This is a genomic window from Actinosynnema sp. ALI-1.44 (genome assembly GCF_001984155.1).
Lineage (GTDB): Bacteria > Actinomycetota > Actinomycetes > Mycobacteriales > Pseudonocardiaceae > Kibdelosporangium.
In genome coordinates, this window is sequence record NZ_MTQO01000039.1 from 1 (window position 1) to 230686 (window position 230686).

General features: G+C 67.6%; 216 protein-coding genes, 1 tRNA gene and 6 pseudogenes (1 of these 223 cut by a window edge). 109 read left to right on the plus strand and 114 right to left on the minus strand.

Going from position 1 to position 230686, the window contains the following annotated elements; genetic code table 11:
- Positions 1-659 precede the first annotated feature (659 nt).
- Positions 660-977 (minus strand): hypothetical protein, encoded by a 318-nt coding sequence (locus ALI144C_RS12880; protein WP_076987513.1) that lies wholly within the window; start codon positions 975-977, stop codon positions 660-662.
- Positions 978-1199: 222 nt separating this feature from the next.
- On the opposite strand from ALI144C_RS12880, the gene ALI144C_RS12885 reads away from it, so the two are divergent.
- Both ALI144C_RS12885 and ALI144C_RS12890 read left to right on the plus strand, forming a co-directional pair.
- On the plus strand, positions 1200-2153 hold the full coding sequence (locus tag ALI144C_RS12885; protein ID WP_076987331.1) for a quinone oxidoreductase family protein: 954 nt from the start codon (positions 1200-1202) through the stop codon (positions 2151-2153).
- Positions 2154-2209: 56 nt separating this feature from the next.
- The gene (locus tag ALI144C_RS12890; protein ID WP_076987332.1) at positions 2210-2674 is read left to right on the plus strand and encodes a winged helix-turn-helix domain-containing protein; all 465 of its coding nucleotides are present in this window, start codon (positions 2210-2212) and stop codon (positions 2672-2674) included.
- Here ALI144C_RS12890 and mnmA read toward each other — a convergent pair.
- The 8 genes from mnmA to ALI144C_RS12930 form a co-directional block, all read right to left on the minus strand.
- On the minus strand, positions 2658-3734 hold the full coding sequence (gene mnmA / locus ALI144C_RS12895) for a tRNA 2-thiouridine(34) synthase MnmA (RefSeq protein ID WP_076987333.1): 1077 nt from the start codon (positions 3732-3734) through the stop codon (positions 2658-2660). The genes ALI144C_RS12890 and mnmA overlap by 17 nt on opposite strands.
- A 2-nt stretch (positions 3735-3736) precedes the next feature.
- Positions 3737-4909, minus strand: coding sequence for a cysteine desulfurase family protein (locus ALI144C_RS12900; protein WP_076987334.1), 1173 nt, complete (start codon positions 4907-4909; stop codon positions 3737-3739).
- A gap of 66 nt (positions 4910-4975) precedes the next feature.
- Entirely contained in the window at positions 4976-5701 is a 726-nt protein-coding gene (locus tag ALI144C_RS12905) for a hypothetical protein (RefSeq protein ID WP_237774117.1), read from the minus strand.
- A 134-nt stretch (positions 5702-5835) separates the two neighbouring features.
- Complete coding sequence (locus ALI144C_RS12910) at positions 5836-7209, minus strand: MFS transporter (protein ID WP_076987335.1); 1374 nt, start codon at positions 7207-7209, stop codon at positions 5836-5838.
- 116 nt (positions 7210-7325) lie between these two features.
- Positions 7326-8192, minus strand: a complete 867-nt coding sequence (locus ALI144C_RS12915; protein ID WP_083752986.1) for a lysophospholipid acyltransferase family protein — start codon at positions 8190-8192, stop codon at positions 7326-7328.
- Entirely contained in the window at positions 8189-8971 is a 783-nt protein-coding gene (locus tag ALI144C_RS12920) for a GNAT family N-acetyltransferase (protein WP_076987337.1), read from the minus strand. Before ALI144C_RS12920 ends, ALI144C_RS12915 begins: the two co-directional genes overlap by 4 nt.
- A gap of 196 nt (positions 8972-9167) precedes the next feature.
- Positions 9168-10127, minus strand: coding sequence for an electron transfer flavoprotein subunit alpha/FixB family protein (locus ALI144C_RS12925; protein ID WP_076987338.1), 960 nt, complete (start codon positions 10125-10127; stop codon positions 9168-9170).
- Between the two features lie 29 nt (positions 10128-10156).
- The gene (locus ALI144C_RS12930) at positions 10157-10942 is read right to left on the minus strand and encodes an electron transfer flavoprotein subunit beta/FixA family protein (protein WP_076987339.1); all 786 of its coding nucleotides are present in this window, start codon (positions 10940-10942) and stop codon (positions 10157-10159) included.
- Positions 10943-11212: 270 nt separating this feature from the next.
- Between ALI144C_RS12930 and ALI144C_RS12935 the strand changes: the two genes are divergently transcribed.
- The 5 genes from ALI144C_RS12935 to ALI144C_RS12955 all read left to right on the plus strand — a co-directional run bounded on the left by ALI144C_RS12935 (position 11213) and on the right by ALI144C_RS12955 (position 18212).
- On the plus strand, positions 11213-12055 hold the full coding sequence (locus ALI144C_RS12935; RefSeq protein WP_076987340.1) for a DegV family protein: 843 nt from the start codon (positions 11213-11215) through the stop codon (positions 12053-12055).
- A 328-nt stretch (positions 12056-12383) separates the two neighbouring features.
- Positions 12384-14558 carry a putative bifunctional diguanylate cyclase/phosphodiesterase gene (locus ALI144C_RS12940; RefSeq protein ID WP_083752987.1) on the plus strand — a complete coding sequence of 725 codons (2175 nt, stop codon included), beginning with the start codon at positions 12384-12386 and terminating at the stop codon, positions 14556-14558.
- Positions 14559-14621: 63 nt separating this feature from the next.
- Entirely contained in the window at positions 14622-15410 is a 789-nt protein-coding gene (locus ALI144C_RS12945) for a class I SAM-dependent methyltransferase (protein ID WP_441297555.1), read from the plus strand.
- The gene (locus ALI144C_RS12950) at positions 15407-16924 is read left to right on the plus strand and encodes a 1,4-alpha-glucan branching protein domain-containing protein (RefSeq protein ID WP_076987341.1); all 1518 of its coding nucleotides are present in this window, start codon (positions 15407-15409) and stop codon (positions 16922-16924) included. Before ALI144C_RS12945 ends, ALI144C_RS12950 begins: the two co-directional genes overlap by 4 nt.
- A gap of 37 nt (positions 16925-16961) precedes the next feature.
- A complete protein-coding gene (locus tag ALI144C_RS12955) occupies positions 16962-18212 on the plus strand; it encodes a glycosyltransferase family 4 protein (RefSeq protein ID WP_076987342.1) in 1251 nt (416 codons plus the stop codon).
- Positions 18213-18291: 79 nt separating this feature from the next.
- Here the strand turns inward: ALI144C_RS12955 and ALI144C_RS12960 are convergent, their stop codons facing one another.
- From ALI144C_RS12960 to ALI144C_RS12970, 3 genes are all read right to left on the minus strand, one after another.
- Positions 18292-19047: an acyltransferase gene (locus tag ALI144C_RS12960; RefSeq protein ID WP_076987343.1), complete on the minus strand. Its 756-nt coding sequence runs from the start codon at positions 19045-19047 to the stop codon at positions 18292-18294.
- A 61-nt stretch (positions 19048-19108) separates the two neighbouring features.
- Positions 19109-21565, minus strand: coding sequence for an FxSxx-COOH system tetratricopeptide repeat protein (fxsT, locus tag ALI144C_RS12965; RefSeq protein WP_076987344.1), 2457 nt, complete (start codon positions 21563-21565; stop codon positions 19109-19111).
- Positions 21566-21611: 46 nt separating this feature from the next.
- The gene (locus tag ALI144C_RS12970) at positions 21612-22583 is read right to left on the minus strand and encodes an effector-associated domain 2-containing protein (protein ID WP_076987345.1); all 972 of its coding nucleotides are present in this window, start codon (positions 22581-22583) and stop codon (positions 21612-21614) included.
- Between the two features lie 110 nt (positions 22584-22693).
- Between ALI144C_RS12970 and ALI144C_RS12975 the strand changes: the two genes are divergently transcribed.
- Entirely contained in the window at positions 22694-23362 is a 669-nt protein-coding gene (locus ALI144C_RS12975; RefSeq protein ID WP_168211235.1) for a Crp/Fnr family transcriptional regulator, read from the plus strand.
- A 79-nt stretch (positions 23363-23441) separates the two neighbouring features.
- Positions 23442-23699 (plus strand): hypothetical protein, encoded by a 258-nt coding sequence (locus tag ALI144C_RS12980; RefSeq protein WP_076987346.1) that lies wholly within the window; start codon positions 23442-23444, stop codon positions 23697-23699.
- A 256-nt stretch (positions 23700-23955) separates the two neighbouring features.
- Here the strand turns inward: ALI144C_RS12980 and ALI144C_RS12985 are convergent, their stop codons facing one another.
- Genes ALI144C_RS12985 through ALI144C_RS13000 form a run of 4 tightly spaced genes read right to left on the minus strand, consistent with a single transcriptional unit; the run spans position 23956 to position 27683 of the window.
- Complete coding sequence (locus tag ALI144C_RS12985) at positions 23956-25116, minus strand: THUMP-like domain-containing protein (RefSeq protein ID WP_076987347.1); 1161 nt, start codon at positions 25114-25116, stop codon at positions 23956-23958.
- A gap of 3 nt (positions 25117-25119) precedes the next feature.
- Positions 25120-26073 carry a class I SAM-dependent methyltransferase gene (locus ALI144C_RS12990; protein WP_076987348.1) on the minus strand — a complete coding sequence of 318 codons (954 nt, stop codon included), beginning with the start codon at positions 26071-26073 and terminating at the stop codon, positions 25120-25122.
- Positions 26063-26842 carry an enoyl-CoA hydratase/isomerase family protein gene (locus tag ALI144C_RS12995; RefSeq protein WP_076987349.1) on the minus strand — a complete coding sequence of 260 codons (780 nt, stop codon included), beginning with the start codon at positions 26840-26842 and terminating at the stop codon, positions 26063-26065. The genes ALI144C_RS12990 and ALI144C_RS12995 overlap by 11 nt, the downstream gene beginning before the upstream one ends.
- A 28-nt stretch (positions 26843-26870) precedes the next feature.
- Positions 26871-27683, minus strand: coding sequence for an ABC transporter ATP-binding protein (locus tag ALI144C_RS13000; RefSeq protein ID WP_076987350.1), 813 nt, complete (start codon positions 27681-27683; stop codon positions 26871-26873).
- A 246-nt stretch (positions 27684-27929) separates the two neighbouring features.
- Here ALI144C_RS13000 and glgX point away from each other — a divergent pair, with 246 nt between their 5' ends.
- The 5 genes from glgX to ALI144C_RS13025 all read left to right on the plus strand — a co-directional run bounded on the left by glgX (position 27930) and on the right by ALI144C_RS13025 (position 32020).
- Positions 27930-30050 (plus strand): glycogen debranching protein GlgX, encoded by a 2121-nt coding sequence (glgX, locus tag ALI144C_RS13005; RefSeq protein ID WP_076987351.1) that lies wholly within the window; start codon positions 27930-27932, stop codon positions 30048-30050.
- 221 nt (positions 30051-30271) lie between these two features.
- Complete coding sequence (locus tag ALI144C_RS13010) at positions 30272-30841, plus strand: cysteine dioxygenase (protein ID WP_076987352.1); 570 nt, start codon at positions 30272-30274, stop codon at positions 30839-30841.
- Positions 30838-31230, plus strand: a complete 393-nt coding sequence (locus ALI144C_RS13015; protein ID WP_076987353.1) for a rhodanese-like domain-containing protein — start codon at positions 30838-30840, stop codon at positions 31228-31230. The genes ALI144C_RS13010 and ALI144C_RS13015 overlap by 4 nt, the downstream gene beginning before the upstream one ends.
- Before the next feature lie 44 nt (positions 31231-31274).
- A complete protein-coding gene (locus ALI144C_RS13020; RefSeq protein WP_193441184.1) occupies positions 31275-31604 on the plus strand; it encodes a hypothetical protein in 330 nt (109 codons plus the stop codon).
- Positions 31586-32020, plus strand: coding sequence for a type II toxin-antitoxin system VapC family toxin (locus tag ALI144C_RS13025; protein ID WP_076987354.1), 435 nt, complete (start codon positions 31586-31588; stop codon positions 32018-32020). The genes ALI144C_RS13020 and ALI144C_RS13025 overlap by 19 nt, the downstream gene beginning before the upstream one ends.
- A gap of 2 nt (positions 32021-32022) precedes the next feature.
- Here ALI144C_RS13025 and ALI144C_RS13030 read toward each other — a convergent pair whose 3' ends face one another.
- Positions 32023-32238 carry a hypothetical protein gene (locus ALI144C_RS13030; RefSeq protein WP_143230616.1) on the minus strand — a complete coding sequence of 72 codons (216 nt, stop codon included), beginning with the start codon at positions 32236-32238 and terminating at the stop codon, positions 32023-32025.
- Positions 32239-32362: 124 nt separating this feature from the next.
- Here ALI144C_RS13030 and ALI144C_RS13035 point away from each other — a divergent pair, with 124 nt between their 5' ends.
- Positions 32363-33358, plus strand: coding sequence for a tetratricopeptide repeat protein (locus tag ALI144C_RS13035; RefSeq protein ID WP_076987356.1), 996 nt, complete (start codon positions 32363-32365; stop codon positions 33356-33358).
- A 3-nt stretch (positions 33359-33361) separates the two neighbouring features.
- Here the strand turns inward: ALI144C_RS13035 and glgP are convergent, their stop codons facing one another.
- Both glgP and ALI144C_RS13045 read right to left on the minus strand, forming a co-directional pair.
- Positions 33362-35935: an alpha-glucan family phosphorylase gene (gene glgP, locus ALI144C_RS13040; protein WP_076987519.1), complete on the minus strand. Its 2574-nt coding sequence runs from the start codon at positions 35933-35935 to the stop codon at positions 33362-33364.
- Positions 35936-35993: 58 nt separating this feature from the next.
- On the minus strand, positions 35994-36941 hold the full coding sequence (locus ALI144C_RS13045; protein WP_076987357.1) for an NAD(P)-dependent alcohol dehydrogenase: 948 nt from the start codon (positions 36939-36941) through the stop codon (positions 35994-35996).
- Positions 36942-36999: 58 nt separating this feature from the next.
- Between ALI144C_RS13045 and ALI144C_RS13050 the strand changes: the two genes are divergently transcribed.
- The 9 genes from ALI144C_RS13050 (at position 37000) to ALI144C_RS13090 (ending at position 51356) form a co-directional block, all read left to right on the plus strand.
- Positions 37000-37629, plus strand: a complete 630-nt coding sequence (locus tag ALI144C_RS13050) for a TetR/AcrR family transcriptional regulator (protein WP_237774119.1) — start codon at positions 37000-37002, stop codon at positions 37627-37629.
- Positions 37630-37677: 48 nt separating this feature from the next.
- Complete coding sequence (locus ALI144C_RS13055; protein ID WP_076987359.1) at positions 37678-38292, plus strand: DNA polymerase beta superfamily protein; 615 nt, start codon at positions 37678-37680, stop codon at positions 38290-38292.
- A gap of 53 nt (positions 38293-38345) precedes the next feature.
- Positions 38346-40313, plus strand: a complete 1968-nt coding sequence (locus ALI144C_RS13060; RefSeq protein WP_076987360.1) for an alpha-1,4-glucan--maltose-1-phosphate maltosyltransferase — start codon at positions 38346-38348, stop codon at positions 40311-40313.
- Between the two features lie 1180 nt (positions 40314-41493).
- Positions 41494-43275: a maltose alpha-D-glucosyltransferase gene (treS, locus tag ALI144C_RS13065; RefSeq protein ID WP_076987520.1), complete on the plus strand. Its 1782-nt coding sequence runs from the start codon at positions 41494-41496 to the stop codon at positions 43273-43275.
- Positions 43272-44630, plus strand: coding sequence for a maltokinase N-terminal cap-like domain-containing protein (locus ALI144C_RS13070; RefSeq protein WP_076987361.1), 1359 nt, complete (start codon positions 43272-43274; stop codon positions 44628-44630). The genes treS and ALI144C_RS13070 overlap by 4 nt, the downstream gene beginning before the upstream one ends.
- 82 nt (positions 44631-44712) lie before the next feature.
- The gene (gene glgB / locus ALI144C_RS13075; RefSeq protein WP_083752993.1) at positions 44713-46884 is read left to right on the plus strand and encodes a 1,4-alpha-glucan branching protein GlgB; all 2172 of its coding nucleotides are present in this window, start codon (positions 44713-44715) and stop codon (positions 46882-46884) included.
- A gap of 76 nt (positions 46885-46960) precedes the next feature.
- A complete protein-coding gene (gene sthA, locus ALI144C_RS13080; protein WP_076987363.1) occupies positions 46961-48364 on the plus strand; it encodes a Si-specific NAD(P)(+) transhydrogenase in 1404 nt (467 codons plus the stop codon).
- A gap of 79 nt (positions 48365-48443) precedes the next feature.
- Positions 48444-49841 (plus strand): neutral zinc metallopeptidase, encoded by a 1398-nt coding sequence (locus tag ALI144C_RS13085; protein ID WP_076987364.1) that lies wholly within the window; start codon positions 48444-48446, stop codon positions 49839-49841.
- A 66-nt stretch (positions 49842-49907) separates the two neighbouring features.
- On the plus strand, positions 49908-51356 hold the full coding sequence (locus ALI144C_RS13090; protein ID WP_076987365.1) for a neutral zinc metallopeptidase: 1449 nt from the start codon (positions 49908-49910) through the stop codon (positions 51354-51356).
- 55 nt (positions 51357-51411) lie between these two features.
- Here the strand turns inward: ALI144C_RS13090 and ALI144C_RS13095 are convergent, their stop codons facing one another.
- Together ALI144C_RS13095 and ALI144C_RS13100 are read right to left on the minus strand one after the other, a co-directional pair.
- Entirely contained in the window at positions 51412-51930 is a 519-nt protein-coding gene (locus ALI144C_RS13095; protein ID WP_076987366.1) for a DinB family protein, read from the minus strand.
- Positions 51931-51947: 17 nt separating this feature from the next.
- Positions 51948-52451: a MarR family winged helix-turn-helix transcriptional regulator gene (locus tag ALI144C_RS13100; RefSeq protein ID WP_076987367.1), complete on the minus strand. Its 504-nt coding sequence runs from the start codon at positions 52449-52451 to the stop codon at positions 51948-51950.
- A gap of 58 nt (positions 52452-52509) precedes the next feature.
- Between ALI144C_RS13100 and ALI144C_RS13105 the strand changes: the two genes are divergently transcribed.
- The 3 genes from ALI144C_RS13105 to ALI144C_RS13115 all read left to right on the plus strand — a co-directional run bounded on the left by ALI144C_RS13105 (position 52510) and on the right by ALI144C_RS13115 (position 54756).
- Positions 52510-52806, plus strand: a complete 297-nt coding sequence (locus ALI144C_RS13105; protein ID WP_076987368.1) for an MTH1187 family thiamine-binding protein — start codon at positions 52510-52512, stop codon at positions 52804-52806.
- Complete coding sequence (locus ALI144C_RS13110) at positions 52796-53659, plus strand: SCO6745 family protein (protein WP_237774120.1); 864 nt, start codon at positions 52796-52798, stop codon at positions 53657-53659. The genes ALI144C_RS13105 and ALI144C_RS13110 overlap by 11 nt, the downstream gene beginning before the upstream one ends.
- A gap of 143 nt (positions 53660-53802) precedes the next feature.
- The gene (locus tag ALI144C_RS13115; protein ID WP_143230617.1) at positions 53803-54756 is read left to right on the plus strand and encodes a tetratricopeptide repeat protein; all 954 of its coding nucleotides are present in this window, start codon (positions 53803-53805) and stop codon (positions 54754-54756) included.
- A gap of 55 nt (positions 54757-54811) precedes the next feature.
- On the opposite strand, the gene ALI144C_RS13120 is transcribed toward ALI144C_RS13115, so the two are convergent.
- The gene (locus tag ALI144C_RS13120; RefSeq protein ID WP_143230618.1) at positions 54812-55510 is read right to left on the minus strand and encodes a sensor histidine kinase; all 699 of its coding nucleotides are present in this window, start codon (positions 55508-55510) and stop codon (positions 54812-54814) included.
- A 180-nt stretch (positions 55511-55690) separates the two neighbouring features.
- Here ALI144C_RS13120 and ALI144C_RS13125 point away from each other — a divergent pair, with 180 nt between their 5' ends.
- Complete coding sequence (locus tag ALI144C_RS13125) at positions 55691-56077, plus strand: phage holin family protein (RefSeq protein ID WP_076987372.1); 387 nt, start codon at positions 55691-55693, stop codon at positions 56075-56077.
- Positions 56078-56179: 102 nt separating this feature from the next.
- Here the strand turns inward: ALI144C_RS13125 and ALI144C_RS13130 are convergent, their stop codons facing one another.
- From ALI144C_RS13130 to ALI144C_RS13140, 3 genes are all read right to left on the minus strand, one after another.
- Positions 56180-57226 carry an ABC transporter permease gene (locus tag ALI144C_RS13130; protein WP_076987373.1) on the minus strand — a complete coding sequence of 349 codons (1047 nt, stop codon included), beginning with the start codon at positions 57224-57226 and terminating at the stop codon, positions 56180-56182.
- Complete coding sequence (locus ALI144C_RS13135) at positions 57223-58137, minus strand: ABC transporter ATP-binding protein (RefSeq protein WP_076987374.1); 915 nt, start codon at positions 58135-58137, stop codon at positions 57223-57225. Before ALI144C_RS13135 ends, ALI144C_RS13130 begins: the two co-directional genes overlap by 4 nt.
- Positions 58138-58225: 88 nt before the next feature.
- The gene (locus tag ALI144C_RS13140) at positions 58226-61465 is read right to left on the minus strand and encodes a GH92 family glycosyl hydrolase (RefSeq protein WP_076987521.1); all 3240 of its coding nucleotides are present in this window, start codon (positions 61463-61465) and stop codon (positions 58226-58228) included.
- A gap of 232 nt (positions 61466-61697) precedes the next feature.
- On the opposite strand from ALI144C_RS13140, the gene ALI144C_RS13145 reads away from it, so the two are divergent.
- The 7 genes from ALI144C_RS13145 to ALI144C_RS13175 all read left to right on the plus strand — a co-directional run bounded on the left by ALI144C_RS13145 (position 61698) and on the right by ALI144C_RS13175 (position 67303).
- Positions 61698-62681 carry a LacI family DNA-binding transcriptional regulator gene (locus tag ALI144C_RS13145; RefSeq protein WP_076987522.1) on the plus strand — a complete coding sequence of 328 codons (984 nt, stop codon included), beginning with the start codon at positions 61698-61700 and terminating at the stop codon, positions 62679-62681.
- Positions 62678-63724 carry a class I mannose-6-phosphate isomerase gene (locus ALI144C_RS13150; protein ID WP_076987375.1) on the plus strand — a complete coding sequence of 349 codons (1047 nt, stop codon included), beginning with the start codon at positions 62678-62680 and terminating at the stop codon, positions 63722-63724. The genes ALI144C_RS13145 and ALI144C_RS13150 overlap by 4 nt, the downstream gene beginning before the upstream one ends.
- Positions 63721-64482: an ATP-binding cassette domain-containing protein gene (locus ALI144C_RS13155; protein WP_076987376.1), complete on the plus strand. Its 762-nt coding sequence runs from the start codon at positions 63721-63723 to the stop codon at positions 64480-64482. The genes ALI144C_RS13150 and ALI144C_RS13155 overlap by 4 nt, the downstream gene beginning before the upstream one ends.
- Positions 64479-65501, plus strand: coding sequence for an ABC transporter permease (locus ALI144C_RS13160; protein ID WP_076987377.1), 1023 nt, complete (start codon positions 64479-64481; stop codon positions 65499-65501). The genes ALI144C_RS13155 and ALI144C_RS13160 overlap by 4 nt, the downstream gene beginning before the upstream one ends.
- A 9-nt stretch (positions 65502-65510) precedes the next feature.
- Entirely contained in the window at positions 65511-66506 is a 996-nt protein-coding gene (locus tag ALI144C_RS13165; protein ID WP_076987378.1) for an ABC transporter substrate-binding protein, read from the plus strand.
- A gap of 69 nt (positions 66507-66575) precedes the next feature.
- A complete protein-coding gene (locus ALI144C_RS13170) occupies positions 66576-67130 on the plus strand; it encodes a DUF5753 domain-containing protein (RefSeq protein WP_269086676.1) in 555 nt (184 codons plus the stop codon).
- Entirely contained in the window at positions 67127-67303 is a 177-nt protein-coding gene (locus ALI144C_RS13175) for a DUF397 domain-containing protein (protein ID WP_076987380.1), read from the plus strand. Before ALI144C_RS13170 ends, ALI144C_RS13175 begins: the two co-directional genes overlap by 4 nt.
- A gap of 32 nt (positions 67304-67335) precedes the next feature.
- Here the strand turns inward: ALI144C_RS13175 and ALI144C_RS13180 are convergent, their stop codons facing one another.
- Entirely contained in the window at positions 67336-67995 is a 660-nt protein-coding gene (locus ALI144C_RS13180; protein ID WP_143230621.1) for a hypothetical protein, read from the minus strand.
- Between the two features lie 300 nt (positions 67996-68295).
- Between ALI144C_RS13180 and ALI144C_RS13185 the strand changes: the two genes are divergently transcribed.
- The 4 genes from ALI144C_RS13185 to ALI144C_RS13200 all read left to right on the plus strand — a co-directional run bounded on the left by ALI144C_RS13185 (position 68296) and on the right by ALI144C_RS13200 (position 75304).
- On the plus strand, positions 68296-71343 hold the full coding sequence (locus ALI144C_RS13185; RefSeq protein ID WP_083752995.1) for an AfsR/SARP family transcriptional regulator: 3048 nt from the start codon (positions 68296-68298) through the stop codon (positions 71341-71343).
- A gap of 132 nt (positions 71344-71475) precedes the next feature.
- Positions 71476-71922, plus strand: a complete 447-nt coding sequence (locus ALI144C_RS13190) for a hypothetical protein (RefSeq protein WP_076987383.1) — start codon at positions 71476-71478, stop codon at positions 71920-71922.
- Positions 71923-71948: 26 nt separating this feature from the next.
- Complete coding sequence (locus ALI144C_RS13195) at positions 71949-73571, plus strand: hypothetical protein (protein WP_076987384.1); 1623 nt, start codon at positions 71949-71951, stop codon at positions 73569-73571.
- Positions 73572-73684: 113 nt separating this feature from the next.
- A complete protein-coding gene (locus ALI144C_RS13200; protein WP_076987385.1) occupies positions 73685-75304 on the plus strand; it encodes a WD40 repeat domain-containing protein in 1620 nt (539 codons plus the stop codon).
- A gap of 126 nt (positions 75305-75430) precedes the next feature.
- Here the strand turns inward: ALI144C_RS13200 and ALI144C_RS13205 are convergent, their stop codons facing one another.
- From ALI144C_RS13205 to ALI144C_RS13225, 5 genes are all read right to left on the minus strand, one after another.
- A complete protein-coding gene (locus tag ALI144C_RS13205; protein WP_076987386.1) occupies positions 75431-76078 on the minus strand; it encodes a response regulator in 648 nt (215 codons plus the stop codon).
- A complete protein-coding gene (locus tag ALI144C_RS13210; RefSeq protein ID WP_076987387.1) occupies positions 76066-77280 on the minus strand; it encodes a sensor histidine kinase in 1215 nt (404 codons plus the stop codon). The genes ALI144C_RS13205 and ALI144C_RS13210 overlap by 13 nt, the downstream gene beginning before the upstream one ends.
- 55 nt (positions 77281-77335) lie before the next feature.
- Positions 77336-78094 (minus strand): ABC transporter ATP-binding protein, encoded by a 759-nt coding sequence (locus tag ALI144C_RS13215; protein WP_441297556.1) that lies wholly within the window; start codon positions 78092-78094, stop codon positions 77336-77338.
- A gap of 71 nt (positions 78095-78165) precedes the next feature.
- Positions 78166-79125, minus strand: coding sequence for a methylmalonyl Co-A mutase-associated GTPase MeaB (gene meaB, locus ALI144C_RS13220; protein ID WP_076987388.1), 960 nt, complete (start codon positions 79123-79125; stop codon positions 78166-78168).
- The gene (locus tag ALI144C_RS13225; RefSeq protein ID WP_076987524.1) at positions 79109-80296 is read right to left on the minus strand and encodes an acetyl-CoA C-acetyltransferase; all 1188 of its coding nucleotides are present in this window, start codon (positions 80294-80296) and stop codon (positions 79109-79111) included. The genes meaB and ALI144C_RS13225 overlap by 17 nt, the downstream gene beginning before the upstream one ends.
- A gap of 147 nt (positions 80297-80443) precedes the next feature.
- Between ALI144C_RS13225 and mce the strand changes: the two genes are divergently transcribed.
- Positions 80444-80899, plus strand: coding sequence for a methylmalonyl-CoA epimerase (mce, locus tag ALI144C_RS13230; RefSeq protein ID WP_076987389.1), 456 nt, complete (start codon positions 80444-80446; stop codon positions 80897-80899).
- 90 nt (positions 80900-80989) lie between these two features.
- Positions 80990-82321: a crotonyl-CoA carboxylase/reductase gene (gene ccrA, locus ALI144C_RS13235; RefSeq protein WP_083752996.1), complete on the plus strand. Its 1332-nt coding sequence runs from the start codon at positions 80990-80992 to the stop codon at positions 82319-82321.
- Positions 82322-82695: 374 nt separating this feature from the next.
- On the opposite strand, the gene ALI144C_RS13240 is transcribed toward ccrA, so the two are convergent.
- Positions 82696-83781: a hypothetical protein gene (locus ALI144C_RS13240; RefSeq protein ID WP_076987390.1), complete on the minus strand. Its 1086-nt coding sequence runs from the start codon at positions 83779-83781 to the stop codon at positions 82696-82698.
- Between the two features lie 67 nt (positions 83782-83848).
- On the opposite strand from ALI144C_RS13240, the gene ALI144C_RS13245 reads away from it, so the two are divergent.
- Positions 83849-84292, plus strand: coding sequence for a MarR family winged helix-turn-helix transcriptional regulator (locus ALI144C_RS13245; protein WP_076987391.1), 444 nt, complete (start codon positions 83849-83851; stop codon positions 84290-84292).
- A 4-nt stretch (positions 84293-84296) separates the two neighbouring features.
- Here ALI144C_RS13245 and ALI144C_RS13250 read toward each other — a convergent pair whose 3' ends face one another.
- Together ALI144C_RS13250 and ALI144C_RS13255 are read right to left on the minus strand one after the other, a co-directional pair.
- Positions 84297-84911, minus strand: coding sequence for a TetR/AcrR family transcriptional regulator (locus ALI144C_RS13250; RefSeq protein ID WP_076987392.1), 615 nt, complete (start codon positions 84909-84911; stop codon positions 84297-84299).
- Between the two features lie 54 nt (positions 84912-84965).
- Complete coding sequence (locus ALI144C_RS13255) at positions 84966-85343, minus strand: SPW repeat protein (protein WP_076987526.1); 378 nt, start codon at positions 85341-85343, stop codon at positions 84966-84968.
- Positions 85344-85471: 128 nt separating this feature from the next.
- Here ALI144C_RS13255 and ALI144C_RS13260 point away from each other — a divergent pair, with 128 nt between their 5' ends.
- Positions 85472-86584, plus strand: a complete 1113-nt coding sequence (locus tag ALI144C_RS13260; protein WP_237774121.1) for a chromosome segregation protein — start codon at positions 85472-85474, stop codon at positions 86582-86584.
- A gap of 183 nt (positions 86585-86767) precedes the next feature.
- Here ALI144C_RS13260 and ALI144C_RS13265 read toward each other — a convergent pair whose 3' ends face one another.
- Entirely contained in the window at positions 86768-86974 is a 207-nt protein-coding gene (locus ALI144C_RS13265) for an FmdB family zinc ribbon protein (protein ID WP_076987393.1), read from the minus strand.
- Positions 86975-86997: 23 nt separating this feature from the next.
- Between ALI144C_RS13265 and ALI144C_RS13270 the strand changes: the two genes are divergently transcribed.
- Complete coding sequence (locus ALI144C_RS13270; RefSeq protein WP_076987394.1) at positions 86998-87285, plus strand: hypothetical protein; 288 nt, start codon at positions 86998-87000, stop codon at positions 87283-87285.
- Here the strand turns inward: ALI144C_RS13270 and ALI144C_RS13275 are convergent.
- Together ALI144C_RS13275 and ALI144C_RS13280 are read right to left on the minus strand one after the other, a co-directional pair.
- Positions 87272-88234 carry an adenylate/guanylate cyclase domain-containing protein gene (locus ALI144C_RS13275; RefSeq protein WP_076987395.1) on the minus strand — a complete coding sequence of 321 codons (963 nt, stop codon included), beginning with the start codon at positions 88232-88234 and terminating at the stop codon, positions 87272-87274. The genes ALI144C_RS13270 and ALI144C_RS13275 overlap by 14 nt on opposite strands.
- A complete protein-coding gene (locus ALI144C_RS13280; RefSeq protein WP_076987396.1) occupies positions 88231-88683 on the minus strand; it encodes a universal stress protein in 453 nt (150 codons plus the stop codon). The genes ALI144C_RS13275 and ALI144C_RS13280 overlap by 4 nt, the downstream gene beginning before the upstream one ends.
- A gap of 219 nt (positions 88684-88902) precedes the next feature.
- On the opposite strand from ALI144C_RS13280, the gene ALI144C_RS13285 reads away from it, so the two are divergent.
- Positions 88903-90684, plus strand: a complete 1782-nt coding sequence (locus tag ALI144C_RS13285) for a 3-hydroxyacyl-CoA dehydrogenase family protein (RefSeq protein ID WP_076987397.1) — start codon at positions 88903-88905, stop codon at positions 90682-90684.
- Positions 90685-90739: 55 nt separating this feature from the next.
- On the opposite strand, the gene ALI144C_RS13290 is transcribed toward ALI144C_RS13285, so the two are convergent.
- Entirely contained in the window at positions 90740-91903 is a 1164-nt protein-coding gene (locus ALI144C_RS13290) for a cytochrome P450 (protein WP_076987398.1), read from the minus strand.
- Positions 91904-92031: 128 nt separating this feature from the next.
- Here ALI144C_RS13290 and ALI144C_RS13295 point away from each other — a divergent pair, with 128 nt between their 5' ends.
- The 8 genes from ALI144C_RS13295 (at position 92032) to ALI144C_RS13330 (ending at position 99030) form a co-directional block, all read left to right on the plus strand.
- Positions 92032-92724: a MarR family transcriptional regulator gene (locus ALI144C_RS13295; protein WP_076987399.1), complete on the plus strand. Its 693-nt coding sequence runs from the start codon at positions 92032-92034 to the stop codon at positions 92722-92724.
- Between the two features lie 65 nt (positions 92725-92789).
- Positions 92790-94490: a sodium:solute symporter family protein gene (locus ALI144C_RS13300; protein ID WP_076987400.1), complete on the plus strand. Its 1701-nt coding sequence runs from the start codon at positions 92790-92792 to the stop codon at positions 94488-94490.
- Between the two features lie 10 nt (positions 94491-94500).
- Positions 94501-94734, plus strand: a complete 234-nt coding sequence (locus ALI144C_RS13305; RefSeq protein WP_076987401.1) for a hypothetical protein — start codon at positions 94501-94503, stop codon at positions 94732-94734.
- A 45-nt stretch (positions 94735-94779) separates the two neighbouring features.
- Positions 94780-95712 carry a hypothetical protein gene (locus tag ALI144C_RS13310; RefSeq protein WP_143230623.1) on the plus strand — a complete coding sequence of 311 codons (933 nt, stop codon included), beginning with the start codon at positions 94780-94782 and terminating at the stop codon, positions 95710-95712.
- A gap of 71 nt (positions 95713-95783) precedes the next feature.
- Complete coding sequence (dhaK, locus tag ALI144C_RS13315; RefSeq protein WP_076987403.1) at positions 95784-96785, plus strand: dihydroxyacetone kinase subunit DhaK; 1002 nt, start codon at positions 95784-95786, stop codon at positions 96783-96785.
- Positions 96785-97414, plus strand: coding sequence for a dihydroxyacetone kinase subunit DhaL (gene dhaL, locus ALI144C_RS13320; protein WP_076987527.1), 630 nt, complete (start codon positions 96785-96787; stop codon positions 97412-97414). Before dhaK ends, dhaL begins: the two co-directional genes overlap by 1 nt.
- The gene (gene dhaM / locus ALI144C_RS13325; protein WP_076987404.1) at positions 97411-98076 is read left to right on the plus strand and encodes a dihydroxyacetone kinase phosphoryl donor subunit DhaM; all 666 of its coding nucleotides are present in this window, start codon (positions 97411-97413) and stop codon (positions 98074-98076) included. The genes dhaL and dhaM overlap by 4 nt, the downstream gene beginning before the upstream one ends.
- Positions 98077-98091: 15 nt before the next feature.
- A complete protein-coding gene (locus tag ALI144C_RS13330; protein ID WP_143230624.1) occupies positions 98092-99030 on the plus strand; it encodes a DUF3558 domain-containing protein in 939 nt (312 codons plus the stop codon).
- Positions 99031-99118: 88 nt separating this feature from the next.
- Here ALI144C_RS13330 and ALI144C_RS13335 read toward each other — a convergent pair whose 3' ends face one another.
- Together ALI144C_RS13335 and nucS are read right to left on the minus strand one after the other, a co-directional pair.
- The gene (locus ALI144C_RS13335) at positions 99119-100033 is read right to left on the minus strand and encodes a glycoside hydrolase family 25 protein (protein WP_076987406.1); all 915 of its coding nucleotides are present in this window, start codon (positions 100031-100033) and stop codon (positions 99119-99121) included.
- Between the two features lie 115 nt (positions 100034-100148).
- Positions 100149-100808 carry an endonuclease NucS gene (nucS, locus tag ALI144C_RS13340; RefSeq protein ID WP_076987407.1) on the minus strand — a complete coding sequence of 220 codons (660 nt, stop codon included), beginning with the start codon at positions 100806-100808 and terminating at the stop codon, positions 100149-100151.
- Positions 100809-100891: 83 nt separating this feature from the next.
- Between nucS and ALI144C_RS13345 the strand changes: the two genes are divergently transcribed.
- Together ALI144C_RS13345 and ALI144C_RS13350 are read left to right on the plus strand one after the other, a co-directional pair.
- Positions 100892-101416 (plus strand): hypothetical protein, encoded by a 525-nt coding sequence (locus ALI144C_RS13345; protein ID WP_076987408.1) that lies wholly within the window; start codon positions 100892-100894, stop codon positions 101414-101416.
- 12 nt (positions 101417-101428) lie between these two features.
- Positions 101429-101965 carry an NUDIX domain-containing protein gene (locus ALI144C_RS13350; protein WP_076987409.1) on the plus strand — a complete coding sequence of 179 codons (537 nt, stop codon included), beginning with the start codon at positions 101429-101431 and terminating at the stop codon, positions 101963-101965.
- 42 nt (positions 101966-102007) lie between these two features.
- Here the strand turns inward: ALI144C_RS13350 and ALI144C_RS13355 are convergent, their stop codons facing one another.
- The 9 genes from ALI144C_RS13355 to ALI144C_RS13395 form a co-directional block, all read right to left on the minus strand.
- The gene (locus ALI144C_RS13355) at positions 102008-102781 is read right to left on the minus strand and encodes an enoyl-CoA hydratase-related protein (RefSeq protein ID WP_076987410.1); all 774 of its coding nucleotides are present in this window, start codon (positions 102779-102781) and stop codon (positions 102008-102010) included.
- 148 nt (positions 102782-102929) lie between these two features.
- Positions 102930-103796: an isopenicillin N synthase family oxygenase gene (locus tag ALI144C_RS13360; RefSeq protein WP_143230625.1), complete on the minus strand. Its 867-nt coding sequence runs from the start codon at positions 103794-103796 to the stop codon at positions 102930-102932.
- Between the two features lie 60 nt (positions 103797-103856).
- Entirely contained in the window at positions 103857-104627 is a 771-nt protein-coding gene (gene ehuA / locus ALI144C_RS13365) for an ectoine/hydroxyectoine ABC transporter ATP-binding protein EhuA (protein WP_076987412.1), read from the minus strand.
- The gene (gene ehuD, locus ALI144C_RS13370) at positions 104624-105286 is read right to left on the minus strand and encodes an ectoine/hydroxyectoine ABC transporter permease subunit EhuD (RefSeq protein WP_083752997.1); all 663 of its coding nucleotides are present in this window, start codon (positions 105284-105286) and stop codon (positions 104624-104626) included. Before ehuD ends, ehuA begins: the two co-directional genes overlap by 4 nt.
- Positions 105283-105918 (minus strand): ectoine/hydroxyectoine ABC transporter permease subunit EhuC, encoded by a 636-nt coding sequence (ehuC, locus tag ALI144C_RS13375; protein WP_076987414.1) that lies wholly within the window; start codon positions 105916-105918, stop codon positions 105283-105285. The genes ehuD and ehuC overlap by 4 nt, the downstream gene beginning before the upstream one ends.
- Positions 105918-106805 carry an ectoine/hydroxyectoine ABC transporter substrate-binding protein EhuB gene (gene ehuB, locus ALI144C_RS13380; protein ID WP_076987415.1) on the minus strand — a complete coding sequence of 296 codons (888 nt, stop codon included), beginning with the start codon at positions 106803-106805 and terminating at the stop codon, positions 105918-105920. The genes ehuC and ehuB overlap by 1 nt, the downstream gene beginning before the upstream one ends.
- A gap of 62 nt (positions 106806-106867) precedes the next feature.
- Complete coding sequence (locus ALI144C_RS13385) at positions 106868-108862, minus strand: methylmalonyl-CoA mutase family protein (RefSeq protein WP_076987416.1); 1995 nt, start codon at positions 108860-108862, stop codon at positions 106868-106870.
- A gap of 643 nt (positions 108863-109505) precedes the next feature.
- Positions 109506-110777, minus strand: a complete 1272-nt coding sequence (gene murA, locus ALI144C_RS13390) for a UDP-N-acetylglucosamine 1-carboxyvinyltransferase (protein WP_076987417.1) — start codon at positions 110775-110777, stop codon at positions 109506-109508.
- Between the two features lie 58 nt (positions 110778-110835).
- Positions 110836-111624 (minus strand): FadR/GntR family transcriptional regulator, encoded by a 789-nt coding sequence (locus ALI144C_RS13395; protein ID WP_168211236.1) that lies wholly within the window; start codon positions 111622-111624, stop codon positions 110836-110838.
- Positions 111625-111804: 180 nt separating this feature from the next.
- On the opposite strand from ALI144C_RS13395, the gene ALI144C_RS13400 reads away from it, so the two are divergent.
- The 6 genes from ALI144C_RS13400 (at position 111805) to ALI144C_RS13425 (ending at position 115894) form a co-directional block, all read left to right on the plus strand.
- Entirely contained in the window at positions 111805-112377 is a 573-nt protein-coding gene (locus tag ALI144C_RS13400; RefSeq protein ID WP_076987419.1) for a cob(I)yrinic acid a,c-diamide adenosyltransferase, read from the plus strand.
- A gap of 82 nt (positions 112378-112459) precedes the next feature.
- The gene (locus tag ALI144C_RS13405; protein ID WP_076987528.1) at positions 112460-113326 is read left to right on the plus strand and encodes a helix-turn-helix domain-containing protein; all 867 of its coding nucleotides are present in this window, start codon (positions 112460-112462) and stop codon (positions 113324-113326) included.
- Between the two features lie 434 nt (positions 113327-113760).
- Complete coding sequence (locus ALI144C_RS13410; protein WP_076987420.1) at positions 113761-113997, plus strand: DUF397 domain-containing protein; 237 nt, start codon at positions 113761-113763, stop codon at positions 113995-113997.
- 13 nt (positions 113998-114010) lie between these two features.
- Entirely contained in the window at positions 114011-114367 is a 357-nt protein-coding gene (locus ALI144C_RS13415; RefSeq protein WP_076987421.1) for a hypothetical protein, read from the plus strand.
- Positions 114368-114566: 199 nt separating this feature from the next.
- Entirely contained in the window at positions 114567-115157 is a 591-nt protein-coding gene (gene sigK / locus ALI144C_RS13420; protein WP_076987529.1) for an ECF RNA polymerase sigma factor SigK, read from the plus strand.
- Positions 115154-115894 (plus strand): anti-sigma factor, encoded by a 741-nt coding sequence (locus tag ALI144C_RS13425; protein ID WP_076987422.1) that lies wholly within the window; start codon positions 115154-115156, stop codon positions 115892-115894. The genes sigK and ALI144C_RS13425 overlap by 4 nt, the downstream gene beginning before the upstream one ends.
- On the opposite strand, the gene ALI144C_RS13430 is transcribed toward ALI144C_RS13425, so the two are convergent.
- The 3 genes from ALI144C_RS13430 to ALI144C_RS13440 all read right to left on the minus strand — a co-directional run bounded on the left by ALI144C_RS13430 (position 115891) and on the right by ALI144C_RS13440 (position 118047).
- A complete protein-coding gene (locus tag ALI144C_RS13430; protein WP_076987423.1) occupies positions 115891-116358 on the minus strand; it encodes a DUF2550 domain-containing protein in 468 nt (155 codons plus the stop codon). The genes ALI144C_RS13425 and ALI144C_RS13430 overlap by 4 nt on opposite strands.
- 25 nt (positions 116359-116383) lie before the next feature.
- Complete coding sequence (locus ALI144C_RS13435) at positions 116384-116752, minus strand: F0F1 ATP synthase subunit epsilon (protein ID WP_076987424.1); 369 nt, start codon at positions 116750-116752, stop codon at positions 116384-116386.
- A 305-nt stretch (positions 116753-117057) separates the two neighbouring features.
- Positions 117058-118047, minus strand: coding sequence for a PQQ-dependent sugar dehydrogenase (locus tag ALI144C_RS13440; protein WP_076987425.1), 990 nt, complete (start codon positions 118045-118047; stop codon positions 117058-117060).
- A gap of 307 nt (positions 118048-118354) precedes the next feature.
- On the opposite strand from ALI144C_RS13440, the gene pqqA reads away from it, so the two are divergent.
- The 5 genes from pqqA (at position 118355) to pqqB (ending at position 121485) form a co-directional block, all read left to right on the plus strand.
- On the plus strand, positions 118355-118453 hold the full coding sequence (pqqA, locus tag ALI144C_RS13445; RefSeq protein WP_042195101.1) for a pyrroloquinoline quinone precursor peptide PqqA: 99 nt from the start codon (positions 118355-118357) through the stop codon (positions 118451-118453).
- 113 nt (positions 118454-118566) lie between these two features.
- The gene (pqqC, locus tag ALI144C_RS13450; protein ID WP_237774131.1) at positions 118567-119247 is read left to right on the plus strand and encodes a pyrroloquinoline-quinone synthase PqqC; all 681 of its coding nucleotides are present in this window, start codon (positions 118567-118569) and stop codon (positions 119245-119247) included.
- 5 nt (positions 119248-119252) lie between these two features.
- Complete coding sequence (pqqD, locus tag ALI144C_RS13455) at positions 119253-119525, plus strand: pyrroloquinoline quinone biosynthesis peptide chaperone PqqD (RefSeq protein WP_076987427.1); 273 nt, start codon at positions 119253-119255, stop codon at positions 119523-119525.
- A complete protein-coding gene (gene pqqE / locus ALI144C_RS13460; RefSeq protein WP_076987428.1) occupies positions 119516-120610 on the plus strand; it encodes a pyrroloquinoline quinone biosynthesis protein PqqE in 1095 nt (364 codons plus the stop codon). Before pqqD ends, pqqE begins: the two co-directional genes overlap by 10 nt.
- Positions 120610-121485 (plus strand): pyrroloquinoline quinone biosynthesis protein PqqB, encoded by an 876-nt coding sequence (gene pqqB / locus ALI144C_RS13465; RefSeq protein WP_076987429.1) that lies wholly within the window; start codon positions 120610-120612, stop codon positions 121483-121485. The genes pqqE and pqqB overlap by 1 nt, the downstream gene beginning before the upstream one ends.
- Positions 121486-121497: 12 nt before the next feature.
- Here pqqB and ALI144C_RS13470 read toward each other — a convergent pair whose 3' ends face one another.
- Positions 121498-121722, minus strand: a complete 225-nt coding sequence (locus ALI144C_RS13470) for a hypothetical protein (protein WP_076987430.1) — start codon at positions 121720-121722, stop codon at positions 121498-121500.
- A 32-nt stretch (positions 121723-121754) separates the two neighbouring features.
- Complete coding sequence (locus tag ALI144C_RS13475) at positions 121755-124715, minus strand: BTAD domain-containing putative transcriptional regulator (protein ID WP_076987431.1); 2961 nt, start codon at positions 124713-124715, stop codon at positions 121755-121757.
- A 63-nt stretch (positions 124716-124778) separates the two neighbouring features.
- On the opposite strand from ALI144C_RS13475, the gene ALI144C_RS13480 reads away from it, so the two are divergent.
- The gene (locus ALI144C_RS13480; protein WP_076987432.1) at positions 124779-125618 is read left to right on the plus strand and encodes an alpha/beta fold hydrolase; all 840 of its coding nucleotides are present in this window, start codon (positions 124779-124781) and stop codon (positions 125616-125618) included.
- A gap of 834 nt (positions 125619-126452) precedes the next feature.
- Here ALI144C_RS13480 and ALI144C_RS13485 read toward each other — a convergent pair.
- From ALI144C_RS13485 to ALI144C_RS13555, 15 genes are all read right to left on the minus strand, one after another.
- A complete protein-coding gene (locus tag ALI144C_RS13485; RefSeq protein WP_202818936.1) occupies positions 126453-129962 on the minus strand; it encodes a M12 family metallo-peptidase in 3510 nt (1169 codons plus the stop codon).
- 75 nt (positions 129963-130037) lie between these two features.
- Complete coding sequence (locus ALI144C_RS13490) at positions 130038-133532, minus strand: M12 family metallo-peptidase (protein ID WP_083753000.1); 3495 nt, start codon at positions 133530-133532, stop codon at positions 130038-130040.
- A gap of 232 nt (positions 133533-133764) precedes the next feature.
- Positions 133765-135192, minus strand: coding sequence for a F0F1 ATP synthase subunit beta (gene atpD, locus ALI144C_RS13495; protein WP_076987433.1), 1428 nt, complete (start codon positions 135190-135192; stop codon positions 133765-133767).
- 3 nt (positions 135193-135195) lie between these two features.
- Complete coding sequence (locus tag ALI144C_RS13500; protein WP_076987434.1) at positions 135196-136134, minus strand: F0F1 ATP synthase subunit gamma; 939 nt, start codon at positions 136132-136134, stop codon at positions 135196-135198.
- Positions 136135-136146: 12 nt separating this feature from the next.
- Positions 136147-137787: a F0F1 ATP synthase subunit alpha gene (gene atpA, locus ALI144C_RS13505; protein WP_076987435.1), complete on the minus strand. Its 1641-nt coding sequence runs from the start codon at positions 137785-137787 to the stop codon at positions 136147-136149.
- Positions 137788-137828: 41 nt separating this feature from the next.
- Positions 137829-138638 carry a F0F1 ATP synthase subunit delta gene (locus ALI144C_RS13510; RefSeq protein WP_076987436.1) on the minus strand — a complete coding sequence of 270 codons (810 nt, stop codon included), beginning with the start codon at positions 138636-138638 and terminating at the stop codon, positions 137829-137831.
- 12 nt (positions 138639-138650) lie between these two features.
- Positions 138651-139199, minus strand: a complete 549-nt coding sequence (locus ALI144C_RS13515) for a F0F1 ATP synthase subunit B (protein ID WP_237774122.1) — start codon at positions 139197-139199, stop codon at positions 138651-138653.
- 32 nt (positions 139200-139231) lie between these two features.
- Positions 139232-139426 carry an ATP F0F1 synthase subunit C gene (locus ALI144C_RS13520; protein ID WP_076987533.1) on the minus strand — a complete coding sequence of 65 codons (195 nt, stop codon included), beginning with the start codon at positions 139424-139426 and terminating at the stop codon, positions 139232-139234.
- Positions 139427-139562: 136 nt separating this feature from the next.
- Complete coding sequence (gene atpB, locus ALI144C_RS13525) at positions 139563-140345, minus strand: F0F1 ATP synthase subunit A (RefSeq protein ID WP_076987437.1); 783 nt, start codon at positions 140343-140345, stop codon at positions 139563-139565.
- Between the two features lie 191 nt (positions 140346-140536).
- Entirely contained in the window at positions 140537-141025 is a 489-nt protein-coding gene (locus ALI144C_RS13530; RefSeq protein WP_076987438.1) for a hypothetical protein, read from the minus strand.
- Entirely contained in the window at positions 141022-142173 is a 1152-nt protein-coding gene (locus ALI144C_RS13535; protein WP_076987439.1) for a glycosyltransferase family 4 protein, read from the minus strand. The genes ALI144C_RS13530 and ALI144C_RS13535 overlap by 4 nt, the downstream gene beginning before the upstream one ends.
- 2 nt (positions 142174-142175) lie before the next feature.
- The gene (gene glyA, locus ALI144C_RS13540; RefSeq protein ID WP_076987440.1) at positions 142176-143432 is read right to left on the minus strand and encodes a serine hydroxymethyltransferase; all 1257 of its coding nucleotides are present in this window, start codon (positions 143430-143432) and stop codon (positions 142176-142178) included.
- 14 nt (positions 143433-143446) lie between these two features.
- On the minus strand, positions 143447-144097 hold the full coding sequence (locus ALI144C_RS13545) for an L-threonylcarbamoyladenylate synthase (RefSeq protein ID WP_076987441.1): 651 nt from the start codon (positions 144095-144097) through the stop codon (positions 143447-143449).
- Positions 144098-144134: 37 nt separating this feature from the next.
- Positions 144135-144374, minus strand: a complete 240-nt coding sequence (locus ALI144C_RS13550) for a hypothetical protein (RefSeq protein ID WP_076987442.1) — start codon at positions 144372-144374, stop codon at positions 144135-144137.
- 456 nt (positions 144375-144830) lie between these two features.
- Positions 144831-146129, minus strand: a complete 1299-nt coding sequence (locus ALI144C_RS13555) for an FAD-binding protein (RefSeq protein ID WP_076987443.1) — start codon at positions 146127-146129, stop codon at positions 144831-144833.
- Between the two features lie 169 nt (positions 146130-146298).
- Between ALI144C_RS13555 and ALI144C_RS13560 the strand changes: the two genes are divergently transcribed.
- From ALI144C_RS13560 to ALI144C_RS13575, 4 genes are read left to right on the plus strand one after another with little or no spacing between them, the layout of a single operon-like run.
- Positions 146299-147315, plus strand: a complete 1017-nt coding sequence (locus tag ALI144C_RS13560; protein WP_168211237.1) for a BMP family ABC transporter substrate-binding protein — start codon at positions 146299-146301, stop codon at positions 147313-147315.
- Positions 147312-148787 (plus strand): ABC transporter ATP-binding protein, encoded by a 1476-nt coding sequence (locus ALI144C_RS13565; protein ID WP_076987445.1) that lies wholly within the window; start codon positions 147312-147314, stop codon positions 148785-148787. The genes ALI144C_RS13560 and ALI144C_RS13565 overlap by 4 nt, the downstream gene beginning before the upstream one ends.
- Positions 148784-149833, plus strand: a complete 1050-nt coding sequence (locus ALI144C_RS13570) for an ABC transporter permease (RefSeq protein ID WP_083753002.1) — start codon at positions 148784-148786, stop codon at positions 149831-149833. The genes ALI144C_RS13565 and ALI144C_RS13570 overlap by 4 nt, the downstream gene beginning before the upstream one ends.
- On the plus strand, positions 149820-150728 hold the full coding sequence (locus ALI144C_RS13575) for an ABC transporter permease (RefSeq protein WP_083753003.1): 909 nt from the start codon (positions 149820-149822) through the stop codon (positions 150726-150728). Before ALI144C_RS13570 ends, ALI144C_RS13575 begins: the two co-directional genes overlap by 14 nt.
- Before the next feature lie 26 nt (positions 150729-150754).
- Here ALI144C_RS13575 and prmC read toward each other — a convergent pair whose 3' ends face one another.
- From prmC to rpmE, 3 genes are all read right to left on the minus strand, one after another.
- Positions 150755-151615 (minus strand): peptide chain release factor N(5)-glutamine methyltransferase, encoded by an 861-nt coding sequence (gene prmC / locus ALI144C_RS13580; RefSeq protein WP_076987447.1) that lies wholly within the window; start codon positions 151613-151615, stop codon positions 150755-150757.
- A 15-nt stretch (positions 151616-151630) separates the two neighbouring features.
- Complete coding sequence (gene prfA, locus ALI144C_RS13585; protein ID WP_076987448.1) at positions 151631-152686, minus strand: peptide chain release factor 1; 1056 nt, start codon at positions 152684-152686, stop codon at positions 151631-151633.
- An 81-nt stretch (positions 152687-152767) separates the two neighbouring features.
- Positions 152768-152980: a 50S ribosomal protein L31 gene (gene rpmE / locus ALI144C_RS13590; RefSeq protein WP_054295215.1), complete on the minus strand. Its 213-nt coding sequence runs from the start codon at positions 152978-152980 to the stop codon at positions 152768-152770.
- A 235-nt stretch (positions 152981-153215) separates the two neighbouring features.
- Here rpmE and ALI144C_RS13595 point away from each other — a divergent pair, with 235 nt between their 5' ends.
- A complete protein-coding gene (locus ALI144C_RS13595) occupies positions 153216-153590 on the plus strand; it encodes a hypothetical protein (RefSeq protein ID WP_076987449.1) in 375 nt (124 codons plus the stop codon).
- Between the two features lie 30 nt (positions 153591-153620).
- Here ALI144C_RS13595 and rho read toward each other — a convergent pair whose 3' ends face one another.
- The 6 genes from rho to ALI144C_RS13625 all read right to left on the minus strand — a co-directional run bounded on the left by rho (position 153621) and on the right by ALI144C_RS13625 (position 161393).
- Positions 153621-155606 carry a transcription termination factor Rho gene (rho, locus tag ALI144C_RS13600; protein WP_076987450.1) on the minus strand — a complete coding sequence of 662 codons (1986 nt, stop codon included), beginning with the start codon at positions 155604-155606 and terminating at the stop codon, positions 153621-153623.
- A gap of 357 nt (positions 155607-155963) precedes the next feature.
- Positions 155964-156836 (minus strand): homoserine kinase, encoded by an 873-nt coding sequence (thrB, locus tag ALI144C_RS13605; protein WP_076987451.1) that lies wholly within the window; start codon positions 156834-156836, stop codon positions 155964-155966.
- Positions 156833-157906, minus strand: a complete 1074-nt coding sequence (gene thrC, locus ALI144C_RS13610) for a threonine synthase (protein WP_076987452.1) — start codon at positions 157904-157906, stop codon at positions 156833-156835. Before thrC ends, thrB begins: the two co-directional genes overlap by 4 nt.
- A complete protein-coding gene (locus ALI144C_RS13615; RefSeq protein WP_076987453.1) occupies positions 157903-159180 on the minus strand; it encodes a homoserine dehydrogenase in 1278 nt (425 codons plus the stop codon). Before ALI144C_RS13615 ends, thrC begins: the two co-directional genes overlap by 4 nt.
- Positions 159177-160616 (minus strand): diaminopimelate decarboxylase, encoded by a 1440-nt coding sequence (lysA, locus tag ALI144C_RS13620; protein ID WP_076987454.1) that lies wholly within the window; start codon positions 160614-160616, stop codon positions 159177-159179. Before lysA ends, ALI144C_RS13615 begins: the two co-directional genes overlap by 4 nt.
- A 3-nt stretch (positions 160617-160619) precedes the next feature.
- A complete protein-coding gene (locus tag ALI144C_RS13625) occupies positions 160620-161393 on the minus strand; it encodes a DALR anticodon-binding domain-containing protein (RefSeq protein ID WP_076987455.1) in 774 nt (257 codons plus the stop codon).
- A gap of 79 nt (positions 161394-161472) precedes the next feature.
- Here ALI144C_RS13625 and ALI144C_RS13630 point away from each other — a divergent pair, with 79 nt between their 5' ends.
- The 3 genes from ALI144C_RS13630 (at position 161473) to ALI144C_RS13640 (ending at position 163886) form a co-directional block, all read left to right on the plus strand.
- On the plus strand, positions 161473-162186 hold the full coding sequence (locus ALI144C_RS13630; RefSeq protein WP_237774123.1) for a DUF3105 domain-containing protein: 714 nt from the start codon (positions 161473-161475) through the stop codon (positions 162184-162186).
- A gap of 72 nt (positions 162187-162258) precedes the next feature.
- Positions 162259-163152, plus strand: a complete 894-nt coding sequence (locus tag ALI144C_RS13635) for a DUF3105 domain-containing protein (protein WP_076987457.1) — start codon at positions 162259-162261, stop codon at positions 163150-163152.
- Complete coding sequence (locus ALI144C_RS13640) at positions 163149-163886, plus strand: DUF305 domain-containing protein (RefSeq protein WP_076987458.1); 738 nt, start codon at positions 163149-163151, stop codon at positions 163884-163886. Before ALI144C_RS13635 ends, ALI144C_RS13640 begins: the two co-directional genes overlap by 4 nt.
- On the opposite strand, the gene ALI144C_RS13645 is transcribed toward ALI144C_RS13640, so the two are convergent.
- Both ALI144C_RS13645 and ALI144C_RS13650 read right to left on the minus strand, forming a co-directional pair.
- Positions 163883-165028, minus strand: a complete 1146-nt coding sequence (locus tag ALI144C_RS13645) for an ROK family transcriptional regulator (RefSeq protein ID WP_076987535.1) — start codon at positions 165026-165028, stop codon at positions 163883-163885. The two genes, ALI144C_RS13640 and ALI144C_RS13645, sit on opposite strands and share 4 nt — an antisense overlap.
- A gap of 96 nt (positions 165029-165124) precedes the next feature.
- Positions 165125-166042 carry a cation diffusion facilitator family transporter gene (locus ALI144C_RS13650; protein WP_076987459.1) on the minus strand — a complete coding sequence of 306 codons (918 nt, stop codon included), beginning with the start codon at positions 166040-166042 and terminating at the stop codon, positions 165125-165127.
- 116 nt (positions 166043-166158) lie between these two features.
- Here ALI144C_RS13650 and ALI144C_RS13655 point away from each other — a divergent pair.
- The 3 genes from ALI144C_RS13655 to ALI144C_RS13665 all read left to right on the plus strand — a co-directional run bounded on the left by ALI144C_RS13655 (position 166159) and on the right by ALI144C_RS13665 (position 168529).
- A tRNA-Arg gene (locus ALI144C_RS13655) sits at positions 166159-166230 on the plus strand.
- A 704-nt stretch (positions 166231-166934) separates the two neighbouring features.
- A complete protein-coding gene (locus tag ALI144C_RS56265; RefSeq protein ID WP_076987460.1) occupies positions 166935-167126 on the plus strand; it encodes a hypothetical protein in 192 nt (63 codons plus the stop codon).
- A gap of 233 nt (positions 167127-167359) precedes the next feature.
- Positions 167360-168529 (plus strand): tyrosine-type recombinase/integrase, encoded by a 1170-nt coding sequence (locus ALI144C_RS13665; protein ID WP_076987461.1) that lies wholly within the window; start codon positions 167360-167362, stop codon positions 168527-168529.
- 188 nt (positions 168530-168717) lie between these two features.
- On the opposite strand, the gene ALI144C_RS57385 is transcribed toward ALI144C_RS13665, so the two are convergent.
- The 4 genes from ALI144C_RS57385 to ALI144C_RS13685 all read right to left on the minus strand — a co-directional run bounded on the left by ALI144C_RS57385 (position 168718) and on the right by ALI144C_RS13685 (position 171458).
- Positions 168718-169527 (minus strand): NUDIX domain-containing protein, encoded by an 810-nt coding sequence (locus ALI144C_RS57385; protein WP_237774124.1) that lies wholly within the window; start codon positions 169525-169527, stop codon positions 168718-168720.
- 61 nt (positions 169528-169588) lie between these two features.
- The gene (locus ALI144C_RS57390) at positions 169589-170026 is read right to left on the minus strand and encodes a hypothetical protein (RefSeq protein ID WP_237774125.1); all 438 of its coding nucleotides are present in this window, start codon (positions 170024-170026) and stop codon (positions 169589-169591) included.
- Positions 170027-170122: 96 nt separating this feature from the next.
- A complete protein-coding gene (locus ALI144C_RS13680) occupies positions 170123-170419 on the minus strand; it encodes a hypothetical protein (protein ID WP_193441186.1) in 297 nt (98 codons plus the stop codon).
- 247 nt (positions 170420-170666) lie between these two features.
- Positions 170667-171458 carry an aldo/keto reductase gene (locus tag ALI144C_RS13685; protein WP_076987463.1) on the minus strand — a complete coding sequence of 264 codons (792 nt, stop codon included), beginning with the start codon at positions 171456-171458 and terminating at the stop codon, positions 170667-170669.
- Between the two features lie 101 nt (positions 171459-171559).
- Between ALI144C_RS13685 and ALI144C_RS13690 the strand changes: the two genes are divergently transcribed.
- Complete coding sequence (locus tag ALI144C_RS13690) at positions 171560-172453, plus strand: LysR family transcriptional regulator (protein WP_076987464.1); 894 nt, start codon at positions 171560-171562, stop codon at positions 172451-172453.
- Positions 172454-172706: 253 nt separating this feature from the next.
- On the opposite strand, the gene ALI144C_RS59000 is transcribed toward ALI144C_RS13690, so the two are convergent.
- The 3 genes from ALI144C_RS59000 to ALI144C_RS13705 form a co-directional block, all read right to left on the minus strand.
- On the minus strand, positions 172707-173003 hold the full coding sequence (locus ALI144C_RS59000) for a transposase (protein WP_143230627.1): 297 nt from the start codon (positions 173001-173003) through the stop codon (positions 172707-172709).
- Positions 173004-173172: 169 nt separating this feature from the next.
- Positions 173173-173550 (minus strand): antibiotic biosynthesis monooxygenase family protein, encoded by a 378-nt coding sequence (locus tag ALI144C_RS13700; protein WP_076987466.1) that lies wholly within the window; start codon positions 173548-173550, stop codon positions 173173-173175.
- Positions 173551-173565: 15 nt separating this feature from the next.
- On the minus strand, positions 173566-174345 hold the full coding sequence (locus ALI144C_RS13705) for an SDR family NAD(P)-dependent oxidoreductase (protein WP_202818937.1): 780 nt from the start codon (positions 174343-174345) through the stop codon (positions 173566-173568).
- Positions 174346-174416: 71 nt separating this feature from the next.
- Between ALI144C_RS13705 and ALI144C_RS13710 the strand changes: the two genes are divergently transcribed.
- Together ALI144C_RS13710 and ALI144C_RS54280 are read left to right on the plus strand one after the other, a co-directional pair.
- Positions 174417-174881, plus strand: a complete 465-nt coding sequence (locus tag ALI144C_RS13710) for a MarR family winged helix-turn-helix transcriptional regulator (protein WP_076987468.1) — start codon at positions 174417-174419, stop codon at positions 174879-174881.
- A gap of 35 nt (positions 174882-174916) precedes the next feature.
- On the plus strand, positions 174917-175099 hold the full coding sequence (locus tag ALI144C_RS54280) for a hypothetical protein (RefSeq protein ID WP_143230629.1): 183 nt from the start codon (positions 174917-174919) through the stop codon (positions 175097-175099).
- A gap of 810 nt (positions 175100-175909) precedes the next feature.
- Here the strand turns inward: ALI144C_RS54280 and ALI144C_RS57400 are convergent.
- The 3 genes and pseudogenes from ALI144C_RS57400 to ALI144C_RS58660 form a co-directional block, all read right to left on the minus strand.
- Positions 175910-176458: an HNH endonuclease gene (locus tag ALI144C_RS57400; protein WP_168211239.1), complete on the minus strand. Its 549-nt coding sequence runs from the start codon at positions 176456-176458 to the stop codon at positions 175910-175912.
- A 535-nt stretch (positions 176459-176993) separates the two neighbouring features.
- Positions 176994-177331: pseudogene (locus ALI144C_RS13730) on the minus strand (transposase); the annotation flags it as partial.
- A gap of 17 nt (positions 177332-177348) precedes the next feature.
- Positions 177349-177522 (minus strand): annotated as a pseudogene (locus ALI144C_RS58660) (GAF domain-containing protein); the annotation flags it as partial.
- A 113-nt stretch (positions 177523-177635) separates the two neighbouring features.
- Here ALI144C_RS58660 and ALI144C_RS13740 point away from each other — a divergent pair.
- The 3 genes from ALI144C_RS13740 (at position 177636) to ALI144C_RS57405 (ending at position 179243) form a co-directional block, all read left to right on the plus strand.
- Positions 177636-177941 carry an ArsR/SmtB family transcription factor gene (locus ALI144C_RS13740; protein ID WP_076987469.1) on the plus strand — a complete coding sequence of 102 codons (306 nt, stop codon included), beginning with the start codon at positions 177636-177638 and terminating at the stop codon, positions 177939-177941.
- Positions 177938-178435: an SRPBCC family protein gene (locus ALI144C_RS13745; RefSeq protein WP_076987470.1), complete on the plus strand. Its 498-nt coding sequence runs from the start codon at positions 177938-177940 to the stop codon at positions 178433-178435. Before ALI144C_RS13740 ends, ALI144C_RS13745 begins: the two co-directional genes overlap by 4 nt.
- A 226-nt stretch (positions 178436-178661) precedes the next feature.
- Positions 178662-179243 (plus strand): hypothetical protein, encoded by a 582-nt coding sequence (locus ALI144C_RS57405; protein ID WP_076987471.1) that lies wholly within the window; start codon positions 178662-178664, stop codon positions 179241-179243.
- Positions 179244-179442: 199 nt separating this feature from the next.
- Here the strand turns inward: ALI144C_RS57405 and ALI144C_RS13755 are convergent, their stop codons facing one another.
- The 3 genes from ALI144C_RS13755 to ALI144C_RS13765 all read right to left on the minus strand — a co-directional run bounded on the left by ALI144C_RS13755 (position 179443) and on the right by ALI144C_RS13765 (position 182706).
- Positions 179443-179883 (minus strand): hypothetical protein, encoded by a 441-nt coding sequence (locus ALI144C_RS13755; RefSeq protein ID WP_076987472.1) that lies wholly within the window; start codon positions 179881-179883, stop codon positions 179443-179445.
- Positions 179884-180485: 602 nt separating this feature from the next.
- Positions 180486-181559, minus strand: coding sequence for an aldo/keto reductase (locus ALI144C_RS13760; protein ID WP_076987473.1), 1074 nt, complete (start codon positions 181557-181559; stop codon positions 180486-180488).
- Complete coding sequence (locus ALI144C_RS13765) at positions 181477-182706, minus strand: MFS transporter (protein WP_168211240.1); 1230 nt, start codon at positions 182704-182706, stop codon at positions 181477-181479. The genes ALI144C_RS13760 and ALI144C_RS13765 overlap by 83 nt, the downstream gene beginning before the upstream one ends.
- An 82-nt stretch (positions 182707-182788) precedes the next feature.
- On the opposite strand from ALI144C_RS13765, the gene ALI144C_RS13770 reads away from it, so the two are divergent.
- On the plus strand, positions 182789-183877 hold the full coding sequence (locus ALI144C_RS13770; RefSeq protein ID WP_076987475.1) for an ArsR/SmtB family transcription factor: 1089 nt from the start codon (positions 182789-182791) through the stop codon (positions 183875-183877).
- A 67-nt stretch (positions 183878-183944) separates the two neighbouring features.
- On the plus strand, positions 183945-184235 hold the full coding sequence (locus ALI144C_RS59005) for a hypothetical protein (RefSeq protein ID WP_441297557.1): 291 nt from the start codon (positions 183945-183947) through the stop codon (positions 184233-184235).
- Here the strand turns inward: ALI144C_RS59005 and ALI144C_RS13780 are convergent.
- Positions 184183-187425 (minus strand): annotated as a pseudogene (locus tag ALI144C_RS13780) (right-handed parallel beta-helix repeat-containing protein); the annotation flags it as partial. The gene ALI144C_RS59005 and the pseudogene ALI144C_RS13780 sit on opposite strands and share 53 nt — an antisense overlap.
- A 104-nt stretch (positions 187426-187529) precedes the next feature.
- On the opposite strand from ALI144C_RS13780, the gene ALI144C_RS13785 reads away from it, so the two are divergent.
- Together ALI144C_RS13785 and ALI144C_RS56655 are read left to right on the plus strand one after the other, a co-directional pair.
- Positions 187530-187856: a helix-turn-helix domain-containing protein gene (locus tag ALI144C_RS13785; protein WP_237774126.1), complete on the plus strand. Its 327-nt coding sequence runs from the start codon at positions 187530-187532 to the stop codon at positions 187854-187856.
- A 444-nt stretch (positions 187857-188300) separates the two neighbouring features.
- Complete coding sequence (locus ALI144C_RS56655; RefSeq protein ID WP_202818938.1) at positions 188301-188528, plus strand: hypothetical protein; 228 nt, start codon at positions 188301-188303, stop codon at positions 188526-188528.
- 565 nt (positions 188529-189093) lie between these two features.
- Here the strand turns inward: ALI144C_RS56655 and ALI144C_RS57410 are convergent.
- Positions 189094-189925, minus strand: a pseudogene (locus ALI144C_RS57410) (IS256 family transposase); the annotation flags it as partial.
- On the opposite strand from ALI144C_RS57410, the gene ALI144C_RS55410 reads away from it, so the two are divergent.
- From ALI144C_RS55410 to ALI144C_RS13815, 5 genes are all read left to right on the plus strand, one after another.
- A complete protein-coding gene (locus ALI144C_RS55410) occupies positions 189909-190046 on the plus strand; it encodes a hypothetical protein (RefSeq protein ID WP_168211241.1) in 138 nt (45 codons plus the stop codon). The pseudogene ALI144C_RS57410 and the gene ALI144C_RS55410 overlap by 17 nt on opposite strands.
- Positions 190047-190177: 131 nt before the next feature.
- A complete protein-coding gene (locus ALI144C_RS13800) occupies positions 190178-190822 on the plus strand; it encodes a TetR family transcriptional regulator (RefSeq protein ID WP_083753004.1) in 645 nt (214 codons plus the stop codon).
- 392 nt (positions 190823-191214) lie between these two features.
- On the plus strand, positions 191215-192024 hold the full coding sequence (locus ALI144C_RS13805; RefSeq protein ID WP_076987478.1) for an alpha/beta fold hydrolase: 810 nt from the start codon (positions 191215-191217) through the stop codon (positions 192022-192024).
- A 311-nt stretch (positions 192025-192335) separates the two neighbouring features.
- Positions 192336-193205, plus strand: coding sequence for an SAM-dependent methyltransferase (locus ALI144C_RS13810; RefSeq protein ID WP_076987536.1), 870 nt, complete (start codon positions 192336-192338; stop codon positions 193203-193205).
- A gap of 117 nt (positions 193206-193322) precedes the next feature.
- Positions 193323-193586 carry a hypothetical protein gene (locus tag ALI144C_RS13815; RefSeq protein ID WP_076987479.1) on the plus strand — a complete coding sequence of 88 codons (264 nt, stop codon included), beginning with the start codon at positions 193323-193325 and terminating at the stop codon, positions 193584-193586.
- A gap of 246 nt (positions 193587-193832) precedes the next feature.
- Here the strand turns inward: ALI144C_RS13815 and ALI144C_RS13825 are convergent, their stop codons facing one another.
- On the minus strand, positions 193833-194225 hold the full coding sequence (locus tag ALI144C_RS13825; RefSeq protein WP_330359585.1) for a potassium channel family protein: 393 nt from the start codon (positions 194223-194225) through the stop codon (positions 193833-193835).
- Between the two features lie 666 nt (positions 194226-194891).
- Here ALI144C_RS13825 and ALI144C_RS13835 point away from each other — a divergent pair.
- Genes ALI144C_RS13835 through ALI144C_RS13845 form a run of 3 tightly spaced genes read left to right on the plus strand, consistent with a single transcriptional unit; the run spans position 194892 to position 197961 of the window.
- Positions 194892-196184, plus strand: coding sequence for a cation:proton antiporter (locus tag ALI144C_RS13835; protein ID WP_237774127.1), 1293 nt, complete (start codon positions 194892-194894; stop codon positions 196182-196184).
- Between the two features lie 27 nt (positions 196185-196211).
- Entirely contained in the window at positions 196212-196658 is a 447-nt protein-coding gene (locus ALI144C_RS13840; protein ID WP_076987481.1) for a CBS domain-containing protein, read from the plus strand.
- A 13-nt stretch (positions 196659-196671) separates the two neighbouring features.
- Positions 196672-197961 carry an ArsB/NhaD family transporter gene (locus ALI144C_RS13845; RefSeq protein ID WP_076987482.1) on the plus strand — a complete coding sequence of 430 codons (1290 nt, stop codon included), beginning with the start codon at positions 196672-196674 and terminating at the stop codon, positions 197959-197961.
- Positions 197962-198583: 622 nt separating this feature from the next.
- On the opposite strand, the gene ALI144C_RS13850 is transcribed toward ALI144C_RS13845, so the two are convergent.
- Together ALI144C_RS13850 and ALI144C_RS13855 are read right to left on the minus strand one after the other, a co-directional pair.
- A complete protein-coding gene (locus tag ALI144C_RS13850; protein WP_076987483.1) occupies positions 198584-199651 on the minus strand; it encodes a flavin-containing monooxygenase in 1068 nt (355 codons plus the stop codon).
- Positions 199648-200094 carry a MarR family winged helix-turn-helix transcriptional regulator gene (locus tag ALI144C_RS13855; RefSeq protein WP_168211242.1) on the minus strand — a complete coding sequence of 149 codons (447 nt, stop codon included), beginning with the start codon at positions 200092-200094 and terminating at the stop codon, positions 199648-199650. The genes ALI144C_RS13850 and ALI144C_RS13855 overlap by 4 nt, the downstream gene beginning before the upstream one ends.
- A gap of 1081 nt (positions 200095-201175) precedes the next feature.
- On the opposite strand from ALI144C_RS13855, the pseudogene ALI144C_RS59010 reads away from it, so the two are divergent.
- A pseudogene (locus ALI144C_RS59010) lies at positions 201176-201442 on the plus strand (hypothetical protein); the annotation flags it as partial.
- Between the two features lie 25 nt (positions 201443-201467).
- Positions 201468-201842, plus strand: coding sequence for a hypothetical protein (locus ALI144C_RS13860; RefSeq protein ID WP_076987485.1), 375 nt, complete (start codon positions 201468-201470; stop codon positions 201840-201842).
- Positions 201843-201883: 41 nt separating this feature from the next.
- On the opposite strand, the gene ALI144C_RS13865 is transcribed toward ALI144C_RS13860, so the two are convergent.
- Both ALI144C_RS13865 and ALI144C_RS13870 read right to left on the minus strand, forming a co-directional pair.
- Complete coding sequence (locus tag ALI144C_RS13865) at positions 201884-203356, minus strand: SulP family inorganic anion transporter (RefSeq protein ID WP_076987538.1); 1473 nt, start codon at positions 203354-203356, stop codon at positions 201884-201886.
- Positions 203357-203549: 193 nt separating this feature from the next.
- On the minus strand, positions 203550-204704 hold the full coding sequence (locus tag ALI144C_RS13870; protein ID WP_237774128.1) for a PucR family transcriptional regulator: 1155 nt from the start codon (positions 204702-204704) through the stop codon (positions 203550-203552).
- Between the two features lie 107 nt (positions 204705-204811).
- Between ALI144C_RS13870 and ALI144C_RS13875 the strand changes: the two genes are divergently transcribed.
- The 5 genes from ALI144C_RS13875 (at position 204812) to ALI144C_RS13895 (ending at position 210836) form a co-directional block, all read left to right on the plus strand.
- Entirely contained in the window at positions 204812-206218 is a 1407-nt protein-coding gene (locus ALI144C_RS13875) for a hypothetical protein (protein ID WP_076987486.1), read from the plus strand.
- 110 nt (positions 206219-206328) lie between these two features.
- Positions 206329-206757, plus strand: coding sequence for an NfeD family protein (locus tag ALI144C_RS13880; protein ID WP_076987487.1), 429 nt, complete (start codon positions 206329-206331; stop codon positions 206755-206757).
- 3 nt (positions 206758-206760) lie between these two features.
- Positions 206761-207822, plus strand: a complete 1062-nt coding sequence (locus ALI144C_RS13885) for an SPFH domain-containing protein (protein WP_076987488.1) — start codon at positions 206761-206763, stop codon at positions 207820-207822.
- 533 nt (positions 207823-208355) lie between these two features.
- A complete protein-coding gene (locus tag ALI144C_RS13890; RefSeq protein WP_143230630.1) occupies positions 208356-208613 on the plus strand; it encodes a DUF3040 domain-containing protein in 258 nt (85 codons plus the stop codon).
- Positions 208614-208748: 135 nt separating this feature from the next.
- Complete coding sequence (locus ALI144C_RS13895; protein WP_083753006.1) at positions 208749-210836, plus strand: acyltransferase family protein; 2088 nt, start codon at positions 208749-208751, stop codon at positions 210834-210836.
- A gap of 365 nt (positions 210837-211201) precedes the next feature.
- On the opposite strand, the gene ALI144C_RS13905 is transcribed toward ALI144C_RS13895, so the two are convergent.
- A complete protein-coding gene (locus ALI144C_RS13905; protein WP_076987491.1) occupies positions 211202-211843 on the minus strand; it encodes a carbonic anhydrase in 642 nt (213 codons plus the stop codon).
- A 282-nt stretch (positions 211844-212125) separates the two neighbouring features.
- Positions 212126-212497, minus strand: a complete 372-nt coding sequence (locus tag ALI144C_RS13910; RefSeq protein WP_076987492.1) for a recombinase family protein — start codon at positions 212495-212497, stop codon at positions 212126-212128.
- Between the two features lie 520 nt (positions 212498-213017).
- On the opposite strand from ALI144C_RS13910, the gene ALI144C_RS13920 reads away from it, so the two are divergent.
- Positions 213018-213287, plus strand: a complete 270-nt coding sequence (locus ALI144C_RS13920; RefSeq protein WP_076987494.1) for a hypothetical protein — start codon at positions 213018-213020, stop codon at positions 213285-213287.
- Between the two features lie 780 nt (positions 213288-214067).
- Positions 214068-214409, plus strand: a complete 342-nt coding sequence (locus tag ALI144C_RS13925; RefSeq protein ID WP_076987495.1) for a hypothetical protein — start codon at positions 214068-214070, stop codon at positions 214407-214409.
- 2 nt (positions 214410-214411) lie between these two features.
- On the opposite strand, the gene ALI144C_RS13930 is transcribed toward ALI144C_RS13925, so the two are convergent.
- The 10 genes and pseudogenes from ALI144C_RS13930 to ALI144C_RS13975 form a co-directional block, all read right to left on the minus strand.
- Complete coding sequence (locus ALI144C_RS13930) at positions 214412-215200, minus strand: hypothetical protein (protein ID WP_143230632.1); 789 nt, start codon at positions 215198-215200, stop codon at positions 214412-214414.
- Positions 215201-215271: 71 nt separating this feature from the next.
- The gene (locus ALI144C_RS13935) at positions 215272-216807 is read right to left on the minus strand and encodes an alpha/beta hydrolase (protein WP_330359586.1); all 1536 of its coding nucleotides are present in this window, start codon (positions 216805-216807) and stop codon (positions 215272-215274) included.
- Positions 216786-218522 carry an ABC transporter ATP-binding protein gene (locus ALI144C_RS13940; RefSeq protein WP_168211244.1) on the minus strand — a complete coding sequence of 579 codons (1737 nt, stop codon included), beginning with the start codon at positions 218520-218522 and terminating at the stop codon, positions 216786-216788. Before ALI144C_RS13940 ends, ALI144C_RS13935 begins: the two co-directional genes overlap by 22 nt.
- A 137-nt stretch (positions 218523-218659) precedes the next feature.
- Positions 218660-219775: a methyltransferase gene (locus ALI144C_RS13945; RefSeq protein WP_076987498.1), complete on the minus strand. Its 1116-nt coding sequence runs from the start codon at positions 219773-219775 to the stop codon at positions 218660-218662.
- On the minus strand, positions 219772-220911 hold the full coding sequence (locus tag ALI144C_RS13950) for a radical SAM protein (RefSeq protein WP_076987499.1): 1140 nt from the start codon (positions 220909-220911) through the stop codon (positions 219772-219774). Before ALI144C_RS13950 ends, ALI144C_RS13945 begins: the two co-directional genes overlap by 4 nt.
- 3 nt (positions 220912-220914) lie before the next feature.
- A complete protein-coding gene (locus ALI144C_RS13955) occupies positions 220915-222810 on the minus strand; it encodes a RiPP maturation radical SAM C-methyltransferase (protein ID WP_076987500.1) in 1896 nt (631 codons plus the stop codon).
- A complete protein-coding gene (locus ALI144C_RS13960) occupies positions 222810-223520 on the minus strand; it encodes a DUF5969 family protein (protein ID WP_076987501.1) in 711 nt (236 codons plus the stop codon). The genes ALI144C_RS13955 and ALI144C_RS13960 overlap by 1 nt, the downstream gene beginning before the upstream one ends.
- Positions 223521-224696: 1176 nt before the next feature.
- A complete protein-coding gene (locus ALI144C_RS55415; protein ID WP_168211246.1) occupies positions 224697-225125 on the minus strand; it encodes a hypothetical protein in 429 nt (142 codons plus the stop codon).
- 207 nt (positions 225126-225332) lie between these two features.
- Positions 225333-225431: pseudogene (locus ALI144C_RS57420) on the minus strand (IS5/IS1182 family transposase); the annotation flags it as partial.
- 256 nt (positions 225432-225687) lie between these two features.
- Complete coding sequence (locus ALI144C_RS13975) at positions 225688-226149, minus strand: GbsR/MarR family transcriptional regulator (protein ID WP_076987542.1); 462 nt, start codon at positions 226147-226149, stop codon at positions 225688-225690.
- A 74-nt stretch (positions 226150-226223) separates the two neighbouring features.
- Here ALI144C_RS13975 and ALI144C_RS13980 point away from each other — a divergent pair, with 74 nt between their 5' ends.
- The 4 genes from ALI144C_RS13980 (at position 226224) to ALI144C_RS54305 (ending at position 229120) form a co-directional block, all read left to right on the plus strand.
- Positions 226224-226940: an ABC transporter ATP-binding protein gene (locus ALI144C_RS13980; RefSeq protein ID WP_083753011.1), complete on the plus strand. Its 717-nt coding sequence runs from the start codon at positions 226224-226226 to the stop codon at positions 226938-226940.
- Between the two features lie 20 nt (positions 226941-226960).
- On the plus strand, positions 226961-227206 hold the full coding sequence (locus ALI144C_RS57425; RefSeq protein ID WP_237774129.1) for a hypothetical protein: 246 nt from the start codon (positions 226961-226963) through the stop codon (positions 227204-227206).
- Positions 227200-228795 carry a hypothetical protein gene (locus ALI144C_RS54300; protein WP_143230633.1) on the plus strand — a complete coding sequence of 532 codons (1596 nt, stop codon included), beginning with the start codon at positions 227200-227202 and terminating at the stop codon, positions 228793-228795. The genes ALI144C_RS57425 and ALI144C_RS54300 overlap by 7 nt, the downstream gene beginning before the upstream one ends.
- A 130-nt stretch (positions 228796-228925) precedes the next feature.
- Positions 228926-229120, plus strand: a complete 195-nt coding sequence (locus ALI144C_RS54305) for a hypothetical protein (RefSeq protein WP_143230634.1) — start codon at positions 228926-228928, stop codon at positions 229118-229120.
- Between the two features lie 47 nt (positions 229121-229167).
- Here ALI144C_RS54305 and ALI144C_RS13990 read toward each other — a convergent pair whose 3' ends face one another.
- Positions 229168-229566 (minus strand): hypothetical protein, encoded by a 399-nt coding sequence (locus ALI144C_RS13990; RefSeq protein WP_143230635.1) that lies wholly within the window; start codon positions 229564-229566, stop codon positions 229168-229170.
- Between the two features lie 38 nt (positions 229567-229604).
- On the minus strand, positions 229605-230686 hold the 3' end of the coding sequence (locus ALI144C_RS13995; RefSeq protein ID WP_076987504.1) for a PA14 domain-containing protein. 4963 nt of this gene lie beyond the right edge of the window; the window shows 1082 of its 6045 coding nt (coding positions 4964-6045); its start codon lies beyond the right edge, outside the window; its stop codon occupies positions 229605-229607.

Here is a 230686-nt window from a genome sequence, read left to right on the forward strand (position 1 = left end):
AGAACACGGCGCGAAGACCTCCTGCTCAGAGGTCTGCTCCCGGCGAGGGACCCCGTCTTTGTCTTTCCGTCTTTTCAGACCCGGGATCTCCATTGCGGGTCTGGTGACCACGCCTTACTCCTGGTCAAGGCTCGGGATCCTGTGGGGAAAGATAGCCCCTCGCCGGGTGGCAGACCTCAAAGCAGGAGGTTCTTCGCGTCCTGTTTCTCCCGGCGCATACCTTCATGACCCGGGGTTGTGAGGCGCGGGCGCCTCCTGCCCGTCGACCTGCCCCAGGGAACCACGGACTATCAAGAGGATCGGTATGGCTGTCGCTGGGGCTCTTTGGGCAGGCCGACCTCTTGACAGCCCGTGGTTGGCTTCGCCCAGGCCGACGGGCAGGAGACACCCCCGAAGCCCACCCCTGCGCTAGCGCGCGGCCGCAAACCCCCGCGCTTGCGCGCACGCGAGCCGCCTGCCCTGCCCTGCGTGCACGCCGCCTGCCCTGCGCACGCGCGCAAGCCGCAAACCCCCTGCGCTTGCGCGCGAGCCGCCTGCCCTGCGCTGCGCGTTCGCCTGCGCGCCGACCTGGGCCGGGCTGCGGTTGCGGCCGCATTGACCGAGTCAGGTTGCAGTCTCGTGCGTGCTGTCCTGGGTTGGTCTGCGTGTATGCCGGTTGGTCAGATGACCCTGGCCTGCATTGTGGTGTAGTCGAAGTAGCTTACGACGTATTCGTCGCCGAGTTCGGTGGCCAGGCGTTTGGCCAGCTCTTCTCCCATTTCGGCGAATCGGCGGCCTGCTTCTAGTGTGGGGAAGCCTGAGCGGGTGGGGTCTTCGTGGTCGCGGGTGTCCTCGAAGTTGTCCGACCACTCCCAGAGGTCGGCCGCGAGGGGTTCGGAGATGGGCAGCTCGTAGAACGAGAGGTTGCCTTCGCCCGCTGTTCCCGTCAGCCACAGTGGACTGCGTTCGTACCCGGCCATCAGCTTGATCGACTTCATTTCGCCACCACCAGGTATCGCCTCGTCGCCGTCCACTGTCTGTCATGGTCTACTCGACGATCCACTCGATGGGAAGCCAATAGCCCCTGGACAGTGGATGAACAGCACCATCGGGTGATCACGGGCACAATACCCGTCGAGGCGGAACAAAGCAGCGGGCGTTATCGTCGCCCTGTTGAGACAAACTTTCATTCTGTCTCACGACGCGAGGAGGCGTTCGATATGCGGGCCGTACAGATCACCGAGTTCGGTGGCCCCGAGGTACTCACCGTCACCGAGGTTCCTGACCCCGTCCCCGGTGAGAACGAGCTGCTCATCACGGTCGACCGGGCCGGGGTGAACTACGCGGACACCCACCAGGTCGAGGACTCCTATCTCGCGTCACCCACTCTTCCGATGATCCCCGGCGGCGAGGTGGTCGGGACCACCGCCGACGGCAGGCGGGTCGCCGCCATCATCGGCGGCGGTGGGTATGCCGAGAAGGCAGTGATCAACAAGCACATGGCGTTCGACGTTCCCGACGGCGTCGACGACGTCTCCGCTGTCGCCCTGCTCATCCAGGGGATGACCGCGTGGTACCTGCTCAAGCGGACCACGCACTTCCAGCCCGGCGAGTCCATTGTGGTGCACGCCGCCGCCGGTGGTGTCGGGTCGCTGTCCGTCCAACTCGCCAAGTCCATGGGCGCCGGGCGGATCATCGCCACGGCCAGCACCCAGGACAAGCGCGACCTGGCCGTCAGCCTCGGCGCGGACGTCGCCATCGACCCCGCCACCCCCGACCTGGACAAGGCCATCATCGAGGCCAACGGCGGCAAGCGCGTCGACGTCGTACTGGAGATGACCGGCGGCCGTGTCACGGACGAGAGCCTGAAAGCACTGGCCCCGTTCGGCAGGCTCGCGTTCTACGGCATGGCCAGCCGCGAGGAGCCGAAGCCGGTCGCGCCCGCCGCCCTGATGTCGTACTCGACGACCATCAGCGGATTCTGGCTGGCCCACGCGTTCCGCAATCCCCCTGTGCTGCACCAGGCTTTCGCCGAGCTGGCCGCGGAAGTCAAGGCGGGCAAGCTGAAGGTGATCAGCGGCGGCGAGTACGCCCTCTCCGACGTCCGCACGGCGCACGAGGACCTCCGCGCCCGTCGCACCAGCGGGAAGCTCGTCGTCAACCCCGGCAAGTAGGTATCAGCACGTGGGAAACGTTGACACCCCTGCAGCCGTGCCGGTCCCATGAAGGCATGGCACAGCTGACAGTGATCGTCCAGCTCACCGTCGACACCGAGCAGGCGCCCACGGTGGCCGCGCGGCTGGTCAACTCGCTGCGCAGCGCCGTCGACCTGCCCATCGACCGGATGGTCGTCGACGGTGGGCACGTCCCGCGCCAGCGTGCCCTGCCGCAGGCGAAACTGCGGATCGAGCCCGCCGCGCGACGCGTCATCGTGCGGGACACCCCGATCGACCTGACCCGGCTGGAGTTCGACCTGCTGCTGTTCCTGTGCCTGCACCCCGGCCGGGTCCACCAGCGTTCGACGCTGCTCGCCCAGGTCTGGGGCGTCGCCGACCACCTCGGCACCCGCACGGTCGACGTGCACATCCGCAGGCTCCGCAGCAAGATCGGCCCCGGGTTCGACCCGATCACCACTGTCCGCGGCGTCGGCTACCTCGTCGACCGCAACGCCGGGTTCGTCATCGAGTCCGTGTGATGGTCGCGCTGCCCAGCACCAAGTCGCCCTGGTACATCACGGCAGCCTGACCGGGCGCGACACCCCGCAGCGGCTCAGCGAGCCGGATCACCAGCTCACCGTCGGTCATCTCGGCGACCGCAGCGGCCGTGCCACCGTGCGCACGGACCTGCACCACGCACTCGGTCGGGCCGTCGAGTGCTTCGCCAGAAGGCCACACAGGGCGCCCACCAGCGATTTCACTCACTTCGAGGCGCTCAGCGGTGCCGACGCGGACGTTTCCGGACACCGGCTCCAACGACAGCACATAGCGCGGGCGACCGTCCGCCGCGGGCGCGTCGATGCCCAATCCCTTGCGCTGCCCGACCGTGAAACCGTGCACACCGGTGTGCATGCCCAGCACGGCACCGGTCGCGTCGTCGACGAGCATGCCGGGGCGCTCGCCCAGCTTGTTCGTCAGGAACTTCTGGGTGTCGCCGTCCGGGATGAAGCAGATGTCGTGGCTGTCCGGCTTCTCGGCCACCGACAGCCCGCGCTCCGCCGCCTCCGCGCGGACCTGTGGCTTGGTCGAGTCGCCGAGCGGGAACATCGCGTGCCGCAACTGCTCCGTGGTCAGCGAGGCGAGCACATAGGACTGGTCCTTCTCGGAGTCCGCGCTGCGCCGCAGCTCCGGCTTCCCGTCCACTGTGGTCAGCCGGGCGTAGTGGCCCGTGCAGACCGCGTCGAAGCCCAGCGCCATCGCCTTGTCGAGCAACGCCTCGAACTTGATCCGCTCGTTGCAGCGCAGGCACGGGTTCGGTGTGCGGCCCGCCGCGTACTCCTCGACGAAGTCCTCGATCACGTCCTCGGTGAACCGCTCGGCGAAGTCCCAGATGTAGAACGGGATGCCGAGCACGTCGGCGGCGCGCCGCGCGTCGTGCGAGTCCTCGATCGTGCAGCAGCCACGCGCGCCGGTGCGCAGCGTGCCGGGTTTCGCCGACAGGGCGAGGTGCACCCCGACGACGTCGTGCCCGGCGGCCACCGCTCGCGCCGCGGCCACAGCTGAATCGACACCACCACTCATTGCGGCGAGCACGCGCATGCTCACGCCTCCTTCGTCGCGGATCGGCGCATACCGGACAGGCCCGCGTTGCGGGCCCGTTCCACGGCCGGTCCGATCGCCTGTGCCAGGGCCTGGACGTCCGCCTTCGACGACGTGTGCCCCAGTGAGAACCTGAGCGAGCCGCGGGCCGCCGCCGGATCCATGCCCATCGCGAGCAGGACATGACTCGGCTGCGCCACCCCCGCCGTGCAGGCCGAGCCGGTCGAGCACTCGATTCCCTTGGCGTCCAACAACATCAGCAAGCTGTCCCCGGCGCAGCCGGGGAACGTGAAGTGTGCGTGGGTCGGCAGGCCCGGTTCGCCGTTGAGGATCGCGTCGGGAACGGCGGCACGGACGGCGCCGACCAGCTCGTCCCTGAGCGCGGCGAGCTTCCCGGCCTGCTCGTCGCGGCGCGCCGCCACCTCGCGCATCGCCACAGCCAACGCGTGGATCGCCGGTACGTCAACGGTTCCCGAGCGCACGTCCCGCTCCTGGCCGCCGCCGTGCAGCAACGGCGCGCACGCCACGTCCCGCCCCAGCAGCAACGCACCGATACCGATCGGGCCGCCGAGCTTGTGCCCGCTCATGGTCAACGCGCTGGCCTTCGACTCGGCGAAATCGACCGGCAGCGTGCCGACGGCCTGGACGGCGTCGGTGTGGAACGGGATGCCACGCTCCGCGCACGCCTCGGCCAGCTCACGGACCGGGTTGACCGTGCCGACCTCGTTGTTCGCCCACATGGCCGTGACCAGCGCCACATCGTCGCCGAGTGCGGCCTTGAACGCGTCCACGTCCACCCGCCCGGTGCGGTCCACCGGCAGCCACGTCAGCTCGGCACCGTCGCGGCTCTCCAGCCACTCGGCCGCGTCGAGGACGGCGTGGTGCTCGACCGCGGACACCAACACGCGACGGCGGCCTTCCCGGCGCCTGGCCCAGTAGATGCCCTTGACCGCGAGGTTGTCACTCTCCGTGCCACCCGCGGTGAAGACGACCTCGGACGGTCGCGCGCCGAGCGTCTCCGCGATCGACTCGCGGGCCTCCTCGGCGATCCGCCTCGCCCGGCGGCCGGAGGTGTGCAGCGACGAAGCGTTGCCCCGGATGGACAATGCCTCTGTCAACGCCGCCGCTGCCTCGGGCAGCATGGGCGTGGTCGCCGCGTGGTCTAGATAGGTCATCACCGAAGAGTGTATTCGGCGACGAGCGTCACGCCCCAGGCGACGGCCACGGCGACCACGGACGGCTCAGGTGCACTTGGCCGAACTGATGATCGACACCGCGCCGACCTTGTTGTCCGGCGTGGCCGTGAACTCAAAGCGCCAGCCCGCCTTGTCGGCGATCTCCACCTGGTAGCGACCGGTGTGCTCGCTGAGCTTGAGGCCACGCGACTCGTAGGCCTTCTTCAGCTCCTCGACCGTCGAGCCCGCCCCGATGCCCTCCGCGGTCTTCGCCTCAGCCGGGGCGCCGAGCTCACGCAGGCCGTCCTTGCCGAACGACGCCCCGCCTGCCGCGGCGAACGCCTTGTCCCTGGCCTCGCGCTTCTCGGCAAGCGTCGCACTGGCTCCGGCGGCGTCGGCGTACACCTGGGCGGCGTCGGCGTGCTCCTGGGCGGACTTGCGCCTGGTGGTGTCCTTGTCCAGTTCGTCGGCCTTGGCGTTGAGCTCGCGGGCCTTGCGCTGCGCGTCGTCCTCCGCCGCCATCCTGGCCGCGTCGGGCGCCGGGCCGCCGACGTAGCTGAAGTCGGCGCAGCCGTCCAAATTGGAGGTCGGCGCGGTCGCCAGCTTGCCGGTCGCCAACGCCGCGTCCTTGCTCATGCCCGGCGTGAGGCCGCGGTAGCCCGCCACGCCGAACACCTCCGGCTTCGCGGGCGCCGCGCCACCCCCGCCCCCGCCCGCGGCGCCGTTCTCCGCTGTGCACGCCGCCGTGAACCCGACGAGGAGAACGGCAGCACAAAGGACAGTCTTGTTCATGTTCGTGAACCCCCTGTTGGTGACGGTGCGGAGATTAGCGAACGAGCACGTTGTCCTCCCAACCGATTACAGCTGGGTCACCCCGCACGGGCCGCTTGTCGGAGCGGAGACGTGCCCGCACGGGGTGAGTCCGTTCAGGCGGCCGGACCCCCAGGACTGGCCGCCCGGCCCGGTCGGACGAGCACGGCGCCGATGATGGCGACCGCGGCCATCGCGATGTCCAGGACGGCCATCGCCGGTGTCGGGCGTTGCGGGGATGCCAGCAGTGCCAGCAGGACGCCGCCGAAGCCGACGAGGACCGCACTGAACACCCGCTCGGACACCTGCAGCGCTGCCGCGTTGGCGCCTTGTTCGTGCAGCGGCGAGTAGCGCATCGTCAGGACGCTCAGACTCGAGTAACCCAGGCCCATTCCCGCGCTGGCGACGATCCACGCGATGAACGCCACCCAGCCCCAGCCCCATGTCGGTGTTACGAGGAGCATGCCGAGTGCGCCGACGGCCAGGAAGCCGAATCCCCATCGGACGAACACGAGCCGGTCGACATCGGGGTTGCGCGCCGGGAGCAGCGCCGCCGCCGACCACGCCAATGCGCCCACAGTCAAGGGAAGTCCGGCCATCAGCGGCGAATAGCCGTGCACCGACGTCAGCGTCAGCGTCACGTACACCTCCATCGCGGTGTACGCACCCGCCAGCAGACCGCGTGCCAGCACAGTCACCGGCAGGCCGCGTTTGGCCACCAGCGTTCCCTTGGGCAGCAACCGGAACAGCGCCGGCAGCAGAATCGCCGCACCCAGGACGCCGAGCAGCAACGTCGTGAGCGACGGGTGTTCCGCCGCCCACGTCAACGCGGCGATGCCCAGTGCCGAGGCGATCGCCGCCAGGACCAGACCACGGCGCACTGCCCCGTTGTTCTCCACCTGCGTGGGCAGTTTGCGCACTGCGGGCAGCAGCAGGAGAGCGCCGATGAAGGCCAGCGGGACGAGCCCGAGGAAGACCCAGCGCCAACTCGCGTGTTCGGTGAGCAGCCCCGCTGCCGCGGGTCCCACGAGGGAGGGCAGCACCCACGCGGCGCTGAGCAGGCCGAAGGCGGCCGGTTGGGAGCGTTCCGGGAAGACGTACGCGATCATCACGTAGATCGCGACCGAGATCGTCCCCCCGCCGAAGCCCTGCAGCGCCCGGCCGAGCAGCAGTAGCCACATCGAGTTCGCGAGCCCCGCCACCAGCAGGCCGACCGCGAACAGGACCACGCCGGTGTAGACGCCGAACGCCGGTCCACGCCGATCACACAGCCTGCCTGCCAGCACGTTCGCGATCAGGCTGGCCACGAGGAAAACCGTGAAGGGCCACGAGTACAGCGCGCCGCCGTCCAGGTCCGCCACCATCCGCGGCATCGCCGTGTTCACGCCGAGGTTCTCGAACGCCACGAGCGTCACCAGCAGCGTCATGCCTATCGAGACAGCGCGGTACTCGCCCGTCCACAGTGATGTCCTGGCCGGTGCCTCGGTCATGGTCACGCAATCGAGTCTGCAACTTCAAGCGCACTGGAAGTCAAGCCAACCTGCTTGGCAACCAATGTGGCCTTCGTTGCGCAAAACGCAACGAAGGCCACATTGGTTGCAAAAACTTAGGCGACTGCGAGTTTGGGGTGTTCGAACTCGGGCAGGGTCTGCGTGCGGTTGAGGGTGTCGCGGACCGCCGCCTGAGTCATCTCGGCGAGTTCCTTGCGGTTGGCGGCCTTGCTCGGCTCGATCGGGTCGAGCACGTGCACCTCCATCACCAGGCCTTTGGTCCTGGCCGTGCGGCGCAGGGACGTGATCAGTGTCTCGTCACCGATGAACGCCGGTGCCGTGGTGTCGTGGCCGTTGGTCAGCCGGTAGCGCAGCACGAACGGGATCACCGGCACGTCCGCGTCGATCGCGGCCTGGAACATCGCGGGCCGGAACCGGCCGCTGGCCAGACCGCACCACGTCGTGCCCTCCGGGGAGACGTTCACCAGCGAGCCGCCGCGCATGGCCTTCATCAACTCGTCCACCGCGCTCGGCAGCGAACGCAGGTTCTCCCTGTCCAGGTAGACCGTCCGGGCCGCACCGGCGAGCTTGCCGATGATCGGCCAGGTCGCCACCTCTTTCTTGGCCTGCGCCCGCATCGGCTGCACCGCGTTGACCGCCACGATGTCCAGCCACGAGATGTGGTTGGACGCGACCAGCGCGCCGCGCTCGGCGTCCGCGTACTCCTGCAGCACCTTCGCGCCGTGCACCTCGATCCGCACGCCGAACGCCCGCGCGATCCGGCGGAACCACCAGCGCACCGCGCCTTCCCTGCGCCGCTTGGCCAACAGCGGCATCATCAGTGCGACGAACGGGCCGGTCAGCAGGATCACGACCGCGGTGGCCAGTCGCCACACCCGGCGTGACCTGCTGACGGTCGGTGTCTTGCCGGCCATGCAGCTGGAGCCGCACGGCGACTCCGGCTGCCAGAGGTGTCCCCTCATCCTTGCTCCCCCAGGAAGAACTTGACGTACCGCGGGTCGACCTTGGCGATGTCCAGCAGTACGAACAGGTCGGCGACGTTGAAGTCGCTGTCGTGCGCGGGTGGTCCGCACACCCACGCGCCGAGCCGCAGATAACCCTTGAGCAGCGGCGGAACCAGGGTGCGCGCCGCCGGGCGGACACCGTCCGGCTGCCACGGGTGCAGCGGGCGGACGCGGTACTCAGGCGGTGACATGTGGTTGTCGCGGACCATGTTCCACACCGCGGCGGCGAGGTTCCCGCCGTCGGCGAGCGGCACGGAAGCGCAGCCCGCGAGCATGGTGCGGCCCGTGAGCAGCATGTATCTGGCGATGCCCGCCCACATCAGGCTGACGACGGAGCCCGACCGGTGATCCGGGTGCACACAGGACCGCCCGGTCTCCACGACGCCCGGCAGCAGCTCCCGGACCCCGCCGAGGTCGAACTCGGTCTCCGAGTACAGCCTGCCCGCCGCGGCCACCCGGTCCGGCGGCAGGAAGCGGTAGGTGCTGACGATCTCGCCCGTTCGGTCCTCACGCACCACGAGGTGGTCGCAGTGCTCGTCGAACTCGTCGATGTCGAGCCCGGTGTCCGCGGACTTGAGGTTCGCGCCCATCTCCTCGGCGAACACCTGGTAGCGAAGCCGCTGAGCTGCGACGACCTCTTCGGAGTCGCGGGCGAGCAGCAGTGAGTAACGAGGTGCGTCCTCCGGCAGGTCGGATCCGGACTGTGCGGTACTGACGAGCACCTGCGCCTGAGTCATGGAATCGTTCTACTCGCGATAGATGACCTTCGACAAGCTGACTTTCTGACTCGTCAGTGGAAAATAGGTGAATACCCTGAGATGGGGTCACTCCATAGGACGACACCGTCAGGAAGATCACTTACGGCGAGGTCGGGGAATAGAACAGCCCCGGCGTGACAGTGTCACACCGGGGCCTGAGCTGGGGTGATCTTGATCAGCCCTTGCGCTTGCCGACCTCTTCGGTCAACTGGGGCGCGACCTGGAAAAGGTCGCCGACGACGCCGAAGTCGGCGATTTCGAAGATCGGCGCCTCACCGTCCTTGTTGACCGCGATGATCGTCTTCGATGTCTGCATTCCGGCGCGGTGCTGGATCGCGCCGGAGATTCCGAGCGCGATGTACAGCTGCGGCGAAACGGTCTTGCCGGTCTGCCCGACCTGGAACTGGTGCGGGTAGTAGCCGGAGTCGACCGCGGCACGAGAGGCGCCCACAGCGCCGCCCAAGGCGTCCGCGAGGGCTTCCACGACGGAGAAGTTCTCCGCACTGGCCACACCGCGGCCACCGGACACGACGACGGACGCCTCGGTGAGCTCCGGGCGGTCACCGCCGACGACCGGCTCGGTGCCGGTGATCCTGGTGACCTTGGCCGCGTCCACCGCGGGCACGTCGACAGCCGACTCGGCTGCCGCACCGTCGGCCTGCTCCGGCTCCACGCTGCCCGCACGCACCGAGATGACCGGGACACCCTTGGCGGCCTTGGCCTTCGCGGTGTACGCGCCACCGAAGACCGAGTGCGTGGTGGTGCCGTCGGCGTCCACGTCGACCGCGTCGTAGAGCAGACCGGAGCCGATCCGGATCGCCAGGCGACCCGACACCTCCTTGCCCTCGGCGGTCGCCGGTACCAGCACCGCCGCCGGGGACGCCTGCTCCACAAGGGAAGCGAGCACGTCGACCTTGGGCGTCACCAGGTAGCCGGCGGCGTCGTCGGACTCCGCCACGTAGACCTTGGCCGCGCCGTACGAGGCGAGCGCGTCCTTGACCTTGCCCGCGCTGCCGGGCGCGCCGACCACGACGGCCGACGGCTCGCCGAGCCTGCGCGCCAGCGTGAGCAGCTCGTATGTGACCTTCTTGACCTCGCCGTCGAGTTCGTCGACGAGGACCAGAACCTCTGCCATGACTGGTTTCCTCCTCGTTTCAGGCGCTGTCAGATGAGCTTCTGCGAGACGAGGTACTCGGCGATCTTGCTGCCGCCGTCGCCCTCGTCGGTGATCTGCTGACCGGCCGCGCGCGGCGGCTTCGGCGACGACTCGAGCACGGTCGTGGCCGCGTTGGCCAGGCCGACCTCGCCCGCGTCGATGCCGAGGTCGGCGATCGTCAGCGTGGTGACCGGCTTCTTCTTGGCGGCCATGATGCCCTTGAAGGACGGGTAGCGCGGGTCGTTGATCTTCTCACCGACGCTGATCACCGCGGGCAGGCTCGCTTCGAGGAAGGTCCGGCCGGTGTCGGTCTCCCGCTCCACCTTCACGCTGCCGCCGTCGATCTCGACCTTGCGGGCGTGGGTCAACTGGGGAAGGCCGAGCAGTTCGGCGAGCATCGCGGGGATCGCGCCGCCGACACCGTCGGTCGACTCGTTGCCCGCGATGACCAGGTCGTATCCCTCGACCGTGCCGATCGCCTTGGCGAGCACCTTCGCGGTCTGGATGATGTCGGCACCGTGCAGCGACTCGTCGCTGACGTGCACGGCCTTGTCGGCGCCCATCGAGAGGGCCTTGCGGATCGCGTCGGTGGCCCGCTCGGGCCCGACGGTCAGCACCGTCACCTCGCCGCCCTGCGCCTCTTTGATCTGCAGGGCCTCTTCCACGGCGCGCTCGTTGATCTCGTCGAGCACGGCGTCCGCCGACGCACGGTCCAAAGTGTGGTCAGCGCTCGCGAGCTTGCGCTCCGAGTAGGTGTCGGGCACCTGCTTGACCAGGACAACGATGTTTGGCATGGGTCTTCTTCGACCTCCCGGCTACTACACGTCTGCTGTTTTCTCGAGGCCTTGCTTCTCGTGTGGGTAGACGATCCCACGCCGACCCCGGACGGGCGCGGTGGCCTGCACCACGTCGGCTATGTTACCGGCCGGTAGCATCTTGGCCCGGTATGTCCGGCGTGACGGTACTCACGCGGGTGCCTGACGTGCACTTCATTCAGTTGGCCAGGCCAAATGGATCAACGTCGTTTGCGTCCATCCGGGTGATAACGATTAATCTGCCTTCCTATGCACGGCCGCGTAGCTGTAGTCACCGACTCCACCGCCTGCCTTCCGGCGGATCTCGCCAGGCAGTGGGGCGTGTCCGTCGCACAGATCCAGATCAGGATCGGCGAGCAGGTCGCCGATGAGCACCACGTGCCCACCGACCACCTGATCTCCGCCATGCGCAACCGGACGCCGGTGACCACAGCACCGCCGGACCCGGGCACGTTCTACCGGCTCTACCAGCAGGTGGCGCAGAACGCGGACGCGATCGTGTCCGTGCACGTGTCGTCCAGACTCTCCGAGACCTGCAAGGCGGCCAGCCGGGCCGCCGGTCAGATGAGAATCCCCGTCCACATCGTGGACTCCGCCACGTGTGGCATGAGCCTCGGCTACGCGGTGCTCGCCGCGGCACGGGTCGCGGGCGCGGGCGGCAACCCCCGCCGGGTCATCGACGCCGCGGTCAAGCGCTGCCGCGCCAGCTCCGAGCTGATCTACGTGGACACCCTCGACTACCTGCGCCGGGGCGGCAAGATCGGCGCGGCCGCCGCGCTGGTCGGCAACGCGTTGTCGCTCAAGCCCGTGCTCACCGTCCAGGAGGGCCAGATCGCGCCGCAGGACAAGGGCTTCGGCTCGGACCGGGCGCTGCGCAAGATGGTCGAGACGGCCGTGGCCCGCGCGGGCGAGGGCATGGTCGACATCGCCGTCGAGCACTTCGGCAACATGGGCCGCGCGAGCACGATCCTCGAGGAGCTCAAGCCACGGCTCAACCACGTGCGCGACGCCGTCATCACCGAGGTGTCGTCGTCGATCGGCGTCCACGTGGGGCCGGGCGCTGTCGGCATCACGGTGTCGCGAGCTGAATAGCCCGTCAGCGGTTTTTCAGATGACGCGCAGTGACGACCGGGCAGGGCCGCGTTGGCCCGTGCGGCCCAGGTCCGGCGGGCCGACCGCCCGATGGCGTCATCTCGTGGTTCCTACCCAACAGAAGGATCTCGCCTGCTCGGCGCCGTGATCAGCCCCGACGCCGGGACACCCGGACGGCGTGAATCCGGATTCCTGTTCACCCGATCGAGCGAAGCCGATTGGCACGTGGCCGATCAAGCGCAACAGTCGGTACGCTCTCGCCACGGACTTGCTCCGCATTCCTGGAATCCCGGCAGACAGAATCCCGGCTACCCACTGGGCAGAGGAAATGACCTCACCGCTCCACGACAGCTCGCGCACGCCCATCGGCCACGCCCGCACGCAGGCCGACCACGCCAGGGCGCGCGTCAAGGTGGCGCGCAAGTGGGCGTACCTGCTCAGCTCGAGCACGTATCTGCCGTATTCCCAACAGGAAGTCGACCAGGCGATGCACGAGCTCGTCGACATCGTGTTCGACGCGGCGACCGGCGAGCCGTTCAACGCCGACCACGTGGCCGGCGTGGGGACCCGGTTGGTCGACATGCGCTGCACCGGTCCGACCAGCTTGCGTAGAACCATTGACGTGCTCGGCAAAGCCCTGCTGACCGAGCCCGAGCTGTACCGGATCGACGACAAGCGCGCGGAGCGCGCGGTCGCGCTGCTCGGCGTGATCTCGTCGGACTACCTCGAAGCGGCCCGCCAGTTCATCTTCGGCCAGCAGGAGGACATCAAGGAGGCGCTGGTCCGCGCCGGGGCGGACGCGCAGCGCAGGATGCGCGCGACCGAGGCCCGGTTCGACGCCGTCTTCACGGCCTCGCCGAGCGGCATCGTGCTCACCGACCTCGACGGCCGGATCCTGCGCGTCAACCAGTCGCTGCAGACCATGCTCGACCGCGCGGACTTCACCGACGAGACGCTGTTCGACCTGGTCGACGCGGACGAGGCGCCGTTCCTGAAGGCCGCGTGCCGCGATCTGGCCGACGGCTGGGCCGAGCGGCTGCACCAGCAGCGCAAGCTGCTCCGCCCGGACGGCGAGGCGGTGCGCGCGGGCATGTCGATCTCGGTGCTGCGCGACGGCGGCACCGACCCGACCCACCTGCTGGTCACGGTGGACGACCACACGGAGATGTCGCTGCTGCAGGGCCAGCTCAGCCACCAGTCGCTGCACGACGTGCTGACCGGGCTGCCGAACCGGCAGTACTTCTCCACCAGGCTGGAAAGCGTGCTGCGGCAAGCGGATCCGAAGTTCGGCGCGACCCTGTACCACATCGACCTCGACGCGTTCTCGTTGATCACCGACGGGCTCGGCCGCGCGGTCGGCGACCGGGTGCTGATGAACGTCGCCCAGCGGCTGAAGGCCGTGGTGGCGGGCGAGAACGCGATGGTGGCCCGGTTCGACGGCGACGAGTTCGCGATCATCGTGCAGAACACCGACACGACGCCGGACGTGATCAGCACGATCGCGTCCATCAACGAGGAGCTGGCCGAGCCGATCTACTTCGACGGCCTCGGTGTCGCCGCGTCGGCGAGCATCGGCGTCGTGCACAAGCCGAACGCGGACGCGGACGTGACCGAGCTGCTGCGGACCGCGGACATGACGCTGCGCCGCGCGAAGGCCAACGGCAGGCGCCAGTGGGGCCTGTTCGACCCGGACGAGGACACCAGGGACCGCTCGTGGTTCAGCCTCGCCGCGCAGATGCCCGGCGCGCTGGAGATGGGCGACATCAAGGTCGTCTGCCGCCCGCTCGTCCAACTGCTGGGCAACCGGACCGTCGGGTTCGAGGCGCGACTGCGCTGGGACCACGAGAACGCCGACCACGAACCCGAGACCATCTCGCACTCGCTGTGCCTCGAACTGGCCGAGCAGACCGGCCTGGTCGTGCCGCTGCGCGACGACATGCTCGAGGACGCGAGCAAACAGGTGCACTGGTGGAACGGCGAGTACGGCACCACGCTGCCGCTGGCGGTGTCGCTGACAGCCAACCAGGCCTGTGACCCCGACCTGGTCGGCGCGGTGCTGATGCGCCTGTCCCGCGCCGGGCTGGACCCGTCGCTGCTGCGGGTCGGCATGCCGGTGGCGGTGCTGATCGCCGACCGCGGCGAGGCGGTGGACAACTTCCGCATGTTGGCCGCGAACGGCATCGCGACCGAGATCCACGAGTTCGGCAGCGCGGCGGGCGACATCGGCTGCCTCGAGGACCTGCCGGCGACGTCCGTCCGGATCGCGTCCCGGCTCGTGCGCAGGCGGCGTGCCGGCACGTCCGCCCTGGTCGGCCGGACGCTGACGGACCTGATCGACGTCGTCAAGCTGGCCGGGGCGACCGTGGTCGTCGACGACATCGAGACCGCGGACGAGGCCGAGTGGTGGCGCTCGGCTGGCGTCGACCTCGGCCTTGGCCGGTACTTCGAGCCCGGCCCGGTCGACCTGCACGACTTCGACCGCGACGCCCCGCGGCCGGCGTAGCGCCGATGTCATGCGTCACACTCCTGCGCGGCCTGACTGCTTACTGACCGGTAGCCTGCCGGGGTGACGGCTGATCCTGCTGCCCCTGATTTCTCCGGCCCCGACCTGTCCGGCTCTGCCGGGCTGCCGCTGACCGGGGAGCGGACCGTGCCCGGCATCCCGGAGGAAAATTACTGGTTCCGGCGTCACGAGGCGGCGTACCTCATGCTGGCGCCGTACTGCCGGGACGCGGTCGTTCTCGAGGCCGGGTGTGGCGAAGGTTACGGCGCGGATCTGCTCGCCCGGGACGCTCGTGCGGTGATCGGGCTCGACTACGACGTGCTGACCACGCTGCACGTGGCCCGCAAGTACCCGCAGGTGCGCATGCTGCGTGGCAACCTCGTGATGCTGCCGTTCGCCGACGCGTCCATCGACGTGGTGGCGAACCTCCAGGTCATCGAGCACCTGTGGGAGCAGGAGCGGTTCCTGGCCGAATGCCTGCGGGTGCTCAGGCCCGGTGGCAGGCTGCTGGTCACGACGCCCAACCGGATCACGTTCTCCCCTGGCCGGGACACACCGCTCAACCCGTTCCACACTCGTGAACTCAGCGGCGCCGAGTTGACCGAACTGCTGGTCGGCGCCGGTTTCCGGGTCGAGGTCATGGCCGGGCTGCGGCACGGTCCCGCGTTGCTCGACGCCGACGCCCGGTTCGGGTCGATCATCCAGGCGCAGATGGACGTCGCCGTGTCCGGCGGGCCGTGGCCCGCGGATCTGCTGGCGAGCGTCGAAGCGGTCACCAGCGCGGACTTCGAGATCGTCGAGTCCGATGTGGACGCCAGCCTCGATCTGGTCGGGGTGGCGATCAAGCCTTGAGTGAGCCGATCGGAACGTTCTGCCTCGTCCTGCACAGCCACCTGCCGTGGCTGGCCAACCACGGTTCATGGCCGGTCGGCGAGGAATGGCTCTACCAGGCGTGGGCGCACTCTTACATGCCCGTTTTCGAGTTGCTGCAACGGTTCGCCGACAAGGGCGAAGAGGACGTGCTCACGCTCGGTGTGACGCCGGTGCTCGCTGCCCAACTCGATGACCCGTACTGCCTGCGTGGTTTCCATGACTGGCTGGGCAACTGGCAGTTGCGGGCGCGGTACGCCGCTGTCCGCTGGCGCCAGGACGACCCGCTGCTCAAGGACCTGGCCGCGAGCGAGCACCGCGCGTCGGAACAGGCGCTGACCGCGTTCGAAACCCAATGGCGGCACGGCTTTTCGCCGGTGCTGCGGCGGTTCGTCGACGCTGGCACGATCGAACTGCTCGGCGGCCCGGCCACGCATCCGTTCCAGCCCCTGCTCGACCCGAGGATCCGGGACTACGCCCTGCGGCTCGGCCTGACCGACACGCGGATCAGGACCGGGCGGCAGCCGGAAGGCATCTGGGCGCCCGAATGCGGTTACGCACCAGGCATGGAGTCGACCTACGCCGCCGCGGGCGTCCAGCGGTTCCTGGTCGACGGCCCGTCCCTGCGCGGTGACACCGCGGCGGCGCGCACGGTCGGCGACTCCGACGTCGTCTGCTTCGGACGCGATCTCGAAGTCACGTACCGGGTCTGGTCGCCGAAAGCCGGGTATCCCGGCCACGCGGACTACCGCGACTTCCACACGTACGACCACCCGTCCGGGCTCAAACCGTCACGGGTGACGGGAAAGCACATCGAGCCGTGGGACAAGGCCCCTTACGACCCGCGGCGCGCGGCTGTGGCCGTTGAAAAGCATGCGGACGACTTCGTGGACACAGTGGTCCGGCGGTTGCGCGGACTGCCGGAGCGTTCCCTTGTCGTCGCCGCGTACGACACCGAGCTTTTCGGACACTGGTGGCACGAGGGCCCGGCGTGGCTGGAGGCGGTCCTGCGCAAGCTGCCCGAGGCCGGTGTCCGGGTGACGACGTTGAAGGGCGCGTTGGACGCCGGTCACCTCGGCCCGCGGGTGGACCTGCCCGCGTCGTCGTGGGGATCCGGCAAGGACTGGCGGGTCTGGGACGGCGAGCAGGTCGCCGACCTGGTGTCGGCGGGTGCGGACCTGCAGCGCGACTTGCTGTCCGTGATGGACACCTTCACCACGACGGCACGGGACCTCGCGGCCGACCAGCTGGTCAGGGAGGCCTTGCTGGCGTTGTCGAGCGACTGGGCGTTCATGGTGACCAAGGACTCCGCGGCGGACTACGCCCGGCGCCGTGCCAAGGTGCACACCGAACGGTTCGGTGAGCTGGCGGAACTGCTCCGGTTGGGACACGCGGACCGCGCGCTTGCCCGAGCGGGCGAGCTCGCGGCTGAGGATTTCCTGTTCGGCCATCTGGATGCCCGTAAACTACCAAGCGGATGTTTGGCATACCCGTAGTCGGCTCCACCGCAGGAGATGCGAGGATCAAGCCCTTATGCGCGTGTTGATGTTGTCTTGGGAGTACCCGCCGGTGGTGGTCGGCGGACTGGGCAGACACGTGTACGCGCTGGCCAAGCACATGTCCGACGCGGGACACGACGTCGTCGTGCTGTGCCGCGAACAGGCGGGCACCGACGTGACCACGCACCCGACGTCCGACGAGGTGGTCGAGGGTGTTCGGGTGATCCGGGTCGCCGAGGACCCGCCGCACCTGGTGTTCGAGCGCGACCTGGTGGCGTGGACGCTCGCGATGGGGCACGCCATGGTCCGTGCGGGCCTCGCCCTGCTCAAGGACTGGCGACCGGACGTCATCCACGCGCACGACTGGCTGGTGACGCACCCGGCCGTGGCGCTGGCCGAGGAAACCGGCAAGCCACTGGTGGCCACGATCCACGCCACCGAGGCCGGGCGGCACAGCGGCTGGCTGTCCCAACCCCTGAACCAGCAGGTCCATTCGGTGGAATGGTGGCTGGCCAACCGGGCCGACGCGCTGGTGACGTGTTCCGCGGCGATGCGCGCCGAGGTGGCGCACCTGTTCGAGGTCGACCCGGCGGACATCACCGTGATCCACAACGGGATCGAGCCACGGCCGTGGCGCGTGCCCACGGCGACCGTGCGCGCCACGCACGAGCAGTACAGCCCCGGCGGCGGCCCGATGCTGCTGTTCTTCGGGCGTCTGGAGTGGGAGAAGGGCGTCCAGGACCTGGTCGCCGCGTTGCCCCGGATCCGTCGTTCACACCCCGGCACACGACTCGTCGTCGCCGGGAAGGGCCGTCACGCGGCTGAGCTCGTGAAGGACGCGCGCAAGGCGCGTGTGCTGCGCTCTGTCGATTTCGTTGGACACCTGTCGGACCGTCAGCTCGCCGCCGCCCTTGCCGCCGCTGACGTGGTTGTCCTGCCCAGCCGCTACGAGCCGTTCGGGATCGTCGCCCTGGAAGCGGCGGCTGCCGGTGCGCCTCTCGTCGCCTCCACAGCGGGTGGACTGGGCGAGGTCGTGGTGCACGGCGAAACCGGGCTGTCGTTCGCCCCCGGCGACGTGGAGGGCATCACGGCGTCGGTGCGGGCCGTGCTGGACGACCCGGCAGCCGCCAAACGCCGGACTCGTGCGGCCAAGGCACGGCTCACGAGCGACTTCGACTGGGCCACGATCGCGGCCGCCACCATCGACGTCTACCGCCGCGCGCGGGTGGCGAACCACGAGCCCCTCGGCCGCCCGAAGATCGCCACCGGCAACGCGTTCATCTGACGCTCGTCTTGGCAACCAATGTGGCCTTCGTAGCGTTCTTCGCAACGAAGGCCACATTGGTTGCCAAAAAACTGGGGGGTTAGGCGTCGTCGAGGATTTTCTGGACGGCTTCGCGGGCCTTGCGGTCCATGTCCGCGATCGCCGCGCGGCGCTCGGCCTTGGCCTCGTAGTCCGCGAGCCGGTCGCGCACGACCTTCGCCGGGGTGCCCACCGCGATCGCGTAGTCCGGGATCTGGCCGCGGACCACCGAATGCGCGCCCAGCACGCAGCCACGGCCGATCCTGGTGCCCTTCAGCACGGACACCTTCGTACCGATCCACGTGTCCGGGCCGATCCGGACCGGGGACTTCACGATCCCCTGGTCCTTGATGGGCATGTGGATGTCGTCGACGACGTGGTCGAAGTCGCAGATGTACACCCAGTCGGCGACCAGCGACGCGTCACCGAACTCGATGTCGAGGTAGCAGTTGACCACGTTGGCGCGGCCGAACACGGCCTTGTCGCCGATCCGCAGGGAGCCCTCGTGGCAGCGGATGGCGTTGCCGTCGCCGATGTGCACCCAGCGGCCGATCTCCATCCGGCCGTAGCCCGGGCGGCAGTGGATCTCCACGTTCTTGCCGAGGAACACCATGCCGCGCAGGATGATGTGCGGGTTGAGCAGCCGGAACTTCAGCAGCCGGTAGTAGCGGACCAGGTACCAGGGCGTGTAGGCCCGGTTGCGCACCACCCAGCGCAGCGAGTCCACGGTGAGGAATCTGGCCTGCTGCGGGTCGCGTCGCACGCGCCACCAGCCGCGTGCCCGCGCGGCCAACGGCGAACCCCACATCGAAGTCATGCCTGACAACGTAGATGACCATACCGGCGCTCACCGCACAGCCCTGTCGCCGAAGTCACTCTCAGATGACATCCACTGTGCAGAAGATCCGGAGGTTCTCGGCCGCGGCCTTCGTCGCCGGGTGGGCCGCGCCCAGGCTCCTGCGCAGGCTCGTCACGCTGCTGCGCTGCAACTCGGCGGACTCGTCCAACTGGCCGAGGCCACGCAGGTGCAGCGCGAGGTTCGTGGCGACGGCGTCGATGTGCGGGTGGTCGTCAGGCAGGACGCGCTGCGACCGTTCCAGGGTGTCCCGGCCGAGGTCGCGGGCCGCCGCGTATTGCCCCGCCCTGGCCAGGTCGTTGGCCAGGTTGGCCGCGCACACCAGGCTGAACGGGTGGTCGTCGCCGAGTGCCGCGCGCATCCGGTTCATCGCCTTCTCGTTCAGGCCGCGCGCGGTGGACAACTCGCCGAGGACGTGCAGCGTCACGGCCAGGTTCGTCGCCGCGGCGAGTGTGAACGGGTGGTACTGGCCCCACGTCCGCTGTCCCAACTGGTGGGCGTGCAGGCCCAGCCTGCGGGCTTCCTCGAGGCGGCCGAGCGCGCGCAGGGTCACCGCGACGTTCATGGCCGCGGCGATGGCCTCCGGACCGTCCTCGCCGTAGCGTCCGGTCAGTCCGTCCAACGCGACCTGGCCGAGCGGCAGCGCGTTCGCGGCGTCACCGGCCAGCCGCCGCGCGCTGGCGAGGGTCTTGGTGGCGTGCAACGTCATCGGGTGCCGGACGCCGCCGTGTTCCCGCGAGCGCAGGACCACGTCCTCCTGGACCTGGCAGGCCTCGAGCCAGCCGCCGCACGCGATCAGGTCGAGCGCGAGACTGTTCAAAGAGCACAGTGTGGCGCCGTGGTTCTCGCCCAGGACAACGACTTTACGGCGAGCTGTCCGCTCGTCGAGCTCACGCGCCGCTTCGAGACAACCGGACAGGCGCAGCGCAGCGGTGTACGTTCCCGCCGCGTCGAGGGTATCCGGGTCGTCCTCGCCGAACTTGCCGCGTGTGCGTTGGTAGGCGTCCTTCGCCCACGCCAACGCGGCCTCGAACTGCCCTGCGGCACAAAGGTCTTCGGCCAGTGACCGGATCGACAGGATCGTGTCCTCGTCGTCGGCGCCGAGGTGCTCACGGGCACGCACCACGGTGAACTCGCCGATCCTCGCGGCTTCTTCCGGCTGACCGGCCAGACGCGTCGTCCTCGCCAGCCACCGCGACGCGACCAACGCGTCCCTCGTGGTTTCCCGCCAACGCTCCACCAGGCCGGCCGCGAGCGCCCGCGCGTCCGCGGGATCGCCCCAGGTGGCCAGGAACGCGACGGTGTTGATCGCGAGACGCCGGATCCTCGGGTCCGCGGAGGCGATCGCGTCGCTGGCGAGCACGTGCGGCAGCAGATCCGCGTACCTGGACCAGTTGCCGGCTTCGCACGGGTTGCCGGGGTCCGCGCTCGCCAGCACCAGCTGGGCGTCCAGGCGCAGCTCTTCGGCGGGTTCCGGGCGGTACGTCAACCGGAAGGTGTCGGTGCGGTGGTCGACTTCGGCCAGTCCGGTCGAGGTGAGCTGGCGGATCGCCCGGCCGAGCAGCACCGGGTCGCGCAACACCGTCGCCGCGAAGCCCGGCAGGGACGGCAGGTCCGGCGCACCCGCGAACACGCCGCGCGAGATGGGCCCGTCGGCGAAGAAGGCACAGATCCTGACCAGGTCCGTGATCTGTTCGGGGTCCGGTTGTCTTCGTGGCCACGGCACGTCGACGGCGTCACGCGCCGGAGTTCGCGCGGTGACGAGGACCTGCCCCGGCCCGGCAGGCAGGAACGGCCGGACGTCGTCCACCCGGCAGGCGTTGTCGAAGATCAACAGGCTGCCCCGCACGCGCAGCGCGTCGAGGACTGCGGGAACAGCCGCCCGCGCGCTGGGACCGACCGGCAGTTTCAGCCGGACCGCCAGTTTGACCAGCGCGATCCGGATCAGCGCCGGGTGCGCCGACGGGATCCACCACACCACCTCGTGCTCGGCGGCCCGCCGGTGGGCGTACTCCGCGGCCAGCTCGGACCGGCCCGCACCCGTCAGCACGGCAAGCGGATGATCCTCCACCGCCGCCAGCAGGTGCCCTGGCGCGGTGAACCCGGCGGCTCGCGGCGGCACGTCACCCCACACCACCGGCTGCTCGGTCCGCACGGCACCGCGCTGGCGCGGCACGTCACCACTGAGCATCTGCCGCGCCCACGAGACCGCCCGTGATCTCGGTTCCAGCTCGCTCAGAACGCGCAGGAACGTCGACAACGCGCCCGGGTGCTGGTCGCATGCGAGCAGGATGCTGTAGATGTGCTGGCGGGTCGATGGGAAATGCCTGACCTGCAAGGGCAGGCCGAGGTACTGCCCGACCAGGTCGAGGCACAGGCCCCGGCCGACCGGGTCGCGCAGGATCTGCACCTGTTCGAGGGTTTCCACCACCGAGTGCCAGACATCACGCCGCCGTCCCAAACCAGCCAACGGCCACACGGTCTCACCTCCGTGTCCTGTCCAGCACGCCCGAATTGGGAATAGCTCAGTCGACCGAATCCGACAACAGCAGCCGCTCGATACCCTCCAATCGGCGTACTCCCCCGGAGTCGCCGTCCAGTTGGCGCACTGCCTCGATCAAGTCGAACAATCCCTGCTCGTACAGCAGGCAGGTCCGCACGAGCGCGAAGACGTGCAGCCTGGTGGCCGCGTGGTACGGCACGGCGTTGGCGATGTGCCGCGGCAGCATGTCGATCAACATCGTCCGCCCGGCGGCGTCGCGGACGAAGGGCAGTTCCAGCAAGGCGTCCACGATCTCCGACAGCGGCATCACCCGTGCGCGCGGCTGTTCGTGCCCCGCCATCGATGCCCGGGACATCGACGCCCGGGCCACCGGCACCTGGGCCACCGGGGCGTGGGCCATCGACGCCTGGGACGCGGGCGAGTGGGCGACGTCCGGCAACCGCAGCCACGCCACCGTGTGCGTCTGCTTCACCGACACGGCGATCCGCTGGTAGGAAGCCGGATCCGCGGCGGGATCCTGTTCGATCACGTCGCGGTAGAACTCGTCCGACGCGATCAGCGCGAGCAGCCCGCCGCTGTCGGCGAGCGCCGACTTGGCCTGACCGGCGTCCAGCAGCCGGAACGTCAGGTTCACCGCGTGGCTGACGACTCCCTCGGAGTCCGCGTAGACCTCGCCGTGGTGTAACGCGACCCGCAACTGCACGCGGGCTTCGGCCGCGTGCACCGAATTGTACCGGCGCAGCGCCGACAGCAGCCTGGTGTGCCACTGGTCGACCAGCCAGACCTTGGGGAAGTCTGCGGGGATGAGGATCATCGCGCCGTCGCCGCGGTCCTCGTGGTAGAGCGCCTTCCACAGGATCCCGGCCTCGTCGAAGGCCGCTCTGAGCATGTCGTACAGGCCCTCGTGCACCGCCCGCAGGTGGATCATGGTGCGCATCGGGTCGGTGAAGGACGCGACGTCGACAGCGACGATCGCCCGGTGTTGTGTGGTCACGACGGATCACTCCCCATAATCGCCGTCCCAAGCCGGTGGTGGGTCAACCATAGCTGGCAACCAGGTGAGAATTGTTGTGTTCCGCCTCGTCGGCTTGGCAACCTGAACTGGTGGACCCAAGCCCGGACAGCTTCTGGGGGAGCCTGGCGATCGCGGAACGCCACGCGCTCGAGCAGATCTCCGCTCGGCGCCAGTACGCTCCCGGTGAGTACCTGTGCCACGAGGGCGACCAGTCCAAGCACGCGTTCATCCTGATCTCCGGGCACGTCCAGGTGATCTACTACACCGAGGACGGCCGTGAGCTGGTGGTCGCGCTGCGCACCGCCGGCGACATCCTCGGCGAGGTGGCGGCGTTGCACGGACTGCCACGCACGGCCACCCTGCGCGCGCTCGACAAGGTCGAAGCGATCACCGTGCCCAGCAACAGGTTCACCCATCTGTGTCAAACACGGGCGAAACTGACGTGGACCCTGCTCGGCGTGCAGTACGCGCGATTCGGCGGGACGACCGGTCGCCACGCCGAATACGGCGGCGGCAGCGCGAGCCAGCGCGTGTACACCCAACTCGCCCAGATGGCGGTGGAACACGACAAGGGCGACGGCAATCCGATCGAAATCAAAGCTGGGATGACCCAACAGCAACTCGCGGACAGCGCGGCCACATCACGCGAGTCGTACGCCAGGGCGCTGCGCGTCCTGCGTGACAAGGGCATCATCAGCACCGGGCGCAGCTGGATCCGCGTGCACAAGCTGGCGGAACTGCGCAGAATGGCCCGTTGAGCCCCTCTGTGTCAGCTGACACAGAGAATCCGCGCCATTCCGGGTTTCATTTCACTACGAGACCCGAGGAGGGGGCGCAATGGACCCGTTTCTTCCAGCTCCGGACCCAGGCCGGTGGCGCCGCGGATTCTTCGCCGCGTGCATCGCGATCCCGTTCACGGCCATGCAGATCTGGGCGATCACGGTGGTGCTGAGCACCGCGACCATCGAAGGCGCCGCCGGGCTCGCTTTCCTGTTGGCGGTCGGCGGATCGGCGGTGGCCGTGGTCGACGGTTGGCGGTGGGCGTGGCGGCTCGGCCGCAACTCGGCCGAAGGAGTACCCGAACCAGCGCGGTGACGCGCCCGTGGTGAAGAGCAGGACCGTCGACCCGAGGGGGGCCGACGGTCCCGCTACCCCCGGTCATCAGTGAGCGAGCAGGCAAGGTAGCGGTGGGCTCACCGGCAGTTCTACCGCCATTCAGGTCACTCGCGTCGGGGGCGAGTGACCATCTGCGTCTCGTCGGCGGGGCGCGGGGCTGACACCGCCCCGCCGACGAGGCAGACCACCGGTTCCCGGCGCGATATCGCTGGACGCGCGATCGCGGACGTGACCACTAGGTGCGCTCCGCCTGGCACAGCAAAGCTGTCGGGGTGGTCCCGATTCTGGTCAGCACCACCGTCGCCTCCTGGTTTCCCTTGAGTTTCAGGCGGGGGCGCAGGGTGTTCGGGTCGACGTCCACGCCCCGCACCAGGATTTCCAGTCGGCCGACGCCTCGGTCCGCCAGCAGCCCGCGGAGCGATTTCTCGTTGTAGCGGCCGTGTTCCAGCACCCTGAACGCGCGGATCCCGGGCGGCGGGGTGTCCCCCGTCAGGTAGGCGATCCGGGGGTCCAGTTGGGCCAGACCGTGCCGTGCCGCGTAGTGCTGGACGAGGCCCGCGCGGACCACCGCGCCGTCCGGGTCGACGATCCACTCCGCCGGCGCCGTCACCGGGCAGTCCGCCGGTTCCGCGTCCGTGACCGTCCACGACTCCATAGTGGACTTGATGACCGTCGCGCGGCGGGTCACGCCTTGCGTGGCAAGGGATCCGGTCCACAGACAGGCTTCCTTCACCTGCCCGTCCAACGACACCAGCTCGATCTCCCCCGCCCACGGGACGTCCTGCGGGTCGATCCCCGGCGCGCACTTCACCGCCATGTCCCGCGTCCGGTAGACCTCGGCCAGTTCGTTCAGCGGTGGGGTGAAATCCGCTGGACGCCAACGCCTTCTGCCCGACGAGTCCCGCCTGGCCGGGTCGGCGAGGATGACCGCGTCCCGGGTGACCGGGCGCAGGGCGTCCGCTTGGACGACGTGCGCACCGGTGTTGTGCCGTGCCATCGCCAGCCTGACGAGGTCCAGGTCTGATCCGACCGCCACGTCCGCGACCGGCGTGAGGTGTTCCAGTTCCGTGCCGATGGAACACGTGACGTCGTGCACCGCACGCCCTTCGAAGCGGTGCGCCCTGTGCCTGGCCACCTGCCATGGCGTTGCCTGTTGCAGCGCGTCGTCGGTGAACAGCCAGTCCACCGGATCTTCTACTTTGGACTGGGCTTTTCGGCGCAGCAGCACGGTTTCCACCAGCATGGCGGCCTTCTCGCCTGCCGTTCGGCGTGCCGCGGCGACGTCGGCGAGGTGGCTCGCCGACGTCAACGCCAGGGTGTCGATCTCCGCCAGCGCCGCGACACCCGCGTCCGACCGCAGGTAGGCGACGTCATCGACGGTGAAGCCGTATCCCACGGGTCACGGCTTGGTGCCGGTGATCATCACGTTGTAGAACAGCTCGCGCGGCGCGATCCCGCGCAGGATGTTCTCGTCGACCCAGGACAGGCGCTGCCAGGCCCGGTAGGCGAACATCCGCCAGCCGAAGGTCAGCTTCTCCTGCGGCACAGCGGCCTCGAAGGTCCGCACCGGCCAGCCGAACAGGGCCGCGGCCAGCTCCTCGGTCTTCGCCTTGACGTTCGCGCCGCCCGCGTCCCGCACCAGCTGCTCCAACTCGGTCGGGTCGAAGGTGTGCAGGTCCACGACCGCTTCCAGCGCCGCGGCCCGGGAGGACTCGTCCAGTTCCTCCTGCGGCCTGCGCCACGAGTTCAGCGCGGGCAGCTTCGTGACGTTCGTGGTCAGCCACCAGGTGAGCTGGCCGAGTTTGCGGGCGTAGGTGTTGCCGATCTTCGTCGGCTCACCGGCGAACACGAACCGGCCGCCCGGCTTGAGCACGCGCAGCACCTCGCGGAACGCCGTCGGCAGGTCCGGGATGTGGTGCAGTACCGCGTGCCCGACGACCAGGTCGAAGCTGTCGTCGTCGTACGGGATCCGCTCCGCGTCGGCGACACGGCCGTCCACGTCCAGGCCGAGGTTCCTGGCGTTGTTCAGCGCCACCTGCACCATTCCCGGCGACAGGTCGGTGACCGAGCCCTTCTTGATCACGCCGCCCTGCATCAGGTTGAGCAGGAAGAAACCCGTGCCGCACCCCAGTTCCAGCGCTGTCTCGTACGGCCAGCCGTCCTTGCCCGCCACGGACTCGAACCGGCCCGTCGCGTACTCGATGCAGCGTTCGTCGTACGAGATCGACCACTTCTCGTCGTACGTGCCCGCTTCCCAGTCGTGGTAGAGCACGTTCGCGAGCTTCGGGTCCTGCCAGGCCGCCTCGACCTCTTCGGCCGTCGCGTGCGGGTTGGGCGCTGGGTCACTTGCCACTGAACGTCGCCTTTCCTGGGCCGTTGGCGATGAAGGACTCCATCCCGGCAGTCCGGTCCTCGGTGGAGAACAGTCCCGTGAACAACGCCGTCTCCAGGCGAAGACCCGCGGTCAGGTCGCCGTCGAGGCCGCCGTCGATCGCGGCCTTCGCCGCGGCGAGCGCGCGGCTCGCGGCGCCGGTGAACTGGCCTGCCCACTTCACGGCGGCGGTGTAGACGTCGTCCGGCGCGACGACCTCGTCGACCATGCCGATCCGGAGCGCTTCCTCGGCCTCGACGAACCGGCCGGTGTACACCAGGTCCTTGGTCCGGCTCGGACCGATCAGCCGCGCGAGCCGCTGCGTGCCGCCCGCGCCGGGGATGATGCCGAGCAGGATCTCCGGCTGGCCGACTTTGACGTTGTCGCCCGCGATCCGCCGGTCGCAGCACAGCGCGAGCTCGTAGCCGCCGCCCAGCGCGTACCCGGTGATCGCCGCGACGGTCGGCTTCGGCAGCTCCGCGACGATGGTCAGCGTCCTGGACAGCTCCGGGGCGTAGTCGGCGATGTCCGTATGCCCCATCTTGGCGAACTCCTTGACGTCCGCGCCCGCCGCGAACACCTTCGGACCGCCGTAGACGATCACGGAGCTGACGTCCGGCCGTTCACCTGCCTCGATCGCCACCTCCCGCAACTCGGCCTGGAGCTGCCGGTTCAACGCGTTCATCGGCGGCCGGTCCAGCCGGATGGTGCCGATCCCGTCCGCTACCTCGAGCTTGACGAACTCACCCATGCTCGGAGGTTACCTCCCAGTAGGCCCATCAGGCGCGCCGGGCGAAGAAGCGGCCGCCCGAGCGCTGGAGCTTCAACCGCTGGCCGAAGGTGGCCGACAGGTTCGCACTGGTCAGCACGTCGTCGATCAGTCCCTGTGCGACGACGTCGCCCGCCGAGAGCAGCATCAGGTGCGTGAAGCCCGGCGGGATCTCCTCGACGTGGTGGGTGACCAGGACGGTCGCGGGCGCGTCCGCGTCGAGCGCCAGCTCGGTGAGCCGGGCGACCAGGTCCTCCCGGCCGCCGAGGTCCAGCCCGGCCGCGGGCTCGTCCAGCAATAACAACTCGGGGTCGGTCATCAGGGCGCGGGCGATGATCGTGCGCTTCCGCTCGCCCTCCGACAATGTGCCGAACACGCGGTCGGCGAACCGGCCGATGCCGAGGCCGTCGAGCAGCTGCTGCGCGCGGCCGATGTCGAGCGACTCGTACTCCTCGCGCCACCGCCCCATGACGGCGTACCCCGCGCTGACGACGACGTCGATGACCTTCTCGTCCGGGGGGATCCGGTTCGCCGTCGCGGCGGAGCAGAACCCGATCCGCGGCCGCAGCTCGAACATGTCGACCCTGCCGAGCTGCTCGCCGAGCACGTGGACCGTGCCGCTGGACGGGTGTGTCTCGGCGGCGGCCATCCGCAGCAGGGTCGTCTTGCCCGCGCCGTTGCCACCGAGGATCACCCAGCGTTCGTCGAGCTCCACGCTCCAGTTGATCCCGGTGAGCAGCTTGCTGCCGCCCCGGCGCACGCCGACATCGGCCATGTGCACCACAAGGTCGTCGATGTTCTCCGGAACGCTCTGCTCGCTCACACGTTCATTCTGTCGTCAACCCCTTGACCGGCACCCAACCGGGGGTGGTCGATCACGGCAGGGGATCGCGCACATTCACCGTGAGCGGCACGGGTGTGGTGACCGACAGCACAGTGCGGCCGTTTTCGGCGACCTGCGGTTATGCCCCTACGTCGACCGTTACGCGCCCTTGACTTGATGCTCCGAACGGCTGGCGTGGGTGATCGACCGGGTATCCCTGTCGGTGATCCTTGCGAAGATGGGTACGTGCCGACTTCGCCACGTGAGTTCCCGAGCCTGCTCGCCGGACGACCGTTCCCGCTGGGGGCGCACCCGGAGTCCGGCGGTGTGCGCTTCGCCGTGGCGTCGTCGGTCGCCGAGGCGGTCGAGGTCTGCCTGATCAGCGAGGACGGCACCGAACGCCGGGTCGAACTGGCCGAGCACACGTTCGGGATCTGGCACGGCATCGTGCCCGCTGTCATGCACGGCCAGCGGTACGGCTACCGCGTGCACGGGCCGTACGACCCGGGCCGCGGGATCCGGTGCAATCCGGCGAAGCTGCTGGTGGACCCGTACGCCCGGCGGATCACCGGTGACGTGACGCGGATTTCCGACACGCTGGACTACGTCGGCGAGCTCATGGACGGCGTCCCGTCACGGGTCGATTCACTCGGCGCTGTGCCGTTGTCCGTGGTGACCTCCCTCGGCGGCGCCGACACCGGCCGCAAGCCCGAGGTGCCGTTCGAGGAGACGATCGCCTACGAACTGCACGTACGCGGTTTCACCAAGCAGAATCCCGAGGTCCCGGAGAAGCAGCGCGGCACCTATCTCGGGTTGGCGCATCCCGCTGTCGTCGAGTACCTCGTACGGCTGGGCGTGACCGCTGTCGAACTGCTGCCGGTCCACGCCATCAGCTCGGAACCCGGCCTGCGGGACACCGGCCGCAGCAACTACTGGGGCTATTCGACGCTCGGTTTCTTCGCACCGCACAGCGGTTACGCGAGCGAACCCGGCCGGGAGATCGAGGAGTTCCGCACCATGGTCGCCGCGCTGCACGCGGCGGGCATCGAGGTCATCCTCGACGTCGTCTACAACCACACCTGCGAGGGCGGGGCGGGCGGGCCGTCGCTGTCGTTCCGCGGCCTGGACGCCCCGGCTTACTACGTGCTCGGCCCGGACGGCTACGACCGGGACATCACAGGCTGCGGCAACACGCTCAACGGCGGTTCGCCGACCGTGGTGCGGATGGTCACGGACTCCCTGCGGTACTTCGCGGGTGAACTCGGTGTCGACGGCTTCCGGTTCGACCTGACCAGCGCGCTGGGACGGCCGAACGGCGGCGCGTTCGACCCGAACTCGCCGCTGCTGACCGCGATCGCGGCGGATCCGTTGCTGTCGCGGTGCAAGCTGATCGCCGAACCGTGGGACGCGACCGGCGAGGGGTACCGCGTCGGCGGATTTGGTCCACAGTGGACGGAGTGGAACGGCCGGTACCGCGACACCGTCAGGGACTTCTGGCGCGGCGCCGTCGGCGTGCGCGACCTGGCGTACCGGTTGTCGGGCTCGTCGGACCTGTACGCGCTCAACCGCAGGCGACCGTGGGCGTCGATCAACTTCATCACGGCGCACGACGGCTTCACGTTGCGCGATCTGGTGTCGTACAACGACAAGCACAACGAAGCCAACGGCGAGGACGGCCGGGACGGCACGGACGACAACCGTTCGTGGAACTGCGGTGTCGAAGGCGAGACCGACGACAAGGAGATCCGCGCGTTGCGTGCCCGCCAGGCCCGCAACCTCGTCGCGACGCTGCTGCTGTCCACCGGGACGCCGATGCTGGTCGCGGGCGACGAACGCTGGCGCACCCAGGGCGGCAACAACAACGCGTACTGCCTGGACAACGAGACCTCCTGGGTCAGTTGGGAACGCGGCGACGACGAACTGGACATGACCGCCTTCGTCCGGCACGCGATCAGCCTGCGTGTCAACGCGCCCGCGCTGCGCCAGCCGCACTTCTTCGACGGCAGGCCGACCCGTTCCGGCGAGCCGGACCTGGTCTGGTTCCGGCCGGACGGACACCCGATGTCGGACGAGAACTGGTTCGACGACGGCGCCCGCTCGTTGGGCATGTGGATCGACGGCTCGGAGTCGCTGTCCCGCACCCGGGACGGTGAACTGGTGTCGGACGACTCGTGGCTGCTGATCCTGCACGCGGGCGGCGACGCGATGGACTTCACGCTGCCGTCCGGGAGTTACGGCGACGACTTCGAACCGGTGCTGGACACCGGCTCGCCGGACGGCAAACCGGTGGAGCCGCAGCCCCTGGAGCCCGGCGCGACGATCACCGTCCCGGCGCGCTCACTACTACTGCTGCGCGCTCGGCGCTGAGTCCGTCCAGCAGGTGAGAGCACTTTTCCGTCGACGTCGACGCATGGCAACATGCGCTTATGGCCCGGTCGTTGCTCACATGGCGCGACCGCACAGTTGACCTCCAGAAGCTCAACTTGTGCGGGTGTACCGCCGCGCGGTACGGGTCGCTCTGACGTTTTCTCTCCGTGCCGCGTGTCGCTTCCCCCACACACCCGACACTCGTTGCCTGGAGAATCGCCATGACCGCGTCTGTCACCGACGTCGAGCTGCATGGACAGATCACCGACCCGCTGCTGCCGGACCTGCTGCACCCGGAGCGGACTTTGTGGACGCCCCGCGAGCTGTGCGACCTGACCTCGACGGTGGCGTCCGAGCTGACGACGTCACTGCTCGGCATCCTGGAGTACGCGCCGGAGCAGCGCTGGTGGGCCCGGCTGGCGTTGACCGAGGGCGTCGAACTGTGGTTGCTGTCGTGGCTGCCCGGCCAGCAGACTGAACCCCATGACCACGGTGGCGCGGCGGGATCGTTCACAGTGCTGACCGGTGAACTGGCCGAGTTCTACCGGTACCCGGGCGGGCCGATCCGCAGCCAGTCGCACGACGTCGGCTCGGCGATCGGGTTCGGCGCCGGACGAGCACACCAGGTGCTGAACCTGTCCAAGGGGCCCGCGGCGAGCGTGCACGCGTACTCGCCGCCGCTCGTGCCCACCCGGGAGTACGCCAGCCTCGCCGACATCCCCGCGGAGATCCCGCCGCTGCCCGCCCACCGGTCACTGGCCGACCTGCGAAAGGAACCAGTCGAACCGTGAGCACGATCGACGACATCCTCGCCGGAGCACGCGCGGGCCTCCAGCGCGTCGACCCGTCCCCAGCCCTGCTGGACGACCCGGAAACCCTGATCGTGGACATCCGCCCGGCGCACAACCGCGCCGCCGAGGGAGAGATCCCCGGCTCGGTGGTGATCGAGCGGATCGTGCTGGAATGGCGGCTCGACCCGACCGGTGACCACCGCATCGACGGCTTCGACGCCGACACGCGTGCCGTTGTCGTGTGCAACGAGGGGTACTCCTCCAGCCTCGCCGCCCGCGACCTGCAGGCCGTGGGCCTGGCTCGGGCCACGGACCTCGTCGGCGGGTTCCGCGGCTGGAAGGCGGCCGGACTGCCCACCCGACAAGGCGGGACGCCGCCGATCACCTGATCGTGCAGGTCAGAGGGGTTACCACCGGTGGTAGCATTTGCCGTGTGACTGCTCTTTCGTGGGATGCCGGGGCGTCTGAGAACGCCCCCGCCGTGACCCGCGCCGAGTACTTGAGGCTGCTGAGTGAGGAGGACAAGCTCTCTTCGCTGGGCAAAGCGCGCAAGGTCAGCGTCTCACTGCCGGAAGGGCTCACCGCAGCCATCCAGCAACGAGTCGGCAAGGGCGAGTTCAGCCACTACATCGCGGTGGCAGTCGCGCTGCAACTGGAGCAGGACCTTCTCCACGAACTCGCTGCCGAACTGCGTGTGGAACACGGCCCGGTGGACGAAGAGCATCTGGCCGAGGCGAGGGCAGCATGGCCGGACGCGGAGTAGCAGCGGGCGGCACCCTCGTTCTCGACGGCGAGGGTTTGTCGAAACTCGCCCAAGGTGACTCACGGGTGCGAGCCTTTCTTGACGTGGCACGCGAACGCCGAGCGCATGTGGTCGTCAGCGCGATAACGTTGACGGAAGTGCTTCGCGGTAAACCCCGGGACGCAGCGGTACACCGGGCGCTGTCACGGGTTCGCACCCTGCCGGTCAGCCCGGAACTTGGCCGCGCGGCCGGGGAACTTCTCGGCGCCACCGGGCTTTCGGGCCACCGCTGTGCGATCGACTCCGTGGTCGCCGCGACCGCGTTGAGCTCGGCGCGTCCGGTCGTCGTGCTCACCAGCGACCCCGACGACATGAGTCGGCTTTTGGACGAACCGGACACGCCCAAGAGTCAACGGGTTGCGGTCGTCCACGTGTGACTTCAGGACTTGCCGGTGCGGTTCTTGACCGGCCACCGGCGGCCCCACCTGCGGCCCCACCGGTTGCGCATCCGGACGACTCGTTGCCGCTCGCGTCGAGCGCTCTGCCGCTCGCGGGGCTGCTTGGGCTGGTGCCCGGCGGCGCAGCCGCTGGTGGCCGTGAACATCCCGGCGACCAACCCGGCGGCCGTCACGAGCACTGCTCTCCTCGATGTCATGCTCCCTAGGACGCCGGAAGGGCGGTCGGAGTTGATCGGGATCGGGAATCGCCGGGAGCGGCTGCCCTGATGGACACCCCAGTGGACATGGGGAACGGGCCGATGGGTGCGTAACGTCCGTCGAGTGCGGGTTGTTCGCTTCGGAACGTATCCGGCGATCTTGGTGGCTGTCGCCGCCATCGAGCAGTCGATCGCCGGAGTGCTGTTTGCCCTGGTCGGGATGGTCGTGACCGCAGCGGTCGGCCAACTCGGCCTGCTCGTCGGCACGCGGGCGCACAGCGTGGTCGCCGGTGTCGGGCCGCGGCTGGCGGAGTGGCGGTCGGCCAGGCGCACGGTGGTCCTGCGGGCGTTCCCATTGCCGATCTCGGTCGAGGTCGGGACCCGCAAGAAGCGGGCGGTGATGGTGTCCGTCGGCGCCGTGGCGGTGACTGTCGCGCTGTTCGCGCTGCTCACCGACTATGTGTTCGCGCTCGGCGGGCTCGCCGCGTTGGTCAGCGCGGCGTTGGTCGAGCGGCGAGAAGTTGACACCCCCTGCGTGTCGCAGGTGGTCGAGTTGGTTCAAGCCGGTGAGCTGGACGCGGCCGAGCGGCTCGTCAGCCAGTTGACCGTGGCGAACCCGACAGCGAGGACCATCCGGGCATCCCGGGTCCTCGTGTTGGAGGCACGCGGGCGCTACGGCGAGGCGCTGGCGCTCGCGATCGGGATGTCCGAGGCCGAGGGGCAGGACGCGGCCGCCGCCATGGCGGCGGTCGCGGGGCTCACCGGCGCGGCGATCGAAGCGGGCCAGCTGGATGCCCATCAGGGCCTCCCGGTCGCGGCCCGTGCCCTCAACGAGGCCGTCGAGCTGGGCAAACCGAGCTACATGCTGGACGGCGTCCGCGCGTTGATCGCGCTGCTCGCCGGGGACCCGCAGCTGGCCGTGCGGCTCGCGCGGACGGCGTGCAGGAACAACGACGGCTCACTGGGCCGCGCCGACGACCTCGCCACGCTCGCGCGTGCGTACATGGCGGCCGGTGACAACTCGAAAGCCCGCGCGACGCTGGCGAAGGCCGAGCGGCTGGTGCCGTGGTGGCCGCGGGTCGCGTTGACCCGCAGCCGCCTCGACCTCGCCCAAGCCTGACGCCTAGTTGGCCAGGATCACCCGGCCGAGTTCCGCCGCGGACGACAGCAGTTCGTGCTTGGGCAGCACCCGCACGGTGTAGCCCAGCGCTCCCGCGTGGGGCAACGGCAACTCCGCGACGTACGTGCCGTCGCTGTCCGGCTTCATCGGCACCGTGACCACGTCGACCAGGTCATCCGTGTCGCCGACGCGGCCGACGACCGCCTGGACCTCCACGTCCGCCGACTGCAGGCCGGCCAGTTCGACCGACGACCGCACCTGGACCCGCTCGCCGATCACCGGGGCCTTGCCGTCCGGCAGCGTCAGCTCGCTGTCGGTCACGCGGACGTGGTGCCACGCCGCGTCGATCCGGCTCCGGTAGGCCGCCAGGTCCTTGGCCTGCCGGAAGCCGTCGCCCGCCGCCTGCGCCGCGGACGTCGCCGCCGGTGCGTAGAACGACTCGACGTACTCCCGGACCATCCGCGTCGCCTGGACCTTCGGCCCCAGCGACGCCAGCGTGTGCCGCACCAGCTCCATCCACTTGGCCGGCACGCCGTCCCCGCCGCGGTCGTAGTACGTCGGCACGACCTGCGAGCCGAGCAGGTCGTACAGCGCCGACGCCTCGAGGTCGTCACGGCGGACCGGGTCGGTGACGCCGTCGGCGGTCGGGATCGCCCAGCCGTTGCGGCCGTCGTACAGCTCGTCCCACCAGCCGTCCCGGATGGACAGGTTGAGGCCGCCGTTGAGCGCCGCCTTCATGCCGGACGTCCCGCAGGCCTCCAGCGGGCGCATCGGGTTGTTCAGCCAGACGTCACAGCCCCAGTACAGGTACCGGGCCATCGACATGTCGTAGTCCGGCAGGAACACGATCCGGTGCCGCACGTCCGGGTCGTCGGCGAACCGGACGATCTGCTGGATCAGCGCCTTGCCGCCGTCGTCGGCCGGGTGCGACTTGCCCGCGACCACCAGCTGCACCGGCCGGTCGGAGTCGAGCAGCAGCGCCTTCAACCGCGCGGGGTCCCGCAGCATCAGGGTGAGCCGCTTGTACGTGGGCACGCGCCGGGCGAACCCGACGGTCAGCACGTCCGGGTCGAACACCGACTCGGTCCACGACAGCTCCAACGCGGACGCGCCGCGCTGCAGCCACGCCTCCCGCACCCGCCGCCGGACCTCGCGGACGAGGCGTTCCCGCAGCCCGCAGCGCAGTTCCCAGAGCAGCGCGTCGGTGACCGGCTGGAACCCGGTCAGCCCGACCTCGCTGTCCACTTCGGACTCGCCGAGCAGCTTGGAGATCTCGCGGGCGGCCCACGTCGGGCCGTGCACACCGTTGGTCACCGACTTGATCGGCACCTCGTGCGTGTCGAAACCCGGCCACAGCCCGCCGAACATCGACCGGCTGACCTCGCCGTGCAGTTTGGAGACACCGTTGGCGCGCTGGGCGAGCCGCAGGCCCATGTGCGCCATGTTGAACATGCCGACGTTCTCCTCGGCGCCCAGCGCGAGGACGCGTTGCACGTCCAGCCCTGGCAACAAGTTGCCACCGCCGAAGTAGTGCCGGACGAGGTCGACGGGGAACCGGTCGATCCCGGCGGGCACCGGCGTGTGCGTGGTGAACACGGTGCCCGCTCGGACCGCCGACAGCGCCTGGTCGAAGTCGAGCCCCTCGGCCGCCATCAGCTCGCGGACGCGCTCAAGGCCGAGGAATCCCGCGTGTCCCTCGTTGGTGTGAAAAACCTCGGGCTGGGGGTGCCCGGTCAGTTCGCAGTACGTCCGGACCGCGCGCACGCCGCCGATCCCGGCGAGGATCTCCTGGCGGATGCGGTGGTCCTGGTCGCCGCCGTACAGCCGGTCGGTGACGCCACGCAGGTCGGCGTCGTTCTCGTCGACGTCCGAGTCGAGCAGCAGCAACGGCACGCGTCCGACGTTGGCCTTCCAGATCCGCGCACGCAGCACGCGTCCACCGGGCATGGAGACGTGCACGAGCAGCGGCACGCCGGACGGCTCGGTCAGCGGCTCCAGCGGCAGGCCGCGCGGGTCGACCACCGGGTAGTGCTCGACCTGCCAGCCCTCGGCCGACAGCGACTGGCGGAAGTAGCCGGAGCGGTAGAGCAGGCCGACGCCGATCAGCGGCACGCCCATGTCGGACGCGGCTTTCATGTGGTCCCCGGCGAGGATGCCGAGGCCGCCGGAGTAGTTCGGCAGTGCCTCGGTGACGCCGAACTCCATCGAGAAGTACGCGATCGACCTGGGCAGCCGGGTGGCCGACGGGTCACCGCCCGCGCGGTGGGTGAGCTCCTCCTGCCTGCGCTGGTACCAGCGGTCGCTGGTCATGTACCGCCGCAGGTCGTCGGAGATGGCGCGGACGCGCATCATGAACTCGTCGTCCGCGGCGAGCTGCCGCAGCCGCTCCGCAGGCGTCTGCTCGAGCATCCGCAACGGGTCGCCACCCAGCTCCTCCCACGCTTTCGGGTCGACCGCTGCGAAGAGGTCCTGGGTGGGCGGATGCCAGGTCCAGCGCAGGTTGTTGGCCAGGATGCCCAGGTCGGCCAGTGATTCCGGCAGACCGGCACGAACGGCGAATCGACGCACAGCTTTCACCCCGAGCACCATACTTACCGCCGGGCGCGATCTTGAAGACCGTTCCGCTGTGGACCCGTCAGGACAGGTCGACCACGACCTTGCCCCGGACACCGCCCTGTTCGAGCGCGCGGTGCGCGGCGGCGATGTCCGACAACGGGAACACACGATCGACGTACGGGCGGATCGCCCCGGCCGTGACCCAGCGGCCGAGTTCGGCCAGCAGTGCCGCGGTCGGGTCGCCGCTGAAGGCGTGGATCCGGCGGTGGCGGCGAATCGACTGCGCCGCGATGTAGCCGACCGAGCGGGCGGGGTGGTCGACGTCGAACGCGATCGCGACCATCCGTCCGCGCCGGGCGAGCAACCGGTGGACGGCGGGCAGCCCGGTGCCGACCGTGTCGAGGATGACGTCGAAGGGACCGAGGTCGCCGGGTGCGCGGTAGTCGACGAGCTCGTCGGCGCCGAGTTCCTTCAGCATGTCCAGGTTGGCCGCGCTCGCCAGCCCGGTCACGTGCGCGCCCATCGCCTTCCCGAGTTGCACGGCGACGTAGCCGACGCCGCCGGTCGCGCCCCGCACGAGAAGGCGCTCGCCGGGCTCGAGCGCGGCCTTGTCGCGAAACGCGGTGATCGCCGTGGTCCCGGCCAGCAGGGCGGCAGCCCGCAGCTCGTCGATCCCGGCGGGGATGTGGTCGATCCGTTCGGGTGGGACGACGACGTACTCGGCGGCCGAGCCCAGCCGCCGGCCGACGGAGCCCCAGACGAGGTCGCCCGCGGCGAACCTGCTCGTCCCCGGCTCGACGACCTCGCCTGCCAGGTCGACCCCCATCCGCTGGGGGAACTTGTTGCCCGTGACCAGGCGCACCTTCCCGGCGCGCGCGGTGAGTTCGCCACCGTTGACCGACACGGCGCGCACCCGCACCAGGACCTCGCCGGGTCCTGGCCGTGGCACGGGTCCGGTGGTCACCGACAACACCTCGGGCGGCCCGTAACGGTCGAACGTCGCGTAACGCATTGAAGTGGAAGACATGCTCCAGTTCTACCCAGGAAACCGGAAAGGGTCTTCCACTTCCCCTAAAGTGAGAGACGTGCCGACGACATTGCCTCCCTTGCGCACGGACGCGGCCGCCAACCGCGTCAAGATCCTCGACACGGCGCGAGCGGTCTTCGCCACCGAAGGGCTCGACGTCCCGATGAGCGAGATCGCCCGCCGCGCGGGCCTCGGCGTCGCGACGCTGTACCGCCGGTTCCCCACCAAGGAGGACCTGGTCGCGGCGGCCTTCGCCGAACAGATGATCAAATGCGGCGGCATGCTCGATGCCGCACTGGCCGACCCTGACCCGTGGCGCGCGTTCTGCCAGGTGGTCGAGGAGGTCTGTGCGATGCAGGCACGGGACCGGGGCTTCGCGAAGGCGTTCGTCACGGCGTTCCCGCACGCGAAGGAGTTCCAGGCGCAGCGCGAACAGGCCGAACGGGGACTGGCCGAACTGGTGGCCCGTGCCCAGGCGGCCGGGGTGCTCCGCCGCGACTTCCACATGGGCGACGTGGCACTCGTCCTCCAGGCCAACGGCGGCATCCAGGCCGGGTCGCCCGAGGCGACGGCGGCCGCGTCGCGGCGGCTGGTGGCATACCTGCTCCAGTCGTTCCGCGCGGACAACGCAGGCAACACCGCACCGCTGCCCCGGCCCGTCGCGATCCCGTTCGAGGCCGCCCTGTAGCGAAAACCAGTACGCGTCCGCCCTGGTAAGACGGTACAAATCCGGGTCATGAAGCACTCGTCTCCCCAGTTCGCCGCGATCGCCGAGCGGAGCACGATCCTGCGCGTACAGGTGGGCTCCGGGGTGCACGGCACAGCCATCCAGGGCCAGGACGACCGGGACGAAATGGGCATCTGCGTCGAACCGCCCGAGTACGTCGTCGGCCTGGAACGCTTCGACGACCTCGGCCGGGAACTGCGCGCGAAGCCGGAGATCGTGCTGTCGCGGCAGGCGGGCATGCGCTTCATCGGCTACCTGCGCTCGCAGCGGGCGGGCATGCTCGGGCACCGCAAGCACACGAACCGGCCGGAGCTGATCGAGAAGTACGGCTTCGACGCCAAGTACGCGATGCACATGGTCCGGCTCGGCGTGCAGGGGGTCGAACTGCTGGAGACCGGCCGGATCACCCTGCCGATCCCCGAGCCGTGGCTGGCGTGGCTGCGGGATCTGCGGCAGGGCAAGCACACCAAGGACGAGGCGCTGGCCGCGGCCGACGAGCTGGAAGCCGAGCTGGAGAAGCTGATCACGACGTCACCCCTGCCGGAACGCCCCGACCGCGATCTTGCGAACGCCTGGTTACGACAGGCTTACCAACGCGTTTGGAGCAGCCCCATTACACGCTGAGGGCGCTGACACGGCAGACTAGAGGCAGAACCCCACACCTGAGGAGCGCCTCTGTGAGCGGTCGTCTCGGCATCGACAATGTCTCCCCGTCTGTCGACTGTGGCCGATACCCGGTCAAAGCCGTTGTCGGAGAACATGTTCCGATCCAGGCGACGGTGTGGCGGGAAGGCCACGACGCGGTCGCCGCGACCGTCGCCTGGCGCGGACCGACCGACACCGCCGCCCGGCAGACCCGGATGGCGCCGCACCCGACCGAGCCGGACGAGTTCGTCGCCGTCATCGTCCCGGACACCGAGGGGCTGTGGACGTACCGCGTCGACGCGTGGAGTGACCCGTGGTCGACGTGGAAGCACGCGGTCGAGGTGAAGGTCGGCGCCGCGCAGACGCCCGAGGAGCTGTGGAACGACCTGGAGAGCGGGGCCCGCTTGCTCGAGCGGGTTTCCCGCCGCCCCAACCGCAACGGCGAGAAGCGGTTGCTGACGTCCGCCGCGCAGGCCCTGCGTGACACCGAGCGGCCGTTGCCCGCCCGGATCGCCGAGGCGCTGTCCGAGCCGGTGCACAAGATCATGACCAGCCACCCGGTCAGGGAGCTGGTCACCCGGGGCAAGACGATCCGCGTGTGGGTCGACCGGAAACGCGCCCTGTTCGGCTCGTGGTACGAGTTCTTCCCGCGCTCCACCGGCGGCGTCGACGAGTCGGGCAAGGCGGTGCACGGTACGTTCGCCACGGCCGCGAACGAGCTCGAACGGGTCGCGTCGATGGGCTTCGACGTGGTCTACCTGCCGCCGATCCACCCGATCGGCAAGGTCAACCGCAAGGGTCCGAACAACAGCGTCATCTCCGTGCCCGAGGACGTCGGCTCGGTCTGGGCGATCGGCTCGGACGAGGGCGGCCACGACGCGGTCCACCCGCAGCTCGGCACGCTCGCGGACTTCAAGGACTTCGTGGCCCGCACCCACGAGCTGGGCATGGAGGTCGCGCTCGACCTGGCGTTGCAGTGCGCGCCGGACCACCCGTGGGTCAAGGCGCACCCGGAGTGGTTCACCACACGCCCGGACGGCACGATCGCGTACGCCGAGAACCCGCCGAAGAAGTACCAGGACATCTACCCGCTGAACTTCGACAACGACCCCCGCGGGCTGTACTCGGAGGTCCTGCGGGTGGTGACGCACTGGGTGGAGAGCGGGGTGCGGATCTTCAGGGTCGACAACCCGCACACCAAGCCACCGGACTTCTGGCACTGGCTGATCAGCCAGGTCAAGTCCACCCACCCGGACGTGCTGTTCCTGTCCGAGGCGTTCACCCGCCCGGCCCGCCTCTACGGCCTCGCCCGGCTCGGCTTCACCCAGTCCTACACGTACTTCACCTGGCGGACGGGCAAGCACGAGCTGATCGAGTTCGGCCAGGAGCTGGTCAAGCACGCCGACGAGGCCAGGCCGAACCTGTTCGTCAACACGCCGGACATCCTGCACGCGTCGCTGCAGGAAGGCGGGCCCGGCATGTTCGCGTTGCGTGCCGCGCTGGCCGCGACCTTCGCGCCGACCTGGGGCGTGTACTCCGGCTACGAGCTGTTCGAGTACGAACCGGTCAGGCAGGGCAGCGAGGAGTACCTGGACTCGGAGAAGTACCAGTTGCGGCCGCGTGACTGGGAGCAGGCGTTGGCCGACGGCCGTTCGCTGGAGCCGTGGATCCGGCGGCTGAACGCGATCCGCCGTGCCCACCCGGCGCTCCAGCAGCTGCGCACCCTGCGTTTCCACAACGTCGACAACGACGCCGTGCTCGCATACTCCAAAGTGGACCCGGCGACCGGCGACACGGTCGTCGTCGTGCTCAGCCTCGACCCGTTCAACACCACCGAGGCCATGGTCTGGCTGGACATGCCGGAGCTCGGCATGCGCTGGCACGACCGGTTCACCGCGTTCGACGAGGTGACCGGGCAGACGTGGGACTGGGGCCAGTCGAACTACGTCCGGCTGGAACCGTGGAACGCCGTGGCGCACATCATCTCGGTCCAGCGCTGAAGTCCTTGCCGTTGACGACGGCCACCCGCAGACCCGGGTGGCCTTCGACGGGCGCGGGCTCTGCACCGCGGCGTAGTTGCCCGCCGCGTCCTTGTAGTAGCCGACGATCTTCAGACCCCGGCCGTCCGGCGGGTTCGCCCCCGTCGCTGCCCTTGCGCGTCGCCGCACTTGACCCTGACCGGGCCGCCGTTCACCTCGGTGGTGCGCTAGCCTTCCGGGTTCACCCAGGTCGTCGTGGACTCCGTGCGTTCGGAGACGGCTTCGACCCGCTTGCCAGAGGACCCGTGAGCGAGCCCCCGACAGGCCACGCTCACACCGATGCCTGACTCGGCAATTCCGCGATTGGGATCAAAACAGAAATCGGCCATTCAGGTGAGACTCCGGCCACCCAGTCCACTGTGCGTAGTCCGGACCATCCCTCCAAAGTAGACACGCCGAGCGACGGCGGGAACACCGAAAGTCGCCACCCGGCATTCGGCGCGGCGCGGGCAATTCCGCGCCCGGAACCGAATCGGCCGGAATCGGAGCGAAACACCAACAGGACCGAAAGCGCCGCTCTTAGAAGCGGCACAGTGGACATGTTCCGCACTGCCGGAACGCCGTATCCCGACGTACGCCCGGCGCGTGGTGGCACCAGTGCCTTGCACGGGCAACGTCTGGGACCGCTGCACCGAGAACGGCTTCCAGCGGGAGTTCACGCGCACGAGGTGCTACAACGGATTCCAGTCGCCGTTCGAACAGATCGTCGCGGCACGGGGCCGAGGCATTCCGCGCGTGACCGGTGAATGGTTCGGCGGCAAAGTGCAGACGTTCTCTCCGGGGTCGAGGATTTCCACAACTACAGTTGGTCCGGCGAGGGCAGCGCGACGAAGGACCGACCAGTGCTTGGAATGTTCACCCCTCGTTTCCGAAGAAATCGCGCGGGCCCAGGCCGCCATCGGAGGCAAGCCTCCCGTCACCAGGCTGACCCACCTCCCTGGACATCACGTCCGGACACCCGACACACCCGGCGACACGACCGGGGACCGGAAAGCACCAAAGGGGACCGTAGTTCGCCCACGCGGCGGTTGACCGCTAGAGTCCGCTCACCGCCAGAGCATTCGCTGTTCAAGCAGCCGCGCTTTGGGGTACCACCAAAGTGATGGGTCTCGAGCGAACGAGTGGTGCGAAAGTGGCGACTGTGTCCGAGGAATCACGTCCAGACTCCGCGTTGGGGCTGGAAGGGGTCCCGCATACGGGTGAAGCCGTGCTGGCCGACGGGCATCTGGTCGAACCGCAGGCCGAGGACTTCCGCTCGGCCCGCCCGGCGGCGCGCGAGCCGGACTGGTACAAGACAGCGGTCTTCTACGAGGTGCTGGTCCGCGCCTTCACCGACTCCGACGGCGACGGCACCGGCGACCTGCGCGGCCTGGCGTCCAAGATGGACTACCTGGCCTGGCTGGGCGTCGACTGCCTCTGGCTGCCGCCGTTCTACGCGTCGCCGCTGCGCGACGGCGGCTACGACATCAGCGACTTCCGTGCCGTGCTGGCCGAGTTCGGCACCGTCGACGACTTCGTCTACCTGCTCAACGAGGCCCACCGGCGCGGCATCCGGGTGATCACCGACCTGGTGCTCAACCACACCTCCGACGCCCACCCCTGGTTCCAGGCGTCCCGCACCGACCCCCAAGGCCCGTACGGCGACTACTACGTGTGGTCGGACTCCAACGAGGGCTATCCGGACGCCCGGATCATCTTCGTCGACACCGAGTCGTCGAACTGGACGTACGACCCGGTCCGCGGTCAGTTCTACTGGCACCGCTTCTTCTCCCACCAGCCGGATCTCAACTACGAGAACGCCGAGGTGCAGGAGGCGATGCTGGAGGTGCTGCGGTTCTGGCTGGACATCGGCATCGACGGCTTCCGGCTGGACGCCGTGCCCTACCTGTTCGAGGAGGAGGGCACCAACTGCGAGAACCTGCCGCGCACCCACGAGTTCCTGCGCCGGTGCCGCAAAGTCGTCGACGACGAGTACCCGGGGCGGGTGCTGCTGGCCGAGGCCAACCAGTGGCCGTCGGACGTGGTCGAGTACTTCGGCGACTCGGCGGTCGGCGGCGACGAGTGCCACATGGCGTTCCACTTCCCCTTGATGCCGCGCATCTTCATGGCGGTGCGGCGGGAATCGCGGTTCCCGATCTCGGAGATCCTCGCCCAGACCCCGCAGATCCCGTCGGGCTGCCAGTGGGGCATCTTCCTGCGCAACCACGACGAGCTGACCCTCGAGATGGTCACCGACGACGAGCGCGACTACATGTACACCGAGTACGCCAAGGACCCGCGGATGAAAGCCAACATCGGCATCCGCCGACGGCTGGCACCGCTGCTCGACAACGACCGCAACCAGCTCGAACTGTTCACCGCGATGCTGCTCTCGCTGCCCGGTTCGCCGGTGCTGTACTACGGCGACGAGATCGGCATGGGTGACAACATCTGGCTCGGTGACCGGGACGCGGTCCGCACGCCGATGCAGTGGACACCCGACCGCAACGGCGGCTTCTCCCAGTGCGACCCCGGCCGGATCTACCTGCCGGTGATCGCGGACCCCGTGTACGGGTACCAGGCGATCAACGTGGAGTCGCAGCTGAACAACTCGTCGTCGCTGCTGCACTGGACCCGCCGGATGATCGAGGTCCGCAAGCAACACAGCGCGTTCGGTCTCGGGGACTTCCAGGAGCTCGGTTCGTCCAACCCGAGCGTGCTGGCGTACCTGCGGCGACACGGTGAGGACACGGTGCTCTGCGTGAACAACCTCTCCCGGTTCCCGCAGCCGGTCGAGCTCGACCTCTCGGAGTACGAGGGGCGTCAGCCGGTCGAGCTGACCGGCGGGGTGCGGTTCCCGCTGATCGGTGAGCTGTCCTACTTGCTCACACTACCCGGGCACGGCTTCTACTGGTTCGAGATCATGGCGGTGGACGAGGGATGACGGAGCCGGTGCTGCGGATGCTGGCCGAACAACTGCCGACGTGGCTGCCCACCCAGCGGTGGTTCGGCGGCAAGGATCGACCGGTGACCGAGGCCCGGCCGGTCCGCGTGATCGCGTTGTCGGACAAGGACCCCAGACTGGTGCACGCCCTGGTCGAGGTCATGCAGGACGACCGCAAGGCGGTCTACCAGCTGCTGCTCGGCAGCCGCGAGCAGCCACCGGAGCACCTGGCCGGCGTCTGGGTCGACAGCGACGGCACCCACTGGTACGAGGCGACCGCGGACCCGGAGCTGATGACGTTCCTGCTCGACGCGATGGCCGAGCAGGGCTCCACCGGCCCGATTTCCTTCCACCGGGAGGACGACGTCGACCTCGACGAGGGGCTGCGTGGCCGGGCGGTCACCTCCGAGCAGAGCAACACGTCGCTGATCTACGGCCAGCAGTACATCCTGAAGCTGTTCCGCAAGCTGTCCGCGGGCCCGAACCCGGATCTGCGGATCCACCGCGCGCTGCACTCGGTCGGCTGCGAGCACATCGCGCAGCCGCTCGGCTGGATCTCCGACGAGGACGGCGACCGGCCGACTTTGGGGATGCTGCAGCAGTTCCTCGCCGACGCGGCGGACGGCTGGGCGATGGCGACCACGAGCGTGCGCGACCTGATGGCCGAAGGCGACCTGCACGCCGACGAGGTCGGCGGCGACTTCGCCGGTGAGGCGCGCCGCCTCGGCGCGGCCGTGGCGGCGGTGCACGCGGACCTGGCTCGTGCGCTGGACTCCCGCCCGATCGAGCCGGGCGAGCTCGACGCGGCCGTCGACGCGATGCACCGCAGGCTGGACAGCGTCATGGCGGCGGTGCCGGACCTGGCGGATCTGGCGGACGCCATCCGCCAGGTGTTCGACCAGGCGCGGGGCGCGGCGGACAGCGGCGTCCCGATCCAGCACGTGCACGGCGACCTGCACCTGGGCCAGGTGCTGCGCACGGTCAACGGCTGGGTGCTGATCGACTTCGAAGGCGAACCGGCGGCGCCGGTGAGCGAACGCCTCGCGCCTCGGTCGCCACTGCGCGACGTGGCCGGGATGCTCAGGTCGTTCGACTACGCGGCACACCAACTGCTTGTCGGACAGCAGGAAGACCACCAGCTCGCGGTGCGCGCCCAGGAGTGGACCAGCCGCAACCGCGGCGCGTTCTGCGACGGCTACGCGGAGATCTCCCCCAACGGGGACCCCCGCGACCACGAGGTCCTGTTGCGCGCGCTCGAGTTGGACAAGGCCATCTACGAGGTGGCGTACGAACAGGCAAACCGCCCGGACTGGCTGCAGATCCCCCTGACCTCCATAGCCAGGATCGCCTCGTGAGTGTTCACCGGGGTTCTGACCCGCTTGAACACTCACGAGGTGTGACCTGCGACCAAGCCCTCCGACCACTAGGATCACCCAAGTGAAAGCACTCGATCCGGCCCCGCCGGCCGAGGACGTCGACCGCCTGCTCGCCGGCGCACACCACGATCCGCACTCCGTGCTCGGCATACACCCGCACCCCGCAGGCGCGGTGGTGCGCGCGCTGCGGCCCGGCGCGAGCTCCGTGACCGTCCTCGCCGGGGATCTCAAGCAGGAGCTGGACGAAGTGGCGCCCGGCCTGTTCGCCGCGGTCCTGAAGCAGACACCGACCGAGTACTTGTTCGAGGTCACGTACGGCGACAAGGCCGAACTGGTCGACGACCCGTACCGCTGGCTGCCCACGCTGGGCGAACTGGACCTGCACCTGCTCGCCGAAGGGCGGCATGAGCGGCTGTGGACCGTCATGGGCGCGCATGTGCGCTCCTACGACACCCCTGTCGGGCCCGTGGTGGGCACGTCGTTCGCCGTGTGGGCGCCGAATGCCCGTGGTGTCAGGGTTTGCGGCGACTTCGACGGCTGGGACGGCCGGGCCAACCCGATGCGTTCACTGGGCTCGTCGGGGGTCTGGGAGCTGTTCGTGCCCGGCCTGCCGCAGGGCAGCCGCTACAAGTTCCGGATGCTCGGCAAGGACAACCACTGGCACGAGAAGGCCGACCCGTTGGCCTTCAGCGCCGAGCCGCCACCCGCGACGGCGTCCATCGTGTCTACTTCGGACTACGAGTGGACCGACGGCGAGTGGGTCGCCGAGCGCGAGCGCACGGACTGGTGGCGCCGCCCGGTCAGCAAGTACGAGGTGCACCTCGGTTCGTGGCGGCCCGGCCTCGGCTACCGCGAGCTGGCCGAACAGCTGGCCGACTACGTCACCGAACTCGGGTTCACGCACGTCGAACTGATGCCGGTGGCCCAGCACCCGTTCAGCGGGTCATGGGGCTACCAGGTCACGTCCTACTACGCGCCGATGTCCCGTTTCGGCGGCCCGGACGACTTCCGGTTCTTCGTCGACCACCTGCACTCCCGCGGCATCGGCGTAATCATGGACTGGGTGCCCGCGCACTTCCCGAAGGACTCGTGGGCGCTGGCCCGGTTCGACGGCCAGCCGCTGTACGAGCACGCGGACCCGCGCCGCGGCGAGCACCCGGACTGGGGCACGCTCGTCTTCGACTTCGGCCGCAACGAGGTCCGCAACTTCCTGGTGGCGAACGCGCTGTACTGGCTGGAGGAGTTCCACATCGACGGCCTGCGCGTCGACGCGGTCGCCTCGATGCTCTACCTGGACTACTCGCGCCAGGAAGGCCAGTGGCTGCCCAACGAGCACGGCGGCAGGGAGAACCTGGACGCGGTGCGGTTCCTCCAGGAGCTGAACGCGACTGTCTACAGGCGACACCCCGGCGCGATGATGGTCGCCGAGGAGTCGACGGCGTGGCCCGGCGTGACCCGTCCGACGCACCTCGGCGGACTGGGTTTCGGCTTCAAGTGGAACATGGGCTGGATGCACGACACCCTCAACTACCTGCACCATGACCCGGTGCACCGCTCCTTCCACCACAACGAGATCACGTTCTCGCTGGTGTACGCGTGGAGCGAGAACTACGTCCTGCCGTTGTCGCACGACGAGGTCGTGCACGGCAAAGGCTCGCTGTGGACTCGCATGCCCGGCGACGACTGGAACAAGGCCGCGGGTGTCCGCGCGCTGCTGGCCTTCATGTGGGCGCACCCCGGCAAGCAGATGTTGTTCATGGGTGGCGAGTTCGGCCAGGTCGACGAGTGGTCGGAGTCCCGTTCGCTGGACTGGCACCTGCTGGACGATCCGCTGCACGCGGGGATCCGCAAGCTGGTCGGCGACCTCAACACGGTCTACCGGGACAACTCGGCGATGTTCGCGGCCGACACGGCACCGGAGGGCTTCTCGTGGATCGACGCGAACGACGCCGCCGGGAACGTGCTGTCCTTCGTCCGGATCGACCCGGCCGACGACAGCACGGTCGTGTGCATCGCGAACTTCGCGGGCATGCCGCACAACGACTACCGCGTCGGCCTGCCCAAGACGGGCCACTGGCGTGAAGTCCTGAACACGGACGCGCAGACGTACGGCGGGTCGGGCGTGGGCAACTACGGCGACGTCGAAGCCACCGGCAGGCCCTGGCACGGCCGACCGGCGTCCGCCGTGCTGCAACTCCCGCCGCAGGGCGTCATCTGGCTGGTACCCGCGTAACCCACTCGTGAGTGTTTAGGCCGGTTCTAACCCGCTTGAACACTCGCGATGGCCCGGGAGATGGCAGGCTGTAGGCGTGACTGCGCACGACTATGACTTGATCGTCATCGGATCCGGGCCCGGCGGGCAGAAGGCCGCGATCGCCGCCGCCAAACTCGGCAAACGAGTCGCCATCGTGGACAAGCACGACATGATCGGCGGCGTCTGCGTCAACACGGGCACCATCCCGTCGAAGACGTTGCGCGAGGCGGTGTTGTACCTGACCGGAATGGCGCAGCGGGAGCTGTACGGCGCGAGCTACCGGGTCAAACAGGACATCACGATCGCCGACCTGCTGTCCCGCACGCAGCACGTGATCGGCCGGGAGGTCGAGGTCGTGCGCGCGCAGTTGCTGCGCAACCACGTCGACATCATCGACGGGCTCGCGAAGTTCGTCGACCCGCACACCGTCGCGGTCGAGGGGCGTGCGCGCACGGCGATCAGCGGCGACAAGATCGTGATCGCCACCGGGACGCGTCCGGCCAGACCGAACGCCGTCGACTTCGACGAGGCGAGGGTGCTCGACTCCGACGAGATCCTGCAGATGGAGACCATTCCCGCGTCCATGGTCGTGGTCGGCGCCGGTGTGATCGGCATCGAGTACGCGTCGATGTTCGCCGCGCTCGGCTGCCGGGTGACCGTGGTCGAACAGCGGGAACGGATGCTGGAGTTCTGCGACCCGGAGATCGTCGAGTCGCTCAAGTTCCACCTGCGCGACCTGGCGGTGACGTTCCGCTTCGGCGAGAAGGTCGTCGACGTCGCCGTGAACGAGCACGCCACGGTGACCACGCTGGCCAGCGGCAAGCGGATCCCGGCGGAAGCGGTGATGTACTCGGCGGGCCGTCAGGGCGTGACCGACGAACTCGCGCTGGACAAGGCCGGTCTCGAAGCGGACAAGCGCGGCAGGCTGGAGGTCGGCCCGCACTTCCAGACGCCGGTCGGCCACATCTACGCGGTCGGTGACGTGATCGGCTTTCCCGCGCTGGCCGCCACCTCGATGGACCAGGGCAGGCTCGCGGCGTACCACGCGTTCGACGAACCGGCCAACGAACTGGCGGCACTGCAACCCATCGGCATCTACACGATTCCGGAGATCTCGTACGTCGGCGCGACCGAGGCGGAACTGACCACGTCATCGGTGCCGTACGAGACTGGTACGGCAAGGTACCGCGAGCTCGCCAGGGGCCAGATCGCCGGTGACTCGTACGGGATGCTGAAACTGCTCGTGTCCACAACAGACCGCAAGCTCCTCGGCGTGCACGTGTTCGGCACGGGTGCGACGGATCTGGTGCACATCGGGCAGGCCGTGATGGGCTGCGGCGGCACCGTCGACTACCTCGTCGACGCGATCTTCAACTACCCGACGCTGTCGGAGGCCTACAAGGTCGCCGCGCTCGACGCGACGAACAAGATCAGGGCACTCGCCCGCTTCCAGACCTGATCCGCACTTCGGGGCGCCGATATCGGTTCGGCACATGATCGGTCCCCCTCAAGGGCACGAGAACAGGCACACTTGAGGGGTGATCCGGTCGTTCGGCGTAGTCAGTGCGGTGCTCGTCAGTGCTGTCGTGTTGTCCGCGTGCACGGTCTCGGTGCAGGGCACGCCCTTGGGCGCCGGCCGCGTGCTCAACCCCGACAACCAGGAGGACATCGACACGTCCTTCATCAACAACACCGACGGCGGCGAGATCGACAAGCTCGCCGGCACGGTGGTCAAGGACGTGGAGAAGTTCTGGGAGGACGGTTATCCCGCCACGTTCGACGGCAAGCGGTGGGAGCCGTTGCGCGGCGGGTACTACTCGGTGGACACGAGTGACAAGGCCGCCCCGCCGCCACCGTGCACCGACCAGGCCTCGGACGTGGAGGGCAACGCCTTCTACTGCCCGTCGGCCGACGTCATCGCGTGGGACCGCGCGTCGCTGCTGCCCGTGCTGAAGGAGAAGTTCGGCGAGGCTGCGGTGATGCTGGTGCTGGCGCACGAAATGGGCCACGCGGTGCAGCGTCGGGCGGGCATCACGCAGCAGAAACAACGCAGCGACCCCCAGCGTTACCCGACGATCCTGCTCGAATCGCAGGCCGACTGCTACGCGGGCTCATTCGTCCGCTGGGTGTCCGACGGCAAGGCCGCGAACCTGCGACTGGACCGGGAGTCGCTCGACCCGGCGCTCGAGGCGATGGTCCTGTTCAAGGACCCGGTCGGCACCGAGCAGACCGCCGAGGGCGCGCACGGTGACGCCTTCGACCGCGTCTCGGCGTTCCAGGACGGGTTCGAGAAGGGCGCGAAGCTCTGCTCGGAGATCACGGTCGACAACCGGGTGTTCACCCAGCGCGGGTTCATCAGCAGGCAGGACGAGGCCACCGGCGGCAACCTGCCGTTCGACCAGGCCGTCCAGCAGCTCGAACCGGACCTGAACGCGTTCATGAAGAGCGCCGCGGACAAGCTCGGCAAGCAGTGGCCCACGCCGAAGCTGGACAAGGTGACCAGCGCGCCGCGGTGCAGCAAGGGCGACCAGGGCCCGGTGGCGTACTGCCCGGACGACAAGACCATCGACATGCAGACCAAGGGCAAGCTGACCGACCTGCACACCAAGATCGGCGACTGGGCCACCGGGACGATCGTGAGCAGCCGGTACGCCGTCGGCCTGCTCGCCGTGCTGGACAAGCCGCTGACCGGCGCCGAAGCGCAGCGGACAGTGCTGTGCGTCTCCGGCGCGTACAGCAAGTTCCTACTCACGAGGGAAGGCAACGGCGTGTTCACGCTGTCGCCGGGTGACCTGGACGAAGCGGTCCAGGTGCTGCTGGGTTACGACTACCCCGCGCGGGATGTCGACGGCAAGGCACCGGCGACCGGATTCGAACGCGTAGCAGCGTTCCGGACAGGCGCGGTGGACGGACTCAACGCCTGCGACCTGCGCTGACGTAACTGTTGCCACCTTTGTCCCGATTGCCGCGTGCCATGTCGTGGTGACCGCTAGGGTGCCCCCGTGCGGTCATATCTCCCGTTGGCGCTCGCAGGCGCCGTACTTGTGCTGGTCAGCTGCGCGTCACCGGTGCCTGGCAACCCCAAAGCCGAGGGTGATGTCGACCCGGGCTCGGTCGCCGGCCTGCCCGTGACGAACGACGACCAAGTACGCAGTGGACCCCGTGACGGCGCCCCCAAGGTGGACCTGACAGCTGAGAACGCCGACAACGGCGACATGGATCAGCTCGCGTTGGGTGCGCTCGCCGATCTGTACGAGTACTGGGGCGAACGGATGCCCGCGGACTTCGAGGGCCAGAAGTTCGAGCCGCTGGCGCGGCTGGTGTCGTACGACTCGAAGGGCAAGGCGCTGCGGATCTGCCAGACGTCGACGGCCGGGCTGGTCAACGCCTTCTACTGCAGCCTCGACGACAGCATCGCGTGGGACCGCGGTGTGCTGTTGCCGGACCTGGACAAGCAGTTCGGAAAGATGTCCGCGGTGACGGTGCTCGCCCACGAGGTCGGGCACGCCGTCCAGTTCAAACTCGGGCCCAAGAGCGGCATCACGCAGGCCACGAAGACGATCGTGAAGGAACAGCAGGCCGACTGCTACGCGGGCGGCTTCTTCCGGTGGATCGCCGACGGCAAGTCCAAGCGGTTCCAGATCTCCACCGGTGAGGGCCTCAACAAGATCCTCGCCACCATGTTCTTCATCCGCGACCCCGCGGGCACCGACGCGAACAAGCAGGGCGCGCACGGTCTGGCGTGGGACCGGGTGTACGCGTTCCAGGCCGGGTTCAGCAACGGCCCGAAGACGTGCGCGAAGATGGACCAGAAAGAGGTCGACGCCCGGATCAGCGAGGAGAAGTTCGCCGAACGGGACAAGAACCAGGGCAACGTGAAGGTCGACGCGGACAAGATCCGCAAGATCAAGATCAGCCTGGACGAGGCGTTCAAGGCCAGCGGCGCCAAGCTGCCCGAGCTCAAGGACAACGGCTCGCGCTGCCAGGACGGCAAGTCCACCGAACCGGTCGCGTACTGCCCGTCGGACAACACTGTGGTGCTGGACGGCAAGAAACTCGCGGCGCTCGGCACACCGCCGAAACGCGGCCAGGAGATCGGTGAGGACGGCGTGGGCATCGGCGACTTCGCGGCGTTCGCGGAAATCGCGTCCCGCTACACGATGGCCATCCAGAAGAACAGCAACCTCCCGCTCGACAACGAGAAAGCCGCGCTGCGCACAGCGTGTCTGACGGGCGCGTGGGCGAAGGTCGCGGAGCGGCCCGCGTCCGGCGAGAACGTGCTGCGGATGTCCCCGGGTGACCTCGACGAGGCCGTCGCGGAGATGCTGATGGGCAAGAGCCTGATCGCCGCCGACATCAACGGCGACCCGGTGAAGGCCGGTTTCGCCAGGGTCGAGGCATTCCGGATCGGTTACACCAACGCCAAGGAATGCACCGCCCGCTTCGCCTGATCCCCCGCTCACCACCGGCCCCTGTCGCGTTCCGGCGCGACAGGGGCCGTTTTCGTTATTCGCCTGTCTCGCCGTCGATCTGCTCACGCAGGAAATCGGCGTGCCCGTTGTGCCGGGCGTATTCCTCGATCATGTGCGCAACGACCCAGCGGGTGCTGACCGTGCCCATCTTGGGGTGTTCGAAGGTGTGGTCGAGCGACACACCGGCCAGTGCCGCCCGGCTTTTGTCCATGGCCGCCAGCAGGTGGGCATAGTCCTCTTCCGCCGTTTCGGCCGACGCGTCGGTGAATTCGAAGTCGTCGGGCGCGACGTCGAAGAACCGGAACTCCGGGGGTTCGCCCGCCACCCGCTGGACGAACCAGCCAGCTTCGACGTCGGTCATGTGCCGGACGAGTCCGATCAGGGACAAGGGCGAGGGCGACACGCCCCGCCGGGCCAGCTGTTCACCGGTCAGGCCGGAGCACTTCCACAACAGGGTCGCGCGCTGGTACTCGAGGAATTCCAGCAGGACGGCGCGCTCGTCGCCGACGAACGGGCCGTCGGGCCTGGCTACTTCGGGGGCGGTCCAAGACATACCCCGCAGTCAAGCACTCAGTCGGTGAAGTCGCCGACCGATTTCCGCACCCGGGCAAGCAGATCCGACAGCTGCCTGGTCTGCCGGGAGGTCAGGCCGCGCAGCCCGAAGTCGATGTCGGTGACGGCCTTTGTCGCGGCTTCCCGCCGATCCCGGCCCGCCTGCGTGATCTCGGTCAGCGTCGTGCGGCGGTCAGTGGGGTGCGGGGTGCGCTTGACCAGACCGTCGGCTTCGAGGCGGTCGACGATGTTCGTGACGCTCGTCGGGTGCAGTTGCAGCCGTTCACCCATCACCCGCATCGGGAGGCTGCCGCGCTTGGAGAACGACAGCAGCACCAGCGCCTCGTAGCGGGCGAAAGTCAGGCCGTGCGGACGTAGTGCGCCGTCCACGGCGGACTGGATGATCTGCTGCACCCGCATGACGCCGGTCACCGCGGCCATCGCCTCCGACGGTCCGATTCGCTCCTCCCACAGTTCGGCTGCGCGGGCGATCGGGTCGAACGGCAACGGGCGAGACGTCATGGCGCAAAAAGCTACCAGCAGGTATCCATACGGACAGCGAAGCGGAAAGGAGAGCCACATGCTCGTGGCGTTCAGCGTCGCACCACTCGGTGGTGAGTCCGACAGTGTGGCCGAGGCGGTCGCACGAGCCGTCAAGGTGGTGCGTGAGTCCGGTCTGCCCAACCGCACGAGCGCGATGTTCACCGAGATAGAGGGCGAATGGGACGAGGTCATGGCGGTGGTCAAGAAGGCCGTCGACGTCCTGCAGGCCGACGCGCCCCGGGTCAGCCTCGTGCTCAAAGCGGACATCCGGCCGGGTCACACCGACCAGCTCACGGCCAAGGTCGAGCGGGTGGAGCGCTACCTTGCCCAGTAACCCCGGTGGTCACAGCCGCGGCATGTGGCTGCTGTTCGAGACCTACCACGACGTCACCTACTTCACACCGGAGTCCCGCGCCGCCACGGACGCGCTGGGCTGCAAGGGCGGGTGGATGGGCTACTTCGGCATGCGAGCCGCACCGCTCGGCGCGGTCGCGCCCGAGATAGTCGTTTCGTCGTTCTACAACTTCCACCCGTGGATGGTCCGGCGCGCAATTCCGGACGCGTGGCAGGTCGCGTCGCCCGAGCAGTACCTCGAAACACGCCTCAAGGGCGCCGACGGCGCGCTCACGCGGATGCTGGGCGACCGTGACGTGACCGAGGCGGCCGAACTGGCGCTGGAAGCGGCGCGGAACGCGCCGACCGCCGGTCGGCCGCTCGGCGCGGCCAACGCCATCCTGGCGGTGCCCGAACAGCCCCGTCTCAAGCTGTGGCACGCCACGACCGTCCTGCGTGAGTCCAGGGGCGACGGGCACGTGGCCGCGCTGGTCGCCGCGCCGCTGGACCCGGTGGAGACCCTGGTGCTGTTCGCGGCGGACCAGGGTGTCGACCCGGCGTACATGCGTGTGGCCCGTGGGTGGTCCGAAGAGGAATGGGCGGCGGCCGGGGACCGGCTCGCCGACCGCGGACTGATCCGGGACAGCGTGATCACCGAGGCCGGGACCGCGTTGCGGGCGGACATCGAACGCCGGACCGACGAGGCCGCCGAGTACCCGTGGCGCGCGCTGGGCGACGAGAAGACGCGGCGGCTGGCCGAGCTGATGCGGCCGCTCGCGCTCGCGCTGGGCGCGCAGAACGCGGCGATGCGGCAGAACCCGATGGCGCTCGACGTCGTCAAAGAGTTGTCCTGAGGTGTCCTGAGCTGTCCTGAACAGCGGCGATCGGATGTGGTGCCGCACACACCTGGCGTTGTGCGGCAGCCCGCCCTGACCTGGGCAACGGAACGTGCCAGGATAGATGTGTGACAAGGCCAAATCCACGTCAGACGGCCGCCATGTCCGCGGCTCTGTCCGGCGCCGTCGACCTGTCGGCGCTCAAGGCGCGGGCGGATGCCGCACGTCAGGCGCCCACCAGGCCCGCGGCAGCCGCTCCGGCGGACGGTGACGCGCCCGCGGCGGGCGGTCCGTTCGTCTTCGACGTCACCGAGGCGACCTTCCAGGCGGACGTGGTCGAGCGTTCGCTGCAGGTCCCGGTGGTCGTCGACCTGTGGGCCGAATGGTGTGGCCCGTGCAAGCAGCTGTCACCGGTGCTCGAACGGCTCGCCAACGCGAGCGGCGGCGCCTGGGTGCTCGCCAAGGTCGACGTCGACGCCAACCCGCGGATCGCGCAGCTGTTCGGCGTCCAGTCGATCCCGACGATCGTGGCGATCGCGGGCGGCCAGCCGGTCGACGCGTTCTCCGGGGCGCAGCCCGAGCCGCAGATCCGCCAGTGGATCTCCGCGCTGCTGGACGCGTTGCGCGACCGCCTGCCGGGCATCGCGGCCGCCGAGGCAGGCGCCGCCCAGGGTGGCGAAGCCCCCGAGCCGGTCGAAGAGCCGGTGGACCCGCGGCTGGTGGCGGCCGAGGACGCGTTCGAACGCGGCGACTTCGCCGCGGCCGAGCAGGCCTACCAGCAGATCCTCGACGTCGAGCCGGGCAACGAGGAGGTCAAGGCCGCGTTGGCGCAGGTGCGGTTCACCGCGCGCGCCGAGGCGGCCGACCCGAGCGCGGTCGGCAAGGCGGACGCGGACCCGTCGGACGTCGACGCCCAGCTCGCGGCCGCCGATGTCGAGGTGGCGCAGCAGCAGGTCGACGCGGCGTTCGCCCGGTTGATCAGCGCCGTCCGCAACACCGCGGGCGACGACAGGGACAAAGTGCGCTCTCACCTGGTCGAGCTGTTCGGGCTGTTCCCGAGCGACGACCCGAGGGTGGCCAAGGCCCGTCGCGACCTGGCCAGCGCCCTGTTCTGACCACCTCTCGTGAGTGTTTTGGCCGGTTGGAACCGGCCAGAACACTCACGAGGGGTCAGAGGACGGCGCGGATCACGAAGTCCTTGCCCTCCGGTCCGGCGCTGAGTTGTCCGTCCACAAGGGCCACCCGTTCCCGCAGGCCGATCAGGCCGTAGCCGGAACCGCGCCGCGGCGCGCCCGCCCCCCGCTCGTTGCGGACCTCGATCACGATCCGGTCCGGCTCGTACTCCATCGTCAGCTGCACCCAGCCGGTGCCGTACTTCCTCGCGTTGGCAATGGATTCCTGGACGACCCGGTACACCGTCACGTCGACGGGCGCGGGCAGCGACCGCTGTTCGCCGACCACCGTGACCTCGACGCGGTCGTCGAGCAGGCTGTCCAGATCCAGGTCCAGCACGGGATCACGCAGCACGCCGAGCAGCGAACCGAGTTCCTCGAGCACTTTGGTGCTGGCCGCACGGATCGCCGCGCTTTCCCGTCCGGTTCGGACCGCGTTGCCCAGCGCGGCACCCGCGAGCAGTGCCGCGGGGATCAGCGGGCCGAATCCGCTCCACCAGTCACCGGCGACAAATGTGGCAGCCACCGCAAATCCGGCGATGGCAACCAAAACAGAAACAGCCGCCGTCCGGCGGCCGACCGAGACGCCAGTGAAATACGCCGCGAGCAGCACAAGCAGCGAAGCCCACACCACGAGGCCGAACTTCGACGCCACCACCGCTCCGGCGGTCACGGCAATGAGAACCGCAACGCTCACACCACAAAAGTACGGCGAATCACCCCTGCGGGCACACGAATGCCCCGAGAGGTCACAACCATCGTGTCCAAAGTATATCCGGCAGTCGGACATCGGGTGACACATCGGTCAGCGGCACCCGCCACGCCCATCCGGCGGAGAAACCCGCACGGGCCGCGCCAACAGTGGGACAGTGGCGCCGTGGAATTCGTGTATCGAGTGCTCGCCTCGGCCGTCGCCGTCTGGGCGGCGACCATCCTGCCGGGGATCAACCTGCTCACCGGGTCGACGGGTGCCCGCATCGGCACCCTGATCGGCGTCGCGCTGCTGTTCGGCCTGGTCAACCTGATCCTCAAGCCGATAGCCAAGATCGTGGGCTGCGTCGGGTACATCCTCACGCTCGGCCTGCTCGGCCTGGTGGTCAACGGCCTGCTGTTCTGGTTCACCGGCTGGCTGGCCGTCGAACTGGACCTGCCCTTCGAGGTGACCGGCTTCTGGGCGGGTTTCTTCGGCGCGATCATCGTGGGAATCGTCAGCTTCGTGCTGACGCTCCCGTTGCACCTGAAGAAGCTGACCACCCGCGGTTAGCCGCCCGATACGGCCGGTGTCCGGTTTTGCACCGGAAAAAGCGTGCAACCAATGTGGCTTTCGTTGCGCCAAACGCCACGAAGGCCACATTGGTTGCCCGGGTCAGTTGCCTTCCCAGCGGAACACCTTGGCCGCGATGAAGCCGACGACCAGTGTGAACCCGAGCAGGATCCCGCCGGGCAACAGCAACGCCTCGATCCCCTTGCCGCGGACGAGGAAGTCCTGCATGCCGTCGTTCATGTGCCGCAACGGGAAGATCTGCGAGACGGTCTGCAGCCAGCCCGGTGCCCGGTCGATCGGGAAGAACGTGCCGGACAGGAACGCCATCGGCAGCACCACGATCTGCGCGGCGGCCGTCGACGCTTCCTCGGTCTTGGCGAAGGACCCGATCAGCATCCCGATGGTGAAGAAAGCCAGCGCGCCCAACAGGAAGACCGGGATGGCCAGCCACCACGTGCCCGCCAGTCTCAGCCCGAACATCGGCAGGCTGGCGATCCCGACGAACACCACAGCCTGCACGACGGCGATGCCGAGCGTGACGCCGACACGGGACAGCAGCACGGACGTCGGCGACACCGGGGCGAGCCACAACCTTCGCAGCACCTGTTTCTTGCGCCACTGCACGAACGTCATCGCCGTGCCGAACACGCCTGCCGACGCCACCGCCCAGCTGAGGATGCCCGGCGTCAGGTACTGGATCGCGTTCAGCGAGCTGTCCTCGACCTGGCTCTGCCGCAGGCTGAACCGGGGCGGCTGGCCGGTTGCGGCGATGTTGGCCTTGTCGACCACACTGGACACCAGCCCGTTGACGATCCCCGCCTTGGTCTGGTCGCTCGCGGCGAACCGCAGTTGCACGTCGGTGCCGTTCACGATCACCGCGCCGGGCAGGTCACCGGACTTCACCTTCTCGATGGCCGCGTCCGCGTTGTCGAAGGACTGCGTCTCGACCGCCGGGATCTGCCTGAGCGCCTGCGCGACCGGGCTGTCGCCGACCACCGCGAGTTTGATCTTGTCGGTGCCCGAGTCCCGGAACAGCAAGCCGAAGATGACCAGGAACATCAACGGGAACAGCAGGATGAAGAACAGTGCGGCCTTGTCGCGGACGAAGGCCTTCGCACCGGCGACGGACAGGCTCTTGAACGCACTCATGCCCGGTACTCCCGTCCGGTCAGCTCGAGGAACACGTCCTCGAGGGTGGCGGTGCGGACCTGGAGCCCGTCGAGGGTTCCGCGTTCGGCCAGCGCACCGAGCACCGGCGCGGGCTTGCGGGTGGAGATGGTCAACGTCGTCCCGTCGTCTGTCGCGTCGTCGACTCCGGCGAAGCCGCGGACCTCGTCCAGTCGCAGCGCGCCGTGTTCGAGCATGATGTGGGTGGGCGCGTCCAGCCCTCGAACCAGCGCCGCGGGTGTGTCCATCGCCAGGATGGTGCCGTGGTCCATGATCGCCACGCGGTCGCACAGCACCTCGGCCTCGTCGAGGTAGTGCGTGGTGTACACGATCGTCTTGCCCCGTGAGCGAATTTCCCGCAGCACGTCCCAGAGGTTGCGCCTCGCCTGCGGGTCCAGCGCGGCCGTCGGCTCGTCGAGGAAGACGATGTCCGGGTCGTGCGCCAGTGCGCACGCGATCGACAGCCGCTGCCGCTGGCCGCCGGAGAGCTTGTCCTCCCTGGTGTCGGCCTTGTCGGCCAGGCCGACCACCTCGAGCATCTCGTCGATGTTCCTGGTGCCGGAGCCGTACAGCGAGGAGAACGTCTCCAACTGCTCCCGTGCGGTCAGCTTGTCGAAGAAGGCGGACGCCTGCAGCTGGACGCCGATCCTCGGCAGCAGGTCCACTTTGCGCGGCCACGGGTTCTGGCCGAGCAGCGTCACGCTGCCCGCGTCGGGCTCGCGCAGCCCCTCGACCATCTCCAGCGTGGTCGTCTTGCCCGCGCCGTTCGGCCCCAGTATGCCGAAGAACTCGCCTTCGGCCACGGTGAACGACACGCCGTCGACAGCGGTGAGATCCCCGTAGCTCTTGCGGATACCGGAGACGACGATCGCATCTCCCCCATTACCGGTCATGGGGGCAAGGTAACCCGCCCCGCGCGCGAATCGCGTGCGGGGCGGCCCACTCGATACAAATATCAGCCGTTCGATTAGTCCGTTCGGCCTACCCCGCCGCCACGGTGAACACGTGCAGCGTTCCACCGGATACAGAGGGCGGCAAAGTGACGCTCCTGACCTGTTTGGACGGATCGAGGCCCACCGGCTCGGTCGCGAACACGTAGGTGTTCAACCCCTGTGATGATCCGTTGACCGAGTTGCGGTACGAGGACGTGACCGCGACCCGGTTGCCGAACGACGGCTGCTGCCCGCCGCCGCCCAGCGTCCAGTCGGAGAACCCGATCTGCGCCTGCTGCGTGGAACCGTCGGTGTAGGTGATGGCGAGCTGGCCGGACGCGGTGCCGTTGGCAGCGCTGCCCAGGAAAGCCAGCTTGGTCGCGCCTGCCGCCGCCTGGACGTTCACCGTCTGTCCGTTCGCGATCACGTTGTCCGGCTCCCCGACGTCGGTGACCGGCCACGTGTGCGTCAGACCGTCCACTGTGACCGTCCCGCCTGGCTTGAGCCCGCCGTTGGCCAACGCGTTGGCCGAGTAGCTGAAGCCGACGTTGTCGAAGTTCGCCACCGACATCGCGTTGTCCGGGGATATCCCGACGTTGTCGTAGGCAGATCGCAGACTCCCGGGCTGGGCAACCAGGATCTGCAGCGTCGCGCTCTGCAACGCGCCCTGCGGCCCGTTGAACTTCACGACGACCTGGTAGGTGGCCTCCGGGGTGCCCGGCTCGACGCGGACCGCCACCGATCTGCCCGCCTTGGCACCCGGCGGGACGATCAGCTCGCTGCCGCCAGGGATGACCGAGATTCCCGGCGGTCCCGGCGCTGTCCACGTCAGCTTCGCGCCGTCACCGGAGAAGTCCTGCGCCCCGATCTCCACGAACCCGGTCGTGCCCGCCGGGAGGACGAGCCGCCCGGGGGAGACGTAGCCGCGCTGGCCGACTTCGGCGTCCCGGAAGGACGGTGGCGCGTCGCCGGGCCCCGCGCCCCACGTGGACGGGGTGGCGGACATCGTGAAGTCGACCGTACCGCCGCGTTCCACAAAGGACTCCGGCAGCCACGTCCTGGTCGACGGCCGGTCGTTGAACCGCAGGCTCTCGACGTAGGGCGTCTTCGAGTTCGCGCCCTTGCCGCGGATGGTCAGCTTGGCCCCGTTCGGCCTGGTCACCACGATCTCCTCGAACAGCGGGCCATTGAGCACGAGTTCGGCCCGGCCGGGGATCATCGGGTACATCCCCATCGCCGCCCACACGTACCACGAGGACAGCTGGCCGAGGTCGTCGTTGCCGACCAGACCGTTCTCCTTGGGGCTGTACAACTCCGTCAAAACCTTGCGGGTGATCTGCTGCGTCTTCTGCGGCGCACCGGCGTAGTTGTAGAGCCAGGTGACGTGTGAGTTCGGTTCGTTGCCCATGAACGCGAACGGTTTTCCCGGTCCCGCGTTGAGCTCCTTGAAGAACGTGTCGAGCCGGTTCACCACGGTCGCGTCGCCACCCATGGCGTTGAACAGGCCACGCGGGTTGTACGGGACCATCCACGCGTACTGTGCGCCGTTTCCTTCGACCCAGCCATCGCTGCTGGCCGGGTTGAAGGACGTGAACGAGCCGTCCTTGTTGCGCGGGTTGAGGTAACCGTTGCCAGGGTTGTAGAGGTTCTGCCAGTTCTGGGCGCGTTTCATGAACGCGCTCCAGGTCGCGGTGTCGCCGAGCCTGCGTGCCAGTTCGGCGATCGCGAAGTCCGCACTGGTGTACTCCAGTGTGGTCGCGGCCGGGCCCCACACGTTCGGTGCGCCCATCGGGACGTAGCCGAGCGACTGGTAGTCCTCAAGACCGGGACGTTCGACGTATCCCTGGGTCGGCTGGGTCGCCCCGCGCAGCATCAGCAACAACGCCTTGGACGCGTCGAAATCCTTGGCGCCGAAGGCGTACGCCGTCGACACGATGATGTGGTACGGGTCGCCGTTCATCACGCCGGTGTACCCGTTGGCCACCGTCCAGCGGTCCCACGCCCCGCCTTGCTCGGCGTAGAGCATCATCGACCGCGCGATGTCCGACGCTTCCTTCGGCGCCAGCAGGGCGAGCAGCTGGAACTGCGAGCGGTAGACGTCCCAGCCGGAGAAGTTCGTGTACACCGGGCGGTCGGTGGTGTGGACGCGGCCGTCGAACCCGGCGTAGCGGCCGTCCGCGTCGGAGAAGACGTTCGGCTGGATCAACGCGTGGTAGAGCGAGGTGTAGAAGGTCGTCCGCTCGTCCGGTGTGCCGCCTTTGACCTGGATCTGGTTCAGCTTGGCGTTCCACGCAGCCCGTGCGTCGCCCTTGACCTGGTCGAACGTGCCGTTCTCGGCCGCAAGGTTGCCCTTGGCGCCGTCGACGGACACAAACGACAGTCCCACTCGGACGTTGACGGTGTCGGACTCGAAGGAGTCGAACGTCACGAACCCGCCCGAGCCGGGTCCGGACACCGTGGTGTCCATCGGCGCGAGCGAGCGCTTGGCGGGCTTCCCGGCCCGGTCGGTGGTTTTCGGCGCGTCGACCGCGTCGAGGTCCACCTTCGGCGGCGAGCCGCCGCGTTCCGCGCGCTTGCCCTGCGTGACCGTGCCGTTCTTCCACGTGCCGACCGATTCGAACGGCCGGTCGAACTGGGCGTGGAAGTAGACGCGGTAGCGGTGGTTCGCACCGCAGAACTTGCCACTGGTCGCCCAGCCGCTGATGGAGTCCGTGCCGATCACGGTCTCCGCGTCCTCGGTGCCCGCGACCGAGCCGGACGTGTTGACCAGCAAGGTCGACATCGCGCCTGCGGGGAACCGCAGGCGTCCCGCACCGGTGCGTTGGGTCGCCGTGAGCTCGACCTTCGCGCCGGAGCCGAGCGTCACGCCGTAGTACCCGGGCGTCGCGGTCTCGTTGGCGCGGTTGAACTTCGCGATGTATCGGTTCGGGTCCGCCGCCGGGGACGTGGTCACCTGGCCGACGAACGGCATGAACGGGATGTCCTGGTACGTACTACATCCTGCACCGGACAGGTGGGTCAGGCTGAAGCCCTTGATCCTGGTGTCGTCGTAGTAATAACCGCCGTGCTGGTGTGTGACGGTGTCCGGGCTCCACTGCACCATCCCGAACGGCACCACCGCGCCGGGGAACGTGTTGCCCGCGCCGCCGCCCGTGCCGTGGTCGGCACCACCTGGTTTCGTTCCGACATAGGGGTTCACGAACTTCGCTAAGTCCTCGACGGCCGCTCGCGACTGGCTCGTCGCCGCAGGGGCGCTGACCACCCCTAACGCGACCCCCAGGGTCACCATCGCCGCCAACCATCTGCTGCGTGACATGTACCCGATCGCCTCCCGGATTGACTGACAACCTTGTCGGTATCAACCGTTCGTATCGGTCACACTGCGCAGCGTTGCCACGTTCGTCAACCCCTCACTGTTGACCCTGGAGTAACCGTTGACATGGTCAGTGGCTGGCGTGATACTCGGCGCCACCATGACAACGTTGTCGGAACCAGGGACACGCAAGGTCCGCCGTGCGACCATGAGCGACGTCGCGCGGCTCGCCGGCGTGAGCATCAAAACTGTCTCCAGGGTGGTCAACGACGAGCCAGGTGTCCACCCCGACACCGCTGAGCGCGTGCTGGCCGCGATCGAACAGCTGGGATTCCGCCGCAACCTCGGCGCCCGCAACCTGCGCAGGGGCATGTCCACCGGGACCATCGGCCTGGTGCTCGAGGACGTCGGCAACCCGTTCTACTCGGTGCTGACCAGAGCGGTCGAAGAGGTGGCGCGGACGTTCGGCAGACAGGTGCTGACCGGGTCGTCGGCCGAGGACCCGGCCAGGGAACGCGAACTGGCGCTGGAGTTCTGCTCACGCCGGGTGGACGGGCTGATCGTCGTCCCCGCCGGGGTGCAGCACGGTTACCTGGTTCCGGAGATGCGCGCGGGCACGCCGGTCGTGTTCGTCGACCGGCCCGCGGGCGACGTCGTGGCCGACACCGTGCTGGTCGACAACCTCGGCGGCACCGCGGCGGTGGTGGACCACCTGGCCGGGCACGGCCACAAGCGGATCGCCTTCCTCGGCGACGCGCCGGACATCTTCACCGCGAGCGAACGCTTGCGCGGCTTTCGCGAGGGCTGCGCCAAGGCCGGGATCGCCTACGACGAGAAGCTCGTGGTGATGGGGCCGCACTCGGACGCGGGCGTGGCGGGTTCGGTGCGCCGCCTGGTGTCCGGTGCCGACCCCGCGACCGCGTTGATCACCGGCAACAACCGGATCACCATCATGGTGTTGCGTGCGTTGAGCGCGCTGGACGCGCGGCCCGCACTGGCCGGGTTCGACGACTTCGAACTGGCCGATCTGCTCGACCCGCCGGTGACCGTGCTCGCGCACGACATCGGCGCGATGGGCCGGGCCGCCGCCGAGTTGCTGTTCGCCCGGATGGAGGGCGACACGTCACCGCCGCGCAGGATCGTGCTGCCGGCCACCATCATCCCTCGCGGATCGGGAGAGGTACGCCCTTGAACAGCCCAGATGTTCCGGCAGACGTCGCAGCGGGGTCGAACCCGGTCTGGCTGCCGGCCAACCAGCCGACGCAGTTCTACGCGGGCGGCGACTCGATCGAGGCGCTCAGAGGCGTCGGCAACGCACGCACCGACCACGGACCGGAGGACTGGGTCGGGTCGACGACCACGCGATACGGCAAGGAAACCGACGGCCTGACCATGCTGGGCAACGGTCAGTGGCTGCGCGACGCGGTGCGGCAACACCCGGAGAACTGGCTGGGCACGGCGCATTCGGCCAGGTTCGGCGGCGATCCCGCGGTGCTGGTGAAGCTGCTCGACGCCGGGCAGCGGCTGCCGGTGCACTGCCACCCGTCGGACGCGTTCGCCCGGAAGCACATGGGCTCGCACTTCGGCAAGACCGAGGCGTGGATCATCGTCGGCACACCGGACGACGGCGGCAACGTCCACATCGGATTCCGCGGTGACGAGTCCGGCGCCACCGTCGCCGACTGGGTGGCCGAGCAGGACACCGCGGCGATGCTCGACGCGCTGAACCCGGTCACGGTCCGCCCCGGTGACACGGTGTTCGTCCCGGCCGGTCTGCCGCACGCGATCGGCGCGGGGGTCTTCATCGTGGAACTCCAGCAGCCGACCGACCTGTCGGTCACGCTGGAGTGGAAGGACTTCCTCGACTCGGAGGCAGGCGGTCACCTCGGCTTCGGCTACGACGTCGTGCTCGACTGCGTCGACCGGTCCGGCTGGGACGCCGACCGGCTCAAGCAGATCGTCCGGCGCACCGAGGACTCGTCCCCGGTGACGGACCTGCTGGGCCCGGACGCGGCGAGCTTCTTCCGCGCACAACGCATCCGCGGCGGCGCCGCCCTCGACGCGTCGTTCTCGATCCTGGTGGCGCTCGAAGGCTCGGGCACGATCCGGACCGAGACCGGTGACGTGCCTGTGGCCAAGGGCGACACGTACGTGTTCCCGCACGCGGCGGGGCAGGCCACTGTGGAAGGTGACATCGTTGCCATTCGCTGTCTGCCACCGGAGGTGGCAGAGTGACACCGGTCCTTCAGGCACAGAACATCGTCAAGCGGTACGGCTCGGTCGAGGCTCTGCGCGGCGCGTCGTTCGAAGTCGGGCGGGGCGAGGTCGTCGCGCTGATCGGCGACAACGGCGCAGGGAAGTCCACGCTGGTGAAATGCCTGTCCGGGGCGGAGATCCCCACCTCGGGCACGATCCTGCTGGAGGGTGAGCCGGTCACACTCGACTCGCCGGTGGCCGCGCGCAGGCTGGGCATCGAGACGGTGTACCAGGACCTGGCGGTCGCACCGCACCTCGATCCGGCCGCGAATCTGTTCCTCGGCAGGGAGATCTTCCGCAAGGGCCTGCTCGGCAAGCTCGGCGTGCTGGACAAGGCGGAGATGCGCAGGCGCGCCACCGAGGAGTTCGCGCGCTTCGGCGTGACACTGCAGAACGTCGACGTGCCGATCGGTTCGTTGTCCGGTGGGCAGCGGCAAAGCGTCGCGGTGGCGCGCTCGGTCGCGTGGGCGAGCAAGGTCGTGTTCATGGACGAGCCCACCGCCGCACTCGGTGTGGTGCAACGGGAAAAGGTGCTCGACGTGATCAGGCGTGTCCGGGACGAGGGCATGGCGGTCGTGCTGATCAGCCACAACATGCCGGAGGTGCTCTCGGTGTCCGACCGGGTCGAGGTGCTCAGGCTCGGCAAGCGGGTGGCGCGGTTCAACGCCGCCGACGCGTCGCTGGAGGACCTGGTCGGCGCGATGACCGGGGCGTTGGTGCAGGAGGATGCCGCATGACCACTGATGCGGTGCCGACCACTGAGCAGCGGTCATTGCGCACACGGCTGTTGTCGGCCAACACTTTCTGGATCGCGCTGGTGCTGCTGGCGTTGGTCGTCGTGTTCGGCGCGCTGGCACCGGACACGTTCCTGACGTTCCTGAACTTCCAGAACCTGTTCGTCGAGACGTCGGTCCTGCTCGTGGTCGCGGTCGGCATGACGTTCGTGATCATCACCGGCGGGATCGACCTGTCGGTCGGTTCGGTCCTGATCTTCGCGAGCATGATCTCCGCGAAGACCATGCAGTGGATAAGTCCCGGCCAGCAGATCAGCCAGGCGGACTGGGGCGTGATCGCCGTCGGCCTGGCCGTGGCGCTCGCGGGCGGCGCGGTGTGGGGCCTGATCAACGGCCTGCTGGTGGCCCGGGCCAACATCCCGCCGCTGATCGTCACGCTGGGCACGCTCGGTGCCGCGCTCGGCGCCGCGTCGCTGTTGAACGACGGCACGGATATCCGCCCGGCCCCGTCGGCGCTGAGCGACATCCTCGGCTTCGGCACGCTGGAGGGGAACATCCCGAACATGGTCGTGGTGGCCGCGGTGATCACGGTGCTGTTCGGGCTGGTGCTGCACACCACGAGGTTCGGGCGGTACACGTACGCGATCGGGTCGAACGCGGAGGCCACGCGTCGCGCGGGGATCGGCGCGGCCCGGCACCTGACCAACGTGTACCTGCTCTCCGGGGTCCTGGCCGGAGCCGCCGGATTCATGTCGATGGCGTACTTCCAGGGCACGACCATCTCCGGGAACGTCACGCTGAACCTGAGCGCCATCGCCGGCGTGGTGCTCGGCGGAACGAGCCTCTTCGGCGGGGTCGGCACGATCGTCGGCACCGTGATCGGGGTGTTCATCCCCGCGGTGCTGCAAAAGGGTTTCAACATCATCAACGTGCAGCAGTACTGGCAGCAGATCGCGGTCGGCGCGGTGCTCGTCGCCGCCGTGTGGTTCGACCAGCAACGCCGACGTCGGTCCAAGAACTAGGAGGCTCAGGTGTCAACGAGGACACTCGTGGTGGTGCTCGCCGCAGGCGCGTTGGTGGCGGGCTGCGGTGGCCAGATCGGACAGAACAACAACTCCGGCAGCCAGAGCGGCGGCGCGGCGGCGCCGTCCAACAAGAACCTCGAACTCGTTGTGGGAGTGAAGAACGAGCCGTTCTACATCTCCATGCAGTGCGGCGCGGAGGCAGCGGCGAAGGCAGCGGGTTACACGCTCAACACCCAGGCGCCGGACAAGTTCGACCCGACGCTGCAGGCCCCGATCGTGACCGCGCTGGGCGCGAAGAAGCCCGCGGCGCTGCTGATCGCGCCGACGGACGACCAGACGATGTCGCGGCAGATGAAGCAGATCAAGGACACCGGCGCCAAGGTGATCGAGGTGGACACCGCGCTGAAGGACACCAGCATCGCGGAGTCGTCCATCTCGTCGGACAACACCAAGGGCGGTGAACTGGCCGCGCAGACCATGGCCAAGCTGACCAGTGGCAAGACCGGCTCGGTGCTGGTGCTGGACACCAAGACGGGCACGTCGACAACGGCGGCGCGGGCCAAGGGTTTCGAGGAGGAGCTCAAGAAGGCGGCGCCGGACCTGAAGTCCATCGGCATCCAGTTCACCGACAACGAGCCGTCCGTGGCGGCGCAGAAGGTGACCGCTGCGGTCGCCAGCAACCCGGACCTGGTCGGCGTGTTCGCGACGAACCTCAACACCGGTGAGGGCGCGGCGACCGGTCTGCGCAGCGCGGGCAAGGTCGGCGCGATCCAACTGGTCGGGTTCGACGCGAGCCCGTCGGAAGTGGACGGTCTGAAGAACGGGGCGTTCCAGGCCCTCATCGCCCAGGACCCGGCGACGATCGGCAAGGCGGGCGTCGAGCAGGCGATCGCGGCCATCGAAGGCAAGAGCGTGCAGCGCAACATCTCCGCACCCCTCGTCGCCCTGACCAAGGACGACATGACCACGAAGTCGGAGTTCTTCTACAAGACGAAGTGCTGACACCGTGAACCCGGGATGCGCCTTTCTCAGTGCGAGCGCATCCCGGTCATCGTGTCGATCTCCCGGTGGATGACGTCCAGTCGCCATCGGCACCCTTCGCACGCGCTCATCGGGTCTTGCGGGGTCCGGACCGGTACGGCGTGTGCGCCGCCTGTTGCTCTGCCTGGTCAACTGCTGCGCAGAGACGGCTGGGAAGAGCGCGCTGTCTCGGAACGACTCGATCGCCAGGAAATGGTGCTCCGCAAGAGGAACCCGCTGCACATCCACACGTTGATCGACGAGGCGGCGCTCCGGCGGATCATCGGCACCCGTGCGGTCATGGTCGACCAACTGGACCACTTGGTCGAGATGGCCAAGATGGCGAACGTGACAATCCAGGTGCTCCCGCTGGACCTTTGCACACCGGGCCCCTACTCGGGCACGATGATCCTGCTGAGTTATCCGGAATCCGACGAGCCGGATTCCGCCTACGTGGAAAGCATGGCAGGTGGCGAGACGATTGGTGACGACGCGGTGGTGGCGACGCTCTCGAACGTGTGGGAGGACATCGCCGCCGCGGCTCCCTCGCCGCAGAAGTCGATCAAAGCCATCAAAGCGATAAGGGGTGAACACGCAGGAAGATGAGCACCAGCAAGATGTGGCGCAAGAGCAGTCATAGCAACCCGGAGAACGCCTGCGTCGAAGTGACCGTCGGCGTCGAGTCGACCGGCATCAGGGACAGCAAGAACCCGGCAGGCGGCCACCTCACCGTGAACGCCGCATCCTTCACGGCGTTGCTCAACTCCATCAAGAGCTGACGACCAAGGGCGCCCAGTTCGACCGGGCGCCCTCACGGGCCCCGCAGCCGGTCCTTGCGTTGCTGCGCGGCCACCTTGGCTTCCTCCGGGCTCGGGACGTAGTGGAACTCCGAGCCGTCGGCCCACGTGGCCACGCCGCGGTGCACCCGGGGAATGTACGGCTGTCCGGCGTGCCACAGGACCACTACCGGCGGGATGTTCTTGGGGTCGCGGACATCCGACCCGGAGTCGAGCGCAGCGACGTACGACGCGGAGTACACAAGCCAGACGCTTGTGGCGGGCCTGGCCGCGTCAACGAACCGGACCGCCTGGCTGCCCTCGGCTCCGGTCACCGTGCCGGACCGGCTGAACACGTTGCCCGCGCCGCCGCCGTTGAACAGCGCGAAGATGTGCATGATCGCGCCGAACACGCCTCGGACGATGTTCCAGAGGAACCGCCGGATCAGCTTCTTGCCCTTGACCGTCCCGTCGTCGCGTCTGCCGGGCACCGTGTACGAGGGGCCGACCTCCCCCAAGTGCACCATCCCGGCAGGCTCGCCCCACTGGGCGGCGGCGAAGGCACGGACCTGCTGGCGGATCTCGTCGTGCGGCCTTTTCAAGCCCGCCGTGTACGCGTCCACGCGCTGGCTCATGCGATCGACCGACGCCGCCATTCGACGGTCGAGATCACCCGGCTTCCGCTCTTTCCCCATGGCCCTTCCCGTCTCCTCGCACGACCTTCGCAGCAGCATTCCAGATTCCCGCCGATCTCGTCGGCGGATCGCCGATCTGGTGGTTGACATCGTGTACACCACTACGACCGGAGTGAACAGTCTGACCACCGGGAACGACCGGCGAAAACGCGGAAAAAGCAGCCGTCACGGTTAACAACGCGGTGTGGAAATGCTCGGGTAAGCCACTGTGAATTGAGACATTCGGGCGATCATGTCCGGTATCGGCGGTGGTACGGTCGCTCACGGCAATGGGGGAGTCTTCGCTGACTGGGGGCGGTCATGCGTTTTCAGATGCTGGGTGCGCTCGAAGTGCGGCTGCACAAACAGCGAATCAATCTCGGTGGCGCCAAGCCGAAAGCGGTTCTCGCCGCGCTCCTGGTCCACCCGCGACTGGTCGTTCCGTTGCAGAGCCTGATCGCCGCGGTGTGGGAGTCGCCACCGCGGTCGGCGGCGGCGTTGGTGCACACGCACATCTCGTCGTTGCGCCGCGCGTTGGCCCCGCTGGCCGCCGCCGGGGAATCCTCGTTGGTGCTGACCAGCCACCCCGGTTACCAGTTGTGCGTCGACCGGGACGACAACGACCTGGAAGCCTTCGAGGAACTGTCGACGACGGCTCAGGTCGCCGAGCAGGCCGGGGACCACGACCGGGCCCGTGTCCACTACGAGCGCGCGGTTCGGTTGTGGCGTGGTGCCCCGCTCGACGGCGTCGAGGCACCGATCGCCCGGCAGTACTCGACGTTGTTGGAGGGCAAGCGGCTGACGGCGGAACACGGGCTGGCCCGTACCCAGATCACGCTGGGCTGCTACGACGAGGCGGCGTCCCGTCTCACCTCGTTGACCGCGATGTACCCGCTGCGTGACGAGCCGCGAGCGCTGCTGATGCAGGCACTGTACTTCGGCGGCAGGCGCAGCGAAGCCCTTGCCGTGTACCGGGATTACCGGGACCACCTCGTGGTCGAACTCGGGGTGGAGCCGACCGGCCAACTCCGTGAGCTGCACGAGCGGGTCCTGCACGGTGACCTCTCGCCGCCTCGTCAGCCCGAGGTGAAGCTGTCAGCCAGACCCGAGCAGCCGGAACCGATGCTGGTCGCGCCGAACCAGTTGCCCCCGGACCTCGCCGACTTCACCGGACGGGCCGAACAGCTGACGCAGGTGATGCGCATCGTCGAACGAGCTTCGACCGGTGCGGCGGCTCCGACGGTGGTCATCACGGGGTTCGGCGGCACAGGGAAGTCCGCGTTGGCAGTACACGCCGCGCACGTCCTGCGCTCGACTCACCCCGATGGCGCGTTGTTCGTGGACATGCGTGGCAACACCGCCCCGACCGAGGTGCTGGCCCGGTTTCTCCGTGCGTTGGGCGTCGCCGGTGGCGACATCCCCGCGGCCGAGGACCAGCGCGTCGAGCTTTTCCGGATGCGGACGAGCGGTCGCCGGTTGGTGATCGTGCTCGACAACGTCCGCGGTGAACAGCAAGTCCGTGCGCTGCTGCCCGGCGACTCCGGGTGCATCGTGCTGATCACCAGCCGTTCCAGGCTGACCGGGCTCGCCGGGGCCGAGCACGTCGAGGTGGAACGGTTCACCGCCGAGCAGTCCATGGCGATGCTGGCCGCGATCGTGGGCAACGACCGGATCACCAGCGCTCCGCCCGCCGCCGTCGAGATCGTCGAGCTGTGCGGCGGTGTTCCGCTCGCCATCCGCGCCGCCGGGGCGAAGCTGCTCGCTCGTCCACATTGGCCGTTGCGTTCGTTGGCCAACCGGCTGGCCAACGAGCAACGCAGGCTCGACGAGCTGTCCGCGGGTGACCTGACCATCCGGTCGAGCCTGCGGGTGAACTACGACGAGCTGTCCGAACCGCAACGCCGGGCGTACCACCTGCTGGCCCTGCTGGACTTTCCCGACTTCGGCGCGTGGGTCGCCGCCCCGCTGCTGCGGATCTCGCTCGACGACGCCGAGGACGTCGTCGAGCGGCTGGTCGACCTCCGGTTCGCGGAGGTGGCGGGCGCCGACCCGCTCGGCCGGGTTCGATACCGGTTCCACGACCTCGTCCAGCTGTACGGCGCCGAGCAGGCGCTGCTGCACGAACCGCCCGACCGGATCACCGAGGCGCTCGGCAGGCTGGCCGGCACCTGGACCGGCCTGGTCAAGGCGGGTGAACTGCGGCTGCCCCTGACACCGTCAGGGACTGCCGCGGACGTCGACGAACGGCTGACCGTCGAGGTGGCGGCGGACCCGATCGGCTGGCTGGAAGCGGAGACAGCCGCACTGGTGCGGACGGTGGAACGAGCCGCCGAACTGGGCGCCACCCGGCTCACCGTGGAGCTCATCGCCGTACTGCTGGCATCCGCCTTCGCCGCCAGGAGCGCGTTCGACAGTCCCCAGCGCACCTTGGACGTCGCTCTCAACGCGGCCAGATCCAGCGGCGACAGGAAGACCGAAGCCCGCCTGCTCACCGGGCTCGGGCAGCTCTACTACCAGCGCGACGACTTCGGCCCCGCACTGGACTACGCCGGGCAGGCGGCCGAGAAGGCCCAGCTGATCTCCGACCACGCCACCGCCGCCGTCGCGCTGGTCACCGTCGGCACGATCCAGCGCGATCGCGGCTTGTTCGACGTGGCGAGGAGGACGCTCGAAGCGGCTGCCGTGGCCGGCGAGCAGGCGGGGGATCTCGGCACCCTCGCCGCATCGAGCTACGGCATCGGTGCCATCTGCCGTGACACAGGTGATTTCACAGCCTCCTCCGTCGCTTTGGGACGATCCGCCGAACTGCACCGGCAACTCGACGATCCGCGCGGTGAAGCGATCGCGCTGCGCGGGCTCAGTCAACTGCACCGGGCGCGGGGCGAGTTCGTTGAGGCGTTCGACCTCAGTGTCCTCGCCCACGCGATGCTCGACCGGATCGGCGCGCCACTGGGAGCGGCATACGCGTTGCAGTCGAAGGTCAAGGCCCAGATCCGGCTCGGCCGCTTCGAGGACGCGCTCGGCACGCTCGACTCGTGTCTGGCGGTGTGCGAACGGTACAAGGACCGGTTCGGCGTCGCGCTCGTCTCCCGTACCCAGGGTGAGGTCATGCTCGCGTCCGGCGACCGGCCCGGCGCACGTGCCCGGCTGCTGGTCGCGCTGACGCGGTGGAAAGAGCTGGAATTGCCGCTGTGGCAGGCGAGGACGTTGCGTGACCTCGCCGCCGTCGAGCCGGACCCAGCCCGCGGCGAGGCCCTGTGGACCCAGGCCCGTGCGACCTTCCGCTCGATCGGGAGCCGTGAGGAACGGGAACTCGCGAGGCTCACTCCGGCAGCCTGGTTCAGGCACGTGACAGCCTGTTCGGCATAGAGGATTTCTCTAGGCGGTCGCGCGGCACGTCTGGACGGCGTACAGGGCCACTGCAGGAGGCCGCAGCATTGTTGCGGTGTGGACAAAAACGGTGCTGACGCGCGACGGCCGAGGGATGACCCGACTCCCCTCGTGAGCCGGGCGGAGATCCTGACACGTGCCCGCAGCTGGCTGCACCCCGCGGTCGCCTACTCCAGCACTGGCTACCACGACAACGAGTTCGGCAGCTACCGGACGGACTGTTCAGGTTATGTCGCCATGGCGTGGGCATTGCCGGGCAGGCCGCTCGACCCCAGTGGCGGCGTGGACACGCTCGGCCTCGTCCGGCTGAGCACCGCGGTCACCAAAGCCGATCTCCGGCCGGGTGACGCGCTCGTCGACTGTTTCGGGATCGTCCCGGAACGGCACGTGACGCTGTTCGAGCGGTGGGTGGACTCGTCGCGAACCGTCTACTGGGGTTACGAACAAGCGATCGGGTCCGGCGCCGTGCACCGCCAGATCCCCTATCCCTACGAACAAATCCGGGGACTCTACCTCCCGTGCACCCGGAGAAACATCGTCTCTTTCGGACACAACTGAGAGGCCACACAGTGAGACGCAGACGGATGGCCGCCATAGCAGGGTTGGTGGCGTTGATGCTCGGCGGATCGGTGCAGTCGATCCAGGCTGCGCAACCCGACACCTGGGGTGAGGCGGAAGTCCCGCCGCAGTCCCAGGAAGCGCAGATCCTCGCGGCGCCGATCAAGCGGAGCGAGGTGATCAGGAGAGCCGCTCACGAGTGGGGCACGAACGTTCCCTACTCCCAGTCGAGGCCCTACCACCCGACCTCCTACGGCACGTATCGCCGGGACTGCTCCGGTTTCGTCTCCATGACCTGGGGCGTCAGCGATGAGAGCGGGGGTGCGAACACGCAAGGCCTGGCCGGTTCCGGCATCAGCACCCGGATCGAGAAGGACCAGCTGAAACCGGGTGACGCGCTGATCGACGCGGCCGGCACCAGCAACACCCGGCACGTGGTCCTGTTCGAGAAGTGGGCCGACGCCGCGCGAACCAAGTACTGGGGCTTCGAACAGTCCGGAACCAACCCCACGGTCAACAGGAAGCACCGCATCGTCAAGTACCCGTACGAAGGCAGCAACGCCCACGAGTACAAGCCGTACCGGTACAACAAGATCGTCGACGACGAGCAGTCCGAAGAGGCAGTGTCGGCTCCCGTTCAGGCCGTGTACGAGCAGAACACCAAAACCACTGAGGTCTTCGCCCGCGGCGTGGACAACCGCCTCATCCGCGTCTGGAACACCAATGGCCAAGGCTGGAGCGAGTGGGCGGCACACGGGGACTGGCAGATGAAGGGCCACCCCGCTGGGGTGTACCAGCCCAACACGGACACCACCGAGGTGTTCGCCCGTGGCACCGACAACCGACTCATCCACACCTACAACACGGCAGGCGCTGGCTGGTCGGAATGGCACGTCCTCGGCGGCGACTGGGAAATCGCCAGTGATCCAGTGGCCATCTACCAGCCGCACACGCGCACGACCGAAGTGTTCGCGCGAGGGATGAACGGCCAACTCATCCACATCTGGAACACCGAAGGCTCAGGCTGGTCGGAATGGCACGCCATCGGCGACTGGCACATCCAAGGAACGCCATCGGTTGTCTTCCAACCCAACACGAACACCACCGAGGTCTTCGCCCGCGGCACGAACAACCAGCTCATCCACGTCTACAACACGAACGGCGGCGGATGGTCGGAGTGGCACGCGCTGGGCGACTGGGAGCTCGCCAGCGACCCGGTACCGCTCTACCAGCCGAACACCAAGACCACTGAGGTGTTCGCGCGCGGCAAGAGCAACCAGCTCATCCACATCTGGAACACCGAGGGATCAGGCTGGTCGGAATGGCACGCCATCGGTGACTGGCAGTTCAAAGGCACACCGTCGGCCGTCTTCCAACCCACCACGAACACCACCGAGGTCTTCGCCCGCGGGATGGACAACCGACTCATCCACACCTACAACACCAACGGCTCAGGCTGGTCGGAGTGGTTCGTCCTCGGGGGTGACTGGGAAGCAGCCAGTGATCCCACCACCATCTTCCAGCCCAACAGCAACACGACCGAGGTCTTCGCGATCGGTACCGACAAACGGCTGATCCACATCTGGAACACCCCAGGCTCCGGCTGGTCGGGGTGGCACGCCATCGGTGACTGGCAACTCGCGTCGTGAACCGTCCAACAGAGGGGAACAAGCGCATGTATCCGGAGCGGAAGAGAAAGAGATCCCGGCTGCTGGTCGCACTGGCGATTTCCGCTTCAGCTATGGGAATCATGAGTCCGGCCATGGCAGTGGCCGACCAGGGCACCACCCCCGGGCCGCTGGGCCACAACCCGGGTGAGTGGTGGCTGACGACCGACGCAGCGGTCCCGACCGCCCCGTGTGACAAAGCCGGTCCCTCGGCGACCGACGAGGCGTTGGCGAAGCAGCTCAACCCCCGGATGAAGAACGCGATGAAGGGCCACCTCACCGCGTACCGGATGTCCTGCGGACGAGTGGTCACGCAGACAGTGAGGGACCGCGGCCTCAACCAACGGGCCGCGGCGATCGCGATGGCCACGATCATCGTGGAAACCCGGATGCACAACAACAAGGTGGCCACCGACCACGACTCGCTCGGCCTGTTCCAGCAGCGGCCGTCGATGGGCTGGTGCGATCCGAAGTCCCTGTGCTACGACGCGGTCCACGCGACCAACAAGTTCCTCGACGAGATGCAGAAGAAGTACCCGAACGGGTCGTGGAACAACGCGAAGATCGGGGACGTCGCCGCCGACGTGCAACGACCGGCCGCGCAGTACCGCTACCGGTACCAGGTCGAGGCAGACGACGCGGTTCTCATCGCGGACACGTTGTGGAACCAGTCCGGGCAGGCTCCCGGAACCTCCGCCCCCGTTCAGGCGGTGTACGAGCCGACCACCAGAACCACCGAGGTGTTCGCCCGTGGCATCGACAACCGGCTGATCCGGCTCTGGAACACCGACGGGCAGGGCTGGAGCCAGTGGGTGGCGCACGGCGACTGGCAGATGAAGGGCCGTCCGGCGGTCGTGTACCAGCCCAACACGGACACGACCGAGGTGTTCGCGCGCGGCATGGACAACCGCCTGATCCACACCTACAACACCAAGGGCGCGGGTTGGTCCGACTGGCACGTGCTGGGCGACTGGGAACTCACCAGTGACCCGGTGGCGGTCTACCAGCCGAACTCCAAGGTCACCGAGGTCTTCGCCCGAGGTATGGACAACCGGCTCATCCACATCTGGAACACCGAGAGCTCAGGCTGGTCGGAGTGGCACGCGATCGGCGACTGGCAGTTCAGGGGTGTACCAGCCGTGGTGTACCAGCCGAACACGGACACGACCGAGGTCTTCGCGCACGGCATGGACAACCGGCTCATCCACGTCTACAACACCAAGGGCGCGGGCTGGTCCGACTGGCACGTCCTCGGCGGCGACTGGGAAATCGCCAGCGACCCCGTACCGCTCTACCAGCCGCACACCAAGACCACCGAGGTCTTCGCCCGAGGCACGGACAACCAGCTCATCCACATCTGGAACACCGAAGGCTCAGGCTGGTCGGAATGGCACGCCATCGGCGACTGGCAGTTCAAGGGAACACCGACCGCGGTCTTCCAACCGAACACGAACACCACCGAAGTGTTCGCCCGCGGGACGAACAACCGGCTGATCCACGTCTACAACACCAACAGCGGCGGCTGGTCCGACTGGCACGTCCTCGGCGAGGACTGGGAAACAGCCAGCGACCCGACGGCCATCTACCAACACGGCAACAACACGACCGAGGTCTTCGCCATCGGTACCGACAAACGACTCATCCACATCTGGAACACCCAGGGTTCAGGCTGGTCTGCCTGGCACGCCCTGCACGACTGGCAACTCGCCTCATAACGAGTCCGGACGGCGAGCACCCGACGGGTGTTCGCCGTCCCGTTCGTCGCGTGCACGCGAGCCCGCGACATGCTGTACGTGTCGCACTCTGGAAGCCCAAGCCACTTCCTGGTCAGCCCACAGAACTCACCTGTTCAGGTAGGCGAGCACCGCCAGCACGCGGCGGTGCCCGCCGTCGCTCGGCGGCAGGTCCAGCTTGGCGAAGATGTTGCCGATGTGCTTGTGCACGGCGCGCTCGGTGACCACGAGCTTGGTCGCGATGTCGGCGTTGGCGTGCCCTTCCGCCATCAGCCCGAGGACTTCCCGTTCCCGTGGGCTCAACGTGCTGAGCGGGTCGTTGCCCCTGCGGCGGCGCACCAGCAACTGGGCGACCACCTCGGGGTCCATCACCGTTCCGCCGTCGGCGACCCGCCGCAGCGCGTCGACGAACTCGTCCACCCGGCTGACCCGGTCCTTGAGCAGGTAGCCGATCCCGCCGCGGCCGTCGGACAACAGCTCGGTCGCGTACGTTTCCTCGACGTACTGGGAAAGCACCAGCACCGGCAGCGACGGGATCTCCGCCCGCACCGCGAGCGCCGCCCGCAGCCCCTCGTCGCGGAACGACGGTGGCAACCGGACGTCCACAATGGTCACGTCCGGCCGGTGTTCTCTGACCGCTTCGACGAAGGTGTCCCCGTCACCGGCCGTCGCGACGACCTCGATGCCGCTGGTGCGCAGCAGGAGGTTGAGGCCTTCTGCCAGCAGGACGTTGTCCTCTGCGATCACGACGCGCAAGGAAGCTCCACCGATATCACTGTCGGCCCGCCAGCCGGGCTGTCCACAGCCACCGTACCGTCCAGCGCGGCCACCCGGCGGCGCATCCCGATGATGCCGGTGCCCCTCGTCTCGTCCACACCCCCCAACCCGTTGTCGGACACCGTGATCCGGACGCACTCGTCCCTGACCACCCGCACTGACGCGCTTGTCGCGTTGCTGTGCTTGGCGACGTTCGTCAAGGCCTCGGCCACCACGAAGTAGGCCGCCGCTTCCACCGGGGCCGGCACACCGCCGAGCACACCCGTCTCCACCACGGTCGGGACCGGGCAACGCGCGCCGATCGCGGCCAGCGCCCCGTCGAGGCCGCGATCGGCGAGGATCGGCGGATACATGGTCCTGATGACGTCCCGCAGCTCCCCCATGGCCTGTTCGGCGCCCTCCCGCGCCTCACGGACCAGACCCGACACGGGATCCTTCTCGTCCAACGACTTCTCGGCTATTCCCAGCCGCATCGCGATGGACACCAACCGTGCCTGCGTGCCGTCGTGCAGGTCCCTCTCGATCCGCCGCAGCTCCGCGTCGTGGGCGCTGACCGCGCCCGCCCTCGTCTCGGCCAGTTCCTCCACCCTGGCCACCAGCTTGGACGGCTGCAGCAGCACCTTCGACACGGTCGCGTGCGCCTTGGCCAGGGCGGGCACCCCGAACCACGCCAACGCCAGCCCGACGACCGCGGTGGGCGCGCCGACGACGATCGCCTCCCCCAAAGTGTCGACGGTCACCCCCAGCATCTGGACGGGCATGTCGGCGGGCAGCGTCCACCAGAAGAACAGGACGAACGTCGTACCCGCCGCGAAGGCGGTCAGGATCAGCCCGAGCATGCCGAACCCGAACCCCATGATCAGGTTCACGAACATCCACAGCAGATCGCGCCACGTGGTCTGGTCGGTCAGCACATCGCGGACCCTGGCCAGCACACCCCCGCGCAACGGCCGCAGCTGCGGCTCGAGCCGCGTCCCCAGCACCCAGCCGACCAGCAGCCGGTGCATGTCCGTCCACATCCGAATGATCAGCACCACGAGCGGGAACAGCACGAACCCGAGCCCCGCGACGATCAGTGCCAGGCCGCTCATCGGCAGGAGCATGAACAACGGCATCGCGAACGGAGCGGTGAACCCGACCACGGCCAGGTACCCGAAGCTCCGCCCCCACTGTTTCAGCATGTCCTCGAGTTTGCCCTGGCAGCCGCCCGCGCACAGTGGTACGGACTACACCCTTTCACGCCGTGCGGCGGTCACCCAGGTGCGTCATCCGCTCGGCGATCATCTCCGGCGTCGGCCCGCGCAGCTCACCGGCGAACTGGCCGTCGGCGAGGAACACGACCGAATCGGCGTAGGACGCCGCGATCGGGTCGTGCGTGACCATCAACACGGTCTGCCCCATGCCCGTGACCACGTCCCGCAGCAACTCGAGCACCTGCCGGGCGGTCCTCGTGTCCAGCGCGCCGGTCGGCTCGTCGGCGAACACCGCGTCCGGCCTGGTCACGAGCGCCCTGGCGATCGCGACACGCTGCTGCTGGCCGCCGGAGAGCTCGCTCGGCAGCCGGTTGAGGCGCTCGTCCAGCCCGACCGCCCTGACCACCTGGGCCAGCAGCCCGCGGTCGACGCGCTTGCCCGCCAGCCGCAGCGGCAGCGTGATGTTCTGCTCGACGGTCAACGTGCTGAGCAAGTTGTACGCCTGGAAGATGAACCCGATGCGCTCCCGCCGCAGCACGGTCAGCTGGCTCTCGGTCATCCCGGACAGCTCGACATCCCCCAGCCACACCTGCCCGCCCGACGGCCGGTCCAACCCGGCCGCGCAGTGCAGGAACGTGCTCTTGCCCGAACCGGACGGCCCCATGACGGCGGTGAAGGTGCCACGGCGCAGCTCGATGCTGACGTTGCGCAGCGCGTGCACGGTCCCGACACCCGTGCCGTAGGTCTTGGAGACACCGTTCATCCTGAGTGCCGGTGCCATCGTCATCACCTGTGCGTTCATGGCGGTAACGCTATTGACGACGGCGGCGGGTCAGAATGGCTTCAACTCCCGGTTCGGCGGTGGGGTTTTCCCTACCTCGTCCCCGCGACCAGCTCCTCCGCCGCCGTGTACGGGTCCATGTCGCCCGCTGCCACGCGTTTCGCCAGGTCGTCGAGGACTTCGTGCCCCTTGCCCGCGAAGGAGGACCGGACCGACTCCAGTGCGATCGCCTCGAGCTCGGCGCGAGCGCGACCGAGGCGCCGCCGCTCCAGCGCGCCGTGCTCGACCAGCCACCGGTGGTGGGCGTCCAGCGCGTCGGCGACGTCGCCGATTCCCTCCATCTTGGACGCGACGCTGCGGACGATCGGCTGGCGCCAAGACGCCCCGCCGATCCCCCTGCGTGCCATGGCGACCATGTTCTTCAGGTCGCGCACGGTCGCGTCGGCGCCGTCGCGGTCGGCCTTGTTCACCACGAAGACGTCCGCGATCTCCAGGATGCCCGCCTTGGCGGCCTGGATGCCGTCGCCCATCCCCGGCGCCAGCAGGACGACCGTGGTGTCGGCGAGCGAAACGACATCCACTTCGGACTGTCCAACCCCGACCGTTTCGACCAGTACGACGTCGAAACCCGCCGCGTCGAGGACCCGGAGGGCCTGCGGCGTCGCCCACGACAGGCCGCCGAGGTGCCCCCTGGTGGCCATCGAGCGGATGAAGACGCCCGGGTCGGTGGCGTGCTCCTGCATCCGGATCCGGTCGCCGAGCAGCGCGCCGCCGGAGAACGGCGACGACGGGTCGATGGCGAGCACGCCGACCCGCTCGCCCCGCTCGCGCAGGGACGTGACCAGCGCTGACGTGGACGTCGACTTGCCGACACCGGGCGGGCCGGTCAGGCCGACGACCCTGGCGTGGCCGGTGAAGGGCGCCAGCGCCGCGGCCACCTCGCGAAGCTGCGGGCTGGCGTCCTCGACGAGCGAGATCAGCCTGGCGATCGCGCGCGGCTGGCCTTCCCGCGCGCGACCGACCAGATCGGCTACATCACTGCTGGGGGACACGGATGATCAGCGCGTCGCCCTGGCCACCACCACCGCACAGCGCCGCCGCACCGACACCGCCGCCGCGGCGCTTGAGCTCCAGCGCGAGGTGCAGCGCGAGCCGGGCACCGGACATGCCGATCGGGTGGCCGAGCGCGATCGCGCCGCCGTTGACGTTGACCTTGTCCTCGCCGATGCCGAGCTGGTCGGCCGAGACGAGGCCGACCGCGGCGAACGCCTCGTTGATCTCGACCAGGTCGAGGTCGGCCGGGTTGAGGTTCTCCTTGGCCAGCGCGGCTTTGATCGCGTTGGACGGCTGCTCGTGCAGGCTGGCGTCCGGCCCGGCGACCACGCCGTGCGCGCCGATCTCGGCCAGCCAGGTCAGGCCGAGCTCCTCGGCCTTGGCCTTGCTCATCACGACGACCGCCGCTGCGCCGTCGGAGATCGGCGACGCCGAGCCCGCGGTGATCGTGCCGTCGCTGGCGAACGCCGGTCGCAGCTTGGCCAGCGTGTCGGGCGTGGTGTCGCCGCGCACGCCCTCGTCGGTGTCGACGACGACCGGGTCGCCCTTGCGCTGCGGCACCGACACCGGAACGATTTCGTCGGCGTACAGGCCGTTCTTCTGCGCCGCCGCGGCCCGCTGGTGCGACCGCGCCGCGAACTCGTCCTGCTGGGCGCGGGTGATGCCGTAGCGCGAGTTGTACTTCTCCGTCGACGCGCCCATCGCGACCTGGTCGAAGGCGCAGAACAGGCCGTCGTGCGCCATGTGGTCGAGCATGGTGACGTCGCCGTACTTGAAGCCGCCGCGCGACTTGGGCAGCAGGTGCGGCGCCTGCGTCATCGACTCCTGGCCGCCCGCGACGATGATGTCGAACTCGCCCGCCCTGATCAGCTGGTCGGCCAGCGCGATCGCGTCGAGGCCGGACAGGCAGACCTTGTTGACGGTCAGCGCGGGCACGCTCATCGGGATGCCCGCGGCGACGGCGGCCTGCCGGGCGGGGATCTGGCCCGCGCCCGCGGTCAGCACCTGACCCATGATCACGTACTGCACCTGCTCGGGCTTCACCCCGGCGCGCTCGAGCGCGCCCTTGATCGCGAACCCGCCGAGCTGCGTGCCGGAGAAGTCCTTGAGCTGCCCGAGCAGTCGTCCCATCGGGGTACGTGCTCCAGCGACGATGACGGAACCGGACACAACTGCCTCCATGCGAAAGTTGCGAGCGCTCGTTAACCTGACGATACCCATCGGTATAGCCGCGCACCGGTTCCGAATGGCACGTGGTGTCGTGCAGAACACAGAAACGTCGCGCGCGTGCCTGTTGTAGTGCTTACTCTCGTTGTCATGCCCGAAGACACCGGAGCCAAGGTCACCGCGATCGATCACGTCGGCATCGCGGTCACCGACCTCGACGAGGCCATCGAGTTCTACCAGCAGACGTTTGGGCTGGTACTGACAGTGACCGAGGTCAACGAAGAACAAGGCGTGCGCGAGGCGATGCTGCGCGCCCCCGGCGACGACGGGACCGGCACGGCGATCCAGTTGCTGGCGCCGCTGACCCCCGACTCGACCATCGGCAAGTTCATCGCCAAGCGCGGCCCCGGCCTGCAGCAGCTGGCGTACCGCGTCGAGGACATCGACAAGGCGTCCGACGCAATCCGCGACAAGGGCATGAGCCTGATCTTCGACAAGCCGGGGCACGGCACGGAGAACAGCCGCACCCAGTTCGTGCACCCCAAGTCCGCGGGCGGCGTGCTCGTCGAACTGGTCGAACCAGCGGCCACCCGAAACGAAAGCTGAATCGGTCCGGGTGGCCCAGGTCTCAGATTTGTGGTGATCTGCGGTTACCCGTGGGTAACCTCCGGGAATTCGCGACGTTGGAGGTCAGGCGTGGAAAAGATCCGTGACGCCATTCTGTCGGGTGACTTGGCCGCGATCGGCGGTCTCGACGTGCCGGATCACTATCGGGCCGTCACCGTGCACGCGGACGAAGTGGAAATGTTCAAGGGCCTGGAAACCCCGGACAAGGATCCACGCAAGTCCCTGCACGTCGAGAGCGTCGCAACCCCGGAACTCGGCCCAGGCGAGGCACTGGTCGCGGTGATGGCATCGGCGATCAACTACAACACGGTGTGGACGTCGATCTTCGAACCGCTGGACACCTTCGGCTTCCTGCGCAGGTACGGCAAGACCTCGGAGCTGGCCAAGCGGCACGACCTGCCGTACCACATCGTGGGCTCCGACCTGGCTGGCGTGGTGCTGCGCACCGGGCCGGGCGTGGGAGCGTGGAAGCCGGGCGACCAGGTCGTGGCGCACTGCCTGTCGGTGGAGCTGGAGCACCCGGACGGGCACAACGACACGATGCTGGACCCCGAGCAGCGGATCTGGGGATTCGAGACGAACTTCGGCGGCCTCGCGGAGGTCGCGCTGGTCAAGTCGAACCAGCTGATGCCGAAACCGGCGCACCTGACCTGGGAGGAAGCGGCATCGCCCGGCCTGGTGAACTCGACGGCGTACCGGCAGCTGGTGTCGACCAACGGCGCGGCGATGAAGCAGGGCGACACGGTGCTGATCTGGGGAGCGTCGGGTGGGCTCGGCTCGTACGCGACGCAGTTCGCCCTCAACGGCGGCGCGACCCCGGTGTGCGTGGTGTCGAGCCCGGCGAAAGCCGAGATCTGCCGCCGGATGGGCGCGGAACTGATCATCGACAGGTCGGCGGAGGGCTTCAAGTTCTGGAAGGACGAGAACACCCAGGACGTGAAGGAATGGAAACGGTTCGGCGCGCGAATCCGTGAACTCACGGGCGGGGAGGACCCGGACATCGTGTTCGAACACCCGGGCAGGGAAACGTTCGGCGCGAGTGTTTACGTGACGAAGCGCGGCGGGAAGATCGTGACCTGCGCGTCGACGTCCGGCTTCATGCACCAATACGACAACCGGTACCTGTGGATGCACCTGAAGAGCATCATCGGGTCGCATTTCGCGAACTACCGGGAAGCGTCGGAAGCCAACCGCCTGATCGCCAAGGGCAAGATCCACCCGACGCTGTCGAAGGTCTACCCGCTGGAGGAGACCGGCCAGGCCACGTACGACGTGCACCGCAACGCCCACCAGGGCAAGGTCGGTGTGCTGTGCCTGTCACCGAGCGAGGGCCTCGGCGTGACCAACCCGGAACTCCGCGCCAAGCACATCGACGCGATCAACAACTTCCGCGGCGCCTGAAAACCCCTCGTGAGGGTTTTGGCCGGTTGAAAGAACCGGCCGAAACACTCACGAGGTTCTGGTGCCCGCGCCTGTAGGGTGTCACGACTGGCGTCGTAATCTCACGCGAGATGTCGTACGCATGTCGCATAAGACAAGATCGTGAGACCATCCCGACTCAAGTGCTGTTCGGCCGTTCGTGTGGCGGCTGGGCCCGGCGACGTCGGTCCGGGCAGCTGGGGTGATCGGAAGTCACCGGTGAGCGGCGGGCGCAGGCCTATGTCTCCAGCGGCGAGATCCTACAGCTGCTGCAGGGTGGTCTCGACACTGACTTCGTCTTCTCACGGACCACTTGGCCGTCTGGGTGGTTATCGCCAACACACCGAGGTGGACCTCTACCTGACTGCCGGCTCACCTGACTGTCGCCGGTAGCTGATACGGCCGACCGTGAACTCGGGACGACCGCCGTCGAAGGCGACGCCGTTGAAGAAGACGTGACCGTGGCCCGGTCGCGTCGAATCCGTTACGACGCTTGGCTTCCACACGCCGCCCTGGTGCCACGCCGTGCCGTCGTCGGAGCGCACGAGCTGGACCGGTGGCGTCCACTGTGGATTGTCGAGGCCCGCGGTGGCCGACCACCAGAGTCCGTCGCTCGGTTGTAGCGGGCGGTGCGCCGGGTGCCGGGCGGTCACCCGGTGGTAGCCGCCGCCCACGGCCGGTGTGACGGCGGCGTCGAACTCGCCGGTGGCGAGGTCGAGCCGTCGGTGCCGCCAGCCGGTGAGACCGTCGCGGCTCTCGGCGTAGCCGATGACGGCGTCGTCGGTGGCGGTAAGCCCGGCGGCGTAGAAGATCCTCCACAGTCCGCCAGCGTGGACGACGTTGGGTTCCAGCACGGTCGAGCGCTCCCAGGGCAGGACGGCGGTGAACACCGGTTCGGGCCTGCGGTGCCAGCGCCCGTCCATCCACTGGAGACAGCCGATGCGGTACGGGCCGTACAGCGTCTGTTTCGGTGTGCTGGCGTAGTAGATGCGCCGCACGCCGCGGGCCCGCACGTGGACCGGGCAGTGGTAACCGGTGGCGTCCCACGCGTCCGGCGGCGGAACGGGGGCCAACGGTGCGGCGACGGTGGGGTCGCCGGGGAAGGTGTCGATCATCCAGCCGGGACTGTCGGGCGCCGCGCCGCGGGGCAGCCGCGCCGAGTACAGGCCGATCACGGGAGAGTCGGCCGTCGTCGCGCCCAGCACCATCCACCAGCGGTGATCCTGTCTGGTCACCGATACGTCGGCGACCGTGTCGAGATCGCGTAGGTGGTCGAGGCCGATCCGGCCGGCCCCGCCGAGCACGGCGGTCTTGCCGGTCACCACCACTGCCCGTTCACCCGCCGCCGCGGACGCGGAGCCCATGGCGAGCCCCACGCCGAGTGCGACTCCGCCGGTGAGCAGAGTTCGGCGGCTGAGATCCTGTCCGTATGGTCCCTGCACCGTTGTTCCCCTCAGAAGTTTCGATGAGTGAAATATACACTCATCGAACTAACTTGGGGGGTATCCGATGAGCGACCTCGTCCAGGACCTGCTGACGGCCCAGCAGCGACTGGCCGGGCGCAGCGTGCGGTACAACGAGGCTGTCGCGCGGCGACTGGGTGTGACGCCCACCGACGTCAAGTGCCTTGGCCTGCTGATCCAGCGCCCGCATACGCCGGGCGAGCTGGCGGCCGAGCTGGAGCTGACCGCGAGCGCGGTCACCGCCGTGGTCGACCGACTGGAGCGCGCCGGGTACGTCCGCCGCGAGCGCTCCACCGTCGACCGCAGGCAGGTCGCCGTCCACGCCGTGGCGGAGCAGGCACAGCGGGCGATCGAGCTGCACGTTCCGCTGTACGAGCGGCTCGCCGAGGTCGTGCGGACCTACGACGAGCAGCAGCTCGCCACGCTGCTGGACTACATCGAGCGGTGCGCTGACACCTTCGGCGATGAGGCTGACAGGCTCGCCACCTGAGGAGTTACCGGCGCCGCAACGGGTCTAAACCTACAGCGCCCGAGGTCAGCGCCTCGGCGATGAAGTCGACTTCCCTGTCGATCATCGGCGTGTCCTCGGGGTGCCGGGCGACCGAGTGGCGGTAGCTCACGGCCAGGGCGAGCAGACCGGCCGCACTGTCCACATCGGCCAGAACGACGGTGCCCGCGCCCGCGGCGATGATCACGGCCTTCACCTGGCGCACGATCGTCTGGAACCGCGCCTGCAGCGCCTCGCGGACGTCCTTGTGGGTGTCGGCTTCGCGCCAGAGCAGGTGGGACAGCAGTCGCGAGTCCGCCAGTCTCGCGTCCAGTTCCCGCACGAGCTTGCGCAGGCTGGCCGCGACGTCGCCGGGGACGACGACGTGGCTCGGATCTATGTGCTCGTCCGGCAGTCGTTTCACCAACGCCGTCAGCAGGTCGGACTTGCGCCGGAAGTAGTAGTGCACGAGGCCTTTCGGCACCTTCGCCAATTCGGCTATGCGGGACGTCGGGGTCGCGTCGAACCCCGTCTCGGCGAACAGCTTCTCCGCGGCGGTGAGGATTCTCTCCCGCGCCGAGGGATCGTCACCCGACTTGACCACTGGCAACAACCCCTTCATGCGGAATGCGCACCGGCATCACATCAAGACCGGCGCGCAGTCCGCAACAGGATCTCAGTGCTGACCTGCCATCCCGCGGTGGGCGGTGTTGGCCGCGGGCAAGGCCGCGAGGCCGACGACGAGGGTCAGGGCGCCGATGATGAACGAACTCCACATCGCGCCTGTCATGTCGGTGAAGCCCATCACCCACGGCGAGATGAAGAGCAGCACCCCGAGCACGACCTGCACGTACTCGCCGTAGACGACGCCGGGCATCGCCAACGAGAACAGACCGTCGAGTGCGATCAGCGCACCCAGCACGATCATGGTCCACATCACAGTGTTCGTCGTGTCCAGCCATAGCGGCGAAAGCACCGCGACCAGGCCGAGCACCACCTCCGCCCAGTCCTGCCACCGGGTCCACGCCCGCACCGGGGTTGACGTGTCGCTCATGACGATCACCTCCGTCAAGGAGAAAGGTCCTACGTCTTCATGGTGCGCTTGGTTGGCCGCCCGGTCAAGTATCCGGCGGGATACGGGGACTGGCATTGCCACAACCTCACTCGCGGTAGGTTGGGTGCATGGCTCTTGGCGAGGAGCGTGAGCTCGTACCCCTTGGCGCAGGTTTCGACTATGCGAAGCGCGGCTACAACCGTGCCCAAGTCGACGAGCACCTTGAACGGGTCGACCGGGACATGCGCCTGCTCGCCGCCGACCGAGACGCCGCGGTCTCCCAAGCCGCGGATCTGGCGCGCCAGCTGGAGATCGCCCGGTCCGAGATCGACGACATGCGCGGCCAGATCGAGCGGCTGTCGCTGCCGCCGACCACGCTGGAAGGCCTGAGCGAGCGCCTGCAGCGGATGCTGCGCCTGGCGCAGGACGAGGCGACCGAGACCAAGGCACGCGCCGAAGCCGAGGCAGGGCACATCCGCGCCAAGGCCGAGACGGACGCCAACGCGCTGCGCGCCCGTTACGAGGAAATGCTGCGCGGCCTGGACACCCGGCGCGCGGAGATGGAGTCCGAGCACCGCGAAGTGCTGGCCAAGGCCCGCGCGGAAGCCGAGGACATCACCAAGAAGGGCCAGGAGGAACGCGCCCGCCTCGACAAGGAGTCCGAGCAGCGACGGGCCCAGGTCGAAGAGGACTTCGACATCGCCATGGCCTCCCGCCGCACCGAGTCGATGCGCGCACTGGCAGAGCAGGAGGCGTCCAGCAAGGCCGACGCCGAACGCCGGGTCAGGGAAGCGACGGAGGAATCCAACCGCCGCAGGCACGACGCGATCACGGAGTCCAAAGCGCGGCTGCAGGAAGCCAGTGAGGAAGCCCACCGCCGCGTCCGCGAGGCGACCGAAGAGGCCAACCGCCGCATCAGCCACGCCGCCCAGCGCGTCGCGGCCCTCCGCCAACTGCGCACCCGCGTGGCCAACCAGCTCCGCCAAGCCCGCAGCCTGATCCAGGACGCCGACGTCGTGCTGGAGAACGCGACCCCGGTACTCGACCCGCTGCCGGAGGAACGACCGGCCGACGAGTCGCCGACGAAGGCGTTCAAACCCCTCTCCCAGACCGAGGCAGCAGGTGGCCCGCCGAAGGAGCACTGGGAGCCCGCGGAGCCGGAAGAGAACAACGCCGCCCCGACGGACTCCGCCAAGCCAGTTGCCCCAGTCGCCCAACCCGTCAAGAAAGCCCACCCATAGCAGCGAGGGCTAACCCGCAGGGGTGGAGAAGACAAACGCCTCGTTCAAAGCCCCGGGCAACGCGCAAACCCCACCAGCCCGCGCAAGCGCAGACGGCTCGCGCGCAAGCGCAGAAGAGGGCTTCGGGGGTGTCTCCTGCCCAGAGGTCTGCTCCCGGCGAGGGACCGTCTTGAAAGACCACCCTCAACCGCAACAACCACCACCACAGCAACCACCGCCACCGCCACCGCCGACAGGAGCGGAAGCCCCGGCGAGCCCAGCCATCGTAAGCAGCTTCACAGTGTCCGTATGCCCAGAAGGACAAGCGGCCGGAGCGCTCGACTCACTCATCGGCCGGTTGATCTCGAACGTGTCAGCGCAGTCACGGCACTTGAACTCATAGGTCGGCACGCCTCGAAATATAGTTCTTGCCCGTGCCCCGACGGAACCGGATCAAGCGCGAGGAACCACGGCTGAGTGGCTCCGCGTCCTTGCAGCGCAGCGAGTCGGGGCCGGACGGTGAGTGGCACGTCCGCAACGTCTCCGGCACCGCCACCACCAAGACCTACCGTTGCCCCGGTTGTGATCACGAGATCCGGCCCGGCACACCGCACGTCGTCACGTGGCCCGCGGACGACTACGGCAGCGTGGAGGAGCGCAGGCACTGGCATCGTGCCTGTTGGGACGCGCGGCTGCGGCGCAGGCCGACTAGGCGCGCCTGAGCACCGACGGCTTGAGCCTGTTGAAGCCCCGCACCGACACCGGTCGGCGCCAGCGGATCGTGTACGCGGGATCCTCTGCCAGTGCCGAGGACATCTCGCTGTCGATCAGCACCGCACCGGGGTGGCAGATCGATGTCAGCCTCGCCGCGATGTTCACCGTCGAGCCGTAGACGTCGCCGTAACGGCTGAGCACCCGGCCGTACGCCAGCCCCGCTCGCAACGACGGCAGCAACGGGTCCGCTTCCGCCTGTTCGACCAGGGTCAGCGCGATTTCCGCTGCTGTCTGCGGCGTGTCCGCGACGAACAGCACCTCGTCACCGAGCATTTTCACCACGCGGCCGTGGTGCTCGGCTATCGACTGGGTCACGGTCGTCTCGAACTGCTCCAGGACCGAGATCAGCTCGTCCTCGCTCGACCTGCGGGTCAGGTTCGTGTAGCCGACCATGTCCGCGAAGCCGACCGCCTGGCTGCCTTCTTCCAGGCTTTCGTCCGGCGCCGCGAGCGCGCGGCCGGAGTACGCCGCGAGCTGCCGCCGCCAGGTGTAGTTGTGCAGCCATTCCAGGTCGGGGATCAGCTGGTCGACGAACCGGGCGAAGGCGCGCTCGTCGGCGAGCATCGCCGGGTCCTGCGCGACGAGTTCCTGCAGGACGCGGGTCTCCATCTCGGCCACGCGGGACATGTGCTGGCCGAAGACCCTGGCGATCGAGTTCTGCACCGCGTCGTCGTAGACGCCGAGGTCCGCGAGTTCCTGGACCATCCGCAGCGCCTGGACGTCGTTCTCGGTGAACACGACCTCGTCGTCGGCGACGCTCGCGAACCCCAGCGACTGCCACAGCGCCGTCGCGCGCTCCAGCGGCACGCCTGCCTTCTCGGCGACTTCGTGCCGCGTGTACTTGCGGCGGCCACCGAGCAGGACGCGCTCGATGCGGGACGGGAGCGACTCGCTCACGTCGTGTGCACGATGAGCACGTCGACCCTGGACTTGCGGGCGACGTCCGACGGGACCGACCCGAGGATCCGGCCTGCCAGGGTGTTCAGCCCCCGGTTGCCGACCACGAGCAGGTCCGCCGACCGCTCCTTGACCAGCTTGGTCAGCACCGGTACCGGCTCGCCCTGCACCACGACCGTCTCCACCTTGGTCGCGCCCGCCTTGGCCGCGCGCTCGTACGCGGTCCGGACGGTGTCCTCGGCCGGTGCTGAGCCGACGACCTGGTAAGCGACGTCGCTGCCGAGCTTGTCCTGTACCCGCTCGATGTCTTTTTGGTTCTGGGGTTCGTACGCGCACGCGATGACCAACGTCGCGTCTGTGGACGCGGCCACTGCGGCGGCCTTGTCGACCGCGCGGTACGACGAGTCCGAACCGTCCGTGCCGACCACGATGGTCTGGTAGGCAGCCATGGGAGCCCTCCTCCTCGGCGATCTACTCCGGGTAACTTACCCTGGCGTAGCTCCGCCTCGCACGGCGTCCCCTGCTCGACACCAGAAAATGTCAGAAATCCACAAAAATGGCGTGCCGATCTTTCTTTCTCGATACTGAGGCGTAGTTCACGGATTTTCCACCGATACGCGGGGCATCGTGGTTACCCGACAGTAAGGTCCCGGCCTTGGAGGTTTCCGGTGAGTCGTGAGTTCAGGCGAGTCGGCGTGGTCGGTCTCGGTATCCAGGGTGCCGGGGTCGCGGAGGTGTTCGCGCGTGCCGGGCTCGCGGTGGTCGGCGTGGAGGTCGACGAGCGCAGCCTCGAGCACGGCCGCGGCCTCGTGGAGAACTCGACCGAACGCGCCGTCGCGGGCGGCAAGCTGAGCGAGGACGAGCGCACCGCGCTGCTCGGCCGGATCAGCTACACGAGTGATCTCGCCGACGTGTCCGAATGCGACATCGTGATCGAGGCCGTCACCGAACAGCTCGAGCTCAAGGCGAAGGTGTTCGGCGAGCTCGACCGGATCACCCGGCCGGAGACCATCCTCGCCACCAACACCTCCTCCCTGTCGGTCACCGAGATCAGTGTCCACACCGGACGACCGGAACGCGTGGTCGGCACCCACTTCTTCAACCCGGCACCGGTGCTCAAGCTGGTCGAGGTGGTCCGCACGGTCGTCACCGAGCCGGACGTGCTCACCGACGTGGTCGGTCTGATCGAACGGGTCGGCAACACCGCGTTGGTGATCGGCGACCGCGCCGGTTTCCTGTCCAACTCGCTGCTGTTCAGCTACCTCAACCACGCGGTGCTGATGTACGAGCAGCGTTACGCCACCCGCGAGGACCTGGACGCGGCGATGCGCTTCGGCTGCGGCTACCCGATGGGCCCGCTGGCGCTGCTCGACCTGATCGGGCTGGACATCGCCTCCGAGATCCTCGACACGATGTACAAGCAGTCCCGTGACCGGCTGCACGCGCCCGCGCCGCTGCTCAAGCAGATGATCACCGCCGGGCAGCTCGGCCGGAAGAGCGGCAAGGGTTTCTACACCTACGAGGAGCCGGGATCGCCCGTGGTCGTGCAGGACGCGAAGACGCCTGCCAAACCCGGTGAGGACAGCGTGAGCCCACGCGACATCGCGCGTGTCGGCGTGGTCGGCACCGGCACCATGGCCACCGGCATCGTCGAGGTGTTCGCCAAGAAGGGCTTCGACGTCGTACTGCGCGCCCGCAGCGAGGACAAGGCGAACGCGGCCGTCGCCAAGGTTCGCAAGTCCCTGGATCGGGCCGTGTCCAAGGGCAGGCTGTCGGAGACCGACCGGGACGCCACGATCGCGAGGATCCTGCCCGCGGTCGACTTCGAGCAGCTGGCCGACTGCGACCTGGTGATCGAGGCCGTCGCCGAGGAGCTCGTGGTCAAGCGCGCGGTGTTCAGCGCGTTGGACGAGGTGTGCAAGCCAGGCGCCGTGCTGGCGACGACCACGTCCTCGCTGCCGGTGATCGAGTGCGCCGCCGCGACCTCACGGCCAGGTGACGTGGTGGGCCTGCACTTCTTCAACCCGGCACAGGTGATGAAGCTCGTCGAGGTGGTCGACACGATCGCGACGAGCGCGGACGTCGTCGCGACCGCGCACGCCATCTGCGAGAAGGTCGGCAAGCACCCGGTGCACTGCGGCGACCGGGCCGGGTTCATCGTGAACGCGCTGCTGTTCCCGTACCTCAACGACGCGGTGAAACTGGTCGAGGCGCACTACGCCCCGGCCGAGGAGGTCGACGAGGCGATGAAGACCGCGTGCGGCCTGCCGATGGGCCCGTTCGAACTGCTCGACGTGGTCGGGCTGGACGTCTCGCTGGCGATCCAGCGAACGTTGTACAACGAGTTCCGCGAGCCCGGGTTCGCCCCGGCGCCGCTTCTGGAGCACCTGGTCACGGCCGGACGGTTGGGCCGCAAGACCGGCAAGGGCTTCCGCGACTACACCCACTGAAAGAACCTCGTGAGTGTTCAGCCGAGTACTAACCCGGCTGAACACTCACGAGGGCTTACCAGGTCACGGGGAGCTCCGCCGGGTTGAAGCTGACGCCGTCCTCGAGTCCCGGCAACGACTCGAAGGGCACGGCGAGCTGGAGCGTCGGGAACTCGGTCGCCAGCGCGCGGAACGCGACCCCCAGCTCCACCCGGGCCAGTTGCTGGCCGAGGCACTGGTGGATGCCGTGCCCGAAGGCGACGTGGCCGCCTTTGCCCCGGTCGGCCACGATCGAGTCGGGGTCGTCGAACACCTCGCTGTCCCGGTTGGCCGTGTGCAGGGAGAGCGTGACGGTCTCGCCTGCCTTGATCAGCTCACCGTCCACCGTGACGTCTTCGAGCGCCGCTCGCACGGTGAACGGGACGATGCTCATGTACCGCAGCAGTTCCTCGACTGTGTTCTCCGTGTCGTCCCGCATCGCGCCGACCAGGCCGGGTGTCAGCGTCATCGCGAGCGCGCCGACCGTAATCATGTGCAACGTGGTGGCGAGTCCCGCCGACAGCAACACGCCCGCGAGCGTGGCCAGTTCGGTGTCGTCGAGGTCGGTCGTGGTCAGGCCGCTGAGCAGGTCGTCGGTCGGCTCGGCGCGTTTGGCCTGGACAAGCCTTCCCACGTACTCGCCGAACTCGGCCGCCGCCGTTGCCGCCCCGGTCGACGACGGATCCACATTGGACACGAGGATCACGGCGTTGCGCGCGAACTGCTCGCGGTCCTCGTAGGGAACGCCGAGCAGTTCGCAGATCGTCTGTGTCGGAACGGGTTTCGCGAAAGCCTCGACCAGGTCGACAGGCGGCCCCTTGCGTCGCATGGCAGCCAGGTTCTCCGCCACGATCTGCTCGACGCGGTCGGTGAGCTGGCGCATCCGGCGGACGGTGAACTGGCCGGTGAGCAGGCGGCGGTAGCGCGTGTGCTCCGGCGCGTCGAGGCCGGTGAGGTCCCCTGGTGACGCGGGCGGCAACGTGCTCCCGTCCGGCGGCATGCCGATTGGCAGGTCGAGCAGCTCGTACCGCGCACTGAACCGGGGATCGGCGAGCACCGCGCGTACGGTGGCACGGCTCGTGGCCACCCAGCCCGTTTTACCGCTGCCATAGTCCATCCGCGCCAACGGTTCCACGCCGCGCAGCTCCACCGGCGGGTCGAATGGCCGGCCAGCCGGTCGTTTCATCGGCAGTAAGGTCATCACGCACTCCTCCCTGTTGCGTTCACTCCACGATAAATTGACAATGGGGCCGGGGTGGCGGATAAAACACAATCCTTGCACTGGTTCTGAAGCTGAACGCAACGATGTTGCAATGAGAGGGAGGCGTAATGCCTGGCGGAAGGCTGACGCGTGAGGAGCGCGAGCACATCGCCGCCCGGCTCGCCGAGGGGCTCGGGTACGCCGAGATAGCCCGGCAACTGGGCCGCCCGACCTCGACCGTCAGCCGCGAGGTCGCCAGGAACATCGGGCGCAACGGCTACCGGCCCGCCCAGGCGCAGCGGGTGACCAGGCAACGGGCTCGTCGCCCCAAGCTCACCAAGGCGCCAGAAGCCGCTTCGCCCGAAATGTCCGCCAAGGTGACCGACGAACTGGTCGCGGCCATGACGGCGAAAGGCATGCCGTTCATGGCGGCACGGGTCTGCGTATGCCTGCTCATGAGCGACGGCGGCAGTCTCACCGCCGCCGACCTGGTACGGCAGTTGCGGGTCAGCCCGGCCACGATCTCCACCACCATCGGCTACCTCGAGAACCAGGGCATCATCACCCGGGAGCGGGAAGCCCAGGGGCGGCGCGAGCGGTACACCATCGGCGACGACGTCTGGTACCGCACGTGGATGTCCAGCGCACAGCACCACGTCGTCTGGGCCAAAGCCGCCCGCGGCGCCGCCGCCATGCTCGGCGGCACTCCCGCGGGCGACCGGCTGGCCAAGATGGCCCTGTTCTTCGAACACATCGTCGCCTACACGCACGAAGCGGGCGAGCGCTGGCTCGAGCTGATCCGCGAGGACATGGCCGAATAGCCCGTTCGGTTCCCTTTGGCCGCACTCGTCATGCGAACAACCTGGGTCGTGGTTATGTTGACGAAATGCTGTTGGCTGACGCGAATTTCCGACTGGACGCGCAGGCTGTCGACTATGTACTCCTCGGCTTCTACTTCGTGATCGTGCTGGGGATCGGGCTGATGGCCCGGCGGTCGATCTCCAGCAGTCTCGACTTCTTCCTGTCCGGACGCTCGCTGCCCGCGTGGGTCACCGGGTTGGCGTTCGTGTCGGCCAACCTCGGCGCGGTCGAGGTGTTCGGGATGACGGCGAACGGCGCGCAGTTCGGCATCCCGACCGTGCACTACTACTGGATCGGCGCGATCCCCGCGATGGTGTTCCTCGGGATCGTGATGATGCCGTTCTACTACGGCTCGAAGGTCCGCAGCGTGCCCGAGTACCTCAACCGGCGGTTCGGCCCGGCGTCGCACCTGGTCAACGGGATCAGCTTCGCCACGGCGCAGGTGCTGATCTCCGGGATCAACTTGTTCGCGCTCGGCTCGGTGGTCAACGTGCTGCTGGGCTGGCCGCTGTGGCTGTCGATCGTGGTGTCCGCCGCGGTCGTGCTGACGTACACCGCGGTCGGTGGCCTGTCCGCGGCCATCTACAACGAGGTGCTGCAGTTCTTCGTGATCGTCGCGATGCTGGTCCCGCTGACCATCGTCGGCCTGCACCGGGTCGGCGGCTGGGACGGGCTGGTCGACAAGATCGCGGACAAGACCAACGAGCTGAACTCGTGGCCCGGCACGAACCTGACCGGCATCGGCGACGCCACCCTGTCCGTGCTCGGCATCGTGCTCGGGCTCGGCTTCGTGCTGTCGTTCGGGTACTGGACGACGAACTTCGCCGAGGTCCAGCGTGGACTGTCGGCCAAGAGCATGTCCGCGGCCAAACGCACCCCGCTGATCGGCGCCTACCCGAAGATGCTGCTGCCGCTGGTGATCGTCATCCCCGGCATGATCGCCGCGGTGCTCTCCCCCGAGCTGGCATCGGCCAAGGCACAGCTGGCGGCGAACCCGGGCACCGCGACGGACGTGCAGTACAACGACGCGATCAAGCTCCTGATCAGGGACGTGCTGCCCAACGGCATGCTCGGCGTGGCGATCACCGGCCTCGCCGCGTCCTTCATGGCCGGGATGGCCGCGAACGTGAGCGCCTTCAACACCGTGTTCACGTACGACATCTGGCAGACCTACATCAGGAAGAACAGGCCGGACGCGTACTACCTGAAGGTCGGCCGCACGGTCACCGTCGTCGGGGTGCTCGCCGCGATCGGCACGGCGTTCATCGCGGCCGGTTACGAGAACATCATGACGTACCTGCAGACGTTGTTCTCGTTCTTCAACGCGCCGCTGTTCGCCACGTTCATCCTGGGCCTGTTCTGGAAGCGGATGACACCGGCGGCAGGCTGGTCCGGCCTGGTCGCGGGCACCCTGTCCGCGCTCGCGGTGTTCGTGCTGGCCAACTCGGGCGCGGTGACGTGGTTCGGCTCGCCGGACAGCCAGGGCCCGAGCTTCGTCGGCGCCGGGGTCGCGTTCGTGGTGGACATCCTGGTCAGCGTGCTCGTGTCGCTGCGGACACGGCCGAAACCGGACGACCAGCTGACCGGTCTGGTGTGGTCGCTCACGCCACGCGAGAGCCGCAGACACACATCGGACGGCGAGGACAGCGGCTGGTACCGCAAACCGAGCGTGCTCGCCGGTGGTGTCCTCGTGATCACGCTCGTACTGAACATCATCTTCTGGTGAGGAGGACCCCGTGGCGACTAGGGGCAGTCTGTTCGACCTGCGGTGGATCATCGCCCTGCTGTTCGGGGTGTACGGCGTGGTCCTGCTCATCCTCGGGCTCGGCTTCGAGACCGACGAGGACCGGGTCAAGACCGGCGGGTTCAACGTCAACCTGTGGGTCGGCGTGGCCATGCTCGTGTTCACGGTGTTGATGGCGACATGGGCCCTGGTCAGGCCGCTGCGGGTACCTGACGAGTCGAAATGAGGTGTTCCGTGCACACGACGCGGCAGGGGTCGCTACCGTGCACTTGTGTTTCGAAGCGCTCGTGTCTGGACCGCAGCGGTCGTCGTGCTGACCCTCGCCGGGTGTGCCGGCCCGACTGACCTGGGCAAGACCGTCACGAACAGACGGACGGTGAAGGCGACGGGCTCGTTCACGATGGACGGGCTGCGCACCATCGACCCGTGCGCGCTGTACACCCCCGAACTGCTGGCCTCGATCGGCAGGAAGCCGGACCAGGCGCCCAGCCGCAACGGCTACTCCCAGTGCGGGCACAACGTGTCCGAGTACCGGCTGCAGATCAAGCTGGGCGACGACCTGATCGGCGCACCGAAGCAGACCTCGAAGACCCTCGCCGGTCTCGGCGTCTACGAGACGCGCACCGGCAACGTCTGCGTGCAGACCGCGATCCTCGGCCGCGATCCCGAACTCGGCATCATCGGGCAGGTCGGCTCGGACTCGGCCGACCCGTGCCCGGCGGCGACGAAGCTGCTCGAGAGCGTGATGAAGCAGATCGCCGACGGCCAGGCCAAGTACCCGGACACGCCCGGCAGCCTCGTCAGCCAGGACCCGTGCGCGGCGATGCAGGACAAGGACGTCACCCAGATCGTCGGCGAGGGCGCGAAGAAGCAGCCGTCCGACATCCGCTACTGCCGGTTCGTGAGCAAGGCCGCGTACATCGCCGTCCAGTACACGATCGGGCGTGATCCCGCGACCACGACCAAGTCGAACAACCCGACCAAGTACGCGCTGCCGGACAAGAAGGAAGGCTACGTGTACAAGCCGGAGGTGGCGCCGAACAAGTGCCAGGTCGAGTGGGTCCACCGGGCGCTGGAAGCCAACTTCACCGAGAACGTGAGCGTCGCGTTCGAGCCCGTGGGCGACCCGCCCGCCGGGATGGACACGTGCGTCTACGCGAAGGGCGCCGCCGCGGCCGTGGCGACCAAGCTGGCCAAGTCTTGATCTTTCCACTTTCGCGCCGCCCGGGCATCAGGTAGGAAGGCTGATGCCCACCAGCGTCGGGAGGCCTGGAAGTGAAGAAGATCATCAATGACCCGTCGACCGTGGTCGAGGAGTCGTTGCGCGGCCTGGCCGCGGCACACGGCGACATCCTGAAGGTCCGCACCGAGCCCGCGGTGATCTACCGCGCGGACGCGCCCGTCACCGGCAAGGTCGCGGTCATCTCCGGCGGCGGTTCCGGGCACGAACCGCTGCACGGCGGGTTCGTCGGCCTCGGGATGCTCGACGCCGCCGCGCCCGGCCCGGTGTTCACCTCCCCCACGCCCGACCAGGTGCAGGCCGCGGTCGAGCACGTGGACGGCGGCGCGGGCGTGCTGCTGATCGTCAAGAACTACACCGGCGACGTGCTGAACTTCGAGACGGCCGCGGAGTTCGCCTCGGCCGACGGCGTCGACGTGCGCACGGTCGTGATCGACGACGACGTCGCCGTCAAGGACTCCCTGTACACCGCCGGGCGGCGTGGCGTCGGCGGCACGGCGCTGCTGGAGAAGATCGTCGGCGGCGCCGCTGAGGGCGGGTACAACCTGGACGAGTGCGAGGCGCTGGCGCGCCGCGTGATCGCTTCGGTGCGGTCCATGGGCGTCGCGCTCACCGCGTGCACAGTGCCGCACGTCGGCGAGCCCAGCTTCGTGCTGGAGGACGACGAGATCGAGATCGGCATCGGCATCCACGGCGAGCCGGGCAGGCGCCGTGTCCCGCACCAGCCAGCCGACCAACTGGTGCGGACCCTGCTCGATCCGGTACTGGAGGACCTGCCGTTCGCCTCGGGCGACCGTGTCCTGCTGTTCACCAACTCGATGGGCGGCACACCGCTGGTCGAGCTCTACCTGGCGCACGGCATCGCCGAGCGGCTGCTCGCCGAGCGCGGCATCACGGTCGAGCGCAGACTGGTGGGCCCGTACGTGACGAGCCTGGAGATGCAGGGAATGAGCCTCACCGTGCTGAAAGTGGACGACGAGATGCTGCGCTGGTGGGACGCGCCGGTGCGGACCGCGGCGCTGCGGTGGGGTGCCTGATGACGTGCGACGCGACCGGCGTGATCGCCGCCATCCGCTCGGCCGCCGCGGTGGTCGACGAGCACAGGGACGAACTGGTCGACCTGGACCGTGAGATCGGCGACGCCGACCACGGCGAGAACCTCAAGCGCGGCTTCACCGCTGTACTGTCCAAACTGGACAACGCGGGTGACACGCCCGGCGCGGTGCTCAAGGTGGTCGCGAGCACGTTGATCTCGACGGTCGGCGGCGCGGCCGGTCCCCTGTACGGCACGGCGTTCCTGCGTGCCGCGGCGAAGCTCGGGACAACCGGGACCCTCACCCCTGAGTCTGTTGTGGACGCTCTGGACGCGGCGCTGGAAGGCGTTGTGGCACGGGGGAAAGCCGAAGCCGGGGACAAGACGATGGTCGACGCCCTGACACCGGCCGTCGCCGCCGCCCGCGCGGCCTCCGGATCGGTCGCCGACGTGCTCAAGGCCGCGGCCGACGCCGCCGACCAGGGCGCGCAGGACACCGTCCCGCTGGTCGCCCGCAAGGGCCGCGCGTCCTACCTCGGCGAACGCAGCGCCGGGCACATGGACCCCGGCGCGCGGTCGACCGCGTTGCTGCTGCGCGCTTTCGCGGACGCGGCCCAGGGAGCAACGCCGTGATCGGGCTCGTCCTGGTCTCCCACAGCGCTCGACTGGCCGAAGGACTGGCCGAACTGGCCGGTCAGATGGCGCCCGACGTGCGGATCCTGCCCGCGGGTGGCCTCGCCGACGGCACCCTCGGCACGGATTTCGACGCGGTGTCGTCAGCCTTGGACCGTGCCGAAACCGGCGACGGCGTGGTGCTGCTCTACGACCTCGGCAGTGCCAAGATGACCGCCGAACTCGCCGTGGAGATGCTCGGGGACCCGTCGCGCGCCGTCGTCGTCGACGCGCCGTTCGTCGAAGGTGCTGTCGCGGCAGCGGTTGCCGCACAAGGTGGTGACGATCTCGACGCGGTGAGCCGAGCGGCTGTCTCGGCGGGCGCGGTCCATGAGGAGGAGCCGTCCGACGAGGTCCGCGGCGCCGAAACCGATTTCGTGCTGACCAACGAGGCGGGGTTGCACGCCCGGCCCGCCGCACTTCTTGCCCGAACTGTTGCCGAACTCGACGCCGAAGTGACCGTACGATTCGGCGAGAAGTTGGCGAACGGCGCGAGTGTGCTGGCGCTGATGGGGCTGGGCGCACACGGCGGTGACACGGTGTCGGTCTCGGCGACCGGTCCCGACGCCGCCGAAGCCGTTCGCCGTGTCGACGACCTCGTGGCCCGCGGGTTCGACGAGTGAAGGGACGGGAAGCGCTTGACTCGGACACGGTGGGCATTGCTCATCGCGGGGTTGTCCCTGGCGGGGTGCACGAGCCAGGTGGATGGCGAGGCGTTACCCGGTCCCACGTCCGGACCGTCCGAGCAGGCGATCGCCAGTTCGACCGGCCTGATCGGCAACGCGACCACGCTTGACCCGTGCAGCCTCGTCGACCCGGTGGCGTTGTCCCAGTTCGGCACGGCGCAACGGCCGGACCAGGAGGCGTACGACTACTGCTGGCTGAAGTTACCCGTCGACGGGAGCACCGTGGCGGTCCGATTCGGACTGCTGGAGCGGGTGCGCGGGAACCTGGAAGCCAAGGAAGTGGAGCCGGTCGGCCCGTTGCGGATCTTCGAGGAGAACCCGGCGAAGGACCGTTGCGCGCGATACATACTGTTCAGCGACAACGTGTCGCTCATCGCCTCGGCGGACACCGTCGACACCCCCGGCACAACCGTGCCGCAGCTGTGCTCGATCACCGAGAAGACAACGACGACGATCGCCGAGAACCTGATCGCCCGCGAGATCGAACACGTGACGTACCCGCCGTCCTCGCTGGGCTCGTTCGACGCTTGCAACGCCGTGACCGTTTCGCTGGCGCAGGTTCCCACTCTGCCCGCGGGCGAGGTGATCAGCTATCCCGGTCGGCACCAATGTCGCTGGGGCCAGGCGATGGTGCCCTCGCTGACGCTGCGGTTCGTCCTGGGGACACCGTCGACCGCGCCTTCGGTGCGGTACGAAACCATTGCGGGCAAACAAACCAGCGTCTACCCGGTCGACATCCCCGGCCGTACGCTGTGCGTCGCGGAGGTGCGGCACGGTACCGGCCGGGAGATGGCCCAGGTCGTGGTCCGCTTGACCCCCACAAGCCCCGCAACAGCCTGCGCCGCCGCACAAGCCGTCGCCGCCGAGGCGTGGGGCAAACTCCCGGCGTGACTCACGCCGGAACTACCAGGTCCTCACCGTGTGGACAGCCGAGCAACTTCGCCGTCAGCTGTCCACACGTCTCCCAGTGTGCCCTCGATCAACTCTGGGATGTCAGGCGGCGCCCAAGTTCGGCTGCCAGTTCCGGGCCGACCGTCGACGCGATGCGCTGCGCGAGCGCGTCGATCTGCTCGTCGGCCGGCGCGCCGTCCACGTCGCGGACCGCGGCGACCGCGCTCGCCAGCGCCGCGTCCTGCTGGCTGAACTCGCCGCTCATCGCGGCCACCAGCTTGTGGATCTCGGTCAGCAGCACGCTCGTGTCGTTCTTGATCTCCCCGATCCAGTCGCCGACCTGCATGGTCAGGCCGGTGCGGCCGTGTGTCCTGACGTCGTTCCATTCCATCTCGGACTCCAGACCCAAGTCGATGAAGGACTCGTTGATGTCGGTGTTCTCGATGATCCCGGGGACACGGCCCACACTCGTGAACTGGTGGGCGCACCGGTGCGGGGCCCACGCGTTGGGCGGCAAAGCGTGCTGCTGCCCGTTGTTGTTTCCGTAGTTGGCTTCCCAGACGACCGTGCCAGGCACCTTGGCGACGACCTCGGCCGCCCGCATCGCGCGCAGCTCGCTGGTGTTGGCGTACAGCGCGACGCGCGAGACGTGCCTGCGCAGCTCGGACAGGAATGCCACGGAGAAGTCGTGTGCTTCCTGTCCGCCCCATGACACACCGGTGTTCTCGATGTCCAGTGCTGGGACGATTCCGAAGGCTCCCAAGCGGTTCAGCTCGCCGAGGAACACGCGCGCCTGGCGGGGCGGATCACCCTTCTGCGCGAAGTGGTAGCCGCCGACCGGGATCCCGACGGACTTGGCGCCGCCGACGTGCCGGTCACCGCGCACGATCGCCGGGCCGAACCCGTCGGACAGCTTGACCCACACGAACTGCACGCCCGAGTTCCGGACGGCGTTCCAGTCGGTGACCGTCTGGTAGCGGTAGATGTCGATTCCTCTTGCCACTGATCACCCTCCTCATGGCGCGAACATCGAGCAGGGTCGCGCTTGACGAAGTCGGTGGTGATACGGGTAACCGCCATTGTGACAGAACAAACACCCAGGGTGACCGACCAAACGGTTAAAACAGGCGAAACTCGTCGGACTCCATGCCGCGCAGCGCGTCGTAGTCGAGCACCACGCACCGGATGCCGCGGTCCTCGGCCAGTGTCCGGGCCTGCGGCTTGATCTGCTGCGCGGCGAACACGCCCTTCACCGGCGCCAGCAGCGGGTCGCGGTTGAGCAGCTCCAGGTACCTGGTCAGCTGCTCGACGCCGTCGATCTCGCCGCGCCGCTTGATCTCCACCGCGACCGACACGCCGCCCGCGTCACGGCACATGAGGTCGACCGGACCGATCGCGGTGGGGTACTCGCGGCGCACGAGCGTCCACCCGTCGCCGAGGGTGGTGACGTGCTCGGCCAGCAGTTCCTGCAGGTGGGCCTCGACACCGTCCTTGATCAGACCGGGGTCGATGCCGAGTTCGTGCTTGGAGTCGTGCTGGACTTCCTCGATGGTGATGATCAGCTTCTCGCCGCCCTTGTTCTGGACGGTCCAGAGCCCTTCCTCCTCCGTCAACCAGCACGGCGGGCTCATCCAGTTCAACGGCTTGTAGGAACCGCCATCGGAGTGCACGAGCACCGAACCATCCGCCTTGACCATCAGCAACCGCATGGCCATCGGCAGATGCGCGGTCAGCCGTCCGACGTAGTCAACCTGGCACCGAGCTATCACTAGACGCACCGGGGCAGGGTAACGGAGTGTGCAACTTGCGTGTGGCCGCGCCCGACACGATCCCTTCGAGTCACTCGATCGAGGGGAATTCCATGCGTTTCGTCGCCACCGTTGCCACCGTCGCCGCCGCTGTCCTGCTGTTGTCCGCGTGCGATGCGAAACCCGGCACAGTGAGCCAGGGCGCTGCCACTGGGCCGAGCAAGGCCGAGGCACCGGCCAAGAACCCGACGTGGGGCGAGAAGTACACGTGGCCGGACGGTCTGGCTGTCCAGGTCGACGCGCCGAAGGTGTGCAAACCGAGCGACTACGCGATGCCGCAGAACATGAAACGGGCCGTGAAGGTCAAGGTGACGGTCACCAACGGCATGGACAAGCAGTTCGACGCCGGGCAGCTGTCGTTCGGCCTCGACGCGCAGTTCGCCGGTGCGAAGGCCGAGCGGGTCATCGACGTCAGCGGCCCGTGCGACGGCACCGGGCTGGCAGGCGGGACCGTACTGCCCGGTAAGACGTTCACCTTCGAGGAGTCCTTCGCGGTCGGCGCGCAACAGGGTGAGCTGCAGCTGGCCTTCGAACCCACCTACGGCAAGGCGAAGGCGATCTACGTCGGCCCGGCCTGACACGATGTGGGTATGCAGACGCTCGGCACACGGCAGGTGTACGAAAACCCGTGGATGACGGTCCGCGAGGACAGGATCCGCCGCCAGGACGGCTCGGACGGCATCTACGCCGTCATCGACAAGCCGACCTACGCCCTGGTCATCCCCCTCGACGGCGACCGCCTGCACATGGTCGAGCAGTTCCGGTACCCGCTCGGCCTGCGCCGCTGGGAGTTCCCCCAGGGCACGGCACCGGGCATGGCCGACATGCCCCCGGTCGACCTGGCCGCGCGCGAACTGCGTGAGGAAACCGGGCTCCGCGCGGCCACCATGACCGAACTGGGCATGCTGGACGTCGCCCCCGGGCTGTCCAGCCAACGCGGCCACGTCTACCTGGCCACCGACCTCACCGAAGGCCCGCACGAGCGCGAGCACGAGGAACAGGACATGCGGACCGCGTGGGTCGAGCGCAAGGAATTCGAGGCGATGATCCAACGGCAGGACGTCACCGACGCCCAGACGATCGCCGCATACCTGATGCTGCTCATGCACGAGCGCTCCACCTCGTGAGTGTTCATCGGGGTTCTAACCCGGCCAACCACTCACGAGGTTTCAGTCGGGCCACACCGGGGTGCGCTTTTCCAGGAACGCCGCCATCCCCTCCCGGGCGCCGGGTGTCTGCGACGCTGCGGCCATGACCTCCAGCGCGATCGCGTACGCGTCCGCCTCCGGCCGGTCGAGCTGCGCGTAGATCGTCTGCTTGCCGAGGGCTTTCGCCGCCCGGCTGCCCCTGGTCGCCCTGGCCAGCAGGGCGTCAACGGCGGCGTCCAGTTCGGCATCCGGCACGACCTGGTTGACCATGCCCCACTCCAGCGCCACCGCGGCGGGGACCGTGTCGCCGGTCAGGACCATCTCCATCAGGCGTTTGCGGCCGATGCTCCTGGCCACCGGCACTGCGGGGGTGTGGCAGAACCAGCCGCCTTTCCCGCCCGGCAACGCGAAACCCGCCGATTCCGCGGCCACCGCCAGGTCACACGACGCCACGAGCTGACATCCCGCGGCGGTCGCCAATCCGTGCACGCGGGCGATCACGACCTGCGGCACCGACTGGATCGTGTGCATGAGCTCCGTGCACAACGCCAGCAACTCGCGGACACCCAAGTAGTCGCGCGCGGCCACGTCGGCGAAGTCGTGCCCGGCCGAGAAGACCGGGCCCGCGCCCGCGAGCACGATTCCCGTCGCCTCCGACTCCCCGGCGGCCACCACGGCGTCCAGCAGTTCGGACAGGTGGTCCTCGGACAGCGAGTTGCGCCTCGCCGCCCGGTTCATGGTGATCCGGACGGTGTCGGGCTCGGTCTTGACCAGGATGTGCTCGTAGTCGGTCATGCTGTTCCGCCTCCCCGAAATTTTTACGCCTGGTCACCTTGGGCTGACGTGTTCAGTTCGGTGCGTACTTGTGGCTGGGTCGCGTCACGTTCCCCTGAGGCGCCGCTGGGTGCCACGCGGCTGCGTTCGTGCGGGGTGAAACAGGAGCTCATGCTCCGACGCTAGCCCGCTTCGACAGGCTCGCCAACACGGCCAGCCGGTCCTCCGCCTTGATCCGCTGCGTGGTCCGGCGTTCGGGGTGCCTGCGCATGAACAGGTCGGTGAAGTACGTGCCGTAGTGGACGTAGCCGTGCGCGGGTTCGAGCACCGGGCGCAGACCCAGCTCGAACGCGGGCTCGTGGAAATACGACAGGACCAGTTCGCTGCTGGTGTTGACCTGCGCTTCGAGCGGGGTCATCCCGAGGTAGCCGTTGGTCATGAACTCCATGAGCTCACCGGGCGTCGCGGTCAGCGTGCCGTTCTCGACCGTGATCATCAGCAGGCCGTGCGAGCTCAGCTCGTGCGTCCCCGACGGGAGCCGCTGCACGAACGCGTGGTGCCAGCCGTCGTCCGACAGCGCGGCGAGCACCTCGAAATCCGGCAGCCGCAGACCTACCCCGATCAGGTGCATGAGCCGCTCACCGATCCGGCCGAGTTCGTCGGTCAGCAACCGCATCGTGCGCCGGTACTCCGTGCTCGGCCACGGCACCGGGCCGTGACACGGCCACTGCGCGCCCACCCGCACGTCCTCGCGCTGGATGTCCCGGCAGATGGTGAACGTCTCGGCGCCGGCGGCCGTCGAATAACCCGAGTAGCTCAGGTCGCTCAGGCACCTCGACTTCAGGTGCACGGGCTGCTCGAAGTACCGTTTTCCCATGGCGACGGCGTCTTCGAGCTTGCGCGCCTGCCACCGGTCACACGCGATCCGGACCATCCCGTCGGCCAGCCACGCGTTGATCAGCTCGTCGGCCATGCGGAGGTCCGACGCGGTTGCCTCGACGCGATCCGGTAGCCCGAACGTACGAACGTCAGCCACTGCCCTGCCTTCCCGTTCCCTTACCAGGCAAGGGACACACGGCCGACCGGGGTAACCGGTTCAAACCTCTTCCAGTACCGACTTCAGGAACGCCTTGGTGCGCTCGTGCTGCGGCTCGTTGAACATCTGCTCCGGGGCGGCGTCCTCGATGATCTTGCCTTCGTTGAACATCAGCACCCGGTTGGAGACGTCGCGCGCGAAGCGCATCGCGTGCGTCACCAGCAGCATGGTCACGTCGCTGGTCTTGGCCACGTCCCGCAGCACGTCGAGCACCTCGGCGGCGATCTCCGGGTCCAGAGCCGACGTGACCTCGTCGAGCAGCAGGATGTCCGGCTCGACGGCGAGAGCGCGCGCGATCGCCACGCGCTGCTGCTGCCCGCCCGACAGTTGCGACGGGTAGAAGTCCGCCTTGTCCTGCAGGCCGACCATCTCCAGCAGTTCGCGGGCGCGCTCGTCCGCCTCGTCCTTCTGCTTGCCGAGCACGTGGATCGGCGCCTCGGTGACGTTGCGCAGCACCTTCATGTTCGGGAACAGGTTGAACTGCTGGAAGACCATGGTCACGCGGCTGCGGACCTTGCGGGTGTGCGCTTCGCTCGCCGGGACGAGGTCGTCGCCGCGTCGTTCGTGCCACAGGTATTCGTCGTCGATCGCGATCGTGCCCGAGTCCGGCTTGGTCAGCGTCATCAGCATCCGCAGGATCGTGGTCTTGCCCGATCCGCTCGGCCCGATCAGCGTCACGCGTTCGCCGTTGGCCACGTTGAACGACATGTCGTCCAGCACCACGTTGTCGCCGAAGCGTTTGCTCACGTCGGTGAAGTCGATGAAACTCATGCTGTGGCCATCCCCTTGTACCGGCGCTCCACGATCCTGCCGATGTAGGACAGGACGAGCGCGACTGCCAGGTAGAGCAAGCCGGCCATCGTGATCGGCTCGAACGGGCGGAAGGTCTCCGCGATGATCCCGCGCCCCACGGTGAAGGGCTCGGCGACGGTGATCGCCACCAACTGCGGGACGTCTTTGAACAGTGCGATGGAGTAGTTGGTCAGTGCGGGGATCGACCGCGGCACCGCCTGCGGGAGGATCACGCTCGTCCACACGCGGCGACGCGGCAGGTGCAGCGCGATCGCGGCGTCCCACTGCCCGGGCGGGACACCTTCGATCCCGGCGCGGTAGACCTCGGACGTGTACGTCGCGTAGTGCAACCCGAGCCCGACGATGCCCGCGGCGAGCGGGGACAGCGCCAAACCCAACTGCGGCAACACGAAGAACAAGAAGAACAGCTGGATCAGCAGTGGCGTGCCGCGGATGAACTCCACGACGAAGCCGACCGGGACGCTGACCCACTTCTGGTGGCTGCGCCGCGCCAGCGCGAAGACCAGGCCGAGCACCAACGCGACCGCGTAGCCGACGACCGTCGCGATCAACGCGGTCAGCAGGCCGTCCAGCAGTTGCGGCAGGATGTCGAGCGCGTAGTTCCAGTCGAACTTCATGTCCAGGCCACCCTTCGTTCGAGCAGCTTCACGCCGGTCATGAAGATCAACGCCATCAGGCCGTACCCGATCAGCAGCCCGCCGAAGACCGCGGCGGCGCGGCCGTTGCCACTCCAGATCAGCTGGCCGTTGAACGTCAGCTCCGGGATGGACACCACGGCGACCACGGCCGTGGCCTTGAGCTGCTCGATGACGTTGTTGCCGAAGGACGGGATCATCGCGCGGACTGCCTGCGGCAGCACGACCCGGCGCATTCCCTGTGACGGCTTGAAGTTCAGCGCTGTCGCCGCCTCGATCTGACCGGGCGGGACGGCCTGGATCGCGCCGCGGACGACCTCACCGGAGTACGCGCCCATGTTCAGGCCGAGCGCGAGGATCCCGGCGAACGTCGGGTCGAGCTGCCAGCCGAGCGACGGCAACGCGTACACGAACCAGAACGCGAGCACGAGCACAGCCGCGCCGCGGAACAGCTCGACGTACGTGAAGCCGATGGCCCGCACGAACTTGTTGTGGCTGACCCTGGCCAGCCCGACCGGGAACGCGATCACGAGTGCGAGCGCCATCCCGCCGAGAGTCAGCAGGATCGTCTTCCACGCCCCGTAGAGGAGCAGGCCTAGCTGCGCGCTGGACATCAGGCCTCCGGTGCCGCGCAGAGATCACGCGCCTTCAGGTCGGTCATTTCGGCCTCGGTGAAGCCGAAGGGCCGCAGGATGCGCAGCAGCTCACCGGACCGCTTGAGGTCGGCGAGTTCCTTGTTGAACGCGGTGACGATGTTCGACTGGTCGGGCAGGAACGCGAACCCGCCCGAGGTGTACTGCGGTTTGCCGTCGACCACCGGCACGAACGGAGTCGTGATCTCCAACGGCGCACCGGGGTTCTTGCCGAGGATGTCGCGCAGCGAGATGGACGTCAGCGCGAACGCGTCCTCCCGTCCGGTGTTGACGGCTTCGAGACCGCTCGGCTGGTTCTGGTAAGCGGTGATCCGGTTCGCGGAGACTCCGTTGGCGGTGGCGTAGTCCTTCTCGGTGGCGCCGATCAGCACACCCAGCTTCAGGTTCTGCTGCGCCACCTCGGCGAACGTCTTGATGCCCTTCGGGTTGCCCTTGGGCACGAGGAAAGCCGCAGGCGCGATGAAGTCCGGGTTGGTGAACAGCACCTGCTTGCAGCGCTTGGGTAGGATGGACATGCCCGCGCCGATCACGTCGAACAGGCCGACTTTCAGCCCGGCGATCAGCGAGCCGAACTCGGACGGGATCGGCACGAGCTTGGGCACGCCGAGCCGCGCGAACACCACTTTGGCGACCTCGGCCGCCTCGCCGGTCAGTTCGGCTTCGGAGTTGATGAAGCTGTACGGCGCCTCATTGCCGAAACCGATCCGCACCTCACCTTGTTGTCTGAGCCGATCGAGCAACGAACCACCGTTCGGCTCTGCGGACAGATCCACCCTGGTGCAACCGGGCAGGGCAAGGGAGAGCGCCCCAGCCGCCGCAGCCTGCAGCAGCAGTCGTCGAGAAGCCACGCGACGACCGTAGGGCGTTCATCGGCCCAGGTCAACACGATCCGAAGTGGACGAACGACAGTTCACCCGGTCAGGCCGCGTGTTTCCCTTACCAGATCGACGATTCCGGCCATGATCTCAGTGAGCTCGTAGTCCTTCGGAGTGAAAACCCGAGCTATTCCCTTGTCCAGCAAAGCTTTGGCGTCATCGGGCGGCACGATACCGCCGACGACGACAGGCACGTCGTCGGCTCCCGCCGCCCGCAGTCCTTCCACCACCGCGGGCACGACCTCCAGGTGTGACCCGGACAGCACCGACAGCCCGACCACGTGGACGCCCTCCTGCACCGCGGCGGCCACGATCTGGTCCGGCGTCAGCCGGATACCCTGATAGACGACTTCGAAACCCACATCCCGCGCCCGGACCGCGACCTGCTCGGCTCCGTTGGAGTGCCCGTCGAGCCCCGGCTTGCCGACCAGCATGCGCAGCCGCTCCCCCAGTTCGGCGCTGGTCCGCTGCACCCGATCCCGCACCCGAGCCAGCTCGGCACCGGCCTCACCAGTGGAAACACCGGCGACACCGGTCGGCGCGCGGTACTCGCCGAACACCTCCCGGAGCGCTCCCGCCCATTCACCCGTGGTGACACCGGCCCTGGCGCAGGCAAGCGTCGCCGTGACGAGGTTCACGTCTGTCTTCGCGGCCGCCCGCAAAGCGTCCAGCGACTGTTCCACCGCGGCCTGGTCCCGGTCCGCGCGCCAGCGCTGGATGGCCGCGACGGCGTCCTTCTCGACGGCGGGGTCGAGCTGTTCGATCGCCTTGGCGCCCTCGGCCTGCAGCGGCGACGGCTCGGTGGTGTCGAACTTGTTGACGCCGACGATGGTCTCCTCGCCGTTCTCGATGCGCACCCGGCGTGCCGCGAGCGAACCGACGAGCTGGGTTTTCATGTACCCGCTCTCCACCGCGGCCACCGCACCGCCCATCGCCTGCACCCGGTCGATCTCCTCGCGGGCGCCGCGCAGGATCTCGTCCACTTTGGCCTCGATGACGGGCGAGCCGTCGAAGATGTCCTCGTACTCGAGCAGGTCGGTCTCGTAGGCCAGGACCTGCTGCATCCGCAGCGCCCACTGTTGGTCCCACGGCCTCGGCAGACCGAGCGCCTCGTTCCACGCGGGCAACTGGATGGCGCGCGCACGAGCGTTGCGGGACAAGGAAACCGCGAGCATCTCCAGCACGATCCGCTGGACGTTGTTCTCCGGTTGCGCCTCGGTCAGGCCCAGCGAGTTCACCTGCACGCCGTACCGGAAGCGGCGGTGCTTGGGGTTCTGCACGCCGTAACGCGCGAGCGTGATCTCGTCCCACAGCTGGGAGAACGCCCGCATCTTGCACATTTCCTCGACGAACCGCACACCCGCGTTGACGAAGAACGACATCCGCGCGACAACCGAGCCGAACTCCTCCTGCGGCACCTGGCCGGAGTCACGGACCGCGTCCAGCACCGCGATCGCGGTGCACATGGAGTACGCGATTTCCTGCACCGGGTTGGCACCGACCTCCTGCAGGTGGTAGCTGCAGATGTTGATCGGGTTCCACTTCGGGACGTTGGTGACCGTCCACGCGACCATGTCGGTGATCAGGCGCAACGACGGGCCCGGCGGGAAGACGTAGGTGCCGCGGGACAGGTACTCCTTGATGATGTCGTTCTGCGTTGTGCCCATCAGTTTGGCTATGTCGGCGCCCTGTTCCTCGGCGACCGTCGTGTACAGCGCGAGCAACCACATGGCCGTCGCGTTGATGGTCATCGAGGTGTTGGCTTCGGCGAGCGGGATGCCGTCGAACAGTTGCCGCATGTCGCCGACGTGACTGATCGGTACACCGACCTTGCCGACTTCGCCGCGCGACAACTCGTGGTCGGGGTCGTAGCCGGTCTGTGTCGGCAGGTCGAAGGCCACCGACAACCCCGTTTGGCCTTTGGCGAGGTTGCGACGGTAGAGCGCGTTGGACGCCGTCGCCGACGAGTGGCCGGCGTAGGTCCGCATGACCCATGGCCGGTCACGCTCGCGGTCGGTCGGGTACGGCATGGGAACCTCCGTGGCGCTGGATCCCCTTGACGGTACTGGCTGGTAACCGGGCAATAACGTGCACTGACTCACAAAATCGAGAAAGCCACTCGACCGTGACCAGGCAAGCGACCTGTGCAAGCACAGCGCAGGTTCAATGGCGGCTTGTGCGCAAGCACAGGGGGCCACTTCGGGGTTCCTCACTCGCGCACGGTCTCGACGGCACAGCCTCACACGGCACAGCCTCACGGGCACAGCCTCACGGGCGCAGGCGGTCGCCATGGCGCGGTCCTCGGTGGGAAAAAAGACCCCTCGCCGGGAGCAGACCTCTGGGCAGGAGGTTCTTCGCGTCGTGTTCTTCCCGGCGCATGCTTTTCATGTCCCGGGGTTTCAGGGCGCGGGTGTCCCCTGCCCGTCGACCTGCCCCAGGGAACCACGGTCTATCAAGAGGATCGGTATGGCTGTCGCTGGGGCTCTTGGGGTAGGCCGACCTCTTGACAGCCCGTGGTTGGCTTCGCCCAGGCCGACGGGCAGGAGACACCCCCGAAGCACCACTCTGCGCTTGCGCGCGAGCGTGTTGTCGCTGGGTTTGCGCTTGTGCGCGGGCTGGGGTTGAGCGTTGGCCGGTCGCGGGTGGGATGTGGTGACGCTCTCGGTCTGCTGTCTAGCGCTCCGGGGCTTGGGTTACGCGTTCCACGTTCGCGCCGAGGCGTACCAGGTTCTCCACGAAGCCCGGGTAGCCGCGGTCGATGTGGAAGACGTCCCACACCTCTGTCACGCCGTCCGCGCACAGGCCCGCCAGCACCAGGCCCGCGCCCGCGCGGATGTCCGACGCCCAGACCGGCGCGCTCGACAGCTTCTCCAGGCCCCTGATCACCGCGTGGTGTCCGTCAGTCCTGGCGTCCGCACCCAGGCGCATCATCTCTTCCACGAAGCGGAACCTTGCTTCGAAGAGGTTCTCCGTGATCATCGCGGTTCCTTCGGACACCGCGCACAGCGCTATCGCGAACGGCTGCAGGTCCGTGGCGAAGCCCGGGTACGGCAGCGTCACGAAGTCCACTGACTTCGGGCGTTCGGCCATCACCACGCGGAACGCCTTGTCGTCGTACACCGTGACCTCGGCGCCTGCTGTGCGGAGCTTGTCCAGCACGAGGTCGAGGTGGTGCGGGTCGACGCCCCTGACGGTCAGGTCTCCCCTCGTCACGGCGGCGGCGAAGGCCCAGGTCGCGCCGACGATCCGGTCGCCGATCACGCGGTGCTCGGTTGGTTGCAGTGAGTCGACGCCGTGCACGGTCAGCGTGGACGTGCCCGCGCCCTCGATCTTGGCGCCCATCTGCTGGAGCATCGTGCAGAGGTCGACGATCTCGGGTTCGCGCGCCGCGTTGTCGATCACTGTCGTGCCGTCCGCCAGCACGGCCGCCATCAGGATGTTCTCGGTCGCGCCCATGCTCGGGAAGTCGAGCCAGATCTGGGCGCCGTGCAGGCCTTCCGCCTCCGCCACCACCGAACCGTGCTCGATCTCGCTGGTCGCGCCGAGTTGGCGGAGGCCGTTCTGGTGCATGTCCAGCGGGCGCGAGCCGATCGCGTCACCGCCTGGCAGCGCGACCACGGCGCGGCGGCAACGGCCGACCAGCGGACCGAGGACGCACACCGAGGCGCGCAGTTTGCCCATGGATGCCGCGTCCGGCTTGTGGTTGAGCTCGGACGGGGTGGTGATGACGACCGTTCCCCCGTCGACGGACACCTCGCAGCCGATGCTGCGCAGGACGTCCGCCATGTACGGCACGTCCAGGATCTGCGGGCAGTTGGTCAGCGTCGTCGTCCCCCGCGCGAGCAACGCCGCCGCCATCAGTTTGAGCACACTGTTCTTGGCCCCGACGACATCGACCTCGCCGACGAGTCTCGCGCCGCCGTGAACCCGGAAGTGCTCGGACACGCACCCTCCCCGTAAGAAAGATCCTTGGATTGGCGCCAATCGTACGGGCGGGCCGATGTCAGCTGGATTCGGAGGCTCCCGCCGCCTCGACGCGCTCCCGCAACCGCAGCATGGGCTTCTCCGCCAGGTCCACGAAGTGGTGCAACGTCAGTTCCGACGCGCGGGCGCTGTCCCCGTCTTCGATGGCCTGCGCGATCGCGCGGTGGTCGTCCAGCGCGCGCTGCCTTATGTCGGTGTCATAGGGCAGTGAGTCCGTGCCGAAAGTGAGCTGGATCCGCAGTTGGGAGTCGATGCTCACGTAGTAGGGGTTCCCGGTCGCGTCGGCGATCGCCGAGTGGAGCGTGTGGTCCGCGGTCCGCATCTCGTCGCGGTCGTCGACGGCTCGCTCATACGCCTCGACCGCCGCCCAGATCTTGCGGATGTCGTCGTCGTCACGTCGTTGCGCGGCTATCCCCGCGATCATCGGCAGCAACGACCTGGTCAGGTCGAAAAGCCAGGTCAGGTGTTGCCAGCGGGGCAGGAGCATGCTGCGGATGTGCGATCCCGACTCGGGGCCCCACGTGCTGTGCACCCGTACGCCGCCGCTGCGGCCGCGCGTGATGCTGACGTAGCCGAGCGACTCCAGTTGGTGCAGCGCGTCCCGCAACGTGGTCCGGCTTACGTTCAGCCTTGCCGCGAACTCCCGCTCCGGCGGGAGTTTCTGCCCTGGCAGCAAGGCGCCGAGCGCGATCGCGGTGATCAGCCGGTCCACCAGTTGCTCGGCCGCGGACTTGACCTTCATCGGACCGGACTGGTCCATGTCCAGGCTCAGCCTGAGGGACGGCCCGTCGCTCGCACGTGTTCTCAAAGTCGAATGCTCCCTGCGCAGCCGAGCATCGAACATAGCCCATTGGGTGGTTGACGCCGATCACTTTAGGGGAGCCGAAAGATTAGGACCAGCTTTTGGCCCGATTCCCGCTGGACACTCGAGCAAGCGTGACGGATCACGGGCTGACCAGCCGTGCCGGTGTCGAATAAGGTTCTCGCCATGGCTGTGCACCTGACCCGCATTTACACCCGCGTCGGCGACGACGGCACGACCGGGCTCGGCGACTTCTCGAGGGTGTCCAAGACGGACCCGAGGCTGTCGGCGTACGCCGACGTCGACGAGGCCAACGCGGCCATCGGGGTCGCCGTCGCGATGGGCAGCCTGCCCGACGAGATCGCGAACGTGCTGCGCACGGTGCAGAACGACATGTTCGACGTGGGCGCCGACCTGTGCACGCCGATCGGCGACGACGACTCCAGGCTGCGGATCACCCCGGCCTACATCGAGCGGCTGGAGGGCTGGTGCGACGAGCTCAACGCGCGTCTGCCGAAGCTGGAGTCCTTCATCCTGCCTGGCGGAACGCCCGGTGCGGCGTACCTGCACGTGGCCAGGACAGTAACGCGACGGGCTGAACGTACGACATGGACGTTGATCGACGCCGACGCCGAGCGGACGAACGTGCTGGCCGCGAAGTACCTCAACAGGCTCTCCGACCTGCTGTTCATCCTGTGCAGGCTGGCGAATCCGGACGGTGACGTCCTGTGGCAACCGGGTGGTGCCGGAAGCAATTAGCGGGCACGTGCGCGCTTTGCGTTCCTTTTGGTCTTAGAGTGTGTGGTCGCAACCGACCGGGCAGGCGAAACAGGAGGTGACCATGCCCACGGGTGAGCCCGCAGGGAGTGGTCCCACCGCGCGCCGGATGGTCCTCGGCAGCCAGCTGCGGCGGCTGCGCGAGGCCAAGGGCATCTCCCGCGAGGACGCCGGGTACGCGATCAGGGGTTCCGGCTCCAAGATCAGCCGGGTCGAGCTCGGTCGCGTCAGCTTCAAGGAACGCGACGTCGCCGACCTGCTGACGCTCTACGGCGTGACCGACCAGAGCGACCGCGACATCTTCCTCGGCCTGGTCCGCGAGTCCAACCAGCCCGGCTGGTGGCAGCGCTACAACGACCTGATGCCGCACTGGTTCCAGGACTTCGTCGGTCTCGAGGAGTCGGCGTCCCGGATCCAGACCTACGAGGTGCAGTTCATCCCCGGCCTGCTGCAGACCGAGGCGTACGCCCGCGCGGTGATGCTGCGCGGCAGGCCGGACGCCCCGCCGGAGGAGATCGACCGCAGGGTCAACCTCCGGATGCAGCGCCAGCGGCTGCTCGCGTCACCGCAGGCGCCGCGTGTGTGGGCGGTGATCGAGGAGGCGTGCATCCACCGCCAGATGGGCGGGACGAAGGTGCTCCGCCAGCAGCTCGAGCACCTGCTGGAGATGACCAGGCTGTCGAACATCTCGCTGCAGATCCTGCCGTTCGAGCTGGGCGGGTCGGCAGGCGAGACGCCCTTCACGCTGTTGCGGTTCGCCGAGTCCGAGCTGCCGGACATCGTCTACCTCGAGCACCTCTGCGGAGCGCTCTACCTGGACAAGACCGACGAGGTCGAGGTCTACAACAAAGCCGCACATCGACTGGTTGTCGAGGCCGAAACGCCGGAGCAGACCAGGCGGACCATCTCGAAGGTGCTGAAGGCTCTCTGATCCGGCGACGATTCGCCACCACTCCCACCCGAACAGCGGTTGCCAACCGCCGGGATGCGGACATTGGATCTTTGCGCCCATCCCACGGCCGTAACAGGTGTTAACGATTTGGCCACCGCCCGGCGAACTCGGGGTGCCGGGGCTCCGGCGGCACACTCACGGTCATCACAATTCCTCCCTCGCCGTGTTTATGTGTCGTACGAAATTCGGCCAGATGGCGGAGTCGGAATGCAATCGATCTCACTGTCGGCGACCAGCGGCTACGTAGCGTCGACAAAACCTGCTGTGATCAACTCGTCGCGACCGGGGTGTGAAAATCGTGCAGATGCACGTGCATGCGCCCGTGCACTGGCGCGTGCTACCTTGCTTGTGCACGAAGATCGATACGAGACGTGCCGCCGCCAAGGCAAGTCGGGGATAGGTGGGAGCACTCCATGACGGCAGTACACAACGGGGTAGCCGCGGACCGCCTCGGAGGCGTCGACTGGCGACGCAGCCGGATGAGCGGAGCGGTGGGTAACTGTGTAGAGGTCGCGACGCTCGAGTCCGGCGAGATCGCGGTGCGCAACTCACGGTTTCCGAACGGACCGGCACTGATCTATACACGGGCCGAAATGGCAGCCTTCCTCGCAGGAGCGAAGGACGGCGAATTCGACGACGTTCTGTCGTGACGAAGGCGGCGACATGGACGACTTCGAGGCACAACTCAGGGAACTGATGGCCCGGGGGTTCAGCTTCGCGCATCCGCGCGACGCCGCTGGGGAGGTGGCCGCCGTCGTCGGCGTGCGGGTCCACCACGGAGTGGTCGACGTGATCCAGATCTACGGCGAGCACGATGCCGACGCCACCCGCATCCCGGGTGACGAGATGGACATTTTCTTTCCGTACAAGGTTTTCTGGCGATCCAGCGGTCGGTCCGCCGAGGTCGTCGCTGAATTGCTGGCTCTGCCGGATCCCGCGCCCGGTGAGGTACCGAAGGTCAACGGGTGCTGGGTTCCGGCCCGTCCTGGCAGGTCGAAATGGCTGTCCGCGTCCGCGTGAGTCCAGCCGTGCTGCCGCGTGATGGCAGCTCGGGTCCCCGAGCGTTCATCAGAGAACTCGGTGTCAAGCTTGCCGCAGGGGTGACTCGGCTGAGTCGCTCCCGCGGCTCCAAAACGCACTAACCTTCTCTTCACCAATCCGCCTGCACGCCGGATTCGAATCATCCGACGTGCAGGCAGAGGTACGAGGAGGGGTGAGCATGCGGGAACGGGCGCAGCGGTCACGCGAACCAGGCGGACCGCGACCGGCCACTCTGGACGAACTGCTGCCCCGCGTCGCACGCGGGGACGAAGCTGCCTTCGAGCAGCTCTACCGCCACCTCTCCGCCCCCGTCTTCGGGCTGGTGCAGCGAATCCTGCGTGACCCGGCACAGTCCGAAGAGGTCGCGCAGGAGGTCTTCCTCGAACTCTGGCGCTCGGCCACGCGCTACAGCCCCGAGCGCGGCTCGGTCCTGTCGTGGGCCATGACGATCGCGCACCGCAAGTCCGTCGACCGGGTCCGGTCCGCCCAGGCGAGCACCGACCGCGACACCCGCGCCGCACGCGCCGAGAACGCGCGCCCCTTCGACGAGGTCACCGAAGTCGTCGCGGGCCGGATGGAACGCGAACAGGTTCGCCGCTGTCTCGGCACGCTCACCGAACTCCAGCGCGAGTCCGTCATGCTCGCGTACTACCAGGGCTACACCTACCGGGAAGTCGCGCACCTGCTCGACTCGCCGCTCGGCACTGTCAAAACACGATTGCGGGACGGGCTGATCAGGCTGCGTGACTGCATGGGGGTGACGGCGTGAACAACGATGTCCACACACTGACGGGTGCGTATGTGCTGGACGCGCTGTCCGAAATGGAGCGCAGAGCGTTCGAGGACCACATGGCAGGCTGTCCGGCCTGCCACCAGGAGGTCGCGGAGCTCAGGGAGACCACGGCACGCCTCGGCACGGCGACCGCGATCGCGCCGCCGCCTCAACTGTGGAACAAGGTGCACGCGGCGATCGGCAACGTGCGTCAGATCCCGCCGCTGTCGGTCGACGAGCCGGCCTCGCTGCGCACGAGGCGCCGGACGTCCCGTGTCGCGGTGTTCGCGGCCGCCGCGGGCATTGTCGCCGCGGTCGGGCTCGGCGTCGGCTGGGTCGTGACCAACAACGACCTGCAGGACCGGCTCGCCCAGAGCCAGACGGAGCTGTCTCAGATCCAGTGCGCGTTGAACGCACCGGACGCGAAGGTCAGCACGGGGACCGTGCAGGGCGGCGGTCTGGCGACCGCGGTCGTCTCGGCCCGGCAGAACTGCATGGTCATGCTGCTCAAGGACGCCCCGAAACTGCCGGGAACCTCGGTCTACCAGCTCTGGTACGTCCGCGCGCCGGGCCAGCAGACCTCCGCGGGGATCCTGGCCGCTTCCAACGGAGCCATCCCGGCCAGCGATCTCACTCCGGCCAAGGGAGCCGTCGCGCTCGCGATCACGATCGAGCCCGCCGGTGGGTCCCCCACGCCGAGCGAGAAGATCGTCTCGACGATCCAACTGGCCTAGGAAGCGTAAGGAAGACGACGCCCCGGGGGCGCTGACTCGAGCCACGAGAGAAAACCGGTCAGCGCGTCCGGGGTCATCGCTATCTCGACGACGGTGTCCGGGCCGCCGACCGCGCGCTTGGAGCGCGGCGGGTCCAACTCGGCACGGCAACGCAGGATGACGGCGCCGTTGGGCACGCCGTAGAGCTCCTGAGCGCCCGGTTCACGGCGGTCGTCGATCTCGAACCCGTCGCGCTGGATGATCCGGTTGGGGCCGCTGCGCAGGCTCAGCGCGCGGTACCAGGTGAACTCGTCACCGTGGTAGCGGGCCACGCCCAGATGCCAGCCGCGGGGGTTGTCCACATGGGTGCGCAGGGCGACGTTGATGCCGCCCATCCGGATCAGCCGGACCCGGCGCACACCCAGCAAGATCAAGGTGACGACCGCGACCGTCAGGAGCGTCCCGATGAACCAGAGGATCTCCACGGCCGCCCCCGCCCAGTCCCGCGGATCAGACTGTCTGCCCGGCGGCGCGGACTCGGGCTTCTGCTCTCGCCCGCTCGTCCGCGTCCTGCGCCGCAGCCACCTCGGCCCTGGCCTGGTCGATGTCGATCTCCTCGGCGAGTTCGGCGTTCTCCGCGAGGATGCTCACGCCGTCACCGGTGATGGACAGGAACCCGCCGTAGACCGCCGCGATGACCGTGTCGCCGTCCGTCGTGCGGATCTTGACGACACCACCTTCGACCAGCTGTCCGAGCAGCGGTTCGTGGCCGGGCAGCACGCCGAGTTCGCCCTCGGTCGTCTGCGCGATGACCATCGTCGCTTTGCCCGACCACAGCCGGCGCTCGACGGCGACGAGTTCAACGGAAATCTCGGCCACGCGTTTCTCCTTCGTGTCCCTTTGTCCGCAAGTCTAAACGGCGGCCGTCGGCAACTTCGACGCCCCTCCCGGTGTGATGCGGGTCGTGGACGGCTTCAAGGGGATAGTCGGTGCCGGACAAGGGGGACTTCGGGCAGTTCACGGCGCGAGGGCGAGCCGGAGGCGTATGTCAGGGCCGCGGAGTTCGTGACGAGTAAGTGAGACCCCACTCACAGACGAATCCTGTGATGGTCCCCGCCAACCGGTGACCGGATGAGCCGAGGTGGCTCCACCCGCCCGGGGGCGGGTGGAGCCACCGGCGTTTCTCAGGCCCCGTCGGCGTTGTAGATGCCGCTCGGGGTGACCACCCAGAGCACGTTGTTCGGCCCGGCGACCTCGTCGCGGGTGCGGCCCAGGTTGGTGTAGATCTTGCCGCCTGATCCGCTGGTGTTGAGCTTGTACGTGCCACCCTTGAGCGAGGCCATGTACAGGCTCCCCTTGTAGGTCGTCAGGCCGCTCGGCGTGGCCTGCGAGGTCGGCCACGACTTCACCGGGTTGACGTACTTCGAGTTGTCGCACGGGCCTTCGCAGTCCGGCCAGCCGTAGTTGCCGCCCGGCGTGATCTTGTTCAGCTCGTCCTCGTCGCTCGCGCCGATCTCCGAGATGTACAGCTGGCTGCCGACCCAGGTCAGGCCCTGCACGTTGCGGTGCCCCATCGAGTAGACCCTGCTGTTGAACGGGTTGCCCGGTGCTGCGGCGCCATTGGTGTCCACGCGCAGGACTTTGCCGCCGAGGGAGTTCCGGTTCTGCGCGTTGGCGCCGTTCTGGCCGTCGCCCGTGCCCGCGTAGAGGTACCCGTCCGGGCCGAACTTGATCCGGCCGCCGTGGTGGAACTGGGATCCGCGCGGGATGCCGGTGACGATGGGCGTCGGCGCCTGCCCCAGTTTGAGTTTCGCGATCCGGTTGTCGGAATTGGTCGTGTAGTAGATGAACACCAACTGGTCGGTCGCGTACTTGGGGGACACCGCGATGCCGAGCAGACCCGCTTCCTTGGTGACGCTCACCCCGGAGATCGTCTGCACGTCCGACACCTTGCCGTCGGTGCCGATCTTGCGGATCTTGCGGGAGTCCTTCTCGGTGAACAGCGCCGTGCCGTCGGGCAGGAAGTCGACCGACCAGGCCTGGTTGAGTCCACTTGCGACCTGACGGATGGCCAACGGTTCCACGTCGGCGGGCGCGGCGATCGCGGTTCCCGCGGTCAGCAGCACCGCGGTGGCGGACGCGGCGACGCCGACGAGTTTGCGCCGGAATGTCATGGGCTTGCCTCCTGGGAGCTTCATTCGGGCTACACACGGGCGGCGAATGCATCCAAACACAGCGAGAGTCGATCGTCCTACCTCCGACCGAGCTAACAACCCGGAAACACCCGATCACTGTCGTCACAATCGGTCACAGGATAGGTGGGAAGTTTCCCGTTCACAGGGATCGCCGCGCCCGTTCACCGGGGAAAACGCTTAGGGGACTAGCCTTTCGGACCAGTCTGCTCCTACGCTCGAAGTGCTCGACACCGGTCCAGTGACCGACGATCCATGACGGATCGTCACTGATCCGAGGAGTGCACACATGATCGAAAACACGGAGCGCGAAGTCTGGACCACTCCGGACTTCGTCGAGTACGAAACGCCGATGGAGGTCACGGCCTACGCGGCACGGATGGACTGAGCACCGTCTCGCGACGCGAGGGCCGACCCCTGCGAGCGGCGGCCCTCGCCACTCCTCTCCCCTGCATGGAGGAACTCCCAGTGTCTGCGCCAGTGTCCACTTCGAACTCACCGATGTCCGCCGACGACTTCGTCGGCGCGTTGCGCGGCCTGTCCCACCGGTACTGGGGAACGCACCCGTTTCACCGCAGGCTGCACGACGGCAGCCTGTCGGAGTTCGAGTTGCGCACGTGGGCGGCCAACCGCTGGTACTACCAGAGCATCCTGCCGCAGAAGGACGCGGCGATCATCAGCAACTGCCCGGTGCCGCGGATCCGCCGGGACTGGCTGGCCAGGATCGTCTACCACGACGGCGCGGCCGACGGTGAAGGCGGCCACGAGCGGTGGCTGCGGCTGTGCGAAGCCGTCGGGCTGACCAGGGAAGAGGTTCTCGACGAGCGGCACGTCGCACCCGGTGTGCGGTTCGCGGTGGACGCCTACGTGACCTTCGCACGGACCAAGCCGTGGATCGAAGCGATCGCGTCCGGCCTGACCGAGATGTTCTCCGGCCACCTGATGCGCCAGCGCGTCACCGACATGCTGTCGAACTACTCGTGGATCGCCCGCGCGGACCTCGCCTACTTCACCAACCGGATCGACGCGGTCTCCGGCGAGGGGCAAGCCACAGTGGACATCGTGGTCGAGTACTGCACAACCTTGGCCGAGCAGGAAAAAGCCATCGCCGCGTTGTCGTTCAAGTGCGACGTGCTGTGGTCCATGTTGGACGCCATCGAGCGAGCGGCGAAGAAGGAGTGAGCCGGATGGCCACGATCGAGCTGGACTCCACGCCGCGACTGCGCCGAGGCGTGCGACTCACCTACGACAAGACCCGCGAGACGCACGTCCTGCTGTTCCCGGAAGGCGTTCTCGTGCCGAACGACACCGCAGCGGCCGTGCTCCAACTGTGCGACGGCGCGGCGACAGTCGCCGAGATCACGGCCGAACTGGGCCACAAGTACGAAGGAGTGCGGGTCGCGGATGTCCAGGCCGTGCTGACCAGGCTGGCGGAACGGCGGGTCGTGCAGTGGACGTGACCGCACAGCCGCCGCTGGGCATGCTCGCCGAGCTGACCCACCGCTGCCCGCTGCACTGCCCGTACTGCTCCAACCCGATCGAACTCGTCACCAGGGACAACGAGATGTCCACCGACGAGTGGCTCTCGGTCATCGAGCAGGCGCGGGAACTCGGCGTGCTGCAGGTGCACATGTCCGGCGGTGAGCCGCTGGCCCGCAACGACTTGCCGGTTCTCGTCGGCAGAGCGGCAGACCTCGGATGTTATGTGAACCTGGTGACCAGCGGGCTCGGGCTGACCGAGCAACGGCTCGCCGACCTGGTCGACCGCGGCCTCGCCCACGTCCAGCTGTCGGTGCAGGGCGCCGACGCCGAGATGGCGAACCGGATCGCGGGCGTGAAAGCACACAACCACAAGCTCACAGCGGCCAGGGCGGTGAAGAAGCTCGACATGCCGTTGACCGTGAACGTCGTCCTGCACCGCGCGAACCACCACCAGGTGGCGGATCTGATCGCACTCGCCGAGGACATGGGCGCCGACCGCCTGGAACTGGCCAACACCCAGTACTACGGCTGGGGCCTGCGCAACCGGTCGGCGCTGATGCCCACCGCGCGACAGCTGGCCGAAGCCGAGCCGATCGTCCGCGCGGCCACCGAACGCCTGCGTGACACGATGCAGATCGTCTACGTGGTAGCGGATTACTACGAGCCGTACCCCAAGCCCTGCATGTACGGCTGGGGTTCGCGGCAGCTCACGGTGACGCCGAACGGTGACGTCCTGCCGTGCCCGGCTGCCTCGTCGATCACGACGCTGAAGCTGGACAACGTCCGTTCCCGGACGCTGGCGGACATCTGGTACCACTCGGAGGCTTTCAACTCCTACCGGGGCGAGGACTGGATGCCCGATCCGTGCCGTGGCTGCGCGCGCAAGGGCATCGACTTCGGTGGCTGCCGGTGCCAGGCGTTCCTGCTGACCGGGGACGCGGGCGCGACCGATCCGGTGTGCTCGAAGTCACCCGACCGCGGGCTGATCGATACGATCCTGGCAGGCACCCCGTCCGAGCCGCCGGAGCTCGTGATGCGGAAGAACACGATCAAGGTGGTCTAGTGAAGGTCCTGCTGCTGGGAACGGCCGCGGGCGGCGGGTTCCCGCAGTGGAACTGCGCCTGCCGGATGTGTGCGGCCGACCTGCCCGCCCGTACCCAGGACTGCGTGGCGTTCAGCGCGGACGGCACAGGGTGGTACCTGATCAACGCCTCGCCGGACATCCGCGCGCAGATCCTGTCGACGCCGGAACTCACCGCGGGTCCCGGTCCTCGGGACACTCCCCTGCGCGGCGCGCTGCTGACCGACGCGGAGCTCGACCACACCCTCGGCCTGACCATGCTCCGCGAGGGCGCGGGCCTGCGGGTGTGGGCTCCTGGGGCCGCCTTGCAGGCTTTGCGCACGGATTTTCCGCTCCAGGGCATTGTTTCCCGTTATGGCGCGTGGCAGTGGCAGCAGGCCGTCGGCAGTTTCCCCGTCGACGGCCTGACCGTGACGGTCTTCCCGATCAGCGACAAGCGGCCGAAGTACGCCCAGTCCACCGTGGATGGACCGTGGGTGGTGGCGTACAAGATCTCCGATCCGGCAGGCGGCACGCTGGTCTACGCGCCGTGCCTGAAGAGCTGGCCGGACGGTTTCGACGAGCTGACAGCGGACGCGACCTGCGTGATCCTGGACGGCACGTTCTACTCACCGGACGAGATGTCCGGCGCGACCGACGCGGGGGTCGGCTCCGGCGCCCAGCGCGCGATGGGCCACATCCCGATCGCGGGCCCGGACGGCAGCCTCGCCCGGATCGCCCGCCGCCCGGGAAAGCGCTGGATCTACACGCACCTCAACAACACCAACCCGATCCTCGACCCGGACTCCGAGCAGTACAAGGAAGTCCTCGCCGCCGGGGCCGAGGCCCCACCCGACGGGACGCTCATCGATGTCTAGTGCTCACGACCGCTAGCGGTACTTCCGCGCGAGGTGGAAGATCCAGGCGGATATCAGTCCGGCGACCACTCCAATGCCCAGCAGCAGCCACCCGACTCCGGCGCCACTGCTGATCACGAGGGAGACACCCACCACCACCAGTGGCAGCGCCACCAGGGCCGTCGTGGTCGCACGCCACGTGAAGGGTGACCGGTTGTCGAAGTGCCCGGGTGTGGCGTTCTCCGCCTCAGAGGTCATGCTTGTCCATAGCCCAAAACGGCTTCCGCCAATCACGCCCAGCGAAGGACAGCCTCTGCCTGTGCGTAGTGCGAGTCCGCGACCTTGGGCCGGTCAAGTCCGCGTGCCAGGTCGCCGAGGTAACGGGCGACCGGCCCGAGAGTAAGCATCCCACTGCCCGCCCCAGCCAGTTCACCCGCCGCGGGCAGGAGCGCGTCGTAGAGCCGTCGCATCGTGCCGACGTCATTGGCCTCGATGGCCGCCTTGGCGTGCAGGCACGTCCGCGCTTCGTAGAGCTGGTCCCTCGGTGAGTCCGGGATCTGTCCCGATGGGCGGCACCACGGCGTGAACGCGCCGAAGTCCCTGTCCCGGTCGACGGGAAGTCCATTGTGGATCTCATGGCACAGCAGAGCGAACGCGGGCAGCCCTCGGTCGAATCCCGGCATCTGCGCATCAGCGAGCGCAGCCGCCGCAGCGCGGTACAGCCCCGTGGCGTCCTGCCCCGCCACCGAAGCCCGAAGTGCCCGGTACCACTGCGCGAAGACGTCAACCAGTGGTAGCTGATAGTCGACACCCAGCCGCGTCGCCCGGTCGACGTGCACGTCGGCGGCGGCGAAATCGGCGAGTGCGGAGTGTGACTGCATCAGGATCAGGTGTCCGAGAACCTCGAACGTCACCAGGCCGTGTCGCGAGGCCAGCGACACCAGTTCCGTGCCGATTCGCACCCGTTGCCCGGCCATTCCCGCACGGGAGAACGACTGCATGAACCGCGCGTTGAGCGCGAACGCCAGCACGGGCGGTTCGCCCAGCTCCCGCGCGATCGCTTCGGCTTCCCCCGCGGCTTGGACCGCACGTGCTCCACCTGAACTGCGCAGCTCCATCGCGATCGTGGCGAGCAGTCGGCTTCGCCAGACGGTGTCCACCTCGGGCAGCACGCGTTCGGTGACGGCGACGACCCTTGCCGCCAGCGCCGGGTCGTCGTGCGCGGTCCAGATCGCCGGTACGTCGAAGGACGCGATCACCCGTGCGGTCAGCAGCGGATCGTCGACCGAGTCGAGCAGGTCGAGCGCGGACGCACGCAACACCCGTGATTCACCGAGCGAGCCGCTGAACGACAGGGCACGGACCAGGCCCATGGTCAGCTCCAGGCGTTGCCGGACGTCAGTCTCCTGCCTGAGGGCGATCCGCCAGTACCTGGCCGCCTCACCGAAAGCTGAGCGCCGCTCGGCCGAAGCGGCAGCGGCTTGTGCGTAGCGGACCGCGCGACTGTCGAAGGCCAGGGCGAAGTGGTGCGCCAATGTGGCGGTTTCGCCGGGACACAGCCGTTCCAGCGCTTCGCCGACCTCGCGGTGCAGGTGTGTCCGTCGTGACTGCGAGAGGTCCTGGTACAGCGTGTCCCGCACGAGCGCGTGGGAGAACTGGAACCGATCGGCCTCGGTCTCGATGAGAAAACCTTGCCGCACAGCGATTTCGACCACGTCCAACGTGCCGACGACGTCGAGCGGGAACGTTTCGCCGACGACGGACGCGGTGCGGAGGGCCGTCTGCGCGTCGGCCGGTAGCTGGGAAAGCCGGTACCGGACGACATCGCGGACACCATCCGGCACCGTGGACAGATCGCCACCCGCCGCGAGCAGGCGTGCCAGCTCGCGCACGAAGAACGGATTCCCGCCGCTGCGCCGGTGGATCACCGCCGCGGTCGGTTCGTCCACATCCAGCCCGACCGCGGCACGCACCACGGCGGGCACATCCGCGACACCAAGCCCGCCGAGGTAGACACGGGTCGGTTCGGAGCGGGCCACTCGTCCCAACAGGGTGGTCGGGGCGTCTGTTGTCCGATAGGTCGCCACGATCAGCACTGGTGCCATGATCGGGTCGGCGACCACGGCCGCGAGCAGTGCCAACGTCTCCTCATCGGCCCAATGCACGTCGTCGAGCACCACGAGCAGGCGCCCGTGTGACGCGAGCTGTGACCGTGCGGCCTGATGCAGCTGGAACCGTGTCGTGGCGGGGTCGGCGGACGGGTCGACTTCGACCGGCTCCAGGACGTGTGTCCAGCCGGACGGAGCATCCTCGGGATTGCCGCTCCACCGCGAGGTCCAGCCAACCGACTCCAGCCGGGCTCGCAAGGCCATGGCCAGCGCGGTCTTCCCAGCGCCTGCTTCACCGCTGACCAACGCCAGCCCGAGGCGACGAGTGGTGGCCACCCGCTGTGCGGCGTCGGCCAGCAGCGCCATCTCCTCAGTCCGCCCGACCAGCACAGGGCCCGCTGGCGCCGGGGTCAGCCGCGGGGCGTGCGCGAGGACGTCGGCTTCCAGCTCGCGCAACGCCGGGCCGGGGTCGACGCCGAGCTCATCGGACAACAACCGCCGCGCCCGCCGCATGGACTCCAACGCGTCCGCCTGGCGTCCAGCGGTGTACTGGGCCAGGGCAAGCAGCCGCCAGGCCTCCTCACGCAGCGGATGTCCATCCACATGCGCCTGGAGGTCGGGCACAGCCTCAGCCGCACGCCCGCGCCCCAACAACGCCTCGGCACGCCGCTCGACAGCGAGCAGCCGGAGCTCATCCAGCCGGGCGATCTCAGCCCGTGCCCACGGCTGGTCGGCGAACTCGGCGTACGCGGGTCCACGCCACAACCCGAGCGTCTCGTCCAACGCCTCCAACGAGCCGTTCAGCGCGGCCTCGAACCGCCAGGCATCGACGGCGTCCGGTTCGAGCTTGAGCCTGTACCCCGGTCCCTCGGTGAGCAGCAGGGTCGCGGGCGCCCGGGGCGGCCGGTCCGGTTCCAGCGCCCTGCGCAGCGCGGCCACGAAGGTCTGGATCGCACCCACAGCACCGTCCGGCGGGTCGTCCCACAGATCCGCGACGAGCATGTCCACCGGCACAACCCGGCCGCGCGCGACCAGCAGGCGGGCGAGCACAGCGCGGTGACGCGGTCCTTTGAGGTCGATCGGACCAGCGGAGTCCGCGGCGACCAGCGGACCCAGCACGCCGATCCGCACCGAGGAACCCATCGCCGATCACTGTACTGAGCCACTGCTGACTGGCTGCTGATCAGCGACACGCACCGTGACGACATGAACAACCACTCACGCATCCCAGTGGCCGACGGTGTGACGCTGAACACCACCATCCAGGGCAGCGGCAGCCCGGTGATACTCCTGCACGGCTTCCCCCAGACCCACCTGATGTGGCGGCACGTGGCAGCGGACCTGTCGGCCGACCACACCGTGATCTGCCCCGACCTGCGAGGCTACGGCGACAGCGACAAACCGGACAGCGGCTACGACAAGCGCACGATGGCGGCTGACATCGTCGAACTCGCCCGCAAGCTGGGGTTCTCCCGGTTCGCACTGGCCGGACACGACCGTGGAGCCCTGGTGGCGTTCCGAGCGGGACTCGACCACCCGGACAAGATCACCCACCTCGGCATCCTCGACGGGATGTCCACATACGACACGTGGGACGTGCTGCACGGGGTGAGCGCTTCGGTGGCTTTTCACCTCTACCTGATGGCCCAGCCGGTCGGTCTGCCGGAGAAGATGATCGGTGCCGTGCCGGACGAGTTCTTCGGGTACTTCCTCGACGCCTGGTCCCAGCAGCCTTTCCCGCCGGATGTCCGCGCAGCGTACCTGCGGGCTTCCCGCGCGGCCGTTCCTTCGATCGTCGCCGACTTCCGTGCCACGGCGACCGCTGACGTCGAACAGGACACAGCGGACTTCGAGGCGGGTCGCCGGTTCGCCATGCCGGTCAGCGTGGTGCACCAGGACTGGGGCAGTGTGCTGGGGTTCGACCCCCGGGCCAGGTGGGAGAGGTGGGCACCGCAGTTGACCTACACGACTGTCACTTCGGGTCACTTCATGGCCGAGGAGGCTCCGGCCGAAGTGATCAAGGCCTTGCGAGATCTGCTGGACTGAAGGTGTTCGCAACCCTGGTCGGCTCGCGGGTGACCCGGCTTCGTGCGGCTTGCGCGCCAGCGCAGAGTGGTGCTTCGGGGGTGTCTCCTGCCCGTCGGCCTGGGCGAAGCCAACCACGGGCTGTCCAGAGGTCCGCCTACGTTTCTGGCGGGCCCGGCGATAGCGATACGGACCTCTTGACAGTCCGTGGTTCCCTTGGGCAGGTCGACGGGCAGGAGGCGCCCGCGCCCTCAACCCCGGGTCATAAAAGCATGCGCCGGGAGCAACACGGAGCGAAGATCTCCTGCTCAGAGGTCTGCCACCCGGCGAGGGACCCCGTCTTTCGTCTTTCGTCTTTCGTCTTTCGTCTTTCGTCTTTTCAGACCCGGAATCTCGAGTATTCCGGGTCGGGTGACCACGCCTTACTCCTGGTCAATGCTCGGGATCCTGCGGGGGAAAGATGGCCCCTCGCCGGGTGGCAGACCTCAAGGCAGGAGGTGCCTTCGGTGTTCTCCCTGCCCACAGCCGAGACCTTGGTGTGTTTCGTGGAGGCGAGGGCGCCTCCTGCCCGTCGACCTGCCCCAGGGAACCACGGACTATCAAGAGGATCGGTACCGCTATCGCTGGGCTTCTTTGTGCAGGCCGACCTCTTGACAGCCCGTGGTTGGCTTCGCCCAGGCCGACGGGCAGGAGACACCCCCGAAGCCCACCCCTGCGCTTGCGCACAGGGCCGCAAGCTCTGCGCTCGCTCGCCCGCCGACCAGGGCTGGGCTGCGGTTGCACACCAGGGCCGCGCTTGCATGCCTGGCTGCCGTTGCACACCTGGTCCGCGCCGCACGCGCGGACCACCGGTTCCTAGATGATGACCAGGGTTCCCCTGGCCAGCTTGGTCACGTCGGTTGACGCGCCTGTCCATGCCGTTGAGAACACCAGCTTCGAGCCGTCGGTCAGGGTGATCGCCAGGCCTTCCTTGACCTTGCCGGTCAACCGGATGGTCAGGGCCGTTGCCACTGGCTTCGGGCGCCAGATGTCCGTTACGTCGACGAGGTCCGCTCGGCCGCGTAGGTCGAGGGCCCCGTTGTTCACGCCGAACGAGTCGAGTTTGGTGCTGCGGATTTGGAACGTCTTTCCTGCTGACGTGAACGTCACCAGGCTCGCTGCCGACGTGTGTCCGGCGACGTGGGCCGCTGCGATGGTGAAGTCGGCCCTGGATCCGTTGTCCGCGCCGTAGGCCTTCGTCAGCGGGACTGAGCCGTCGCCGATGACCACCCGGTTGCGGGCGTTGGTGACCTCAACTCGCCCAGATGCTTTTCCCGTGTAGGTGCCACCGGCTGAAGCCGTCACCTCGTGGACTCCGGTGGGCAACTCCGCTGTGCATGTGCCGGACGCGTCCGTTGGGCCTGTGCCCAGCAGGGCCAGCGGGGCCGTGCAGAGTGTTTGGTCTCCCGCTGTGAACGTCACCGTTCCACTTAGGATGTCACCGGGGGTGCTGTCGGTGTTGTCCTGCACGGTTGCCCGCAGTTGTACGGTTCCGCCGTTCGCCAGGGAGTCCCCGGTGTATGTCACCGTCGCGTCTTCCGGCGCGACCTTGACCGTGAACGAGGACTTGCCCACCACGCCGGTCGAGTCCGTCACGGACACCGAGACGGGGTAGTCGCCGGGTGCGGCTGTTGCTGTACCTGCGACAGTCCACGCGCCGGGTCCTGACTGGGTCAGGGTGAGGCCCGCCGGGAGGCCGGACGCGGTCGCGTGCAGGCCCTCGGCCGGGGTGTCCGGGTCGGTGGCGGTTACCGGGAACGAGGCCGCGTCGCTGTACTGCACGGTCGCGTTGGCCGGTGTTGTCACCTTCGGCGACGCCAGGATCGTGAAGTCCGCGTTGTTCAGGTCGAAGAAGACGTTGCCGACCGCTTCCACCTTGATCCGGGCCTTCGTCGTCGCCACGTCCGGCAGTGCCAGGGTCTCGCTGCCATCGTTGGCCGTGCGCTCGGCCAATACGTGCGGGAAGGTCACGCCGCCGTCTGTCGACAGCGAGATCTTCACCTCGGACGCGTTGATCGGGGCGGCGTTGGTGCCCGCCACATCCCACTTGACTTCCTGCTTCGAGCCACCCGGGTAGACCACTCCCGCCGCTGCCTGGGAGGTCACCAGGAACGGGCCGGTGTTCGGTGCCAGCACCAGCGCGGTGTCCGCGCTGCCGACGCCACCGCCGCCTGCGCGGTAGTCACGTGCGGTCAGCCGGAAGTGCAGGGTCCTGTCGTTGCCGAAACCGACCCAGTCCGCCGTGGGCAGGAACTCCGAGTAGCAGTCCACGATCGGGCCAGGGACGGGCGCGGACGGCGCCGTCGGGCACACGCCGGACTCGGCGTTCGTGTTGTTCGCCGCCACCTGGGCCAGGTCGGGGAACACGCGCGTCGGGTTGTCGTTCACCGCGTTCTGCCCCGGCGAGTAGTACTTCAGCGTGTCCTCGGCGGTCACGATCGCCGCGGTGCCGAACTGGCGGAACAGCGGGCCGTCCTTCTTGACGTTGTTCACCAGGCCCGTGCCTGTGCTGCCACCCCGGTCGTTCTGCTCCCACAGGTACGTGATCTTGTCGCCGTCGGCGTCCGTCGCGCTGCCAGTCAGCGAGAACGGCGTGCGCAGCGGGATCGTGTACTGCGAAGCCGCGGTCACGACCGGGGCGTGGTTGGTGGTGTCCTCGACCTTGAAGCCGGTGTTCTCCTGCGGGCCACCGTCGACGGTCTCACCGACCACGGCCGTCGTCCCGGTTCCGGCGAAGCCGAACGACGGCACGTCGACAGCCGCCACCGGTCCGCCCTGGAACGTCACCTGGAAGCCCGTGTCGTTCAACACACCCGCGCCGAAGCCTGTCACGGCCACCGTCGCGCCCTCGGGCCAGCCCTGGATGCCCTCGACCGCCGCCTTGATCCCGGCGGCCGTGTAGTTGGTTCCCCGTACGATCGGCGCCGACGCCTGACCGTTGTGGGACAAGGTGAACGAGTCCGTGCCGTCGAAGTCGCGCAGACCGATGTTCTGCACCTCGTTGATCGGCGCCCGCGGCGTCGACGTGAACGCGGAAATCTCGGTGTAGCTGCGCTGCGACCAGTACGGGTCGCTGTGCGGCTGCAGGTTGTCCGTGCCGCAGATACCGGCGTAGGCCATGATCGACGAGCCACTGCCCGGCTCGACGGAATTGGCGCCGCTGCGGTTGCCGCCGGAGCAGGAGCCCTGCACGCCGTTGAACGTGTGGTTGCCCGCGAACTGGTGGCCGATCTCGTGTGCCACGTAATCCACCGCGAAGAAGTCACCGACCGGGGTCGGCAAGCCCGTGCAACCGCGTGCCTTGCCGGCACCGCCGACCACGCCGAGACCGGCGATGCCGCCGCCGTTGACACCGAGGCCGATGTGCCCGACGTCGTAGTTTCCCGCGCCGACCAACTGGCCGAGCACGATCTGGTTGCGGTTCAACAGGGTGCTGCTGCAACTGGCGAGCTGGGACGTGGTGAAGCACGGCGCCGCGCCACACGGGCCGTTTGCTCCGGTCGCGTCGGCGGCGGTGTTCAGGTTGGTCTTGTCGGTGTCGTTCACCAGGACCAGTCGGATCGCGGTCTCGTCCTCGTAGATCTGCGCGACCCGGTTGATCAGGGTGACCTTCGCCGCGGTCACGTTCGCCGCACCGAAGTAGGTGGCGTACGAGGGATCCGTGACCAGGGCGAGGCGGTAGGTCCGCAGCTTGACGATGGGACCGGCGTCCGCGGGCAGGGCGTCCTGCAGGACCTGCTCGATCTCCTCGTTCTCCACCAGCGGCCCGGCGTCGTTGCGCAGGTCGTGGCCGTAGTAGCTGGCGTAGAGGCTCTCCGGACGGGCGTAGTCACCGTGGAAGTACGGGTCGACGTACCACTGACCGCGCTGTGATCGCACCGAAGCGTGGAACCCCAGTGGTGTCAGGTCAGCGCGAACGGTCGCGGTCGGGTCGTCGATTCCCTTGCCGGAGTATGTCTTGATCTCCGGGTGGGCCGCGGCGAGCTTGTCCTCCATCACAGGCGCGTCGACCAGCGCGAACCGCTCGAACTTGCCGTCCGGCGTCGGCAGCAGGACTTCCTTGCCCTGCGTGGCCCCGCGTGGTGCGAGCGACAGGTCGGACTGGATCGCCTCGCGGTCCAACGTGAACCCGGCGAATCTGTCCGTTCTCACATCGGCCTGTCTGGCCGATCTCGCCGCACCCTGGTCGCCGTCGACCTTGGTCCACGGGTTCTCCGCCGCAGCAGGTGCGGTCACGCCGAACACCGGCAGCAACACCAGTGACATGCCCGCGATCGCGAGCGCGGCCACACTCCGGCCGCGCGTGGGTAATGAGGATCTCGCCAAAGTGAGTTCTCCCTGGAAAAAGCTCGTGAGTGGTTGCCAGTGTCAGAACACCGGCAACCACTCACGAGGAAATGGTCACGCGATCAGGAATCCGCCAGTCGTCAGCGGGATTTCCTTGGTTTTCGCGCCCGTCCACTCGGACGAGAACAACAGCTTTTCGCCCTGTAGGAGGGTCACCGCCACGTTGCGGCCGGTCTGCGTCACCCGCAGTTCGACGTTGGCCGCGACGAACATCGCCTGGCCGCTGGTCACCTCGCTGAGCAGGACCTTGGCACGCAGGTCCACCGAGCCCGACGTCTTCGCCCCGAAGGACTCGACGTTGTTGCCGAACGCGAGGAACTGCCGTCCACCCGAGGAGAACCGCAAGGTGCTCAGGCCGGTCGTCTTCGCGTTGTTGTGCACGATCAGGGCCGAGATGTTCACCGGGGTGCCGTTGTCGGCCTTGTACGCACCCGCCGACTTCGTCGCGTTCAGCACACCGGCAGCGAGCACGGTCCGCTTCTGCGAAGCCTGTGTCTCAACCGATGCCGCCGCCGTGGCCGCGTAGTTCCCGCCTGCGGTGGCCGTGACCGACGTGACGCCGTGCGGCAGCTTGCCGATGCAGCCACCCGAGCCGTCGGACGCGCCCGTCCCGAGCAGGCTGACCGGCGCGGTGCACAAAGCCTTGCCACCGGCGGAGAACGTCACGTTCGCCGTCTTGATGTCGCCAGGCGTGGTGTCGGTGTTGTCCCGCACAGTCGCGCGGAACAGCACGGAATCGCCGTACACCAACGAATCGCCGGTGTAGGTGACTTCGGCGTCCTCCGGCTTCACCGTGACCGGCACCGTGAGGGTGCCTTCGCCGCCGGTGTCGTCGGTGACCGCGAACGTCACCGGGTACTCGCCCGGTTTGGCTTTCGCCGTACCGGAGATCGTCCACGTCCGCTTGTTGTCTGCCGTGGTCCCCTGCGCCAGCGAGAGACCATCGGGCAGTCCGGTGACGGTCGCGTTCAACGCCGCACCGGCGCTGTCCGCGTCATCCGCTGTGATCGTGACCGGTGCGAGGGCGTCGCTGTACTGGACAGCGATGTTCTGCGGGCTGGTCACGTTCGGCGCGGCGTGGATGGTGAAGTCGGCGTCGCTGACGTCGAAGAAGACGTTCCCGACCGCCTCGATCTTGATCCGCGCCTTGGTCGTGGACACGTTCGGCAGCTTCAGCTGTTCGCTGCCGTCGTTGGCGGTGCTGCGCGCGATCACGTGCGGGAAGGTCTTGCCGCCGTCGGTGGACAGCGAGATCTTCACGTTCTTGGCGTTGACCGGCGCCGCGTTCGTACCGGCGACGTCCCACGTGATCGTCTGCTTGGAGCCGCCGTTCAGCGCGGCCGCCGCACCCTGCGACGTCACCAGGAACGGACCCGCGTTCGGCGCGAGCTTCACCGCGGTGTCGGCGAAGCCGATCCCGCCACCACCGTGCCGCGCGTCGCGTGCGGTGAGCCGGAAGTGCATGGTCCGGTCGTCCTTGAAACCGGTCCAGTCGGCCGTCGGCAGGAACTCGGAGTAGCAGTCGATCAGCTCCGGCGGCACGTTCGTCTTGCCGCCCGACGGCGGCTTCGGCGGCGCCGGTGGGCACGTGCCGGTCTTGGCGTTGGTGTTGTTCGCCAGGATCTGCGCCATGTCCGGGAACACCCGCGACGGGTTGCGGTTCACCGCGTTCTGCCCCGGCGAGTAGTACTTCAGCGCGTCCGCGTCGGTCACGATCGCCGCGGTGCCGAACTGCCGGAACAGTGCGCCGTCCTTCTTGACGTTGTTCACCAGCGCGGTGCCGTCGGCCTTGCCGCGGTCGTTCTGCTCCCACATGTAGGTGACGGCGTCGCCGTCCTGGTCCTTCGCGCTGCCGGTCAGCTCGAACGGCGTGCGCACCGGGATCGTGTAGGACGCCGGGGTCTTCACCACAGGCGCGTGGTTGCGGGTGTTCTGGACCTTGAAGCCCTTGTTGTCGACCGGGCCGCCCTTGATCGACTCACCGGCGTACCCGGACCCACCGGTCACGTCGATGCCCAGCGAGTCCACGTTCACCCCGGCGAGCGAACCGCCGAAGGTGACTTGGAAACCCGTGTCGCCGAACGGGATCGGCCGGTAGTCGGGGTGGTTGCCGAACCCGGCTACGGTCACCGTCGCACCGGTGATCGACTCGACGGCCGCCTTGACACCCTCAGGTGTGTAGTTCACTCCGCGGACGACCGGCTCGGAGGCCTTCCCCTTGTAGGACAGGACGAACGAGTCGGAACCGCCGAACCCGCGCAGCGAGACGTCCTGCTGTTCGTTAATTGCGGGCAAGTCCGCCGTGGTGTACGACGTGATCTCGGTGTAGCTCTGGTGCGACCAGTACGGGTCGCTGTGCGACTGCAGGTTGTCCTGCTGGCAGATGCCCGCGTACGCCATGATCGACGACCCGCCGCCCGGTTCGACCGAAGTGGACGGTTCGCGGTTGCCGGTCGAGCAGTTCCACTCGGTGCCGTTGAACGTGTGGTTGCCGCCGAACTGGTGCCCCATCTCGTGCGCCACGTAGTCGACGGCGTAGAAATCGCCGACCGGGGTCGGCAGACCGGTGCAGCCGACCGCCTTCTCCAGACCACCGACGACGCCGAGACCGGCGATACCGCCGCCGTTGCGGCCGAGACCGATGTGGCCGATGTCGTACTTGTCGGCACCGACGAGCTGGCCGAGCGCAACACCCGTGGCGTACAGCGTCGGGATGTCACACGTTTCGAGCTCCTTCGGCGTGTAGCAGGGCGCCGAGCCGCATGGCCCGTTCGGCTCGGACGCCAGTGCCGGGGTGTTCAGGTTGGTCTTGTCGGTGTCGTTGATCAGCAGCAGCCGGATCGCGGTCTCGTCCTCGTAGATCTGCGCGACCCGGTTCATCAGCGTGACCTTCGCCGCGGTCACGTTCGCCGCACCGAAGTAAGTGGCGTACGTCGGGTCCGTGATCAACGCGAGACGGTACGTCCGCAGCTTGACCAGCGGGTTCTTGTCGATCGCGGCCTTGACTTCCTTGGCGACGCCCTGGATGCCCTTCTCCTGCAGCGGCCCACTCGGGTTCTGCACGTCATGGCCGTAGTAGCTGGCGTAGAGGCTCTGATCCCGGTGGTAGTAGGGGTCGACGAACCACGAACCGGCCTCCGACCGGACCGAGGCGTGGAAGCCGAGCGGCGTCAGGTCCGCGCGCACCGATGCTGTCGGGTCGTCGACGCCACGGCCCGCGTAGGTCTTGATCTCCGGGTGCGCCGCCGCGAGCCCCTCCTCCATCACCGGCGCGTCCTCGAGCGTGAACCGCTGGAAGGCGCCTTCCGGGGTGGGCAGCAGCACCTCCTTGGCCCCGGCGCCCGCCGCCCGCGAAGCCTTCGCCAGCTCGCCTTGCATGAGCGCCCGGTCAAGGGTGAACCCGGCGAACCTGTCCGTTCGAATGTCAGCCTGCTTGGCTGACCGTGCCGCTGTTCCATTGCTCGCTGTACCGTTGCTCGCTTTGGTCCACGGGTTGCTCGGCGCGGCAGGTGCCGTGGTGCTCAGCACCGGCATCAGCGCGACCGCCATCCCGGCGATCGCCAGAGCGGTCAGACTCCGAGCAGGTCTGGACCGTAAAGATGAATCGCCCAACTCACCCTCCTAACAGAACGCGTTCACACGCATTCTTGCTGTGGAGAAGGGCAGCCATAACAGCCAAAAGTACTAAGGCTTGACGCTGACATAACACTGGCACCAAGCCCGTGCGACGCAAAAATCCCCCGTGCGCGATTCGCGCACGGGGGATTTGCGGCGATTGACCTTACTTGCCGGTGAGTTCCTTGGTCCGCTTCTCCAGGTCCTCCAGGCCACCGATGCCGAGGAAGGCCTGCTCGGGGACCTGGTCGAACTCGCCCTTGGCGATCTTGTCGAACGCCTCGACGGTCTCCTTGATCGGCACGGTCGAGCCCGGCTGACCGGTGAAGACCTCGGCGACCAGCATGTTCTGCGACAGGAAGCGCTCGATGCGGCGCGCCCGGTTCACCGTCAGCTTGTCCTCTTCGGACAGCTCGTCCATGCCGAGGATGGCGATGATGTCCTGCAGCTCCTTGTACTTCTGCAGGATCCGCTTGACCTCCTGGGCCACGCGGTAGTGCTCGTCGCCCACGATGTGCGGGGAGAGGATCGTCGAGGACGAGGACAGCGGGTCCACCGCCGGGAAGATGCCCTTCTGGAACACCGACCGGGACAGCTCGGTGGTGGCGTCCAGGTGGGCGAAGGTCGTGGCCGGTGCCGGGTCGGTGTAGTCGTCGGCGGGCACGTAGATCGCCTGCATCGAGGTGATCGAACGACCACGGGTCGAGGTGATGCGCTCCTGCAGCTCACCCATCTCGTCGGCCAGCGTCGGCTGGTAACCCACGGCCGAAGGCATCCGGCCCAGCAGGGTCGAGACCTCGGAACCGGCCTGGGTGAACCGGAAGATGTTGTCGATGAACAGCAGCACGTCCTGGTTCTGCACATCGCGGAAGTACTCCGCCATGGTCAGCGCGGACAGGGCGACGCGCATACGCGTGCCGGGCGGCTCGTCCATCTGGCCGAACACCAGGGCGGTGTCGTTGATGGTGCCGTCCTCGCCCAGCTCCAGGATGAGGTCGTTGCCCTCACGGGTGCGCTCGCCGACACCGGCGAACACCGAGGTACCACCGAAGTTCTTGGCGACACGGGTGATCATTTCCTTGATCAGCACCGTCTTGCCGACACCGGCACCACCGAACAGCCCGATCTTGCCACCCTGCACGTACGGGGTGAGCAGGTCGATCACCTTGAGGCCGGTCTCCAGCACGTCGGTACGACCCTCGAGCTGGTCGAAGGCAGGCGGCTTGCGGTGGATGGTCCAGCGCTCGGCGTCCTTGGCGTAGCCCGGGTCGTCCAGGCAGTCACCGAGGGCGTTGAACACGTGGCCCTTGACGATGTCGCCGACGGGCACGGAGATGGCCTGGCCGGTGTCGCGCACCGGGGTACCACGCACCAGGCCGTCCTGCGGCTGCATGGAGATGCAACGCACCAGGTTGTCGCCCAGGTGCGCGGCGACCTCCAGGGTCACGGTCTTGCGCAGCTGCTCGAACTCGATGTCGACCTGGAGGGCGTTGAACAGCTCGGGCACCGCGTCGCGAGGGAACTCGACGTCGACGACCGGGCCGGTCACGCGGACAATTCGACCGGTGGCAGTTGGTTCTAGGGTGGCAGTCATCGCTTAGTCATCACTTCCTGCGGCGGCGGCGAGCGCGTTGGCGCCACCGACGATCTCGCTGATCTCCTGGGTGATCTGGGCCTGGCGCGCCTGGTTCGCCTCACGCGAGAGGGTGAGGACGAGGTCCTTCGCGTTGTCCGTCGCGGACTTCATCGCGGTACGACGAGCCGCGGACTCCGACGCGGCCGAGTCGAGCAGCGCGGCGAAGATCCGGGTGTTGATGTACTTCGGCAGCAACGCTGCCAGCAACTGGTCCGCACCCGGCTCGAACTCGTAGCTCGGCGGGATGGTGTCCGGCTTCTCCTCGGAGAACTCGACCTCGAGCGGTGCCATCCGCTTGACGGTCGGCACCTGGGAGAGCATCGTGCGGAACTCCGTGTAGACGATGTGCAGCTCGTCCACACCGAGCACGCCGTCGTCACCTGGGTTGTCACCCTCGTCGTCGGCCCCGGCCATGAATGCCTTGACCAGCAGTTCACCTGCGGCCTGGGCGTGCTCATAGCGCGGCGTCTCGGAGAACCCGGTCCACGAATCGACGTAGTCGCGGTCGCGGAACGTGTAGAACGAGACGGCCTTCCGGCCGATCAGGTACAGCACCGGCTGTTTGCCCTCGGAACGGAGCAACGAGACGAGCTCCTCCGCGGCGCGCAGCACGTTGGCGTTGTAGCCGCCGCACAGGCCACGGTCACTCGTCACGATGAGCACGCCGGCCCGCTTGGGGTTCTCGCGCTCGGTCAGCAACGGGTGATCCAAGTTGGACGCCGCCCCGGCCAGCGCGGAGAGCACGTTCGTGATCTCCTGCGCGTAGGGCCGGGAGGCCTCCACTCGTGCCTGCGCCCGGCTGATCCGCGTGGTCGCGATGACCTCCTGGGCCTTGAAGATCTTGGCAAGGCCCTGGGTTGAGCGGATCCGTTGGCGTAGTTCGCGAAGCTGTGCGGCCATGTGGCTACCCGATCACTTCTTCGGGGCGGGACGGTGCACCTTCACCGACTCCTGCCCGACCTTGTCGGCCTCCAGCGCGTCGGCCGGGGTGTCCACAACCGACGAACCGTCGGCCGCGGTGAACTGCTCCTTGAACTTGTTGATCGCCTCGGAGAGGCGGTCGACCAGCTCGTCGGAGAGGTCCTTGGTGTCGCGGATCTCCTGGAGGATACCGGCGTGGTTGCGCCGGACGTTGTCCAGCAGCTCGCGCTCGAACCGGCGGACGTCGTCGGTCGGCACCGAGTCGAGGAAGCCACGGGTACCCGCGAAGATCGAGACGACCTGCTCGTCGATCGCCACCGGCGAGTACGCGTTCTGGCGCAACACCTGGTAGAGCCGGTCACCGCGCTCCAACTGGGCCTTCGAGGTGGCGTCCAGGTCTGAGGCGAACGCGGCGAACGCGGCCAGCTCGGTGTGCTGCGAGAGGTCGATACGCAGCGAACCGGAGACCTTGCGCATCGCCTTGATCTGAGCCGCACCACCGACTCGGGACACCGACACACCGACCGCGATGGCCGGGCGCTGGCCCTGGTTGAACAAGTCGGCCTGGAGGAAGCACTGGCCGTCGGTGATCGAGATGACGTTGGTGGGGATGTAGGCCGAGATGTCACCGGCCTTGGTCTCGATGATCGGCAGACCGGTCAGCGAGCCCGCACCGAGGTCGTCGGACAGCTTTCCGCAGCGCTCCAGCAGACGGGAGTGCAAGTAGAAGACGTCACCCGGGTATGCCTCGCGGCCCGGCGGACGGCGCAGCAGCAGCGACAGCGCGCGGTATGCCTCGGCCTGCTTGGTCAGGTCGTCGAACACGATCAGGACGTGCTTGCCGCCGTACATCCAGTGCTGGCCGAGGGCCGAGCCGGTGTAGGGGGCGATCCACTTGAAGCCGGCCGAGTCCGATGCCGGGGCCGCGACGATGGTGGTGTACTCCATCGCGCCGTTTTCCTCGAGCGTCTTCTTGACCGCCGCGATCGTGGAACCCTTCTGACCGATGGCGACGTAGATGCAGCGCACCTGCTGCTTCGGGTCGCCGGTCTCCCACGCCTGCTTCTGGTTGAGGATCGTGTCGACGCAGACCGTGGTCTTGCCGGTCTTGCGGTCACCGATGATCAGCTGGCGCTGGCCGCGGCCGATCGGCGTCATCGCGTCGATCGCCTTGATGCCGGTCACCAGCGGCTCTTTCACCGGCTGGCGCTGGACCACCGTGGCGGCCTGCAGCTCCAGCACGCGCTGGTCGTCGGCGACGATGTCGCCGAGGCCGTCCAGCGGCTGGCCGAGCGGGTTGATGACGCGACCGAGGAAGCCGTCGCCGACCGGAACCGAAAGGATCCGGCCGGTCCGCTTGACCTCCTGGCCTTCCTCGATGGTCTCGTAGTTACCGAGGATCGTGACACCGATCTCGCGCACGTCCAGGTTCTGCGCCACACCGAGCACGCCGCCGGGGAACTCGACCAGCTCGTTGGCCATCGCCGAGGGCAGGCCCTCGACGTAGGCCACGCCGTCACCGGTCGCGGTGACGGTGCCGACCTCTTCCTTCGTCACGTCCGGTGCGTAACCGGAGACGTAGTTCTCGATCGCACTGCGGATCTCGTCCGACGAGATCGTCAGCTCCGCCATGTCTTCCCGCTCTCGCTTTCGTTACTTCAATGCTTGGGGGTTCAGCCGGCCAGCCGGCGGCGCAGGTCGTCGAGACGCCCTGCCGCACTACCGTCGATCACTTCGTCGCCGACTCGGATGACCAGGCCACCGAGCAGCTCCTCGTCGATCTCGACGTGCAGCGCGATCGGCCGCGCGTAGATGCGCTGCAGAGTCGCCGCGAGCCGCTCCTGCTGTGCCTCTGTCAGCGGCGCGACGGACGTGACGTGGGCGACCGAGCGCTCGCGGCGCTTGGCAGCCAGGTCGGCCAGCTCTTCGAGGCCCTCGACGGCCCGGCGTCCGCGCGGGTTCGCCACCAGCGCCTCGGCCAGCTTCTCCGTCGTCGGGTCGACCTTGCGCGCGGTCAACGACCGGAGCAGGTCGAGCTTGCCGTCCACCGGCGCGGCCGGGTCGGACAGCAGGCGTTCCAGCTCGCCGTTGGCCGCGACGATCCGGCCGAGCCGGAACAGCTCGTCCTCGATCGTGTCGAGCTTCCCGGCGCGCTCGGCGCCGACCAGCAGCGCGGTGCGGGCCAGCGACTCGATGCCGTCGACCAGCTCGCGCGGGTTGGACCAGCGCGAGGAGACCACGGACTCGACCAGCTCGACCGTCGGTTCGGCCAGCTTGCCCGCGAACAGCTGACGGGTCAGCTCGGTGCGCCTGCGCGACTCGGCCGACGAGTCGGCGAGTGCCCTGCGCAGGCCCGGTTCGCGGCTGAGCAGGCCGACAACGGCGAACAGCTCGTCTCCGAGCGTGCCGAAGTCGGTCGCGTCCAGCAGCTTCAGCTCGGCCGACGCGAGCGCTTCCCGGCTCGCGGCGTGCAGCAGCGTCATCTTGGCCGTCCCCTATTTCTTCGCGGGCGCCGAAACGGAGTCCAGCTCCTCGAGGAACCGGTCGACGGTGCCGCGGCGACGGGACTCGTCCTCCAGGGACTCACCGACGATCTTGCTGGCCAGCTCGACCGCGGTGCGGCCGAGGTCGGCACGCAGCTCCGCGATGATCTGGGCCCGCTGGGCCTCAAGCTGGTTGCGACCCTGCGCGACGATCCGCGTGGCCTCTTCCTGTGCCTGGACCCGCAGCTCCTCGCGGATCTGCTCGGCCTCGATCCGGGCGTCGTCGCGGATCCGCGCGGCAGCCGCGTTGGCGTCGGCCAGCAGGTCCTTGTACTTCTGCAGGTTTTCCTCAGCCTGCGCCTGCAGCTGCTCGGCCTTCTGGATGCCGCCCTCGATCTTCTCGGTGCGCTCCTTGTAGAGCGCCTCGAAGCGGGGGACGACGAACTTCCAGAGGATGCCGAGCAGCAGCAGGAACGCCACCAGCCCGAGGATGACCTCGGCCGGGTGCGGTATGACCGGGCTCGGCTCCTCAGCCGCCAGCACTGTCAGCTTCGTCAGCACGACAACTCCCTACGATCTGGCGTCGAGCTGGGTCACTTGGTGGACGCGATGAAGTAGAGAACCAGACCGATCAGGGCCAGCACCTCGGTCAGGATGAACGTCTGGAAGCCCAGGCCACGCAGCTTGCCCTCAGCCTCGGGCTGACGGGCGGTGCCGTTGATGACGGCGGCGAAGATGAGACCCACACCGATACCCGGGCCGATCGCACCCAGGCCGTAACCGATCATCGCGAGGCCCTTGTTGAGGTTGATCGGCTCGGCGGCCTGCGCAAGAACGAGAGCTGCACTCACTTCGATTTTCCCTTTCGAGTTCGGTCCGCGGTGGCGCGGATCCGGGAACTTGTCACTGGCCGTAGCATTCGGCTCAGTGTTCTGCGGCCAATGCGGTTCCGATGTATCCGGCGGCCAGCAAGGCGAAGATGTACGCCTGGATGACCTGGATGAACGCCTCGAGGAACGTCATCGCGATCGCGAACGCGAAGGCGAAGATCGAGGCGGGTTTCAACCATCCGCTCGCTTCGACCAGCAGGAACTCACCACCGAGGGTGAACACCAGCAGGATCAGGTGCCCGGCGAACATCGCCGCGAACACCCGGATGGCCAACGTGATCGGGTTCATCAGGAACTTGGTGAAGATCTCGATCGGCGTCAGCAGGAAGTAGATCGGCTTCGGGATGCCCGGGGGGAACAGCTCCTTCTTCAGGTACCCGCCGAGTCCGTGCTTGCGGATGCCCGAGATGTGGTAGACCGGGTAGATCACCAGGATCGACAGCGCCAGCGGGAACCCGATGTGCGAGAACGTCGGGAACTGGATGATCGGGATGATGCCGAAGATGTTGTTCACCAGGGTGAACGTGAACAGCGCGAGGATCAGCGGCACGTACGGCCTGAAGTCCTTCGCACCGATCTGCTCACGGGTGATGCTGTTGCGGCTGAAGTCGTAGACACCCTCGGCCAGGAACTGGAACTTGCCGGGAACGAGCTTCAGGTTGCGCGACGCGAGCAGGAAGAACGCGGCGATGATGATGATCGACAGCACGACCAGCACCATCGGCTTGGTGACGCTGCCGAAGATGGGCGGCAGGAAGAAATCTCCGACGCCGGGCGGCTTGAACTCGCCGCCTTCCGCCAGCAACGACATGCCCAACGGGGGCTCCTTCCGGTTCTCCCGGCCGGCCGTGTGTCACACCACCGGGGGAATCGTCACGATCAGGACGTAACGTACCTGACGTACTGCAAGCACTCGAAAGCGGGGCTCCCCCGGCGTGGTACCGGGCGGCGGTGCCCCTTCGGGCGAACACTATCAATCGGTCAGAACCAACCGAACGGGTGTACTGCTTAACCCTCGTCGCCCGCGGAGTCGGCCGCCTTCGTCGCCGGGATGATTGTAGGGACCTTGGTTCGCTGGAAGGCGAACACCTCGGCCGTCGCGGTCACCAGGATGGTCGCGAGCAGGGTGAACGCCAGCGAGTTGCGGTGCAGCGCCTCGATCCCGCCCAGCGCGGTCAGCGCGACGAGCAGGATCACCATCTTCACGACGAACCCGCCGAGCACCGCGATCAGCAGCATGTTCGTGCTGATCCCGGCGGTCTGCCGCATCAGCACGAGGGTGGCGACGGACGACAGGCAGGCGACCGCGCCGCCCGCCAGCGCGCCGTAGACCCCGTTCGCGCCGACCAGCACCCCGGCGACGACCACCGCGACCGCGATCGTGCCGAGCGTCCACCAGATCGCGCCCCTGAACATGGCCGTGGCCAGTTTGTGCACGATCTCCTTGGCGGATTCGGGCTGCTTGGGGACCTCGAAGGTCTCGCTGTTCTCGCTCATCGGTTCCTGAGTCTAGGTATCGCCGACACGAGCAACGCGACCAGTAGGCCGATCGCCATCCCCCAGACCACCACGAGCCCGTCGAACAGGCTCAGCGACACCGCCCCGAACGCCAGCACGGAGGCCCACAAGTAGATCAACAGCACCGCGCGGCGCTGCGAGTGGCCGATCTGCAGCAGCCGGTGGTGCAGGTGCATCTTGTCGGCGTGGAACGGGCTCAGCCCGCGCCTGGTCCGGCGGATGACCGCCATCAGCAGGTCGAGCAGGGGCACGAACAGCACCGCGGCCACGACGATGAGCGGGGAGAGCACCGCGATCGTGTTCACCGGACCCTGCTCGGTCGGCAGCTTCTTGCCCGCGGCCGACGTGCTGGCCGCGGCCAGCGTCAGGCCGATCAGCATCGAGCCGGAGTCGCCCATGAACAGCCGGGCGGGCTGGAAGTTGTGCGGCAGGAAGCCCAGGCAGGCGCCCGCGAGCGTGATCGACAGCAGCGCGGGCGCGTAGTTGATCACGTCGTTGTTCGTGTCGGACAGCAACTGGAACGAGAAAGTGCACGTCGCCAGGGACGCGATCACGCCGATGCCCGCGGCGAGGCCGTCGAGGCCGTCGATGAAGTTCATCGCGTTGATCAGCACCAGCGCCAGCAGCACCGTCAGCAGGCCGCCCTGGTTCATGTCCAGCACGATCAGCGAACCGCTCGGGCCGATGTCGTTGCCGCCCCACGGCACCCACACCAGCCACCACTGGATTCCGAACAGGACGATGATGCCCGCCGACATGGTCTGCCCGGCGAACTTCGTCAACGCGTCCAGCTCGAACCGGTCGTCGAGCATGCCGATCAGCATGATCACGCCACCGCCGACGAGCACGCCGTACGGATCGAGCGAGTACTCGAACGCCCTGCGCAGCAACGGCAACTGGTGGGCCAGCAGCATTCCGCCGCAGATGCCGAGGTACATCGCCAGCCCGCCGAGGCGCGGGATCGGCTTGGTGTGCACGTCGCGGTTGCGCGGGACGGCGACCGCGCCGATCTTGAACGCCAGCAGCCGGACCGGACCGGTCAGCAGGAAGGTCAGCGTCAGGCTGATCAGGCCGACCAGGAGGTACTCCCTGATCGGCAGGCCGTTGAGTGGGATATCGGGCGACACGCTCAGCTCCGGGGGTAGGCCGGCCGGTCGGCGACCATTCGCTCGACGTCCGCGCCGACCGCGGCGAGTTCGTCGTCGCCGCTCGCGCGCACCGCGCGCCCGATCAGCCCGGCGATCTCTGCCATGTCGGACTCGACCATGCCCTGCGTGGTCACGCACGGCGTACCGACCCTGATGCCGGACGCGACCATGGGCGGGTTGGGGTCGAAGGGAATCGCGTTCTTGTTCAGCGTGATCCGGGCGCGGTCGCAGCGCTGCTCGGCCTGCGCGCCGGTGGCGCGCTGGTTGAGGTCCAGCAACGCCAAGTGCGTGTCGGTGCCGCCGGAGACCGGCCGCATCCCTTCTGCCTCAAGGCCTTTCGCCAGCGCGGCCGCGTTCGCGACGACCTGCGCCGCGTACCGCGCGTACGCCGGGGTCGAGGCTTCCTTGAGCGCGACCGCCTTGGCCGCGACCACATGCATCAGCGGGCCACCCTGAATCGCCGGGAACACAGCCTTGTCGATCGCTTCGGCGTGCTCCTCCCGGGAGAGGATCATGCCGCCGCGCGGGCCGCGCAGGACTTTGTGCGTGCTGAACGTGACGACGTCCGCGTACGGCACCGGGGACGGGATCGCCTTGCCGGCGACCAGACCGATGAAATGCGCCGCGTCGACCACGAGCACCGCGTCGACCTCGTCGGCGATCCGCCGGAACGCCGCGAAATCGATGAGCCTAGGGTACGCGGTCGCCCCCGCGATGATCATTTTGGGGCGGTGTGTCAACGCCAGGTCCCTGACCTGGTCGTAGTCGATGAGTTCGGTGTCCTTGGCGACGCCGTACGACACCGGCTGGAACCACTGTCCGGAGAAGTTCACCCGGGAGCCGTGTGTCAGATGCCCGCCGTGCGGCAACGACATCGCCAGCACGGTGTCACCCGGTTCGCAGAACGCGGCGTACACGGCCAGGTTCGCGCTCGCCCCGGAATGCGGCTGGACGTTGGCGTGCTCGGCGCCGAACAGCTCCTTCGCCCGGTGCACGGCGAGGTGTTCGGCGCGGTCCGCCTGGTCGCAGCCGCCGTAGTAGCGGCGGCCCGGGTAGCCCTCGGCGTACTTGTTGGACAGCGCGGACCCGGTGGCGGCGAGCACGGCCGGGCTCGCCAGGTTCTCGCTGGCGATGAGCTGCAGGCCGCCCCGCAGCCGGTCGATCTCACGCAGGAGGACGTCGGCGATGTCCGGGTCGGACTCGGCCAGGACATCGAAGTCCGGACCCCAGAAGGTCACCGAGCACTCCTTAGTCAAGCCGGGATCTGTACCTCGACGCCAAGCGCCTCTTCGACGGCCTGGCGGCTGACCGCGCCCTCACGCAGCAGGACCGGGTCGTTGCCGGTGAGGTCCACGATGGAGGACGGCACCGGATCACCGGACGGTCCCCCGTCCAGGTATACCGCGACGGACTCGCCCAGCTGGTCGCGGGCCTCCTCCGCGTTCGACGCGGGCGGGTGGCCCGACCTGTTCGCGCTGGACACGGCCATCGGCCCGACGTCACGCAGCAGTTCGATGGCGACCGGGTGCAACGGCATCCGGAGCATCACCGTGCCGCGCGTGTTGCCCAGGTCCCACGCGAGACTCGGCGCGTGCGGCAGCACGATGGACAGGTCACCGGGCCAGAACGCCTCGACGAGCTTGCGGGCCTGGTCAGGCACGGACAGCACGAGCCCGTCGATCGCCGTCCAGCTGCCGACGAGCACGCCGACGGGCATGTCGGGGCCGCGGTTCTTGGCTTCGAGCAGGGCACGCACCGCGCCGCTGTCGAACGCGTCGCAGCCGATGCCGTAGACGGTGTCTGTCGGGATGACCACGAGCCGCCCGGACCGCACAGCACCGGCCGCGGCGGCAAGGCCGTCTTGCCTGTCCTCAGGCAACGAACAGTCATACAGCGTGCTCACCCCCGTGACTCTATCCCTCGTGCCGGTCACGCCCTCATCACGGTCGGCCCACACCAAGCGATTTCGTGGCCCGCATCGCGAACAGCAGCGGAATGCGCGGCCGGGTGCCGGGCAACCGCCACCACCCGGTCGGCGTGGCGACCATGTCCTGCCAACGACGCCGGGGAATCTCCTCGGTTTCACGCATGAGGTCGACTCGCAGACCGGCGCCGACGAGTGCGTTGTGCACCGCGCCGAGCCCGTGCCGCCATTCGTAGGAGACCGTCGCCTCGGGCAACCTCGGCCCATCGGTGTACGTGAACGTAACCTGTCGTCACGCTCCCACGCACCGCGACCTTCCAGGTAGTCGTAGTCGAGCGACAACTCCTGCTTGTCGTACGGGGTCGTCCCGAGCGCGTTCAGCAACGGGTGGAACTCGACGACGTACACGAGCCCGGCAGGGCGCAGCAGGTCGGCCACCACGTTCGACTGGACGTATTCGACGTCGACAGCCGTGTCCTTGGCGATCAGCCTGGCAGTGCGCACCGACTCGGCGGAGAGGTCGAGTCCGACCGTGCGCGGTCTTGCCGACGCCGGGCAGGCCGTCGATCGCCGCCACCCGGGCACCGCCGGAACCGGCGTCGTGCGCCATCAACTGGTTGAGGCGAGCCATTTCCTGGTGGCGGCCGACGAAACAGCGCTTCGCGCAGCAGCACACCGAAATCCGCTCGTTCGACGCCGAGTTGGTGTGCCATCAGGAAAGAACGGGAGGTTGGCTTCCCGGCGCGGCGGCGACAGGCGCGCCGAGGTACGTCGTCGCGCCCGCCGCTGTCGCGTGGTCGTGGATGAGTTCGTTGGCGATGAGCATCCGCTGGGTCGTCGCCTTGTCGTCGCAGGACGATTCCCGGTCGACCGCGAAGAGGAAAACGACGGGCTCGTCGGGCAGTTCGAGCCGCGGCGCCGTGACTTTGCCCGCGTGGAAGGGATAAACCAGGATGAACCCGCCCTCGCCGATGTCCGCAGGCACCAGGTCCTTGACAGCACCGGCGACGATCGACTCGGCCTGCGAGTCCGGCAGGAAGAGGTTCAGCCACGGGTGGCACTGGTCCCAGAGCCCGGCCTCGCGCAGCATCCGCTCCGCGTCGGCGAGGCGATCGAGGAACTCGAAGTAGGTCGTCTCCTCGATTTCCTCGCTGCCACGGTGGTAGGCGAGTTCCGCGAGGGCGTCGGCACAACGCCGCGGTGGTTGGTCCGAGTAGAAGGACGCCAGCTCCAACTGGTACCGGTTGGTTCCGTCGTCGGTGAGGTCGACCTGCCCTTCGAGGTAGTCGAAGCAGCCCGCCGCGAGCAGGCGTCGCTGATCGGCGAGGAACACCGACAGGTCGTCGTAGTACAGCTGGTAGCGGCGGGCACGCGTGTGCGCCGGGATCAGTCTGATGGTCGCGCTCACGATGATGCCGTACTTGCCGTACCCCGCTCGTACGTTGTCGAACAGGTCAGCGTGCTGGTCGGCGGAACACGTGACGAGTTCGCCGTCCGGCGTGACGACGTCGAGGCTGAGCACGGTGTCCACCTGCAGCCCGTGGTGTTGGGTGGCACCGCCGATGCCTCCCACGGACAACGTCCCGCCGACGGACAGCTCCAGGTAGTCCGTCAGCACGGGCGGGGTAAGACCACGGGGCAGGGTCTCGGCCAGAACACGGCTCCAGCGCGCGCCCGCGCCGACGACGATCCGGTCGGCGCCGATCTCGTGGACGGCGTCCAGCGCCCGCGTGTCGACCACGAATCCACCGGCCGCCTGGGCTTGCCCGGCCGAGGAATGCCCTTCCGCCCGGGGGACCAGCGGACACGACTGCTCGGCGGCGAACCGGGCGAAAGCGGCGACGTCTTCGGCAGTGCGGGGCCGGAGGACGGCGAGGGGCGGGCGGGTGACCAGTCGTCCCCAGTCCTGCCCCGCCCAGCTCAGGGATCGCGGGTCGTCGAAGAGCAGACCTTCCTGTTCGAACTTGCGGTAAGTCTCGTGATCCGCGTGCTGGTTCCGCCCATGGGGCACGTGCTCTCCCTGACCTTTTCACCCAGTCCCACCGCAGGATAGGGCAGTCTCGTGTGACGCGGTTTCGGCCCGCCCTGAGCTTTACCCGAATGGCGGATTGGCGGCCGCGAACAGCCAATCTGCGTACCATGTGCTCCCCATGCGTGATCTGTCACAGGGAGAAGAACCCATGAAGACACGGATAGCGGCCGTCTGCGTGTGCCTCGTGCTCGCGTTGACGGGCTGCTCCGGGACAACGCCCGATCCGTCCGGTCGACCAGGGGCTTTACGAGTGGCCGTCGTGCTGGCCGGGCTGGCCGACGACTCGGGTTTCCACCAGATCGCGGCCGACGGTGTCCGGAAGTTCCAGCAGGACGGCGAAATCTCGCTGCAGATCCGCGAGTCGGTGATCAACCCGGTCGACGCGGAACCGATCTTCCGGCAGTACGCCGCGGAGGGCTACGACCTGGTCATCGGATGGGGTTTCTCGTACGCGGACGCGATCTTCCGCACCGCCAAGGAGTTCCCGGGCTCGCACTTCCTGACCACCGGCGGGGCCGACGTGGCGCAGAAGGCCACCGACAACGTCGCGACGTGGACGTACGCGGCCGAGGAGATGGGTTTCCTGCTCGGTTACATCGCCGGGCAGTCGAAGCTGTCACCGGTCGCCGTCGTCGAGGGCGAGAAGCAACCGTTCGTCCAGGCGCAGTGGTTCGGTTTCAGCCAGGGCCTGCGGCTGGCCAATCCGGCGGCGGTCGAGATGCCGCCGATCTACACCGGCAGCTTCGAGGACGCGGGGAAAGCCAACCAGGCGACCGCGACGCGTATCCGTGAGGGCGCGCGGTTGGTCGCGGCGAACGCCGAGGGGTACGCCGCCGGCGTCGCGTCCGCGGCGAAGGCGGCCGGTGTCGCCACGGTCGGGCTGGCGAGCACCACCAGCGAGGCGGCGCGGGAGGTCAACATCGGCCGGGTGCGCGTCGACCTCGTGCCCCTGGTGCGGGAACTCCTCGACCGGTTGAAGAACAAGACCTTCGCGCGACTGGCGCTCAAGTCCACGCTGGCCAACCGGAGCCTGGTTCCCAGCGACATCGCCAAGGTCGCGACGGCACCGGACGTGCCGGGAGATCTCGGCAGCCGGGTCGACGACCTCGTGGGGCAGTTGGCAGGCGGCAAGGTCACGGTCCAGCCCTGGACACCCGGCCGGTGACCACCAGCCCGATCGTGTCGTTGCGGGCTGTCTCCAAACGATTCGCCACAGTGCAGGCGCTCGACGGCGTCGATCTCGCGCTGCGCCCCGGCGAGGTGCACGTGCTGCTCGGCGAGAACGGGGCCGGGAAGTCCACCGCGACCAAGGTCCTGGCCGGACTGGAAGCACCGGACGACGGCGGGATCGTCCTGGACGGCGATCCCGTGGTGATGCGTGGCCGCGCCGATTCGATCCGGCGGGGTGTCGGCCTGGTTTCCCAGTCGGGCAGCCTGATCGGTGGGCTCACCCTGGTCGAGAACCTGTTGCTCACCCACACGTCGTGGTTCGCCCGGCGAAGCACCGCGGTCGACATGCTGCACAGGGCCGCGGACGCGGCCGGAATCACGCTCGACCTGGACACCCCGGCGCACGCCCTTGGTGTCGCGCAACGCCAACTCGGTGAGCTCGCCATCGCGTTGGCGCAGGGCGCACGTGTCCTGCTGTTGGACGAACCGACATCGGCGTTGGGGCCGCACGAGATCGGCGGTCTGTTCGCCCGGCTGCGCCAGCTCGCCGAATCCGGCGTGGCGATCCTGTTCATCACCCACCGCCTGTCCGAGATGAGGCAGGTCGCCGACGTCGCGACGGTACTGTCACACGGCAAGGTGTCGCTGCACGGCAGCGTTTCCGAGACCGACGACGACACACTGCTGCGTGCCATGACCGGCGAGCTCCCGCCGCGCGCCGTCGAGCGACCACATCGGACAGTGGGTCCAGTCCTGTTGCGACTGGCCGAAGTCACGGCTGCCGGTCCCGAACGAGTACCGTTGCGCTCGGTCAGCATCGAGGTGCGCGGCGGTGAGATCCTCGGTGTGCTCGGGGTCGCGGGCAACGGTCAACGCACCCTCGCCGAAGTCGCCGCGGGCGTGCTCACCCCGTCGCTCGGGTCGGTCCAAACCAGCAGGGACGTGGCCTACGTACCGGAAACGCGATCGGACGGGCTGTTGCCGGACATGCCCGCGAAACGTTCGGCCGTCCTGCGCAGGTTGACCGAACCGGCGTTCGCCCGGCTCGGTGTGCTGGACGACCGCGCGGCAGGCCGGTTCGCGGCGGAGTTGTTCGACCGGTACGACGTGCGTCCCCGTGATCCGGAAGTTCCCGCCGCGTTGCTGTCCGGTGGCAACCAGCAGAAACTCCTTGTCGGACGCGAACTGGACGGTGCACCGCGGATCGCGGTGCTGCACGGGCCGACGCAGGGGCTGGACGTGCGTGCCACCGAGGCGGTCAGGACGGAGATCCGGCACGCGGCCGAGGAGGGCACCGCCGTCTTGTTGGTCTCGTCTGACATAGACGAAGTACGCGGGTTGGCCGACCGGTTGGTCGTCCTCTTCGACGGTCGGGTGGCCGACCAGTTCGACGCCGCTGACTTCGACGCGACGAGAGTGGGTCGCGCGATGGCCGGACTGCCCACGACTGCGGCAGACCACCAATGAGGACTGTTGTGATCGCCGCGTGCGTGTCCGTCGGTCTCGTGATCGCCATCGCGGTACTCGCCGCCTCAACCGGGAGTGACGTGCCGGTGATAGCGGTGGGTTGGTGGCGTGGTGCTTTCGGCACGCCGTACAACGCAGTGCAGACATTGTCATTCGCTACACCGTTGGTGCTTGTCGCGCTGGGCGTATCCGTCGCGCTGCGCGCAGGCATGGTGATGGTCGGCGCGGAAGGTCAGCTGATCGTCGGCGCGATCCTCGCCACCGTGACGTTGCAAGCCCTTGGTCCGGTCCCCGGCCTGGTGGCTCTGCCGTTGGGTGCCGTCGCGGGGATGATCGGCGGCGGCTTGTGGTCGACGCTGTCGGGCGCGTTGTTGTTGCGTTGGCGTGTCAACGAAATCCTCAGCGCACTGCTGGCCAACTACCTGGCCGTGCACTTGCTCGCCTACCTGTTGCGCACCGGTCTGCGCGACCCGGCCGGTGCCGCGACGCCCCAAAGCGCGCCGCTGCTGGCGGAAGCGCTCATCCCGCGCCTGCCAGTCCCCGGCCGTCTACACGTGGCGGCGCTCGTCGTGCTCGGGATCGTGCTGATCGCACTGTGGTGGCACCACAGCCGGATCGCGTTCATCGTCGACGTGCACGGCCAGCGGCCGTGGCTCGCCAGCCGACTCGGTGTCAGTCCGGCGAGCATCGTGCTGTCGACCTCGGCCGTCTCGGGTGCCGCAGCGGGGCTCGCCGGCTGGATGCAACTCGCCGGGGTCGACGGGCGGCTGCACCCCGGGATCAGCGCGGGAATCGGCTTCTCCGGCCTGGTCGTCGCCGTTCTCGGCCGCAACCACCCGGTGGGCATCGTCATGGCCGCGATCGCGTTCGCCTCGCTGACCACCGGCGCGAACGGCGTCCAGATCGCCACCGGAACGGTTCCCGCCTCGATCGGCGCGGTGGCTCAGGCACTGCTGTTGCTCGCGGTGGCGGTCGTGGTCGTGGTCGCCCGCCGGAACGTCGCCGCCCGACGGGCCCAGCGGAAGGACGACCGTGCTCTCGCTTGACTTCTGGGTGCTCGTGCTGGCCGGTGCCCTCGCCTCGGCCACACCCGTCGTGCTCGCCGGGCTCGGCGAGGCCGTCCTGCACCGTGCCGGGCAGTTCAACCTCGGTATCGAGGGCATCATGATCTGCGGCGCGCTCGCCGGGGTGCTGGGATCCGCCGCCGCTGGGCCGTACGCGGGTGCCGGGCTCGGTGTGCTTGTCGGCGTCCTTTTCGGGCTCGTGTTCGCGTGGGGGTGTCTCGCCGGAATCGACATGGTGCTGGTCGGCGTCGCGCTCACCATGCTCGGCGTCGGGGCGAGCACGTTCGTCTTCCAGTCATGGGTGCCGTCCGGACGCACCAACCTGTCGGTGACGACTCTGCCGACCATGGACGTGCCAGGCCTGAGCCGCCTGCCCGGGATAGGCGCGTTGTTCTCCGGTGTCGGCGTGCTCACGTACGCGGCCGTCGGACTGGCCGTCCTGACATGGTGGGTGTTGCGGTGGACCAGGTTCGGGTTGCGGATCCGGGCTGTCGGTGACTCGCCCGAGGTCGCCGAGGTCCGCGGTGTGTCCGTCGGCCGGTACCGGGCGGTCGCCGCGCTCATCGCGGGCGGCTTCGCCGGTCTGGCGGGAGCCGCCCTGTCGCTGTCGGCCATCGGCAGCTTCAGCCCGGGGATGAGCGGTGGTCGCGGCTTCATCGCACTCGCGGTGGTTGTCGTCGCCCGCCGGACCCCGTTCGGCGTCCTGGCCGGTGCGCTGCTGTTCGCGGTACCCGACAGTCTCGGGCTGCTCGGCCAGACCAGGGACATGGGTTTGCCTGTGGAGGTGCTCCACGCGCTGCCGTACCTGGTCACGTTCGTCGTCGTGTGCCTGGAGTCGAGGCACCGCATGCGTTCTCGTGGCAAGGCGGCCGTCTGAGCAGGCCGAGACATGGCGTACCCGTCTCACGAACGGCGGCGCGCGGTGGCGAACCGGGGACGGCCAGCCAAGTCGGCGTGATCCTCCACATCGGACATCACGCGCCGTGCGGACAACAGGTGGGGCACGGATTCGCCTTGGGTGTCATCGTGCTCGATGCCGACCCATCCCCCGGGTTTCACCAGCCGGGCGGCACAGGAGATGACGGACTTGACGACGTCGAGGCCGTCGGGACCGCCGAAGACCGCGATGTCCGGGTCGTGGTCGGCCACCTCGGGCGGAACCGGGGTGTCGTCGGGGACGTACGGCGGGTTGCACAGCACCAGGTCGACCGTGCTTTCCATGGACGCCAACAGTTTCGGGTCGGTGACGTCCCCGGAGTGCAGCCGGATCGGGGTGTCACCGGCCTCCCGGCGGATGTCGGCGTTGCGGCGCGCCCACGACAGGGCGACACGGTCGAGCTCGACGGCGTGCACGACCGCGTCCGGCCTGGCGTTCGCGAAGGCCAGCGCGAGCGCACCCGACCCGGTGCACAGGTCGACCACGACAGGAGCCCGCGGCGCGACCGACAACCCCCACTCCAGCAACAGATCCGTCTCCGGCCGCGGCACGAACACCCCTGGCCCCACGGCGAGCGGGATGGCACCGAGCCACCCCGTGCCGGTGATGTGCTGCAGCGGCTCACGCGCCGCGCGCCTGGTCACCAGCTTGCCGATCGCGTCCACAACGGACGGGTCGACGAGCGGGACGAGCGGGAGACGCCCCCGCTCCACGCCGAGAACGTGGGCAGCCAACAACTCCGCGTCGGTCCGCGGACTGTCCACACCGGCCTCGTGGAGAATCCGCTCGGCTTCGATGATGGCCATCCTCAGCGGGGTTCGCGTCATGGCCGATGAGCTTAATCAGCCCTTGGCCGCGGCCAGCCGCTCGGCCCGGTCGGCGTCGGCCAGCGCGTCGAGCACGCCGTCCAGCTCGCCTTCCAGCACCTGGTCGAGGTTGTAGGCCTTGTAGTTCACCCGGTGGTCGGAAATCCGGTTCTCGGGGAAGTTGTACGTGCGCACCCGCTCCGAGCGGTCCACGGTCCGCACCTGGCTGCGCCGGGAGTCGGAGGCCTTCTTGGCCGCTTCCTCGTCGGCCAGCGCCTGCAACCGCACCTTGAGCACGTGCATCGCCTGCGCGCGGTTCTGCAGCTGGGAGCGCTCGTTCTGGCAGGACACCACGATCCCGGTCGGCAGGTGGGTGATCCGGACGGCCGAGTCGGTGGTGTTGACGCTCTGGCCGCCGTGCCCGGACGAGCGGAAGACGTCCACCCGCAGGTCCTTCTCGTCGATCTCCACCTCGACGTCCTCGACCTCGGGGTAGACCAGGACACCAGCCGCGGACGTGTGGATGCGGCCCTGCGACTCGGTCACCGGGACGCGCTGCACCCGGTGCACGCCGCCTTCGAACTTCATCCGCGACCAGACGCCGTCGGGATCCGATGCCTTCGACTTCACCGACAGCGTGACGTCCTTGTAGCCGCCGAGGTCGGATTCGTTGGCGTCGAGCACGTCGACCTTCCAGCCACGGCGCTCGGCGTACCGCGTGTACATCCGGAACAGGTCGCCCGCGAACAGCGCGGACTCCTCGCCGCCCTCACCGGACTTGATCTCGACGAGCACGTCGGAGCCGTCGTGCGGGTCGCGCGGCAGCAGCTGCTCGGACAGGCGCTCCTCCAGCTCGGGGATGCGCTTGGTGAGCGCGTCCGCCTCGGCGGCGAACGCCTCGTCCTCGGTCGCGAGCTCCTGGGCGGCGGTGAGGTCCTCGCGGGCGCTGTCCAGTTCGCGGAGGGTCTTCACGATCGGGGTGAGCTCGGAGTACCGGCGGCCGAGCTTGCGCGCGCGTGCCTGGTCGGCGTGCACAGCCGGGTCAGCCAGCTCACGCTCCAGCTCGGCGTATTCCTTCGTCAACTCGTCCACGGTTTCACCCCTTCACTCAAACGTTTCCGGACACGACAACGGCGCCCGGACCCCTGCGGGGTCCAGGCGCCGTGGACGCATCTACTTCTTGCGCTTGCCGTAACGCGCCTCGAAGCGCGCGACCCGGCCACCGGTGTCCAGGATCTTCTGCTTGCCCGTGTAGAACGGGTGGCAGTTCGAGCAGACCTCGACGTGGATGGAACCGGAGGTCTTGGTGCTGTGGGTGGTGAAAGTGTTCCCGCAGCCGCAGGTCACCTCGGTGGTGACGTACTCGGGGTGGATACCGCTCTTCACTGATCTCGCCTCTCGTTGTGGCCGCCGGGTCCCCTGGTGATCGTCGGGGTGAACCGGAGCCGGACTCGACCTCTTAGTTTGCCAGACGCGCTGACCAGCTCGTACAACACCTCCTCGGCGGTCTTTGTTCCCCGTTCGCCCGCTCGTCGCGAACGGCGGACCACCGGGCGCACACCAGCGGATGCTGACCGAAGTCAGGGTTATGACCAGCCATAACCGCCGCCACACTTACCCCGTGCAATGCGCCGCACGCCGCCCGCTCCCGCTGCTCGCCTGGGCAGCGTTGCCGCTGCTGCTCACCGCAGTTGTGCTGGGTTTCACATCACTGGGCGAACTGGTGCTCGGCGCATCCGGCACCACGGTCCTGACCAGCGCGCACGCCGGGGCGGCCGCCGGGCTGACGGCGATCGTCGGCCACTCGATCGAGTGGCCACCGGGCTGGCAGCGGTGGAACTGGCCCTACGCCGCCCTCATCCTGGCCACCGGAGTCGCCCTGCACGGCACAGCCGTCCCGGCGATCCTGGCCATCACCCTCGGCATCCCCAGCGGAGCACTGCTCCTACACATGACCCGGCTACACAAAACCCTCGTGAGGGGTTACCGGGGTTAGAAGCCCGGCAACCACTCACGAGGGGGTTTGTCAGTCGTTGTCCGAACCAGGGGTCGTCTTGGCCACCTGCATCAGGAACTCGATGTTCGTCCGGCTCTTGCGCAGCCGGTCGAGCAGCAGCTCGATGGCGGCCTGCGGCTCCAACGCGTGCAGCACGCGACGCAGCTTGTGCGTCACCGCCAGCTCGTCCGGCGACAGCAGCAGGTCTTCCTTGCGCGTGGACGACTGGTCGACGTCCACCGCGGGGAAGGTCCGCTTGTCGGCGATCTTGCGGTCCAGCTTGAGCTCGGCGTTGCCGGTGCCCTTGAACTCCTCGAAGATCACGCTGTCACCGGCGGAGCCGGTCTCGACCAGCGCGGTCGCGAAGATGGTCAGCGAGCCGCCGTTCTCGATGTTGCGCGCGGCACCCAGGAAACGCTTCGGCGGGTACAGCGCCGTCGAGTCGACACCACCGGACAGGATCCGGCCGGACGCCGGGGCCGCCAGGTTGTACGCACGGCCGAGACGGGTCACGGAGTCGAGCAGCACGACCACGTCGGTGCCCATCTCCACGAGCCGCTTGGCCCGCTCGATCGCCAGCTCGGCCAGCATGGTGTGGTCCGACGGCGGGCGGTCGAACGTCGCCGCGATGACCTCGCCGTCGACGTTGCGCTGCATGTCCGTGACTTCCTCGGGGCGCTCGTCCACCAGGACGACCATGAGGTAGCACTCGGGGTTGTTCTTGGCGATCGCGTTGGCGATCTGCTGCAGAACCGTCGTCTTACCCGCCTTGGGCGGGGAGACGATCAGCGCGCGCTGGCCCTTGCCGACCGGCATCACCAGGTCGATGACACGGGTCGAGAGGATGTGCGGCTCAGTCTCGAGGCGCAGTCGCTCGTTCGGGTACAGCGGCGTCAGCTTGGTGAACTCCGGACGGGTCTTGGCCTGCTCCGGGTCCATGCCGTTGACGGTCTCGACGCGCACCAGCGGGTTGAACTTCTGCCGCTGCTGCTCGCCCTCACGCGGCTGGCGGACCAGGCCGGTGATCGCGTCACCGCGGCGCAGGCCGTAGCGGCGCACGAGCGACAGCGAGACGTACACGTCGTTGGGCCCGGCGAGGTAGCCGGAAGTACGCACGAACGCGTAGTTCTCCAGCACGTCCAGCACACCCGCGACGGGCAGCAGGACGTCGTCCTCGCGCACCTCGGTGTCGGTTCCACCGCCACCGGTGCCGCCTTCACCGCGGCCACGACGGCGACGGTCGCGGAAGCGACGGCCGCGACGACCGCCCCTCTCGTCGTCGTCATCGTCGTCCTGCGCGTTGTCCTGGTTCTGGTTCTGCCTGCCCTGGCCACCGCGGTCGTTACGGTCGTTGCGATCGTTACGGTCCCCGCGGTCATTGCGGTTGCCCCGCTCACCGCGTTCGCCGCGCTCGCCACGGTCGTTGTTGCGCTCGCGCCTGTCCCGGCCCTGCTGGCGGTCGGACTGCTGACGCTCCGGGCGCTCCTCGCGGCCCGCCTGCGGCTCCGGCTTCGACTCGGCGACGGGCTCGGTCTTCGGCTCGGCCTTGACCTCGGCTGCCTTCGCCTCTTCGGCCTTGTCCGGGCTGCCCGCCGGACGGCCCGCGCGACGGCGACGGGTGCGGGTCGGCGCCTGCTCCTCGTCCGACGACGCCGGGGCCGGCTTCTCGGCCTTCTCGGCCTTCTCAGCGGCCGGGGCGGACTTCTCGATGGCCCGCTTCGGCTCCTTGGCTGACCTGGGCGGCTTGACCGCGGGCAGGTTGTCGAGCGGCAGCGTGTCCGCGGTGCCCCCACCGGACCCGCCCTGACGCTCCTTGATCGCAGCGATCAGGTCACCCTTGCGCATCCCGGTGGTTCCGGTGATGCCAAGCGTTCCGGCCAACTCGCGCAGCTCCGCCAGCACCATGCCGGACAGCCCTGCACGGCGGCGCGGGGCACCGCCGTTGGAGCCGGCGACCTGGGACTTGTCAGAAGTGCCCGCAGCCGTGTCGCTGCTCAACAGATCGGTGTTGCTCACTAATGTCCTTCCTGACCGGTCCCCGCCTCCTACGTGGACCAGCGGACCGCCGCCCGACGGAACGCGGAACGGCTTGTCTGTCCGTCCTCGACGGACCCGGATCACCGCGCCGACCACGAATTTGGCCAGGCGCGAGACGGATTCGCCAATACGGAGCATCGGTCACCACGGCTGTCGGGAAACCCCTGAACATCGACTCCAGTTGGATGGGGCCGACATCCTTTACGGCAGATGCGACCCAGGAAGATTTCCCTGGGAACGACACCGGGCGCCCGTGCGCGCGGTGACTGAACGCCCCCGAGGGTAGACGGCGCTGCCGCGACGTGCAACAACCACCCCCCGGCGCGTCGAGACGCGCTAGAGCGCCCTGACCTGCACCCCCACCCTGTCGACAGCCAATTCCCGCGTGTCGAACCCCGCCAGATCCACTCCATCGGGCAGTTTGCCGTCCGCAGTGAGCACCATCACGGTCGGACCCGCACCGGAGACCGCCGCGGCGAGACCGTGCTCGCGCAAGATCTTGACCAGCCGCAAACTCGCAGGCCAGGCGGCTTCCCGGTAGTCCTGGTGCAACCGGTCGGCCGTCGCCGGCAGCAGCAGGTCCGGCCTCGCCGTGACGGCGTGGACGGCCAGCGCGGCGCGGCCGGTGGCGAACGCCGCGTCGGCGTGCGGGACACGATCCGGCAACAGCTGCCTGGTCACCGAGGTCCTGGATGATTCACCCGGAATGAGCAACACCGGCTGGATCGCGGAATGGGGGTCGAGGCGGACGGCTCGGTACCGGTCACCCTCGGTCCACGCCACCACGAGTCCGCCAAGGAGGCTGGCGGCCGCGTTGTCGGCGTGTCCTTCGAACTCCGCAGCAACCTGCAACGCGTGCTCGTCGGTTTCCATTCCCGCGAGGCCGTACGCCGCCGCGACACCCGCGACGGCGGCAGCCGCGGACGAACCGAGGCCGCGTGAGTGTGGAATGGCGTTGCGGCAGCGCAATTCCAGGCCAGGTGGCCGAAACCCGATCCGCTCACCGGCCGCCCGCAGCGCACGGACGACGAGGTGCGACTCGTCCGTGGTGACTTCGCCCGCGCCTTCGCCATCGACGGTGACTTCCAAACCCCGTGGGATGATCCGCGCTTCGATCACGTCGTACAGGCCGAGCGCCAAGCCAAGCGCGTCGAAACCGGAGCCCAGGTTAGCGCTGGAGGCCGGAACACGCACCTCGACGGCACTCATGCGAGTTCCAGCGCCGCGGCGACCGCACCCGCGTCGACCGGGACCGGCTCGACCTCGTGCATGGCCAGCAACGCCGTGTCCGGGTCCTTCAGGCCGTGCCCCGTGACCGTGCACACCACGACGGAACCCGACGGCAGGCGACCGTCCTCGGCCACCGCCAGCAGCCCGGCGACGCTCGCGGCCGACGCGGGCTCGACGAAGACGCCCTCACGGCTGGCCAGCAGCCGGTACGCGGCCAGGATCTGCTCGTCGGTGACCGCGTCGATCAGGCCGTCGGACTCGTCACGCGCGCCGATCGCGCCGGCCCACGACGCGGGGCTGCCGATCCGGATCGCGGTCGCGATCGTCTCCGGGTCCCTGATCGGCTCGCCGTGCACAAGCGGCGCGGCACCGGCCGCCTGGAAACCGAACATCCTCGGTGTGGTGGAGACAACCGCTTCATTGGCGTATTCGCGGTAGCCGCGCCAGTAGGCGGTGATGTTGCCGGCGTTGCCCACCGGCAGGCAATGCACGTCCGGCGCGCGGCCGAGCACGTCGCAGATCTCGAACGCGGCGGATTTCTGCCCTTCCAGCCGCACCGGGTTGACGGAGTTGACCAACGCGACCGGGTGGTCGGCCGCGGTCTTGCGGGCCAGTTCGAGGCAGTCGTCGAAGTTGCCGTCGACCTGGAGGATCCGGGCACCGTGCACGACCGCCTGCGCCAGCTTGCCGAGCGCGATCTTGCCGCGCGGCACCAGAACGGCACAGGTCAGCCCGGCACGGGCGGCGTACGCGGCGGCCGACGCGGACGTGTTGCCCGTCGACGCGCAGATGACCGCCTTGTTGCCCTCGGCGAGGGCGTACGTCATCGCCACGGTCATCCCGCGGTCCTTGAACGACCCGGTCGGGTTGGCACCCTCGACCTTCAACATGACCTGGCTACCGGTCAACTCGGACAAGTGCGGCGCGTCGACGAGCGGCGTGCCCCCCTCGCCGAGGGTGATCACCTTCGCGCCCGCGGGCACTCTGATCCGGTCCGGATAGGCGTTGACGATGCCCGGCCACGCCGGACTGACTACTGACGTGGTCACGGTTCCTCGCCCTCGACGCGCATCACGCTGACCACCTCGCGCACCGCGGGCAGGCCTGCGACTTTGTCCACGGTGGACTTCAGTGCGGCGTCCGGCGCCGCGTGGGTGACGATCACCAGGCTGGCGTCGTCGGTCCGGCCCTCCTGGCGGACGGCCGCGATGCTCACGTCGTGCTCGGCGAACACCGCCGCGACGCTGGCGAGCACACCGGCCTTGTCGGCCACGTCGAGGCTCAGGTGGTAACGGGTCCGCACCTGCCCGACCGGCTGCACTTCCAGTGCGGCGTAGGCGGATTCACGCGGACCGCGGCCGCCGTGCACCCGGTTGCGGGCCACCGCGACGAGATCACCGAGCACCGCGCTCGCGGTCGGCGCGCCGCCGGCGCCCTGGCCGTAGAACATCAACTGCCCGGCCGCCTCGGCCTCGACGAACACGGCGTTGAACGCGCCACCGACGCTGGCGAGCGGGTGGCTGCGCGGGATCATCGCCGGGTGCACGCGGACCGCGACCGAGTCCCCGACGCGTTCGCAGATGGCCAGCAGCTTGATCGTGCGACCGAGCGTGCGCGCGGCGACGACGTCGGCCGACGTCACCGCCGAGATGCCCTCGCGGTAGACGTCACCGGCGGTCACCCTGGTGTGGAACGCGATCGACGCGAGGATCGCGGCCTTGGACGCGGCGTCGTAACCGTCCACATCGGCCGTCGGGTCCGCCTCGGCGTACCCGAGCCTGCTGGCCTCCCCGAGCGTCTCGCTGTAGTTCGCACCCGTCTCGTCCATCGCCGAGAGGATGTAGTTGGTGGTGCCGTTGACGATGCCCATCACCCGGGTGATCCGGTCGCCCGCGAGCGACTCGCGCAGCGGCCGCAGCAGCGGGATCGCACCGGCGACGGCGGCCTCGAAGTAGAGGTCCGCACCGGACTCGTCGGCGGCGGCGAACAGCTCACCCGAGCTCTCCGCCAGCAGCGCCTTGTTCGCCGACACGACGGACTTGCCCGCCCGCAACGCGTCCAGCAGCAGCGTGCGGACCGGCTCGATCCCGCCGATCACCTCGACCACGACGTCCACATCGGACGCGACCAGCCCGGCGGCGTCCGCGGTCAGCAGGTGCCTCGGCACGTCGCGGTGCCGGTCCGGCCTGCGGACCGCGATGCCGGTCAGCTCGATCGGCGCGCCGACTCTCGCGGCGAAGTCGTCGGCCTGCTCGTCGAGCAGCCGCACCACCTGCGTGCCGACGGTCCCGCACCCCAGCAGCGCGACCTTGATCGGTTTCAAGACTGGACCTCCAGTGCGAACAGGTCGTCCTCGGTCTCCCTGCGCAGCAACAGCCGCGCCTGCCCCTCCTTGACCGCGACCACAGCGGGCCGCGGCAGCCGGTTGTACCCGCTCGCCATCGCGTAGCAGTACGCGCCCGTGGCCGCGAGCGCGACGAGGTCGCCAGGCGCGACGGTGTCCGGCAGCCAGCAGTCCCGGACGACCACATCGCCTGCCTCGCAGTGCTTTCCGACGATCCGGCTGAGCGTGGCCGTGGTGTCGCCCCGGCCTTCGTCGCTGCGGCGGGAGACCAGGCGCGCGTCGTACACCGCGTCGTAGAGCGCGGTCCGGATGTTGTCGCTCATCCCGCCGTCCACGCTGACGTACCGCCGCGACGATCCCCCGCCGAGCGTGACGTCCTTGATCGTGCCGACCTCGTAGACCGTGACGCCGCACGGGCCCGCGATCGCCCGGCCCGGCTCGACCGCGATCTTCGGCATCTCCAGCCCGGCGTGCTCGCACTCCTTGGACACGATGGTCCGCAGCTGCTCGGCCAGCCACGACGGCGGCGGCGGGTCGTCCTGCGGCGTGTAGGCGATCCCCAGCCCGCCACCGAGGTCCACAGTGGTCAGATCACCGATCGCGTCGGCACCGTGCTGGTCGCGCAGCTCGGCCAGCAGCTTGATCACGCGGTGCGCGGCCACCTCGAAGCCGTCGACGTCGAAGATCTGCGAGCCGATGTGGCTGTGCAGGCCGGTCAGCCTGAGCCCACCCGACTTGAGCGTCCGCTGGACGGCTTCCTGCGCGTCGCCGGAGGCCAGCGAGAAACCGAACTTCTGGTCCTCGTGCGCGGTGGCGATGAACTCGTGGGTGTGCGCCTCGACGCCGACTGTCACCCGGATCAGCACCGGCTGGACCACGTCGCGCTCGCGGGCGATCTGGTCCAGCCTGGCGATCTCCTGGAACGAGTCCAACACGACCGCGCCGACACCGGCGTCGACAGCCGCGGTCAGCTCGGCGACGGACTTGTTGTTGCCGTGCAACGTGATCCGCTCGGCTGGGAAGCCCGCTCGCAGCGCGATCGCCAGCTCGCCGCCGCTGCACACGTCCAGGCTCAGCCCCTCCTGGGCGACCCACTTGGCGATCTCGACCGACAGGAACGCCTTGGACGCGTAGTGCACCAGCGCCGGGTCGCCGAACGCCTGCGCGTGGTCACGGCAGCGGGAGCGGAAGTCGTCCTCGTCCATCACGAACAACGGCGTGCCGTACTGCTCGGCCAGCTCGCGGACGTCGACACCGGCCAATCGGACCGCGCCGTCCTCGCCTCGCCCCGCGTTGCGCGGCCACACGCTCGCGGGCAGCTCATCGATCTCGGCGACCGTCGTGGGGCGCGGGCCCGCGGTGTTCGCGGGCAGCAGGACGTCCGCGTGCCGTGGTCCAGCTGGGTGGGCTCTCACTTCTCACATCCGTTCAGGGGCCGAGACGCCAACGGTCTCAAGGCCGTTCGCCAGGACTTGCCGCACCGCGCGCGACAGCCGCAGCCGCGCAAGGTGCACATCGGCGACCTCTTCGTCGCCTTGCGGCAGGATCCTGCACTCCGGGGTGTCGTACCACCCGTGCAGCGCGTCCGCCAGCCGTTCCAGATACCGCGCGACCCGGTCGGCCGCGAGAACTTCGAACTCGCCGAGGGTCCGGATCACGGCACCCTCGCGCTCGTGCGTCACCAACCCTAGATCGGCACCGGCCGGATCCATGCCGAATTTCACCGAGTTGTGCACCACTGCGCAGACACGCGCGTGCGCGTACTGCACGTTGAAGACCGGATTCGCCCTGATCCGCCGTTCGCGCAGGTCAGGATCGACGTCGTGCCACGCGCCGGTGACCGGCGGCCGCGCGCCGTACCGCGCGCCCCGCGCCTCGACGTCGGCCACGACTCCCGTCATCGCCGCCGCCGTCAGCCTCAAGTTGACGAAGCCCGGCCCGGCCGCTTCGGCCGAGTCGATTCCGTCACCTCCGGCCAGCGCCACCGCCAGCCACCGGGCAAGATCGGACGGCGGGACCCCGACGAGACCGCCGATCCGCAGCGGCAGCGCGGTCGCGAAGTCGCCGTGCGCCGGGTCGTCCGGCCGCCTCAAATCGACCGATTCGGGCAGCACGGTACTGTCGAGACCTCGGTCGGCGAGGACCTCGACGGCTGCGGCCCGAACCTTCTCGGCGAGCACGGCGGGGTTCACTCCGCGAAGTCTAGGTAGAGCGCCCCGACCTGGACGAACCGGCTCTTGAAGACCACCTGACGAAAGGGTGTCGCGTACCGTGCGTATCCGACCGATCCTCGCCGCCGGACTCGTCCTGCTGGCGTCAGCCTGCAGTGGTGGCGGCGACAGCGGCAAGCAGTTCTTCCCGCAGACCGACGCCAACCCCAGCGCGGAACCGAACGCCACCGACGAACCGACGTCGAAGGGCAAGCCACCGAAGACGGACGCACCGCCGCCCAACGACGCGGAGGCACCGAAGAAGATCAAGGACATCGAGGTCAAGCCGTACAACGCGCGCAACCACGTCGAGGCACCGAAGCGGGTCGCCTACGACCAGAACCCGCCGTTCGGCGGCAACCACGACGCGAACTGGGCGACCTGCAGCGGCGTGGTCTATACCAAGGCCGTCCGCAATGAGAACATGGTGCACTCGCTCGAACACGGCGCGGTCTGGATCGCCTACAACCCGGACACTCTGCCGAAGTCGGGCGTCAGCGAGCTGGCGCAGAAGGTCGAAGGTGTGCCGTACATGGTGATGTCGCCTTACCCCGGGCTGGACAAGCCCGTCTCGTTGCAGGCGTGGGGCCACCGGCTCAAGCTGGACGACGCGGGCGACCCGCGCGTCGACGAGTTCATCTCGACGCTGAAGCTGAACAAGGCCACGTTCCCGGAACCGGGCGCCACCTGCGACAACCCGTACTTCGAGCAGGACAACCCGCCACCGTTCGACCCGAGCCCCGCTCCGGCGGGCTCCGAACCAGTCGGCAGTTGACACCCAGCAGACACGTTGTCCTTACACTGTCCCACGGTGGTCGGTTAGTTACGAAACGAGGTCCGGATCGGGATGGCCAGCGGCACGAAGAACAAGAGCGGCGGCTCCAAGTCGGCAAAAGGCGGCAGCAAGGGCGTCAAGGCCATGCGGTCGGCCGCTGCGGTCAAGAAGCAGAAGCCGTGGGGCACCATATCGATCATCCTCGGTCTCGTCGTGCTGGCCGTGGTGGTGATCGGCTACTCGATGATGCAGGTCAACAAGGTGACCGCGTGGGTGCCGTCGGAGAGCAACCAGGACCCGTCCGAGGACATCTCGGGTGTCACGAAGGTCAAGTACGAGGCCGCCATCCACGTCAAGGGCAACCAGCGCGTCGCCTACGACCAGTCGCCGCCGTTCGGCGGGCCGCACGACGAGGTCTGGGCCGACTGCAACGGCATGGTCTACCCGAACCCCGTGCGCAACGAGAACATGGTCCACATGATGGAGCACGGCGCCATCTGGATCGCCTACAACCCGGACAAGGTCAAGGGCGGTGACCTCGACGCGCTCAAGGGCAAGGTCACCGGCCAGGACTTCATCGCCATCTCGCCGTACCCCGGCCTGGACAAGCCGTTCTCGATCCAGTCGTGGGGCCACCAGCTCAAGCTGGACAACGTCAACGACGAGCGCGTCGACCAGTTCATCCGGTCGCTGAAGCGCAACAACTACCAGTTCCCTGAGCCGCAGGCGCGCTGCGACACCATCCCGGGCAGCTTCGACCCGACCAACCCGCCGCCGTTCGACGCGAGCCCGATGCCCGCCGACGCCGTGAAGATGGACGGCACCGGCGCGAGCAAGGGCCAGGTGAACAACGGCACGGAGATGCCACCCGCGCCCCCGGCGCCATCCGGCTCGCAGGCCCCGCCCGCCACCGGTGCTCCTTCCGGCCAGCAGCCGCCCGCATCCGGCTCGCAACCGAGCCGATGACCGTCGACGATCGCGTCGACGACGAGGCCCTGGTCGACGAGGATGAGGCTCCGCGCCCCGGCGGGCAGCGGATTCTCATCTTCTCGGCGGCGGCCGTCGCCATCCTGCTCGTCGGCGCCGCGATCGGCATGCTGATCACCCGCGCCACCACCGACCAGACGTCCCTCAACCCGGGTCCCGACTCGGTCGACGTCGGGTTCGCGCAGGACATGTCGACGCACCACCTGCAGGCCGTGACCATGGCCAGCTGGGTTCGTGACCACACCACGGACACGACGATCAAGACGCTGGCGTTCGACATCGAAGGCACCCAGAAGGGCCAGGTCGGCATGATGGCCGGCTACCTGGACGTGTGGGGCCAGCCGGAGTCGCGACCGCCGAACCGGCAGGCGATGAGCTGGATGGCCACCAACCAGGCCGGATCGCACCAGCACGGCTCCAACCCCGACCACCCCGGCATGCAACCCGGACAGTTGATGCCGGGCATGGCTTCGCAGGAGGAGCTAGCGAAGCTGCGCAAGTTGACCGGCAAGGAACTGGACGTCTACTTCCTGCAGCTGATGCTGCGGCACCACGAAGGCGGCCTGTCCATGGCGCAGTACGGCCAGGACCACGTCGCGCTGGCGCCGCTGCGAAACCTCTCGCGCACGATCGTCGTCTCGCAGACCGGCGAGGCGGCGTACATGAAGAACCTGTTGGCCGAGCGCGGCGCGGAGCCGTTGCCAGCCAGCTAGGACGTCTTGCGCTCCAGCGCGCGGTCGAACACCACTTCGCGCGCTGAGCCCAGGCCCATCGCGATCGCGCCGGACAGCACGGCGGTCTCCCCCAGCTCACCGGCGACGATCTTCGGCCGCAGCGGCGTCGTGCCGCGCAGCGCCTCCTCCAGCGGGTCGGCGAGCAGGTCGGTGTTCGAACCGATGCCGCCGCCGAGCACGACCAGTTCCGGGTCGATCACGGCCGCGACGGCGCCGACGACGAACGCGAGCTGCTTGGCCTCCTCGGTGACCGCCCGCAACGCCTGCTTGTCGCCCTTGCGGGCCAGTTCGAAGAGCTCCTTGGCGCTCTTGACCTCGAGGCCCTGCTGGCGCGCCTTGCGGACGATGGAGTCGCCGGAGACCTCGTTCTCCAGCATGCCCCGATCCGGTGGCGTGCCTTGCGTTGTACCGTACGGCAAGTAACCGATCTCCCCGGCCGCGCCGTGCGCACCGCGAAACAGCTGGCCGTTGACGACGATGCCCATACCGATGCCCGTGCCAACCATGATGGACACAAACGTGTCGGCGCCACGGGCGGCGCCCGCGGTCATCTCCCCCACCGCGACGAGGTTCGCGTCGTTCTCGACCACGACGCCCTGGCCGAGCGCGCCCGTGAGCTCCTCGAGCAGGCCACGCCTGCCCCAGCCGGGGAGGTTCTGCGCGTGCTGGAGCGCGCCCGTCTTGACGTCCGGAACACCGGGACTGCCAACGACTTTGGCGACGACCTCGGCGGGGGATATCCCAGCAGCCGAAACGGTGTGCTCGCCGAGTTCCCTGAGCAGGTTGACCAGACTGCGGGCGCTGCGGCAGCGGTTGCGTTCGTCCACTCTGGACACGACGGCGCCGGACAGGTCGGCGACGGCGAGGCGCAGGCGTTCCCTGCCGACGTCGACGCCGAGCACGAAACCGGCGGCGGGGTTCTCGCCGTAGACGACCGCGGAACGACCGGGACCGGTGGACGTGCGGCCGACCTCGCGGACCAGGTGGCGCCGCTCGAGGTCGAGGAGGGCCTGGCCGACAGTGGGTTTCGACAGGCCGGTGTCCCTGGCGAGCAGGGGGCGCGTGGCCGGGCCGGCGGTGCGCAGCCGGTCCAGCACAGCTCGTTGGTTCAGCTCACGCATTCCGGACGGCGTACCCACCTGCGGCGTTCTGCCCACGTATCACTCCTTTGACAGCCTCAGCCGAGTGTACGCGCAGAAGTTAGGAAAATTTCCTAACTACCAACTGAGTTCCCGGCATTTGACGGAAGGCTGCTCGACCTGGAGCGTGGCGTGTTCGATGGAGTAATTGTCCGCGAGCAGACCTTGGGCCGCAACAAGGATGTCGGACTGATCGGCACCGTCCACCATGGTCAGATGAGCGGACACGACCTCCATACCGCTCGTGAGAGTCCAGACATGCAGGTCATGGACCTCATCGACACCCGGAAGCCGCGAGAGGTCGGTGGTCATCTTCTTGACGTCGACACCCTCGGGAGCGTGCTGGAAGAGAATGCGCAACGCACTGCGACCAAGTCGATACGCACGGGGGAGAACAAAAAGGCCGATACCGATACCGATGATCGGGTCGGCATAGCGCCAACCGAATGCGAGAGTGACAAGACCGGAGACAAGAACGCCGATAGATCCGATCATATCGGCCATCACTTCAAGATAAGCGCCCCGGACGTTGAGGCTCTCCTTGGCGCCGTCACGAAGCATCAGGAAAGCGACGACGTTCATCAAAAGGCCAACGGTGGCAACGATAGTGACCGGGAGCCCGGGAACCTCGGGCGGAGCCCCGAACCGCCCGACGGCCTCGTAGAGGACCCACCCGGCCACAGCGAAGAGAAGAACGGCATTGGCAAGAGCGGCCAACACCTCGGAGCGGTAGAGCCCGAACGTCCGGCCCTGCCCGGCCTTGGACCGCCGCGCGACGACGATGGCGACGGCGGCGAGTGTGACCCCGAAGACATCGGTGAACACATGCGCGGAGTCAGCGAGAAGGGCGAGAGACGAAGTGACCAGCCCCACGCTGACCTGGAGAACGAAAGTGACAAGACCAAGCCCGACGGCGATCCAAAGCCGCCGAAGATGACGCCCACCAGCAGAAACAGCCTGCTCAGGCGAAACCCCATGCCCATGTCCGTGACCCATCACGCCTCCTCACTCACAGTCAACGTATAGCGACATGCGCATGAATGCAACCCGTCCAACGGTGGCCCACCGAATACCCCCGTGACGCGTACGCTAAGCTTCACAGCGAAGACCAAGCCCCTGTAGCTCAGGGGATAGAGCACCGCCCTCCGGAGGCGGGAGCGCAGGTTCGAATCCTGCCAGGGGCACCGCAAGGTGTGGGCGTGGTCTACAGGCAGTATCTGCAGGTAGACCAGGCCATCCCCAGGATCGACCTGTCACTCGTCGCAGCTCCGGCGGTGGCCCTCACGGGACCCCATGACATGGGGGTGTGACACATTGATCCGCACATTTAACTCACTACTCCGCACCTCGAGCTGTCACGCATGCCGCATACACTGTGAACGTAGTGATGAGCGGGGGACCAGCAGTGGGCGCGCCAGCCGATGGGGCAGTTCGGCTCGTGCAACGAACACTCAGGCTTGTTCGTTGGGCCGCAGGGCGTTTCGAAGGTTCACGATCGAGCCAGAGGTCACCTGACTTCGGTTGATCGAGGTTGGTGCTGGTGGCCAAGTCCGCCAGCCGAAACAGCGGCCAGCATGGAGATGACCGGCCGAGACCGGTCGCCCAACCCACGCACCATGACCGTTCGTGACATGTCCGCTCATGTCACGCCCCGGTCCACGCTGAGCTGCGAAAACTGCCATTGCGCTCCGGGTTTGCCGAACGTTTCGCCTGGTGTTGCTTTCGCCTGGGGGCAACAATCACCGCTCGAACAGCGTTGGTACGCCTTATCTCACGTATCGACGCGGGTGGTGGCGACACCATGAGCACCGCTACACGCCCCCGCAGCGCACCGGGGCGTGTTCGTCCGCGTGGCTGCATCGATGTCCTACCAAGCGGTTCGCTTCGGGTGCGGGTCTATGCGGGCATCGCACCGGACACCCGACGTGCGCGCTACCTCACCGAGACCATCCCAGCAGGCCCCGACGCCGAGCACAAAGCCGAGCAGGCACGACTGCGCTTGATCCGGACCGTCGATCAACGAGACGGACTACGCCTGACAGCGACGCTAGACGAGCTGATCACCCGCCACATCACCTAGATGCCACTCGCAAGCTCCACTAAGGACAACTACCGCGGCTACCACCGCAAACACATCCACGCATTGATCGGCCACCACCCGATCAACGACGCCACCGGTGAGATACTGGGCGAGTTCTACGCCGAACTCGCTCGCTGCCGCGATCACTGCCCCAACAAGCCACAGCATCCACCCACCGCCGGAAGCACCAGTGTCGTCCGCTGTCCGCAGGGAGCATCCGCAAGATCCACTTCTTGATCAGTGCCGCCTACCGTTCCGCCATCCGCTGGGACTGGACCACCACCAACCCCGCCCACCAAGCCACACCACTGTCGACACCACGCCCCTGCCCCCGGCCACCTGCTCCTGACGACGTCGCTCGCATCCTCACCGAGGCCTGGCAACAAGTAGACCCGTTCCTGGCGGTCGCTATCTGGATCGCCATCACGACCGGCGCCCGCCGAGGTGAACTCTGCGCACTACGCTGGTCCGACTTCGACGCCGCCAACCACGTCATCCACATCCGCGCCAGCATCTCCCACACCAGTGACGGCCTGGTCGAGAAAGACACCAAACTGCACGAAGAACGCCGCGTCGTCGTCGACCACGACACGGCCTACCTCCTTGCCGCCTACCACGACCTCCGGCGACAGCGCGCCCTCGCCGATGGCAAGCCCTTGGCCGCAGACGCCTTCATCCTCTCCCTTGCAGCTGACGGCTCGGTATGCCTGGCCCCGGCGTCGTTGGGACAGCGGTTCTGCCGCCTCGTCAGGTCGTTGGGTATCCCCACCACGCTGCACAAGCTGCGCCACTACAACGCCACCGAACTCATCCTCGCCGGCGTCGACCTCCGCACCGTCGCATCACGACTCGGACACCGCGACGCCAGCACCACCCTCACGACCTACACAGCCTGGATCGCCGAAGCCAACCAGCCCGCCAGCACCCAACTACACGACCGGCTCCCCCTGCGCCTGTCCACCCGACCACACCACACGCCCCGCCGCGACACAGCGGTCGCAGCACGGCCGTCACGCAGCCGCGCCTGGGAGATCGCTACCGACCTACGCGACGCCATCACCCACCGACAGCACCGACCTGGCCAGCAACTGCCGCCCATTAAGACCCTGGCCACCTACTTCGGCGTCGCACCGAGCACCATGCACCGCGCAGTCACCCACCTCGCGCAATTGAACCTCGTCACCACCGCTCCCGGCCGCCCCACCACCGTCGTACCGAACCCACCCACCATCCCCGCACGAACACGAAGCGCACTTCCGCCCCTCACCAGCCAGCCACAACACGAACAACCACCACAGCGGTGGCGACCACGTCACTCCCATCAACGCAAGAACACCCGTCGGCCACGCGTTGCCGGGCACATGCCCCTGCATCGCGGCGGCCGGTCTCGAGCCAACGCGTAGCTGTCCCACGATGCACGCGTGAGGTCGCTGTTTGACCGACGAGCGATCAACACAGGCGTCCGCGCACTGACCAGCAGACCTGCCGTGCGTGGTCGATCAGACGTTCGGCCACTGCCGGCTCGAACAGCACTCCGGAGTCGAACGCCTCGGACGAGGTCAGTGAGGGGCTGACTGTCATGTGCGGGCGGTCAGGCGATGAGTGTGAGGGGCGTGGGGCTGAACCGGTCGGACAGCAGGTCGTCGAGCAGGGCGGGTAGTTCGGCGGGCAGGAGCTTGTCTTGGCACTGCCGCAGCTCGTCGGCTGGCCACCAGCGGCGTTCGATCAGCCCGGCCTTCTCGTTCTCAGTGGGCTTCAGTGCGACCTGCGGAGCGGTGCTGGGGGTGCGGCGAGGAACACGTGCTCGACCGCGGTGATGGTCGCGGCCCTTGTAGCGGAAGCGGGATTCGCGTACCCATAGCTCGCGGCCGAGGGCGGTGAGCATGGTTCCGGTCTCCTCGGCGGCTTCGCGGCGGGCCGCGGTCTGGAGGTCTTCGCCGTTGTCCAGTCCGCCGCCGGGCAGTTCCCACCAGTGGTGTGCGGGGTCGGCGGGGTCGAGGGCGTGGATGAGCAGCACGCGGTCGGCGGGGACGAGCAGGAGGACGCGGGCGCCGATGTGGGGCGTGACGGTGCTGGTCGGGACAAACATTCTTCGGCGGGTCCTCGCGGTCTTGGCTGACGGGGCGTGTTGCCCGGCTGCCGAGACGCGAACCGGCCGGTCAGAACAAGGTGGGCTCCGGCTCGGCAGGCATGGCCGCCGTGGCGGGGTCCGACGTAGCAGCGCGCCGGTGGCGGTCAGCGTCAGGCGCACGGCGAGTCCCGAATGGTCGGTGAGCCGGGTGCCGTCCGTCGCGAGTTCCCTGGTCTCGTGGATGTACTCGCAGCCAGTGAGCACCCCGGCCAAGGCTCGGGAGCCGTGCGCGTGGTCGTAGCGGTAGCCCAGGTCCGCGCGGCGGCCCAACTGTGCTCGACCCGGTCGGGGTGCAGGTGCCGGAACAGGTCGAGCAGGCCGTGCCGGTCGGTCAGGCTGGTGTAGAAGGCGTACTCGAAGGGAGCGAATTGGCCCCGGTGCGCCGGGGTGTGGCTGGGTTCGAGCACGTTGAGGTCGCCGAGCAGCAGCAGCGGCGGCGCCGAGCTGGCGGTGGTGTCCAGGGCGCGAGTGAGCGCTGGATCCAGGTCTTCTTGCGGTCGGTTTTCTCGGCGGTGGCATCGCGGGAGGGCACGTAGGCGCCAACGACGCGCAGCGGCCCGTCGGTGGTCTCGACCACGACCCCGGCCGCGCGGGCGGGCAGGTAGTCCAGTGCCGCGCCGAGTGGGTCCAGGGCGGTGCGCAGCCTGCTGACGATCATCACGCCGAGCTCGCCGGGCGCGTGATCGGGGAAGGTCACCGCGTAGCCGGCGGCGGTGAACGCCTCGGCGAGGAACTGGCTGCCCGCGGTGGCCTTGGTCTCGGTCAGCACCAGCACGTCCTCCGGGCGGGGCGGCCAGCCAGCGGAGCTGGCGCTGGGCGCGGTCCAACGAGGGGGCGCCGACGGTGACGGTGATCAGGCTCAGGGTCATGCCGCGCTCTTCTCGGTCAGGACGTGCCGGATGAGAGACACGATCGCCGCAGCGATGGTCTCGGGCGGGTCGGTGGTGGCGTCCAGCGCGGCGACCGCCCAGCCCCGCTGTTCCAGGTCGACCACGGCGTGGACGTACAGGCCGGTTTCCATCTCGCTGTTGTCCGCGGCGCGCTCGAAGCGGCTGTGCCCGCCGCGCGCCCGCAGCCGGGCGTCGATCACGCCCGCGTCTCCGGTGAGGATGACCGACAGGTCCGGCAGTGGTAGTCGAGTGTGCCAAAAATGTAATGCCAACTGGAAGGATCCCTGATGACCTCCCCCGCGCCTCGCAAGTGACCAACGAGCGGAAATGCTGGTCGTAGTAGAGCTCCCAGTACGGGGCCTGCACCCGCGCCGTTGTGGCGCTGCCACTGATGGCTCAGCGGCGGTGGCCTGCGTCGCCGATACAGCGCCGAAACCCAGGAGTGCGGCACACACAGCCCCACTGGCTTGCGGGCGGTGCGGTGTGCCGGCCGAGTGGTTTCGGCCGAAGGTCTTGCTTTCAGCCGAGGCTTTTGAGGTCCACATCGGACAGCTTGAGACTGGCGGCGCGGAGGTTCTCCTCGAGGTGGACGCGGGAGGACGTGCCGGGGATCGGCAGGATCACCGGCGAGCGGTGCAGCAACCAGGCCAGCGCGAGTTGAACCCGGGTGGCTCCGATCCGATCGGCGAGTTCGGTCAGGGCTGCCTCGTGAACCGAGGGTTTGATCGGTAGCCATGGGATGAACGCGATCCCGTGCTGCTCGCAGTACTCCAGCACGTCCTCGGAGCGCCGGTCGGAGAGGTTGTAGCGATTCTGCACGCTGACGATCGGGGTGATCTCCTGCGCCTCGCGCAGTTGCTCGACGGTGACCTCGGAGAGGCCGATGTGGCGGACCTTGCCCTCATCCTGCAGTTGGCGTAGCGCCCCGATCTGGTCGGCGAGCGGCACGGTCGGGTCGACGCGGTGCAGCTGGTAGAGGTCGATCCGCTCCACACGCAGTCGGCGTAGGGACAGCTGCGCCTGCTGGCGCAGATACTCGGGACGGCCGAGCGGGATCCACTCCGAACCGGGGTGGCACTGGCCACCCTTGGTGGCCACCAGCACGCCGTCCGGGTACGGGTGCAGGGCCTCGGCCACCAATTTCTCGTTCTCACCGAGGTTGTAGGCGTCGGCGGTGTCAATGAACGTGACGCCCGCTTCGACGGCACGGCGCAGTATCGCGATCGACTCGGCGCGTTCGGCCACCGGCTGGTCGCGCAGCCGCATGGCGCCGAAGCCGAGCCGGTACGTCGTCAGGTCGCCGATGGTCATGGTGGTTGACAAGGCAGCAGTAGTCACAGCTGCCACCCTGCTCAATAGCCATAGTTAAGACAAGCGACACTTTCTTCGAGTTATTGCGTAGCATTACTACGGTGTTGAACCTTGAACGGCTGCGTGTCCTGGAGGCGGTGTCTGCCACCGGCTCGGTCCGTGGCGCCGCCGACACGCTGCACGTGACGACCTCGGCGGTCTCCCAACAGCTTGGCAGGCTGGAACGCGAGATCGGGCAGAAGCTCCTTGAGCGCAATGGCCGGGGCATCCGGCTTACCGAAGCTGACACTGTGCTCGCCGCACACGCGAGGAGACTGCTCGACCAGGTCGAACGGATCGAAGCGGACCTGGCGGAGCGCCAGGGCGCGGTGGCCGGACGGCTGACCATCGGGGCGTTCGCCACCGCGGCGCGGAGCCTGCTGCCTGACGCCCTGCGCAGGCTGCGAGCCGAGCACCCTGGATTGGAAGTGCGCATGTCGGAGTACGAGCCAACCGACGCGATCCCCCTGGTGCGCCGCGCAGATCTGGATATCGCGGTCGTGCAGGACTGGCCGGCCGCACCGCTCGTGCTGCCTGACGGCCTGTGTCGGCAGTCCCTGCTGGATGACCCGTTCGATGTGGCGCTCCCGGCGGACCATCCTCTAGCCACACGGGAAACGGTGACCTTGCCCGATCTCTCTACAATAGACTGGATTAGTTGGACTCCCGGCCAGATCTGCCACGACTGGTTGCGCCAAACCTTGGCCGAACTGGGCACCTCGCCCACCATCGCGCACACCGCGTCCGATCACTCCACCCAACTGGCCCTGGTCGGCGCTGGCATGGGCGCCGCGATCATTCCTCGGCTCGGCCGCGACCCGGTACCGTCAACGGTGCGGATCGTCCCCATCCATCCCGTCCCGACCCGCCACGTCTACGCGGTGTGGCGAACCACAGCCGACCGCCGCCCGGCGATCCGGGTGGCAGTGGACACGTTGAGGGCGGTCACCGGTTAGCCCCTAAGCCCACGACCTGGGCACGTATTCCTTGGGGTTGAGCGGATTGTGGTCTGCGTGTGGCCGCGACGGCAGGCACGTGGCCAGTTCCTTGCCGAGTCCGTGCTGCTGTTCGTGCTGGGGACGAGGTGGCCGTGGTGGATGGTGCTCGTGATTGCCCCGGTGTTGGGGCAGCGTGCTGGAGCGGCCGTGAGACCAGCCGTTGCGGGCCAGACCCCACCGTGAACGGTCCGGTCGGTGTTGGACACGCCCACTACTCCGGGCATGGGTGTGTCGTTGCGGTGTGGGACGATGGGCGTGATGTGCAGGACGCGGTGATAGGTCGGTTGCCAACGCGATTGAGTTGGTGACGGTGCTGGTCACCGCTGGGCGCCTCGATCGGCGCGGTGCCGTTCCAGGTCGCGAACCGGCCGCGGTCGGGAAATCGAGCGATGTCCCCCACGTCGCCAAGCAAGCGAGCGGCACTGTACGGCCCACTGCCGTACAGCCCCGTCCCGGTGACATCGAGCAATCCGTCCAACTGCTTGAGTCCCGTCGGGACGCACACCATGAGTGAGCCACACTCGATCACCACAGGCGGGCAGCCGAGGAAAGAGCGTCCCGACGGTCACCTCGACCGAGCCTGGCCAGACACCGGCCGTACCGCCACTCAATAAGAAGCCGATGAGCGGAATTTCTACCTTCGTCCATCCCGGCTGTATCGGCTCCGAGGCGCTATATCATATTCCGAGGCAGATTCCTGGCACAGCTACCGGCTGTACCAGGTGAGATGATGATGCGCTCGGCGGGTACGCGGCGATCAACGTGCGAAACTCGATCGAGGAGCCAGCGGCCACAAGGGCTTCGACGCTTTCCCATGTTGCGATGTGAAACCATACCTTGCTGTTGCCGATTCCCCGGAAGAGCCGGGCGTCAATGTACCCGGGTTGTTTTTTCAGATAGTGCGCCTCGGCCGCCCATGATTCCAGGAACTCGGTTCGATGAGTGTTCTCCACGGCGCAGCGGTTGGTTACATACACCGGGCCGGTAGTCTCGGAGGTCAGCTGTACCTCGATCGGGACTGTGGGATCCGGCTGTGGGCCCTGTACGAGCGGCATGACTCTTCCTCTCTGCTAAATGCCGCCGTCAACGGGAAGCGTCGCGGCGGTGATGTTGCGATTCGCCGCGGAGCCCAAGAAGAGAATCGCATTGGCGATATCTTCAGCGGTACTGATGCGGCCGGTTGCGGTTGTTTTCCTGAGGGCGATGACGCCGTCCGGTCCGAGGAACTGTTCCAGTGCCACGCTGGCAATGGCACCAGGGCTGACGAGGTTGACCAGGATCGCGTCGGACCCAAGGGTGACCGCGAGGCTGTGCGCGAGTCCATGTAACGCGGCCTTCGCCGTGCCGGTGGCTGCCTCGTAGGGAAACTGACCCGCGCGGCCATGTGTCCACCCGGTGGAGGAAACGAAAACGATCCGGCCCCACTCGCGTCGATTCATCCAGGGGATAACCATCTGAGCGGTGTAAAAAGTGCCTTCGATATCGGTACGCAGTTTGGCGCGCCATGACCGCACCGGTATGTCCGCGAATGCGGTCCCCGGCATCGAGGCCGGACCGCTGCTCGCATTGGCCACCAGGACATCAATGCCACCCCAGCGATCGGCCACGGTGCGCACAGCCCCATCAATGGTGGATGGATCCGCCAGATCGTAATGGACGGTGATGGCCGTACCGCCAAGTCGTTCCACTTCCTCGGCGATTTTTTCGGCCGCCTCCGGGTGGCTGCGGTATGTGATCGCCACCTTCGCTCCCTCGGCGCCGTAGGCACGGGCGGTGGCCGATCCCACCCCCGCGCCGGACCCCGCAGTGACGAGGACGACCTTGTCGCGCAGTCCGAGATCCACATCCACCCCACGAAGATAGTAGTTATGAAGTAGTACTATTACGGAGAAGGTGCTGCTTGGCAAGTAGCATCTTTGGCGTGGACGACGACACCCCAGCCCCTGCCGCCCCCGGACAGGGCGACCCTGCCCAGGCGATCGCCCTGCTCGCCGGTGAACTCGCCGGTCGAATTCAGGCCCACTTCGCCGCCAGAGCGGCGGAGGTCGGTTTGTCGGTGCCAGAGGCGAAGGCCGTGCTGGCGATTGAACCCGAGGACGAGGTGACGATGCGGGAACTGGCCAGCCGGATGAACGCCAACCCCTCCAACGTGACCGTCGTCGTGGGCAAGCTGACCGTCCGGGGCTTCTTGGCGCACGCGACGGGGGCCGGTGACCGACGAGTGCGGCCGGTGGCGCTCACCGAGAGCGGGACCCTCCTCCGGAAGCGCTTCCAGGACTGTCTCGCCAACAACAACCCTCTCACCGCGGGGCTGTCCGCGGCTGAGTGCCATGCCTTCCGTGACCTGCTCACCAAGGTGAGTGAAGGACACCACTCGGCACCCTGATCATTGGCCTGCGGCGCAGCGCGGCGGTTACCCCGGTGGACGCGGGTGTCCCGTTCGCGTGGTTCACTCCGGACGAGGTCTACGGGCAGGCCAGCCGCGGTATCGACCTGGCGGTGCCGTCGGTCGGTGCGGGCACGCATAGCCCTGCCGGACGAGTCGGGCGCGGTGAGCGAGACGAGAAGGTACACGCGAGAAACCGGTGGCGTTACGCCTCTTGACACGATGCCAGCTGTAATCCGGTGGATTGGCTGGTTCGCGATGCGCACCGCCTGAGAGCAGGGCGGGGAACTCGCGGTCAGGGTCTAACGACCCCGTGCATGGTTACCGATCTTGGTTGATGATCTTGGTGTGGGTCGTGGTGAGGTGTTGTCGAGTCAGCGGGTGACGGGGCTATCGGCTCGGGTGATCGCGGATCTGGCGGCCGAGGTCGGGCCGGTGTGGCAGGCGCGGCAGGACACCCGGCGGCGGCAGCGACGGCGTGCCGTGGGTACGGGCGCGACGTACAAGCTTGCTGGCCCCCTGGTGCATCTGCGGCACGCGACCACGCATGACGTTCTGGCCGTGTGGTGTCGCGTGGACTGGTCCACGATCACCGTGCTATCAACGAAATCCGTCCGCTGCTGGCCGACCGCGGCTGCCGCATCGAGTCAGGAGTACGGCTTCCAACGATCACCGATGTGGTCGCCTATCTGGATCACACCACGTTGACCGGGTTGAGGGACGCCACCGAGATCCGGGTCCGTCGCCCGACCGTGAAGCGCGCCGGGCGGCATCAGTTCATCTCGGGTAAGAGGTCCTAACAGAATCTTTGGACGTGGCGGTAGCAGATGATGCAGGTAGCGAGGCTGAGGAATGCTTCGTGCATGTCATCACGACGCTCCCAGCGGATACGGAGTCGTTTCATGCTGTGATACCAGGCGGATGGGTCGGCCGCGCAGTGAGGTGCCAGCCTGTGGGCTGGTCCTTTTCCGCGCGGCCTCCCGCCGAACCGGACTTGATGGTTTCCCGATCATCCGGCTCTCCAGTGACTACTGCGTGAGCGGTGCGGCTGGTTGTCCCGTGTGGACCTGGTCGTGACAAGGGGCGCAGACCACGAGGGTCTTGCGTCGCCTGTTTGCCATCGCTTTGGCCCACATGAGTGGTCCGGGTTTGCCGAGATCGGCCAGCTTGCGGACGTGGTGGACCTGAACGTCGCCCGTTTGCTGGCAGATCTCGCAAGTGTCCGCGAGAAGCCGTGACACGAGCTCCTTGTGCGGATAGTCAACCCGGACCGGCTGACGGTCGATGACCGTCGCCGTTTTCCGCCGGTGGAGTGGGGTTTCGCCGAACCGTGCGACCAGTGGCTGCCTGCCGTCGCGTTCGATACGCGCCTCGAAGCAGGTGCGTGGCCCGTGCGGTGTCTGGATTTTGGCTTTGTGTTTGGCCGCCATCTTCGACAACGACGAGCGGTGCTTGCCTGCCAGGGTCTTGAGCATGGAGGTCTCCATGACCCAGCGCAGCCGGTGGAGTCGGTCCAGCGGCAGACCGCGTCTGCCGCGCTCACGCAGGACACCCAGCACCGTTGCGGCGTTCTGCATTACGCATACCTCCCGATCTGGTGGTGTCCCGTCACCTGGCCCCCTTCGCCCTGCGGAACGGTTTTCCCGTCCTCCTTGGCCGGTCGTGACTCCGGCGACTACTACGAGGCCTCCGTCGCCATAGGACTCGCGTCCCGCAGGCGATCCCGCGTTCGTCCCTGTTGTACGTGGCAGCGTGACGTAGGCGGCCCACTCATCTCCTTGAACGCCCTCGCTGGGCGTCGCCCCGCGCTCTGGAGGTTGCGTCGGCCACCATCGACTCCGACGCAGAGCACGGCACCGGTTTCAGCAGTCTTTCCGGTGGATGGGAACTTGCATCGACTGGAGATTGGGCTTCAGGCAATCCAGCTTTCGCCGTATCACGCGGGTCCCCCCGGCGCGCCGTCCCTGACCACTGGACCCGGTCACCGGGTTCTCTGGCATGCTCTTGTCCCCTTAGCCTTTCGGCTTCAGGTCAGCCATTCGACCCAGGAACCTCCCTCCAAGTCCCTCCCGGCTGAACCGGGGATACAACAGGGCGCCTCGCGGCGCACATGGTGCGCTCGACGACCCGGCGGATCGTGCCCAGCCCTGAGCCGTGGGCTTGGCCTCGGCGAGCGATCCGTGGAGTGATTCCCCTGGCGCGCAGGCGTCGACGGTACTTGTCATGGTCGTAGGCACGATCGGCGTGGATGGTCTTCGGTCGGCGTCGTGGACGTCCTCGTCGTCCACGCACGTTCGGCACGGCGTCCAGCAACGGCTCCAGTTGAGTGACGTCATTGCGGTTGCCGCCGGTCAGGATGACCGCGAGCGGGATCCGCCGCCCTCGGCCACGATGTGGTGCTTGGAGCCCGGCCGGGCGCGGTCGACCGGGCTCGGTCCGCTTGTGGGCCCCGGCGTGCGGCCAGTGTCCGTAGGACAGTGATGTTCTCCTCGGTTGTCTCGCGAGGCTTGGTGTCCAGGACGTTGACTGTGCCGAATCGGTAGCCGTCGGCGGTGATGATCGGTGCCGCTGCGTAGAACCGGATGCCCAACTCGCCGCGCACCTCGCGGAACTCATGGTCGTCGCCATAGCCCGGGCTCATGTGTGGACTGCGAGCGGGCCCGCGACCGGTTGGTAGCAACCTGCGATTAGGCTGCACGTTTCTCGCCGTTTGTCACTTGACGGTTACGTAACTAGCTAGTTACGGTGGACGCTGTGGAGGTATTCGAGGCACTGGCGGATCCGACCCGCAGGCGCCTGCTCGAACTCGTCGCGGACGGCGAGCACACGGCGGGCGAGTTGGCGGCGGAGTTCGTGGTCAGTCGCCCCGCCATTTCCCGCCACCTGCGCGTGCTGCGCGAGGCGGGCTTGGTGGCGTGCCGTACCGAGGCGCAGCGAAGGCTGTATCGCCTGGACCCGGCCCCGCTGGCCGAGGCAGGCGCGTGGCTCGAGCGCACGAGGAGCAACTGGGCGTCCCGTTTGGACGCGCTGACCCAACACCTGCATCAGGAGGACGAATGACCGACAAGGCGCCAGACCTGGCGGACCGCCGTGGCACGTTGGGCGTTGGCGAGGACGGGCAGTGGCAGATCCGCTTCCAGCGCCGGCTGCGCCATGCGCCGGAGCGGGTGTGGTCGGCGCTGGTCGATCCGGCGCAGCAGGCGGCATGGGTGCCGGGGGTGACGATCGAGGCCACGGTCGGCGGCACGGTGTTGTTCGACTTCGCGGAGCAAGGCAAGGCGGAGGGCGAGGTCCTCGCTGTTGAAGCGCCTCGGCTGCTGGAGCACACGTGGCTCTGGCCGGGCGAGCCATCGGCGACGGTCCGCTGGGAGGTAACGGCGGACGGCGATGGCACGTTGCTGGTGCTGTGGCACCGGCCGCTACGCCGCGACCCGGCCGCGGGTTACGCCGCCGGCTGGCACGTCATGCTGGATGCGCTGGAGACTCATCTCAGTGGTGCCGTGCCGGGGGAGCCGGAGTTTCCCCGTTTGTTCGAGATGTATCGGGAAGGTTAAGCGGACAAGAGCGGCGGCCGGCGCAGCAACCGCTCGCGTGCACAGTCGTCCTTGTTCTTGACCGCCTCCCGGACGCCGCGTCGGCCACCTTGCGGGCCTGGGCGGCGTCGTAGACCACACCGAGGAACTGACGAATCAGACCTCGGTGCCACTTCGCCGTCCGCGTAGAGTCGGCTCGACCACAACCTCGGCAGTCAGATCGACTTGGCGATCTATCATTCCGACGATGACACTGCAGCCCACCGACGAGCTCTCCGCTGCAGCCTGGCTGTATGCGACCGATGTCGGCCCGACGCGGTTGATCACGTTCGGACCGGCGTCGTTCCCCGCGTACGCACGTCTCCGCTATCTGCCCGATCCGGTCCGTCCGGATATGCGTGAGTCGGACGTACGGCTGCCATCTCACCGAACCACCGAGATCGACATAGCCCGAACAGCGTTGGGGGCCCTCGCCGACTACAGCTCCTCCACGCACGACTGCTATGTCTGCGTGTGGGAGGGCGGCGCGACGTTCCGGAATCCTGCACTGACTGGCGGACCCATGGTGGACCTTCCACACCGGCGATACGTCCTGTTCACCGGCACCCTGGGCGACTTGATGGGATGGAGCGACCTGTTCGACTCCGAGGTTCACTCAGCGCCGGCATTCGTTTGGCCGGCGGATCATGCGTGGTGTTTCGCCAGCGACGTCGACCCTCATTGGGCCGGCATCGGAGCCGACCGTGGGGTTGTCGACCGCCTCGTCGCGGACAGGCACCTCGACGTCGTGCATGCGGACCCGAAAAAGCGGCAGCCAACGTATTACTGACCGACCAAACGACCACAGATAAACAGCGCTCGAAGCTTGAAGCGTCGCGCTATGAGCGCGTCTCATGTGGTGAGTTTCTTGTGGCAGGTGAGGGTGAGGAAGGCGGCGAACAGGAGCCTTTCATCGTCACGTCGCCGGCTGAGCGGTGCAAGCATTGCCGGCCTGCTCGCCCCAGCACGACCGTCATGCTCGGCGGCACCTAACCGGCACCCCGCGCCTGCTCGCCTTCGCCACCGGTGTCAGCGCTTGACGCGGGCGCGGATTGCCAGCGCTGCCAGGGCGAGCAGCAGCGGCCCAATGCGCGGCCGGCCATGACTGTCCACGTGCCTGGGCGGGTCAGTGGCGTGCCGCTGTCACGGAACACCACGGACCCCACTGCGATGCGGATGGCCTTGTCCATCCGATCTGCTGTCCACCGCTGTCCTTGCAGAGGCAACAACGTCGGAGCCACGGGCTTGACGTCAACGGTGATCTCCTGGCCTTGTCCGGCGACTGCGGCCGGGACTTTGGCGGTCATCTGCTGCACCGCCGTGCTGGCCGATAGACCGAACTGGGTCAGCAGAGCGAACAGCACCCCGACCAGCAAGACCAACGCGGCCAGCGCGCGCCCGGCGCGCTCGCCGTAGCCCGAATCATCCAATAGAAGGTCAGCAGGACACGTTCACCGCGGCCGGTGTTCTTGGCGTGGCGGCGTGCCTCCATCTCGCGGTAGTAGAAATCGCCCGCGCCGGCCTCGTTCTTACCGTCTTCGAAGGCCTTACGCAGCGACCGATACAACACCGCCAGCCGCTCCGGCCCTACCACTCGCGCAGCAGCAACGGCGTCATCGGAGTGACGGGAAACGCCGAGGTGGGGGACGTTCGTCGTCCAGCCGCCGGACTTGCGGCGCGTGGCACGCCACGGATGCTCCTCAGCCAGTACCCGTCGGGGTGACCACCGCCAAATCGGCAGCCACGCCCATCCTGCCTGCCACCCGCGCGGTGGCAGGTTGAACGGACTACGTCCCTCCAACCGCAACTTGTCCAGCTGATGCCCCCCGGGGCACACAAAACATGGGCAACATCAACAACCGGGCGGCTGGTCGTCGAAGACATCTACCGGGTGTGAGCACCAGCCGTCCGGCCGGTGCTGCCGCGCGACCTCGAGCCAGCAGAGGACCTTGCCAACGGCCGAGTAGATCAGGCCGTCGAAAGGTGCGAACGGCAGTCGGCCGGATCGGCCGCGCGATCCTCGGGTGCGTCCTCATGGACGACAGTCCGCGTGGCTGAGCTGATCCCCTCGGCGGTGATTTCTGCGCCGCTGCAGGGGATCCGTCAGAGAGGGCGGCAGCTGCGATCCCGCGTCGGTCCGGTTGAACGTCGTGCCCGGCGGCACGATCGCGTCGATACGATCCAGCACATCATCGTCCAGTTCGAGTTCCGCGGCGGCAAGCAACGTGTTCAGCTGCTCCGGTGTGCGCGGCCCGATGATGGCGGAGCTGACGGCCGGATGCGTCAGCACGAACCCGATCGCGAGCTCCGGCAAGGAAAGCCCGATCTCGTTCGCGAGCGTGAGCAGGTCCTCCACGGCGTCGAGTTTGTGGACGTTGGCGGGCAGGGTGGGGTCGAAGCGGTGCGGATAGCGGGCCGGCCTACCGACACCAAGGTCGATCGGCTGGTCCCGGCGATAGCGACTGGTGAGCATCCCGCCCGCGAGCGGCCCCCAGGTCAGCACACCCATGCCGTAGCGCTGACATGTCGGCAGGACGGCTTCTTCGACGCCGCGGGCGAGGAGCGAATAAGCGGGCTGTTCGCAGCGGAACCGTTCACGCACCCGTTGCTGCGCCACCCATTGCGCTTCGACGATCTGTTCGGCGGGAAAGGTTGACGAGCCGATCATGCGGACCTTTCCCGCGTGAATGAGATCGCTGAGCGTGCCGAGCGTCTCATCGATATCGGTGTCTGGGTCGGGCCGGTGCACCTGGTAAAGGTCGATGTAGTCGGTACGCAGCCGCTGCAGGCTCCCCTCGATCGCGCGGGTGATCCAGCGCCGGGAATTGCCAGCCTGACCGGTACCCGGACCCAGCGGGAAATGCACCTTGGTCGCGAGCACGACGTCCTCGCGCCTGCCGGCGAGTGCCTTGCCGACGATGACTTCTGACTCGCCCGCCGAGTAGGCGTCGGCGGTGTCGATGACGGTGACCCCGGCGTCCAGCGCGGTGTGGATGACGCGGACGGCTTCGCCATGGTCGGGGTTACCGTCGGCTCCGAGCATCATCGTGCCCAGGCACAGCCGGCTGACCCGCACGCCTGTCCTGCCCAACGGGTTCAACCGCATGGTGAAGCTCCTTCCGTGGTGAGACGAGCCGCTTGGCAAGTGCGAAACACGCCAGGCAGCACAACAGACCGGCCACGGCGCAACCAATCCACAACACGCCGGGGTGGACTGAGTAAAGGAAGGCTCCGGCGGCGGTAGCGACGAATTTCCCGACTCCCGTGCCCCAGCCGAGCAGGGCCTGGTAGCGCCCCTGCGCACCGGCCGGTGCGCGGTCGGCGACCAGCGCTGAGACGATCCCGCCGGCCCCTGCCTCCCCCAGCGTCCACAGCAGCACTATCCCGAGATAGTCCGTAGGAGTGCGAGCCAATCCGGTCATCGCCATCCCGGCGCCGACCACAAGGCCAGACGCAGCGAGCACGTGCAACGGTTCGAACCAGCACAGCAACCGGGCGCACAACGGTTGCAGAACAACGATTCCCAAGCCATTGACGATCGCGACCAGGCCGTACATACCGACACCGAGCCCGGCGTCACGCACCGCAAACGCCACGCCGACCGTGCACTGCGTGAGCACGGCGACAAAGCCTGCATTCACGACGACGAGCACCAGCACGGTCCGGTCCCGCACCGCCAGCCCATAACCCTCGATCCGCCGTTGGGAGCCGCGAGTGTCGTGCCGTACTCCCACCGCAATGATCCCCGCGAAGACCAGGCATGTTCCGGCGTCGAGCACGAACAGCAGCCCGTATCCATGCGACGCGAGCAAGCCACCGGCCGCGCCCGCGATCGGAAACCCAAGGTTGACCGCCCAGTACACGAGCCCAAACGCACGCATCCGCTGGGCCGGCGGCACGATGTCGGTGAGCAGGGCCGCGCTCGCGGGCCGGTAGATCTCGCCAACCAGCCCCAGCAACCCTGCAGTGACGGTGAGCCAGACCCAGTTCGTGACCACACCGAACAGGCACAGGCAGGTGGCCGAACCGAGCATCCCGGCAACGAGCGTGACACGGGCGCCGAAGCGGTCCGACAATGCGCCGCCGACCGGCTGGCTGATCAGCCCAGTACCACCGAACACCGCCATGACCAGGGCCGTCTGCCCGGCGTCGAGACCACGGGCAGCCAGGTAGAACACCAAGAAGGCGACGACGACGTTACCGATCCTGTTCGCCAACTGGCCCGCGAACAGGATCCAGAACGCCTTCGGCAACTGGTTCGTGGACACCCGAGGATCCTGCGGCGGGCACTACCGATGGCCTAGCTTCTTAGTGAGAGCTAAGAGGATAGGTCACATGCTGGAGCTGACGTTCACCGCTGACGATCTGGTGCGCACGCGTTTCGCGATCTCCCCGCTGTGGGAGGTGGTGGCGAGCGTTCGCGCGTTGCGCGACCCGGCCCGTGCCGCCCTGCACCTGCCGTGGGTTCGGACGGTGCACGCCAGCCTCGATCAGGTCGATGTCGGCCTGCTGCTGGACCTGGTACCGCTGACCGGCCGGACCCCGGACTTCGTCACGGTGCCCCCAGCCACACCGCTGGCCGAACTCGCGGAGGAACTGGACCGCTTGCGGTCAGTGCGCCCCGCGCAGGTGCGCGCCGATCTGGAGGACACCGGGATATCGCGCAACGCGGCGTTGACCGCGTTGTACACCGATCCGGAGGCGGGGTTACGCGAACTCGTCGAGACGATCCAGCGCTACTGGGACGTGGCCCTCGCACCGCATTGGCAACGGATGCGCACGTTGTTGGAAGGTGACGTGTTCCGCCGGGCACGCCAGATCACCACCAGCGGCGCACAGGAGTTCTTCGCCGGGGTACACCCCGACGTCCGCTGGGAAGCCGACCGGCTGTACGTGTCACACCGCCCGTACTCGCACTCGCGCTCAGCGCGCGGTCTGGGGCTTCTGCTCGTACCGTCGATATTCGCGTGGCCACAGGTCTTCACGCTCACGACGGCCCCGTGGCAACCGACACTGCTGTACCCGGCCTACAACATCGCGGCACTGTGGGAACGCGGGCGGGCCGAATCCGACGCGCTGGCCGGCGTCCTCGGCCGTACCCGCGCGAGCCTCCTGACACAGCTGGACACACCCGCTACCACCACCGAGCTCGCGAAACGGCTGGACCTGACCACCGGCGGCGTATCGCAGCATCTCACCGCGCTGTTGCGAGCCGGGCTGCTGACCAGCCACCGCGATGGCAAGTACGTCAGCTACACCCGGACCCTCACCGGAGACGCGCTCGTCGAAGCCGGAAGGACGCGAACGGACAAGCCCTTACCCAACCCGGCAGATTGCCCCGCCACCGCAATCCAGGCCCACCGGCACACGCTCCGTCATCAACTAGAAACGAGGCGATTCCACCCTGAGGCGCGAGGCTCATAGGCACGGCAGAACGCCAAACGTGACCCTCCAAATCGTGCCGCAGGCAGCCGGACCGCACAGCGGGCTGATGGGATCGATGACGTTGCTGTCATTCACCGATCCAGATGAACCGGACATCGTGTACACCGAATCGGTACTTCGACCACAGCCGGAGCAGCGCAGAAGCTGGAGAAAGTCCTCGACACCAAGTACTCCCGTGCCCACGACCACAAGGGCGGTGACACCATCCGCCATATGGAGCCCGGCGACGACTTGCTCTGACCGGCGGGGCGTGCGCAGGGGCCAGCGTGGTGATGGACCAGTGGTCAGTCGAGCAGTTCGTTCAGTCTGGCGGCGTGGTCGTCGATCCGCCGGTTGATTTCGCGCCCGACCTGCTTCTCGTGTTCCGGGAGGGTGGGGAACTCACGACCGTCGGCGAGGTCCTCCAATTCCTGGATCTCCTGCTCGAGCGTGGTGATCATGTCGTTAGCCAGGTCGAATCTGTGGGGATCGACCAGCCCGAGTTGTCGTTGCAGTCCGAGCCGTGCCTTCACCTCGGCGAGGCTGGTCCGGAGTCCGGTGATCATCGCTTTCGTGCTGGCGGGCGGGCGAGGCCGTGCCGAACTGGGCTCCCTGTCGGCCCGGACTGTCGCGTGCCGCCCGGTCTCGACGGTTCCCGCGAGGCGATCTCCGGTCAGTGCCAGCGGTGGGTTCTTGCGGGTGACCGCCACCTGCTTTCCCTTCACGGCCCTGACAACGCAATCGGAGAACCTCAGCCCGACCGAGTCGCTGACGGTCACCGGTTCGGGGGTGGCGGTGAACGTGCAGCGCTCGCAGTGACCGCCCGCGCCACGCACCACGAGTCCTTGCTTGGCGGGGCCGATCTTGCAGTCGCGCAAGGTCGGGGTCGCGCCCTTGGCCACTTTGACCGCGATCCCGTCCGTGGCTGTGATCTGGCAGCCGTCGAGCAGAGTGGAGTTGCCCACGCCCGTGATGGTCACCGCTGTCTGGTACTCCGCGTAGATCAGGATATTGCGCAGGGTTGCCGACCCGGAGATCACAATGGGGTGGTATTTCGCGACCAGCCGCACGGTGCCGGTGCTTTCCGCTGGACGTACCTCGACCCCTGCCGGGATGCGGACCCGGTCGACGCAGCGGTACCTGCCGGGCTCGAGTTCGATGGTGTCGCCAGGGGAGGCGTTGCGAAGCGTCTGCTTCAGCTCGGCGTAGGTCCGCGCGCGCAGCACGTGCGGTCCCGGGCCGTCGGGTTGGACGCCGATCTCGTCCTCGTCGCCGTTGTCGAGGGACCGACACGCGACGAACGTGGCTTTGTCCAAGGTCTTGAAACCCATGGACCGGTTGTCTTTGGCGGTGCACCTGGTGAAGGTCGCGGTACCCCCGGAGACGCTGAATCCGGACTGGCGGCTGCCGATGGCGGTGCAGTGCTCGAACTCGGCCGTGCCATCGGCGATCCACACGCCATTGGCCATCGCGCCGACGGTTTCACAGTCAGTGAAGACGCCGGTGCCGCCGTGTACCTGAATGCCTTCTGCCCTGGTGTCCGCGATCGTCAGGCCGGTGGCTGCGACTGTGCCGCCGGACAGCATGAGACCCTTGTTCCCTCCGCGCACGAGCACATTCGTGAGCTCCATCCGGCTGCCGCTGTGGACCGTGAGTGCCGCGTCGGTGGCGTTGGTGATGGTGCAGTCGCGAAGGTCGGCCGTCGATCGGTCTTCCATGACCTCGACACCTGAACCGTGAACGTCGCATCGCGTGAACGTCGCCCGGGCACCGTCCATCACGAGGACACCGAGCGAACCGGAGCCGGAGAATGTGCACTGGTCGAAGACCGCCTCGACCCCATCGCCGTCGATGCGGGCAATCTTCGCCCTACTGGCCTCGTTCGACACGGCGATGCCGCGCACGGTGGCGTTCGCCGTGAGCTGCAGCGGGATACCCGGCGAATGTCTCAGGTGGACGCTTCCAGGTTCTCCGGCCGCGCAGATCGTCAACGGTTTCTCCACGGTGATGGAGTCCTCGGTGTACGTGCCGGGCTCGATTTCGATGGTATCCCCGGCGCGGGCGGCGTCGATGGCCGCGCTGATGGTGGGGTATCCGTCCGTGCCGACGCGCCGCACCGTGTCCTGGCGCCGTGTGCTGGACGGTTTCGCTTTGGGCACTGGCGGTCTGGGTTGGGGAGCTGGCGGTTTCGCCCTGAGAGCCGGTGGTCTGGGTGTGTTCCTCTCGGGGACAGCCAGTGGATCCGGGCTCGCGACGCCGACACCGTCGGGCCTGCCGTTGCCATAGGAACTGCACCTGGTGAGCTCCACCGCGGTGTAGAACGAGAATCCCTGGTCCGCGTTGTTGTGCGCCACGCATTCGAGGAACTCCGCGGCACCACCCACCACCAGGAACCCCGCACGATCGGAGTCAATCGCCTCGCAGTGTTCGAAGCGGGCCTTACCGGCCGTCATCCACACCGCGGGTCCCTGCGTTCCGGTGATCCGGCATTCGGTGAAGACGCCGTCGCCTCCGCTGATCAGGATGCCCTCCGGGGCGGTACCGATGATCCTGACCTTGTGGGCGTGCAGCACACCGTCATCGGTGATCTCCAGTGCGGGCCCGCCGCCGTGGATCACGCTGTCAGTGATGGTGACGCTCCCGTTCCCGGTCGCCGTGACCGAGCCACCGGCGATCTCACATTCGCTCAGGGTGAGTACTGTGTCACGGTCGGTGGCCACCGCCGCCTGTCGCCCCGGACCGGTGAAGGCGGAATTCAGGACGGTCGGAGTCGCGCCCGCCATCGCGATCACCGACTCCAACGCGACATCGAAGAACGCACACCGCTCGTAGAAGCCCGCGGCCGCCTCCACCCGCAGGCCATGGGCCGCCGGACCGATCCGGCAATCGGCGACCAGCGGGTCCGCGCCGCCACGAACCCGGATCCCCACGCTGTGCGGCGCCCGGATGTCGCAGTTCGAGATACTCGGGTACACATTCCGCCCGGCGACCTCGATGGCCGCCCAATCCCACCCGCTGCCCACCAGGCTGAGGTCGTGAATGGCCGCGTCGGCGAGAACCATCAGCGTGTTGCCCGTGGCCGCGGTCAACGTGACCGTGCCGGCTCCCTCGCTCGGCCGGACCTCGACCGCCTTGTCGATGACCACTTCCCCGTCATACGTGCCGGGCGCGATCTCGATGACATCGCCGGAGCGTGCGAAGCGCAACGCCGAACCCACGTCGGCATAACCATCCCCGCCGACCAGGAGAACCGCGGGTTTCGTCATCGGACCGCTTCCCTCAGTTGGGTCACTTGCCCGTCTCCCCAGTAGACACAAGATCAGGTTATCGACTTGACCGTGCTCGTTGTAGACCACGATTTCCCCGTCCAGGACTGCGGCCCGACCGTCCAGTGCGTCGGGGAGCACCCCGGTCAGCATCAAGAACTCGTCGGTGAAATCCAGGCCGTTACGACTGGTCAGCACAGTGGTGCCATCGGGCGCGATCCTCATCGCGCAGCGGTAACCGCCCCACTTGACCTCGTAGGCCAGGTGCGGACCGGTCGGTAGTGCTGTGACCGGAATGGTTCACCGGGGTGTCGTTGAGCGGTGATGGCGTGCGACCGGTTCGATGGCGGTGATGTCGTTGATCTGGGTGCGTGGAGGTGCTGCTGGTGGCCGATCCGGTGAGAGTGCGCAGGCTGTCTGATCAGGAAGGGCAGCGGTTGCAGCAGATCGTGCGTCGGGGCAGTACCAGTTCGGTGCGGTACCGGCGGGCGATGATGATCCTGGCCTCGGCCGGTGGCAACCGTGTGCCGGTGATCGCCCAGTTGGTGCAGGCTGATGAGGACACTGTCCGGGAGGTGCTCCACCGGTTCAACGAGATCGGCCTGGCCAGTCTGGACCCTCAGTGGGCGGGAGGCCGTCCCCGCTGTCGGCGGTTCGTGAAGACTGGTTCTGGCACGGTTTCCGTGATCGGGCTTGCCTGGGTCAGTCGGTGAGCAGGACGCGTTTGCGGAGCAGGTCGGGTTTGGCACGGCCGAACATCTGCCGTTTGAGCATCTTAAAAGTTACGTGGAATCTGGCCGTGGAGATGATCCTGTCTCCTCGGTGCTAACCACGGAACTGAGGAGATGGCTTGAGCGGCACGGTGGTGCTGACGGAGAAGTGGCCGGTGTTCGCGCGGCACGAACGAGCGCGCAGTTGGTTGCAGGTGTGGACCGATCTGGGGCGTGCGCCGCGGACAATCGACGCTTATGCGCGGCGGTTGGCTGAGTACCTGGAGATGTGCGAGCGGGACGGCGTCGACCCGCTGGCCGCTGGCCGGGCCGACGTCGCTCGTTTTGTGCGGGAGTTGACGGAGCGGCCCAGCCGGCGGGGCGGCAATGTCGTGGCGCTCGACTCGGGATCAGGGTTGGCCGAATGCCACGATCCAGCAGCGGATCGTGCCGGTGCGGCTGTTCTACGACTTTCTGATGGAGGAAGGGCTTTGCGAGTCCAATCCGGTCGGGCGGGGCCGCTTCACGCCCGGTCGCCGGCAGCGTGGCTTGGTTCCTCGGTTGACCAAGCTGCCGTGGATCCCTTCTGAAGCGCAATGGATGAGCATTCTGGACATAGCGAAGACCGAGCCGATCCGCAACCGGGTGATGCTCGCGCTGGCCTATGACGCGTAACATACGCAGGCCAAATGGCCGGACCACTCTGTGGCCCGTCATCCAACAACCCCCTTCAGGGTGAACTTGCACGCCCCGCCTCACGCGAACCAAACAAACGGACCGAAGCGTGGCACACCAACCACTACCCGGACAGCGGCCGTTCGGAGCAGATCCGAGGAGACAGACATCTCACAACACCCGGAACCAGAGCAACAACGAGCACGCGCTGCTGCTGTTGGTGTTCACGGCGGCAAGGTCAACACCGTGGCTCCGGACGCGACAGCCTCGTCCCAGCGGGACAGCACCATGAAAGTGCTTCCCGACGGGTGGAAACGATGAAAATCCGTTACGACAAAGGCTACGGCCAGAGCGGCGGTGGCGGCGGGAGTTCCTGCGACAACCAGCCCGGCAGTCGCCACGACAGCTGCCACAACCGCAGCCGATTCGACCAATGCTCTCCACAGTGAAGTCCGGGTCCATGCAGAACATGGACGAGCTGCTCGTCGACGACTACCTGCCGGAACCGCTCGAGATAGCCTCGGCTCACGATGGCCAGTTCCTGCCCGGCCTTCCACCCGGATTCTTATTTGCTGATACCGAAAGGCTCCAGACCGCTACAGTCTGCAACTCGGCTACTACCGGGACTGTCTCGGCGTACCAGTGCGACGAGCTGCGGTGCGATGACCGCGCGCCAGCGGGCCTGACTCGATCAGCTTGAACGCCATCGCCAACCCGGCGGCGCGCGAGCCTGACCCTTTGGTGTTCTTCGTGCGGTAGCGCACGGTGGCGAGTTGGCCTCGATCGGATTGGTCGTGCGCAAGTGAATCCAGTGCTCGGCCGGATAGTCGTAGAACGCCAGCAACTCGTCGAGGTCGTCGGTGATCTTCACGACCGCCTGGGGGAACTTCGCGCCGTACGCGGCCTGGACCGCCGTCACAGCGTCCAGGGCGTGCCGGCGGTCCTCGGCGTTCCAGATCTCCGCAAACGTCTTCTTCACCCTGGGATGCGCGGACGTCGGCATGGCCGACAGCACCTTGCCGCTCTTGTAGAACCAGCAGCGCTGCTCGCGGGTGGTGGGGAAGACCTCGCGTAAAGGCGCCCCAAAAATCCCAGTGCGCCGTCGCCGATCACCAGCACCGGGGCGGTCAACCCGCGCCAGGCGCAGTCGCGCAGCAGATCCGCCCACGACTCGGTCGATTCGCGATACCCGTCGGCCAGAGCGACGAGCTCCTTGCGACCGTCGGCACGGGCACCGATCATCACCAGCAGGCAGAATTTGTGTTCCTCCAAGCGGATGTTGAGGTGTATCCCCTCCCCGACAGGTACACATAGTCCACACCGGACAGACCACGTACGGCGAACGTGCGTTGTTCGGCCTTCCACCGCTCGGTCAGATTGGTGATCACCGCCACGGCGGTACGCGTCGCCACTGATGATGCCGCCAAGGACTACGCCGCTAGGTACGGCATCGAGGTTCCCCAAGCACAACGGGACACCACCGCGATGACCGACCACCTGCTCAAGCCGGTTTCCTGACCAGGTCGTGAAAACCGTTCCCCGAGGAGGGCGATGCTACGCCAACTGTGGCGGTGGGGCCTGGAGCGTGCTGAGGCTCAGCGGTGTGACAACGGTTGCGGCGGGCTGAACATTTGTTTAGCCTCAGGGTCGTGGCGATTCCCGATGACTCGAGTGCTCGGACCCGGATCCGGGACGCGGCGCTGGAGAGGTTCGGACGCGACGGTGTGAACCGGGTGACGATCCGGGCGATCGCGGCCGATGCCGGCGTCTCGCCCGCGCTGGTGGTGCATCACTTTGGGTCGAAGGAGGCGCTTCGCCGGGAGTGCGACGCGTACGTTGTGGCGACGATGCGCGGCGACGGCATTGACAACACCGACGAACTGTCGGATGCGGCAGCGGGCAACGCCCGCGGGCTTTCCCGGATGCTTGACGCGGCCGCGCCGGTGCGCCGTTACCTGGCCCGCGCGTTCCTCGATGGCTCGCCCGAGGCCGCGGCGCTGTTCGACGAGATCGTCGATCTCACGGCCGCGTGGCTCGCCGACGGTGAACGAGAAGGGCGGGTCCGTCGCACCGAGCAGCCACGCACGCGTGCGGTGGTCTATGTGACCCATCTGTTGGCGCCGCTCGCGTTCGACGAACACGTCGCGCGTGTGCTCGGTGTCGAGGATCTGCACGACATCGACGTGACTCTGCGCTTCTCCCGGGTGGCGATCGAGATGTTCACCCACGGCATCTTCACCGACGAACGCGCGCTCGACGCGTGGGACGCGGTCAGGAAGGAGCGCGAATCGTGACAGCTCCTTATCTTCGCTCACGGCATCCACGTCGACGTTCAGCCGTACGTCGTGCTCGCCCATGCCCTGCAGGAAGCCGGACACGACGCCGTGCCGGGTGCTCCGGAGGGATCGACGTCCCTGGCTGAGCCGTACGGCGTGCCGTTCGCGCGCCGCTGTCCGACAACCAGAACGACATGAACGGCCCGGGGCTCCGAAAACGATCGAAACCAACCACCGAGGACTGCGGGCAAGCTCACCGCGGTCCGGCTGATGGCGCGCGAAGGCAGAACTGCGCAAGACCGGGCTGCAATGCGGCTGGGTGCTGTCCAGTTCATTCCCGAGCCCGATGATCCCGTTCGGCATCCCGAAGGCGCACATCAGCCGTGAACAGCCTATCGAAAGGTCCCACGATGATCACGACGACAGCGTCTGACGGCAGCAGCGTGCGTGCCTACGACGAAGGGCAGGGTCCGGTGATCCTGCTCCTGCACGGCGGCATGGACGAGGGCGCGTCGTGGATGAGGGTCGCTGCCCGGCTCAGGTCGCGGTTCAGGGTGCTGCGGCTGCACCGACGGCAGTACCGGCTGGACCTCAAGACCCGCGGAATGTGCACGATGGCCGAGGAAGTCGAACATGTCCGTGCCCTGGTGAAGCTGATCGACGAGCCAATGTTGATCGTCGGGCACTCCTCCGGCGGAGTGCTGGCGTTGGAGGCGCTGGTGGCGTTGCCCGAGGCGTTCGCCGGTGCCGTGCTGTACGAACCGCCCTGCGTCATCGGACCGCCGCTCGGTGGACAGGCGTTGGCACGGGCACAGGCGGCTATGACTGCCGGACACCAGGGCAAGGCGCTGGCGATCTTCCTGCGCGACATAGTGCGCACTCCGGCATGGGTCGCGTCGATGTCGGGGACCTTCGTCGCTCTGATGCCTCGGCTGGGCCGGCTCGCCCCGCATCAGCTCGACGACTGCGCGGCCATCGACAAGGTGGGCCTGCGGCTGGAGGCGTACGCGCGCATCGACGTGCCCGTCGTCCTGCTCGGCGGCGAACGCAGCCCAGACCACCTCGGTGAACGACTGGATGCGCTGGAAAACGCCATACCGAACACCGAACGCGTGCGGCTGCGCCGCCAGGGCCACGCGGCGAACACCTTCGCACCGTCCCGGGTGGCCGAGATCATCGCCAAGCTTGGCGACAAGGTACGACGCAAACCACCACAGTAAGGTGCGGCCAGACACCACGCCGGGGCGGCCCTGATCACCGGCCCCGGCATGGGCTCCGCGTCGATATGAACATCCATGCTCCACCCCAGCGTGGTCGGTGAGCTCGTCCAGCGGTCGCGCGTGCCCAGCCAAGGAGGAGGCGCCGGCCACCGAGGTCGACGTCGTCCAGTTGGAGCTCGCGGATCCTTCTCGGGTCGAGCGGGGTGGACGGCGGCCTGGCTGTCTCGACGGCGCTCACGGTACGATCGGCGAAGGTGAGCCGGGAAGCCTGGTCGGCGTTGTACTGTCTGCCGTCCTGGAAAGAGAACGCCATGAGCGCTGCGGCTGCCCAGACCGCTGTCGGTCCGATTGTGATCGTCGCACTCGACCAGCACGAAGATTCGCCGCTTGTGCACGACGGCTTGGCGCGCAAGATGGTCTCGGGTGTTGGCCGTCTCGCCGTCACCCTCGGCTCGTGGTCACCGATCCGACGGTTGGTCTTCACCGCGACGGAGAACAAGATCCCCGGCCTGTGGGCGAGCATGTTATGCCGCAAGCGCTACATTGACGAGAAACTGCTCACGGCGTGCGACGCCGGGATCGACGCCGTGGTCATCCTCGGTGCGGGATTCGACACCCGCGCCCACCGGCTGCCGATCCCACCGCGAACACCGGTGTACGAAGTGGACCTGCCACGCAACATCGAGCGCAAGCGAGCACGGTTGACTACGATCTACGGCGGCGCACCACCCGAATCCGTCCGGCTTGTGCCGATCGACTTCGAGACCCAGGCTCTCGGCGAGGTACTGGCCGAGCACGGTTACCAGCGCACGTGGCGCACGTTCTTCGTCTGGGAGGCAGTGACTCAATACCTGACCGAGGTCAGTGTCAGGGATGTCCTGGAATTCCTGGGATCGACTGCCCGCGGCAGTGAGGTGGTCTTCACCTACATTCGCCAGGATTTTCTGGAAGGAACCGCGTTCTACGGCGCCGAGTCCGCCCATCGGGAGTTCGTGGTGAAACGCCGTCTGTGGCGGTTCGGCTTGCTGCCCGAGCACGTCGCCGACTTCGTCCAGTTCTACGGGTGGACTGAGCTCGAACAGATGGGTCACCAGGAGTACACCGACAGATACGTCGCCCCCAGTCACCGGGCGTTGCCGGTGAGTGCGATCGAACGCGCTGTCCACGCTGTGCGGGCCTGACCTACCCGTTCACCGTGCCGGCACTGACAGGCGTTGGCCGCACGCTAGTGTTGCTCCCGGTGTGCCGGGAAGTCTGGTCGGCGATGAGGTGATCCGTCAGCTCGACCGGGAGACAATGTGGCACAGCACGTCCCAACGCAGGCAGGGTCCTCCACCGAGGATCCGGTCGAGGTCACCACGCTGGTCAAAGACCCCGTTCGTGATGAGGTCCTGATCCGACTTCAAGGCGCGGTCGTGCTGCCGGTCGGCAGCGTGGTCGAGCTCGCCGGAGGCGAGAACGCCCGCGTGGCGTCGATACGGCTCGCCGCGCAGGACACGGCTCGGGCTCAGCTGGTCATCCATGTCGTTCGGTCCCAGCAGGCTGCGCGGTCCGAGCGGTGAGCCAGCTGCTGGGCGCGCCGGTTCTGGTTGTCGCCATGCTGGTCATGGTCTCGTTGGCGCTCATTCCCCAGCGCCGATATCTGCGTGTCATGGCGGTGCTTGGATGGGTTGTGGTGTGGCTGGACGACCAGGTCTCTGGGCATTGGTCGGATTGGCTCGGAGCAGCGGTGGTCATCGCTTGTCTCGGAATGTTCGTGTCCGCCCACAGGGCTGAGCAGCGGTCGCACCAGCGATGAGGGTGGCGGATTAGGTCATGTCGGCGAACTGTTCCGCTTTGCCGGCAGGCCCTGCGACGATGAGGGTGTCGCCCGGCATGATCATGGTTTCCGCGGTGGCGTAGGTGAAGTCGTGACCACGGCGTTTCACACACACCACGGTCACACCGTATTTCGAGCGGATCCCTGACTCCCCCAAGGGTTTCCCGAACGCCCACGAGGGCGCGGCGGTCTTGACGATGGCGAAGTCGTCCTCGAACTCGATGTAGTCCAGCATCCGTCCGGTGACCAGGTGCGCGACTCGCTCGCCCATGTCGAACTCGGGCAGCACGACATGGTGCGCACCGATCCGGCGCAGTATTTTGCCGTGCTCGCGGCTGGTGGCCTTGGCCCAGATGTCCTCGACCTCGAGGTCGATCAGCAACGACGTGGTGAGGATGCTCGCTTCGGCGCGCCGCGCCGGGGCCGATGCTCTTGGTTTCGACCTGAGCCAGCAACCGGGTACGCAGCCGCAGCCTGCCACTGATCAGCAAGCCGAACAGCGAAGCCAGCGTCATCACGCCGAACCCGCCGAGCTGGATCAGGCCCAGGATCACCAACTCGCCGAACGTGGACCAATGGGCAGCGGTGTCCACCACGACGAGACCTGTCACGCATACTGCCGAGCCCGCGGTAAACAACGCGCTCACGAACGGGGTGGCGTCGCCTGACTCGGCCGCGATCGGCAAGGACAGCAGAACGGCCCCGACGGCCAGGGCGGTGCCGAACCCGAACACCACCACCCGGGTCGGATGCTGGACATGCACGAACAGCCGTCGCCAACCCGAACGTAACCACCCCAACCGTCGACACAACCTTTCCGGGTACGAAGCATCACGCCATGTGGCGAGCACCAGCGGTCAGTGTGCGGTCAACCCCATCTGTCCGGTTTCCGCCGGGTCGTTGTTTCCGCCATTTTTACACTGCCGGGCGGCCTACCGAGGAGCCATCCCCGATCGACCTGCTGAAACCTGAAGCGACGAGGGCGCCCGAGGCAAGGCGTGAGCACCGTCCTAACTGGCTGGACTTGCTCCGGAACCGCATTTGCGGCATGTTTACGCGCGGCGCGCCGGGAAGTCTGGTCGGCACCACGCTCCACTGGGGAGCGTGGTTCAACGACGGGGGAGGCTTCGGCGTGGCGTTGGTGCTCGCGTTCGGCCTGGTGTTGTTGATCAGCGTTTCACTGTCCGGCTTGGCCGCCAGAACGGTGCTGTCGACCGCGTTGATGTTCCTCGCCGCCGGGGCGCTGATCGGTCAGGGCGGGTTCGGCCTTGTCGATATCGCGCCGACCGGCCCGCTGGTGACCGGGCTCGCCGATATCGCACTGTTCACGGTTCTGTTCACTGACGGTCAACGAGCCAGTTTGCCCGCGTTGCGTGAAGGCTGGCGTCTGTCGGGCCGCGCGCTGGGCCTGGCGATGCCGCTCACCATGGCAGGAATCGCGTTACCAGCGCATTTTCTGGCTGGATTGGACTGGCCCACCGCGCTGCTGCTCGGCGCGATCCTCTCCCCCACCGACCCGGTTTTCGCCTCGGCCATCGTCGGCCGCGACGACGTGCCGTTGCGGCTACGCCGGCTGCTCAACGTGGAATCCGGCCTCAACGACGGCCTGGCCCTGCCGTTCGTGCTGATCTTCCTGGCCACGGCGAAAGGACAGGAGTCAGATCTGGGCAAGGTCGGCGTCGAACTCGCCCTCGGTCTGGCCTTCGGCATCGCCATCCCGGCACTCGTCGCACTGGCGTGGCGACTGAAGATCCTCACCGCAGAACCCCGCCTGCAAGCGCTCGGGCCCTTGGCCATCGCCATCGCCCTGTTCGCCACCTGCCACCTCACCCACGCCAACCCCTACCTCGCCGCGTTCATCGCGGGGTCCACATTGGCCACACTGGACCGGACCGCGGCCCACCACTTCGAACCGCTCGGTGATCTGCTGTCGGAACTCACGAAGTTCGGCGCGCTGCTGGTGTTCGGCGCGCTGATCACCCCCGAGCGCATCTCCCACCTCAGTCTCGGTGACTGGGCCGTCGCGGTGCTGGCCATCCTGCTCATCCGCCCGGCCACCATGCTGCTGTCCCTGCTGCGCACACCGCTACCCAAGCGAGAACGCAGCGCGGCGGCATGGTTCGGTCCCAAGGGTTTCGCCTCCGTGGTCTACGGCCTGCTCGCCCTGCAGGCAGGTATCCCAGCAGGCGAACACGTCTTCGACCTCGTCGCCGTCACGATCGCGTTGTCGATCGTGCTGCACTCGTCCACCGACGTCCCCGTTGCGAAGGCGCTGCGGGTCGAACCACCGGACAATTTGCCGACCGGCGCACGTAAAAACGATGATAGGGAACCTGCATGAACCTCCAGGCGGCCGTACGCTACGGATATGCGAGCGCGAGCCATGGCCGAGGACTATCCAGCCACCAGCCTGGATGCGGACGCGCTGGAGGCGGCCAGGTTGCTGGGCGAACACCGGATGCCCGGCCTGGTCGTGACCGACGAGCACGGCAGGCCGCATTCTGTGCTGGGTGCCTCTCAGGTGGTGCGGTTCCTGGTCCCGACCTATGTACAGGACGATCCGGCACTGGCTGCCGTGATCGACGAACGGTTCGCCGACAAGGTCGCCGAGAAACTGTCCGGCCACATCGTGCGCGAACTGCTGCCAAGGGACCGGCCGGAACTGGCTGTCGCGGAGGCGGACGACACGATCATCGAGGTCGCCGCGATCATGGCGCGGATGCGCTGCCCCCTGGTCGCCGTGGTCGAGAACGACCAGCTCATCGGTGTGATCACCGCGTCGCGGCTGCTGGAGCACGCCCTGCCGCTGCCGTAGTGACCGGTGCCCGGTGATCGCCGTCGCGGTCACCGTGTTCGTGGTGGCCTACATCCTCATCGCGACCGAGAAGGTCCATCGCCTGATGGCAGCGCTCGGCGGCGCCGCCGTGCTGCTGGCGATCGGCGTGGTCGGGTCGGAAGACGCCTTCTACTCCCACGAGACCGGCATCGACTGGGACGTCATCTTCCTGCTGCTCGGCATGATGATCATTGTCGGTGTCCTGCGGAAAACCGGCGTGTTCGAATACGTCGCGATCTGGGCGGCCAAACGCGCGGGCGGCTCGCCGTTGCGTGTGATGATCCTGCTGGTTCTGATCACGGCGGTCGCGTCCGCTCTCTTGGACAACGTCACGACGGTCCTGTTGATCGCTCCGGTCACGCTGCTGGTGTGCGAACGGCTCGGAGTGAACCCGGTGCCGTTCCTGATCGCCGAGGTGCTGTCGTCCAACATCGGCGGCGCGGCGACCTTGATCGGCGACCCGCCCAACATCATCATCGCCAGCCGGGCGGGGCTGTCGTTCAACGACTTCCTGGTCCACATGGCGCCGATCATCGTCGTGGAACTGATCGTGTTCACCGTGATACTGCCGTTGTTGTTCCGCGGCTCGTTCGCCGTGGACCCGGATCGCGTCGCCGACGTGATGGCACTCAACGAGCGCGAGGCGATCCGCGACTCACGGTTGCTGATCAAATGCGGTCTTGTCCTGCTGGCCGTCTTCGTCGGCTTCGTGGGCCATTCGGTTTTCCACGTCGAACCGTCCGTGGTCGCGCTGCTCGGCGCCGGTCTGCTCGTACTGGTGTCCGGCCTGCGTCCCAAGGACTACATGCCCAGCGTGGAATGGGAGACCCTGCTGTTCTTCGGCGGCCTGTTCATCATGGTCGGCGCACTGGTCAAGACCGGCGTGATCGGCCACCTCGCCACCCTGGCCACCGACGCCACCGGCGGCGACGCCCTGCTGGCCGTGTTGCTCATCCTGGGCGTCTCCGCGGTGCTGTCCGGCCTGGTGGACAACATTCCCTACGTCGCCACCATGAGCCCACTGGTGCAGCAACTCGCGGCGGGCATAGCCGACCCAGCCCAGTCCCAAGCCCTGTGGTGGTCGCTCGCGCTCGGAGCGGACCTGGGTGGCAACGCGACGGCGGTCGGCGCCAGCGCCAACGTCGTGGTCCTCGGTATCGCTGCCCGAGCGGGATCGCCGATCAGCTTCTGGGACTTCACCAAGAAGGGCATCGTCGTCACCGCGATAACGATCGTGATCGCCGCGCCGTACCTCTGGTTGCGCTACTTCGTCTGGTCGTGACAAAGCGCTATCATTCGGTGACGGTCATCGACGCCCGACACGGAAACGGCCACTGTCATGCCTAACATCGTCTACCCGCTCATCCTGATCACCGCCTTTCTCATGGTCGCACTGACGCTGCGCCTCCTCGAGAAACGACGACACTGAATCACGCAGCGCTCGTGTGGCCGCGCGCCACCGCCGCCGCTGGGCGTGTCGGCCCTGCTCGGCGGTCGGCGGACACGGAGAGATATCTGTCAAGACCAACCCGGTCTGGTGGCGATGACGCTCAGGAACTCGGTGTTCAACAACGGTGTGTCGGGAAGTCTGACCGGCAGTCACAATGATGCCGCCCCAGACCCGGGAACTGGTGGTGCCGACTTTCGCACACATTGGTGACGTGCTGATCTACACCAACTCTGGGTCGGTTACCTCGTCGACGAAAACGCAGCTGGCATTTGTGCCGACTGTCGCCGTGGCGCACGGTCGAAGAAGTCGTCGCTGCCAACCAATGCCATACGGCACGAATGCGTGAAATCGTCGACTGGCACTATCCAGTCCGTTTGTTCTGCTCGGGTCATAATGCCGCTGACGTGTCGTCCGGACTGTAGGTCTGGACGCGGCAGCGTGTGATCGTCCGAGGCTAGTTTCCGGATTGGGTGGAGCGATACGCGGTGATGTGGTCGGCGAGGTGAGCGGCGTCGTGCTGGACAAATCCGAGTAGCGCGGAACCTGCGGTGCGTTGCCAGGGCTGACCAAGCGTGTAAAGCCCAGCAACGGGGCTGATCCCACGGCTGTGGAGGAAGCTGCCGCGGTCGTCGATGGCTTCGGGGATGTTGATCCAGCTGTGGTCGCGGTGAAAGCCGGTTGCCCAGATGACGGTGGGCACCGGCAGGGTGGTGTTGTCGGCGAACACGGCGTGGTCGTCGTGGGTGCGGACCAGCCGTGGCCGCAGCGTGACACCCGCTCGGCGCAGGTCGCGCGTGGACAGTCCGATGACGGTACCTTCGCCGCGGCGCATCCACTGACCGCGGCGGGAGCTGGCGGGAGCGCCGATTAGGCCGGTGATGGTCTGCCACCAGAAGATGTCCCGGCCGAGAATGCGTTGCGGGACGGTGACGTTGCGGGTGCCGATCGCGAGGTCGACCGGCCTGGCGGCGGCCAGTTCGGCAGCGATCTGGAATCCGGAGTTGCCGCCGCCGACGACCAGCACCGGACCGGGCGGCAACTGGTCGGGATTGCGGTAGGCCGAGCTGTGCAGTTGCGTCACCTCGTCGGCCAGTCCGGTCGAGACCGGTGGGATGAATGGCGTTTGGAACGGCCCGGTGGCTACCACCACGTTGTGCGCCGCGATGGTCGCGCCGATGGTGCTGAGCAGGTAGCCGTCGTGCTCGGAATCTCGTCGCAGTGCCGTAACGCGCGTGTTGAGCCGGATCGGAAGGCTGACAGTGTCCACGTAGGTCTGGAGGTAGTCGGCTACCTGGTCCTTGGTGGGATAGGTGTCGGGTGCGGCGGGAAAGGACAGGCCGGGCAAACTGGCGTATTGGGCTGGGGTGAACAGCCGTAGCGAGTCCCATCGACTGCGCCATACGTGCCCGATGCTCGTTCCCGCGTCGAGGATCTCGAAGGTGAGGTCGCGGGCTTTCAGGTGGTAGCCGAGGGCCAGGCCCGCTTGTCCGCCGCCGATCACGGCCACATCCAGCATGGTCATGACCTGTTCTCCCGTTTCGCCTGGGTGACATGGCCCAGGATCCGGTCGGCTACGCGCGTGAATGCGGCCAGATCGGTTGCGGGCAGATCGCCGAGGATGGTGCGGGCGGAGTCGTGGCGGTGACGGGTCATCCAGCGGGCGGTCTCTGCGCCCGGCTCGGTCAGCACGACATGGACCGCGCGGCGGTCGGCGGGATGCGGCGTGCGTTTCACAAGCCCGTCCTGCTGCAAGGTGTCAATCAGTCCCGTGACGTGCCGGGGACTGCATCCCAATGCCTCTGCCAGATCACGTTGCACCAGCGCGCCGGCGCGGGCCAGCAGGTAGATCACCTCGGCACGGCGTTCGGTCAGCCCACGTTCGGTCAGCGCCTGGCGCATCGCCTCGGACAAGCGCGCGGCCAGCTCGAATGCCTTGTCGAAGGCGTCGATCGGTTTGCCGTCCATGGTCCCCTCCCCCAGCTCGTGCACAGAGTACATAGTGAAGTAGCTTCACTATATTTGGGTCGGCAGAATGATCTGGGGATAGGCCGCGTGAGGGTGATCTGTTGCGACGGCCACGACATGGCAGAGGGGGCGCGTGGCTTAATCCGGCGTGCTTTCCAGTTGAGGGTCAATAGGTGGCGGCCGGATGAGCCCAGGTCCGGTGGGGGTCTGGGCTGTGCCCTAGCTCGCGTCCCGCCGAAGCCGACACCGAGGTCGCCCGCAGGCTCCGACTGTGCCATCCATCCCAACCCTGGCAAGGAGGACGGGCATGCCTGGTCGCTGCCCACCGAACAGCTCATCACTCCAATCGGAACGACATGATCTTCACCCGTGGACCGGTGCAGATGACCGATGTGCGAGTGATCGACCAGCGGCTGTGGCAGCACGGACAAGGAAACTTTTACTCCGACCACGCCGTGGTCCTTGCCGACCTCACTGTCAGCGCTTGAGCATCCGTCGCCGAGCGTGCGTCTCCACCAACCGACGACATCCCACGACGCTGACTGGCCTGCCATACCCACCGGACCAGGCGTCGACTGGGATGGTTGCGCAACTACACCGATCCAAGCCCGCAGTCGGGACCTCCGCCCGGATCGTCAGACGTATGTGCCCCGCACCAGAATCCCTTCGCCCAGGTTATCGACACGCTCGACCACCAGCGGCGCCAATCCTGAGAACACCACCGCAGCGGCAAACCCACCTCACGTACCAACGATCTTGCTGTCACCTCCACATCACCAAAGTGGGAGAGGGCCACTCTTTTACAGTCTCGACCAGAGCCAGTACGAACACTTGTTGGCCCTCCAGGCGATGAGGCGGCGACACGTGTTGCGGGGTTGCCACAGCAGTGGGACAGAATCTGCGTTGGCCAGACGAGGTGGGGGTGGACATGCGCGAAGCCGGGATCGAGGATGTGCGGCGCCTGCGGTTGCTTGCGGTAACCGTACGAGGCCAGGACGACCTGTTGCAGTCGGGCGAGTACTTCGTTCCCGACTCGGTGGCGACACTGGCGGTGCGGCGCCTGCGCCGTCGCGCCCGAGTGATGTTCCTGATCGGCTTCGTGCTGTTCACTGGGTTCGTTGTGGGCGCGAACCTGCTGGTGGACAGGTTCGACGAGTTGCTCGCGACCGGTGAGGCCACGCTAGGCGTCGTGGTCGGCGGCGGGTCGGGTTTACGCGGCTCGGCGGGCTACATCGACGTGCGCTTCAGCGTCGCGGGCGTGGAGAGAACCCGTTCCATGAACCTTGACAACAGCAGTCCGGTGCTGGAGGTGGGTGATCCCATCACGGTGTTCTACGACCGCGACGACCCGGACCGGATCGCCGCTCAGGGGCGTGTCCAACGACCCGTTCCTGCCCAACATCCTGACCGCGATCGGGTTTGTCCTGTCGGTGATACTGCTGCCCCCGGGAGTGATCGGCCTTGTCAGGTGGAACCGACGCGCTCGAGATGTCCGTCGCCATGGTTGGTCACGGGGCCAGGTCGAGGCAGACGGCAAGCGGGTCCATCACATCCGCTTTCCCACCAGCCCGGACCATGCGATGACCGTGGTCACGACCCGGCCGGTCAATCACCACATTTCCCCGGAATTTCGCACCGGCGATGTCCTCGTCGGCGGCCACGGCAGACGTCTGGTGCTGGTGTTCACTCGCGGTCCTGTGCTTGCCGCGGCCCGTACGGTTCGTGGCCGACGGCCTGACCGCCGCTAGTACCCCAGCCCGGCTTCGGCACGCACTTCAACATCCGGACGTCATCGAGGTGGATCGCTGATTGCCGCGATGTTTCGCAGTTTGTCGAGTTGTTCTTCACTGGCGAGGGCGGTCAATTTGCCCTCGACATGCGGTGGCATCTCGCCGATGTCGATCTCGACACCGGACTTGTGCGAGTGGTCCACGAAGGTCAGTAACGCCTTCGCACCGGACATGTCCATGTAGGTGACGTTCGCCAGATTCAGTGACAGCTTCGGCTCGTCGTCTCGGAGCGTGGTGAAGACGTGGTCCGCGGACAGGAACGACAGCGGCCCCGCGATGCGGTAGGTGCCGGTGTCGTCCTGGACAACCGATGCTTTGCCTCGCCGCGACTGCACAAGGTGCACGATGAGCGCCAACACAACGCCGACACCGACCGCTACTGTCAGGTCGACAAGTACTGTGATGATCATCGTCGCGAACATCACGACGACGTCGCCCTTGGGCGAGACGCGGACCTTGCGCAGGCTTTCCCAGTCGAACATGCCGATCGCGGTCAGGATCAGGATTCCCGACAGTACCGCGAGGGGAATGTACTGCACGACGGCACCGAGGCCTGCCACCAGCGCGAGGAGGATGACGCTGTGTGTGGCGGCCGACAACGCGGTGCGGCCACCACTTCTGACGTTGACCACGGACCTGACGGTCGCCCCGGCGCTGGCCATGCCACCGAACAGCCCGCTGGCGATGTTGCCGAGTCCCTGGCCGATGAGTTCCTTGTTGCTGCGGTGCCGGTTGCCGGTGATGTTGTCCATGACGACCGAGGTCAGCAGCGAGTCGATCGAGCCGAGTAGCGCGATGCTGAGCGCGGGCAAGACGAGGGTGAGCAGCAGCGATCCGTCGAACTGCGGGATGGCGATCGTGGGGATGGCTTCCGGGATCTGTCCGATGTAGTCGACCACGGAGTTGAGCGCGACCGGTCCGATGCGCACGTCGTGCAGCAGTGAGCCGATCAAGGGCAGAGCCGCGGTGATGATCACGAGGGCGATCAGGCTCGCCGGTATCGATTTGATCAGCCGCGAGGACACGCGCATGAGCACGATCGTGACCGCGACCAGTAAGAAGCTTCGCTGCACCTGGTCCACTTCACCCAGGAGGATGATCAACGCGATCCCGCCCATGAAACCCGATACCACGGGGTGCGGTATGAAGCGGATCAACGAGCCGAGCCGGCACACTCCGAACAGGATCTGGAACGCGCCGGCCATGACGAAGGCAATGAACGCGCCCTCAAGTCCGTGTGCTGCGATGACTCCGGTGGCGACGACGGTGATGGGCCCTGTAGGACCGGTCACCTGGGCTGGCGTACCGCCAAATACCGCCGCGAAGAATCCCGCGAAGATCGCGCCATACAGTCCGACGAGTGCTCCCTCGGAACTACCGGTCGCGGTGATGCCGAAGGCGATCGCGAGCGGCAACGCCACAACGGCGACCGTCAGCCCGGACAAGATCTCTCTGGTGACTCGCCGGAACATCAGCCTCCGTTCTCCGTGCATGGCAAGGCCATCTCGACTCACCCGGAGCCGAGATGCCTCCATGACTTCGCTGTACTTCAGATCATCACGGAGCGTAAAGAAAAAGTAAAGGCTTTCTCAAGAGACGGGAAGGCTTCCCGTAGGGCGGCGAGCGGATACGCCGGAGGGCTGGACGCGAGCTCAACCGCACGCATCAGGACTGCAGATGTCGCTCAGGCCAGTTCAGCAGGCGGGCACCGAGAATCGCCGCCTCGAGGGCGAAGCGCTGCGTGGGGTCCCGCGGGTCGTGCCCAGTCAGCTGTTTGATCCGGTCGAGCCGATAAGTGACGGCGCGAACGCTCAAGAACAATCGCCGCGCAGCCGCGGCCGCGTTGTCGCGTTCGGCGAAGTACACCGCGAGCGTGGCCAGGAGTGGTTGCGCACCGCCGCGGACGCTGTTCAGTGGTCCGAGGACCGTGTCGACCAGGTCGATGATCGCTGCCCGGTCCCGAAACAGCACCTGGAACACCAGCAGATCGGTCGCTTTGAGGACGCGTGTCTCCAGCCCCAGCGAGGACGCCAGCTCCAGCGCGCTGCGGGCTTCCTCGTAGGAGCGGAGGATCCCTCCTGGGCCGGGATGTGCCCGGCCGACGGCGACCTGCCAAGTCCGGCTCGTGCCTAGGACGATCTCGAGGTGGCGTGCGAATTCGGCCGGGGCACCGGGCATTGTCCCGGGCAGGATGCACAGCAGCAGGTCGTGTTTGGTGGTGACCAGGACTTCACGGGCATCGAGTTGCCGTAGTAGCAGGGATTCCACACGACGAGTCACCCTGTCGCCGTCGGTGAAGGGCTCGTCCGCCTTGGCCGCGGCCACGACATAGCTACCCGCGAGGCGCAACCCGAACCGCTCAGCTCGTTCGGCCAGCCGTCCCAAGTCGCTGCGGCCGTAGAACAGGTCGTCGATGAATTCACGTCGCTCCGTCTCCTCCCGACGTAGTGTCGAGCGCTGCGCCTCGTCATAGCCGTCGGCCAGTGCCACGACTGCATCGTCCGCGGCACGCAGGACCGCCTCGGCGATTCTCGTGACCGCTTCCTTGTCGCGGGCCCTCGCGACTGCCGGGAGGTTCCGCCAGACCAGCCAGTTCGTGCTGAGGTAGAGATCGGCCAGCGAACGCAACGGAACTCCCTGTTCGGCTGCTCGCTCGCCCAGCGCGCGGCGTGATTCCAGTTCGTCGCGTGCAAGCCGCCTCCCTGTCGCACTCACGGCCTCCAACATCTCGATGTATCCAGCGAGGAACTCCGACGAGACACCGCCGGCATCTTCCACGGCACGCGCCTGCACGGCGGCGACGTCGACACGGTCGGTCACGATGAGCCCTTTCCTCGTCGTTGCCGGTGTTCGGCAACCAACTGGTCCCGACCGTAGCTGCAACAACACCTAGAGGACCGCGTCCCACCCCGACGACCATCGACGCTGTGCGCGCACTGACCCAACAGCTGCCGCTCGCCGACCACGGATTCATCGGCGACGGCCACAGTTGGGCCCTCGTCGGTCGAGACGGCTCGATCAACCGCATGTTCGTCTCGCAGGAGGAACGCGGACTTGTCTTCGACGAACACCACAGGTTCGTCGTCACCGTCGATGATCTACGAGACAGCAGGCAGTACTACCTGCCTGACACCAACGTCCTGGTCACGGAGATGCACAGCACCTCGGGTGTGGTGGAGGTGACCGACGCCTTCACCTCTCGTCCCCCGGCAGACCGCGTCGGCGATGTCCCCGCTCCCCGCGGCGAGTTGCTGCGCTACGTCCGCGTGCTGTCAGGCCACGTCACCCTGTGCTTGTCCATCCAGCCGATCGGGACCACGCTCCACCTGGTCACCGACCGGCCGCCGCGACCCGCTCTGTCCGTTCAGGCCGACGAAGACCTGTGGTTCCTGCTGCATTGGGGCAACAGCCCCTCACCGATGTCCCCGCGCCGCGTGCTCGACGACACGGCTACCGCGTGGCGACGGTGGACCGAAGCGATCACCTATCAAGGACCACACGCTGCAACAGTGCACCGCTCGGCCCTGGCACTGACGGGGATCGGCCGGTTCAAGCCCGTTGACGCCGCGCTCGCCGCGTCCGCTTTCCGAACTGTCGGCTTGGTCGACGAAGCAGACCAAGTCCTCCGCCGTGCACTCGACATCGTCGATGTCGGCGCCTCACACCGATGGCCGGGCCAGTTCCTCGACTGCGCGCACCAATGGGCCAGCAACGGCGGTGCTGTCGACGACACGCTCTGGGATCGGCTGACCGACGCCGCGCACCGCCTTCCGCCATCGCGCTCCACCTACATCACCGCCATGCACCAGGTCGCGCTGGATCGGCTGGCGCTGCTCAGCCGTCACCTCGGCGTCTCCGGGCAACGCGACTGGCGGACGAAAGCCGCCACCCTGCGAGACCGGATCCTGTGTGAAGCATGGGACGAGTCGCGACAAAGTCTCACGTCTCGGCTTCCCGCCAACGGCGAGCTGGATCCCAGACTCCTCGCCCTGCCGTCGCACCGGGTGCTCCCCGCTGGACATCCCCGTATGGCAGCCACCGCCCATGCCATCGCGGCGGAACTCAGTAGCGAGCCCGGGTTGGTGTTCGACCCAGGGCAAGAAGAGCGCGGTGCGGTTCTACGCTACGGCTTTCTGCTCGTCGAGAACCTGTCGGGGCAGCACCGCCTTGATGAAGCCGAGGCGTTGTACGAAGCACTCACCACCAAGTCAAACCCCATGGGGCTGTTCGGTGAACGCCTCGGGGACGGGCAGTTCCTCGGTCGTTTTCCTGATCCGGCCACACACACCGTGGCCATCGCCAGCGCAGTGGCGTTGGCCGATGTGACGCGGTGACTTGTTGTTGCCGGGCTCCGGCAACAAACCGGCTGCCGGTGTGGTGACGTGGAGACCTTGTTCCGGCGACTCGGCGGCATGACCATGGATGAGTACAGGGAGGTGTCGCCTTGGACGAATGGGTCATCTGGTTGATCTTCGCCGTCGTACTGGCAGTCGCCGAGATCTTCACCCTCACCGCGGCACTCGGCGTACTGGGTGCCGCCGCGCTGGTCACCGCCGTCTCCGCCGCGATCCTGCCGCTGCCCTTCCAACTGATCGTCTTCACCGCCGCGGCGACCGCCGGCGTGATCTTCATCCGGCCCGCCGCCCTGCGGCACATGCAACGGCCACAGCTCGAACGGTTCGGAGTGGACGCTCTGGTCGGCAAACCCGCCTATGTCCTGGAGGAAGTGACCGCGTTCGACGGCCGGGTCCGGATCGGCGGCGAGGAGTGGACCGCGCGTGCCTATGACGAAACGCTGACCATCGCGAAGGGCACGGTGGCCGTCGTGATGGAGATCCGCGGCAGCACGGCACTTGTCTACCCACGGGAGTGAACCATGGAAATCTCAGCGTTGCTCATCGCAGGACTCGTCCTCGCACTGCTGGCGATCATGACCGTGTTGCGCGCTGTCCGCATCGTCCCGCAGGCACGCGCCCGCAACGTGGAGCGGCTCGGCCGCTACAACCGGACCCTGCAACCAGGTCTGAACTTCGTCATCCCGTACATCGACCGGGTCTATCCGGCGATCGACCTGCGCGAACAAGTCGTGTCCTTCCAACCTCAACCCGTGATCACCGAGGACAACCTGGTCGTCGAGATCGACACCGTCCTGTACTTCCAGGTGACCGATCCACGCGCCGCCGCATACGAGATCGCGAGCTACCTGCAGGCCGTCGAACAACTGACCGTCACCACACTCCGCAACGTCGTCGGCTCGATGGACCTGGAGAAAACGCTCACCTCACGCGACACCATCAACAGCCAGTTGCGTGGAGTCCTGGACGAGGCCACCGGAAAATGGGGCATCCGCGTCAACCGAGTCGAGATCAAAGCGATCGACCCGCCCAAGACGATCAAAGACGCCATGGAGAAGCAAATGCGCGCCGAGCGGGACAAGCGCGCCGCCATCCTCAGCGCCGAAGGACAACGCCAGTCCCAGATCCTCACCGCCGAAGGCGACAAGCAGGCCGCGGTTCTGCGCGCCGAAGGCAACCGGACGGCCGAAATCCTGAAAGCCGAAGCCCAGGCGCGAGCCATCGACCAGGTCTTCCAAGCCGTCCACCGCAACGACCCCGACCCAAAACTCCTCGCCTACCAATACCTGCAGACACTGCCGCAACTGGCTCAAGGACAAGGCAACACCTTCTTCGTCATCCCCAGCGAGGTCACCTCGGCACTGTCCGGCATATCCAAGGCGTTCACCGAAGCCCTGCCGTCCTCACCAGCCACACGTGGCACCACGGCCCCCGACAGCCTTGCCGACCAAGCCGCCGACCAAGCCGCCGACGACGCCGCCCGCGCCGCAAAAGCCGCCGCCGAAGCCGTGGCCGACGCCGCCGAGGCCGACAGCGCTCGCCCACTGCCGTCCACGCTCACAAACCACAGGCAACAAGCATGACCCCGCCGGTGAACGGCAAATGCGCTGCCCTGTCTTGTCTTATGACCCCAGCAGCCAACAACGACCTGTCTCGATCAGGGTGCTCGCTGGCACTGGCATGACGTCACCGCCGTGGGTAGTCCACAATGGACCCACCTGTGATCGGCAGGATGACAGATATCCGTCTGGGCACCGAGCGTCTGCCGGGACGGCCCAAGCGGATCGGCTTCAACCGCGGCTCCCTGCACGAGGGTGGTGCGAACCGCGGCTGATGAACGAGATCATGGCCGCCTACCGAGAAGCCATGCGGGCAGCGAACTTCCTCAACTTCGACCTCGCTGAACTCACCGACGAACTCGGGAACGCACCGACGTTGCGGGAGCGATGCTCGACGCCGAGGCCGGACACGCCCGGAGCAGGACGACGACTCCCACTACAACGACGGCTTCATGGGACGTCGCTGACGTCGAGCGCTCGAGCCGCGCCTCGGTTCTCCCCGGGGCGTGTACCAGCACACGGCGAACTGCCGAGCACTCGCGGCGGTGGGAGCGGCCATGTTGTCCCCAGACGAACGCCACCAACTGCATTTGATCGAGAAGTCCCTGGAAGCGAACGATCCACAGTTCGCCGCCCGGTTGCGCCGGACGCCGACCCGGCCCCCGACCGCGAACGGTTACCGCCTCGCCGCGATAACAGCGCTGGTTGGCATGCTGGCAGCCTGGCTCGGGTTGCTGCTGTTTTCTCCTCTGCTGATGTTCGGCGGCGCGTGTCTGGCGATCAGTGGTTACCTGCGTATCCACCTGATGCGCTGAGCCGGACACGCCCGACACTGTCAGCCAGCCTGCCACGTGCGAGGGGCATGGATTACCCTTGCCGCTGGTGTGCCGGGAAGTCTGGTCGGCGATAGGACGGAAGTCCGAGCTGTTGCTGCCGAACCTGGAGCCTGAATGTCGTCTCGCGTTGTCAGGCTCAGAGCGACCGCCCCACATGCGAACGGCGCGAACAAGTCGGCTGACCAGCGCCGGTACCGCCCCGAGTTGCAAGGACTGCGCGCACTGGCCGCCATCCTGGTCGTGGTATACCACATCTGGCTGGGACGGGTGTCCGGTGGTGTAGATGTCTTCTTCCTGATCTCCGGTTTTCTCGTGACCGGTCAGTTGGTTCGGTCTGCCCAGCGCGGTCCCGTTCTGTTCCGGCCGTTCTGGGACAAGTTGATCAAGCGTTTGTTCCCAGCGGCCTTGACTGTGCTGCTCATCATCGCGGTCGCCAGCATCCTGTTCCTGCCGCCGAACCGCTGGTTCCAGACGATCCGGGAGATCGCCGCCGCCGCCTTCTACCTGGAGAACTGGCAGCTGGCGATCGACTCGACCGACTACTACGCACAGAACGACGCGGCGAGCGTGGTGCAGCACTTCTGGTCACTGTCCATTCAAGGGCAGTTCTACCTCGTGTGGCCGCTGTTGGTAGGGATGGTCGTTCTGATCGCGCGCCTCATCAACCGGGCTGTCCGTTCCACCCTGTTCGTGGTTCTGCTCGTGGTGTTCGGGATGTCGCTGGCGTACTCGATCCGGCTCACGGACGCGAACCAGCCCGTCGCCTACTTTCACTCGTTGACCCGGATATGGGAGTTCGCGCTCGGCGGCCTGCTTGCCTTGGCGATCGCGTCGATCCGGATGCCTCGCGGATCACGTGTGGTGCTGGGGTGGCTCGGAACGATCGGCCTGATGTCCTGCGGCATCGTGCTGCAGGTCGGCAGCCTTTTTCCGGGCTACCTGGCGCTGTGGCCGATCGTCACAGGCGCGCTGGTCCTGATCGCCGGCCAGACAGGTAGCCCGCACGGCGTCGACCGACTCCTCGGCTCACGCCCCATGCAGTACGTGGGCAACCTCAGCTACAGCCTCTACCTGTGGCACTGGCCGGTGTTGGTGTTCTACCTCGTGATCCGCGGCCGCACCGAAGTCGAAGTTGTCGGCGGCCTCGGCGTGATCGGCCTTTCCTTCGTCCTGTCCGCTGCCACTTATCACCTCGTCGAGCAGCCACTACGACGCTCACACATGGGCGAACGAACTCGCTGGGGCGCTTACCGGTTCGGTGTCGCCATGATGATCCCCCTCCTGGCAACCGTCACCGCCTGGCAGTTCGTCAGTGCCCACAAAGCCACCGCGTACGCGGCATCGGTGGACGATCCGGACCACCCAGGTGCCATGGCCATGAGCGAAGGCTTCGAGTACTGGGGCTCACCTGATCCTCCGCTCGTACCGCCCATGGTCGCACTACCCAACGAATGGGCTGCATTCACACCCAGCACCTGCTCCACATCAGCACACAGCGGCGAGCTACGCATCTGTTCCTCGACAGCGCCCGATCCCCCGGCCCGCCGTCTCGTGCTCGTGGGTGACTCGCACATCGGACAGTACGTCGGCGCTCTGCTCCCTGTCGCCGAACGCCGCAACTGGCAGCTCATCGTCATGACCCGAGGATCGTGCCCGTTCTCGACCAATTCCGAGACGACGCCCCACGACAAGCCGTGCGTCGAATGGAACGCCGCAGCCGTCACCGAGATCATCGCCCTGCGCCCGGACGCGGTGTTCACGCTGGCCAGCCGCAACGTCCGAGTCGGGTTGACGGAGGAGACCCCTGTGGGATTCGTCGACCAGTGGCGGAGCCTGCAGCAAGCCGGAATCCCCGTGCTGGCGGTGCGAGACTGCCCACGCTACAGCTACGCGCCCTCAGAATGCGCGAACACCTACGGCACGGACGCACCGCAATGCAACGCCCTGCGCGCCGAGATCATCCCTGCCGAACCTTCCTACACCAGGATCGCCGATCCGCCGTCCAATGTGTCCTTCTTGGACTTCAGCGACTACTTCTGCACCGACGAGCGCTGTCCACCCGTCATCGGCAACGTCCGGGTGTACATGGATGACAATCACATCACAGCCGCGTTCATGACCACCATGTCACCTTTGGTGGAACAGGCCATCGACAACGCGCTCGACGCCATACATCCTCCCTCAGCCGCCATAGACAACTGACGAGGCACCACGTGACCTACCGGCCGCCAGGGCACGTGAGGGCTTCTGGCTACGGTTTCCTTGTCCGTCCTGACGAACATCCGTGACCAGGCGGTGCGGTGAGTCCGTGGACTCACCGCACCGGATCACGGCCGGTGATGGCTCGCCCTGCCTCGACCCACCGAGGCGGTGAATCCGCGTCCGGCACACCTGTGCACCCACTGGGCGTGAAGCACGTGCAGTCTCAGCTGCGCCTGCCCACGGAGCAGCTGCCGGTACATGTGCTCCACGCAGGACATCCTCCTCAGCCGTGTGACCTGACCGGTGAGGTTGAAGCTCGGCCGCACAGACGCGATCTGATGGGACACCGAGGTGTGCCTGGCGTGTCAGATGCTGCTGGCTTCTTGCGTACGCAGACCGCGGCTGGTGACCACGCGGGCGCTCCCGTCGGCCAAGCGGTACGACAAGCCGACCACGGCCGCCCTACCCGCCGTGACCTGGTCAGCGAGGACCCTGGACCGGTCCACAAGCAGGTCGACAGTGTGACGAATGTGCTCGGCGATGATGTCGTCGTCCTCGACAAAGCCAGCGGCCCGAGCAGCCAGCACGCTCGGCGTGACACGTTCGATGACATCACGCACATACCCCGTTGAGCTCACGCCATCGGTCAGGGCAGCGCGAGTGGCCGCGACCGCGCCGCACGAATCGTGCCCCAGCACCACCACCAGCGAGCAGTCCAACACACTGACCGCGTACTCGATACTGCCCAAAACCTCTGCTCCCACCACGTGCCCCGCAGTCCGCACGACGAACAAGTCACCGAGCCCGCGGTCGAAAATGATCTCGGCAGCTAACCGCGAATCCGAACAGCCAAACAACACAGCAAACGGCCGCTGCCCGGGTGCGGTCTCGGCACGTCGAATGGCGTCCTGGTTAGGATGCTCCGGCGCACCGGCGACAAAGCGCCCATTACCGGTCAACAGCAGGTCAAAGGCCTCGGACGGGGTCACCTGCGGCGCATGCGTCATGAACGCAGACTACCGTCCACGAACCGGCAAAACGGACACACGTAGAGATCATCCCAACCGACACCGGCTCACGGCTGACTCGAGCCGCGCATCGGAACCGCAACGTCACTGACGCGAACCGCCGATTCGGCGACGGATGTAAGGCGGGCGGGTTGGTTCATGCTGGCGAGGCGGCCAACCAACGCCGCCCGTGTGGGCACACTGTTCGGTACGTCCGGTCGGCATGGACTGTGGCGCCTTGCGGATCAGCGTGATCCCGCCAGCACCCACATCGAGCAGTGTCTACCAGCCAGTGCGGAGGCGTTGCCTGATCGCCGGTTTACCGTCGACTCGGAGAGCAGCAGGTGGCGACTTGGCTTTGCGGCCGGTGCCGTCGTGGGCGAGGGTGAACGGCTCGTCGGCGGCGAGCAGTCGAACCCCGGCGCGTTCGAGGCGGCCCTCAATGTCGGTGGCGATGTAGGTGCGGCGGGCGATGCGGTCGATGGATTCGCAGATGACGAAGTCGAAGCGCCGGTCGGCGCGTTCGGCTTCGGCGAGCAGGCCCTGGATTCCACCGTCACGCGGGATCGGGATGTCGAACTGCTCATGCGCGGCGCTCTTGCCGCGGGCGTCAAGTTCTTTGCGACCGGACTCGATGTCGTAGAAGTGCGCCACGATTAGCGCGCACCTAGGGCAGCACGAGCTGCGAGGCTCGGAGCTGCCGGGGCAATGACAGGGTCGGGTCCTGCTGGGCGTAGATCAAATTGCGCCCCGCCTAAGCGAAGCGCAGCAACCGAGGCCGTACGGTGGCTGCATGCCTGCGGCGCAGAGGTGGGCGATGCCGAGAAAGTCCTGTGGGACGGCGGTGGTGAGAGTGGTGACGCGGACGGAATCTCTTGTAGCTCTTACTCCGTGGTCGCGTGCCGCAGATGCTCTAGCGTGGCCAGCACCGGTCGACCAACACCAGCTTGTACCTCGCTACCCGCACCGACCGCCCGCTGCCGCGGACGGTGCTCCCGGCGAGCGTCTTGCCGCGCCTGCCACACCGGCCTGACCTCGGCCACCAACCTCGCGATCACCCGAGCCAACAACCCCGTCACCCGACGACTCGACAACAGCCCAGCACGACTCATACCAAGATCATCCCAGTTTCAAGATCACCAACCACACACGAGGTCGTTAGGCTGGCCGGACGGTGGCGCGGGATCCGAAGGGCAACGCCCCCGCCTATCACTTCGACGGCGAAGCTCGTCAAAGCAAGGCGGCGGACGTGCTACGGCATGAGCAGTCGCGGGAGCGGAACGCCAACGCGACATTCAAAGCCACCACCGACGGGTTAAACAGCACCAGCAAGAACACCTACGACCCGCTCAACAACCTGATCGACACCGAACTGCCGACCGGCGCGAAGAACACTATCGGCTACACCGCGGCGACACACCCCCGCACTCGCCGACGTCCTTGACAGACCCCGCCGGACGGGAAGTAGTCGTGCGCGAAAATGACGGGCCAGGCAATCTGAGAAGTCCGCTCGACCGGACAGAACGCCGATCTACGTCCGCACCTACAACTGCCCGAACGGCACACTGGCGACGGCGAAGGACGGCAACGGCAACATCACGATCGTCAAAGTGTGGCAGCCTTGAGGACTTGCTGATGTTCAACGATGTTGACTCTCGACGAAAGGGTCTTCGAGCAGTGAACAAGGCGATGAGCAGTAGAGTCACATTGCTTGTTACTGCGGTCCTAACCATGCTCGCGGTTCTATTTGGGCTACAAGGACTGTTCAGTAAGGTGGTCGCGATCATTTTGACACTCATCATCATATTCGCGGGAGTCACACTCGCCGCATACTTCGACAGATCCGCAAAACGCGGTAGATAGGCATCTCACTTGATTCAGGTAGGCGTACGCCTCAACGCCTATCCCGTTGACATCCGTCACGACGAAACAACCTAAGTTCCCTTACAGGCCAGCCCCACACAGCTCATCCCCACGCAGCAGGTCCGCCCGCGCACCTCCGCCAGAGCTGATCGCCCGCCGTCACATCGACAGGACGTTAGATGATCTTATCGTTGGCCTGCGGCCGCGCGCCCCCGCAAAGGCCAATTGGATTGGGCGCCGACCTGGGGATACGTAATTGGTGGCATCACCTGATCAGCGGGGACAATCGTTTCCGCAGGATCTGCCGACGCGCGCATTTCGTCGAGTTGACAGGTGTGCCGTGCGGTGTTTTGCTGAATATATGGCCGACACTGCACTCTATGACGATGGCCGTGTGGTTCTGGACGCGGAGGGGGTGACGCTGCGGCGCTACTATTTCCCGGTCGCCACGAGCAAGCGGATTCCGTATGACAAGATCCGCGGATTCGAAGCCCGGCCGATGGGATGGCTGACCGGCAAGGGACGCGGCTGGGGTTCGGCACATCCGCGTTACTGGCTTCCACTGGACACCAGCCGGCCGAAGAAGGACACGCTGGTGGTGCTGGACACCGGCCACTACGTGCGGCCCGCGTTCTCGCCGGACGACCCCGACCGTGTGATCGAGCTGCTGCGCGACCGCACGAGGACGGCTTCGGGTTCGTAGCTTCACCGGCAAGCGGATCGGATGGCTTCCGCGGCGCCGTCGGCGTCCTCCACGGTGAGCACGAACCGCACGCCGTCGCCCAGGGTGAGCCGCAGTCCCGGACCACGGCGGAGATTGAGTGCCGCATGACCCAGTAGGCGGAGACTGCCGCGGTATCCCCAGCCGCCATGGTGACGTGGGTCGACGTTGACGACCGCGACGGCTCGGACATCGTTCAGTCGGATGGTCGTCCGTGGCCACCGTAACGGACCGCCGTAGGCGATCCGTAGATGCGATGCGGTCACTTGCACCCGGATCTCGGCCAGCGCCAGGATGCTGACGCCGCCTGCCGCCAGGACCACACCGGCAGCCGGGTGAACGATGGCGCCGAGCGCGACAGCGGCGAGGAGAAAAGCCGCGCCTGCCGGAATGGCGAACCGTGACCGGCAACCTCCCTCCCAACGAACGATCGCGGAGCCCGGCGGCACGGGGGAAGGCCGGCTCAATGCGGCCAGCGGGCTGAGGAGCGCCAGCACGACCACGGCGACGAGCAGCGCCACCGGGAGCCGCGGCTGCCCGGAGGGGGCGTTGGCGACAGCGACGAGCACGCCGAGTCCACCGAACAGAACGCCGACGAACACGGCGGTGGCACGCCACCAAGCGTGCCAGGCGAGGCGATCGGCGACCAAAGCCAGCGCCGCTCCTGCGGCGGCGATGCCGCCGGTGACCGCCCAAGCAGCCACACCCGGCAGCGTGCCATCGGGGTAACCGGCCGAGTTCCAGTGCACGACCAAAGATCCTTCGTTGATCATGAACGGTACCGTGGCCGCCGCTACCAGCAGACAGGCACCGGAGGTGACGGTCAGGCGCGCCGGTGGACGACTCATCGTCCGGCGAACGAAGAAAAGGACGCCACGACAGGGGAATCGTACCCGCACATCGTGTTCGGCGCGGGTATGGCGAGATCGATCAAATACGCCGTCACCGCCCGGTCAACGCACGCGCTGCCGCGGCCGTAGGCTGTGTGCCCGTCGCCATCGAAGCTCAGCAGGACGGCCTGTCCGAGTTGGACTGTCATGGCCTTGGCGCCGCGGTACGGCGTCGCGGTGTCGTGCAGCGTCCCGATCACGAGGGCAGGTGGGCCGGAGGACTGCCAGGTGAACGGTCCTTCGAAATCCTCGGCCGGGTTGACCCGGAGCAGACCGGCGGGCAGGCTCGAGTAGACGTTGAGTGGTCCGAAGGTGGGAGCGGTTGCCGCCGCTCGCTGTGCCGCAAGAACGAAGGCAGCGACAGAGGACGGATAGTCGCGATCGGCGGCGGTGATCGCGAGGAAGGCGTCGGGCCATTGCTCGTAGGAACCGTCGGCCGAACGCCCGCGGAAGACGTCCGAGGCGAGTTGGAGCAGGCTACCGTCGCCCGCCTCCGCCTGGGCCAGAGCGAGTCCGAGGAACGGCCAGCTCTGCCGCGCGTACAAGGCCGCTTGAACTCCGGTGACGAGCACGTAGGCGTTGACAGGCCGTGCAGGATCGCCGCTGGGCGCGGCCAATGGCTTCCGGCGGACCGTCGCGAGCAAGCCGTGGAACCGCCGCTCTGCGTCACCGGTCAGCGAACACTCCGCAGGGGTCTCGTCGCAGTGGTGAAAGAACCGGCGCAGGCCGTTCTCGAAGCCACGCGCCTGCTCGATGTCCTTGCCCAACGGGTCCCTCGCGGTCTGCACCGGGTCGACCGCGCCGTCGAGAGCCATCGCGCGCAACCGGTGGGGGAACAGGCTGCTGTAGGTGGCGCCGAGATAAGTGCCGTAGGAGAAGCCCAGGTAACTGATCTGTTCGGCGCCGAGCGCCGAGCGGATGGTATCGAGATCTCTGGCGGCGTATGCGGTTGTCAGCAGAGGCAGGTCTCCGCCGGACTCGTAGGCACAACCGGCTGCCGTGCGGACGGCGTGCTGGACGAGGCCGGGCAGGTCCCGAAGGGTGGGGAACGGATTCGTCCGGACTGCCGCCGCGTCGCGGGACCCATCGTCGATGCACCGCACCGGTCCGCTCTCGCCGACTCCGCGCGGATCGAAGCTGACCAGGTCGAACCTCTCCGCCACTGTGGACAGCTGGCCACCGGCGGCGATCGGGAGATATCGCACGCCGGAATTGCCTGGGCCGCCTGGATTGACCACCAGGGTTCCCACTCTGCTGGCCGGGTCGCGGGCGGGCAACCGGATCACTGAGAGCGTGCGCTGTCCGGATGACGGGCGCCGGTAATCGTTGGGGACGGGGATCCGGGCACACTCATAGGGCGCCGGGGCGTGAGCACACCGTTGCCAGGCAAGAGATGTCGTTGCTGAGACAGGTCTGAGACCAGTGGTACCGAGAACGAGGACGCTGGTCAGCACAGCGCTCGCCCGCCTCACCCTGAGTTCTCCGCCCACTGGTAGGCCTGGGCCTGGTCGGTGTACATCCGGCAGTACAGCCCTTGTTCTCGCATGAGCTGGTCATGACTGCCCACCTCGACGACCTGCCCGCCGTCGAGCACGTAGATCACGTCGGCGGCGCGGACAGTCGAGAACCGGTGCGAGATCAGCAGCGTCGTCTTGTCCTGCGTCGATCTGACGATGTCGTCGAAGAACCGGCGCTCGGCCTGTGGGTCCAGAGCGGCAGTGGGCTCGTCGAGCACCACAAGCGGGGCGTCACGGAACAACACCCGGGCGAGCGCGAGCCTTTGCCACTGCCCCACCGACAGCTCCACGCCCCCGTCGAAGACCGTGCCGAGCTGGGTGTCGTACTTGTCGGGCAACGCGAGGACGAACTCGTGCGCGCCCGCCCTTCGAGCGGCGGACCGCACGGAATCGTCGTCGGGTGTGCGGCTGGTGTCGCCGATCGAGATGTTCTCGGCCACCGTGAACAGGTAGCGGCCGTAGTCCTGGAACATCACGCTGATCATCCGCCGGGTCCGGGTCTCGTCGAGACCGGTGAGGTCGGCGCCGTCCCAGGTCACCTCTCCGGAGTCCGGCCGGTACAGTCCACAGAGGATTTTCGCGAGCGTGGTCTTTCCTGATCCGTTGGCACCGACGAGCGCCACGACCTGCCCCGGTTCGATGATCAGGTCCACGCCGTCGAGTGCCGGCCTGGTCGTGCGCGGGTAGCTGAAGCGGACCGACTTGAGCTCGATCCTGCCGACACGGTGCACCGGCTGTCCGGCGGGGGGCTGTGTCTGCCGGGCAGCACGCACGAACGTCCGGTAGTCCTCGACGAAGAGGGAGCTCTCGTGCAACTGGCCGAAACCCAGCGCCAGTGTGTTCAGCACACCCGCGATCTGCACGACAGCGACCGCCCCGACGGCCGTACCGGCATAGCTGAGCTGTCCGGCGGCGACCAGGCCGAACAGCACAGCCAGGCTGGCGACCACGCAGATCGCCAGCAACACGCCACCGAGGGCCGACCGGGCCACAGCGGTTCTGGTGAGACGCCGCAGTGCGGTCACCCGCCGGTCGAACACGGCGTTGCCGCGCTCCCGCAGGTGTGGCTCCAGATCGTAGGCCCGCACCTCGGCCAGCGCCGACCGGTTGATCAACAGTGATCGCAGGTAGTACCGGAACCGTTCGGCCTGGTTGAACCCGGTGGCGAACCGGTGGTAGGACCGGCTTGTGGCCCGCTGCACGGCGAGCAGCGGAACCAGCAACAGGATCACCGAGACGATCAGCAGCGGCTGCAACGCCATCACGACTGCGACCAGGCCCGCCAACGCCGTGACAGCGCCGAGGATTCCCAGCAGGCCCTGCACGATGACCAAGGGCCGGCCGCCCGCGTTCTGCGCGCGGTTGAGCCTGTCATGGAACTCCGGGTCGTCGAAGGACCGCAGGTCGGCGTCGCGTGCGACGTCGAGGACACGTTCGAAGACGAACCAGGTCGTTCGCTCGATCAGCAAGGGTCTGCCCGCTGCGACGCACAACTGCGTGGTCGCGAGCACAGCGAGCGCGGCTCCGAGGAGCGCCAGCCCCGGTAGTAGCTGGTCCAGCGCCTGCCCAACCGAACCCGCCTGGGCTGAACCCGGCTGCCCCGCGGCAGCTTCCAGCACGACCTTCAGCGCGAGCAGCATGCCTGCCTGTGCGGCCGCAGCGACCACGAACAATGACACGACAGCCACGCATCCGCCGCGTGATGCCGTCCACAACAGACGAACGCAGGCGCCCAACAGCGAACCGAAGCCGCGCAGTGTCCGCCGGCCTTCAAAAGATTCCCACCCGACCCGGCGCAACCGATTGACAGAGTCACTTCCTTTCGTCACCGGTACCACAGGCCAGAGGACTCCGGCGACGACACATCCACGTACCGCAGATTCCCATCGCCTCGTGAGATCCGCAGGAAGCAGGTGCAGACGAAAGGCGCGTCCAACTCGGCGTACGCGGCGGCCAACTCGGCGCTCATCGCCTCGGCTGCCAGGCTGGAGGCCGGGTCGATCTGAGCGGTGGACGTCGCGGCGACGCCGCGAGTCCACCATGAGTCCGCTGCGGTGGACAGGTGGTTGACAGTCGTCCAGCACACATCCAGGCTCTCGGCAGCGGCCCATGCGGCGACGCTGTCCAGCGGTGCCGGTACGAATCCGTCGCTCAACGTCATACCGATGATCTGGGCCACGCCGCGATCGGCGAGATGCCGCGGCAGCCCACGCAGAATTCGCCAGGTCACGTCGAAGCCGTCTGCCCCGCCATCGCCGACGAAGGGATAAGGCATCCCTGCGGGGATCGGCAGCAGTGGCGGGTTCGCGGTGACGAGGTCGTAGCGGCCGTCCGCTCCGGCGTACAGGTCCGCACAGTTCACGGTGATGCGTCCGGCGAGGCCGTTCACCTGGGTATTCACGGCGCACAACGCGGCGGCCACCGGGTTGACCTCGACCGCCACGACCTCCATGCCGCGAGACGCGGAAACGAGACTCTGCAGCCCTGGACCGGCACACAGGTCGAGCGCCTTGCCGCGCCTGATCTCCAGACGTGCGGCGAGTGCAATGGAGTCGTCGCCGAAGTAGAGCGTCGGCGACATCTGCGGCAACTGGGCCAACAGCCAGATGCCGTTGAGGCGGAACAGGCCGAGTCCTTGAAGCGAGACCTTCCCCTGATGCGCCGCGGCGACGCCCGCGCCGAGCAGGTCGGGCACCAGCTCCACGAGCGCGGCGGGCAGCCGGCCGGGGTCAACCGATCCGCCGAGCAGCAGCAGTTCGAGTGCCGCGCGCAGCGGGTCGTCGAACGCCAGCGCGGTGTCGTACCACGCTGTGGGTGAGACCGTCGACGGGTGGAAGGACGCCGCGACCTCCGAGTATCCGCAGCGTCCTAGCGCCTCGGGCAGGCGTGCGAGCCCGGCATCGGCAGCCGGGACCGCCTCCGGGACGGCGGGAACCGTCATGAGGGTCCACCTCCGTGGTCGGCGCCGGCCAGACCCGCCTCGACCGGTGCGACGAATCCGATGTCGTGCAGGATCCGAGCCGCGAGGACATCGGCCTCGATGGCCGCGCTCGCCTGCCGCAGAGTGCTGACCGCCCGGGGGTTGGTGGTGACGTCCTCGCAGATCTCGCAGATCGCGGAATACCGGGAACGAAAACGCAGCGAAGGGTCCAATTCCAGCGCCCGGCGCATCAGGTACCGCGGGCCGAGTTCGGCGATCGCCGCGACGAGGGGGTCAGCGTTGGCGCGCCCGACGAGCTCGGTCACCGAGGAGTCACCGACCGCGCCGAAGTCGAGGACCTCGTTGTGCTCGGCCTCGATGCCGCAGCAGGCGACGAGGTGGTTCTTCGGCGACAGTGCGGCGCTTCGAACCGCCCACGGACACGGACGCTCGAGGTGTTCCTGCGTCGCCGGATAGCTGACATACCGCTCCCGCAGACGACGACCCCGGCCGATGCGGTACACGTTGTTGTTGGCGATCAGATAAGTCGTGCCGTCGCCTGAGGCCGGTGGCATGCTACGCAGGTCACCGCTGTCGTCATACGTCAGTGGGACACGCTCGCCGAGTTCCTCCTGCACGCTCTCCGGAGTGACCTTGCTGCCAGGACCGGACGACAGTGCGATGACGACCGACCGGAACCCGACCCCCTTGCACGCCCGCCACGCGTTGACCACACACTCCAGTGGGATGAAGGGCAGGTGGAAGTCGTCAGCGCTGAAGTTGATCTCGTCGAGACCGGCCTCGCGCAACTGCGTGACCATTGTGGCGGCGCTGTGCTCGTTGGTCGCCCAGCTGGCGTTGGTGACCAGCCGGGTGCCGATACCGAGGCTGTTGACGTGGGCGATCGCGTCCAGCAGTTGTTCGCCGAGTGTCGTCGGCTCGCCGCCCGCGAACACCACGACGGACAGCCGGCCGGCGGTGTGGGCGGCCTCCACGGCTTGCACGATCTGCCGGTACTGCAAGGTGTCGTCGCGTTCCGGGCCCGACCGCACCAGGCAATGCGCGCATCGAGCTGTGCAGGAGCTCGTGGTCAACACCGTCATCTGGTCCGGCACAACCGCTGCCGAGGAAGGGTAACCCAGCCAGGTGGTGTTCACGGCTCACCTCCTCATCGGCTCAAGGGTCCCGAGCCGCGGTGCGTGCCACTGGGCGTCCCGCTCCGCGTCGAGATCAGGGATGATCGGCAGGCTCAGCGCCTGCATTCCTTCCCGGACAAGAAGTCCGCGTTCCTCCAGGCGAGCCGCCGCACGCACCACGCGCTGCTCGTCGGCATCCACGCGTTCACCGAGCCTGCTCAGCGAGCGGCGCTCGGCACAACCGTCCAGGACAAGGACCTCGAGCGGATCGTCGATCACCTCGACTCCCAGGTCCGTAGCGGAAGTGGTACGCCCCACGATGCGCAACCCGCCTTCGGCCCGCATCCAGAGACCGGCACCGGCGAGGAACGCCTCACGCCACACCTGTAGCGCCTCGACCAATTCGTCCCTGGCTTGTTCATACTCGTCGGTCTGCTGGTCTGGCACCGTGAAGTCGAGCTGGTAGCACAACCGGTCGAGCAGCGGCGACGAGCACTGGTAGATCATGCGCTGGGTGTGGAACGGCCGCACCCCGGTGATACCGAACTTCTCCGGGGACCTGAAGTGCGGGCTGAACCGGTGCAACGCGAGCCGGTTGACGTCCGCGGGTGGCGGCAGGTGGTGCAGCCGCGCGGCGAGCCGCGTCATCTCCCTCAGTGCGTCCGGCGTTTCCCCTGGCATCCCACTGATGATCCCGTAGTTCACGGTGACCCCGTAGGCGTGTGCCCACTTCAGGTACGCGATCTGCTGCAGCGCGGTGGTTCCCTTGTCCATCAGCGCCAGGCACTCCGTCGAGAAGGACTCGATTCCCGGCTGCACCCGCAGGATGCCGGCGGAGGCCATCCGGGCGATCTCCCGGCGCCGCATGTTGGACTTCGTCTCGTAGAAGATCCGCCAATCCCGGCCAGCCGCCCTGGCGTCGCGCAAGGCCGGCCACACCGTTTCCTGGTAGGTGGCTGCGACGATGGCGTCGGTGCAGTACAGCAGGTCCGGCTGGTACCGGTCGTACAGTTCGCTGAAGATGGCGGCCGCGTCCTCGGGTTCCCTGGCCCGGTACTCGTCGTCCACCGATCGGATCCCGCAGAACGTGCAGTGGTGCTTGCGGCCCCACCAGCAGCCACGCGAGGTCTCGACCAGCAGGCACATGTTGCCTGTGGTGTATTCGGAGGCCGCCCGTTGTGCCAGGAACGAGCTGTAGTCAGGCACGCGGACGTCGGTGAACGACCGGGACACCGGTGCCTCGGGCACCGTCACCACGGCGTCTCCCGCGCGGTGGACCAGGCCGGGAACGTCGGCCGTGCCTGCTCCAGCCGACAACCGGGAGAGCAGCAATGGCCATGAGTCGTCGACTTCGCCCTGGAGCACCAGATCGAACTCGGGAAACCGCTCGAGCAGAGCCGGGCCCATGGCGTCGTCGGTGCCGGTCCCTCCGACGACGATCGTCGCGGAGTCCCCACGCCGGCGCAGCGCGCGAGCGAAGGCCGCGGCGGGCACCTTCTGCGAGTCGAAGCCCACTGAGAGGCCGATGACGTCGAACTGCCCGGCCGGCACAGCCGCCAGCATCCGCTCGAGGCACCGTTCCGCCTCGATCACACCGAAGAAGAACTTGTCGACGATGTCCTGCCTGGCATCCGCGCGTACTCGGTCACGCCGCGAGAAGTCGGCATAGACGGCATCGACCAGGCGTTCCACGAAGCTGTTCACGTCAACGTCGAAATAGTGCGGCGTGAAGCACGCCTGCGCGCCGATTCCGTGGATCAGATCGTCGCGGAAGACTGTGGGCTGCAGCAATGCTGCGTGCACGGTGTCGGCCCGGTGACCCATGCGTCGTGCGCGGTCGGCCAATTCCTCGATCGCCAGATTCGGCACACCCGGCTCGCACAGGGGCGGCGACACCAAGCAAATGGATAAATCGCCCATCACGCGAGCGAGGCGTCGATGATCCGCACTTCGTCAGGGCCTATCTCCGCTTGGACCCGAAGTTCGCGACCCTGGAAACGGTAAACGCTCGTGCGCTGTTCGACCCCTTCCGTCGCTGGGGCCGACTCATCGATCCGGACATCTCCATCGAGCGCGGCACGCTTGAGCAACGCGACCTGCCGATGCCGGGTGAGTCGCAGTTCGTCGAGCGTTCTGGCGACCGGTGAATCGTCGTAGCCGTCGAAAAGAGAGACCCGGTGTGTCGGCGACACCGCGTTGACCAGATGTGTCATACCGCTGGTGTTCGTGTTGGTGTTCACCGTCGCGTTGGCGTTGGCACCCGTGTTCGCGTTGGCACCCGCGTTCGCGTTGGCACCAGCGTTGGCGTTCGCGCCTGCGTTCGCGTTTGCCACGGCGAAGACGAAAACGAGAACATCCGGCGATTCGGCCGCCTGCCTCGGCGTCATCTTCGTGGTGAACGCCGCGATCGAACGCAGCGTCGCCAGTCGGGCCTGTTCGTCGATACCGGCCAGCATCTCGCCCATCGAACGGTAGCCACTCCGGTCGGAGAAAGCGATGTCGAGCCGGTGGTGGTCGAGAGTGGCGAGCGGATCCCGCACGAATTGACGGGCCAGATCCTCGTTCTCGTCGAGCGACGCGGCGAAATCGCGGATCGCGGCCAGCGCGGCAACAGTTGATTCGGCGTTCACAATTCCCTCCCCAGATGTCCGTACAGAACAATACCGGCCAGCTGCGCCGACTAGCATTCTCCTGGGTCAGCCGCAACGTACCACGCGGGAGAAGGTCAACTCAATTGCAACCGGCGACCACGCGAATCGGTTGATCAACGCCAATCACACTGACGGTGGGACCCTCGAATGGATGAACTGATCGGCGGAACCAGTGATATCCAATTGGTCCGACTTGCCTCGATGAACCATTGAACTCGTCGTCGATGATTACGACGCACGTGCCAATTGGATTGGCCGGAGCTGCATCCCACCTTATCGCCCGCTGAGCTGACCGGCCGCGCCTGGCAGGTGGAACGCGGGTGCGGCGAGTTCATTGAGCGGCACCTGGCGGAATGCCGGCGCTTCGAGCGACCGGTCCAGGAGAACGTCGGGCCACCCTACTCCCATAAGGCCGAACGACGTGGATTGCCGCAACCTGCGCCGATCAAACGTCATCGTTACACGTCAACCACATGGTGTGCAGGTGTGGTTGCCCGAGGCGACACCGGCGAAAGAACAACGCGAGCCGGGCTGCCCCTCCCGCCCGCCTTTATCGACTCTGGGGGCACCTCGCCTTCGACTTGAGAACCACCTGTGACCCCGCTCATGCCTTCGTCAACGCCAGGGACGACAGATCCTGGGGTCCGTACCTGGTGGAAGTCATCACCACGCCACGCCCAGCTCTCGCGGCCGCTCTACCGCAGGATCATCGGCTCCACCGTGTGATGCCATGACACACTCGTGCGGCCGAGCGAACGCTCGGCACCACCAGCGACGACCATCTGAAGATCGTGGAATGGGCCGCGTGGTCGCTGAACGTGCGGTTCGCGGTGGAGGACTGCCGGTATGTCACGTCGCCTGGAACGTGACCACTCACGGCGACGGGCGCGGTGGTGCGCGTGTCCACGCAGCTGATGGCGGCCTGTCGCCGAGGCGGACGGACGCGAGCCGGCAATCCGCTCAGATTAACGCTTTGGCGGCCGCGCAGGCGGCTCTGCGCTAACCGAATCTGGCCATGGCCCGCTTGGACGGGCCCACCCGCGACGTGAAGCTGCTGGTCGACTATCGACACGATCTGGTGGTCCAGCGCACCGCGTTGGTCAACCGACTGCGTCCGTGGTCGTGCTGGCATCATTTCACGTGTACGACAGACGGTCACTGGACCAGCCGGTCAGGCACGGGAAGGCCGAGTGCCACGAGCAGGCGGCTGGCTTTGACGTCGGCGAATTCGTCGCCTTCATCGACTTGGTCGCCGTCGTGACCGGCCCGCGCCGGACGGTTGGTCAGGTAACCGGTCATCACGTCCTCGATCTCGCGTCGCCGCCGGGCGTCGCCGTGGACAGCCACCCACCAGTCCGCCAACGCCGCGGCCTCACCGGCCACGTCCGTCTCGATAGCTCCAACCGGCTTCCGACCAAGATGGACAACACCAGAAGCAGACCTATGTGGACGGTAACGGACTTCGACGTGGTCACTGCCGTGCACGGCGAGCAGTAGCCATGGCTCGGCGACCTCCGGCTCCTGACCTGTTCGCCATTGCGTCCACCGCTCGCCGTCGTACAGCAACGCCCCGGAATACGCCATCGCGCTCACCTCTTCACTCAGCACTGGACTACCCGCATGCGACGGGTGATAGACGGCCAGTCGAAGATGTTTGCCCCTCCATACGTCGGGTAGTGAGGGCAATGCGGAAGTACAGCACCCCACGCGCACTCCCGCGCGGCTGGTGGCACTCGTCGTCGGAGTCGTGTTCCTGCTGGTCGGCATCGCGGGATTCATCCCCGGTCTGACCACCGCCCGGTCATCCACCGGTGCTGTTCCGCCGCCCTGCGGACGCGCCTCAAACCAAGAGATCAACGGCTGCGCCAGCGCCCACAGTTCGTCCGGCATCAACCTCAGCGACAGATCATTATCCACGAGAATGATCCAGACAGATCATGATCAACCACATGAGACACCCTCTTATCGCCACCTTATCCGCGCACCCGTGCAGCCGCTTGTCAGTCGTATTCACCCTGGCGTGTAGTTCGGCGGACACGGATCTGGTCCACAGGAACCTTGGGTGAACGTGCCGTCAACACCATGTCGACAAGCACGCGTGCCGTCAGCGGTCGGCTCTCGATGCGGTCGCCGCCCGCATCCTGGCTTACTCGTTGCGCTTACGGGCGTGCCAGCGATCTATGATGGCGGGGAGTTCGGCCATCACGTAGGTGTAGAAGTCGCGCATCTCGACCAGGCGGCGCCCGGCGATGCTGTTCTCGCCGACAGCGTCGATCCCTTCGTTCGCGGACTCCTGCATGACCTTGACGATCTCGTTCTGGCTCGACATCAGGATGGCCCAGGCGTCGTCACGGAACCGGAAGTGTTCCCGGCGGCTGCCGGGTGCGGGCACCCGCTCGATCAACCCGACCGACGTCAGCGACTTGATCGCGGTCGAAACCGTGCCAGGGCTGATGGTGAGCCACTCGGCGAGTTCGCCCGCGGTCACCGTCTCCTGCTCAGCGAACAACAACGCGCACATCACCCGAGCGGTCATCCGCTGCATGCCGCCGCTGGCCAGTGTCAGCGCGAGGCGCTCAGCCGCCTCCATCGAGTCGTCCACCAGCATCCCTCCATGATCCTGACGCGATCCTAATACTATCCAACATTCGCAAAAATGCGAAAACTCAGTATAGTCGAACCATGGCCGTGATCGAGGTCGACAACCTCACCTTCACCTACCCCGGCAGCACCGAACCCGCCGTGCGCGGCATGGACTTCACCGTCGGCAAGGGCGAGATCTTCGGGTTCCTCGGCCCCAGCGGCGCGGGCAAGTCCACCACCCAGAAAATCCTGATCGGCCTGCTGACCGGGCACGGCGGCGCTGTCTCGGTGTGGGGCAAAGACCCGGCCGACTGGGGACAGGACTACTACCAGCGCGTCGGCGTGTCCTTCGAACTGCCCAACCACTACCAGAAACTCACCGCACTGGAGAACCTGCGGTTCTTCGCCTCCCTCTACAACAAGTCCACACTGGACCCGATCGAGTTGCTCGACTCCGTCGGTCTCGCCGAGGACGCCAACACTCGGGTCGGCAAGTTCTCCAAGGGAATGCAGATGCGACTGGTCTTCGTTCGTGCCCTGCTGCACGACCCCGACCTGTTGTTCCTGGACGAGCCGACCTCCGGGCTGGACCCCGTCAACGCCCGCAAGGTCAAGGACATCGTGCTGCGCGAGAAAGCCCGCGGCAAAACCATCTTCCTGACCACGCACGACATGGCCACCGCGGACCAGTTGTGCGACCGGGTCGCGTTCGTGGTCGACGGCCGAATCGTCGTACTCGACTCGCCCAGAGAACTGAAGGTCGCGCGGTCGGGGCTCAAGGAGAAGTACCGCCAAAAAAGTTCGAGCTCGACCTAGACGCGGCGGAGCCGCGGATCGTGGCGAAGCCCGGCACCGTGTCGTTTCCCTACAAGGTCAATGAGGACGAAGTCGAGCAATTGGTGATCACTCCCGAAACCGAGCAAGGAGACATCGAGTGGCGGTTGCGGCTCAACTGGACTTCCGGGGCTGACGTCGGGGAGTTGGTGGTTGACGACTCAGGGAGACCTTTCCGTACGACTTCGGCCATCGCTGCGCGCACATCCTGCTTTAACTCCGCGGCCAAGGTGTGGACACCATGTTGACCAGGCTGGTCCTAGTGGCCGCGCTGCTTCTCGCGGGGGCGTGCACCACCAATCCCGTACCGTCGCCGTCTGGGACTTCCGCGTCACCTGGACAGCCGAAACCGGGCGACCTGCCAAAGTGGATCAAGTCGTCGCACGGGGTGCCCGTCGAATTGGGAAGGGGACAGCGTGCGGGGTGGGATGGCGGGCTGCTGGTGGCTGACGATGGCACGGTTCGTACGTCGAAGGACGGCCGTGAGTGGCGCGTCGTGTCACCCGAGGGCGTGGTTGCGGCCGTGGCGGGCGAAGGGCACACGGTCGCGGGCTATGGCTCTTCTGGCTATTTCCTTGCCTGGTCGGATCGTGGGTTGACGGTGTGGCGCACCGAGGACGGCCAACGGTGGCACGCGGTCCCCCTGGACCCCGGTGGCCTCAAGATCGAGTCCCGGGAGCGTCTCAAGGTTGAGATCACCGCGGGGCCGCGTGGTGTGCTTGTCGTCGGCGTCGACAACTTTCACCCACCGAGCTATCAAGGCGTCTATGTGTGGATGTCGACCGATGGCCAGTCCTTTGGATCGATGACGAAAATCACCAAGCCGGACGAGGAAACGGGGCTGTCCGTCGATGCGGTGGCGACCTCGAGCGGCTTCCTGATGGTTGCGGCGCAGACGGTTCTGTCCTCGGTGGATGGAACGCGTTGGCAGGACGTCACTGCGGGGCTCCCGGATACGGGTGGATTCCTCCATGTGAGCGGCAATGCGTCGACGGTTGTGCTGTTCGCCCGTAAACCAAATTCTGAGGCGCAGCTGCCACAGGCGTGGTACCGGCGTGACGGAGTGTGGCGTCAAGCCAAGTTGGACCCTGGTCGACTGCCCGATGCCGGCGTGGTCCCGGCCGACGAGGTCGTCGTTACCGCGATGCGTGACTGGGGCTCCGGGTTCATCGCCGTCGGTCACACGTACGGTGGTGAAGGCCGTGAGGAAGCAGGATTGGTGTGGTACTCAGCCGACGGCTCTGGATGGACTCGAATGCCGGTCCGTGACAACGAGTTCCACACCGTATTGGGATTCGACGATGTCACGGTCAGTCGGAACAAGGCGGTGCTGTTGGGGGCTTCGTCCCACAACTCGGACACGCTCGTGATGTGGCACGCCGAAGCTCCGCCGCTACCGAAGCGCGTGGAGCCGTCTGTCCAGCCCTCGAATACTGCGACCGCTCCACCGTCGCCCGCGTGCGGTGAGCTTGCGCGAACAACCCGAAACGGTAGGAAACTGGAGTGGCGCGACGCCGATCTCGTCCCGCAGGTACATAAAGCCGCTTGCCAGCGCGACTATGAGACGCTGCAACGGTTGATGCCGGAGAGGTTCACGTACAACACAAGGCACGCGTCGGCAAGCGACGTGATCACCTCCTGGCGCAACACGGATCCCCAGGGAACATTCCTTGATCAACTTGCCCGCGTACTGGAGACAAGCCCGGACGCAACACAAGCGGGATTGCTGTTTTGCGGTGTTTCAGGCACGGTGGCAGGCTTCTCGCGTCCTACTCACCAGGCTCCGGAACAGTGGACCCTTTTCGGCCTTCCCGGGCAGCACACCACACAGTGCTGAGTCGCTATTTCTTGACCTCGTAGCGCAACGAACTAGGCTCGTCCGACCCCTCTCCTGCCCATGCCAAGTACAAGGTCGAGGCTGCGGTTCCCCGCGTATCACGACCGAGCTGCAGGCCGGTGGTGAGACGGTGAGCGAGAACACCGTCGCGTCGATCATGGCCGAGATCGAGATCGAGGGCATCGGTCGTTCCCGGTGCGGTCTCGCCGAGCGCGGTCAGCTCCGCTCGCACCCGCGGCTGCCAGCCGTGCGCCCCGATCCGATCACTACGGCTATGACAAACACGACTCGGCCGGTCGTAACCAGCCCCGGCTCGAAAGGTTGAAGTTTCAAGCCGGGGCCCAGTCACCATATACTATTCAGTATTCAGCCTTAAGAAGAGAACGAAGAGAATCGCCCAAGCTCTTCTACGTGATTGTAGTCACCACGAATGTCTTGGATAATCTTCAGGCTCTTGGCGTTCTCTTCGCTCAGCACCACGACTCGTCGCGCGCCGTCGTCGGACACCCACAGGCTTGATGCCAAAATGGTCTCGTCTTCATATTTCGGTCGTGTGAGTCGATGAGACTGCGTGCCGGTGACGACACGCTTCATTGTCGCACCGTCCAACGGGGCATCCCACACCCAGCCATCGCAGTCGTCGATCGCGATGACAGCGCCGGCCTTCTTGTATTCCACGACTTCGTCGGGTTCAAGCCAGCCCGTGATCTCCGCCCACCGACTTCCATCAGGACCGATGAGATCACCCTGATCATATCGAGGCTCGTTCATCATTCTTCCCGTATCTTTTTCCTCCAGGACCCATAACTCTACCAGTAGTAGTGGCGCGTTCCGATTCTATCCTTCTTACGCCCTCTTTTAGCGTCTTCTTTCGTACGGTAGTAGTCGCAATGAACGTGGTTGTTGCTTGAGCACGGCCCTCGATACCTGGCCCGCCCACCCGTACGTACGGCGTCACGCTTCGCCGCGCTCTTGGCGGCATTCTTGCTTGGATACTTCTTGCCACTGTTGCCGCTGTTCGGCTTGTAGTTGGTCGGCGCTTTGATCCCGCCGACTCCCCACTCAATGCCTTGGCGGGTGTTGGCGCCGATGGCCCACCCGCCCTTGAAAACGTGCGGTGCAGCGGCAGTGCTCCCGCCCGCTGAGGAGCTGCCGCCGAAGTGCGGTACGGGGATGTGGATGGGGTGGGTTTTGACCAGGAACCAGCCGCCGATGAGCGTCACAGCGCCGACGACCAGCATGCCTTCTCCGACGCAGGCGTCCCAGAAGCAGTTGCCGTCGAGGTCGGTGTGGTTGATCGGGTCGGCCGCGGTGTAGTCGTAGTCGTTGGCGGAGCCACCTTCGACCGGGTCGACGGACAGGAACCGGCCCAGGAGCGGGCTGTAAGGCCGGGCTCCCATCTGAACCAGCGACAGCGAACCAGCGTGCTCGTAGAGCCGTTGGTATTGCCCGAGCCAGCCGTAGTCCATTTTGCCTGGCTGGTTGTCCGGGACGCCCTGGTTGTCCACCGTGCCGTCCGCGGCCAGGGGTTGTCCGAACGGATCGTAGGTCCGCAGCGCCACGGTTTGCTTGCCCGCGCTGTCGGCCGACAGGACCAGATCACCCTTGACCGATGGATAATCCCAACTCGGCTGGGCGCCTGTTTTCGCCGTGTACAGCACTCCGCCAGGCAACGAGAATGACAGGGACGTAAGTCGTTTGTCGCTGTCCAGGGTGAGGTCCGCGCTGTCGTCGGTGCCGGTGTAGCCGTACAACACCGCCGTCGTCGTGTCGCCTTGATCGGCCTGGCGGCGGATAATCCGGTCGGTGGCGTCGCGGGTGTAATTCACCACCGCGGGGTTGGCACCGGTAGTACGGACGTAGGTGTTGCGGTCAGCACCGTCCCAGGACA

Excerpts from the sequence above, each read along its gene's own strand:
- ALI144C_RS12880 (WP_076987513.1), bottom strand. The coding sequence starts at position 977 with ATGAAGTCGATCAAGCTGATGGCCGGGTACGAACGCAGTCCACTGTGG.
- ALI144C_RS12885 (WP_076987331.1), top strand. The coding sequence starts at position 1,200 with ATGCGGGCCGTACAGATCACCGAGTTCGGTGGCCCCGAGGTACTCACC.
- ALI144C_RS12890 (WP_076987332.1), top strand. The coding sequence starts at position 2,210 with ATGGCACAGCTGACAGTGATCGTCCAGCTCACCGTCGACACCGAGCAG.
- mnmA (WP_076987333.1), bottom strand. The coding sequence starts at position 3,734 with ATGCGCGTGCTCGCCGCAATGAGTGGTGGTGTCGATTCAGCTGTGGCC.
- ALI144C_RS12900 (WP_076987334.1), bottom strand. The coding sequence starts at position 4,909 with ATGACCTATCTAGACCACGCGGCGACCACGCCCATGCTGCCCGAGGCA.
- ALI144C_RS12905 (WP_237774117.1), bottom strand. The coding sequence starts at position 5,701 with ATGAACAAGACTGTCCTTTGTGCTGCCGTTCTCCTCGTCGGGTTCACG.
- ALI144C_RS12910 (WP_076987335.1), bottom strand. The coding sequence starts at position 7,209 with ATGACCGAGGCACCGGCCAGGACATCACTGTGGACGGGCGAGTACCGC.
- ALI144C_RS12915 (WP_083752986.1), bottom strand. The coding sequence starts at position 8,192 with ATGAGGGGACACCTCTGGCAGCCGGAGTCGCCGTGCGGCTCCAGCTGC.
- ALI144C_RS12920 (WP_076987337.1), bottom strand. The coding sequence starts at position 8,971 with ATGACTCAGGCGCAGGTGCTCGTCAGTACCGCACAGTCCGGATCCGAC.
- ALI144C_RS12925 (WP_076987338.1), bottom strand. The coding sequence starts at position 10,127 with ATGGCAGAGGTTCTGGTCCTCGTCGACGAACTCGACGGCGAGGTCAAG.
- ALI144C_RS12930 (WP_076987339.1), bottom strand. The coding sequence starts at position 10,942 with ATGCCAAACATCGTTGTCCTGGTCAAGCAGGTGCCCGACACCTACTCG.
- ALI144C_RS12935 (WP_076987340.1), top strand. The coding sequence starts at position 11,213 with ATGCACGGCCGCGTAGCTGTAGTCACCGACTCCACCGCCTGCCTTCCG.
- ALI144C_RS12940 (WP_083752987.1), top strand. The coding sequence starts at position 12,384 with ATGACCTCACCGCTCCACGACAGCTCGCGCACGCCCATCGGCCACGCC.
- ALI144C_RS12955 (WP_076987342.1), top strand. The coding sequence starts at position 16,962 with ATGCGCGTGTTGATGTTGTCTTGGGAGTACCCGCCGGTGGTGGTCGGC.
- ALI144C_RS12960 (WP_076987343.1), bottom strand. The coding sequence starts at position 19,047 with ATGACTTCGATGTGGGGTTCGCCGTTGGCCGCGCGGGCACGCGGCTGG.
- ALI144C_RS12980 (WP_076987346.1), top strand. The coding sequence starts at position 23,442 with ATGGACCCGTTTCTTCCAGCTCCGGACCCAGGCCGGTGGCGCCGCGGA.
- ALI144C_RS12995 (WP_076987349.1), bottom strand. The coding sequence starts at position 26,842 with ATGGGTGAGTTCGTCAAGCTCGAGGTAGCGGACGGGATCGGCACCATC.
- ALI144C_RS13010 (WP_076987352.1), top strand. The coding sequence starts at position 30,272 with ATGACCGCGTCTGTCACCGACGTCGAGCTGCATGGACAGATCACCGAC.
- ALI144C_RS13025 (WP_076987354.1), top strand. The coding sequence starts at position 31,586 with ATGGCCGGACGCGGAGTAGCAGCGGGCGGCACCCTCGTTCTCGACGGC.
- ALI144C_RS13030 (WP_143230616.1), bottom strand. The coding sequence starts at position 32,238 with ATGACATCGAGGAGAGCAGTGCTCGTGACGGCCGCCGGGTTGGTCGCC.
- ALI144C_RS13045 (WP_076987357.1), bottom strand. The coding sequence starts at position 36,941 with ATGTCTTCCACTTCAATGCGTTACGCGACGTTCGACCGTTACGGGCCG.
- ALI144C_RS13055 (WP_076987359.1), top strand. The coding sequence starts at position 37,678 with ATGAAGCACTCGTCTCCCCAGTTCGCCGCGATCGCCGAGCGGAGCACG.
- ALI144C_RS13070 (WP_076987361.1), top strand. The coding sequence starts at position 43,272 with ATGACGGAGCCGGTGCTGCGGATGCTGGCCGAACAACTGCCGACGTGG.
- ALI144C_RS13095 (WP_076987366.1), bottom strand. The coding sequence starts at position 51,930 with ATGTCTTGGACCGCCCCCGAAGTAGCCAGGCCCGACGGCCCGTTCGTC.
- ALI144C_RS13100 (WP_076987367.1), bottom strand. The coding sequence starts at position 52,451 with ATGACGTCTCGCCCGTTGCCGTTCGACCCGATCGCCCGCGCAGCCGAA.
- ALI144C_RS13105 (WP_076987368.1), top strand. The coding sequence starts at position 52,510 with ATGCTCGTGGCGTTCAGCGTCGCACCACTCGGTGGTGAGTCCGACAGT.
- ALI144C_RS13115 (WP_143230617.1), top strand. The coding sequence starts at position 53,803 with ATGTCCGCGGCTCTGTCCGGCGCCGTCGACCTGTCGGCGCTCAAGGCG.
- ALI144C_RS13130 (WP_076987373.1), bottom strand. The coding sequence starts at position 57,226 with ATGAGTGCGTTCAAGAGCCTGTCCGTCGCCGGTGCGAAGGCCTTCGTC.
- ALI144C_RS13135 (WP_076987374.1), bottom strand. The coding sequence starts at position 58,137 with ATGACCGGTAATGGGGGAGATGCGATCGTCGTCTCCGGTATCCGCAAG.
- ALI144C_RS13140 (WP_076987521.1), bottom strand. The coding sequence starts at position 61,465 with ATGGTGACCCTGGGGGTCGCGTTAGGGGTGGTCAGCGCCCCTGCGGCG.
- ALI144C_RS13145 (WP_076987522.1), top strand. The coding sequence starts at position 61,698 with ATGAGCGACGTCGCGCGGCTCGCCGGCGTGAGCATCAAAACTGTCTCC.
- ALI144C_RS13160 (WP_076987377.1), top strand. The coding sequence starts at position 64,479 with ATGACCACTGATGCGGTGCCGACCACTGAGCAGCGGTCATTGCGCACA.
- ALI144C_RS13170 (WP_269086676.1), top strand. The coding sequence starts at position 66,576 with ATGACGTCCAGTCGCCATCGGCACCCTTCGCACGCGCTCATCGGGTCT.
- ALI144C_RS13175 (WP_076987380.1), top strand. The coding sequence starts at position 67,127 with ATGAGCACCAGCAAGATGTGGCGCAAGAGCAGTCATAGCAACCCGGAG.
- ALI144C_RS13180 (WP_143230621.1), bottom strand. The coding sequence starts at position 67,995 with ATGGGGAAAGAGCGGAAGCCGGGTGATCTCGACCGTCGAATGGCGGCG.
- ALI144C_RS13185 (WP_083752995.1), top strand. The coding sequence starts at position 68,296 with ATGCGTTTTCAGATGCTGGGTGCGCTCGAAGTGCGGCTGCACAAACAG.
- ALI144C_RS13195 (WP_076987384.1), top strand. The coding sequence starts at position 71,949 with ATGGCCGCCATAGCAGGGTTGGTGGCGTTGATGCTCGGCGGATCGGTG.
- ALI144C_RS13200 (WP_076987385.1), top strand. The coding sequence starts at position 73,685 with ATGGCAGTGGCCGACCAGGGCACCACCCCCGGGCCGCTGGGCCACAAC.
- ALI144C_RS13210 (WP_076987387.1), bottom strand. The coding sequence starts at position 77,280 with ATGCTGAAACAGTGGGGGCGGAGCTTCGGGTACCTGGCCGTGGTCGGG.
- ALI144C_RS13215 (WP_441297556.1), bottom strand. The coding sequence starts at position 78,094 with ATGAACGCACAGGTGATGACGATGGCACCGGCACTCAGGATGAACGGT.
- mce (WP_076987389.1), top strand. The coding sequence starts at position 80,444 with ATGCCCGAAGACACCGGAGCCAAGGTCACCGCGATCGATCACGTCGGC.
- ALI144C_RS13245 (WP_076987391.1), top strand. The coding sequence starts at position 83,849 with ATGAGCGACCTCGTCCAGGACCTGCTGACGGCCCAGCAGCGACTGGCC.
- ALI144C_RS13250 (WP_076987392.1), bottom strand. The coding sequence starts at position 84,911 with ATGAAGGGGTTGTTGCCAGTGGTCAAGTCGGGTGACGATCCCTCGGCG.
- ALI144C_RS13255 (WP_076987526.1), bottom strand. The coding sequence starts at position 85,343 with ATGAGCGACACGTCAACCCCGGTGCGGGCGTGGACCCGGTGGCAGGAC.
- ALI144C_RS13260 (WP_237774121.1), top strand. The coding sequence starts at position 85,472 with ATGGCTCTTGGCGAGGAGCGTGAGCTCGTACCCCTTGGCGCAGGTTTC.
- ALI144C_RS13280 (WP_076987396.1), bottom strand. The coding sequence starts at position 88,683 with ATGGCTGCCTACCAGACCATCGTGGTCGGCACGGACGGTTCGGACTCG.
- ALI144C_RS13290 (WP_076987398.1), bottom strand. The coding sequence starts at position 91,903 with ATGACCTTACTGCCGATGAAACGACCGGCTGGCCGGCCATTCGACCCG.
- ALI144C_RS13295 (WP_076987399.1), top strand. The coding sequence starts at position 92,032 with ATGCCTGGCGGAAGGCTGACGCGTGAGGAGCGCGAGCACATCGCCGCC.
- ALI144C_RS13300 (WP_076987400.1), top strand. The coding sequence starts at position 92,790 with ATGCTGTTGGCTGACGCGAATTTCCGACTGGACGCGCAGGCTGTCGAC.
- dhaL (WP_076987527.1), top strand. The coding sequence starts at position 96,785 with ATGACGTGCGACGCGACCGGCGTGATCGCCGCCATCCGCTCGGCCGCC.
- ALI144C_RS13345 (WP_076987408.1), top strand. The coding sequence starts at position 100,892 with ATGCGTTTCGTCGCCACCGTTGCCACCGTCGCCGCCGCTGTCCTGCTG.
- ALI144C_RS13350 (WP_076987409.1), top strand. The coding sequence starts at position 101,429 with ATGCAGACGCTCGGCACACGGCAGGTGTACGAAAACCCGTGGATGACG.
- ALI144C_RS13355 (WP_076987410.1), bottom strand. The coding sequence starts at position 102,781 with ATGACCGACTACGAGCACATCCTGGTCAAGACCGAGCCCGACACCGTC.
- ehuA (WP_076987412.1), bottom strand. The coding sequence starts at position 104,627 with ATGAGTTTCATCGACTTCACCGACGTGAGCAAACGCTTCGGCGACAAC.
- ehuD (WP_083752997.1), bottom strand. The coding sequence starts at position 105,286 with ATGAAGTTCGACTGGAACTACGCGCTCGACATCCTGCCGCAACTGCTG.
- ehuC (WP_076987414.1), bottom strand. The coding sequence starts at position 105,918 with ATGTCCAGCGCGCAGCTAGGCCTGCTCCTCTACGGGGCGTGGAAGACG.
- ALI144C_RS13385 (WP_076987416.1), bottom strand. The coding sequence starts at position 108,862 with ATGCCGTACCCGACCGACCGCGAGCGTGACCGGCCATGGGTCATGCGG.
- ALI144C_RS13400 (WP_076987419.1), top strand. The coding sequence starts at position 111,805 with ATGGCTGTGCACCTGACCCGCATTTACACCCGCGTCGGCGACGACGGC.
- ALI144C_RS13405 (WP_076987528.1), top strand. The coding sequence starts at position 112,460 with ATGCCCACGGGTGAGCCCGCAGGGAGTGGTCCCACCGCGCGCCGGATG.
- ALI144C_RS13410 (WP_076987420.1), top strand. The coding sequence starts at position 113,761 with ATGACGGCAGTACACAACGGGGTAGCCGCGGACCGCCTCGGAGGCGTC.
- ALI144C_RS13415 (WP_076987421.1), top strand. The coding sequence starts at position 114,011 with ATGGACGACTTCGAGGCACAACTCAGGGAACTGATGGCCCGGGGGTTC.
- sigK (WP_076987529.1), top strand. The coding sequence starts at position 114,567 with ATGCGGGAACGGGCGCAGCGGTCACGCGAACCAGGCGGACCGCGACCG.
- ALI144C_RS13440 (WP_076987425.1), bottom strand. The coding sequence starts at position 118,047 with ATGACATTCCGGCGCAAACTCGTCGGCGTCGCCGCGTCCGCCACCGCG.
- pqqA (WP_042195101.1), top strand. The coding sequence starts at position 118,355 with ATGATCGAAAACACGGAGCGCGAAGTCTGGACCACTCCGGACTTCGTC.
- pqqC (WP_237774131.1), top strand. The coding sequence starts at position 118,567 with ATGTCCGCCGACGACTTCGTCGGCGCGTTGCGCGGCCTGTCCCACCGG.
- pqqD (WP_076987427.1), top strand. The coding sequence starts at position 119,253 with ATGGCCACGATCGAGCTGGACTCCACGCCGCGACTGCGCCGAGGCGTG.
- ALI144C_RS13470 (WP_076987430.1), bottom strand. The coding sequence starts at position 121,722 with ATGACCTCTGAGGCGGAGAACGCCACACCCGGGCACTTCGACAACCGG.
- ALI144C_RS13475 (WP_076987431.1), bottom strand. The coding sequence starts at position 124,715 with ATGGGTTCCTCGGTGCGGATCGGCGTGCTGGGTCCGCTGGTCGCCGCG.
- ALI144C_RS13480 (WP_076987432.1), top strand. The coding sequence starts at position 124,779 with ATGAACAACCACTCACGCATCCCAGTGGCCGACGGTGTGACGCTGAAC.
- ALI144C_RS13490 (WP_083753000.1), bottom strand. The coding sequence starts at position 133,532 with ATGGCGGTCGCGCTGATGCCGGTGCTGAGCACCACGGCACCTGCCGCG.
- atpD (WP_076987433.1), bottom strand. The coding sequence starts at position 135,192 with ATGACTGCCACCCTAGAACCAACTGCCACCGGTCGAATTGTCCGCGTG.
- ALI144C_RS13500 (WP_076987434.1), bottom strand. The coding sequence starts at position 136,134 with ATGGCCGCACAGCTTCGCGAACTACGCCAACGGATCCGCTCAACCCAG.
- atpA (WP_076987435.1), bottom strand. The coding sequence starts at position 137,787 with ATGGCGGAGCTGACGATCTCGTCGGACGAGATCCGCAGTGCGATCGAG.
- ALI144C_RS13510 (WP_076987436.1), bottom strand. The coding sequence starts at position 138,638 with ATGACGCTGCTGCACGCCGCGAGCCGGGAAGCGCTCGCGTCGGCCGAG.
- ALI144C_RS13520 (WP_076987533.1), bottom strand. The coding sequence starts at position 139,426 with ATGATCGGTTACGGCCTGGGTGCGATCGGCCCGGGTATCGGTGTGGGT.
- ALI144C_RS13530 (WP_076987438.1), bottom strand. The coding sequence starts at position 141,025 with ATGAGCGAGAACAGCGAGACCTTCGAGGTCCCCAAGCAGCCCGAATCC.
- ALI144C_RS13560 (WP_168211237.1), top strand. The coding sequence starts at position 146,299 with ATGAAGACACGGATAGCGGCCGTCTGCGTGTGCCTCGTGCTCGCGTTG.
- ALI144C_RS13570 (WP_083753002.1), top strand. The coding sequence starts at position 148,784 with ATGAGGACTGTTGTGATCGCCGCGTGCGTGTCCGTCGGTCTCGTGATC.
- prmC (WP_076987447.1), bottom strand. The coding sequence starts at position 151,615 with ATGACGCGAACCCCGCTGAGGATGGCCATCATCGAAGCCGAGCGGATT.
- thrB (WP_076987451.1), bottom strand. The coding sequence starts at position 156,836 with ATGAGTGCCGTCGAGGTGCGTGTTCCGGCCTCCAGCGCTAACCTGGGC.
- ALI144C_RS13635 (WP_076987457.1), top strand. The coding sequence starts at position 162,259 with ATGGCCAGCGGCACGAAGAACAAGAGCGGCGGCTCCAAGTCGGCAAAA.
- ALI144C_RS13640 (WP_076987458.1), top strand. The coding sequence starts at position 163,149 with ATGACCGTCGACGATCGCGTCGACGACGAGGCCCTGGTCGACGAGGAT.
- ALI144C_RS13645 (WP_076987535.1), bottom strand. The coding sequence starts at position 165,028 with ATGCGTGAGCTGAACCAACGAGCTGTGCTGGACCGGCTGCGCACCGCC.
- ALI144C_RS13650 (WP_076987459.1), bottom strand. The coding sequence starts at position 166,042 with ATGGGTCACGGACATGGGCATGGGGTTTCGCCTGAGCAGGCTGTTTCT.
- ALI144C_RS13685 (WP_076987463.1), bottom strand. The coding sequence starts at position 171,458 with ATGACCATCGGCGACCTGACGACGTACCGGCTCGGCTTCGGCGCCATG.
- ALI144C_RS59000 (WP_143230627.1), bottom strand. The coding sequence starts at position 173,003 with ATGGTGTGCGTCCCGACGGGACTCAAGCAGTTGGACGGATTGCTCGAT.
- ALI144C_RS13700 (WP_076987466.1), bottom strand. The coding sequence starts at position 173,550 with ATGCCGCTCGTACAGGGCCCACAGCCGGATCCCACAGTCCCGATCGAG.
- ALI144C_RS57400 (WP_168211239.1), bottom strand. The coding sequence starts at position 176,458 with ATGCAGAACGCCGCAACGGTGCTGGGTGTCCTGCGTGAGCGCGGCAGA.
- ALI144C_RS13745 (WP_076987470.1), top strand. The coding sequence starts at position 177,938 with ATGACCGACAAGGCGCCAGACCTGGCGGACCGCCGTGGCACGTTGGGC.
- ALI144C_RS57405 (WP_076987471.1), top strand. The coding sequence starts at position 178,662 with ATGACACTGCAGCCCACCGACGAGCTCTCCGCTGCAGCCTGGCTGTAT.
- ALI144C_RS13760 (WP_076987473.1), bottom strand. The coding sequence starts at position 181,559 with ATGCGGTTGAACCCGTTGGGCAGGACAGGCGTGCGGGTCAGCCGGCTG.
- ALI144C_RS13770 (WP_076987475.1), top strand. The coding sequence starts at position 182,789 with ATGCTGGAGCTGACGTTCACCGCTGACGATCTGGTGCGCACGCGTTTC.
- ALI144C_RS59005 (WP_441297557.1), top strand. The coding sequence starts at position 183,945 with ATGGGATCGATGACGTTGCTGTCATTCACCGATCCAGATGAACCGGAC.
- ALI144C_RS13805 (WP_076987478.1), top strand. The coding sequence starts at position 191,215 with ATGATCACGACGACAGCGTCTGACGGCAGCAGCGTGCGTGCCTACGAC.
- ALI144C_RS13810 (WP_076987536.1), top strand. The coding sequence starts at position 192,336 with ATGAGCGCTGCGGCTGCCCAGACCGCTGTCGGTCCGATTGTGATCGTC.
- ALI144C_RS13835 (WP_237774127.1), top strand. The coding sequence starts at position 194,892 with ATGTTTACGCGCGGCGCGCCGGGAAGTCTGGTCGGCACCACGCTCCAC.
- ALI144C_RS13840 (WP_076987481.1), top strand. The coding sequence starts at position 196,212 with ATGCGAGCGCGAGCCATGGCCGAGGACTATCCAGCCACCAGCCTGGAT.
- ALI144C_RS13850 (WP_076987483.1), bottom strand. The coding sequence starts at position 199,651 with ATGACCATGCTGGATGTGGCCGTGATCGGCGGCGGACAAGCGGGCCTG.
- ALI144C_RS13855 (WP_168211242.1), bottom strand. The coding sequence starts at position 200,094 with ATGGACGGCAAACCGATCGACGCCTTCGACAAGGCATTCGAGCTGGCC.
- ALI144C_RS13865 (WP_076987538.1), bottom strand. The coding sequence starts at position 203,356 with ATGTTCCGGCGAGTCACCAGAGAGATCTTGTCCGGGCTGACGGTCGCC.
- ALI144C_RS13885 (WP_076987488.1), top strand. The coding sequence starts at position 206,761 with ATGGAAATCTCAGCGTTGCTCATCGCAGGACTCGTCCTCGCACTGCTG.
- ALI144C_RS13890 (WP_143230630.1), top strand. The coding sequence starts at position 208,356 with ATGTTGTCCCCAGACGAACGCCACCAACTGCATTTGATCGAGAAGTCC.
- ALI144C_RS13895 (WP_083753006.1), top strand. The coding sequence starts at position 208,749 with ATGTCGTCTCGCGTTGTCAGGCTCAGAGCGACCGCCCCACATGCGAAC.
- ALI144C_RS13905 (WP_076987491.1), bottom strand. The coding sequence starts at position 211,843 with ATGACGCATGCGCCGCAGGTGACCCCGTCCGAGGCCTTTGACCTGCTG.
- ALI144C_RS13925 (WP_076987495.1), top strand. The coding sequence starts at position 214,068 with ATGGCCGACACTGCACTCTATGACGATGGCCGTGTGGTTCTGGACGCG.
- ALI144C_RS13930 (WP_143230632.1), bottom strand. The coding sequence starts at position 215,200 with ATGATCAACGAAGGATCTTTGGTCGTGCACTGGAACTCGGCCGGTTAC.
- ALI144C_RS13945 (WP_076987498.1), bottom strand. The coding sequence starts at position 219,775 with ATGACGGTTCCCGCCGTCCCGGAGGCGGTCCCGGCTGCCGATGCCGGG.
- ALI144C_RS13955 (WP_076987500.1), bottom strand. The coding sequence starts at position 222,810 with ATGGGCGATTTATCCATTTGCTTGGTGTCGCCGCCCCTGTGCGAGCCG.
- ALI144C_RS55415 (WP_168211246.1), bottom strand. The coding sequence starts at position 225,125 with ATGGCGTATTCCGGGGCGTTGCTGTACGACGGCGAGCGGTGGACGCAA.
- ALI144C_RS13975 (WP_076987542.1), bottom strand. The coding sequence starts at position 226,149 with ATGCTGGTGGACGACTCGATGGAGGCGGCTGAGCGCCTCGCGCTGACA.
- ALI144C_RS13980 (WP_083753011.1), top strand. The coding sequence starts at position 226,224 with ATGGCCGTGATCGAGGTCGACAACCTCACCTTCACCTACCCCGGCAGC.
- ALI144C_RS54300 (WP_143230633.1), top strand. The coding sequence starts at position 227,200 with ATGTTGACCAGGCTGGTCCTAGTGGCCGCGCTGCTTCTCGCGGGGGCG.
- ALI144C_RS13990 (WP_143230635.1), bottom strand. The coding sequence starts at position 229,566 with ATGAACGAGCCTCGATATGATCAGGGTGATCTCATCGGTCCTGATGGA.